We start from the raw sequence: 230,686 nt of genomic DNA, 5'->3' as shown, positions 1-230,686 counted from the left end.
CAATCACCCGACGTTGAAACTGGTCGAGTTGTACCGGCGCTGGTCCGCGTCGGGCATTGGTTTGCTCATCACCGGAAATGTGATGATCGACCGGCGTGCACTCGGTGAACCAGGCAACGTGGTCATCGAGGATGAAGCTGACTTGCCTGTGCTACGCCAGTGGGCCCGTGCTGCAACCGAGCAGGGAGCGGCGATCTGGGTGCAGCTCAATCACCCTGGCAAGCAGTCGACCAAAGGCCTGAATGACAGCAACCTCGCGCCATCAGCGGTCCCGTTCCGCGAGGACATGGCCGCACTGTTCGAGACTCCACGCGAAGCCACCACAGCCGAGATCGAAGACATCATTCGGCGCTTTGGCCGCAGCGCAGCCATCTGCAAGGAGGCCGGCTTCAGCGGCGTGCAAATCCATGGTGCGCACGGGTATCTGATCAACCAATTCCTCTCGCCACACCACAATCGGCGTACGGACGCATGGGGTGGCAGCCCGGAAAAGCGTCGACGTTTCGTGTTGGCTGTTTACGCCGAGATTCGCCGCCAGGTCGGCGCTGAATTTCCCGTCGGCATCAAGCTCAACTCAGCAGATTTCCAGCGTGGAGGCTTCACCGAAGAGGAATCAATGGCGACGATTCATGCACTTGCCGAAGCAGGCATCGACCTGATTGAGATTTCGGGGGGCACCTATGAGGCTCCAGCCATGAGCGGCGGGCTCCAGGAGACGAAAAAAGCATCCACCGTAGCGCGCGAGGCTTACTTTCTTGAGTTTGCTGAAAAGGTGCGCGCCTCGATCAAGGTGCCTTTGATGGTCACTGGCGGTTTTCGCAGTGCCGCCGCCATGAACGCTGCGCTGCGTTCCGGAGCGCTCGATGTCATTGGCCTCGCGCGGTTACTGGCCATTGATCCCGAGGCACCGGCGGCCCTGTTGCAAGGCCGGGACAGTTCACAACGTGTACGGCCAATCACCACAGGCATCAAGCAAATCGATCAGATGGGCGTCATGGAAATCTTCTGGTACACGCTGCAGCTCAAACGAATCGCCAATGGCGGTGATCCGCGTCCCAACGAAAGTGGGCTGTGGGCATTTTCGAAATCAGTGATGAAAAGCGGCTGGGGCACGTTCCGTACGCGGCGCATGCGCGCACGGGCCTGAGCCCGAGGCTCGCTCGCATCGCCACAATAACCACTTGGAAGACCTCAACATGACCGACACCCATTTCACCACCCCTACTCGCTTCGTGGAAGTTGATGGTGACCAATTTGCCTATCGCCGCTGGGGCAACACTGCGACAGGCCAACCCCCTCTGTTCTTCCTTCAACATTTTCGCGGCGGGATGGATCATTGGGACCCACTTATGACGGATGGCCTGGCTGCGGGGCGCGAGGTCATCCTCTACAACGGTCGAGGGATTGCCTCTTCTTCCGGCAAACCGCGTAACCGGATCGAACATATGGCCGATGACGCGGCTGCGGTGATCCGCACGTTAGGCCTGTCCAAGGTGGATGTTCTAGGCTTCTCACTGGGTGGTTTTCAGGCCCAGGACCTGACACGACGCCATCCCGACCTCGTTCGCAAGCTGATGCTGCTCGGCACCGGACCTCGTGGCGGCAATCCGGATTCAGACCCTGGAGTGCTGGAAGCCGCACCGCGCCCCGTTCCAACCCTCGACGACTTTCTGTTTCTGTTCTTCGGTCGATCCACGGCGGCGCAGCAGGCCGGGCGTGATTTCTGGGAGCGCCGTCATCAGCGTGCCGACCAGGACCCACCCAGCTCTCCTGAAGTGATCCAGGCCCAGATCGAAGCAAATATGTACTATTTGCCAAAACTGGACCCGAACGATCCTTTCAATCATCTGCGCGAGATCAAACAGCCGACGTTCATTCTGAACGGTATGAATGACGTTATGGTTCCAACGGTAAATTCCTGGTACATGGCTCAGAACATCCCGAACGCTCAACTGTTCCTGTACCCGGATGCCGGTCATGGTGCTCAATTCCAATACCCTGAGCGTTTTCTCAAACACGCCATTCAATTCCTTGATGAGTCCCACCCTGCGGAGCAAGCTCACCATGCTGAAGTTTAAATTTTTATTATGGGCATTGACCAAGCTATTACAGAGAACAATCAAAAAAAGTCCTGACTGTGCAAAATACGTTAAAGGCAAGGAGCTGGTCTTTCAAATCCAAACGCATGACGGTGTGGGTCGCTACTTCACCCTGAAAAACGGCAAGATAAAATCCTCTGCCGGGTTGACTGAAAAGCCAAAATTCACCCTGTCATTTAGAGATGCAGCAAAGGGTTTCGCCATTCTGGCTGCCAAAGATAGTAAAGATGCATTTTTGACAGGACTGCGCAAAGAGGACTTGGTTATCCGCGGTGACTTTGTTGAAGTGATGTGGTTCCAGGGACTAACTGAATACTTGCAGCCTGCTAAAAAAACATCAGCATTTTACCCTTCGCGCTAGGAGTTTGATGCCGTGAGCCCTACTTGATCTGACAGTCGCCCGCATTTTCAGGATGCCTGTCAGATCTGATTTTCTCGCCGTAGCTTAGTGGCTATTCAAGCGTTTTCGGGCAACTGTTGATGCATTAGTGCAACGCCGGGAGGCGGCTCAACAATGGACGCACTACCTGAACCCGTTGCGGCAAACGCGGCCAAAATCCCAATTAATGTTCCTATCCGACAGACATACGCTGGATCAAATCCAGCGCCGAGACGTAGTTGGGAAACTCCTCGATCTCGAACGGTGTCCCCGCACAGCTGTCAACCATGTGACGGGTCCGTACACGTTTCAAGCTCATCATCAAGGCACTCGATACATGCATCCAGCAATTCATGGAGCGCCGCAACGCGATGCACGCCGAGTCGCTCATTAAGTGCCAATTGCGCCTCTTTCCAGGCGCGCCGCCCTTCGGCTTGCTTTTCCAGTCCTGCTTCGGTCACCTGGACAAGGCGGCTGCGCGCGTCGCCACCCGCCCCGACCGTCAGCCAGCCTTGAGTGACCAGTGGCTGCATATTCCGTGTCAACGTCGAAGCCTCCATTTGCATTCGCCTAGCCAGATCGCTCGGGCGAATGGGACCCAGTCGAACGACGTGGGACAACAATGCGTACTGCGTGTTTTTTAATCCGGACTCGGCGATATAGCGATCGTAGTGACGCGTCACCATGCGATTGAGCTGGCGAATCTTCAGATTGGTGCAGCCCTGTGGCTTGGTCATATTTTTCATGGTATAGATTGTATCTACAAGTATTGCATATGCAAGTATCTGGAATGATGAAGGAGTCCGTGATGGAGGCTGACCAGGTCGTTGCGCGGTGGGACGAAGAGGAAAAAGCGATTCGTGCCCGTTGGAACACTTCCCACGCCGCAACGCACAAACAGATCACCAGCCTGACAGGCATGGAGTTGTTCGAGGCAATTTTTGCCGGGGAACTACCGCCCGCCCCAATCGGCGACACGCTCGACTTCCTGCCCATTCACATGGAACCAGGCACAGCGATCTTCCAGGGTCGACCGCAACGAAGGCACTACAACCCGCTGGGCACCGTGCACGGCGGCTGGTTTTCCACGCTGCTCGATTCGGCGGTGGGTTGCGCCGTGCATTCGACCTTACCCGCAGGCAAGGGCTTCACTACGCTGGAGCTGAAAGTCAACATGGTCCGCGCCTTGACCGACGCGGTACCGCTAGTACGCGCCGAGGGAAAGTTGATCCATGCGGGAAGCCGGATTGCCACGGCCGAAGGCCGAATCGTTGGCCCCGACGGCAAGCTGTACGCGCACGCCACCACGACATGCTTGATCTTCGATTTCCCTGCACCTTCCCCGAGGCGTCAACATGAGCAAGTCTGACATTGCTCTCCGCGCTGCGGCCCGACAATGGAGAAAGTCATGAAATACACATCCTTTGGCAAGACCGGCCTGCGGGTTTCGCAGGTGGCGCTCGGCACGGGCAACTTTGGCACGGGTTGGGGCCATGGCGCCGACCCCGATACCAGCAAAGCGATGTTCAACGCCTATGCCGAGGCTGGGGGCAACTTCATCGATACAGCGGATGTCTACCAGTTCGGACAATCGGAGGAACAGATCGGCATCTTGCTGGAGGGGCGGCGCGAAGATTTCGTCATTGCGACGAAGTACAGCAACGGCGCGCAGCCGAATGCCAATCGGCTGGTCACCGGCAACAGCCGCAAGGCCATGGTCGCCTCCGTGGAAGCGAGCCTGAAGCGACTCAAGACCGATCGGATTGACATTTACTGGGTGCATCATCCCGATGGCCTCACGCCAGCCGAGGAAATCGTCCGTGGCTTCGAGGACTTGGCGCGCGCGGGCAAGATCCTCTATGCAGGCCTTTCGAACTTCTCCGCCTGGCGGCTCGCCCGTACAGTGACTCTGGCCGAACTGACTCGTACCGTTCCCATCGCGGCTGCGCAGTTCGAGCACAGCCTGGTTCATCGCGAGCCCGAAGCCGACCTGTTCCCGGCATCGCACGCGCTGGGTCTTGGCATCGTCACTTGGTCGCCGCTGGGCGGCGGCATGCTGACGGGCAAGTACCGCCAAGGGGAGAAAGGTCGCGCCGAAGGTTTGGGCGGCCGGGTATTCCAGCCGGAGAATTCGGCGCAGCGTACGCAAATCCTCGACACCGTCATTGCCATCGCGGGCGAGATCGGCGCCAGCGCGGGTCAGGTCGCCATTGCCTGGGCAGGCACCCACGGGGCAGTGCCGATCATCGGGCCACGCTCAATGACCCAGCTCACCGACAACCTCGGCGCGCTGTCGCTTGAGCTTTCACCCGAGCACATCAGCCGCCTCGATACAGCAAGCGTCCTGACACCCTCGGCGCCAGCGCGGGCGGTAATTCCCTGGGCCGAGCGCGCGGATCGGATCGTGGCATAGCGCCATGGGGGCATTGGCCCGCAGTTTCTTGGACAACGGCCAACTCGACACCCAAACCTTGAAAGCCCACACATACGGCGAATTGAACGCTTTGATGGCGGCGAAAACCGAGTGATGCTGCCCCGCGGACGAGGCCAAACGCCAGTGAATTGAAAGTGTCCAGTTCTGAAATAGGCTTACACCGGTTTCAGGACTAGGACCACCGAAAGCAACGGCCTCCAAACCTGTACGGACACCGCTAACTTGTGCCCAGGGAATGGGCGAGTCCATCGACCTGTTTTGCCAGGATTTCGAGGGTGAAATGTTCAATCGCGCGGGCACGCCTTGGCCCGAGAGCGATGTGACCACGATAAGCGGATCGTGCGACCAAACGCGCTCAATTCAGCTCATCAACAGGCAACGCTCCTCCTCTGATTCTTCCAACCCGATAAACCGTCGCACCCGTTGGGCTCCATGCCCTGCGCGGATCGCCTCTGGCGAGGCATCCAACTGCACGTTGCCGTTCTCCATGAAAATCACCCGGTCAGAGATCGACAGGGCAAATTCCATTTCGTGAGTGACAATCAGCAGGGTCATGCCTTCGCGAGCCAGGTCGGCGATCACCGTAAGTACCTCGCCGACCAGTTCCGGGTCCAGCGCCGAGGTTGGTTCGTCAAACAGCAGGATGTCCGGGTCCATGGCCATGGCCCGGGCGATCGCCACACGTTGTTGCTGGCCGCCAGACAGTTGATGCGGATATTTGTGAACGTGGGCCAGCAGGCCGACCTTGTCGAGCAGCTGGCAGGCCCGCTGCTCGCTCAGTGCGCGGCTGACGCCATGATAACGAGGGGCGAGGCTGATGTTGTCCAACAGTGTCCGGTGTGGAAACAGGTTGAAGTTCTGGAACACCATGCCGATGCGCTGCACACCCTGACGAACCCGACGCCCATCCGGTTTGTCCTCGGCATTAATGAAACCCTCCCCGAACAACAGGATTTCACCCTGATCGATGCGTTCCAGGCCATTAATGGTGCGGATCAACGAGGTCTTGCCGGAGCCGGACGGGCCGATGATGGAAATCACCTGGCCGCTTTGCACCTTCAGGTCGATACCTTTGAGCACATGATGATCGCCGTAGCGTTTGTGCACGTCCTGCAGGTGCAGGGCCGGGGCCGCACCTTTGGCTGGGAGACTGACCTTGCTCGATACCCTAGGTGCCAGACTGTCACGCAGCACTTGTGTCGAGGCGCTCTCCAGGGTTTGCGGTGTACGCAGGTTCAGGTCCAGGTAACGTTCCAGACGCTGCAAGGCGAAACCAAACACTGTGACGATCAGCACGTAGTACAGGCCCACAGCCGCCAGGGTCTCCATAACCAGGAAGTTCTGGGCATACAGGCGCTGGCCGACAGTCAGCAGTTCGGTCAGTGAAATCACCGAGATCAACGAGGTCAGTTTGACCACCGTGATGTATTCGTTAATCAACGTCGGCAGTGAGATGCGAAACGCTTGAGGGATGACGATTAGACGTTGCACGCCAAGCAGCCCGAGCCCCAGGGCACGGCCCGCTTCCTTCTGGCCTTTGGCGATCGAAATCAGCCCGCCACGATGAATTTCTGCCATGTAGGCGGCCTCAGTGACCACCAGCGCCAACAGACCGGAATAAAATGGCACCGACAGCACCGGCCCGGCACCGGGCAGCAACTGCGGCAGGTTGTAGACGAAGACCACCAGCACCAGCAGCGGAATGCTGCGAAAGAACCAGATGTAGAGTGATGCGGGTATGCGCAGCCAGCGCACGCTCGACAGTTTGGCCGAGGCCAGGACGAAACCCAGCAGCATGCCCAGGAACCAGGCCAGGGTGCTCAGTTCGATGACGGTCAGGCTCGCCGCCCAGAAGTCAGCCAGGGTGAACAGCGAAAAAAAGTAATCCCAATCGAATTGCATAGACACCTCGCGCAAGCCGCGCCCCCGATCGAGGGCGCGGTTTCAGGCATTACTCAGAGACCGGTTCCAGGTCATACGCCTTGAGAATGGCGGCGTACTCGCCGTTGGCCTTGCTCTCAGCCAACGCCTTGACCAGCGCCTGATAGGTCGCGTCGGCGTCTTTCTTGACGTAGATGCCCAACGTTTGCGGGTAAACCAACTTCTGCGAGCTGACGATCACACGGCCGTTAGTACGCTGAGCGATCATGTGCGCGGCACCGGCAATTTCCACTTGAGCCTGGATGTTCTTTGACAGCAGCGCCTGCGTCACCTCGGGTGCCGAGGGAAACTCACTGACGGTGATGGCGCCCTTGTTGTTCGGGACGCAGTAGTCGCTGGACAACTGACGGAACTTGCCGACCCAGGTGGTGCCCTGCTCCAGCCCGATTTTCAGGCCACACAGGTCTTCGGGAACCTGCGGGTTCAGCTCACTGCCCTTGGGCACCATGATCGCCGCGCCGGTGTTGGCATAAGCAATGGTCCGGGCCTGGGCCTGGCGCTCCGGGGTGATGTACATGCCGGAGATGATTGCGTCGTAATGCCCGGCGTTGAGGCCGTTGAGCAGATTGGGAAACTTGGTGTCGACGAAGTTGGCCTTGACGCCCATTGCCTTGGCCAGAGAATGGGCCAACTCCGGGTCGGAGCCGACCACGTTCTTGTTGGCGTCATAGGATTCGAACGGCGGGTAGGTGATTTCCATACCGACCTTCAATACACCCGGCGTCGCGGTGCTGGCGAAGGCGGCACTGGCACAGAACAGACCAGCGGCGAGCAGACTCAGTCGGGTCAAGGCGTAGGGGGTTTTCATGATGGGAAGCTCCGTTGGTTTTTTTAGGAATGAGAGGCAGTGTTTTTCAGGCGACCGAAGCTCGATGGCTTGCGGGCTCGGGATGGCAGCTCAAGCTCGCCGTTCTCGACGCGTTTGCGCAGGTACTGATAGGTCTGCAGGGCTTGACTCCACATGTGTTCACCAATCGTTAGCTCCTCGTAGACCTGAGCGTCATTGATGAATGCCGGCAACGGCTTGATCAGCGTGTGGTAATCGCAGGCGTAAAACAGCGGGAAGCTATAGCGCTCCTGAGCCACCTTGCGCACTCGGTGAGCGGTGGCCACGAAGGTCCCGGAGGTCATGACTTCCAGCATGTCGCCGATGTTCACCACAAACGCACCGGGCATTGGCGGTGCATCGATCCACTGATCCTGGTCGTTCAGCACCTCCAACCCTGGCTGATCGGCGTGCAGGATGGTGAAGCACTCGTAGTCGGTATGCGCGCCGATGCCTGGAGCATCCACGGCAGTGGCGTCGAAGGGGTAATGGATCAGCCGCAGCTTGGAAGGCGGACGGGTGACCAGTGCCTCGAAGTAGCCCTCTTCCAGGCCCAGAGCCAGGGCGAAACCATCGAACAATCGACGGCCCAGGGCAAACACGGCCTGATAGTAATTTTGTACCGCAACCTGAAAACCCGGCACGTCGGGCCAGTGGTTCGGGCCCAGCAGCGGCGTTCGACTCAGGAATAGCGGATCGTCCACCGGCACTTCGAATCCGATGTCGAAGGCCTCTTTGTGGTCCGGCTTGCCCTTGGAGTACACCTCCTCTCCTTCGGGCACGAAGCCCTTGTGGCTTTCCGAGGCGCCGATGTAATGGCGCATCTTGGTCTCAAGGGGCTGCGCGAAATAATCCTTGCTCGCCTGGCGCAGGCCCTCGATCAGTGCCGGATCAATGCCGTGCCCGGTGATGTACAGAAACCCCACATCGCTGGCGGCACGACCCAGTTGCTCGGCCACGGCGAGGCGATGCTCCAGTTCGATACTGAAGAGGCCAGCGATGTTCACCACTGGAATGCTATTGAAGTTGGCCTGGGTCGGCGAAGTCTTATTCATGGCGGGCTCCTTCACAGGTAAAACGGTTGAAGTGTTCGCGCTCGGTTCGCGCCATCCACTGGTTCAAGGTCCAGAGATCGGCCACCGGCATGTTGGTGAAGGGCAAGTGATGCAGATACCCGTCGGCACCGAACTCCGGGGTCAGGGTGCTGACTGCATAGCCACGCTGAATTTGAGAAGCCCAGATCGCCTCCCAGTGATGCTGGTGAAACATCAGTTCACGGGCATATTCCGGAGCGGCGGGATGGGGAACTTGCGGGCCCTGGTCATAACCGACCCGAGCTTGAATGTGATGAACGCGCTCGACGAAGGACGACAGATCGTCGGCCGGGTCGTCCAGTAATCGCTCACAGCACACCACCCAATGGCTGATGTCACTGGTGAAACGCAGTTCCGGCAGTTGGCGAATCAGTTCCAGCGTCACCCAAGGGCTGTACAGGGAGCGGGCGCGGTGAGTCTCGAAACTGCAGAACACCCCATGCCTGGCGGCCAGTTCCAGGGCCTGACCGAAGAACTCGACCTGCAGCGCCAGAGGCCAGCGATCATTGCCCGCAAGCAGATTGACGAAACGGGGGGTCAGCTCCGTGGCCCAGCCGAGCTTGCGATCGATGTCGACCAAGTGCTGGGCAGGCGTAGCGCGCTGATCAGGCAGGACATCGTAGGCACTGAACAGGGTGCAGATGTAGGGGACGTGATTGCTGCGCAGGAAAGCGCCGAACTCGCCACGCTCATTGGCCTGCAGTGGCAGGCGTGCTTCGATCCCATCAAAACCGGCGACGAGCAGTTCATCCAGCGCGGATGAATGGCTGGCGGTATAGCCCCATAAGGTACGGAAAATCTCTAGCTTCATGCATTCCTCTCGACTGCTTCGGGCCACTAGCGGATTGGGCTGGTGGCGTTGCTGGGCAGTCGAAAAGGGGCCGCTGCGGGCTGCTGCTCTGATGGCGTCGGTCCCGTGTGGAGGATCCTAAGGCCATCGTGACAAATGATTGAATAGGCTGTAGCAAATAGTTAGTTCAGAAATCCATGAACTAACGCAAGGCGGGTTTCGCGAGAACGAAAAAAGAGATCAATACCTGAATGGCGCCTACCTGACCTTCTTCGGGTGTCCATTCCTCCTGACCTCAGTCCTTGCTGATCGACGTGTTTTCATCAGCATGGGGTAAGGTTTAGGTCTTCGTTTCATGGCACGCGGCTCAATCCTGCCCTGACACGCTCGACGACATCCCCAACAGCGACAACCGTCAAGTCATCGACGGTGGCTCGAAAGCCGTTACAGGCGGCAACGCCTGATCCCACTTCACAATGTCCACCGAGGCGGTTTGCGCCGAACAGCCCTGGGACAGACTCGATGAGCCGACATCAGCGGTGATCACGTTCGGGTTGCCGTGTTTATCAAGGCTGTTTCGCTCACCGTTCACCAACGGATCAAACCAGGCACCCGTGGCGATCTGCACGACACCCTGGCGGATTCCATCGCTGACAATCGCCCCGGCCAGAAAAGCCCCGCGCTCGTTGAACACCTTGACCACGTCGCCATCGACAATACCCCGGGCGTGCGCATCCGCCGTGTTGAGGGTCAAGGGCTCACGCTGCCGGATTTTCGAGGAGCGGCTGTAGGCGCCGTGATCGTATTGGCTGTGCAAACGGGTTTTCGGTTGGTTCGACAGCAGTTGCAACGGGTACTGCGCCACCGGCTTGTCCAGCCACACTGGGTGACCGGGACAATCGGCGTAGCCAAAACTCGCGATGCGTTCGCAGAAGATTTCGATCCGTCCCGAAGGCGTCGGCAGCGGATTGGCCTCGGGGTCTTCGCGGAAGGCTTTGAGCAATACCGTATCGGTGTCGGGGTAGGCAATTTCGAACAGGCCATCTCGCCAGAACGTGTCGTAGTCCGGCAACTCAATCCCTTGCTCCTGCGCCCTGCCCCGGGACTCGTCATAGGTAAAACGCAGCCATGCCTCGGCGTCACGCCCCTCGGTGAATGACTCACCGAATCCCAGACGCTCGGCGACTTGCACCAGAATCCAATAGTCGTCCCGGGATTCGCCCACCGGCTTGATCGCTTGCCGCATTGCGATCATGAAGCGGTCCGACGCGGAGCTGCCGATATCGTTGCGCTCCAGGGCCGTCGTGGCTGGTAGCACGATATCCGAATACTTGGCCTGGGCAGTCCAGAACTGCTCATGGACGATGAGGGTTTGCGGTCGCTTCCAGGCCTCCAGCAGACGGTTGAGGTCTTGATGATGGTGGAAAATATTCCCCCCCGCCCAATAGACCAGGCGTATGTCCGGGTAATGCATCCGCTTGCCGTTATAGTCGAACGGGGCTCCTGGATTGAGCAGCATGTCGGTCACTCGCGCCACCGGAATGAAGTCTTTGACTGGATTGACCCCTTGGGAAAAGCGCGGCCCGGAAAACGCTTTGCGACCGCTGCCCGTGTTGTTCATGCAGCCATAGCCAAGGCCGAATCCGCCGCCAGGCAGGCCGATCTGCCCAAGCAGCGCGGCCAGCGTTACCGTCATCCAGAACGGCTGTTCGCCGTGCACCGCACGCTGCAAGGAATAGGCAATGTTGATCATGGTGCGCTGGCGGGCCATGCGCCGCGCCAGGTCGATGATTTGCGGTGCCGGGATGTCTGTCAGGGTCTGCGCCCATAACGGATCCTTGGGTTGGCCATCGACATGACCGAGCAGGTATTGGCGAAACCGCTCATAGCCGACCGTATAGCGCCGGACGAAGTCCTCATTGTGTAAACCTTCACTGACCAACACGTAGGCCAACGCCATCATCAGCGCCGTGTCGCTGCCGGGGCGCACCGGTAACCATTGATTATTTGTCGGCCCAACCAGGTCTTCGCGCAAGGGACTGACGTTGACGAACTGCACGCCGGCCTCGGACATCTTTTCGAGTGCTCGAGACAACAGATGCTCGCTGGCCCCGCCGGGGCTGGTCTGGGCGTTTTTCGCCGGCAGGCCACCGAAAGCGACAAACAACTCACAATGCTGCGCCAGGTTTTGCCATGAGGTATGCGCGGCCAGCAACCAATCCATGTTGCCGACGATATGCGGCATCAACACCCGCCCGGCGCCAAGGCTGTAGCTGTCCATGCTGAACACGTAACCGCCGAACAGATTGAGGAAGCGATGCAGCTGACTCTGGGCGTGATGGAAGCGTCCGGCACTGCCCCAGCCGTAGCTGCCGCCGAAAATCGCCTGGTTGCCATGCTCGATCTTGACCCGTTTCAGCTCCCGGGCGACCAAGTCCAGCGCCACTTCCCATGACACTTCGACGAAGGGTTCCTGACCGCGCCGCTCGGGGTGAGATCCGGGCTCGGCGAGGTAACTGCGGCGCACCGCCGGCCGCATGATCCGCGTCGGCGAAGTAATGGCCCCGGGAATCGAAGCACCGATGGGCGACGGATCTGAGTCCCATTCAACAGGTACCATCGCATCCAGTTTTCCGTCGACGACCTGCGGACGGTACGCGCCCCAATGCAGTGAAGTGAAACTCATGGCGCGATGAACTCCCAATGGAATACGGTCGATAGCACGCAACAGATCTGATGTGGGAGCGGGCTTGCTCGCGAAAGCGGTGTGTCAGTCGCCATCAATGTTGAATGCCAGTCCCTCTTCGCGAGCAAGCCCGCTCCCACATTGTGCTCTGTTGTCCTGCAAAGAGTGCTCGGGCACTCAACCAATAATTACCAGCTCTCACCCAGCCCCAGCAACCCCATGATCTGGCGTCTCAGATCCACCAGATAAGGATCGTCGCGATGACGCGGATAAGGCCGTTCGATGGTCAATTGCGCTTTAATCGCTGCCGGTCGGTCACTGAATACGATCACTCGATTGGCCAGCAGCAAAGCCTCTTCAACATCATGGGTCACCAGCAGCGCGGTGTAACCCTGACGTTGCCACAAATCGATCAACTCTTTCTGCATGGCAATGCGGGTCAGCGAATCCAGCTTGCCTAATGGCTCGTCGAGAATCAGTAGCCGCGGTTCGTTGACCAACGCCCGAGCCAACGCAACACGCTGGGCCATCCCTCCTGACAGCTGCCGTGGATACGCTCGGGAGAACGGGCTGAGGCCGACTTTTTCCAGTGCCTCATCGACCTTGGCGGAATAGGTTTTGAGCAGGCCCTGGGCCTCAAGGCCAAGGGCGACGTTGTCCCACACGCGCCGCCACGGGTACAGCGTCGGGTCCTGGAACACCACGACACGGCTCGGGTCCGGCCCCGTAATCGGCAGGCCATCAGCCAGCAAAGCGCCCGAATTGGCAGGCTCCAGCCCCGCCACCAGGCGCAACAATGTGGACTTGCCGCACCCTGAAGGCCCGAGCAGCGCGACGAACTCGCTGGGCGCCACATCGAGGGAAACCCGATCCAGTACCGGCAAGTGCTGACCGTCCAGGGCAAAACCGTGGCTCAGGTTGTCAATGCGCAGGGCCAACCCTGCCGAGGCCGTTGCTGCGCGTGCCAGCGCTACCATTTCATCGCTCCTTTTTGCCAGGCCAACAACCGGTCACGGATCAGAAACAGCGCCGAGATCAACCCCGAGCAGGCCAGTGCCATGATCAACAATGCCGCGTACATATTGGCGTAGGCCGCCCAACCCTGGGCCCATTGCAAGTACCAGCCGATGCCAGATTTGACTCCCATCATTTCCGCGACCACCAGGGTCGAGAACGAGGCGCCCAACCCCATGAACAAACCGACAAACACGTGGGGCAAAGCGGCCGGGATCGCCACTTTGAAAATCAGAAAGCCCTGCTTCGCGCCCAACGTCCGGGCCACGTCGTAATAGGCTTTGTCGACACTGGCCACACCGGACCACGTCAACACCGTCACCGGAAACCAGGTTGCCAGAGCAATGAGAAAGACACTGGCACTCCAACTGGTGGGAAACAGAAAGAAGCACAGTGGCAACAGCGCCGTCGAAGGCACCGGCCCGAGAATGCGCAGGACCGGGTGCAACCAGTAGCCGATACTGCTCGACCAACCGATCGCAACTCCGGCCACAAAACCGGTCGCGGCCCCCAGCGCCACTCCACTTCCAAGCAACAGTGCCGAATGCAGCAAGCTGTCGGCCAGGCGTGGCCAGTCATCGACGTACACCGCGAGCAACGCTTGCGGCGGTGCAAAGAATGGCACCGGCAGCAGGCCCAGCTTGGCGGTGAGCAGTTCCCAGATGCCCAGCAGAATGGGCAGTGCGATCAACCAGGCGCCTGCTGCCCGTAGGCGCGCGGCGAGCTTCGCCGACCAGTGACCGACGATGCCCAGCAACCCGATCAATGTCGCCACGGCCAGGCATAGATTCGCCAGGCCTTGGGTCATCGGCCAAAGGCGCGTGGCGTTGGGCCAATAGCTGATCAACAACGCAACCGCCACCCATGCCGTCACCGCGACCGCACCTTGGCGCCAAAGCTTGAATACCCACGGCCTGGCGGATGCGGCCAACGTCGAAACATCAGCTGAAGACATCGGCGGTGATCTCCTTGGCGAACGCTCCGGCGTCGGTCCCCTGACTGATCACCTCCACGGTTTTCAGGTCGGTGACGTAAGTGGTGATCTCCTTAGTCAGCAACGGGCCAACGGCATGGTGGCCGTGGGTATGGTCGTGCAGGATCGCCTCGACTTCTTCGGTGGAGGTATTGAGCGCATAGGCCTGGAAACCCTTGGCCACGGCCCCGGGATTTTTCACCGAATAGTCGTGGGCCTCGAGAATCGCCTGGGTCAGGGCTGCGACCACGCGTTTGTCCTCACGCACCAGTTTGCCGGTGACGCCGACGACGCAGCAGCTGAGGTTGGCGTACTCCTCGACCAGATTGGTGGACAGCTCCTGGGCTTTGCCGGTCTTGATCAGGCGGTACATGAACGGATCACTGCCGCTGACTGCCTGTACTTCACCACGCTCCAGCGCTGTGCCCAGCAGGTCGGCCGGGTACAGTCGCCATTCCACATCCCGCACCGGATCGATGCCGTGCTTTTTCAGCAGGATCGAGAAGAAGTTACGGTCCGGGCTGGCCATGTCGGTGACGCCTATGGTTTTGCCCTTGAGGTCTTCAAGCTTATGCACGTTGCCGTTTACTGCGCTGAGCAAACGCAGGCAACCGCCGTGAGTGCCGGCGGTGAGTTTGACGTCGAAGCCCTGCTCCAGCGCCTTGAGCCAGCGCAATGCCATGCCGACTCCAGCATCGGCCTTGCCGGTGGCGATGGCTTCAAGCAGCACTTCGGTGGAGTTGCCAAAGTTGACCAGTTCGACATCGAGGTTGTGCTTCTTGAAGAAACCCTGACCGTGGGCGATGACCACTGGCGCCAGACAAACCGCATTGAGGTTGACCGCCAGTTTCAGCGCGCGCGGGGCATCCAGGCGAATGAATTCGCCCGTGCCGGCGGGCTCGCTGGAGCTATCGATAACATGGCCGGCGTGCTCATCCGCCGCCCGGCTAAAACGCGGCAGCGACATCAACAACGGACTCGCCAGGGCAACACTGGCCAGCCCCAGCAGGTGACGACGGGTCAAACGTTCGAAAACAGCCATTCAAATATCCCTTTGGTTGGTAGAAAAGTTCAGTTCTTCAGCTCGCCGAGCCCCAGGTGCTCACGCAAGGTCGAGCCTTCATAAGCGCGACGGAACAAGCCTTTGCGTTGCAGATGGGGAATCACGCTTTCGACGAATTCGCTGAACGATCCCGGCAGGTAACCCGGCGAGATCACGAAGCCGTCGCAACCTTCGCCCTGGAACAACTCGGCCAGTTGGTCGGTGATTTGCGCGCCGGTGCCCACCAGTTGCGGAACGCGAACGCTGCTGGCGAAGATCCGCCCCAGTTGCTCCAGCGTGGTCTCGGCACCCTGCATCAGTAGTTTTTCGGCCGCCGCCGGATGGATCAGCGGCGATTGGGCTATCTGCGCCAGCGTCGCGGATAACGGAAACGGTGACAGGTCGACATTGAGCTGTGAGGCCAGCGTGACCAGCCCCAATTCGGGACGTGCCAGTGCGTTGTGTCGATCGCGTTTGGTCCTTGCTTCGGCTTCCGTGCCGCCAATGAACGGCATGACCGCTGTCAGCACTTTGCAGCTGTCAGCCTCGCGCCCTTGTTGCACGACCTGCGCACGTACGTCGTCGCGGAAGGCGCGCATGGCGCTCAGGTGCGGATGAATGGTAAAGATCGCTTCCGCCCAACGCGCCCCGAAACGCCGACCGCGACCGGACGAACCGGCCTGGATCAGCACCGGTCTTCCTTGGGGCGTGCGCGGAATATTCAGGGGGCCTTCGACCTTGAACCACTCGCCACGGTGCTGCACCGACTGGATCTTCGATGGATCGGCCAGCTCCCCGCTTTCGCGATCGAGCTTGAGCGCGCCAGGTTCCCAACTGCGCCATAGCTTCAACGCCACTTCGACGAACTCGTCGGCACGGTCGTAACGCAGGTCGTGCTCCAGATGCTTGTCCTTGCCGAACAGCCGACCTTCGCTGTCGTTCATCGAGGTGACGATGTTCCACGCCGCGCGGCCCTTGGACAGGTGATCCAGAGTGGCGAACTCCCGGGCGATGTGCGCGGGTTCGTAATAGGTCGTGGAGCGGGTTGCACCCAGGCCGAGCTTGCTCGTTTGCCCGATCAGGTAAGACAGGATCGGAAGTGGGTCCAGGCGTGTCGCATCCTGAGCGCCATAACGCAATGCCAGATCCCGGGAGCCGCCCATTTGATCACCCACTGCGAGGCGATCGGCGAAGAACAGAAAATCAAACAACCCCTCCTCCACGACTTTTGCGACGCGCGCGTAATATTCGGGATCGAGGTAATTGCCGACGGTTTCAGGGTGACGCCAGACGGCGTGACTGTGAACGACAGGCCCCGTCAGCAAGAACGCTGACAGGTGAATTTGACGACTCATGCCAACGCCCCCCTACTTCGCCTTCGGCGTCCAGACTGCGATATCGGAAACCTTCAACGGCTTGGGCGTCAGCTTCGCCGCGTAATAGGTGTCAGCGATACGTTGCTGCTCGGCCAGTTCATCAACCTTGACCGGGACGATGTCATAGCTGCGGCGGGTATTGGCCAGTTCCACAGTGGCGGAAGGAATGTTGCCCCACAGCGGGCCGAGTATCTTCGCGGCCTCTTGTGGGTGCGCTTTGACCCACTGTCCCGTCTCGCGCAGGGTATCGAAGGTAACCTGCAACACGTCCGGGTGCGCGTTGGCGAACTTTGTCGTCGCCAGGTAGAAGCGGTTGTAGTCGGCCACGCCGTCCTTGCCGTCAGCCAGCACGCGCACGTGATGATCCAGTTGTTGGGTCGCCAGGAACGGGTCCCAGATAACCCAGGCATCGACACTGCCGTTGGCGAATGCCGCCCCGCCATCCGGTGCTTCCAGGTAACGCGGGGTGATATCGGCGAGCGTCAAACCGGCTTTTTTCAACGCCGAAATCAATAGGAAGTTGCTGCCCGAACCTTTGGAAACCGCGACGGTCTTGCCTTTCAGATCGGCAACGCTGTGGATGGGTGAGTTGTCCGCAACGATGATGGCCTGGGCGCCGGGCGATGGGTTTTCTCGGGCGTAGTAGGTCAATGGCGCATCGGCAGCCTGGGTGAACAGCGCAAAGGCGTCGGCGACGTCGGCATGCAAATCGACACTGCCGGCGTTCAGGGAACTGAGCAGGCCGGTGCTGAATTCATGCCAGTTGACAGTGAAGCCCAAGGGCTTCAGCCGCTCTTCCAGTTGGCCGTTTTGCTTGAGCAATATCCATAAGGTCGATGAACGCTGGTAGCTGATATCAATGGCTTGCTGGGCATGTGCCCCGGCGGCGGCGAACAACAGGCTGGCGGCGATGATGAGTTTTTTAAACGTCATGAAAGGCCTTTATAGGGGGTGGGGCGGCGTGGCTGAGGGAAAAAACCGAGTCAGCAGTGTTGCGTCCAGCAAGACTCGAAGGTCGAGGCTGAAAGCACCAACGATTATATTAATGATGAAAGATTATGAAAGAATCATATAACGCTAAGGTTATTCCTGTTTAAGCGTTTGGTCCTGACGTGGGCAAGTGGGGCCGATCAGCACAAGGTAAAACTCCGTGTTCAAGATGATCCCGAGCATCGACGCGACGCGAGAGCAGGTTCGAGTTATTCATGAATATGACGTTCATGAACTAGTTGAGCGCGGTGATGGGTCGCTAGCGGTGAAGGCTGAGCACTTACGTGGCCATCACAGTCACTAATCCGATCTATCGTTAGCGTCCAAAATTCTAATCTGCGATTTAAATAGGACGTTACAGTAAGTTCCTTCTTGCCCTTGAAGGACGCCACCATGTCATTAACCGCAGAAGTTGCCTGGGTAAACGGGGTCGGTGCTGTCGAAGGATTAGGCGCGGCGCTGGCACGACGATTCGCCAAAGGTGGATATAAGGTCGCCGTGAGCGGTCGCAGCCCCGATAAGCTCAAGGCCGTCGTCGAGAGCATCCAGGCACAGGATGGCGATGCGGTGGCGTTGCCGGCAGACGCAGGCAATGAAGCCGACATCCTGGCCGCGATTAAAGCTGTCAGGGGGCTTGGTCAACTGAAGGTCGCGATCTTCAATGTGGGTAACTCGGTGTCATCCCCCAGCCTTGAGCTCAGCGCCGACCTGTTCGAACAAACTTGGCGAGCTTCGACGCTGGGTGGTTTTTTGTTCGCCAGAGAAGCCACCCGCGCGTTGCTTGAAAACGGTGGCGGCACATTGCTGTTCACGGGGGCCACGGCCTCCTTGAGGGGCAAGCCACCGTTCGCGGCGTTTGCAGCGGCGAAGGCCGGACTGCGCTCGTTGAGTCAGTCTTTCGCTCGTGAGTTCGGCCCGCAAAATGTTCACGTCGCGCACGTGGTGATAGATGGCGGCATCAATGGCGAACGCTTACGCAGCCATGCTCCGCAGCGTCTTGAGCAGCTAGGCGCTGAGGGCGCATTACAGCTTGAGGATATCGCCGAAGCTTACTGGTACCTGCATACACAACCGCGCAGCGCATGGACGCAGGAATTGGATTTGCGGCCGTTCAAGGAATCATTTTAAAGCGGCTCGCCTCGAGCCAAGGAGTTCTTATGGGAACCCATCAGCAAGACATTGCACCTGTATCCGTAATCGGCGAGCTCAACTATCTGCTGGACAATGGCATACGTCCGGTCAATTACGCATTCGCGCAGCCCGACGGCCAACCACAACGCACGGGTGTCCTGCAGCCGACTCGGGTCAATATTCATAACGCACGCCTGCTCGACACTCCCGCCACCCTCGATGTGCAAGGCTTTGAGCGAATCGAGCGTCCAAGTGCGGTGCCTGATCTGGAAGACGAAACGCAAGTTCGCCTGCTCTATTACCCCGAGGCTGACGCACTGATTCGCGAGCAAACGGGCGCCATCAAAACCGTGATCTTTGACCACACCATTCGTGTTGATCAGCCTGGCAGAGAGGCTGCAGGAATGCGCGAACCGGTGCGTTATGTTCATAACGACCAGACTGAGCGTTCCGCCGTGCGCCGTGTGCGCGATCACTTGCCCCCGGAAGAAGCCGAGCAACGTTTGCTCAAACGCTTTGCAATCATCAATTTGTGGCGTCCCATCGGGGGACCGGTCTTTACCACACCGTTAGCGCTGTGCGATGCCAGCACCATCGATCCTGCCGACTTCCTGCCCAGCGACCTGGTGTATCGCGACAAAGTCGGGGAAACTTTTTCCGTGCGCGCAAACCCGAATCATCGCTGGTATTACTACCCCCGCCTACGACCTGAAGAAGCGCTGCTGCTCAAGATCTTCGATTCGCGCACCGATGGTGTGGCACGAGCGGGTGCACACACCGCTTTCGATGATCCTTCTACGCCACGTGATGCCCCTCCAAGGCGCAGTATCGAATTGCGTGCATTGGTGTTCTTTGCCCACTAGTTCACGACCGTAGTTCTTCTCCCCTTCGGTGCGCCTTCACTGGCGCCCGCTCTCAGTCCTGATCTGTTGATCCGGGTTGCGGCCGCCACTCGCCCGATCACCTAGCCGTATATTCGCGCACTGAGCCGCCCCCAGCGACATGATCACACCCGCAAAACCTACGAACCCTGGCGAAGCCAGGATCTGCGTGGCTTTGCTCCCGCGTTGAACATTCCAGGCATATCCATAGCAATAAAGGATATTGGTATATACCAGATTGCCTCGCTATAAATCGCCGCAATCAAACACAGTGCCTTGCGTCCATACGCGACGTCAGGCTGGAGTCGATAGCGATGATTTCTGTAAGGGTAATGCTGGAGTACTTTCATCCCTGGCCTAATTCGGCAGGTTTGTATCTGGCTCGCGAACGCGGCTGGTACCAGGAGGCTGGGCTGGATGTCGAGCTGGTGGTGCATGACCCTTGGCGCGGCGACACTCTGGATCATTTACTGTCCGGGGCTGTGCACTTCGGCGTGTTCCCCAGCAACCGACTGCTCGTACGCCGCAGTCTGGGGCAACCGTTGCGGGGAGTGGCAGCGATCAACCACCGTGGCCTGGAGTCAATCCAGACCCTCACCGATTCGGGTATCCAGCGGCCACGGGACCTGGTGGGACGGCGTCTGGCACTCAATCCCACCCCTCGCGGCCTGGCCATGGTCCGGCATTTGGTGCGGGTCGATGGTGGTGATCCCGATGCGCTAATCCTGGTAAATAGTGGTACCCGCGAACTGCGCCCCGAACAACTGGCTGCCGGTGTCGCCGATGCAAGTTTTGGCGGCTACTGGGCATGGGAAGCGCTAATGTCCAGCCCGGTCGAAGCTGAACGGCGCGTAGTCTGGCCGGTCGATGAGCTCGGAGCACCGGCTTATCACAGCTACCTGCTGGGCGCCCATGAGCGGACGCTGGAAACGCAACCCGAACTGACTCGCGCCTTCCTGGCAGCCACCGCCCGAGGTTACCTGGCCACTGCTGCCGATCCCGCCAGCGCCCTGCAAGCCTATGAGACTGTCACCCCCTATTTTCCCCGTGAGCTGCTGGCGGAATCACTGCAGAAGATCGCCCCGACCTGGTTGCACGAGGGCGCCTGGGGCCGGCAACGGGATGAATTGCTCAAACCTTACGCTCACTGGCTGCAAGACAACGGCGTGCTTGACGATGCCGAAGCATGGCGCCAGGCAACCAGTAACGCCTACTTGCCGGAGACGGTCTGATGGCCACCGTCGAAGCCTTGATGGTGCACGGTTTGAGCCACGAGCCGGTGGCTGCGGACTGGCCGCCACTGGATACCCGCGATGTCGAACAACTGTTGCTCGGCTACCCGCAACTCGGGCCGCTACTCAGCCTCAATTGGCATAGCCCCCGACCATTTTCGGCGGCCAGCCTGGTACAGACTCGCGCCGCAACGGTGTTCATCAAACGCCACCATCAGCGAATTCGCACCCCCGCTTGGCTGAGCGAGGAGCATCGGTTCATGGCGCATTTGCGTCAGCGTGGTGTACCGGTGAGTCAGGTATTGGCCGACCGCAACGGCGAAACGGCGGTCGCCCAGGGCGAATGGACGTATGAAGTGCATGGGCTGGCGGAAGGTCAGGATCTGTATCGCGAGTCGTTGTCCTGGACACCGTTTTTCAGTCAGCAACACGCCTGGTCCGCCGGCGCGTCCCTGGCCCGATTGCACCTCGCCGCCAAGGACTATCAGGCCGCACCCCGCCAAACCCCGGTGCTTCTGGCTAACTTCAAACTCTGCACCTGCCAGGATCTGCGTGCCAGTCTGCAAAAGGCCATACACCTGGACCCCGTACTCACCGACTACATGAGTCAGCACGACTGGCGCGGCGAATTGCTGCCGCTGCTACTGCCCTGGCATCGCCAGTTGCAACCGTTGCTTGGCCAGCAGCCCGGGTTATGGACCCACAACGACTGGCACGGCTCCAATCTGCTATGGAGCTCAAGTGCCGTCGACGCAGCGGTGAGTTGCGTGCTGGACTTCGGCCTGTCGGACCGCACATTCGCCCTCTTCGACCTGGCCACAGCCATCGAGCGCAATGGCATTCCCTGGCTGGAGCTGGACGATGGCGGCAGTGCCCAGGCCGCGTTGGACGACATTGACGCCGTGCTGGATGGCTATGCCAGCGAAAAACCCTTGTCCTCGGCCGATCTACTGACGCTGGCGGCCTTGTTGCCACTAGTCCATGTGGATTTCGCCCTGTCCGAAATTGCCTATTTCCAGGGTGTGGTGGGTTCCACCGCCAGTGCCGACGTGGCGTACCACGCCTACTTGTTAGGCCACACGCGCTGGTTTTCCACTGAACCGGGCCAGTCTCTGCTCGATCATTTACGGCGCCTTGCCTTAACCAGGAGTTCTGGATCATGACCGCCACCGCAGCCCCCATCCTGATCAGCCCCGAAACGCTAGTCGGGTACATGGCCGATCCCGATCTGCGAATTCTCGACGCCAGCGTCGAATTGCCGACGCCGCGTTTCGATCAGGATTATCGCGTCGCCAGCGGTCGCGACGGTTGGCTCCAGGCCCATATACCCGGTGCGCTACACGCGGACCTGCTCGAAGAACTGGCCCAGCCTCAGGCCTCATTCAGTTTTGCCCTGCCCTGCGCCGATCACTTCGCCAGCGCATTGGCCAGACTGGGCGTCGGAGCCAATAGCCACATCGTGATTTATGACCGCACCGACGGCTTCTGGGCCGCGCGTCTGTGGTGGATGCTACGCAGCGTGGGCATTGCGGCTCAGGTGCTGGACGGCGGTTTCAATGCCTGGCGTGCTGCCGGCTTGCCTCAGCGCCAGGGCAATGAATCACCCGTGCCAATGGCCGAACTGCGGTTGCAGCAAAGCCCGGGGTTCTGGATTGACCGTCAAGGCGTGCAGGCAGTGCTGGCCGGCGAGCGTCCCGGGGTACTGGTCTGCGCCTTGTCCTCAGCCTTGTTCAGCGGTACCGCCCCAAGCCGCTACGCCCGACGCGGGCATATTCCCGGTAGCCTCAATCTGCCGGCCCGTAACCTGCTGGACCCACAGGGCAAATACCTGCCGAGCACGCAACTGAAAGACCAACTGGGTGACGAGCTGCTCAAGACGCCAGCCCCTCTGGTGCTCTATTGCGGCGGCGGTATTTCAGCTGCCGCAGTGGCCCTGGCGATGACACTGGTCGGACGTGACAACGTCCTCTTGTATGATGGCTCGCTTCAAGAGTGGGCCGCGGATTCAAACTTGCCAATGACCACCGGAGCAACTCCGGCCTGACGCCCCCAGGGCACACATTGCTTTTTCCTGTATTAACAGCACGGCTCGTTCCTGGAGCGCGCCTGGGCACCTGTGCCCGGTGTTCGCCGGTCCCGGGATCGCAATCGTCGAGGAGTATTCATGGATATGCTTTACCGGACGTCCCGCGAGGGAGTATCCGCCCCACGATTCACGCTCAATCTTCTGACCCTGAGCCTGCTGCTGGCCAACACGGTGCATACCGCGCAGGCCGCCGACACCGAACTTCCGGCGGTGACCGTAACGGGCGAGGACACCTCTGGCTATCAGGTCAAAAGCGCTTCAGTTGGCGGTTTCGATGCCACGCCATTGCTGGATACACCGGCGTCGATTTCGGTGATCAACGAGACCTTGATCAACGACCAGCAGGCTCGCCTGCTCAGTGAAGTTCTGAAGAACGATGCCTCGGTGGGTGAAAGCTACGCGCCGGTTGGCTACTACGAAAACTTCGTCGTACGTGGCTTCTCCCTGAACTCCGCCAGCAGCTACAAGATCAACGGCCGCACCATCACCGGCGAGCAAAACGTCGGGCTGGAAAACAAGCAACAGGTTGAAGTACTCAAGGGGCTTTCCGGCTTGCAGAGCGGCGTCACCGAGCCTGGTGGACTGGTCAATTACGTGACCAAACGGCCGACCGATGTGCGTTCGGTCACGGTGGCCACTGACGATCGCGGCAGCGGCTACCTGGCGACAGACGTGGGAGGATTCTTCGGCAGCGAACAGCAGTTCGGGCTGCGTGCCAACGTGGCTCATGAAGACCTGCATTCCTACGTCGAACATACCAATGGTCAGCGCGACTTCGCCTCCCTGGCCTTCGACTGGAACATCAGCCCCGATGCCCTGCTGCAACTGGATGCCGAGTACCAGACCAAGGAACAACGCTCGGCACCGGGATATCAATTGCTCGGCGGCTCCAGCCTGCCACACCATGCCTCACCGAAAAAACTGCTGGCACACCAGAGCGGCTCGAAGCCCGTTACCACCGATGCACTGAACCTCAACGGCAGCTTCGAATATCGTTTCAGCGACACTTGGAAAGGCAACATCAGTGCAGCGCGCAGCCGTGTGGTGATCGATGACTACAGCTCGTTCGCCTGGGGCTGCTACGGCTCCGCCAGTTGCGCCGGCGCGGCTGTGCCCAACTACTTCAGCCCGGAAGGCGACTACGACATTTACGACTTCCGCAGCCCTGACGATACCCGCCGCAATGACGAGGTACAGGCTGTCCTCAATGGCGCCTTCGACGCCGGTGGCCTTGGTCACGAACTGAGCGTAGGCACCAGCGCGTTTCGTCGCGTGGTGGATAAACGCGACGCCATCAACGTGATGATCGGCAGCGCCAATATCGATAGCGAGCCGGCAGATTTCGCACGCTACGACGGTCCGCTCAACGACTCTTATCGACGCCTGGACAGCCGCCAGTACGGGCTGTTCTTCAATGACCGGATCAGCTTCAACGAACAATGGCAGACCGTGCTCGGCGGGCGCGAAGTGCGTCTGGATGAGGAGACATTCGACAGCCAGGGCGATACCACCCGACACACTCAACGCTACGTGTTCCTGCCCCAGGCTGCACTGATCTACAAGCCGGTGCAGAACCTGTCGCTGTATACCCGCTACAGCAAGGGCCTGTCACTGGGCGGCGAAGCGGCGTGGTTCACCACCAACGCCTATGAAATCCTCGCGCCCACCGTATCCCGGCAGATCGAGGCGGGCATCAAGTATGACTGGCAACGTATCAGCCTGACCGCAGCGCTGTACCAGATCCGCCAGGCATACGAGTACTCCCGGCCGAATGACGACGGCACGTTCACCTTCACCCAGCAGGGTGAACAGAAAAACACCGGACTGGAACTCTCGGCCAATGGCTGGGCCAGTCAGCGCCTGCAGATTTCGGCCAGTGTCGCGGCGATCCGTGCACGGGTCAGCGACAGCGGCACACCGGCCTATGAAGGTCACCAAGCGATCAACGTGCCGACACTGCGCGCCAGTCTCTACGGTGACTACGCCCTGCCCTGGGTCGAGGGGCTTGCCCTGCTCGGCGGTGTGCAATACAGCGGCAGCAAATACGCCAATCGCCAGGGCGAGGTCGAGACTGGCGCCTACGCCATCTTCAACGTTGGCAGCCGCTACAGCACCCGTATCGACGGTTACGACACCGTGTTCCGACTGACCGTCGACAACCTGTTCGACAAACGCTACTGGCGTGACGCCGGTGAATACATGGGCGATGGCTACCTGTTCCAGGGCGCACCACTGACCGCCCGCTTGAGTGCCTCGATCAACTTCTGATAGCTCCCCTTATCGCTTCAGTTGAGGAACACGTTATGTCCGATCTTGAAATCATCGCCGTCGTGCTCAACATCCTCGGCGTCTGGCTGACCGCCCGACGCATCCGCTGGTGCTGGCCTGTCAGTGTGCTGGCGGTGTTGCTGTATGCCTGGATTTTCTATCAGGCCAAGCTCTACTCCGACACGCTGTTGCAGGGCATCTTCGCCCTGCTGCAAGGCTACGGCTGGTGGCGCTGGAGCCAGGGCGGCCTGACCCATGGCAAGGTCCGGGTGGCCAGGCTGCCCTTGCGTGAGGGATTGCTCGGCCTGCTTTTCGGCGCTCTCGGTGCCGTGTTGCTCGGCGCCCTGATGTACGGCTTCACCGACGCCGCAGTGCCCTGGCTCGACGCGCTGCTGACCGCCTTCAGCCTGGTGGCGAGTGTCTGGGCGGCACGCAAGTACGTGGTCAGTTGGTGGCTGTGGATCGTCCTCGACTGCCTGTATGTCGGCCTGTTCCTGTTCAAGGACTTGCGCCTGACGGCCGCGCTGTACGCAGGCTTTGTGCTGCTGGCGGTGTATGGTCTGCGGACCTGGCAACGGGATCTGGCGCGCCAGGGGCTGCAACCGGATGCCGGTGACAGTGTGCTCGCAGACAACTCGACGGCTGGCGAGCCGATTCGTTAGTGTAAGCAGCTTATCGATGGCGTCCACGGACGCCCTCCCTCATCGATCCGCCAACGGACGCACTACCGAATGCCTTTCGATCCTCTTTCACCACACTACCAGCGGATTCGCGAGCAGATCGCCTACGACATCGCCACAGGTACGCCCCAGGCCGATGAAAAATTTCCCTCCGAGCGGGAAATGATCGAACGCTTCGGTTGTACCCGGGTGACCTTGCGCCAGGCGCTGCAACAGCTGGAAGCCGAAGGTTTGGTGTACCGGGAAAACCGTCGCGGCTGGTTCGTCAGCCCGCGGCGAATACGATACGACCCCACGCGAATCAGCGGCTTCATGGACTATGTCAGTGCCCAAGGCCGTACACCGCGAACCGAATGTCTGCAGGCCGAACTGCGCCCTGCCGGCGCCTGGCTGGCCAGACGCATGAGCCTGAGTTCGGAAGATGAGCCGGTATTTTTCCTCCAACGTCGACGCTGGATTGATCGGCGCCCGGTGCTGCTGGAGTTCAACGCACTGCTGGCGAGCTGGTGTCCGGGCTTGCTCGACGCTGATTTGAACACCTCCCTGACTCGGGTCCTGCGCGAGCGCTTTTCGCGGGTGCAATCACGCTGCGAGCTGGAGATGCACATTGGCACCGTCAACGAGGATCAGGCAGAACTGCTGCAACTTTCCCCAGGCTCGACCAGCGTCTACCTGGAACGCCTGAACTTCGGCGAAGAGGACCAGGCCGTGGAGTTCGACCAGGAATTCTGGCGCCCCGACGCACTGTCGATCGTGATGGAGACCCGTTATCCAGGGAAGACTTGACTCAACAGGCAAGCCGCACGGCCAGGAATGCGCGCGGGATCGCCTTGATTGATCGCGGCACGCGCGTTCCTGTGGTGCAACCTACGAAGGTCCACTTCGATGTAGTGAACACGGTGAGGGACTTTCGCAGCGTCAGCGCCTGACAGGGAATGCCTAGCGAGCCAGGTATTCGGGGGGGATGATCTCGACACTCGCTGTCATACCTGCCGCCAGCTCAACGCCTGGTGGCACCCTATCGATGTGGATACGAACCGGAATCCGTTGCGCAAGACGCCCCCAGGTAAATGTCGCCGCCAAAGCTACCCGAGGAGTGCTGCACGCTGTCCATCTCCCCAATGATCCGGGAAATGGTTAACCGGTTGGCTCGTGAGCCTGCCGATTATCCTTCGGTTGGCCATGCCGCCAAGCTTGCACGAGTGATCCTCGACGAACTGGTCGAAATGCCGCGTGAGCGCTTCAACCTACCCATCTCCGGCAATCCTAAAATTCGTGCGATAGCAAATGCACTGACGCTCGAGCCTTCCGACCGCAGTACGTCAGCCGAATGGGCGAAACGCGTGGCGATGAGCGAGAGGTCGCTGTCGCGATTGATGATTCGTGAGACGGGCCTCACGTTTGGACGCTGGCGGCAGCAGTTGCACCTTGTCGTTGCGCTGCGAGAACTGGCCAGTGGTGCGAAGGTGCAGAACGCTGCGGCCGAGCTGGGCTATAGCTCGGTCAACGCCTTTATCACAATGTTCAAAAAAGGCACTAGGGAACACGCCCGCACGGTTGAGCAACTGCACTGCAACTAGTAGCGGAGTCGTACCACCTTAACTGAGAGGCTCGAGGAAAGCGTCTGCCCGTTGTTGCACCGACTCTTTCTGTCTGAACATTTGCTGCCAGGCGAGCTGCGCCTGGACAATGGCGACCGCCTCCAGGACTTTCTGCGTCCAGCGGTCATCCTCCGGATGCACCACGACAACGCGAAACCCATGATCCTTGCCTTCAATCTGCACGCCCTCGGAATCATCGACATGCAAATCGATATCGAACGCCGGCGGATATTTCGAAGGCGCATTCAACATCCCATGCACCGTCAGGGCACGGTTGTGCAGCACGCTGTTGACCACGCCGTCGACGCGGATGCCGTACAGCAATAGCCAACGCCGGATATAGGACGGCGTGCGCCCGGACGACGTGTAGACCCAGATACTGCAGCCCTGGCGGCGCAGCTCTCGGATCAGGGGGCGTGTGCCCATGCGCAAAGGCTCACCCAACCAACGATGAACGCAGGCCGGCAGCCTGCTCTGCTCGACGGCACAATGGTGAAGTTGGCAGGCGAGCGTGTCATCGATATCGAATGAAATTCGTATGCGTTGCCGCTTGAACAACCGCGTCGGCATAACGCGGCGGATGGCCCGCCCTACCCGGCTGCCGAAGGTTTTGCACCTGGCGAACGCTGGATACCCGCTCATCAATGGCCACCTTGATAAATGGGCAAGGACTTGTCCTTGAGAAAAAACTTCATGGGATCGGGCGCCTGTTCTTCTAAAAAAGCTGCGTATTTTTTCTTGATCTTGGGCAATTCGTACAACGCCTTGACGCCGTGTTTGGCGGAGTTGCGTATGACTGAGGACGGATTGAAGTAGCCCTTTGCGTTTTCCAGCGTCAACACGAAAGGAGGCAAACCCGCACGCATGAGCAAATAGCTGACGATGAGCGAGCCACTGCGGTTGTTACCTTCGATGAACAGCTGCGGCTTGCTGAGAATGCGTACATAGACGCCGGCCGCACGCTTCCAGACGGATTCGCTGCGATACGCGCAATACCAGTTGTACAAGTCCTTGATGCCTCCCTCAACATTGTTGAAGAAATGCGCCTCGGTGGCTGCCAGGTGCTGGGCGTATTCCAAACGGCGCGCCGGATCTCGGCCACACAGCACCGTGGCATTGATCTCCAGCATCAGGTTCAGTTGCTGAAGATCGAACAGGTCGACGCCGCGGGCAACATAGTCGTCAACCAATGCATAACCTTCAAGCACATTCTGCAGCACTTCGTCAGTCAAGGGGTCGCGTGGCTCGGTGAAGTACCGGCTCAGCTCTACGAAGCGGCCCTGAACTTCACGCAGTGCGCGTTCAATTGCAGGTAAATCAAGGCGGTGCGTAACAGGCATTGGTGCTCCTTGAAAACGTTTGGCAAATGTCTACCGGATGCCGCCAAATCCGTTTGGCTTCTGCAGGTATGCGGCCTTGACCGGATGTGATGCTTAGCTGAACTTGCCGCTGATGTAGTCTCCCGTCATCTGTTCACGCGGGTTGTCGAAAATCTGCGTGGTCGGGCCCATTTCCACCAGATAGCCGGTTCGCGTGCCCTGGGAAATGTCCACCGAGAAGAAAGCCGTGGTGTCGGCGACGCGGATGGCTTGCTGCATGTTGTGGGTGACCAGCGCGATGGTGTAGTCCTTCTTCAACTCCACCATCAGTTCCTCGACCCTCCGGGTAGCGATCGGGTCGAGCGCCGAACACGGCTCATCCAGCAGCAGGACTTCCGGCTCGGTGGCGATGGCGCGGGCAATGCACAGTCGTTGTTGCTGGCCACCGGAGAGCGACAGGCCGCTGACCTTGAGCTTGTCCTTGACTTCGTCCCACAGCGCGGCGCCTTGCAGCGCATGCTTGACCCGGTCGCCGATGTCGCCTTTGTAGCGATTGAGGCGCAGACCAAACGCGACGTTGTCGAAAATGCTCATCGAAAACGGGTTCGGCTGCTGAAACACCATGCCGATGTAGCGGCGCACGACCACCGGATCAACGCCCTTGCCGTAGACGTCCTGTCCGAGAAAATGCACGTGGCCCTCGAAACGGAACCCCTTCACCAGGTCATTCATCCGGTTGAGGCTACGCAACACGGTGCTCTTGCCACAGCCGGAAGGACCGATGAACCCGGTGATCTTGTTTTTTTCGATCGGCACATGGCTGTCACGTACCGCCATGAAGTTGCCATAGAAAATCTTGTCCAGTTTGCAGTCCATGACTACAGGCGCCTGGGTGACAAACGGAGCGGCTATTTGCGCAGTGGATACGTTCAAGATCAGATGCTCCCGTTCTTAATATTTGGGCTTGCCGAAAATACGGCTGATGATGTTCACGAACAGCACGATCATCACCAGCACCAGTGAGGCCGCCCACGCGAGTTCAAGTTGGTTGTCGAAAGGCATCCCGGAGAAGTTGTAGATCAGCACCGCCAGCGAGGCGGTCGGGTTCATGACCTCGAGATTGCCCTGGTGGTAAATCCAATAGTTGCTGAACAGCGCGGTAAACAGCAGCGGCGCCGTCTCGCCCGCGGCACGTGCCACAGCGAGCATGACCCCGGTCAGGATGGCCGGCATGCCGGTCGGCAAAATGATTTTCCAGATCACCTGCGAGCGGGTGCAGCCCATGCCATAGGCGGCATCCTTCATGATCTTGGGCACCATCCGCATCGACTCTTCCGCCGTCAGCACGACGATTGGCAGCATCAGGACCGCCAGCGCCACGCCACCCGCCGGCGCCGAATACGTACCGGTGGTCATCACCACCAGGGCGTAGGCAAACACCCCGGCCAGGATCGACGGCAGGCCCGTGAGCATCTTGGCGGCAAAACGCGCTGCGTTCCCCAGCTTGCTGTCCGGTCCCAGCTCAGCCAGGAAGATTGCCGCCATGATGCCGACCGGCACCGCGATCGCCGCCGCGATACCGACCATCACGAAGGTCCCTGCCATCGCGTTGCCGAAACCGCCACCCATCTCGAAGCCCGTCGGCGGCAGTTCGGTAAAGACTTCCAGGTTGAGACGCGCGCCGCCGCGGGTAATCAGCATGTAGAGCACGGAGATCAGCGGCACACTGGCCAGTAGCGCACCAGCCCAGACCAGGGTGGTCAAGATCAGGCTTCGCAGGGCACGGCCTTCGAACTTGCGCTGCAGGCTGGGCATCGCGCCTGTTGGAGACGTCAGGTCTGTTGCAGCAGTGAGATCAGTCATCACTTATTACCCCGTTGGGCGTACATCATGATCATCGAACCGAAAATGTTCACGATCAGCGTAATCAACATCAACACCAGGGCGGCATACATCAACACCTCGATCTCGTTCGGCCCGGCTTCGGGGAAGTTCAACGCCAGCAGGGCGGCGAGCGTGTTGGCCGGTGCAAACAGCGAGAGGGAAATGTTGTTGGCATTGCCGACCAGCATGGCCAGCGCCATCGTTTCACCCAGGGCGCGCCCCAGGCCCAGCACCAGAGAGCCGAAGATGCCGGTGGCGGCGGAAGGCACCATCACCTTGAGAATCGCTTCCCAATGAGTAGTCCCCATGCCATAGGCGGCCTGCTTGGTTTTCATCGGCACAGCCGTGAGCGCGTCCTGCGAAACGGCGGCAATGGTCGGCAGAATCATGATGGCGAGCACCAGCGCTGCGGGTAGCAAGCCTGGGCCGCTCAGGGTCGTGCCGAAAAAGGGTACCCAGCCGAGTTCGCTGTTCAACCAGGTTGTCAGCGGCCGAATCGCCGGGATCACCACGTAGATCCCCCACAGGCCATAGACCACGCTGGGGATGGCCGCGAGCAGTTCGACGATGGTACGGAAGATGGCGGCGAGCTTGGGCGGCAGAAAATCCTGGGTCAGGAAAATCGCCATGCTGACGCCGAAAAAACCAGCGATCAGCAATGCGATAAAGGCGCTGTAGAGCGTGCCCCAGATAGCCGGCAGGATGCCGTATTTGCCCTGGTTAACGTCCCAGACGCTGCCCAAAAGCACATCAAAGCCGTGCTTCTCCATGCCGGGAAGTGCCTTGCGTCCCACCTCGAACACCAGCGCAAATACCAACGCCAGAATCAGTACCACGCCGATACGCGCAAGCGCACGAAAGGTGCGATCAACCAGGAAATCCTTCCTCGAAGGTGGTTGGCAGGCAGAGTCCGGATTAACCGGTACGACAAAAGGTTTGTTCATGGGCTGAGTCCGGAACAAGGGGGAAAACTCTCCCGGCGTGGCGCAGACGCACACTCCGAGAGAGACCTCACGGCGTTACTGGATGTTGGCGGACGCTTTGCGAACCTGCTCGACGACCGATTGCGGCAATGGGATATAACCCATCGAATCGGCAATCTTCTGTCCCTCGGCCAGGCTGTATTCGACCATTTCACGCATGGCCTTGGCCTTGGCCGGATTGCCGTTGTCCTTGCGGAAAATCATCCAGGTGTAGGACGTGATCGGGTAGGACTTGGCACCGTCCGGATCAGGCAACCAGGCCACCAGGTTTTCCGGCATCTTCACCGCCGCCAGGGCCTCGGCACCGCTTTCGGCGTTTGGCACGACGTACTGACCGGCCTTGTTCTGCAGTTGAGCGAAGTCAACCTTGGCGAGCTTGGCGAAGCCGTATTCGATGTAACCAATCGCGCCCGGGGTTTGGCGCACAGTGGCCGTGACACCATCGTTCTTCGGCGACTTGATGAACTTGTCGCTAGCCGGCCAGTTGACGGTGTTGCCCTCCCCCAACGCCTGCTTGAACTCCGGATTGATTGTCGCCAGGTGCTTAGTGAATACCGCAGTCGTGCCGCTGGAGTCTGCACGCACAACAACCGTGATCGGCGTATCGGAGAGTTTCAGATCCGGGTTGGCGGCGACGATCTTCGGATCGTTCCAGCGGGTGATTTTGCCCAGAAAAATGTTGGAGTACACATCTCGGGGCAGTTTGAGCCCCTTCGGATTGCCCGGCAGGTTATAAGCCAGCACGATTTCACCTGCGGTCATCGGCAACAACTGCACGCCTTCGGCGACCTTGGCGATATCTTCCTCTTTCATCGCCGAGTCACTGGCGGCGAAATCAACGGTTTTGTTCAGAAAGTCCTGTACACCCGCGCCACTACCCTTGGATTGGTAATCCACAGTGACACCGTCAGATTTCTTGCTGAAATCCTTGAACCAAGTGAGGTAGATCGGTGCAGGGAAACTCGCCCCGGACCCCGTCAGACGGACACTCTCTGCAGCGTAGGACGCCGAGGTGGCACAAAGAGAAACCGCAATGGCGAGCGCAGCAGACTTCATCAAACTTTTCATTAGGGGAACACCTTGTGATTACGGGCTCCCGAACTTTGCAGCAGTTTTGTTACGTTCTCATGAAAGTTGAATGGCAGCAGTACGCTCACTCTCCATATGGCCCGGTAGGGACTTAATGTAATTGGTTCGTAACAAATTACGCCTAACACTTTGCCACCCCATCCTCGTGCGAGCCTCCCTCCTATGTCTCCCAGAGAAGCCACCTTAATCCAGCGCATCCACCGTGAACTGCTTGATCACAGTGACGAAGAGCTGGAATTGGAATTATCCGAAGACGGTCATGACCTGAACGCGCTGTTCGATGAGCACGTAGAGGAAGGTACCGAGAAGGATGCTCGCAGGACCTATTTCAGCGAACTGTTCCGCCTGCAAGGCGAACTGGTAAAGCTGCAAAGCTGGGTGGTCAAGACGGGCCACAAAGTCGTGATCCTGTTCGAAGGGCGTGATGCAGCCGGAAAAGGCGGTGTGATCAAACGTATCACCCAACGCCTGAATCCCAGGGTCTGCCGGGTCGCCGCCCTACCCGCCCCCAACGACCGGGAACGTACTCAGTGGTACTTCCAGCGCTATGTCTCGCACCTGCCGGCGGCGGGCGAAATCGTGCTGTTTGACCGTAGTTGGTACAACCGTGCCGGGGTGGAACAAGTGATGGGGTTTTGCAACGAAGATCAGTACGAGGAGTTCTTCCGTACTGTACCGGAGTTCGAACGTATGCTCGCCCGCTCCGGCATCCAGTTGATCAAATACTGGTTCTCCATTTCCGACCAGGAACAGCATCTGCGCTTTCTCAGTCGCATCCATGATCCGCTCAAGCAATGGAAACTCAGCCCCATGGATCTGGAGTCCCGTCGGCGCTGGGAAGCCTATACCAAGGCCAAGGAAATCATGCTTGAACGCACCCACATCGCCGAAGCGCCGTGGTGGGTGGTACAAGCTGATGACAAAAAGAAAGCCAGGCTCAACTGCATCCATCACCTTCTCGGGCAGATGCCCTACGAAGAGGTGGAAATGCCGGTAATCGAACTGCCGCAACGCGTCAGGCAGGAGGATTATTCCCGCAGCCCCACGCCGCCGGAACTCATCGTGCCTCAGGTCTATTAAGGTCAGCCAAATGGGGGCACGCCGTTAAGGGCTTACGTGCGACTCACAAAACCCAAAGGCGCGATGAGGGGCCCGAAGAGCTGCCGATCTGCTGGACCGGCCTGGACGAGCAGAACCCAACCGGGCGGAATCAGTTATTTAAATTAACCATTGCTCCATGAATCAAATCGACATCTGCTCGCTAGGAGAAAAGTCACCGAGCAACTCAATGAAGGACTGACGCAACCAACGATTAGCCGGGTCATGATGAAAGCGCGTATGCCAATACAGGTGTATGTCATATCCGCAGATAGCCCAAGGCAGCGGGACCAGGCGCACATTGGTAATTTCGGAGAACCGCCGGCCGACTGCCAGTGGGACGGTGGCGATCATGTCGGACTCGGCCACCAGGAACGGCACACCCATGAACCGTGGCAGGCTGAACCGCACCCGTCGTGTTACGCCGTGGGAGGCCAGCTCCTTATCCAGCACACCCATGCCGCGCCCCTCGGCCTGGACGGCGACATGCACGGCGGCCTGGTATTGCTCGGCGCTTATGGTGTCGCCGATGGTGGGATGATCGCTGCGCACTATGCACACGAAAGAGTGGCTGTACAGCGCCCGATGCCGGATCGAGGTGTTGAGCAGACGAGGGAAATAGCCAATGGCCGCGTCGACCTCGCCAGCGTCCAAGCCCTCTTCCAATTGCTCGGAGGACAACGCCTGAGTGCGAATTCTCAGCTTCGGCGCCGTTTTGTCGAGCATGCGCATCAGCCGTGGCAGGAACACCATTTCACCGATATCCGACATGCACAACACTAACTGGCGATCCGAGTGTTCGGCGACGAATCCCGTGGACGGCAGTACCTCGCTGCTGACCATCTCCAGAATGCGTTGCACCGGCTCGGCGATCTGCAAGGCTCTCGCGGTGGGCTGCATACCATGGGAGGTACGGATGAACAAAGGATCGTCGAATAGCGTCCGTAACTTGCCCAAGGCGAAACTCATGGCAGGTTGACTGAGCCCCATGAGATCCCCGGCCAGGGTCACGCTTTGCTTTTTGCGCAACGCATCGAAGACTTTCAACAGGTTGAGGTCGACGTCCTTGATATCCATATTTTGGATTTTATCTATAAGTGAAATAAGGTTTTCGGATTCTAGGCCGACGCCTAGACTCGGCACAAGATGGTTAACGCGATTAACCGGATTGGCATTCTTATAACAATAACGGAGCACCCCATGCCCAAGAAGCTGCGCAGCAATTTCCCTTACGGGTCCTATTTGTGGGCTGTGCGCGCCGCCCAGTGGCGCGCCTTGGGGATCGATGAGAGCGAGCTGGAGAAACCCAAGATCGCTATCGTGAACTCGTCGTCCAACCTGGCGATCTGCTTCAGCCATCTGGATGGCATCGCCAATGCCCTCAAGCAATCGATACGCGATGCCGGCGCCCTGCCCTTCGAAATTCGTACTGCCGCTCCCAGTGACTTCATTACCGGCGCTGGTGCCGGGGGTGCCTATATGCTCGCCGCCCGCGACCTCATCACCAATGATATCGAAGTCGCGGTCGAAGGGGCTCAACTCGACGGCATGATCTGCCTGGCCTCCTGCGACAAGACCGTACCCGGTCAACTGATGGCCGCCGCCCGCCTGAATATTCCGACGCTGGTGGTGGTCTGTGGCTACCAGCCGAGTGGCGAATACAACGGTAAGCATGTCGATATCGAAGACGTGTTCATCAGTTCCATGCACGTGGTCACAGGCAAGCTACCGGTCGAGGAATTGGCCGGCATGGCCCGCAATGCCATCAAGGGCCCTGGGGTCTGCTCGGGGATGGGCACCGCCAACTCGATGCACCTGGTGTGTGAAGCCCTTGGCATGGCTTTGCCCGGCAGCGCGCCCATCGCGGCCAACAGCCGGCAGATGTTCGACTTCGTGCACCAAGCCGGACAACGCATTGTGGAAATGGTCGAAGAAGACCTAAAACCTCGCGATATCCTCACCCCAGAGGCCTTCGCCAACGCAGTGGCGACCATTCTCGCCGCGGGCGGCTCCGTCAATACCATCAAGCATATGCAGGCGGTGGCAGCCGAAGGCGGAGTCGACGTGGACATCTACCAGCTCTTCAGGGACCTGGGCAAACAGGTGCCTGTGCTGGTCGGCGTACGGCCGGTGGGTGAACATAGCATCGAGCAAATGGAAGCCGCGGGCGGTGGGCGTGGGCTGCTCAAGCGCCTGGAGCCCTTGCTGCATGGCGATGCATTGACGGTCACCGGCAAAACCCTGAGGCAGAACCTGCACGGGGTGATCGTCAGCGACGATGCAGTGATCCGCCCGCTGGACAACCCCTTCGCCACCCAACCAGCCATCGTGATGCTGCGCGGCAATATCGCGCCCCAGGCAGGCATCGTCAAATACGGCATCGACCCGCAGAAGATGCGCCGCTTCGAGGGGCCTGCGATCTGTTTCGAACGCTCCGCCGATGCCATCGAAGCCTTGCAGGATGGGCGCATCCAGCCCGGCCATGTGGTGGTCATGCGCGGCGCCGGAGTGCGCGGCGGCCCGGCCATGGGCGGCGGCGCCTCGAAAGTGGTATTCGCCATTGACGGCGCCGGGTTGGGCGACCACGTGGCCATGCTGACTGACGGTCATCTTTCAGGGTTGGTGTGCAAGGGCCTGGTCGTGGCTGAAGTCGCTCCTGAAGCGGCCGTCGGCGGACCGTTGGCGCTGGTCGAGGACGGCGACATCGTCACCATCGACCTGGACCTCAACACCCTCGATGCCAATATCAGCGAAACCGACATGCAAGCACGGCGTGCCCGTTGGCGGCCTTTGGCGCCACAGTTCGGCGGCGGCTGGCTGGACATCTACCGCAATAACGTGTCCTCCATGGAGCACGGCGCGGTCCTGATCAAACCGCTGGACATCAGCCGTTCGGGAGAACAGCCGCAATGAGATTGCGCGACGACGAGAAAGCCATGCTCGCCGGCGACCAAGGTCCGGCGGTGCAAAAAGCCATGGATTTGCTGGTGCGTTATGGCGAGGCCCTGGACGCAGAATGTCTGGTGGACACGCGCAATGTGGCCGGAACCATCGGTGCCACCACCCCGTTCCTGCGTCAGTACGCCGAGCGCGAGGGTGGCATGGACGCGGTGTTCAGCGAGTTCAATCTCGACAGCACCGAGGTAGTCAAAATCCCCAAGGTCAAGGTCTTCAGCAGTCACCTGCAACAGGGCATCGACCCTCGGCATGCCGAACGCCAAGGCATCTCGCAGGATGTGGTGCGCATTTATGAAACCGGCCAGGCCTATAGCAGCGGCCTGGGTGTGCAACCGTTGAATACCTGCACGCCCTATCAAGTCGGCAACGTACCAGTGAAAGGCGAGCACTGCGCGTGGATGGAATCCTCCGCCGTGATCTACATCAACTCAGTACTCGGCGCCCGCACCAATGCCGAGGGCCGCGAAAGCACCGGCGCAGCGATGCTGACCGGCAAGATTCCCTATTGGGGCCTGCACCTGGACGAGAACCGTCGCGGTACCCACCTGATCCAGTTGGATATAGACGTGAGCACCACGGCCGACTGGGGACTGCTCGGCTACTGGGTCGGTGAACAGGTGCAGGATTGCATCCCGGTCATCGAAGGCGTGAGCCATCAGCCCAACCTGGCGCGTCTCAAGCACTTTGGCGCGGCGGCGGCTTCCAGCGGTGGCGTGGAAATGTACCACCTGGTCGGGGTCACACCTGAGGCCCGCACTCGCGAGCAAGCGTTCGGCGCCTCCCGGCCTTCAGCCACGTTGCGCTTTGGTGAAGCCGAACGGCGCTGGGCCTACGAGCAAGTCAACGTCACGGCGCGCGATGCACAAGTCGATTTCGTCATGCTCGGCTGCCCGCATTACAGCCTCGAACAAATCTGGGAAGTCTGCCAACTGCTGGAAGGCCAGCGCCTGAGTGCGAACACCGAGCTCTGGATATTTACCGCCGCGTCGATCAAGCAACTGGCAGACGTGGCCGGTTACACCCACATCATTGAGCAGGCAGGTGGGCATGTGATGACCGATACCTGCTCGGCAATCGGCAAGGTGCTGCCCAAGGGCACGCGCGTGGCGGCCGTGGACTCGGCCAAGCAGGCCCATTACCTGCCGGCGATCATGGGCATCCAGGCGTGGTTCGGCACCACCGCAGAATGCGTCCAGGCGGCCATCGATGGCCGTTGGAAAGGAGTACTGAAATGAGCGCAACCTTTACGCTCCGAGGCCGCAAGGTTGTCGGCGGCTGCTTCGAAGGCGAAGCCTTGGTGACCCATGACCGCATCTCCGGTTGGGGTGGCATCGACCCACGCAGCGGCACCGTCATCGAGACGCGCCACGAGCTCAAGGGCATCAGTTTCGCCGGCAAGGTCCTCGTGTTTCCCGGCGCCAAGGGGTCTTCCGGCTGGTCCTCGCAGTTCCATGTCGCCCGTCTCGCTGGCGTCGCGCCTGGCGCCATGTTGTTCAATGAAATGACGGCGAAAATGGGCCTTGGTGCCGTTGTCGTCCATGCGCCAGCCATGACCGACTTCAACGAAGACCCGCTGAACCGGATTCGCACCGGGGATTGGGTCCGCGTCGATGCCGACGCCGGGACCGTCGAAGTGATCCCACGTCAATCGCGTACCGATCTATCCATCCAGCCACAGCCGCCCGGCCTGGAACGAACGCGAAACCCGTCGTAACCCGAATATGACTGCCGAAGCACCTGCTCCCGTGACCCTCGGTCAACGGGCTCGGGCTCGGCTACCCTGTTGACACCTCAAAGGTAGTTTTATGGCTCATGTTATTCGCACGGTACGCCGTACCAGCGCCCCCACCGCCCAACGCTTGCAGGCCGACGTATGCATCGCCGGGGCCGGTATCTCCGGTATTTCAGCCGCCCTCGAGGCCGCCGCGCTCGGCAAGCGCGTGGTGCTGTTCGACGCCCTGCCGATGCTCGGCGGCCAAGCGGTCGGCTCGATCATCGGCACCTTCTGCGGACTGTTCTCCAATGGTCCGAACCGCCAACTGCTGACCCATGGCATTGCCGACGGTATCCTTCGCGACCTGGGTGCCTCGGGAGACTTGCACCAGGCCATCGGGCCATTGACCACAGTGGTTTACTACGACGAAGTCGCCCTCGGTCGCTGGATTGGCCAAAAGGTGCTCGACGCAGGCATCACCGTAGTGCTCGGTGCGGTGTTACGTGATGTAGTGCGCGAAGGCACGCGGGTCCAGGAAGTGGAGTTGGCCACACGCTATGGCGACGTGCGCGTGGCGGCCAACGGTTTCATCGATGCCAGTGGTGATGCGGCACTGGTGTGGAACGCGGGACTCGCCTGTCGCGAGCCGGATACGCCAATCTATGGCACCCAAATGTTCGTCCTTGAACATATCAACGAAGCCCACTTGCCCACCCGTGCGCAATTCACCGAACGGGTCAAGCAAAAGGCCAAGAGCTACGGGATCGAACGCGATGACGGCTTGTTCTTCCAATTTCCTGGACGCGGCACGGCGGCCTTCAACATGACACACATCGAAACGCCCCTGGACCCCGTCGCCGCCTCTCACGTCGCCATCGCCGGGCGCCAGCAGGTGGACCAAGTGATCCACTTCCTCCAATCGGAGTACCCCGAGGCTTATGGCAAGGCCAAAGTGCGGGCGTATGCGTTGCCAGGCATTCGCCAGACTCGCTGGATCGTCGGACATCACCATCTGACAACTGACGAAGTGCGGGCTGCGACGATGTTCCCGGATGCGGTAGCACGTACCTCCTGGCCAGTGGAATTACACGGCAATACCAGCGGTTACCAGTGGGAGCCCTTTGGTGACGATCACATCCACAGCGTGCCGCTGCGCAGCATGCTTCCCCAAGGCAGCGATAACCTGGTCGTCGCCGGCCGCTGCATAGACGCCGATGCAGCCGCGCTGTCGAGCGTCCGCGTGATGGGGCCGTGTATCGCGATGGGGGCCGCCGCCGCTCATGCGCTGGATCTCGCAGGCCCCGACGGCAGGTTGAGTGACATACCCGCCCAGGCATTGCGTGAGCGGCTGGCGTTCAATCTGGAATAGTTTCAAGCGGTTCGACGCGCCCGCCGTGCAGAGCGGGCGCCACTCCAACAACAATAAAAAATGCAGTGGAGAACGCACATGTCACAGCCCCGTACCCTGGATGTCGCGGCACTTATAGAAGGCCGCAAGTTGTCACGCTTCAACTACGTGGTGATTCTGGTCTCGGTATTGATCACCTTCCTCGACGGCTTCGATTTGCTGGTGCTCTCGCACACCGCCTCCTACATCGCCGATGAGGTCGGCCTGGACAAGATCCAACTGGGTGAAATCTTCTCCATCGGCCTGTTGGGCATGATGCTGGGCGGTTTTTTCTTCGGTTATCTGGGTGATCGCATCGGACGGCGTCCCACGATTCTGTTCTCCACGTGCTCGTTCGGCCTGTTGACGCTGCTGTTTGTCATGGCCGACAGCTACGAATCGCTGATGGTCCTGCGTTTTTTCAATGGCTTCGCCCTGGGCGCCATGCTGCCATTGTGCTGGGCCCTGAACATCGAGTTCGTCCCCAAGCGTTATCGCTCCACGGTGGTCACTGTCATCATGGTCGGGTTCAGCCTCGGCAGTGCGATGGCCGGCCCGCTGACGGTATGGCTGGCGCCGCATATCGGCTGGCAGGGCGTGTTCGTGTTCGGCGGCGTGGTCACGCTGTTCGCCTGGGTGCTGTTGTGGTTCACCCTGCCCGAATCGGTTCGTTTCCTGGCCAGCAAGCGTAAGGCACCGGAGAAAATCGCGGCGATTCTCAAACGCATGGATCCGCAGCTGGATGTGCGGCCCACTGACCAGTTCGTCCTGTTGGACGAGCCGGATATCGGTCGCCAGGCATTTCGAGTCAGCCAGTTGTTCATCGGTCGCTTGAAATGGATCACACCCATGATCTGGCTAGGCTACTCCGCCAGTTCCATGGCCATGTACTTCCTCGCCTCCTGGAGCCCTCTGGTCTATCAATACGCAGGATTCGATCGCGCGACAGCGTCGTGGGTCAGCTCCATAGCCTCGTTCAGCGGCGCGATGGCGGGCCTGGCGATGATGCGCTTCGTCGATACCCGTGGACCGTACATGGTGATGATCTATCCGCTGCTGGCCTTGCCCTTCCTGCTGGTACTGGGCATCACCGGCATGCAGGGCACCGCGTTCCTGATGCTGAGCCTGGTCGGCGGCGTGTTCGTCAAAGGCTCCCACTATGGAATCCTCAGCATTGCCGGGATCTTCTACCCCAGTGCCATTCGCGCCAATGGCGCCGGCTGGGCCACCTCCATCGCCAAAATCGGCTCGATCCTAGGTCCATTGCTGGGCGCTTATGTACTTAACAGCGGCCTGCCGGTGGTCAAGAGTTTCCTGGTCCTGGCGATCTGCCCTGCCGTGCTGGCAGCCTGCGCGTTTGTCATCGGTCACCTGACTCGCCGCCACCCGGCAGCAGCCCCGTTGCCCGCCTCATCACAAACCTGAACGTCCCCGGCTGATTCACAACGCCTGAAGCAGGCAGCCCTTACCGCGTCGTCATCGGCGCGGTCAGGCAACGCTCGTCCTGAATAAACCTACTTATCCTGAGACCAATAAAAATGAACAGGAATCTCGCCCTCGCCACAGCCCTGATGCTCTGCGGCCAAGTCACCTACGCCCATGCGGATTTCATCAAAGACAGCAGCGCGACGCTGACGACGCGCAACTTTTATCTGAATCGCGACTTCCGCCAGAGCGGTGCCCCTCAGGCCAAGGCCGAAGAATGGACTCAGGGCTTCATCGCCGAACTTCAGTCTGGATACACCGACGGCACCGTTGGCTTCGGGCTCGATGCCCTGGGTGAACTGGGGATCAAGCTCGACTCCGGCCCGGGCCGTCGCGGCACCGGTCTGCTGCCCTATGGCCCTGATAGCAACCAACCCGTGGACGATTACAGCGAACTGGGCCTGACGGCAAAAATGCGCGCGTCAAAGACCCAGCTCAAAGTGGGGACCCTGATGCCGATTCATCCGCTGGCGTATTACAGCGATACCCGACTGCTGCCCTCGACCTTCACTGGCGCCTACCTGACGTCCGGTGAACTCGACAACCTGACTGTCACCGCAGCGAGACTGACCAAAGCCAACGGCCGCGACTCAGCCGGTAACGACGACATCGGCTATTCCGGCCAAAGCAGCGATCACCTGGACCTGCTCGGCGGCGATTACACCATTGGCAAACAGCTGACCCTGCGCTACCACCACGGCGAGCTGCAGGACATCTACCGTCAGCAGTTCGCTGGCCTGATACATGTACTGCCCCTGGGCGAGGGCGTAAGCCTGCGCTCCGACCTGCGCTATGTCGACAGCAATGACATTGGCGTCGGGAAAGCCGGGAAGATCGACAACCGCAACTTCAACGGCATGTTCACCTTGACCGTCGGGGCCCAGCGCTTCTCCGCAGCGTTCCAGCGCCTGTCGGGCGAAAGTGCGTTTCCTGTCATCGATACCGGCACCCCCTATGTGGTGAACCTGGTCACCTACAACTCTTTCATCAAGGCCAACGAGAAATCCTGGCAGTTGCGTTACGAATATGACTTCGCCGCACTCGGCATACCCGGCCTGACGTTCATGACCCGTTACGTGAAAGGCGACGATATCCGCACGCGCGCCGTCACTGACGGCAGTGAATGGGAACGTGACACCGACCTGACTTACGTCTTCCAGAGCGGTGCCCTGGAAGGCCTGAACGTGCGTTGGCGCAACCTCACCTTCCGCTCCGGAGATGGCCTGACCCAGCAGCTCGACGAGAATCGCCTGATCGTGGCTTACACCTGGAAACTGTGGTGAATCCCGTCCTCGGCAATCTGCTCCTTTGCGTCTTATTGTGTGGAGAGCACTCATGACTTCGTCACGCGCAATTGATATCGCCGCCCTGATCGAGGGGCGCAAACTGTCGAGTTTCAACTATCTGATTATCTGTGTGTCAGTGCTGATCACGTTCCTCGATGGCTTTGATTTGTTGATGCTGTCCCATACCGCCGCCTATATGGCCGACGAAATCGGCCTGGACAAACTGCAACTGGGCAACATTTTTTCCATCGGGTTGTTCGGCATGATGCTGGGGGGATTCTTTTTCGGTTATCTCGGCGACCGGATCGGCCGCCGCCCAACCATCATTCTGTCCACCAGTGCCTTTGGTGTCCTGACGCTGCTGTTCACCTTTGCCGACAGCTACGCCTCGCTGCTGGTGCTGCGTTTTCTCAACGGTTTTGCCCTGGGCGCCATGCTGCCGTTGTGTTGGGCACTGAATATCGAATTCGTGCCCAAGCGCTACCGTGCCAGCGTGATCACCATCATCATGGTCGGCTTCAGCCTGGGGGGCGCAGCAGCCGGTCCACTGACCGTATGGCTCGCACCTCAGTACGGCTGGGCCAGTGTGTTCGTGCTGGGCGGCATCGCCACGCTGCTGTCCAGCGCCCTGTTGTTTTTCACCCTGCCGGAATCAGTGCGGTTTCTGGTGAGCAAGCAGAAGCAACCGAAAACCGTGGTGCGAATCCTCAGGCGTCTGGATCCCGACATCGATTTGCGTGCTGGGGACCGCTATTTTCTGGCCGATGAAATCGACATCGGCCGCCAACCATTTCGGGTCGGACAGCTGTTCATCGGCAAACTGAAATGGATCACGCCCATGATCTGGATCGGCTTTGGTGCAAGCTCCATGGCCATGTACTTCCTCGCCTCATGGAGCCCTCTGGTGTATCAGTATGCGGGCTTCGACCGGGCTACCGCGTCCTGGGTGAGTTCCTTCGCGTCCTTCAGCGGCGCCATGGCCGGGCTTGTGTTGATGCGAGTGGTCGACACCCGGGGGCCTTATGCGGTGATGATTTATCCCCTGCTTTCATTACCCTTCCTGCTGGTGCTGGGCATTGGCGACCCGCAGGGCAACGTCTTCATTGTACTGAGCATGGTCGGCGCCATTTTCGTCAAGGGCAGTCACTACGGCATCACCAGCATCGCCGGGATTTTCTACCCCAGTGCCATTCGCGGCAACGGCGCTGGCTGGGCGGCCTCCATGGGCAAGTTCGGGTCGATCTGCGGGCCGCTACTGGGTGCCTATGTGCTCAACAGCGGGATGCCCGTGGTGAAGAGCTTTGCGGTATTGGCCTTGTGCCCGGCGGTGCTTGGAGTATGTGCCTTTACCGTAACGCGCATCGATAAGCACGCGACCCGCGCCGGGACGCTCAATGCTGATGAGGATGTCTGCGAGTTTTCGGGCACAAAAAAACCACTCATCTGAGTGGCTTTTTTGTGAATCCTGGAGAGGGAGACGAGACGGGCGATCCGGGCTTCCAACTTTTGGTCATGGACACCTCAAGGCTGCTACACGATATCGCCATCATCCTGAGCAGGCGGACGCGCGGGCGCTGAGGACGATGCTTGACCCTGCGTAACCGCGAGCGGCTGCATGGGCATGCTCTGACCATGAGCGGTTTGGCTTTGAGAGGTGGCCGCGGCGCGTTGCCTCAGGGCTCCAATGCTTTTGTCCCAGGCCGATTGGGAGGTGCTGCCAATGGCACCGGCAACACTAATGACTCCATCCCCTGCCGCTTGAGCTGCACTTTTTGTGTGATGGGTCGCTGAAACAGCTGTCTCTTTGACAAATCTGGCACCGGTGAGCGATGTCTTGAGTGCAAGCTCACCGCCCTTGACCGCCACCCTGCCAGCGGCATCTGCGCCCCCTTCGACTGCTTTTGGTACATGGGCATCGACAGCAGCGATGGCTTTTTTCGGCACTGACCCACCTAGCGAGGCGCCAGCTGCCCATAGCCCGAAAGCCAGGGTACCCAATACGTTTTTTACACCCTCCGAGGCGGCGGTAGCTGCCATTTTTCCCAGCTCCTTAGACTTGGCCAAGTTAGCTGTGGCGGTTGTAGCCGCGCCCATTGCAGAAAAACCGCCAATCAGGAGGCCATTTCCTACAACACTGACCGGGTCCAGTATCTCTTTCAAGGCGTCGCCGCTGATGACCGCATTCAGAGCCGTAGCCGCGCCTTCACCAAGCCGCGCGGAAACCATCTTAACCAGGGCAGTGGCATCGAGATCCTTCAAAGTCTCGAAGTCATCCAGCCATTCGATATCTTGATCAATAGGCTTATGAGGCTGCCCTTGCGGTACAGCATCCCGACGACCATAGAGCATTGCAGGGTCAGCTAAATGGTTAGTGCGATCGCGGCTTACATTGTAATGCTCAATTGCTATACCCACGATGATAGCCGTGACCGGTCGTAAAGCGGGTTGCAGGATTGCATCCAGGTTCTCTTTGCCAGCAGCCGTCATGGCAAGCGTTGATGCGTACATTGCCGTATTACGCACGGCAAACCCGGTGAGCCACTTATTGGCTTCGTCGAAGGCATTACGCAATGGCCCCTTGTCCAACGCCAGCAGCTTTTCCGCCACTGATGCTTGAAGCGCCGGGTGCAGCGTATCGCTCTCGGGTTTGAGGTAATAACCAGGCTTAAAGCCTGCAATCATCTTGTTACCGGCAGCATCCGCCATACCGGCATACAAGCATGACATGGCGTTCTCTATCGCCGCTTCGCGCACTGTATTGCCATGCTTGCCCGCGACCTGAAGGATGGACGGCTCGAAATTACCGGCCTCGGTAAGCGCCGCAAAGGGCGTCCCGCCCATTCCTGACTTTATCGACGCAAACAGTCTGTCGGCTCTGGCTGCGTTTTTTTCCGCCTTCTCCATGTCATGGACGTTATAGCCCCCCGCCTCTAACCGTTGAGCACGGTCATCGCGAATGGCGTTCAGCTCCGCGTTGCGGGCGCTTGAAGCAGAGGCAGCGGGTTGATCGGAGCCAGCCTCTGTTTCAAGGTGAGCCTCGAAATGGTTTTGAAGCCGCACGCTCATCGCTAACCCGATAGCGCCGAGGTCAGGCGAGTGAGAGGCCTGTTGCGTTGCTTCCTGCTGTATCTCATCAGGTACACGAGTCAGCTCGCGGCTTGCACGTACATTAGGCGTATCCATGGCGTTATCACTCTTAGTGATCGGCAGATAGAAGAATGCAAATGACCCCGCTATGAGCGGCGACATCCTTGCACCTGAGTGGCCGTGCCGGAAAAAGCGTTCCAAAGGATTTGATAAAATGAACACTAAGCGGCTACTGGATAACACGCGCACTCGCCGTGCGTACCAAAATGACCTGCAAGACTTTTGAAATCTGTCGGCCCCCTGACTTGGCTGCCCCAAACGAGGAACAGGATCTTGCGGTCTTCCAATCTGGACCTCAGCCGTTTTATCCACTGATACAGACCGTCAACCCATCATGCCTTAGATCAGCGCCCCGCCTGACACTCATCCCAAACACCACGCATCAGTTCCTTCAGCATCAGCGCCTCGCCCCAGCGATCCGTTATATCGCGCCCATCACTCCCCGTGATCGCATAGGGTGGCGGGCCAAGCTCGCAGGTGAAGGACAGGCTCGCGGGTGTGTTCGGTCGCGCCAGCCAATCCTTGATTCCGTAACGCCACCAGCCCAGAAACCGGTCCAACCAAGGGCGATGCTGGGCGAAGGTCAAGGGCACCTGGACCTGTTCACTATTAGCGACCCGCCCGTGAAAACCCCAACTGTGTCGCAAGATGGTGTGAATCTGTTCGTCGTCTTCGGCAGTGGCCGACTCAGGCAGTTCGCGGCCCACAACGTAATGGGACAAGTCAGCCAACAATTTGAGGTCGGGCATCTGCGCGAGCAAGTCGAGGGTGAACAACAGGTCACTGGTGAGACGATAGCGGTGGGTTTCCAGCAGGATCGGAAAGTCCACCTGCTCGGCCAGACGCTGCCAGCCCTCGATCAGAGTGATCGCCTGAGCCAGCGTGCGCGGCCGGACGTCGGCTTGCAGCGTGAGGTGGTGGCAGCCGTAGCGGGAGGCAACCTCAAGCGCTTGCGCCAAGTCACTCACGGTGCGGGGAAACAGTTGACCTTCGATTTGCAGGCCTTGCGCCTTGGCAGCGGCATGCAGACGTTCGGCCTGTGGCGCAATCCAGAAGTGGTCGGTGATCCCATCGAAGCCAGCGGCGGCAATCTTCTCCACCTGCGCCTCAAGGGAAAGATCACATTGACCACGGTGATCTTGCATGGCCCACAGGGACTGAAATACCAGGAATTCACGCATGTCAGGGCCTTAGCAGATGTTTGAGCGACACATCGGCGTCGGCCAATGCGTCCACAGAGAGTGGGGTCAAGTTGGCAATCAGCCGTTCACACAACTTGATGTCCTTGGCAACGCTGTTGCCCTGCCCCCAACCGCAGGCGCCTTGCAAACGTTGCTCGGTGTCCAGGTAGAACAGCAGCAGACCACCGTCCGCCAGGGTGCGAATGGCCGAAGGTGGCGTCGGTGAGATCACGCCCACCGTCTGCAAGCCCCAGTCGTACTGATCAGACCAGAAGCCGGGAACTCCCTCGAACGGCAACTCGCCGCCCAACAGATTCAATGCCGCGTGACGGCCCTGGGTCTCGGCATTGCGCCAGGTTTCCTGGCGTTGGAATAACGCGTCGGCGTGCAGGCGAAACTCGCACACATCGCCGGCGGCAAAGATGTCTGGCGCGCTGGTGCGCAACTGGGCATCGACTCGAATTCCCTGGTCCACCTCAAGCCCCGCCGCCGCGGCCAATTCGATGTTGGGTTGCATGCCGATACCGACCACCACCCAGTCACAGGGCAGCACCTGGCCGTCCACCAATTGCACCGCCTCAGCGCGTTCAATGCCTTGTACAAATTCGAGCGCTACGTTCAGCCGCACGTCCACGCCCTGTTGCCGATGCAACTCCAACAAGGCCTGGGATATGGCTTCAGGCAAGACTCGCCCGGCCAGTCGTGGCCCGGCCTCCAGCAACGTCACCTGACAGCCCAGGGTTCGAGCCGTTGCCGCGACTTCGAGGCCGATAAAGCCACCGCCGACAATCACCAGGCGCGTGCCGGGCCTCAATGCGCTGCGCAGGGCCAGGGCTTCGTCATGGGTGCGCAGGTAAAGCACGTTGGCCAGAGATTCAGGCACCTGGGACAAGCGACGCGCTCTCCCTCCGGTCGCCAGCAGTAATCGGCTGTAGAACAGCCAACGTCCGTCGCTCAATTGCAGGCGGTGGTGCTGCGGATCCAGACTTTTTACCGGGTTGCCCGCCAGGTGTTCGATGTTCAGTTCAGTGAGCCGGCTCTCCCCCCACAGGCTGCAATCGTCCAGGTCCATCGTGCCCTGCAGCAAGCCCTTGGACAGCGGAGGACGCTCGTACGGCCGATGGAGTTCATCGCCGATCAGGATCAACCGACCGGTATAACCCTGCTCGCGCAAGGTCAGTGCCGCGCGGCCACCGGCATGGCCGGCGCCGACGATAATCAGTGGAGCATTCATGGCGTGCACTCCTGGCGGTCAAGCCGAAATGGCGAGCAGAACCCGTCCCGCGTCGACCCGTACCGGATAGGTCTTGAGATTGACGCACACTGGCGCCCCCAAGGCTTTGCCGTTGCGATAGTCAAAGCGCCCGTTGTGCTTGGGGCACTCGATGACGTGGTCCATCACCAGGCCGTCAGCCAGGTGGATCGACTCGTGAGTACACAGGCCAGCAGTGGCGAAAAACTCGTTGTCAGCAGAGCGGTAGATGGCATAGGTATGCGGACCGTGGTCGAAACGAATGACGTCTTCTTCATTGATTTCGCCCACGGCGCATACATCGATCCATTGATCGTTCATGGCGTTTTCTCTTGTTCGGGATACAGCCGGAAGGTGTCAGCCCAGCGTGGCTTCAGCCTGTGGATGAGCGTCGGTGGCAGGCCTTGAGCTACCGACGGGGCGTCGCACGAAATACGTCGGGTCCTTACGCTGCTTCAAGAGGGTCGGAATGATTTCCCTGAAGGCCTCGCCTATGTTGGCGTAAGGCGGCGGGCAATCGTGGCGGATCTCTTCATGGAGTTGCGCCAGGGCGTGGTACGGCACCATCGGGTACATGTGGTGCTCAAGGTGATAATTCATGTTCATGTACAGAAAGCGCAGTACCCGGTTCATATAGATGGTGCGGCAGTTGCTGCGGTGGTCCAGCACGTCTTCCGCCAGGCCCACATGTTGGGTGAGGCCAAACAGGTAGGACAACCAGCCGCCATACAGGATGGGCAGGCCGATATACATCAGCGGCAACCAGCTGTGCAGGTAAAGCGCCGCGCCAAAGACAACGGCGTAAATCACGAGCCAGATACGGGCCGCCAGGAACACCTTGGACCATTCGGACTCAGGAATGAACGTCTGTTCCTGGGCATCCATTTTGCCAACCGCGTGCCGGCACACGCCTCCCATCGTCTTCAGCAGCAACGGGATCTGGAACAGGCTCAGCAGCATCATGAACAAGCTCGGTGGACGCGGTTCGACGATTTCCGGATCGCGGCCGACGACGATGGTGTCGGTATGGTGCCGGGCATGGCTCCAGCGCCACACATGGGGCTCGAACATGCACATGAAGCTCGCCACCTGGTAGAGCGCATCATTCATCCAGCGGGTCTTGAAGGCGGTGCCGTGACCGGCTTCATGCCAGCGCGGGTTGGAGGCGGTGGCGTACAAAACCCCATACGCAAGGAAAAACGGCACACAAGCCCAAGTGCCCCAGAACCAGTAGCCGCCGAATCCGGTGATCACCAGGGTCAGCAGCCAGATGGCGGTGTCGAGCAAGGCCGGGCCGTCGCGGCGTTGCATCAGTTGCTTCATGCGTTGACGGGAAATGGGCGACTGGTACCAACTGGCCGATACAAGACCTTTTTCGGCCGCGCGGGCAGCTTCAGGGCCGGTCAGGCGATAGTCCCGGGGAGAGGCTAAGTTGTCTTGAGGCATTGTTATTGTTCTCCGCAAGCGTGAGATGTCAGGTGCTTTGCGTAAAAAAATATAGAGAGCGTGGAAGGTACCCTCAAGGTCTTGAATACATTCCCTATCAAGCTATCATCCAGTTCCTGCAGGGCTTGATAGTTTTCTATCAAGACGCTTTGAAGGCTCATCATGAATAACAATAAACGCCCCACCATCGCCACGGTCGCCGAACACGCAGGTTTAAGTGTCGCCACCGTCGACCGCGTGCTCAACGCTCGCGCCCCGGTTAATCCAGCCACTGCCGAACAGGTGCTTCAGGCCGCCGAAGCCGTGGGCTATTTTGCTGCGCGGCTGATCGGCCAGCGCATTCTCGAACGCCGCCCCACGTACCGTTTCGGCATCCTGCTGCTGGGCACCGCCCAGGCGTTCTACGCCAACCTGGCCCAAGCCATCACCGAGGCCGCGCAGCGCCAGGCCGGGGCCAACCTGACCTGCCAATTCGAATACGTTTTTGATCGCACCCCCAGCGCCATCATTGCCCAGATCGAACAGTTGGCGGTGCAGTGCGACGGCCTGGCGGTGGTCAGCTTCGCCCACCCGCAGATCAACGCCGCCCTTGCCCAGATTCGCGAGGCCGGCGTGCCCGTGGTGGCACTGCTGTCGGGCATTCATGAGGCGGCGGCCGAGCCCTATGTCGGCCAGGACAATCAGGTAGTCGGGCGCACGATGGGCTGGCTGCTGGCCCGCACCTGTGGCGCGCGCAAAGGCAGCATCGGCATTCTGCTCGGAGGTCATCGCTTTCTTGGCCACCAGGCGCGGGTCGAAGGCTTGCACAGTTACTTGGCCGAACACGCACCTGGGCTGCGCCCGCTGGAGCCGCTGATCAATCTGGACAACTGCGACATCACCGAAGAAGCAACCCTCGACCTGCTGGCTCGGCATGACGATTTGCGCGGGCTATGCGTGGTAGGTGGCGGTGGCGACGGGATCATCAACGCGTTGGCGCAACTGCCCAAGCGCCCGACGTTGTGCTGCATTTTGCAGGAGTCCACCGAGCTGTCACGCCAAGCCCTGGCCCAGGGCTTGGTCGACGTGGTGATCGACTCTCAGCCGCGCCAGACTGCAACGGCGCTAGTGGATCTACTGGTGGAATTGCAGACTGCGGAGCAGTTCGATCCTGTGCGTCACCGGGTGCATGTTCCGCTGCAGATTGTGACATCGGAGAATTCCCAAAGCTGATGGGCTGGCGGCACAACCTTAATGGTTGCAGGCACGCTCATTGTGCTCAGGCAGGTCCAGCAACGTGTTGATACAGGAAAACCACCCCCGATGATCACGACCTCAGCCTCGATATCGCCTTCAAGGTCCCGATAGTGCAGGTCGTATTTACGGGTTTGGTTGGCATACGTGCACCTCTTCAGCATGTTATGCCCGAACACAAAATTTCCCAGATCAATACCAAGCACCACCCCGGCGCACTACGCACGAATCGATGCACAATCTGCATAAGCTGCGGAAATTGGTTCAATCATCCACGAACCAATCCTCTTTAATCCCCTGAACCAACTCGACGAACCCTTGCTTATCGGCCCCCGCCGCCGCTGCTCCTGAGTAATAGCTAAGTACATAGCGCTAATCCCGAGGCGAACCAATTTCAATTGGCATCGCGCTTGCACTCACCCTTTTGCCTCGATCTCCTGCCCACAGTCAGCTCGGAGCCGTTTTTTATATTCTGGCGCGAGTACCACGATGCAAAGGTTCGACCCTGACACACCCATCGACAACACTTCGAAACTAGCGCTGGATGCTTTGCGGCAGATGGTTGCGCAACATGCTGCCTTCCCGCACCGGGCATTGCCGACCGAGCGGGATCTGGCCGCCGATTTTGGCCTCAGTCGCCGGGCCATCCGGCGGGCGCTAGCGGTGCTGGAAGCCGAAGGGCAGATCTGGCGGCGCCAGGGCAAAGGAACCTTCGTCGGCCCTACGCCACCGAGTGCGGCCATGAGCTTTGCGCGGTTGTCCGGGCGGACCAACTTCAGCGAGGTTATGGAAGCGCGCCTGCATCTGGAACCGGCACTGGCGTCCCTGGCGGCGGTTCGAGCCAACGGCGACCAGATAGCAATTTTGCGCCGCCTTGCCGAACGCACCAGACACCAACAGGCCGCCGAGCCTGCCGATGCCGAGGGCATTGAGCTGTGGGACAGCGCCCTGCATCGCGGGATCGCCGAGGCCGCAGGTAACCGCCTGATGCTGGATATCTTTGAAATGCTCGATGCGATCCGGCTCGACCCGGCCTGGCGTGACCTGCGTCAGCGGGCTCGCAACGCCGATCGCCTCGACACCTACAGCCACGACCACAACGACATTGTCGACGCTATCGAAAACCGTGATCCGATCAAGGCCGCCACGGCCATGCGTGGCCATTTGCGCGCGCTGCAACAAGCGCTGGACAACGTCATCAATCAAGATCTGGAGGCAAGTTCATGAGCACCACAACTCAGGCCACCGACACGGTATTGAGTGTCAGCAACTTGACCGTGTGCTTTGCAGGCGCACCCGCCAATGTCGTGGACGGCGTCTCGTTCTCGGTCCAGCGCGGCAAGACCCTGGCCATCGTCGGAGAGTCCGGATGTGGTAAAAGCGTTACGTCCATGGCACTGATGGGCTTGCTACCCGACACCGCCAAGATCGCCGCCCGTACGTCCGCCCTGCTCGATGAAGCCTTGCTGGGCATGCCCGACGAGCGCTTGCTGGATGTGCGCGGCAACCGCATGGCGATGATTTTCCAAGAGCCCATGACCTCCTTGAACCCGGTCTTCACCATTGGCGAGCAGATCGCCGAAAGCGTGATCCGCCATCAGGGTCTGTCGGCCAGGGACGCCCGTCAGCGCGCCCTGCAAATGCTCGAAAAGGTCCGCGTGCCTGACGCCGCGCAACGCCTGGACGCCTACCCCCATGAACTGTCCGGCGGCATGCGGCAGCGGGCAATGATTGCCATGGCCCTGGCCAACGATCCGGCGCTGATCATTGCCGACGAACCCACCACCGCTCTGGACGTGACCATTCAGGCGCAGATCCTGTCGCTGATCGCCAATCTGCAGGCTGAAACCGGCACGGCCATGATCCTGATCACCCATGATCTGGGCGTGGTCGCCGAAGTCGCTGACGACGTGATGGTGATGTACGCCGGACGAGTGGTGGAAAGCGGCCCGGTAAACACCCTGTTCGATGACCCGCAGCACCCGTACACCATCGGCCTGATGGGTTCGATGCCATCGATTGGCCCGCGTGAAGGTCGCCTGGCAACCATCAATGGTCGCGTCCCGACGCCTGCGCAAATGCCTACCGGTTGCCGATTCGCCGGGCGCTGCCCTTTTGCGATTCAGGCATGTCGCGAGACGCGCCCGCCGCTGCTTGAGCTTTCCCCCGGACATTTCGCCGCGTGCATTCGTGCGCCACTGGAACAGCATATGGGAGTCAGCGCGTGAGCCTTTCTGAACGCCAAATAGTTAAGCGTGCAAGCCCTGAAATCATTCTCGACGGCATCGACCTGAGCAAACACTTCGGGGTGGAAAGCGGCTTGTTCCAGCGCAAGAAGCCGCCGGTGCAAGCGGTCAATCAGGTCAATCTGTCGGTGCGCAAAGGGGAAACCCTGGCGCTGGTGGGCGAGTCCGGCTCGGGTAAATCAACCCTCGGCCGTCTACTGCTCAACCTACTCAAACCTACGGCGGGCGACATCATTTATGAAGGCCGCAACCTGGCCAATCTGACCCCGGAAAAGCTGCGCCAGGTGCGGCGTGATTTGCAGATCATCTTTCAGGATCCGTTTGCCTCGCTCAATCCGCGCATGACTGTGGAATCCATCGTCGGTGAACCTATCTGGCTGCACAGCGATGCCAGCCGCAGCGACCGCCAGGCCAAAGTCGCCGAGTTGCTGCGCACCGTGGGCCTGGCGCCCGAGCACGGCGGCCGCCACCCTCACGAGTTCTCCGGTGGCCAGCGTCAGCGCATCGGCATTGCGAGAGCCCTGGCGTCTGACCCGCGTTTGATTCTGGGTGACGAACCCGTGTCCGCGCTGGACGTTTCGGTACAGGCGCAAGTGGTCAACCTGCTGGAAGACCTCAAGCATCAATTCGGTCTGACCCTGGTGATTGTCGCCCACGGCCTGGCCGTGATCCGCCACATGAGCGACCGGGTAGCCGTGATGTATTTGGGGGAAATCGTCGAACTGGCGCCGGTCAACGGCCTGTTTGAAAACCCTCTGCACCCTTACACCCAGGCGCTTATGGCCGCCGTGCCGGTCAGCCACCCGGACCTGCGCCGGCCGCGCCCATTGCTGGGCGGCGACATGCCGAGCCCGAGTCGCCCGCCATCGGGTTGCCGCTTCCATACCCGCTGCCCGCACGCCCGGGCGCTGTGCAAAGAAGTGGTGCCGGTGATGGAAACCGTCGAGGCCGAGCGTCAGGTGGCGTGCCACTTCTGGCGTGAAATCGCCAATGCCGGTGCAGGCACCCTGATTTTGCCGACACCCAGCGCTGCCTACACCCAGCGCCTGAATCTGTTCAAGAACCATCAATCCCTTGCAGTGGAGAGCCAGCCATGAAAATTGCACGCGTCATGACAGGAACCTTGTTATTGCTGGCCGCCAACGCCGCCTTTGCCGAATCCACCCTGCGCATCGGCATTCAGGACGATCCTGATGGGCTCGACCCGCATCGTTCGCGTACCTATTCGGGCCGTCTGGTCTATACCGCACTGTGCGACAAGCTGGTGGATGTGAACCCGGACCTGACCTACGCCCCACAACTGGCCACTGCCTGGAACTGGAGCGAAGACGGCAAGACCCTGACCATGACTCTGCGCGAAGGCGTGACTTATCACGACGGCGAAGCGTTCGATGCTGCCTCGGTGAAGTTCAACCTGGACCGCGCTCGCACCCTGCCCGACTCCCTGCGCAAGAGCGAGCTGGCCTCGGTGGACAGTGTTGAAGTGATCGACGCCAAAACCGTTGCCATCAAACTCAAGCAAGCGGACGCCACCCTGGTCTCCCAACTCTCGGACCGCGCCGGAATGATGCTTGCGCCGAAGGCCGCCCAGGGTGAGTTCGCCTCCAAACCGGTGTGCTCCGGCCCTTACAAATTCGTCCAGCGCGTGCAGCAGGATCGCATTGTGCTGGAGCGCTTCGACAATTACTGGAACAAGCAGGCTTATCACTTCGACAAGGTGATTTTCCTGCCGATTCCGGACACCTCGGTGCGTCTGGCCAACCTGCGTTCCGGCGATCTGGACATCATCGAACGGGTTGCCCCCACCGACGTGAAAGCCGCCAAGGCGGACAGCAAGCTGGCGGTCTATAACACGCCTGGGCTTGGCTACATGCAGTTGATGTTCAACATTAACAACGGCGAAAAGGCCAACTCGCCGATGGGCAAAGACAAGCGCGTGCGCAAGGCATTCGAGCTGTCCATCGACCGCGATGCGATCAACCAGGTGGTGTTCGAAGGCTTGTATGCGCCAAGCGCCCAGCCGTTTCCGAAAAACAGCCCGTACTACGACAAGGATCTGCCGATCCCGACCCGCGATGTGGAAAAGAGCAAGGCCTTGCTGGCCGAAGCAGGCGTGAAGCTGCCACTGGCAGTGGACCTGAAAGTCGCCAACAACCCTATCGCACAACAGGTCGGGCAGATCATTCAGGCCATGGCTGAAGAAGCGGGTTTCAAGGTCAATCTGATTGCCACTGAATACGCCACCATGCTTAGCGAACAGCAAAGCGGCAACTTCCAGATCGGCATGAGCGCCTGGTCGGGCCGTCCTGATCCGGATGGCGACATTCACCAGTTCGTGACCTGCAAGGGCGGCCAGAACGACGGCAAATACTGCAACGCCAAACTCGACGAGCTGTTGGACAAGGCCCGCACTGTCAACGATGTTGCCCAGCGCCAGGCCCTGTACAACGAAGCCCTGCGTTTGCTGGCTGACGAAGTGCCGACCGCGTATCTGTATTTCGATCCGCGAATCATGGCCATGCGTAACAACGTGACTGGTTTCGTGCCGAGCCCGGATGGCCTGATTCGTCTGAACAGCGTCGCGTTCAAGCCATGACTGTGAATGATCACCGCAAAAACGAGGGTCCGGCATGCTGATGTTTATCCTGCGACGCCTGCTCAGTGCGATCCCGACACTGATCCTGGTTTCGCTCTTCGTCTTCACCCTGCAGAAACTGTTGCCGGGTGACCCGGTGCTGGCCATGGCCGGTGAAGAGCGCGATCCGGCGGTGATGGAATACCTGCGCGACAAGTATCGACTCAACGACCCGATCCCCGTGCAGTACCTGAACTGGGTCGGCAATGTGCTGACCGGCGACTTCGGCACTTCGCTGCGCACCGAACAACCGGTGACCACGCTGTTGGCGTCCAAGTTGCCGGTGACCCTGGAGCTGGCAGTGCTGGCCTTGTTGATCGCACTGCTGATCGGCATCCCCACTGGAATTATCTCGGCCGTACGCAAAGGCACCGTCGTGGATTACGGGGCCAATGTCATCGCGCTGTCGGGGATCTCGATTCCGCACTTCTGGCTGGGGATCCTGCTGATCATGGTCTTCGCCGTGAAACTGCAATGGCTGCCGGCCTCGGGTTTCGTGCCCGTGGGCGAGGACTTCGGGCAAAACCTGAAGACCTTGATCCTGCCGGCCTTCGTGCTCGGCGCAGGGTTGTCGGGGATTCTCATGCGCCATACCCGCGGCGCCATGCTTGAAGTGTTGCGCACCGACTACGTGCGCACCGCCCGGGCCAAGGGCCTGCGCCCGCGCACGGTGATCCTCAAGCATGCCCTGCGCAATGCATTGATGCCTATTGTGACCCTGACCACCCTGCTGTTTGGTGAACTGCTCGGCGGCGCAGTGCTGACCGAGCAAGTCTTCAGCATCCCTGGCTTCGGCAAGATGATTGTCGACGCCGTGTTCAACCGTGATTACGCCGTGGTGCAGGGCGTGGTGCTGTGCATCGCAATTGGCTTCCTGCTGCTGAACCTGCTCGCCGACGTGCTGTACCGGATGATTAATCCACGTCTGAGGACTGCTTCATGACCGCTATTTCCAGCCTCCCTCATAGCGTGATCGCACCCCGCAGCCGCTCGCCGTTCGTGAAGAAATTCCTCGCCAACAAAGGCGCGGTACTCGGCGCGGCGGTGTTGCTGCTGTTTATCCTGGCGGCCTTGCTGGCGCCCTGGATTGCGCCCCATGATCCGCTGAAAGCCAACTTTCTCGCGGTCCGCAAGGCACCATCGCTGATCTACTGGATGGGCACTGACGAACTGGGTCGCGATCTGTTTTCCCGCCTGCTCTGGGGCGCACGCAGTTCGTTGCTGGCCGGTGGTGTTTCGGTGGTCATCGCCATGGCCATCGGCGTGCCTTTGGGCCTGTTGGGCGGTTATTTCGGCGGCAAACTCGAAGCGATGATTTCCCGTGTCATGGACGCGCTGTTGTCCTGCCCGTTTCTGGTATTGGCGATTGCGCTGGGCGCCTTCCTCGGCCCGAGCCTGACCAACGCAATGATCGCCATCGGCCTGTCAGCCATGCCGATCTTTGCCCGACTGACCCGTGGTCAGGTGCTGGCCATCAAACACGAAGATTACCTGGAAGGTGCTCGTGCCATTGGCTTGCCGGATCGCTGGATCATCCTGCGCTACGTGCTGCCCAACGTGATGTCGCCATTGGTTGTGCAAGCCACCTTGACCATCGCCTCGGCGATTCTGGCTGAAGCCAGTCTGTCGTTCCTCGGTCTGGGCCAGCAACCGCCCTCGCCTTCATGGGGATCGATGCTCAACACCGCGAAAAACTTTATGGAGCAGGCACCCTGGATGTCGATTGCGCCTGGCGTGGCGATCTACATTACGGTCCTGTGTTTCAACCTGCTGGGGGATGGTTTGCGTGATGCGCTGGACCCCAAGGGCTAACTTTTCTGCCAAAGAGAAACGCTAATGTTTGATGATCTGGATTACAGCCAACCCTACGCTTCGGCACGCTCGCCAGTGATGGGCAGTAACATGGTCGCCTGCTCCCAGCCATTGGCCGCCCAGGCCGGGCTGGACATGCTGCGCAAGGGCGGCAACGCCGTCGACGCGGCCATCGCAGCCGCCATGGTCCTGACCGTGGTCGAGCCCACCGGTTGCGGGATCGGCAGCGACGCTTTCGCTATCGTCTGGGACGGCAGCAAGTTGCAGGGCCTGAATGCTTCCGGTCGCGCACCGCAAGCCTGGACCCCTGAGTTTTTCGCCGGGCAGAGCAAAATGCCCCAGCGCGGCTGGCCAGCGGTGACTGTGCCGGGGGCGGTTTCGGCCTGGGTCGAGCTGTCCGAGCGTTACGGAAAACTGCCTTTCGCCAGCCTGGCTGAACCGGCCATCGGCTATGCTCGGGATGGCTACCAAGTCACCCCGATCATAGCCCAGCTGTGGAAGCTCGGCGCTGAACGGCTCAAGGATCAGCCGGGTTTTGCCGAGTGCTTCCTGCCCGACGGCCAAGCACCACAGGCCGGGGACAAAATCCGGCTCAAGGATCACGCCCACACCCTGGAGCTGATCGCCCAAACCAAAGGCGAAGCGTTCTATCGCGGCGAACTGGCCCAAGCCATCATCGCCCATGCCAACGCCAATGGCAGCGTCATGAGCCTCGACGATCTGGCGACCCACACTGTGGACTGGATCGACACCCTGTCGGTGCCCTACGCCGGCGCCGTCGTTCATGAATTGCCACCTAATGGCCAGGGCATCGCTACCCTGTCCGGCCTGACTATGCTCGAAGCATTGGGCGTCGGCGAGCATCCAGTGGACAGCCTGGAAACCGTGCACCCAGTGTTGGAAGCCATGAAGCTGGCCCTTGCCGACCTGGACGAACACGTGGCGGATAACGACCACATGCGCGTGCCTTCCGAGCATCTGCTGGACAAAACCTACCTGATGGAGCGCGCCGGTCTCGTCACCGACAAGGCCGCCAATCCGGGGCATGGTTCGCCTAAACCGGGCGGCACCGTTTACCTGTCGGCGGCCGATGAAAGCGGCATGATGATCTCGTTCATCCAGTCCAATTACATGGGCTTCGGCTCAGGTGTTGTGGTGCCTGGCACCGGCATCAGCCTGCAAAACCGTGGCGCGGGCTTCTCCCTGGATCCGCAGCACGTCAACTACGTCGCACCGCGCAAACGTCCGTTCCACACCATAATCCCCGGCTTTGTGATGAACGCCGACGGCACGCCGTTGATGTCCTTCGGCCTGATGGGCGGCCCGATGCAGGCACAGGGTCACTTGCAGATGATGATGCGCATCCTGCGCTACAAACAGAACCCGCAAGCCGCCGCAGACGCACCGCGCTGGAGGCTCGAATCTGGCCTGAAAGTCGCAGTGGAACGTGCATTCGACCCACAGGTGGTCGAAGCCTTGCGTGCCAAAGGCCACGACATAGTTATCGAAGAACCTAACGGCGTATTCGCCTTTGGCGGCGCGCAGATTATCCAGCGCACCACTCATGGTTATGTGGGTGGCACTGATCCCCGGAAGGATGGTCTGGTGGCCGCGTACTGAAAGTACGAAGATCCTAGGCGCAACTGAGTTGCGCGTAGGATTATTCTCTGAAAACCGCTAATTCTCATCCCACCGCAAGCTATTGCCAACATGCTTTGCCGCCCAGGACTCAGAACTGTGGCGAGCTTGCATTGGGTCTGTATTTCACAGGCACAAAAAAAGCCACTCATCTGAGTGGCTTTTTTCTGAATCTTGGAGCGGGAAACGAGACTCGTATCTGGTGTCCGACCCATTGAAATCTAAGGGGTTTCTTTTCTTGCCGGAGCAGGAAAAGACTCAATTCTGGACTTGTTTTTGGGGAGTATCAAGGCCAAGAGGAGTGATGCCGGGCTGCGCCAACTCATGAGACCCATAGCCAATAGGACGGGTGCCTTGGCTCTGGACAATCATCCTGTCAAATGATCCAGAACCCATCGGCGAAATCCGGCCAGCTCGGAGGTCACGAGTGCATCGTCCGCGCCGCGAATGCCATGCATATCAGCAGTTACATTTGCGTCTGATTGGCGCCCACGACGCCCCCTCACACCGAGCCTTAGCCGCTCACTTTTTCATACGTTGTACGAGGATAGACGACCCTACGCATTCCTTGCGCTCCCCCGTCCCTCCCTTCCCAAGCAGGCACAACGAGGCTAGGTGAGACAATCGCGCTGATTGCGCGCCAGCATTTCCACCGCCAGTTGATAAGCCTGGTCGGCCGCATCCTTGAGCAGTTGCCAATCCTCCAGGCTGATAAATTGTTGCAACACCAACTCATCGGCGCGCCGAATCAGCGTGTTGCGATAATCCTCGGGAAAGTCCAGGCGATACGCATCGTCCTCGAGCAAAAGCCGCCAGGCTTTCAATTCCATCTCAAGGTCGGTATCACTCATGGGCTGTTGTCCTTTTAAAGTTCGAACCGGCGGTCCACCCCAGACGGGGTGGAGCTAGGTGGAAGCAAGCTCAGCTTACTTGCGCGAGCAGATCTTGCCTGATGAAGTTGCGCACCGTGGCCAGGTGCGTTTCCTCCTGTTCCAGGGCATGGCCGAAGCGCTTGGCGATCAGCGGATGACCACCCTTCTTCGCCAGTTCGATCAGCAACTCCCAAGCCGCGTTGTCTTCCAGTTCGATGGTCAGGATCGCGCTCATGGATTGGGACACGGTCGTGCGTGGGTCGGTCAATACCTGCAGCACGCCCATCGCCTTAACGCCCGCCACGTCCGCGCAAGGCGTCATGGCCGTCGGGTCGCCGCCGAGGGTTTCGATGGCTTCGCGCACGATGTTCATGTGCTCGAGTTCCTCGGCCTGGATCTGCCGCAAGGTCTCGACCAACGCCGGATCGGCGCCGGGGGCGGACGTCGCCTTGGCGACCATCGCTTCATACAACCGCACGCCGGTGCGTTCGAAGGCCAGGCGTTCGCCGAGCTTGTCCAGCAGCACTTCCGGCGCCTTGCCGATGGTTTTGTCCAGTGCGGTCTTGACCATGCCTTTGACCGAACCCGGTGCCGGTACCGAGCCGATCAGGTCGGCCTCACGAATGGCGCGCTCGCGCTCTGCGGTGTAGTCGCTCATGTCGCCCGGCACATCCGCCGGAAACAGGCGGGTGGCTTCCAGTTGGCGAGTAGTGTCTTCGGGAGACATCTGGGCGCCGGTACGATTCATGCCGATGGTCACTTGACGTTCGCTCATTGCTGTTCTCCCACTGGGTTGAGTTCGGTGCCGGGCTTGAAGGTGTAGCCGGCGGAGACGATGTTGGCAGGCACGCCTTCGCTGTTGAGCTGGGCGCGGTAATCGAGGGAGGCGTGGCCTTCACGTTCCTTGGGCACGTAGTCGATGCCGTGGGCGCGCAGGTCCACTTCGCGGGACAGCGTCTCACGGACAAAATCACGCTGGCTCTTGAACTCGATCATGCGCGGCAACTGACCGCTGAGCACTTCGGCGGGGTCGCGTCGCTCGTACTTCTTGAACAGTTCGCAGGCCAGGTTCAAGTGCCCCAGTTCGTAGTCGACGAAGCGTTCCCACATCGCCTTGATCCGTGGGTTTTCTTCCTGCTCGGCGCAGCTGGCGTAGGTGTAGACCTCCATGGCCTCATGCACCAGCCACTTCTCCATGAAGGTTTCGCTGGGGTCCTGCAATGAGCCATATTGGGTGACATGCTGCTCTTCCACCGAGGCGATCTCGGCATACAACGCGCGCGCCACCGGGTCGGCGAACAATGGGCCGATGTTCATGTAGTAATCGTGGGTCTGGTATTCCGCGCCGGTGATCAGCGCCGCATGGATCTTGGTGATCAGCGCGGCGTTCTCCTTCTTGTAGTTGTCGCGCAGGTCATCGCCGGGGGCACGGTGGTGCTCGCTGGTAGGACGGCCGGGCACGATGTCCGTGTAGCCTTGCAGGATGTTGTTGGCGTCTTTGCCTTCCAATCGATCAAGCATGGCCGAGTAACGGTAGAGGTGGTCGAAATCTTCCAGCAGGCCAAAACGATAGGTCTGCGCCTGATAAGGATCGGGCTCGTTCTGAGCGACGGCGGCCGTCACTTCGATGGCGACCTGTTCGTAGGCCACGGTAGTTTCAAGAGGCTGTCCCGTCCTGAATAAGGTTTACACCTAGAAGGGTCGCGAATACGGGCTTCCATGATGTCGCGTTTAAACAACAATAATCCTGTTTCCGATTGCAAGGCTGCGCACTGAGGTTCGGGCGGCGCTATCGCGTCCAAAGCCTTCACGCGCTGTTCGGCACGAAGGATGACCCCGTACGACACAGTTCGTCAGATACAGCTCTCAAGCTATGTGCCCCCGGGAAAAATGGCATAATATGCCAATGATCTAAAAAGTCTGTTTACCCAGAGTTGGAGCTAATAATGGCGACGCGAAATGTTGTGCTTACCCCTCACCAGGAACAGGTTATCCAGGACCTGGTGCAGTCCGGCCGTTATCAGAATGCCAGCGAAGTGATGCGAGAAGGTTTGCGTCTATTGGAGCAGCGCGTCGCCGAAGACACCGCCAAAATTGAGGCCCTGCGTCAGGCGACCTCGATCGGCATCATGGACCTTGAACGCGGGCGCTTTACGCGGTTGAACGAAGGGGATCTGGAGTTCTACCTCGAGGGCTTGAGTCTGGAGGCAACCCTCCCCGCGAGCGAGAAACACTGAGCATGCCGCAGTATCGGATTTCCAACGCGGCGCGCGCCGACATTGTCGACATCCTCAGGCTCTCCCAGACGCAGTTCGGCGATCAAGCACGCCAACGCTACCAGGCGCTGATCCTCTCCGCATTACAAGCTATCGCCGATACGCCCTATCGCATCGGCAGCCACGACCGCGATGAGCTTGCATCGGGCCTTCGCAGCTATCACCTCATCTACTCACGCCAGCAGGCTAAATACGCCCATGGAACGGTCAAAAGCCCGCGCCATGTCGTGTTATATCGCGTGGCAAACGACGACGTGATCGAGGTCGTCCGACTCCTTCATGACGCCATGGAAATGCAGTTGCACTTGCCTAATGATTGATTACATCGGCTCCGAACAGGTTGACCTAAACTCGCGATAGATTGGAAATGGCGGACTGCATGTATACATAAGTGATGTTTCACCATTGCGGAACTGTTCGAGAAGGTATGGGAAACGCCGATGGTCAAATTGGCTCAGGACATCGGTGTGTCCGACGTCGCCGTCGCCAAGACTCGCCGCAAAGCAGGCATCCCTCTCCCCGGTCGGGGCTACTGGGCAAAGCGGGAAAAGCTGCGACCACGCAAACCCAGGCCTCCTGCAATCGAAGGCAAGATCCAATTCCAGATTCTCGACCGTGCCCCTCTACCCGCTGCGAATAACGCAGAGACAAATTCACCTGCAGTCCAGCGAATGATTATTGAAGTCCCGTCTCATTTGACCGAGCCCCACGCCCGCCTAAAAGTGAACGCCGGAGCCTCCTGTGCGCATGCCGATTCCTAGCGACGATGCAGCTGGTGGGGTAAGCGAGCCGAGGCATGGTAGACGAATTGAGCGTACACTCTCGTACCTACCATTCGTCCGCGTAAGGCCAGCTATGACCGCTAATCAGGAAACCCTACAACAAATCGAAGGGGAAATTCTGGTCGTAGAAGACGATTCGACTCTGCGTGCGCTTACACAGCAAATTGTAGAAGAAATAGGTGCGAAGACAGTAGCATTTGAAACCGCCGATGAAGCGTTGGTTTATTTGCTGCAATCAGGACGGCCTTGTACCCTTGTGATTGTTGACTACGGGGTACCAGGCCAAATAAATGGAATGGAGTTTATACGAATGGTCAGAGATAAATGGCCTTCAACAAAAACGATACTCATGTCCGGCTATGAGTTGATGCGTGAAACCGTTCCTTCTCCTACGGTTTATCTGCAAAAACCTTGGTCTATGAAAGACCTAATCAGCTCTATAACCGGTCTACTTCACCCTGATTACCCCGCGACAGAACGGTAGCACCTTTTTCATATTCATTATTTACGGCTCGATTACGTACACCCAGTGCGCCACGGAGAAGTATTGCTAAGGCGATCGACTCCATCAGCTACTTAACCCGCCTGGGTTCGGTACCAGACTGATCCGGCGATACTTGGCATCAGAGCTGGAAGGCGAAGCCACGCTTCCATTTCAACCGGACGGTATGCGGTGCAACATCCGTGCGCCTCTGGCTCGTGATATGGACAAGGGCCTACATCGTCGAAGACGAAGCTCTTGTAGCAGTGCTTATTGAAGACATGGTTACCGAATTGGGGCACGAAGTCGTCGGCATGGCGACGCCGTTGGATGAGGCCCAATCGATAGCGCAGGGTCTGCATTGCTTCACACCAGGCGAACGAGATGTTCAATACCGCCGCTTTTCGAGAAACGTCCGCACCACGCCAATATCGACGCCGTGCCACTCACCCTTATAACCAAACATGTCACTGGGATACGCTTCCGGCGATCGCGTGGGTCACTGAAATTATTCTGGATTAATTCCTGCCATACTGTAAGCCTCAGCGCCTGCCTACAAAATCGTAATCACGCCCTACTCGCTGGGCTGAACTTTCTTAGCCCAGCCGAGACTTGCGTTGTGGCCGAATACCCACTGCCAATATTTTGGACAGGATGTTCCAAAACCAGCTCTCCTTGAGGCAGCTCTAATGAGTTGACGCTTCAGCGTGGAAGCTCAGGGACTTACGGAAGTCGGCGACAACGTCGGAGCGCCTACGCAATCGGCGAGAACGCCGGTCGCATCAAGCAAGGTTTGGCCCGTCTCAAAAAACCTTCATGACCCAGCCATTGTTTTGACCTCAAGTGGGTCCCTCGCGGATACTATATAACAGGAAAAGCGACGATCAATTTTCACCATGCCGAGACCTCCCCATGAGTGTAAGTAGCATGACGACTGGGCCATCGATCCCGCCTTTTCTGGAGGTGGATCGACGATCAACGTGGCCACGCATTTCATCGATCTCTTCAGGCTATTGACCGGCAAGGAGGTCTCGCGAGTCTCTGCCGTCATGAATTCACTGACGCATCGGGGTGCCGTCGAAGACTATTCGTTATTGACCCTGCAGACTGAAGATGGCGTGATCGGTGTTGTGGAAACGGGATACAGTTTCCCCAGTACCGTTGATGAGCAGCGCGAGTTTTCCTTCACCCTTTCGTCCGTTCACATGTACGCCAAATCCGGTCCTGACCGCATCGAAATAAGGGATCGACAGAACCTTGCCGCTGGCACTAGAAGCCGCCGACTGCAACTGGACACTGACGTCTATTACCCACTTTTCGTCAAGCAAGTGCTTGCTGAGTGCCGTAACGGGGCCAAGCCCATTGCATCATTACGAGACGCCGAGGCAATCATGCAGGTCATGGACGCAGCCTACGCTTCTGCTCGGCAAGGCGGTACGCTTTTGACGCTTACGCCGACGCCTGAATCATTTGAGCCGCTGAGCTGAATACGACATCTGAGCTGCTAACAACTGCGATAGGGCCGTTGTCTTTTTCAAATTGAGCTGATTGGGGCTGCATATTTTTCCGGTCTCCAGGTCGATATATTGTCAAAGACACGACGGCCTTGATCCTGAGTCTGTAAATATCGGCATAGGGAACCGGCGCAAAGGGTCTATCGCTTACCCAAGCAATACGCACAGCAATCAGGACGAGGATCATCCCCGTCGCGCTATCCGTCCGCACGTGCTTCGGTCGCGCGTCGCACCACAGCCGCAAATTGCTTGATAGCAAAGTCCTCAGTTCCCCCACGTTTCCATAGGAGACCCGGGGTTCGAATAGGAGTAGGGTTTTCCAAGGCGACAATACTCAGCCCCTCAACGACCTCAACAGCCGTCTCACCCACAATGCCTGCCAGCTCCGTCTGCCTGATCAACTCAATCATTGGCATGATGGTATTCATCTCAGCGACTACCAAGGGCTGCGCCCCACAGGCCCGGAAACATTCGTCCAATTGTTGCCGCGTGCTAAATGTTTTTGGGAGCAATGCCATACGCACATTCTGCAACTCAACCATGCGCACTCGCTTGCGTTTGGCGAGTGGATGATCACTGCGTACCACCAGCACCATTTCCTCATTGTACAGCGGCTCAAACCATAAATCGTGTGTACCTTGGGGCCTGTAAGCGATCCCCAAATCCAAGTCCCCTGACTCTAGACGTTCCACAATCTTTGCTTGGGAGAGCTCTTCCGCTATGACTCTGATCCCTGGATTGGGCGCAATAAAGCTAGCGATGCATTGGGGTACCAATCGAGTGTTGAAACTGTAGGTTGCCCCGATTCGGATATTCCCCTCCATCGATCCTGCAGGGGTGCTGAGGGAGTTAACTGCAACGTCAATTTGACGCAGCGCCGGCGCGATTTGGGCCAGAAGGTTGTCTCCCGCCTCGGTGATGACAACGCGTTTGCCGATACGATCAAACAGCTGTACGCCCAGCTCCTCCTCTAACTGCTTGATCTGATGCGAAAGCGTCGACTGAGTGACGTGGCATCTATCCGCTGCGCGGGTGAAATTCAGCGTATCTGCCAAGGCAGAAAAATACCGCAAATGTCGGAGTTCCATGAGCGCCTCAATCAGTGATGTCATCGATTGTTTCCATATAAATTTATCATTTTTATATGTGGTTGGTAGCCCCTAATCTGGATTCACACGATCGAAACCGTGACTAGCCAATAACAAGAGGGAGATCCCCATGGCCGAATTTAATACTGCCGCCCACCTTCAAGAGGTTCTCGACAGTTTCAGTCACTGTGAAGATGCCCGTTTCAAAGAAATCATGACGAGCGTAGTGCGGCATCTACATGCCTGTGTTGCCGAGCTGAAGCTGTCACCCGAAGAGTGGATAAGCTCCGTAAAATTCTTGACTGCCACTGGGGCCATTTGCACCGATAAGCGTCAAGAATTCATTTTGCTTTCTGATCTACTGGGAGTGTCGACCCTCACCGTTGGTATTAATCAACACCGTGGTGACGACTGCCTGGAGGAGACTGTGGAAGGCCCTTTTTACTGGAAGGGTGCCCCTGAGTTGCCCCTAGGGGCCGATATCTCAACAGGTGTGAGCGGTGAGAAAGCCTATTACTACGGCAAAGTTCTAGATGCAAATGGTTGCGCAGTTGCGAATGCTCTTCTAGACGTCTGGTCGGGTGACGGTGATGGCAACTACGACATGCAACTGCCTGAGCAGACTGAAATGCTTGCTCGTGGGAAATTTCGCACCGATGCGCAAGGTCGCTATTCGTTTTGGTCGATCAAACCGAGCTACTACCCAATTCCACAAGACGGGCCAGCTGGGCTGATGCAAGGCAAGCTCGAGCGGCACCCGAATCGCCCCGGGCATGTCCATTTCAAGATCAGTGCTGACGGTTTCTACCCAGTCAACACCCAGCTCTTCGTTGCCAATGGGCCGTACTTGGAATCTGACTGTGTGTTTGGTGTGAAGCCCAGTTTGATCGTCAATTACATAGAACACGCAGCGGGGATCACTCCCGATGGCAAGCACTTGAATTCTACGTACTACAGCGTGCCATTTGATTTCCGTCTGACCGCTGCTTAAGCCATCATTTTTTCAGGAAAACACATATGAAAATCGGCAAAGAAACCATTCCTCGCAGCGCCATTTGCACTTCGAACGAAGACACAATTGTTGTACGTGGACTGGATCTCTGCAACGACGTCATTGGCAAATTCTCTTTCAGCGAGTACTTCTTCACATTGCTCACCGGTAAGAAGCCAAGCGCTTCCACTTTGGCTGTTCTGGACGCCACACTCGTCGCGATTACTGAACATGGATTAGTACCCAGCGTTCAGGCAGCACGCATGACCTATGCAGCCTCTCCTGAGGCTATGCAAGGAGCAGTAGCTGCCGGTTTGTTGGGCTGCGGCTCAGTGATTTTGGGTGCTTCGGCTGATGCAGGTGTGTTGCTGGACGAGGTCAAACAGCGCATCGATAACGGTGCAGAATTGATTGAAGCCGCTCACGCGGTGGTATCTGAATACCGTGCCGCAAAACGCCCTCTACCAGGCTACGGCCATCCATTGCACAAAGCACGTGACCCCCGAGTTGAGGCGTTGTTCAGCACCGCTGAGCAATCTGGATCAGATCTTACCTTCGTGAAAATCGCTGAAGCTATTGAAAGCGTAATCCCGGGAATCTATGGCCGTGAGCTGAAATTGAATGTCTCGGCAGCCATCCCTTCGGTACTTCTGGGAGCAGGTTTCCCACTCCAAGCACTGCGGGGCGTACCTATCCTGGCTCGCAGTGCAGGTTTGGTTGCCCACCTGTATGAAGAACAAACGTCACCCATTGGTTTTGCTCTCTCCTATCAAGCCACCCGTGAATTTGAATACACAGGCGAGGTTCCTGCCGGGTTCATACCTCACGATTGATCGGTAAGCCACGTGTGCGTCGCGAACTGAACCACATTATTTACGTTTTATCGCTCTCCTCCGGTGAGCATCAGGAGATAAAAAATGGCCAAGGTACTCTCAGGCATTCGTGTTATTGAGCAGGGTACATTCATCACCGGCCCCAACGCTGGCATGCTGCTAGCCGACTTGGGCGCGGAAGTTATCAAGGTTGAACAACCCGGCAGTGGCGACCCTTTCCGCGCATTTCAGGGCGGTCTCTATAGCCCCCACTTCCAGACTTACAACCGCAACAAGCGCAGCGTAACGCTCAATACCAAACTGGAAGAGGATCTTGAGATCTTTGACCAGATGATTCGCGAGGCCGACGTCTACATCCAAAACTTCCGACCAGGCGCTGCAGAACGTTTGAGTGCAGGGGAAAAGCGACTGCGTGAGATCAATCCTCGATTGATTTACTGCGCAATCAGTGGGTTTGGCCAGGATGGCCCAGCGTCCAAGCGCCCGGCATATGACACCGTCGCCCAAGCAGCTAGCGGTTTCCTGAACCTGCTGATCAACCCGGCGAACCCTCGTGTTGTCGGGCCTGCGATGGCAGACTCGCTGACTGGCTTTTACGCAGCCTATGGAATTCTAGGCGCGCTGCATGAGCGCAACACTACCGGCGTCGGTCGTACCGTAGAGGTCTCGATGCTGGAGTCAATGTGTCACTTCAACCTGGACGCTTTTACGCACTACTTCTCGGCAGATGAAGTCATGGGGCCGTACAGCCGCCCTAGCGTCTCCCAGTCCTACGTTCTGAAATGCGGCGACGACAAATGGATCGCACTGCACATGTCTTCTCCTGAGAAGTTTTGGCAAGGCTTGGCGAATGCCATCGGGCGTCCGGACTTGTTCCAAGATCCTCTCTACTGCAATCGCGAGATGCGCATCAAGAATCAAGAGTTACTGATCGATCTCCTCGGTTCTGCATTCAAGAAGTTTGATCGCTCCGAATGGTGTAATCGCCTTGAGTTGGAAGACGTGCCGCATGCACCGATGTATGACACCAGCGAAGCTTTGGAAGATCCTCAGGCTAAACATCTGCAATTGGAGATTAGTGCACCTCATCCAACTGGCGGGGAATGGCGCACCGTGCGATCTCCCGTCAGCTTCGATGGAGAGCGCTCGCTTGAGGTAACCGCGCCGCCTACTCTGGGCGAATACGATGCGGAGATACGCGATAAATATCGCGCAGCCGATCTCAAAAAGGCATGAAAAATGTGCCGGTAAACGGCGAGCATCCAGCTTGATGTTTACGGTGTGATCGTTTCCAGAATGCATCCATGCCAACCGGACTACGAATGGGCTTTGCTGGCGAGATTGCTTTTGATTGGCTCAAACGGTAACCGAACATGCCTTCAACCCTATACGACAAACTTTGGGACAGCCATGTGGTGTGCCAAGAGGACAGTGGCGAATGCCTGCTCTACATTGATCGCCATCTAATCAATGAGGTTACCAGCCCACAGGCATTTGAAGGACTGCGGGATGCTGGCCGAAAAGCATGGGCCCATGCAAGCATCATTGCGACCGCCGACCACAATACGCCCACCGATCATTGGGAGCGTGGCATTGAAGATCCAATGGCTCGAGAACAAGTCGAAGCACTGGATCGCAATATTCGAGAGAGCGGCTCGCTGGCATATTTCCCATTTCAGGCAGCTGACCAAGGAATCGTGCATGTCGTTGGGCCTGAGCTCGGGGCAACCCAACCAGGTATGACTATCGTTTGCGGAGACTCACACACCTCCACTCATGGCGCCTTCGCTGCGTTGGCCTTTGGAATTGGCACCTCCGATGTAGAGCATGTGCTGGCCACCCAAACGCTTTTGATGCATAAGTCCCGGAATTTCGCCATCAAGGTTGAAGGCGAATTACCTCTTGGCGTTTATGCAAAAGATTTGGCATTAGCGATCATTGCTGAGATAGGAACCGCAGGGGCGACAGGCTATGCCATAGAGTTTATGGGAAGCACGATTTCCCAGCTCTCAATGGAGGCGCGGATGACGCTCTGCAACATGGCAATCGAAGCAGGCGCCCGAACAGGTCTCATTGCTGTCGACGATGTGACCATTGAGTACTTGAAGGGTCGGCGCTTTGCTCCAGATGAATCGAACTGGAACGCTGCCGTTGATTACTGGTGGAGCATCCATTCTGACGACCTGGCCACTTTTGATCGCACGGTAACCATCGATGCTAGTCGTGTGAAGCCTATGGTCACTTGGGGAACATCACCAGAGATGGTGGTGAGCATCCTAGGCCACGTGCCCGACCCGAAAACTGAACAGGATGCTATCAAGCGTCAGGGACTGGAACGCGCCTTGCGATACATGGATCTCGTTCCTGGTACCCCGATGCGAGAAATCCAAATCGATAAGGTATTCATTGGCTCGTGCACAAATGCTCGAATCGAAGACCTGCGTATAGTGGCTCAGATCGTAAAAGGCAAAAAAGTCGCCCGCCGTATTCTGCAAGCCTTGGTAGTACCCGGATCAGGATCGGTAAAAAGACAGGCAGAATTGGAAGGATTAGATTCGATTTTTCTTGATGCTGGGTTTGAGTGGCGAGAGCCAGGCTGTTCAATGTGCCTTGGAATGAATGCCGACCGCCTGAACCCAGGGGAGCGATGCGCTTCAACTTCCAACCGCAATTTTGAGGGACGCCAAGGCATGGGTGGCCGAAGTCATTTACTAAGCCCGGCGATGGCCGCTGCTGCCGCGTTGGCCGGTCACCTCAGCGAGGTTTCAGAGGTAATGTCATGAAGCCGTTTGTGAGAGAAACCAGCCAACTGGCACTCCTAGACCGAAACAATGTCGACACAGACGCAATCTTGCCAAAGCAGTTTATGAAGTCCATCAAGCGCACCGGCTTCGGCCAGCACGCTTTTGATGAGTGGCGATATCTAGACGCGGGTGTCTTGGGAATCGATTGCTCGAAACGCCCGCTAAATCAGGAGTTCGAACTTAATCAGCCAAAATTCGTAGGGGCGTCGATTCTGCTAACGCGGGCGAATTTCGGTTGCGGATCATCGCGTGAGCATGCCCCCTGGGCTCTTCTAGAGTACGGGTTCAGGGTCATCATTGCGCAAAGCTTCGCCGAAATCTTTCAAGGAAACTGCTTAAAAAATGGAATTTTGCCTATAACGCTGGACGCAGAGACCATCGACCGATTATTCGAGGAAGTACGTGCACACGACGAGTATAGAATTTGTGTCGACCTAGAGACTGGTACTGTCAAAAAACCTGATGGCACACAGATTTCTTTCTCCATTGAATCGAGCGTGCGGCAAAAGCTTCTCAATGGCTGGGATGATATTGAATTGACGCTCAAGCATGCCAAAAAAATTCGCGAGTTCGAGGCGGTACGCCAGCGCGACCTACCTTGGTTATGAGACTACTGGATGGACATCCCAGTCTTCAATGGCCACTTTTATTACACCATTTATAACCTCACGTCAGTAGCGCGGAAACCCTGAGCACGCGCGTAGGCGTTTCATCTGATCGCGTCGCGGCATTTGGAACAGTGTTAGAGATGGCCGATTGCGCCCAATCTTTGGGTAGGTGAACACCATCCCCTCGGATTGACACTCGAACCAGCTCGCTTCCATGTCACCGAGCAAGGCGACCATAACAACATCGAAATGCTTGGACTTTCCCTCATGCGCTATCGCCTGCTGGGCCGTACCGGCCTGTTCGTTTCAGAGCTCGCCCTGGGTGCCACAGAATTGACATTAGAAAAAGCGCAGATCTCGCTCTCTTGGATGAAACAAGCGCAATGCCCGCTGAGTAGCCAGGCTGGATGGTCGGCTTCAGCAGCCAGGATCGGCTGACTGCGCCTACCAAAAACTAATCGCTGAACGAGCGTGCCGCTCCGAATCCGGCGCGGCCCGTAACTGAACGCTGCGTATGAATTTAATCATCCGTGCATTAGGCGTGCATACCGTAAGGTCACGTTTGCGTGCTCACGCATTATGGCCTCTGCTCTGCTCCCCTGCCCTAGTAAGATCGCCTCGACGACATCATGGTGCTGCATGTGCGCGAAATTGAATCGTCGATACTCTTGCCGCAAATTGTCACGATCCACAGCCAGCGCGCTTACTGAAGAAAATGGTATGTGAGAGTTCCGTGCTAGAGCCATTGCAACTGCCGAGTTCACACTTGCCTCGACGATGGTTTGATGAAAGCGCTTATTGATGTCGTGATATTCGGCCAGATCCTCTTCCGTCACGTAGCCCTTCTCGAACAGTCGATCACCCTGATCGAGACACTGCAACAAGACTATCTTGGCCTCTGTGGTAACGCCTCGTTCTGCGGCCTGCCGGGCAGCCAGCCCCTCCAGTACGCCGCGAACCTCCACTGCTCCAGCTAAATCATCCAATGACGTTGGTCTCACGGTAAAACCACGGCCTCCTTGACGAACGAGCAAGCCCTCTTGCTCCAGTACTCGAAATGCCATTCGAATAGGCATCCGTGAGACTCCGAGCAGCTCCGCGGTGGGAATCTCTGACACCCTTTTCCCGGCAACCAACTCGCCGTCCATGATCATCTTTCTAAGCAAGCTCAACACACGCTGCCCAGGCCCGCTCATATACCACCCGCTGGATCCAATGAAGATAAATTAGACGTTACACAACCGGAACCTTAACCCCACCTATCTTTGGATGTGCAACCACAGAGTCCGACAAATCTTCGATTTATGGCCGATTCGAAGGCCATCTCGCTATCGAAAGATAGTATTAACGCGCGCAGCAAACACTCCACCATTGGATCCAGTGAGAACAACAACAGGAGCCCGATGATGTTTCCTAAAAATGCGTGGTATGTAGCCTGCACCCCGGACGAGATTGCAACGAAGCCGCTTGGCAGACGTGTATGTAACGAAAAGATCGTGTTCTATCGAGGCCCCGAAGGCCGAGTCGCGGCTCTTGAAGATTTTTGCCCACATCGCGGTGCTCCCCTTTCTCTTGGATCAGTCGAAGATGGCAAGCTTGTGTGTGGTTATCACGGACTGGTGATGGGCTGTGACGGCAAAACAGTTTCAATGCCGAATCAGCGAGTTCAGGGCTTCCCATGCATCAAGAGTTTTCCAGTGGAAGAGCGCTATGGATTCATCTGGGTTTGGCCAGGCGAACCAGAAAAAGCTGACCCCGCTCTCATTCACCATCTTGAATGGGCTGAGAACCCTGACTGGGCATATGGTGGTGGTCTTTACCATATCGCGTGTGACTACCGACTCATGATCGACAACCTCATGGATTTGACCCATGAGACGTATGTCCATGCCTCTAGCATCGGTCAGAAAGAAATCGACGAGGCGCCTGTAAATACACGCGTTGAAGGTGAAGAGGTAGTTACCAGCCGCTTCTTAGAAAACGTGATGGCTCCTCCTTTTTGGAAGTCTGCACTACGTGGCAATGGCCTGGCGGACGACGCCCCCGTTGATCGATGGCAGATTTGCAGATTCTCGCCGCCCAGCCATGTCCTAATCGAAGTAGGAGTCGCGCATGCCGGCAAGGGTGGATACGACGCTGATGCAGCACACAAAGCGGGCAGCATCGTCGTCGACTTCATCACACCTGAGACAGACACTTCCATCTGGTACTTCTGGGGGATGGCGCGAAACTTTAAACCTCAGGACGATGAGCTCACCGAAACCATCCGTATCGGGCAAGGGAAAATCTTTTCTGAAGACCTGGACATGCTAGAGCAGCAACAGCGCAACATTATTGCCTACCCTGAGCGCGCTCTGCTCAAACTGAACATCGACGCCGGAGGTGTTCAATCTCGACGGATTCTGGATCGAATTATTGCGGCTGAAAAAGAATCCTCGCAGCGAGAACTCATCGTAGGTGGCGCATCATGATGCAAGTCGTGATTTCGGCAATTCGGCTTGTGGCTGACGATATCATCAGCGTTGAGTTAGTCCGTACTGATGGGCAACTGATGCCAATTTTCGATGCGGATCGCATATCGACATCCACTTGCCTGGAGGGATCATTCGTCAATATTCCATTTGGAACCATCCTGACGAAACCCACCGCTACTGCATTGGCATCCTGAAAGATCCAGCCTCCCGTGGTGGTTTTAGCGCGGTGCATGAGCAACTGCGTGTAGGGCAGATCGTCCAGATTAGCGAACCTCGCAATCTCTTCCCTCTCGATCTGAGCGCAAAACGCAGCGTGCTTTTTGCTGGAGGAATCGGAATTAGGCCGATACTAAGCATGGCTCAACGCCTGGCTCAGAATAATCTGGACTTCGAGCTGCATTACTGTGCCCGGGCTGCGGAAAAAGCAGCGTTCGTAAGAAAGCTAAAAACACTTCCTTTTGCAGATCGGGTGCACTTCCACTTTGACTCCGGCGCAGCCGATCAAAAACTGAATGCCCCAGCGCTTTTCACCCAGGAGTCCAAGGACAGCCATATCTATGTGTGTGGCCCTACAGGTTTCATGGACTTCGTTCTGGGTACTGCAAGAGAGAATGGGTGGCTCGAATCACACCTGCACAAGGAATACTTCGCCGCAGCTCCGACATCGAAAAGCGATGACGGTAGCTTCGAAGTGAAAATCCAAAGCACTGGCCAAGTGCTCCAAGTGCCCGCGGATCAAACCGTAATCCAGATTTTGGATGGAGGTGGCATCTGCGTGCCGTTCTCTTGTGAACAGGGTATCTGTGGAACCTGCGTCACGAAGATCTTGGATGGCGAGCCGGATCACCGGGACTATTACCTTAGCCCGGAAGAGAGAGCAAAGAACGATCAGTTCACGCCATGTTGCTCTAGAGCAAAATCTGCCTGCCTTGTCTTGGATCTTTAACCGAAAATAAGCAGTGAAGGCTGCCCTGCGTTTCAAACAAGCCCCGCTCTTGAGTGGGGCTTGGTTTTTTCAATCGCGCGCAAACTTGAATGCCTGGCCAAATGATGCCTCACGACTACCAGCATTCTTTATACGATTGAGATCAACAAAAGGCAGCGCTTCTATCCATCGATTGGTGAAGCTTTATCACCAGCGCAGTATTAGCTTTGACACCAGAGCTTTTTGAAGCCGTTCAAAGGACTTCCACCTTCACGTCACCAGCAATGTCACCACAGCCAGATTGGTTGCGCTAGCGCGTGACGCGTCATGCCTGGCGCATAAAAAAAAGAGGCAGTCGAAAGACTGCCTCAAAATGGCCCTTACGGGCCTGCGCAACGAAGCACTAAAAACTACACCGCGACTTGCCTGAGAGAAGACGATTCGATCTGGCGCTTCGCAGCGATGAGTGTGTTCACAAGCAAACAGGCGATCGTCATCGGCCCTACTCCACCAGGCACAGGAGTGATGGCACCCGCGTTTTTGCATGCACCATCGAAATCCACATCGCCGACCAATCGAGTACGGCCATCTTCAAGATTGATTCTAGAGATTCCGACATCAATGACCGTGGCACCCGGTTTTATCCATCCACCCGAGATCATCTGCGGAATCCCTGTTGCCACCACCAAGATATCCGCCTCCCGGCACCGCTCTCGGAGATCTATGGTCTTGCTGTGAGCGATTGTCACGGTGCAGCGTTCTTTCAAAAGCAGTCGGGCCATAGGCTTGCCCACGATGTTGGAGGCTCCTACGACCAATGCGCTCAATCCCACAAGCTCGGGGCGAACATCTTTGATTAGCAGCATCACGCCCGCTGGCGTGCAAGGCACAAGTGACTCCAAGCCAGCAGCCAGACGACCTGTGTTGGTAACGGTGAAACCGTCAACGTCCTTATTCGGATCGATGCGTTCGATTACTCGATTCACATCAATTCCTTTAGGCAAAGGTAATTGCACGAGGATCCCATGCACAGACTCGTCGGCATTGAGGCTATCGATGCGACTCAGCAACTCCTCTTCGGCTACATCGGCAGGCAGTCGAAATTCGAAGGAGTGCATACCGGCAGCCTCAGTCGCTATTACCTTGTTCCGAACGTACACGTCACTTGCCGGATCGCTACCAACGAGAACTACTGCCAGACCAGGCGCGTAACCGTATTGATCTGCGAAATCACGTACTTCGACTGCGACCTGTTCACGCAATCGCAATGCCGTAGCCTTTCCATCAATCAATTGAGCTGACATTTTCATTCCGCCAGTTGTCGCTAAAACCGCTCAAGTACGGCGGTTATCAGTCTTGTAAGGAGCCCGCGCAATGGTGGCGCGGATCGGAAGCTGTGGCTCTCCCGGGTTCCCCCAAACAACTGTCACCTCAGTTCCAATCTCTGCCGATGCGACATCAATGACGCAGAGAGAAAGCATCTCGCGGAAGAAGTAGCTGTAGCCACGCGAAGTCGATACACCAACTTCACGACCGTCGAGAAGAACCTTATCGGCGTACATGAATCCACGCTGATCTCGCGGCCATTCCATGAATGCGTAGTGCTCACCTTTTTTGAACAATGAGGCGAACACCTGCAGAACGTCATCAGGATTCCAAATCAAGGTTCGAATCACGCGGCGCGGATTTGCGACTTCAGCCTCCAACGCCTCGCGGCCGATGAAGTCATGATCAAACTTAATGTTGCGCCCCCATCCCAGTTCTACTGGACTGCGGTACCAAGCACTTACGTCATCTGCTTCGAAGCTACCAGAGACATTGAACGTCGATGCGAACGCCGGCAGACCGGCCACAAACTCCGCCCGATATTCAGCCATGTCTTCACTGAAGATTGCTGGGAGGTAATCGGTGACGATGGTTGGAAAGCAAGCTTCAAGATGGTTGATGACTGCCGCACGACCACCCAGCTTTCGCATGCCAAATTCCTGGCCTGCTTGCCATACAGCTTCATAAACTTCGGCTGCGTGCTCGGCTGGGCCTTGAAGTTCAACTCCAGGTTCACCCGACATGCCCTGACGCAGCGCATACACGTCGTGCCCCGCAATCTTGACCACTTGAGAATGCATGAATTTGATATCATGCAAAGACACGCCTGTCAGCTTCGCAATTACAGCGGCTGCGTGAGGACCTGCAACCTGAAAGTTGAAACCCTCGACAACTTCTGAAGTAACTCGATAGTTGCCCTTACGCAAGTGGAAATCCATGAGAAAACTACCACGACCGAAAAGCATGTAGTCGTCTTCACCCCACCGACTTAAGATACCCTCGTGAATGACTTTCCCGTCCCGATTGCAGTGGGTTACATGTTTGGATTGCATTATGTCAAACTTGGCAAAGCTATTAATTGAAGTATCGGAGAATAACTTCAGGACATCTGGTCCACGATAGCGCCGTTGCCAAAGGAAAGACCAATCGCCGATATAGCAACTATTTTTCCAAGACATGCTTTCATCCAACCAATCGGTGTATTCCGGCATACCCCAGCGAGAAGTAAAGTAACCCTCAGGGGTTTTTCTAAAATTTTTTGGTAACATCTGGCTTCTCCTTTTATCACGAACTATTATTTAGGGCTTACCCTTCAAAGATGATCGTTTTACGTCCATTAGGAATGACACGATCCTCAAGATAAGCGCGGACAGCCCGAGCCAAAACACGACGTTCGATATCTCTCCCCTTACGTACCAAATCATCCGCAGAGTCACGATGTGAGATACGCTCTACGTCCTGTTCGATGATTGGGCCTTCATCAAGATCCGAGGTGACGAAGTGGGAGGTTGCCCCAATTAACTTCACGCCTCGTTCATGAGCCTGGTGATAGGGCTTAGCACCCTTAAAGCCGGGAAGGAAGCTGTGATGAATATTGATGCAACGTCCCTCCAGCTTGCGTGAAAGGTCATCGGAGAGAATCTGCATGTAACGAGTCAGTACAACGAGGTCTGTTTTGGTCGACTGCACAAGATCCCAGAGCTTTGCCTCTTGGTCGACCTTGGTCTCAGGAGTAACGGGGAGGTAATGAAAAGGTATGCCCTGCAAATCTACGCCGCGATACCGTTCCTGAGGATGGTTCGCCACTACCGCAGAGATTTCCATTGGCAACTCGCCGATCCGGCTCCGATAAAGTAGGTCACGCAAGCAATGGTCAAAGCCGGAAACCAGGAGCATCACGCGCTTGCGCTCAGTCTGAGCACGCAATGACCATTCCATATTGTTGTGATCGGCAATTGCTTCAAAGCCTTCCTTAATTTCAGACAGGGAGACGGAAACCTGAGGATCAAGGGAATCGAAAACCACTCGCATAAAAAAACGATTGGTGTCGATATCATCAAATTGCTGCGCATCAAGAATATTGCAACGCTGTTCAAATAAATAGCTGGAAACAGCAGCAACAATACCCGCCTTATTCGGGCAAGAGAGCAGCATAATATATTTTTCGCCGTTCAAGTTTAATACTCCTAAAGCACTACTGAAACCAATACCTCGGGCACGCAAAAATACATCAGCCTGCTCGCTGAATTGCTAGGTTGTGAACTGCCGGCTACCTGAGTGAGGTCAGCACAAAACATACACGCGATGAAATCGCCTGAGGCAGTCGTAACCAACACAAACTTTAGTTATGGAATATTTGGCCATCCCGTAAAACCCTGGGGCAGACTTGCACATGGGTAGTGAGGATTCAGGCATGCTACACCTGTAGGGCGGTATTCTTTTCGGGTGGGCAACGCACCCACCGATACGATAACGAACAAAGCCACACAAAATACTACAACGAACATTTTTATTATTTTCATCTCGCCGCTCCACAAGGGAAGGATTTCAGCCTTTATTTGATCCTTTCCAAGGTAGGTTTGAACCTATCTTTAGAAAGCTAGCGACCAGCCGCCTCTTCCGCGGCCAACATTGAAACGGTAATAAAAAAGTATCGTAGAAAATAAGGGTGTAATCGCAGCGGCGATCAAACCAAATGCCGAATGAGAACCACGAAGAGCGTCGTTGAAAAAATTCGAGGCTGGCAGTTCGCCCCCGAAATGGGGGCGAAATCAATGTATCCTCTATCACTAAAAATGGCTAGGCGATGGTAAGCCCACCGTCTACTGCAAGTATATGACCAGTGACAAACGACGCTCCATCGGAAGCTAGCCAAGCGATAGCAGTAGCGACTTCTGATGGATCGGCAATCCGTCCCATTGGCACTATGTTGGCGATGTCATCAAGAGCAATTTGTCCGCCTACCATCCTTTCCAACAACCCTGTGCGTACTGGGCCAGGAGCAACCGCATTAATGCGGATACCGCTCCTACCCTGCTCCACCGCCGCTGCCTTGGTTAACCCTGCGATGGCATGTTTGCTGGCGCTGTACATCGCTACGTTGGAAATAGCACGAAGGCTCGCACTGGAGCCTGTATTTACAATGACGCCGCCGCCTTGAACATGCATTTGCAAAATCTGGTACTTCATGCCATGCCAGATTCCCTTTAGATTGATGTCCAATATGCGCTGACAATCCTCCGCAGAGAGTGTTTCCACGGGGCCAAACGGCCCCTCGATACCAGCATTGTTGATGGCGATATCGATGCGTCCCCAACGCTCAACCGTTGCTCTAATGAGTGTCTCGATCGCAGCCTCATCCCGTACATCAACTGCTAGGAAAGAAACGTCTCCGGTGAGGTTCGATACAACTTCATGGCCTTGTACTTCATCGGGGCCCGCCAACATCACTCGAGCACCAGCGTTTGCAAAAAGGTCTGCCGTGGCTAATCCAATACCGGAGGTACCACCGATTACCAATACCGTCATGCCAGAGAAGTCGAACTTTATATTGCTCATGCTTGCTCCTTAAGCATATAACGATGTTGTTTTTCTACCTCCTGCTTGCTTGCAGATTGAGAAGCCTCAACTTTGTTTTTTGTACCCGGCAGAAGAAACGCCGCCAGGCTAGGCAGCAAGATCAAGGCTCCAAACATATTGACCAAGAACATAAATGCCAGCAGCAAGCCCATATCTGCCTGGAACTTGATCGGTGAAAACATCCAGGTAGCAACACCGGCAGCCAACGTCAGGCCAGTAAGCATCACCACCCGCCCAACAAACAGAAGCGATCTGGCATAGGCCTCAGAGAGATCGGCACCAGCACGCTGGCAAGCTAACGTAACGCTGAGGATGTAGAGTGCGTAGTCGATGCCAATACCAACACCCAGAGCTGTCACTGGCAACGTTGCCACCTTGAGGCCGATACCCAGAATGACCATCAATGCCTCAGCCAAAATACTGGTTAGCAACAGAGGAAGTACGGCAACGAGCACGGCACGCCAAGAGCGGAATGCGAGCAGGCTTAACAAGACCACTGCCGCATACACACCAAACAACATTAGGTAGTTGTTGTGCTTCACTACCTGATTTGTGGCGGCTTCGATGCCGGCAGTACCTGCAGCCAAGAGAAACTTCACATCGTCGGTGTTGTGCTCCTGAGCAAAGCTCTCAATCTCTGAAACAACCCCCTGCAAAGTGGCAGCTCTGTGGTCAGCCAGGTAGACGTATAACGAGAGCAGATTGCAGTCTTCGTTAAACAATCCCCTTGGTGCTTGAGTCACAATGGAGTTGAGCACGCGCTGGTTAGGTACAATCTCAGCCCATTTAAAGCTTCCCTCGTTGAAGGCAGAACCCAACTGCTTCGCCAAGTCAGCAAAGGAATTGCTGAGTACCACACCTGGCTGCTGCTCCAACCGTTGCTGAAGCGTACGCATCTTCACCAAGGTCGCATAGTCAGCGCATTTGTCTGTTGGTGTGGTAATCATGACCGCCAATAGGTCGCTACTGGTTGCGTAGTGCTTGGTCAGATAGTCATTGTCACGGTTGTAAGTAGAGTCAGCACGAAGCTCCGGCGCTCCAGCATCTAAGTCACCGATTTGAAGGTGAGTGGAAATGGCTGCTCCACCAATCGCCAGTGCAATTGCAACCGCTATTGCACACGCCGCCCAACGACGTTGAGTGAAAAGATCAAGGAACCGCCAGAAACCGTTTGGCGAACCCAACGCTGCCTGTTCCTGAGCCAACGCTCGGGCAGCTGCCAGTTTATTCACGCCGGTGTAAGTCAGCAGAATTGGAAGCAAAATCAGATTGGTAAAAATGAGGATTGCTACACCGATACTCGCAGTGATCGCCAACTGGCGAATTGCCTCGATATTTACCAGCATCAGAACTGCAAAACCGACCGCATCGCAAACGAGCGCAGTAAAACCAGCCATAAACAAACGGCGAAAGGTGTTTCGGGCTGCATCCACGCGATGCATACCACGACCAATATCCTGCATTACACCATTCATCTTCTGCGCACCGTGACTCATCCCGATGGCAAAGATGAGGAACGGCACCAAGATCGAATAAGGATCGAGGCGAAAGCCAATCATAGGCAGAAACCCGAGCTGCCATACCACTGCGATCAATGAGCAGGCCACCACGATAGCGGTACTACGCAGGCAACGTGTAAACCAAAAAACCATTGCCGTAGCGATGACTACCGCGATCCCAAAGAAGAATAGGATCTGGAGCAGGCCGTCAATCAGGTCACCCATGACCTTGGCAAAGCCAACGATGTGAATACTAATCCCGTCTTTCTGATACTTGGCTCGGATAGTCTCGAGACGATGCGAAAGCAAGCCGTAATCGAGTGCTTGCTCAACTTGGGCATCGTAATCCAGCAATGGAACGATAATCGCACTAGAGCGGAAGTCCGAAGCTACAAGGCGCCCGACAATTCCAGATCGCATGATGTTGATCTGAAGCTCTTCCACACTTGCCTTTGACCCATCAAAAGAGTCAGGCATGACTGGGCCGCCGTCGATCCCTTCTTCAGTTACAGCCATCCACCGAACGCCGCGCGTCCAAAGTGATTGGACAAAGGAGCGCTCAACGCCCGGAAGAAGTATCAATTCATCGTTGACCTTCTGCAGCGTGCCCAAGTATTTCGGGTCAAGAACATTGCCACTGTCGGTGGCAACAATGACTCTCAGGCTGTTACCTAATCCTTTGAGATCATCCTCATGCGTAAGATAGTTTTGGATATATGGGTGATCATTTGGGATTACGGCTTTGAAACTTGCGTTCAACTCCAAATGTCGCGTTTGGAAAGCCAGGAACAATGTCACGAGCAGGCACAGAAGCACGATCAGGCCACGATTGCTAAATAACACTCGCTCCAAAACTGTCCCAGCTGCAGGATCAAAAGGCTCGTTTGAGTTTTGAATTTCGACTTTCATTGTGCGGACTCCCCTGCCGACAGACTTAGGGTCTGCACCCCACTTGGGCCAACTAACAATAATTGATCGTCGCTGATCTGAATCGCTTCCGCGGCTGGCGCAAGCTGTCTATCGAGAGCATGGAAATTATCGGAATGCTGACTCCCCATTACGATCTGACCATTTTCAGCAAGGAGAATAATGCGCCCATCTTTCAGAGCCAAACCGCCCTGAATAGATGCGGAAGTCCCGGTTTCTATCTGCTGCCAACTTTCACCTTGATCAAGTGAGCGAACTGCATTACCCCGCAAACCAAACGCCACCGAGACGCCGTCACTCATAATGACACCAAAGAAAGTGCCGGAATATGGCTGATCCATAGATTGATAAATGCCGCTATCGAGCCTGCGAATAAGTAGGCCTTGCTCGCCTACGACAAGGTCATGCCCTCCGAGCGAAGCGCTACCATAGTAGTGAAGCGATCCTGGGTTGAAATTCTTCGTCTGCAATGGCAACCAGGTTTTTCCGCCATCAAGACTACGCAACGCCATGCCAAACGCACCAAAAATGGTAATCCGTTGGGCATCTTCTACTCGCATAGTTAAAAAAGGTTTATCTGGGCCGTCCTGTAGCAAGAAATCAGCTTGATGAAGGGCTTTTGTAGCATCCTCATCTTGATCGCCTTTTTGGGATATTTCGCGTTGCGCTTGCTCCACAAACAGTTGGGCAACCTTCACGCCATCGAGTTGGACATCCCAATTGTCGCCACCGTCTGCAGTATGTAAAACCACACCTAGATGGCCGATCGCCCAACCTTCCTTGGCAGTAGCAAAACGTACTTGGGTCAGCAGAACGTTCACAGGGACTTCAGCTTGGCGCCAGGTCTTACCACTATCATCGGAAAGAATCACTCGCCCACTTTCACCAACAGCGACAAGACGATCACCCGCTCTGACAACGCTGAGCAGATAACCCTTTTCCGGATGATTGGCTGCGACACTTGGCTCATTCAGCACTTCAGGCAACGAGAGCACATCTGCATGGGCGAAACACCCCATACAGCTCAGCAAGATTGCTGTCGCGATTTGTCCTACTTTTTTCTTAGACATACAATTCACCGATGAAAAAGCAACCGCAAAGCAGCAGCGCGGAGCGCTGCTGCCCTCTCTCTAATCCTCTTAACGAAGGGCGTCCTGAGTTAATGCTTCAGCGGTGAAGTAAGAGCGTGGGCGTGGCTCAACTGGAGTGTAGTTTTTGACATAACCAGCAATCGTGTACGCGCGTTGTTGGAAGTCAATACTCTGATATGGAAGAGTCAGTACACCTGGTAGATCATAGCTCACAGCGGTGTAGCCAAGACCGCCACGCCACAGCTTGCCCTGAGCATCGAAAAGGTCGGACGCGACGATGGACCAGCTGTCCTCATCCATGTAGAGCTTGCGGGTAGGTGCAGCGTTACGCTTGCCAGCCTTGAGAGTGCCTTGCACCTCCCAAACCCGATGCAATTCCCAGCGAACTACAGATGGATCAATAAATACTCCGCCCAACGTTTTCTCTGGATCGGAGGCAAGTAATGCGTTCGTGTTGTATGGAATGTACATTTCGCGCTTCGTCACCAGCTTCCAGTCGTACTGCTCTGGTGACCCGAAGAAGCCATACGCCTCATCAAACTGAGCGAGACCCGAAACATAGAAGTTTGGCGTATCGAACTGCACGTTTGGAAGTTTGCGAACGCGCCGCTGTCCAGGCATGTACTGCCAAGAGCCGGGTTGACGATCTACGTAGTCATTCGGAAACAGGCCAACCAAAGCTTCGCCAGCACTACGTCCTGGAGCAGTGGTTTTTGCGCGATGCCACCACCACCAACCATCAAAATCTTTTTCACCGCCAGGCAGCGAGTAGCGGAAAAGTTCGTTGATATCGATCACGGATGTCAGGGCGCGACGACCACTGCCATCGACCATGTAGAGCCGATAGAGGGTGTCAATTGCAGTTCCCTTCCAAGAGAGCAGGTGATTCCACAGCACTTCACTACCAGTCTTCGGAATCGGAAACGGAGTACCGCCGTAAGCGTTTTCGAAGGCCAAGCCATCTTTAGTAGAAGAGGCGCTCACAGCGTTTTTCGCCGCATAGTCGTAGAACCACTGTGGAGCTGAAGCTGTACGGTGAGTGTCGTAGACATCTAGCCGGTAGTCCGGGTAGTTCTTAAGCATGTAATACACGCTGTCCGATAGCTTTGACTTGTACTGATCGGCGTTAGCAGCGGTGATCTGAAACTTCGATTTTTCATCCGGGAACGGCAGAGGGGAAAACGAACCCGGCTGGTGCCCAACTGGCTTTTGCTGGTAGCCACCAGTCCATTTTGGGATGGTACCATCGGCATTTCCTGACATCTCGGCGCCAACAGGTGTCAACGTGGTACCTAGTTGCTTCGCTTCCTCGGGGCTAACAGCAGCGTAAGCACCGCTTGCCATACAAAGCGGGAATAGCAGCAGCAAAGCCATCTTATTCTTGTTCATGCGTATGGTTCTCTTGTTGTTATAGCAAAAGCTGGTACCGGTGCCGTTTCGCGAATCGCAATCACTATGGATGCGAAGTTCGAAACTTGACTGACCTTTCCATTCCAAGCCGCGAGATCCGCGGGCGCTATCAGGTAATGCACCCGAGGCATCGACCAAGAAGCATCAGGCCGTCTACCGTCGTCGGCCTTACAGATAGACCGATGACTAAACCTATTTCCGTCGCCGCGTGCGCACACCTATCGAAAGATAGCGACACTATCTCTGCGCACCAGGATCCCGATTGCTATCTTTCGGTAGGAGTCGATGACTCCTGAATCATCGCAAAGTAATTGCTGAGAATGAGGGCTTTTCATTATCGAAACGTACGGAAAAAAGGCGCCGATCTAGGGTCTCTCCGATGAGCGACAAGATTGTTGGCCTCGCCACCGACGCAATCGAACAGAGAGCTAGGCTGATGGCTGGTCGACACCCGGCTTTATAGTCAAGAGACCATGGAAATGCCCAGTAGCTTCACTAACGACTCGAAAGAAAGCTATCGAGCATGCAGTGTATTGCCGCAATAATACCCATTACCAAGCGACGACCCAGTTAGACGCATGATTATTGCAACAAATCGACATGGATATCATCCAGCGTCACTCTGTGTCTGGACGACAAAGATCTGCTATCAGCGGCCTTTGCTCATCAGATATGACTTCAAATAGGCTGAGGAAAATCTCACGTCGAACGTATGGGTGCGGACGTATCCAAGCTAACCGCCGATTAACTTCATATTTTCCGAACACCGTCGGGTTTAGGGCACCGCAAGGTGCACTTTTTTGGGCTTTAGGTCGTCAACTCTGGAATCGGTTTACCCACTGACGCAATTCAACGCTGAGGTTCTTAACCTCCTCACTGTAGTGCCCGCTTTCACGAGCACTCACAACACCAGCTTCCGCTTCATTACGAACCCTCATCACACTTCGACTGACCTGCTCCGCGACATTGCTCTGCTGGACTGCCGCAGTCGCAATCTGATCGCTCATTTCACCAATCAGCGATGCTGACTCGGTAATTGCTTGAAGTGCCGAATCCGCAAGACTCGCTTGATCGACAGCCTGACGTGCTTGGTCCAGGCAGCTTTCACTGTGGGCTAGTGCTTGCCGAATGAGGGCTTGTAGTGAATCGATGGTTGTGGAAATCTCCATCGTCGCGCCTTGGCTTCGCTTCGCCAATGCACGAACTTCATCCGCCACTACTGCGAAACCCCTCCCCTGCTCACCAGCCCGAGCGGCCTCGATCGCGGCATTGAGCGCTAACAAGTTGGTTTGCTCGGCAACGGATCGGATGACCTCAAGAATACTTCCGATACGATCGCTCTCGTGGGTGAGGTCAACCATGCTTGCTCTGGTTGATGTCACGCCCTCCGCGAGATGATTGATACGCTTTACAGCGTCAGCCACAAGCTTCGCGCCTGATTTAGCCTGCCCCTCCGCCTGACGCGCAGCCTGTGATGCACGTTGAGTGTGCCCAGCAACCTCGTGAACACTGGCAGCCATCTGAACCATGGCTGAAGCACTTTGTTCAGCCTCATCAGTTTGCCGCTGCGCAGTAACACCTGCCTTTGTACTCACACCATAGAAATCTGCAGCCACCTCACCCAGCTGCTCAACCACTTTACCAACCCGCTCTACCATTCCACGCAATCCTTGGGTCATGATCTGCATAGAGGCAAGTAGCTGTCCTGGTTCATCCTTTCGCTGGTCATCAAATTCCGCTCGCAAATCACCATTAGCAATCGCACGTAATGCACTTACCGATCGAAGAAGCGGATGGACAATCTGACGGCGCAGTAGAACAGATGAAAAAAGCGCCATGATGATGAGCAGTAAGCTGCTTATGCCGAGCATCGCTAACACGCGCTGGCTAACTGTGAGCAAACTTAAGCCCTGTGCGAGATAAGCGGAGTCACCCTTTTCTATAAGCCTTTTAGCCTGCTGTCCTAATGCTTCAACCTCTGCAGGACTTGCAGGCTCTAACTCCTGGGTCTGTCTGATTTTTTCGAAAAGGGTTTGATAGTCCGCGGCTGCGCGTTGCATTTCTTCGAGGATAGGACGCTGATCGCTTTCTGGATGCTTTGCGATGAGCCCGCCCAATCTGGATTGCACTGCATCGAGTGTCTCTGTTGCACTCTGAGCAGCCTCCAATGCACCATCGATGCGATAGTTTTGCCCCGCGACCTCTGCCTTCAAGAGCAGGATCTGACTCTCCGAGACACCGGTCATCAAGTCACCTATCTGGAAGAGAGCGAAGGCCGAATAAAAGCTAGCACCGGCCACGCCAAGTGCTAGCGATACGGTGATTCCAAAGCTGCAAAACAGCTTCTTACCTACTGAAAGGTTATCAAGTGCTTTCCACATGCGAACTCCGTAGTTGGCACGAGCCTAGAATTAGAACAAAGGACTAAATGGCTCGCACCAAACGCAAAGCTGGCAGCGCGCCAGATGCGTCATTATTTATAAAAAAACAGACCTCAGTAAAAAGCAATGAATCTTGCATCGAGGCTTACTCTCGGATTGGCGTCCTTTTTACTGTTGGGATCTTCGAATGCGGAATGTGCTGCCCATTGAGGGCGGTCACTTTCGGAATCCCACATCTTAAGAATTAACGCCTCTTTTGCAGTCATATCGGGAAAATAGAACCACCTCTGCTTGGGATTGAACACCAACCCTAGACCAGTTTTTGGCAGAAGTGGTTCACCTGGGCGTGTACCAACATCCGTGGGAATTAGATCATCCGCAAATACTGTGCGAGCATCACACACTGCGAGGGGAAATTTTTCAACTGGCGCAATGGGCTTCCAAATATTGAAAGCCGCCCATCGCCGACTGAGAAGCGCATCGGCCTCACCAGCTGGCAAACAACGTCTAATGTTGTGTTCATAGGTCGCCTGGTCATGGTCGACATGAGCATTGAGGGCGGCTCCTAAATTATCATCAGATGGCTCCTCACGCATGTCACGAGCTAAATGATGGAACATCAGCACACGACTGGCACCAGTCAGTCGCTTCAATAGCTTTTCAGCTTCAGGCCGGAAGACCCTATTAACCGCTTCCGAGCTCCGGACGTCCGTTAATTCGCTGGTGTACTTTATCAGTTCAAAGCCGTTGGTCTCGATACTAAATGCCTCATGACTTGACCGGCCATTTACAATCTCAATTGTGTGAGATTCCAACCTTACGGTGGTGCTCTGATAATCAACCAAATACACAATCTGCCTGCCATCTTGCGGCACGGTAAAACGCAGGTTAGCACTAACGCACTCAGTCCCTTCCGCCATTGCTTTTTGATTGCTATTCATAACGCAGCTCCCTCTAACTTCACAATAAAACTGCCGCTAAATAACGCTAAGTTTTTGCAACCACTCTCATACCCTGGCTGCGCACAGGTAAAACTGCGTAACTAAACACCCAAGCAACAACAGTAATCGCCAAGAAGTAATACCAGCTCCCAGTTTCTAAGGCTGCGAAAAACAATGGTGCAGAGATGGTTGCGCCGATTCCTGTGATTTGCCCAACTAATCCAGCAGCAGATCCCGATTGCCCAGGATTCGATAACGCGCCTGGCAGTAGAGAAAAGACCAAAGCGATGAAACCACCCACACTCAATTGAAGGAGTATCGCTCCCACAATGGCTAAAGGAATAATCCCACCCGGCCAATAAAAGGTAATCCCGCCTAGAATGGCGCAAGAAAGAATGAAGGATGCGACATGAGTGCTACTCCACCCCCTCGTAAGAAGCACCCCAGTAAGAATACTACCTACAACGCCGCAAAAGCTTGCGACCGCCATCGACTGTGCCGCGAGTCCCATGGCCAAACCATGGACTTGGTTGAGATAGACTGCACCGACGGCACTGCTACCAACCCCAGCCAATGCAGATAGGCTTAAACTAATGCCAAAGCGCACGACGCGCTTATTGCGAACCACATGAGAGAGGCTTTTACCATTCGAAACGATTCGTATCCGAGGGATAAAAGGAAATGCAAGGAACAGTACTGCAGAAATGACCGCATGACACAGGAAGGCTTCGCGCCAAGACTCAGTGCCTGCATAAGGGGAAACCAGCAAAAGGCCCACGGCATATCCAACAGGCATCACTGTCGACCAAAGAGTTAGCGCTTGCACTTGCCGCTTTCCAGAAGTAAACATCATTAGCAATCCCTGTCCAGCGGTGTTTAGCGCAACTAGAGCAATTCCTTCAACTAGCAGGGTAATGCGCAACAGCTCAAAACTCCCAAGCCAACTATTCGCCAGGCTTGCTACTCCCATTGCGAGAATCCCGATAATCAAGAGCGGTCGCGGACCAATGCGATCGCTCAACCACCCCATCAACAAACCACCAAAGGCCAGTGGAAGTAATTGACCTGCAATGGCAACCCCAATATCTGAAGGTGTCACATTGAACGTGCGACCAATATCTGCTGCGAGCGGGCCCATCATGCCTAGGGCAGATGCCCCTATTAAGCCATACGCATAGATCAGAATAACCGACAACCATTTATTATCCATGAATCACCCGGGCAGTATCTTTAAAGTATGTTTAATTCCAAGAATATCGCGCCATATGATTAGCTCCGAGCATTAACGCAAAGGATCTCTTCGCTTGTCCTGTTTATATGGCGCAGGTGCGACAGTAACTCGAATATTAATTTGCTTGGCACCCCGCGAGTGCTGTTGGCCCAGAGACCTGCAGCTGCAAGATTTGACACCCACTCAAAATTGCGTCATAACCACGTTTCCGTAATTGGAAAGAAGACCAGAAAGCGGTACCGCCCTGGGAAAAAAATCGATTCTCTCCCAAACGCATCAGTATCCCTTCATCAACTACCTTACCGTTGCTATCGCACTGAACTAAATGCTTGGCTTGACCGATAGCAAATTTCTCAAAACTGTTTACTCCAATATCGCGAAATAGCTTGAGAGCATTTTACCCTCGAATTCTACATCCCACAAAAAACGACCACTCGCCAATAAAAACCATTTTTCCATGAGAGCTGTTCATCTTGCCAAGACGTGTATTCGGGGCCTCACCAGCCCGGGTGGTAAGCAGGGGTAGTTTGGCGAAGCGCGCTTATAATACTTTTTGACATATGACCTCCACAACAGTTTCAGGGCACGAGACTACGTCCAGACAGCCGAATTACCGCCTACCAGCCAACAGACAAGTACAAGTGCCCCTAAACAACCGAAATCTAGACAAAGAGAGAAATAGCCTATTTATTTAGATTCGATCAGAACGTGTGAGTCAGCGACGCTATAGCAAAATCTCGCCCACTATAATAGTTATTATCTTCACTGCCGAAGAAGTGAGTCACGTTCAGGCCCAACTTCCAATCTTGTTGGTAGATTGCCACCACGCCAACACTTATGTCACCGCCACGGTCAGAACCATAACTATTAAATGCCGGAGAAACTGGAGATTGCCCTTTGAAGTTATACCCAAGACCGATAGGGACGTCCAAATCCAAACCTGGCGTCAGTTGATAGTAACTTAGCGTAGCTGTACCGCGGGCGCCATACGCCGTGTCATTCAGACTCTCGTCATATTCAGACTTGTTTTTGGTGATTTTTGTCAGGTGGTGCCCGGCGAGTTCACCCGCGAGAGAGTATCCATCCCACAGAGCGCCGGCGTTACCTACATAGATGGCATTGATCTGCGCATGAACCGTGTCGCCCAAAACGTGTGGATCGAGCACATCAGTATTAGCACGCAATGACCCATTTTCACGATAGGAAATCTCGCCACCGATGTTCAATTGTCCTACCGTGGTATTAGCACTGATACCATAGAGTTTGACCCGTTCTTGGTACCGCAAAGAATAAGTGCCGATTGAGCCGTTGGTTGGATCAAAACCACCGGAAGGGGAGACCACGAGCTGGGGAGTTTTTTCGTCGTATTGAACAGCGTAGATCCCCAAGTCAAGATTGACTGTCTGTGGACGCCAGCGCAGCGATACGCCGAATTGCTCTCCATCTGGATCATGATCTTTACCGCGATAGAAAAAGGCGCCCGGCCCAGCGATGATCCGTTCACCGCCCTCATCAAGAATATCTGCTGAGGACATAAAAGCCCCAACCGGAGGAATTCGGGTTTTTTCCCACTCGAATTGATAGAAACCTTCGACCGTCCATCCGCCTTCAAACATCGCGCTCGCCGATATCTGCTTGGTGGGAAGGAAAAGCTCTTGTGCCTTGGTATTGGGAACACTAGAAGCCTTATAGGCGTCGACAGGTGCCATGGCTGAAGCAATACCGTTATCGGTAAAGAACAAACTTTCACCCCATAGTAGAGTGTGTTGGCCCAAACGCACACTTACCGGTACATCAAAGGGCGTGAACTGTCCAGATACAAATGCGTTCATCAATTCAACTTTACCGCCCGCCCACTTGCGAGTGTCATCTGTGAACTCATCATTAGACACTGAATATGGGTTGAAGGTACCGGGCGAATTGTTATCGTTGTGACGATTGTAAACGTCGTCGTACCAGACAGCGGCACTGAGACTCAGGCCGTAATTTTGATAGCGGGCATTCAACTCGCTCAGCCAGTCAAAGCGATTCATTATCAGAGAACCTTTGTCAAAGTTTTGCTCTGGATCATCGGCATTGGCATTTTTGAGGTTAGTGTCACTGGGGTTACTGAGCCGTGACCCCAACGAATATTTCATGGTGTTATCCCAGCTACCTTTAAGATCACCATTCTCAAATTCAACCGCAAAAGCTGTGCTACTGGATGCAAAAAAAATCGCCCCAACCAACGCAGATAGGACTAGAGGTGATTCAGGCGCAAGGCCAGCAGGCAGGGTCATTTTGTTCATTATTGTTGTTCTCCGGTTGTTGTTGTATGTCTACGCAGAGAGCCCTAATCGGAGTCCCCTAACAGTCATTACAAACGGATCAGGCTCTGATCCTTAGGATGCAAACTAGAGACGCCCCAACTCAGGGGCACCTATCCAAAGATAGAGAGATAGGTACCACCGTCTACAGATAGGTTATACCGTCAAAGGTCACGAGGATTTGCCCAGCGTGCGCCCCCCTCACCAAAGGCCTCAGGCCTCTAGCGCGCACATTTTTTTTATTTTAGGGGCTGGGCACATCGAAATGTCATCCGCGCCGTCGATTCACTACCAGGAAATGAAATCACCCGACGTTTAAATGAACGCCGGGTGGTTCAGTTTCAGAAGCAACTGTAAATCATAGAGCTTGATCTAACCCTCGGCTGCGGCGAACTGAACAACCGCATCACCTTTGGCTTCTTGCTCAGCCTTCAACATCCGCTCAAGGATCCACCGGAACTGCCCTAAAGCGGTGTCTGAGCTGGTTGGAACAAGAACGGCATCAGGTGCCAGATTCAAGGAACGCTGCTGAGCTTCAATGATTTCTCTATCCTCTCCGAACGCCATTTCGGCGATAGCTATCATCCCGTCAGCCAGCTGAGAACTTCCACCTTTTAGCTGTGGAGCCCACGAATAGCAATATCGGGAACGCTGTGCGCTCATCGGTGTAATCGCCTGATTGGTAACCTCCCGTGTGATTGGCTCAATCCCAATCGGAGGCTCACCATTTAAACGCTTCGAAGTGCCAATCGGATAGTTCTCTGAATACATCACCATCACGCCTGGGATGTAGAAATCGTAGTACATCCACACATCTAAGGCAGCGGCGTCAGTTTCCGTCCGGAGGTGATTTGGCAATGGTTGATCCGACAGCCAACGCTCCACCCTCACACTGCGCTCCATACGAGTGACCTTGGGTCGCGTTAGGGCCCAATCTTCGCCAACGCCAAAGCTGTCGGGGTGTACATAAGTCAGGTGAGAGAAATCAAGCAGATTGTCATGTACCAACTGGTAGCTAGCATCATAATCCATGTATCCATGGCGGAATATCCAATTAGGGTCATCCAAGGCCACCGTAGGCGGGATGAGAGCTGGATCCGCCTCTGCCGCATCGCCAAGCCAAACCCAGATCCAATTGTTGCGCTCAACGACTGCGAAGCTGCGTACACGAGCTTGAGGAGGGATTCGATCCTGCCCTGGGATTTCCACACAAATGCCACTCTCGTCAAAACGCATGCCATGATAGAGGCAACGTAAGTGATCACCTTCACGACGTCCAATGGACAGTGGAGCAGCACGGTGACAGCAGCGGTCTTGAAGCGCAGTGAGCGTTCCATCTGCCTTTCGGTAAATGACAATTGGCTCGTTGGCGATTTGGCAGGAGAACAATTCCTCCCCCTTCAAAACATCGTTCCAACCCGCGACATACCAGCAGTTACGGATAAACATGGATCACCTCATAGGCCTTGTTGTTTTTGTGGCATTGATCGACAGCATTCAAGGTATCCAAAGAATTACGACGCAACTACGCCGATTTTAGCTAATAATCGGCTGTATCTAACACCCGGAGTCGAAAATGGATCTCTTAGGCGAGGTGCTTTTATCTCTAAAAATCGGCGCCAACTCAGTCGGTATCTTCCATTGCGGGCCGCCATGGGGAATGGACGTTCCAGCCATGACTCAGGCTAACGCCTACATGTTCTGCGCGATCGACCCCCCCTTCTGGCTAATGCTCGAAAACCAAACGCCCCAACTCCTCGAACCAGGGGACGCTGCGTTAATCCTGCATGGGCCAAGGTATTCGTTTGCTTCATCCCCTAACGCCCCATGTGTTGCTCTCGAAGAGTATTGGGAATCCCATGAACTTCCCAGTCTCTCCGCTGGGTCTCGCCAGAACACCCCTTTGCATGGCCTAACCTTAGGTGTTCCGCCTCGCAATGACCGCGTGCTGACAATGGGACTCATCATCGGGGGGGCCACCGACAACCATCTCCTTCGAGCCCTTCCCGACTTGATCACCTTGAAAAGCACTGCCCGAGGGCAGTTTCCTTGGATTCCATCGCTGCTGGAATTTCTGACGGTCGAACAGAGCGCAACTACACCTGGTTACACGGCGACTGCATCGCACCTGGCGGAGCTGATATTCACAAGCTTGGTACGGGCCTACGTTCTTAGTACGCCGGCTGGAAATAGCAGTTGGCTCAGCGGAATCAACGATCCGCGCATCAGCCGTGCACTTGCAGCGATTCATAGCAATCCAGAGCAACCATGGACGCTGGAACGACTGGCCGAACAAGCCGGAATGTCACGATTCAGTTTCGGAAGGTTATTTTCAAAACGTACTGGTCATACACCGATCGAGTACCTGATTGAACGCCGGATGCAATTAGCCGCAGAGCTCGTGCTTCAAGGGCGCGATAGTGTGGCTCGAATAGCTGAAGCTGTGGGATATCAATCCGAAAGAGCGTTTCGAAACCTCTTCATTCGCCATTTTGGAATGCCTCCCCGCGACTACGCTAAACACCACTCAGAAAAGAGCTAGAAAGTAATGACTATCTTTGGGTAGGTGTTGCACAAACAAGCTCACGTAAACATCCCGATGAAAATGATCCAGGAAGGATCTCGACCAAAAACTCATCGGAGCACGCCGTAATGCCTGATCATTTCTTACATACCGACCGCTCATTGGAAGATATCAAATGAAGCGGCGCAGCGTACTCAAGGCAGGATTGGCTACAAGCATGCTACCCCTACTTGGTTTCAGCGGTTTCGCTAAGGCATTCGATCTCCAAACCGATATTCAGCTAAAGGCCATTCTGTCCGACCGCCGATTTCCGATTAGCAGTACCTTCGGACTCCAGGCTACCGCAATGGGAATTCCCCATTTCATCAGCAACGGCTACATAACTGCAGTCTGACTAAAGCATCTCGATCCACTTTGGCGCGAAGGTAAAGCTTCTGTCATGGGCCTAACTACCTTGGATCAGCTTTTCTGCCTGGAACGCCTGGCATGGGATCGCGGCATGAAAGTGCTCATGCGAGTGAACACCTATTCGTTCGGCGATCATGCACTTTAGCGTTTTAACGAGTCCATTAAGGACGCGATTGATCCCAAAGGGATTCTGTCACCAGGCCGATACGGCATCTGGCCAAAACACCTTCGAGATAAGCATCGCTATAAAGGAGGCGACTCCGCATGACGCGCTCAATGATCATGGCCACATTGTTGGTGGCCGCCACCAACAGCTACGCCGGCGATAACAATCCGGATCTTGGAAAGCAGGAGTATCAAAAGTGGTGCACACCATGCCATGCCCCTGGTGATCAATATCCAGGAACCTTGGCTTTAAGGGCCAAGTACAAGGGAGCACTTCCCGATGTATTGGAGCAACGTACCGATCTGAGTCCTGAGATGATCAAGTACTTCGTCCGTAACGGGATCACCATCATGCCTTTCTTCCGCAAGACTGAGATTTCTGACACCGAACTAAATGCGATGGCTGACTTCCTCACCAAGCAGCCGACCAAGCCGTGATCATTATGGGAGGCACTAAGTTGAGTCGATTTTTACTCGCCGCACTGCTAGCAGCGGCTTCACCGGCATTCGCCCAGCAGTGTGAAGTCACCATTGGGTCAACTGACCAAATGACGTTCCTGCAAAATCAAATCTCCGTGAGCCGAAGTTGCAAACAGTTCACCGTGACACTTCAGCACACAGGGCGAATGCCCGCCGCACCAATGGGTCATAACTGGGTTCTGAGCAAAACCCCTGATGTTCAAAGCATCACCACGCAAGGTATTGCAGCAGGTAGTGCGAATAGCTTCCTGAATACCGGAGACAAGCGAATCATCGCCCAAACTCGATTGATTGGCGGAGGTGAAAGCGCCAACGTCACCTTCAACGTCAGCGAGCTTTCACCTGACGAGAACTACACATATTTCTGCTCCTTTCCTGGCCACTCGGTCTTGATGAAAGGGCAGTTAAATCTGGTCGAATAACATGGAGAAAATGATCTTCCAGCTCGCCTTCGTGGACGGCACAATAGGGGTTATACAAGACCCCGAAACTGGCGAGCTCGTGATTGAGTTTGAAAATCGTCACCGCGCGGCTGCGAACAAACGCTTTCAAGTTCGCTTCAAGCCTGATGCTACAAGACAGCTATCCAAGGCACTGTCAACTGCCCTCACTATCCATAGATAGGTGAAGGGCGGTACCGCCAGCAGCAATCTCGCACTATTCAGATATCACAATCATAAAAATAAGGTATTTATGAGCATGCTTCCCAGCGGGGATCGTCGTGTCGATTTTTCGGACTGGCATCGCCAGTACTATCAAATCAATGATGCGGTCATTGCGATCCATAGTGCTGGCGAAGACACTCCCGTTGTTTATCTGCATGGCGGCGGAACATGGCATGGATTGGGGTTCACAGCTGGTCTGACGGATTACTTCAAAGTCTACCTGCCTCACCATCCAGGTTTCGGCCTGTCCGAAGACAACCCCAAGATCACTTCTGTTTCAGCCTGCGTCGAGCACTACGAAAAAGTGTTCGAGACTCTCGACCTCCAACGCTTCCATCTCATTGGAACCTCATTGGGAGGCCGCATCGCCGCAGAATTCGCTGCACGATATCCAGCTCGAGTGAGCAAACTTGTACTTGTTGCTCCCGGTGGCCTTGCCGTTCTAGAACATCCTCTTCCCGATCTATCGACTGTAGCGCCCCAGGATTTCCCTTCCTACCTGGTGAACGACATGCAAGTTCTTCTCCCATTCCTTCCGGATGGGCCAGACGAAAAATTTACTAGCATGCGGACTAGAGAATGTGGAGCGTTTATGAAGCTTGTAGGCCAGACAGGCCTAGACAACCCAAACATGCCAGAAATTTACAACACATTACCGCGCCCACCTTAATCCTCTGGGGGCACTTAGACCAAATTATTCCCGTAGGAAAAGCGGAGCATTGGAAAAAACTCATTGCCGCCGCTGAGCTTGAGATAGTCGAAGAGATTGGCCACCTACCGCCCAATGAATCCGCCGAAGCGCGCCAAGTCGTATTGGACTCCTGAACAAAGACTAGCCGAGGCACTATCTTTCGGCAGGTGCCCTAGGCCTCGTCAATCGCAAAACTCAATTAAAACTGCACAGCGACCAGGAGCCTCAATGCAACCTTTTGTTTACAACGCCCTACCGAGTCGAGTGATTTTCGGCTCAGGCACGATTTCGCAGCTTGCCGACGAAATCAGAGCCTTGGGTGCCTCTCGAGCGCTTGTTTTAACAACCAAGCATCAACAGCGCGAGGGTGAACGTCTGTGTGAGCAGTTGGGAGACTTGGCTGTTGGGATTTACGCCAATGCCACCATGCATACGCCGGTCGAAGTGACGCTTGACGCTTTGGAGGTCGTTGCTAGCACTAATGTCGATTGCATAGTGGCTTTAGGTGGAGGTTCAACCATTGGCCTTAGTAAAGCCATTGCACTCAATACTGACTTACCGCAGATCGTCATTCCGACGACCTATGCCGGCTCCGAAGCTACACCGATTATTGGCCAAACCGAGAATGGTCTGAAGACTACGCAGCGCACGCTGAAAGTGCTGCCAGAGGTTGTACTTTACGACGTTGACCTGACAGTCACTCTTCCGCCAGAAATCACCGTTACAAGCGGGCTCAATGCTATTGCTCACGCGGTGGAAGCTCTGTACTCCAAAGATGCGAACCCCCTGATCTCGCAACTAGCAGAACAAGGCATTGCCGCCCCGGCGAGCGCCCTTCCCCGAATCCATAAAAAACCTGAAGACCTTGATGCCCGTTCCGATGCGTTGTTCGGAGCTTGGGCGTGCGGTGTCTGCTTGGGTGCGGTGGGAATGTCGATCCATCACAAACTCTGCCATACGCTGGGTGGCAGCTTCAACCTGCCTCACGCCGATACACACAGCATCGTCCTCCCTCACGCTACGGCTTACAACGCAGCAGCTGCACCCGATGCAATGGCTCGTATTTGTCGCGCACTGGGAGGCGTAAGTGATGCAGCAGCAGGGCTCCATGACTTGGCAACCAGCCTTGGCGCACCGACCCGACTTGGACAAATCGGCCTACGGGAGCAAGACCTGCCGCGCGCCGTAGAAATTGCCTGTTCCTCTCCGTACTGGAATCCACGGCCGATTGAGGTGGAGGGCATTACACAGCTACTCGATAAAGCGTTTTTCGGCCGCCGCCCTTGATAGGCGTTTTAGCATCTAAGATCCTGGAGAACACTATGGAGCTGAACCCGCACATTCTTCGCCATCATCACATCACCCTGAATGTTGGCGGCGCACAAGAAGATTACGACTTTCACACCAAAGTACTCGGTTTGAAAAGCATTAAAAAAACAGGTCTGTATGACGGCGCCGAACCGATTTACCACTTTTACTATGGTAATGACATCGGCGAAGAAAGCACGCTGGTCACATGCTTTCCAATGCGTCAGTCCGGTAGAAAAGCCCGTCGAGGAAGCGGTCAGGTAAAGACTTTAGCTCTTTCGGTACCGGAGTCCTCACTGCCCTTCTGGGCACGTCACCTAAGCGATCATGGATTCAAACCTGTCCTCGTGGAGCGATTTGGTGAGCGCCTGCTGCACTTCGCACATCCCTGCGGAATTGAGTATGAACTTGTCGGTATCAAAGACGACAACCGCAAACCCCATTCCAATGGTGTCGTTCCTTCTGAATTTGGTATCCGCGGTACACACGGTATTACCGTATCAGTCCGCGATATGGAAAACTCAGCCGAATTCATGCATTACGGCTGGACAGGCAAACTACTCGACACAGATGGCGCCTTCTCTCGTTACCAGGTGGGCAATGGTGGCTCGGGCACGATCATTGATTTCCAACTGGAGCCAAACTTGCCCCAAGGCTCATGGACATATGGCGAGGGTACGGTTCACCACTGTGCATTCGAAGTAACCGACCTTGATGTCCAGCGTAGCGTGAAGCTTCACTTGGAAGGTATGGGCTACACCGATGTTTCCGAGCGCAAAGACCGCGGTTACTTCGACTCGATATATGTCCGAACCCCAGGTGGAGCACTGTTCGAGGCGGCGGTTTCCAAGCCCGAAGGTTTCTTGGTAGATGAACCATTTGAAGACCTTGGCAAAACCATCCAGATTCCTCCTCGACTGGGCGCTCGCGCTCAAGAGATCGCCGCGTACCTTGAGCCACTGAAGTACTGAGGTGGCTCATGACCAACAACCCGCATCTTTCAACGCCAGTGCACTTCCTTGGGCCTTCGCCCGAGGACATCGGTGTGGCCACAGTACTGATCCATGGTCGAAGTCAACAGCCCTCGGACATGTTCGCTATGGCTGAACGTATTGGCTTAGATGAGATGCCATACATCGCCTTGGAAGCAGCCGACAAAACTTGGTATCCAAACCGATTTATGGCACCCATTGCGGACAATAATCCTTGGCTAGATTTCGCCCTCGACAGCATTACTTCCGTCTTAACCACGCTGGAGAAGATGTCGGTCAAGCGAGAAAACATCGTTCTCATGGGATTCTCCCAGGGTGCGTGTCTGGCTTGTGAATACGTCTATCGAAATGCAGACGCCTACGGCGGGCTCATCTCGCTGACCGGAGGCCTCATCGGCCCTGAAGGCACGACATGGTCGACCCCTCGCCGCTTAGCGGGCACCCCTATTCTATTGAGCAACGGGAACCTAGATGATTGGGTTCCCTTGCGGCGGACAACCGAAACCTCCCAGGTATTCAAAGAGATGGGAGCCGAAGAAGTTCAGCTGAACGTGTTCCAAGATCGGCCACATTTGGTAACCGATGAAGAGATCAATCTTGCGCGCTCGCTGCTGCATCGCTTGCTTACGTCCAACAAAATTATTGCCCGAATGGCATATGACTGGAGACTGTATTAAATGTCCACTCCAACGCTTGGATTTATTGGCTTAGGTACCATGGGTGAACCGATGGCTCGTCGCCTGGTTCAGGCCGGCTACGCACTCACAGTGTTTGACCTCAACGAAGCAGCCGTCGACCGTCTGCAAGCGCTCGGCGCCACCCGCGCATCTGATCCGAAAACTGTCGCGGACAACGCACAAATCGTATTTGCCAGTCTGCCCACTCCGGAAATCGTCCAAAAGGTAGCGCTCGGCGAGGGTGGCGTGATCAGTGGTGAGCAAGTTCGCGTTTTCGTCGATTTGTCGACCACCGGCCCCCGCACAGCAAAAGCAGTTGCCCATGGGCTCCAAGCCAAAAACATAGTGGCCGTCGATTGCCCTGTCAGTGGTGGTGCGGCAGGCGCCGAGAAAGGCACACTCGCATTGATGGTGGCCTGTCCAAATGCCACTTATGAGCAGCTTCTTCCTATCTTGAAGAACATCGGAAAACCACTGTTCTGTGGTGAAGCCCCGGGGCTTGGCCAGACTATGAAACTGGTGAATAACCTGGTTTCCGTTACCGCATTGGCGGTCTCCTGCGAAGCGCTGGTCATGGGTGTAAAAGCAGGGCTGGATCCTCAGGTCATGCTCGATGTATTCAATGCCGGCAGCGCACGTAACAGTGCTACCGCGGACAAGCTGCCTCGCGCGGTTCTGCCTCGTACCTTCGATTTCGGATTCACCACAGCACTGTCTCTGAAAGATACCCGTCTCTGCCTTGATGAGGCTGAGGCGATGGGCGTTCCTATGCCTGTGGGAAGTAGCGTTCGCCAAGTGCTCAACATGACTCGCGCAGCTTTTGGCGACAACGCTGACTTCACTCGTATCACATGCTTGATAGAGCAATGGGCGGGCATCGAAGTGCCAACACGTCCACTTAATTCCAATTGAAAGTAGGATCTCGTAATGAGCAAAGAGCTATTTGATAAAGGCTTTGCCAACCGTAAAGCCGTCCTTGGTGCCGCGCATGTTGAAAAATCCTGGTCTGCAGCCGATGACTTCAATCGTCCGATGCAAGAACTCGTCACTGAGTATTGCTGGGGTGCAATTTGGGGCGACGACACCCTCCCTTTTAAAACACGCAGCATCATCAACCTGTCCGCTCTGACTGCTATGAACCAGCATCATGAGCTAGGTGTGCATGTGAAAGGCGCCCTCACCAATGGCGTCACCAAGGAAGAAATCCGTGCCGTACTGATGCAAGCCGCTATTTACTGCGGAGTACCTGCAGCATTGGCCGCATTCCGAGTTGCAAGCGAGGCGATCAAAGCTTGGGAAGCAGAGCACGCCTGATCCTCTAGCCGCCGATCTTTGATCGGCGGCTCCCACACAATCTGGAGGCACCATGAACGCACTACCCGACTACCAGGTATTCGCGATTCGATATGCCTATGTTGATCGCCTGCGTCGAGACAACTTCATTGATAGTCATGATGCACATGATCTACCGATGCCGATGGACTATTTCGTCTGGCTGATTCGCAAAGACGATCAGATTTTTCTGGTCGATACAGGTTTCAATCAAAGCGCAGCAGATGCTCGTGGACGCCAGCTTCTCCGTTGCCCTGTACGCGCGCTCGAAGCGCTGGGACTGACGCCTGCTGATATCAATGAGGTGATCATCACCCATATGCATTACGACCATGCAGGAAATGTGGATCTGTTACCAAACGCACGATTCCATCTGCAAGAGTCTGAAATGCGCTTCGCCACCGGCAGATACATGCTGTATCGCCCGCTACGCCAATCCTTCAACGTGGAGGACGTTGTCAATCTTGTTCGAGGCGTGCACCAACAACGAGTGGTGTTTCACGATGGTGATGTACAGCTAGCCCCGGGCATCGAGCTGGTTCACATCGGAGGCCACACCTTAGGTCTGCAAGCTGTGCGAGTGCATACCGCACGGGGCTGGGTCGTGCTCGCGTCTGATGCTAGCCATTACTACGCGAACATGGAGGAGGACTCTCCATTCCCTGTCGTCCTGGACGTAGGGGCAATGCTCGACGGCTATCGAAAGCTGCGTGCGCTAGCAAGTTCCTCCGATCATATTGTGCCCGGCCACGATCCTCGAGTACGTGAAATTTACCCGTTTCACGGGGATCCGATGGATGACATCGTTGCGCTGCACCTACCCCCAAAAGCCGAGTAGACAAAAGGCCCATCAATAAGCGATAACGAGGTCTAGCGCCTCTTTCGAGGGGCTCAAAAGTAACAAGAGGTCGAATAATCGACCCTAGCCACGGAGAAACTGCTCCATGCGCAGTCACACGAATAGCCTATTCCAAACCCAGCATGCCCCGCTGCAAATATCGCTGATCGCTTCTAAACTCTCTCCACCGAGTGCCAGCGTCAATTTGGTGTCATTTCCACGCCTCCTCAAGCGCATGATGGAGTCATCCCTGACACCGCTCACACTTGTTCAGTCTCCACCAGGCTACGGAAAAACCGGGCTTCTAAAGCAACATTATCAGCAGCTAAAGAACGACGGAGCGAGAACTGCCTGGCTATCTTTGGAAGAAGGGGATCGAGAACTGCCCCACTTCAGCGCCTATCTCAAAGCGGCATTGGAACTCGTTGACCAACCAGCCCCCGTGAATGGCGTATTGACTCGCATTGGAGAGACAAACCTCAGTAAATCTCTCACGGCACTCCTTAAGCTCTTGCAGGGTGATCTGACACCGATCTATCTTTTTATCGACGATGTGCACCACCTTGCGGGCAGCGACGCTGTTCGATGCCTGTCCATGCTGACAGAGCGGGCACCTCCCCATCTTCACATCATTCTTAGTTTCAGAGGAGAGCCATGCCTTTCCGTTGCCCGGCAGCGGATGCAAGGTTGGGTATCTGACATAAACGTGCGTGAGCTGCGTCTGAATCGCGACGAAGCGGCCTTACTTCTCAAACACCTAGAAGTCGAATCTATTCCCGAGGAACAGTTCAATCAACTCGAAAGCCGCTTGGAAGGCTGGACTGGCGGCCTAGTCTTAGCCGCACTATTGCTGCGTCATGATCCTGAACAGGTTTACAACCTCGCCAATTTTTCTGGTGAGAGACGCCAGTTTTCTGAGTTTTTTCTTCAGGACGTACTGTTTCGGCAACCGCAGGAAATTCGCGACTTTTTGCTCCGCACCTCCATTTTGGAGCGCCTTGATGCAGACGTTTGCGACGCCCTTACAGGCCAATTGGGCAGTCAAGCAATGCTACGTGAGTGCGAAAGTCGCGGCCTGTTCTTAATGGGGATCGACGAGGAGCAAAGAAACTACCGGTATCATCCCCTCTTCGCTGAATTCCTGAAGCGTGAGTTTCGTCAGTCTAATGAGAAGCTCATGCTCCAACTTCACATGGTAGCCAGCGAATGGTTGATCCAAACGGGTGACTATGAGGGGGCCTTTAAGCAAGCTTTCGCAACGAAAGACTATCTTCGTGCAGCCGAGATTATAGATACCTACAACGTTGAAATATTCTCGTCCAGTGTAAATGCCTGGGCACTTGTGGAGATGTTGCCAGAAGATATCGTCATGCGATTTCCTGCCATTATCCTGAGTCATATCTGGCAGTTGGAAGTGCGCTGGCAATTCGAGACATCCAGAACGTTGCTTGAAAAAGCTCGTCTTCGTCTGAACCAGATAGAACGCGATCAACTTCTCCCTCGAGATCGTATCCAGTACCTACGCAATGAATGGTTACATCGGGAGTTGATGCTAGGCATGATGGGCGACGATCCCTCTGCTATTCAAGCTCAATCACAGTACTTGCAAGAGCATTATAAAGACGCACCTCAACTGGTCAAAGGTAGCTTTTACAGTTCAGAGCTTTATGCTCGTCGTGAACACTACCAACTCGATGAGGTTGAGCGCTTAAACAACTTGAGCTTGGAATGCCTCAAACGCCTGCCTCACGAAGCTGCTCATGTTTTCCACAACGCTGTTCTTGCGCCCGCCAGGCTCATGGCTGGGCGTACACACGCGGCTATTCAAGCCCTCACTACAGCTCTGCGTTCCGCTATAAAAATTTCGGGCCATGGTTCACCTTTGCCTGCGATGATCGCCGTTCATTTGGCCAAGGTGCACTACGAACGCGACGAGCTTCAGCAAGCTCGCGTACTGCTAGAGCAATATATTCACCAAACAAATTACATCGGTTTCGTCGACCAGGCCATTGTAGGGTGGTTGACTTGCGCTCGTGTTTCGATGATTGATGGTGACAAGGCAAACGCATTTCGCATGCTCGATGAGGCGGATGTGTTTGCCAATGAACATGGTTTCGAACGACTACGTCTTTTCAGCTTGGCTGAGCGTATGAAATGGCTCCTGCGCCAAGGCGAAGTCGATGAAGTCATTCGACTTGGTCGAAAAAATAAACTGCGTGGGCCGGCTAGCGATGTAGCCCCACACAAGAACGTTAGCACTCGCGATGAAGCTCGAGCACTTTGCTGGGTCAGGGCTGCCCAGGCGGAGGATCGGCTTCCGGAGGCTCTCGGCCTTGCAAAACTCTGGAGTCGTCATCTTGAAGCCGCCAATGCAGTCCGTAACGCGCTTCGCTGGAATGTCATTATCGCGCATCTTTCGCTGTTGACTGGAGATCAACGAGCGGCGCAACGTGTCCTGCGCCGAGCATTGTTTCAGGCAGCACCATGCGGTTTCATTCGCGTATTCCTTGATGAGGGCGAATGGTTGGTGCGCTTGCTACGTGATCAACTGCAGGCAGCAAAACTTGAGGGTGAACCTGCGGATGTATTCGCCAGCAATCTGCTGAAAAGGGTGGATGGTGAACTCCCCATTTCCAATACACCAACAGCGGGCACACCAGAACAAGGCAGCGCAATTTTCGGTGCTCTGAACAGCCGTGAACTGGACATCTTGGAGATGGTTAGCATTGGCATGCTGAATCGTGAGATTGGTATCAAGCTTGGAATGACTGAGGGTTCCATCAAATGGTACCTCCAACAGATCTACGACAAAATTGGTGTTCGTCGTCGCTCTCAGGCGGCAGAAAGGGCACGCCAATTGGGCATCCTTCGATAATTAACGCTGCAAGCTTTGCTTGCAGCGTTGCTCCCCTGCTCTTCGCTATCCATGGATAGGTGCTTGGCCTGATTGCTTATCGCATCGTGAACTCAATCGATTCGATAAAAACAAGAGGAAACCAAGTATGTCCACGGCTTACGATGTTGTAGCCATTGGCTCCGGCCATAACGGTCTGGTGGCCGCTGCGTATCTGGCGTCAGCTGGTAAAAAAGTCCTGGTACTCGAACGTAACGCCTGGTTTGGTGGCGGCGTAGTCACGCGCGAGCTCACAGTCCCGGGGTTCAAACATGACCAACATAGCGTTGGTCATATCTTTATTCAGGCAAATCCGCTGATCCGAAATGATGAGTTGGGCCTACTGAGCAAGTACGGCCTTAAGTACATCTATCCTGAGGTTCCCCTCATCACGGTGTTCGATGACGGCACGACTTTGAGCCTCTACCGGGATCGCCAGCGCAACTATCAGGAGCTGGCGAAATTCTCGCAGAAAGATGCGGAGGCATATCTGAAGTTTTCTGAGGTAGCAGCCCACTATCTACCGATGCTGATCGGCACTCTCTACTCCGCTCCAGTGCCAATGGGCGCTCAGTTCGCCATGATGGATCAGAGCCCGGAAGGCCGGGAAATGTTCGCCACCATGATGAAAAGCAGCTGGGAGATCATCACCGAGTGGTTTCAGCATGAAAAAATTCGTCTGCATTTTGCACGAATGGTCGGCGAGAACTTGGCTAGCCCAGAGGAGCTGGGTTCTGGCATTAGCCTGTTCATGTTTCTTGCTTTCATGGAAAAGTACGGTATCGGGATTCCAGTTGGCGGCAGCGGTGCCCTCACCGCCGCACTGATCCGCTGCATCGAAGACCATGGTGGAGAGGTCATCTCGGAAGTAGATGTATCGATAATCGAAACAAAAGGTGGACGTGCCTCCGCCGTACAGACACACGATGGGCGCCGTTATGAAGCTCGGGATGCTGTCATTGGAGGCATCCACCCGCACCTGCTTCGAGGCTACCTCCAAGATGCCGGTGTCGCACCTCAAGTGTTTGAGCGCGCAGAGCGGACGACTACCTCTCCTTGTGCCTGCATAACCATTCACGCCTCACTGCATGAAAAGCTTCAGTTCAAAGCTGGCAACCATGTTGACCAAGCAGCTTTCATTGAGCTTCTGCCGGTCAGCGAATCGCGCTTTCGTCGCTCTTTCGATGATGTGCGGTATGGCCAGCTTCCTAAAGATCCGCTTCTCGCCCTCGCCTCACCAACCAATATCGATCCAACACGCGCGCCCGCTGGCAAGGCGACCATGCATGCCTGGGCCTATGCACCATTTGAAGTGGACAACCGCCCGGCTACATATTGGGACGAGATCAAGGAAGCCTACGCAGACCAGTTGCTTGAGCGTATGTCACCTTTCTTCAACAACTTGAGCAGCGATTTGATTATTGGGCGGCACGTCGATAGCCCTCTTGATATGCAAAGGACTTCTCCCAGCTTCCAACGCGGCGACTTGCACGGAATAGCCGGACTCCAACACCAATTTGGCTCTCATCGACCAACGCCAGATCTGGGTCGCAACACTGTTCCGGGTGTTGATCGACTTTATCTTGTCGGCCCATTCCAGCACCCAGGTGGCGGTGTGTTCGGTGCCGGTCGGGCAGCCGCAATGCGTATGTTTGACGACCTCAAGATGAATTTCAGTCAATTTAATAAGGCGTGACGCAATGAGACTTTATTCCCCTGATGGCAGCGAACTGATGAAGATCGAGGCCCTTGAACGTGATGGTAACAAACTGGTTTTGAAGGGCACTGCATTCGGCGCTATGCCAATCTCTGCGCAACTGCGCCCAGAGGAACTTCGCGGTGGCTTACGGCTCCTGAGCGCGAAACTGGCTCTCTTTTTGATTAGCATGCTGGTAAAACGATAGGAAGATTGTCATGCAAACCTCTCCAAATCGTTTGCTCGCACTTGAATACCTGGCATTCATCGAAGCCGGCGACTTACCTGCTGCTATGAAACTCGCCAGCGACGACGCTGTATTTTGGATGCCGAACACAGGTGATATGGACAAAGCAGCTTTCGCGGGCTTCTTAAGCGCCGTCTTGCCAGCCATTCGCACAATGAAGCTTACCATTCGCGGAGTAACAGAAGACGGAGAGCGCATTGCCGTCGAAGTAGATGGGAGTGCCGAGTTGACCAACGAGCGAGTCTACAAAAATCACTACCATTTCCTATTTATCATTCGAAATGGTCTGCTACACAACGTGAAAGAGTTCACTGACACCGCACCCGCTATAGAAGCGTTCCAACCCTGACCAGATGGTTGTTTGATGGGAACGCTGCAGCTTCGCAGAAGTCAACGATTTGAACCGTTTATAATCCCGGCCATGTTGCCGGGATTTTTCATTTTTCCCGCAGAAGCTCATACCGTTAGCTTGAGCACTTCAAAGCTATCCAACGATAGGTGCTCCTCTTCCGTTCCTTCGGCACGGTGGAATGGTGAACATCACGCGCATATTTCGGTAATTTTCCGCTGTATGCAGGTGAGTTTCGCTTACCCACCCAATGCCAAACTGGAGGACATAGATGAGCGTTTTTACGCACGTAACTGTCGGCACCAATGACCTGCAAAAAGCCCGGAGCTTTTACGACGATGTACTGGGTCAATTGGGACTAAAGCGCATAGCTGACCTCGAAGAAAACGGCTCGATATGGGGCGAAAGCGCACCATCCTTCTTTGTGCTAAACCCCGCCAACGGTGATCCTGCCACAGTCGGTAATGGTGTCACTGTTAGCTTTGAGGCACCTAGCCGCGCGGCGGTCGATGCCTTCCATGCCGCATCTGTGGCTGCCGGTGGGAAGGATGAAGGTGCACCTGGCCCACGTGGCTGGGCACCGAATGCTTATGCCGCCTATGCACGTGATCTTGATGGTAACAAGTTGGCGGTCTACTGCTTCAAGGCAGCCTGACTGAACTGTGGGCACTAGGAAACCTGCAACCAAACATCTCAGTTATTGGCTGCCCTCCTAGCCCCACCCTATGCACACCAACACTCAATAAGTCGGCCCCCTTCGGTGCCGAACAACAAGAAGAGGTAATCTGTATGTCTGGTAATCGTGGCGTTGTTTATGTCGGCTCCGGGAAGGTGGAAATTCAAAAAATCGACTATCCGAAAATGCAAGATCCCCGCGGTAAGAAGATCGAGCACGCGGTCATACTGAAGGTCGTCTCCACCAACATCTGTGGCTCAGATCAACATATGGTGCGTGGTCGCACTACGGCTCAAGTAGGGCTAGTACTAGGTCACGAAATTACTGGTGAAGTGATCGAAAAAGGGCGTGATGTCGAGCACCTGAATATCGGTGACCTGGTATCAGTTCCATTCAACGTTGCATGCGGCCGTTGCCGCTCATGTAAGGAGCAACACACCGGGGTCTGCCTGACAGTCAACCCTGCACGGGCCGGTGGCGCTTATGGTTATGTAGACATGGGTGACTGGACAGGTGGCCAGGCCGAGTATGCCATGGTGCCCTATGCGGACTTCAACCTGCTCAAGCTGCCAGACCGTGACAGGGCAATGGAAAAAATTCGCGACCTCACCTGTCTGTCCGACATTCTTCCGACCGGTTACCACGGCGCAGTTACTGCCGGTGTTGGCCCTGGCAGTACTGTGTACGTCGCTGGCGCTGGCCCAGTTGGCTTGGCCGCGGCAGCTTCTGCTCGGTTGTTGGGTGCTGCCGTGGTTATCGTGGGTGACGTGAACCCTGTACGTCTAGCCCATGCGAAGTCCGTTGGGTTTGAGATTGCTGACCTCTCCCAAGATACTCCGCTGCATGAGCAGATTGCTGCACTGCTTGGCGAACCCGAAGTTGACTGCGCTATCGATGCTGTTGGCTTCGAAGCACGAGGACATGGCCATGCAGGCGCCAAACAAGAAGCCCCGGCAACAGTACTCAACTCACTGATGCAGATCACACGTGTGGCAGGCAAGATTGGTATTCCCGGCCTCTATGTGACCGAAGATCCAGGCGCAACAGATGCCGCAGCAAAAATTGGTAGCTTGAGCATCCGTTTTGGCCTCGGCTGGGCGAAGTCCCATAGCTTCCACACCGGTCAAACTCCAGTGATGAAGTACAACCGTCAACTGATGCAGGCAATCATGTGGGATCGCCTAAACATTGCTGAAATTGTAGGGGTGCAGGTCATCAGCCTTGATGATGCCCCGAAAGGTTATGGCGAATTCGATGCAGGTGTGCCGAAAAAATTCGTCATCGACCCGCACAAGATGCTTGTCGGCTAAGTCCGGCTCACCCGCTGCGCAGCGACTCCCGGATTAGTCCGGGAGTCGCTTTTCGTGCACCCAAGAATTTGCCTCACTGCTAAGCGCGAAGCCAGAAAAAATGGATGCGAATGAAGCGAACATAATCGTTACTCCACATAGTAGGTCTCTACTGAGAGCCCCCTCGAAGAATTCGAATTAGTCCGGAGAAGAGCAGGAGCACCATGAACAGTGCTCCTGGAAATATGATCTACTTGGCGTACGGTACATCGATGGGCGCGGGAGCTCGCTTACCCAAGATCATATCCGCTGCCTTCTCTGCGATCATGACTACAGCTGCATTGGTATTCCCGGCGATCAACGTAGGAAATACCGATGCATCGACTACCCTAAGCCCCCGAATACCACGAACCTTGAGTTGAGGGTCCACCACAGTCGTCGCCGGATCACTGCCCATCTTACATGTGCAACCAGGATGGTGAACTGTCACCGTAGTACGACGGATATAGTCATCCAGTGCCGAGTCGTGCTGGACATCCGCACCTGGGAGAATTTCCCTGGCCTGATATCGATCAAATGCAGACTGACCAAGAATTTTCCGTGCCAAAATCAGTCCATGACGAACGACAGCAAGATCGCCCTCATGCGAGTAAAACTCCGGATCAATGAGTGGCTTCGTCTTTGGATTTGCATCACCCAAGGTCACTCGGCCATAACTCTTCGGACGAGCCGCAATAGACAGAACACCATATCCGTGGCCGATAGGAAGCAATGTCGGCTTTGGCCCACGGTGAGCAGGCATAAATACAAGCTGCACGTCTGGACGGTCTAAATCCGGAGAAGTCCGTAAAAAGCCAGTGGCCTCAAAAATATTGCCACCAATCGGCCCACGACGCCAAAGCATGTACTCAGCTACGTTACCAATGTTACGCAGCATCGACCGAGCCGATACGCCATACGAGGTGTAGTCTTTATCCGTGTACATTTGCACCGCAGCGCTAGGATGATCTCGTAACCCAACCCCGACGCTTGGAAGGTGATGCCGAACAGGAATTCCATGGCGTTCGAGCTCTTTAACATCTCCTACGCCAGAGCGCAGTAACACAGCAGGCGAGCCATATGCACCAGCAGACAGAATCACTTCAAGACGTGCGCGCACATTGAGAAGCTCGCCTTTGACCAGAAAGCTCACACCAACAGCTTGACCATTATCGATCGCGACCTTGTCGACCAAGGCATCAGTGATCACCGTCAGATTCTTACGCTTCAGCGCAGGATGCAAAAACGCGGTAGACATGGACTCACGACGACCTTTGCGGATAGTCGCCTGACGCAGGCCAAGCCCCTCAGGATCAGCTGCGTTGAAGTCCTCACAACTCGGCAACCCCATCTCACCGCTAGCCTCCAGAAAACTGTGTACTAGCTTGTTTGGACGTGGTGGACTTGAGACACGCATTTCTCCTTTATCACCGTGATAAGGAGAAGTAGCGAACGTTGGATTATCTTCCGAGCGGATGAAGTACGGAAGTACTTCCCGATAACTCCAACCAGTAGCCCCCTCCTTCTCTGCCCAGTCGTCAAAATCAGCGGGGTGGCCACGGAAATAGACCATACCGTTCACGGAGCTTGAACCACCCAATACTTTGCCGCGAGGGATTAGGAAAGGACGGTTTCCCAAACCAGGCTGAGACGTACTTTCATAACCCCAACTGAATTGCGGTTTGCTCAAAGCTGCTGCCACAGCGGTAGGAATTTTCAGCATCCAATGATCGTCTTTCGGGCCCGCCTCAATCAGCGCTACGGTGTGGCGACCATCCGCAGACAGGCGATTAGCTAGAACACAGCCAGCCGACCCACCCCCTACGATCACATAATCGAAAATATCGTTCATAGGATTAGCTCACACCACGGCCGAAACTGCGAGATCGGACAATCGCTGAAAACGCTCAATGTTGGCTGCTTGAGTCATGACACCAGCAGTGAGGCAAGAGAAAACCAGATCCAAGGTCGGATCAATCCAAAACATAGTCGTGCCGGCACCATAGTTGCCAAATGTCTCTTTTGAGGTCAGGGTACCGAATTGGTGATGCACGATTTTTTCACCGCGCACACTGAATCCAAGCCCGATGTACGCAGGTGGCGGTGTGAACCATCCCGCACGCAAAGCAACTCCTCTGTAAAGCTCGTTGTACAGATCGCCTGTTTGGTTGCGTCGTGCAACTTCAATCATACGAGGTGAAAGAATACGAGCCCCATCAAGCTCACCACCGCAGCGAAGCATTTCTGCAAACCGCCACATATCGCGAACCGTCGACACAGCACCTACATGGGGTGCTTCACACACTTCTTCCTCAAAAAGGCTGAAAGGTCCAGGCTGAGTACGGCCCAGACACTTGATTGGTATGACACCTCGCATGTCCGGCACGACTTTACGCTCGCGTAAATCAGCGCGTACTCCCATGTGAGAGTCACGCATATCCAGCGGCTTAAAAAGATCCTCGTGAACCAAGTCACTGAAGCTTCGTCCTTTCGGGTCTGTACGACGAAGCATTTCGCCAATCAACACTTGGTTGGCTATCGGTGAGTAATCGCAGCGCTCACCTGGGGGAACGCTACCATGAATATTTTCGCAAACGGCCTGTACCAACTCATCAAGGCGATCGTGGTACATATCTGCTTTAGGAGTCCACACACCGGGCATGCCAGTAGTATGGGTCAGCAGGTGATACAAAGTTATTTGATCTCGTGGTGCGCCTTTAAACTCCGGAATGATATCGACAACACGAGTTGTCAGCGCTAAACGGCCGAGCTCAATCGAACGCAATGCCAATACGTTAGTGAAGGCTTTGGTCAGAGAGAAGATGCTGAAGACAGAGTCCAAAGACAGGGGCTTAGTCTGATCTGCGTCGGCACAGCCGATAGCAGCCTCCAAACCAGTCGTACCACCCAATGAAACGCGAATTACGGCTCCGTGATAGTCGCCTCGATTAACGTCACGCTCAATTACCCCACGGAGCTCTTGAAGGCGCTCCTCATCAAAACGACGCTCAACTTTAATTGCATTCATATGCACCTCGAATAGTGTAAATCGCTTTCAGGCCGCGCCAACGATGCCGCCGTCAACACAAAGGATGGCGCCATGAACAAATGCGGCGTCAGGACTGAGTAGAAAAGCAATTGCCTGTGCGATGTCGGCGTCTTCACCCAAGCGCCGCAAAGGAATGTAAGCGGCTCGCTTGGCATATTCCTCTTGAGAGACATATGCGACAGCTCCAGGCGTTGGCACCGAGCCTGGAGAAATAGCATTCACTCGAACACCACGGGGCCCAAGCTCAGCGGCCATCGAACGGGTCACTGCGTGTACAGCCCCCTTCACTGCGGTATATACCGATGTGTTTGCAAAGCCATGATGAGAAACTGGCGACGCATAATTGATGATTGAGCCGCCAACCTCTGAATCCATGTTCTCGAGTAATGCTTGCGTCCCCCAGAACACCGTCTTGAGACCCGCACCTATCATTAGATCGATGGTCTGCTCGTCGATAGTGTCAATAGGTGCATATTGAAGAATCGAAGCGTTATTAAGTACTGCATGGATCGCTCCGACGCAGCTCGAAAATTCCGAAGCAACGCGAAGAAACTCATTACGAGAAGATAGATCAGCCACGTAGCCATGAGCCTTGCCACCTGCCTCTCGTATAAGTCTTACCGTTTCCCCGCATCCTCTTGCATCAATGTCTCCGACTCCGACTGTGGCCCCCAAACTCGCCAAGTGCTGCGCGGTGGAACGCCCAAGTCCCCTTCCCGCCCCGGAAATAAAAATATTGAAGCTCGAGAAGTCGTGACTCATGACCGCCCACCAATGACATTGACCATTACATAGTTGCTATCCATGTATTCACGGATAGCCTTGATGCGACCGTCATGGATTTGAAATGCCCATGCGTATAGGTTGCTGTAAGGTCGCCCGTCGCGCAGCTTGCCAACACCCCGCGTCTCACACATCACCTTGTCCCCACTGGAGACAATGCTGTCAACGTGCACTTTAGGATCACCATCGACGAATAGGCCACGAACAGGGGCAAGAAACTCCTCACAAATTGCCCTCCCCGTATGCGTTCCCGCGCCAGGGACATCTTCAATCATTGGTGTCCATGTAGTATCGGCATCAATGAAAGTGTCGAGTTTCACAAGGTCGCCCGTGCTCAGCGTCTTAAAAAAATCGAGCACCAATTGTTCATTCGCGTTGGCAGCTTTGGTCACGTCAGGTTCTCCAATTGTGGTGATTTCACTATCGATAACTTGCCCTTCAAAACGCCATGCAGCTTCATCACTAACTACATGGCCGGCCGTGGGCTCAGGGAAATGGCTACCGATTACCAAAGCGTCGCTATCCTGATAGCGCGCTAGGAACGTACGGCGAGTGCAGCAGGCTTGTGCTTTGTCATGATCGAACGCACACGGTTTGTCCGGAATCGCCATTTGAAGAGGGTGATGCATGATGTCGCCAGTTATTACCGCGACTTGCCCTTGGGACTCGATGTGAATGCTGATGTGGCCAGGCGTGTGGCCAGGTGTAGGAAGCAAACGTATTTGTTCGCAAACCTCAAAGTCGGTATCGATCAGATCTGCTAAACCAGCTTCCATAATGGGTAGCAGGCAATCTGGAACGTGCCCGGCGTGGTGCCAGTCCCCCGATTCTGAAAGCCCCAGCATGTACTCCCACTCCACTCGCTCGAACAAGTAGCGAGCATTCGAGAAAGTCGGGATCCATTTTCCATCAACCATTCGAGTGTTCCACCCGACATGGTCATAGTGCAGATGCGTACAAAGGACGGTATCGATACTTTCTGGCGGATAACCTGCGCTACGCAAATCCTCCAAAAACGGATTGTGCATGTCGTTGAAAATATCAAAGTAGCGCTTGCGATCATTGCCAATACAGGTATCCACCATGATTCGGCGATCAGGTGTTTCAACGACAAAACATTGCCAGGCAACAAGCATTTGGCCGTCAGCATCAACAAAGTGAGGCTTGAGCCAATCCAGGTGAGGGGCGATTAGCGATTCATCATCCTCGGGGAACATCATCGAAACGGGCGCACTAACGGGTGCCGTTTCGACGATACGCGTGATCCGTACCTCACCCACTTGCCAACGTCGAAAGTTCTGAGCTGTCATAGCAAGCCCCTCAGCCCTTGATCACTATGCTTCCACGGCGCGACGAGAACCGCCATCCTTCACTGGTCAGGACGAACTCATCATCGAATTGGCCGTACATTGGCCCCCCTTCAATAGGAGCAGGCTGAGCAGCAGATGCATCTCCATTCGAGACGTAAGCCAGATAGCAGCGACCACGTGCAGTCGACGCGGATGTCTGCTCAATCAAAATGGTGGTCATGATGTGCAGTGCCAACCGCTTTGGTCGGTCACGAAACATTGCACGGATTGCTTCACGACCTTCGAAGTAATCGTCCGGAGCCAAAGGTCGCGAAAAGCGGCCATCTTCAACAAATAGCTCTGCTATACCGTCGTGATCTTGGGCATCGTTAAATTGAGCAAATTGCTTAATAAGGCGTTCACATGCCCATTCGGCAGCAATACGCTCATCACGAGAGATGGCTTGATACATGGGATTCTCCTTTTATTATGGTGATCCATGTTCCCGTCATCTTTAGCTGCGAATCGCCTCTCGAAAGATAGGCGCTCGTAGGCCCTCCCCATTCGTATCATCTCTTGCCCCCCCTGAATGTGGGTGAGAGGTAAACACCGTTTGTTTCACACGGATCAACCATCACGACCAGCGCTGGGTTTGCAACCCCTACTCACACGCGGAAGGAGAATAAAAATGAGCGTAGTGACCGTCGACCCGATGAAGTCATCCACAACCTCCCCGATACCACTTTCAACCTTCCCCCTCGATCAGTGGTATGTGGTGGCATTTAGCTGGGAGCTCAAGGAAAAGCCATTAGCACGCACCCTACTTGGACATTCTGTAGTGCTTTTCCGACCCACAGAAGGAAAAGTCGCAGCTCTTGAAGACCGATGCTGTCAATGCCAATGCATCGAGATACCGGGGCAAACCAAAATCCCTGGTAAAGCGCGAGTAGCAGCCTTCACGGTACGCGAGCGTGACCAGATTGTTTGGATCTGGTTTGCCCGTGAACCCGATGTAGAACCAACAGCAGAACCACCGGTTTATGATGTTCATAGTAGTGGGCTGTACCTATTCGAGGGAGACACCTGTCACTACGATGCCCCCTATCAGCTGATCCACGATAATCTATTGGATCTAAGCCACTTGGGTTATGTACATCTCCACACCATTGGTGGCGATGCAAAAACCCATATGCACGCCAAAATGACCGTAGAAAGTGAAGGCGATACAGTCCGTGTAGTACGACACATGCTGGACTCGACGCCGCCGCCCACCTACGTTGCGGCCTATCCATTTACCTGCCGTGTTGATCGATGGCAGGAAGTTGAATTTCACGTGAACCATCTGCGTATCTGGACTGGCGCACTCGATGCTGGAACTGAGCCATTGGATGCCAAAGATCGCGGCGGCTTTCATATGCGCGGCTTTCATGGCGTTACCCCGGAAACGGAAAGCTCTAGCCATTATTTTTGGACGATCGCGACAAACCCTAAGAGCAACCCAGAAGCGGTGAAGCAAAAGGTCGTTGAACAGACTCGTTTGACCTTTGATGAAGACAAGGTGGTAATCGAGGCTCAATACCGCAACATGTGCCGTTTTCCAAACAGGGAAATGATAGACATACACGTAGACGTTGGGGCTAATCGTGCCAGACGTATTTTGGATCGACTACGTAGTCCCGGAAATTATCTTCACAATGCTTGGCGAAAGCGGTCGAGCACTGCTATCCAATATAGAAACAATCGGAAACGGCTCTCATAGGGCGATTTGTACTTAGAGTCTCTAATCTTGGCGAGACCAATCAGCATTACAGCAAACGGACAACCGTAGAGAAAAAGCCGGGACATAACATCAATCCTTCAAGTACCGAGGCTAAACAGCATGAGCAATAAGAAGCACCCAAACCGTCAGACTCGATTTTCTGGCCCGGCGCTAAGCGAGGCTAATAAGGTGGCCATCCTCATTCATGGGCGTGCCCAATGTACGGACGACATGTTTGCCGTTGCCGATCGCATTAATTTACCAGCGGTGTCCTACGCTGCAATAGAAGCAGCAAATAACTCCTGGTATCCGGAAAAATTCATGGCGCCGCGAGAAAGCAATCAACCCTCTCTGGATTCCGCACTTGAGTGTCTTGACGCTTTGGTCGAACAAATAGCAGCACACGGACTACCACGTGCAAAAATCGTCCTGATTGGCTTCTCTCAAGGCGCATGCTTAGCGTGCGAGTATATCTATCACCATCCACAGCGCTGGGGAGGGCTAATAGCCTTTACCGGCGGGTTAATCGGCCCAGAAGGTACCTCATGGAGTAAATCCGGCTGCTTGGATGGTACAGCTGTATTACTTAGCAATAGCGATTACGATCCTTGGGTGCCCTTACAAAGAACCCAAGACACCCTGGATGTATTCCATGATATGGGGGCAGTAGTCGAAGGACATGTATACCTTAATCGTGAACATATTATTTGCGAAGGAGAGATCGACCTAGCGCGAGGGGCGTTGCTACGCATCCCTTAGCAGCATGTCGCGATCGTTCCAATACGCTGGATACGCACGATGAATAGTGTACCACCGTATGTCGCACCACAAATTATCGGCCAGAGTAACGTCAATTCTGAAATAAGGTTTTTTGGGGTACAGATTATTCAGAACGCCTTGATTTAATCCCAAATAGCTCCATTCATGGCTCCCGCTTCAACACCATTAAAATTGTAAATTTGGATCTGAAAACAACTATTTAAAATCCGGCCAACCTTTGAAACCTGGCGGCAAGTAAGAACAACCATAATTACTTAACGGACAACCCCTGGAAGGATTAGCTGCTGCATCGTTAGAATAGTCACGACCGAGAACAACGGCCACTACGGCGACCAGAAGCAAACAAGAAACCACTATAATTGTTATTTTTATTTTCATGACCGCAACCTATTGAAGAATATGGCACGTTCATTCAATCTCATAGAAAACTCGAACGCACCTATCCTTCGATAGCCGGGCTATATGCTTGACGTCCTATATTGCGAAAAAAATCAAGGTTAGACTCCTAAGCATAGGTATTTGATTTCCAAGTAATCCTCGATGCCGTACTTGGAGCCTTCACGGCCCAAGCCAGATGCCTTGATGCCGCCGAACGGCGCGACTTCGTTGGAAATCAACCCGGTGTTGACGCCGACCATGCCGTATTCCAGGGCTTCGGCCACACGGAACACACGGCCCAGGTCGCGGGCATAGAAGTACGAGGCCAAGCCAAACTCGGTGTCGTTGGATATCGCGATCACTTCGGCTTCGTCTTTGAAGCGAAACAGCGGCGCCAGTGGACCGAAGGTTTCTTCCTTGGCCACGGCTGCGCTCTTCGGCACGTTGGTCAGGATGGTCGGCTCGAAGAAGTTGCCTTTTATCGCCTTACCACCGGCCAGTACGATCGCACCTTTGCTCAGTGCGTCGGCGATGTGCTCTTGCACCTTGGCAACAGCCTTTTCGTCGATCAGCGGGCCAGTGGTGGTGCCTTCTTCCAGACCGTTACCGATCTTCAGCTTGGCGACGGCCACTTTCAGCTTCTCGGCGAACGCGTCGTATACGCCGTCCTGAATGTACAAGCGGTTGGCGCAGACGCAGGTCTGGCCGTTGTTGCGGTATTTGGAAATGATCGCGCCTTCGACGGCCTTATCCAGGTCGGCGTCGTCGAACACGATGAACGGCGCGTTGCCGCCCAACTCCAGGGACACTTTCTTGATGTCCTTGGCGCATTCCGACATCAATTGACGACCGATTTCGGTCGAGCCGGTGAAGGACAGCTTGCGCACGATCGGGTTACTGGTCAGCTCGCTGCCGACGTCGCCGGCGCTGCCAGTCACAACGCTGAACACACCAGCCGGGATGCCAGCACGCTGGGCCAGTTCAGCCAGGGCCAAAGCGGAGAATGGAGTTTGCGAAGCAGGCTTGAGCACCATGGTGCAACCGGCAGCCAGGGCCGGGCCGGCTTTACGGGTGATCATCGCCGCCGGGAAGTTCCACGGGGTGATGGCCGCGGTCACGCCAATAGGCTGCTTGATCACGATCAGGCGCTTGTCTGGCTGATGGCCTGGAATCACGTCACCGTAGATGCGCTTGGCTTCTTCGGCGAACCACTCGATGAACGAAGCGGCATAAACGATTTCGCCCTTGGCTTCAGTCAATGGTTTGCCTTGCTCCATGGTCATCAAACGAGCCAGGTCGTCCTGGTTCTCGATCATCAGCTCGAACCAACGACGCAGTTTGCCTGCGCGTTCCTTGGCGGTCAGTGAACGCCAAGCCGGCAGCGCTTTGTCAGCGGCCTGGATCGCACGACGGGTTTCGGCAGCGCCCATTTTCGGCACGGTACCCAGAATTTCGCCCGTTGCCGGATTGTTAACCCTGATGGTCAGACCACTGTCAGCATCAACCCAGGCCCCATCGATGTAGGCCTTTTGACGAAATAGCCCACTTTCTATCGGCAGCATAAGAAACCCTTTATTAAATATAGTCTAATTTATTAAAAATACGCGCGATCCTTTCCTACCCGTTTCCAAACAACGCGATAGAGAATTATCGCTTACATATGCACTTGACTTTGCACACAAAGAAAGTCTTATACCGCAATTGCTGATACCAGCATCTATCGAGTTAATAAACAGCACCCTGTTTTATGAGAACCGTCAAAAACAGCTAGACACCTCCAAAAGTCGAAAGAGAAATGCTCGTAGAGCTAAAGCGTTCACGCATGCTCAAGATGTATAGGACGCGGTCGCCTGAGCTTGAAAACTTAAAAATCGCGAAATTGCTATTTATATGGACATAAAACAATCTGACACCTATCGAAAGATAGCGGTCGAGACATTCAAATTAATTACTTTGACCGGACAATCAAAAAGAAACACACCAAAACTCCTACTCAACCAGGCGACTTTCTGCGGAAAGATCTGCCCTTCCTATCGGGGGAATGCGCACGAAGACTCAGAACACGGGAGGCACTCACTCCAAAAAACTATCTTTTGGTAGGTGCCTGGCATCAGATTTACAGGCGACGATTTCTTGAAACACAACACCTAGGCTAGAAAAAACATACCTTCATACCTTAACAGGGAAGCTATCAACAGGCGCGGCTTCGCCTGGGCTATGGCACTCCGAACAAAAATTAATTACTCACACAGGAGACGCATCATGATCTACATTGCCTCACTGAGCACATTAGTAGTTGCAATGCTTACAACTGCAGTACAGGCCGCTGATACCCCACCCGGAAAACACACGTACGAACGCTGGTGCGCAACCTGCCATGCTGCTGGGGATGATTTTCCAGGAACAGTAGCCTTGCGTGCAAAATATAAAGGAGCAGTACCTGATGTACTGATAGAGCGGCAAGATCTTAGTCCAGACCTCATTAAATATTTTGTGCGCAACGGCGTTTCAATTATGCCCACTTTTCGCAAGACAGAAATTAGCGACGTAGAACTTAATGAGCTAGCAAATTTTTTGACAAAGGCTAAACAATAGAAAAACACTGAACCAAAGTATCATACAGAACCTCAAAGGCCACGCAAACAACACTATCAATTTGATCAGATCGCTTGGTAAGGGGGGAAACAATACTCCCTCCATCTGAGTAGACCGACCTTTAGCTGGTGCTCCTTACACACGAGGAACCCGCTCAAACTCGAAATAATTATCATTTACCGTAGAGGCTATCCAAGGATAGGTGCGGCAGAGTCTCCCACCCGTGCATTCTGACGGCGCCTAGCCACCCCATAACAACAATTGAACGTGAGAGCGCAGCCATGACATTTGTCCCTCTTGGAGATCGTCGAGTCGACTTCACAGCGTTTCGTCGACAAGAGTTAATGATCGACGAAACGTCAACGATAGTTCATTCAGTTGGTTCAGGCTCGCCGCTGGTATTCCTTCATGGTGGAGGCACATGGCACGGCCTGGCGTACACCGAGGGATGGCCAGCTCATTTCGAAGTATTCATCCCTCATCACCCGGGCTTCGGCCAGTCCGCCAACAATCCTCGGATCAATTCAATACAGGGCTATGTTGACCATTACGTTGAGCTGCTGGACGCTTTAAATTTGGAGCGTGTAGATCTCGTCGGCAGCTCACTTGGCGGAAGAATGGCAGCCGAATTCACCGCTCAGCATGGCGACCGGGTGAATAAATTAGTACTCGTCGCTCCAGCCGGACTCGACGTACCGGAACACCCACAGCCTAATTTTTCAAAGATTCCACCTGAAAGCTTTCCAACCTATTTGGTTCACGATCTTCAAACGATACACCCGTATCTCCCCACAGAAGATGATGAGGAGTTTGCTGCGATGCGCGCCCGGGAAGGGTACGCAGCTATACGCATTTTGCATAATGGCAGCATGATTAATCCTGAAATGCCATCGGTATTAGAACGCATTAACCATCAGACGTTACTGGTCTGGGGCAATCAAGACAAAATAGTTCCCGTGGGCCAAGGCGAATCATGGGAGCGCCATCTTAAAAATGCGAAGCTAAAAGTGTTCGATCAAGTAGGCCACTTGCCCCTTGATGAATCCGCCGACGCACGGTATGCAGTTCTCGACTTTTTGCTTTCTGATCGAAAAACCCCTACTGAGGCGTAAGCGGAGTAATCCATGAGCAGCGAGTTTCTCGACCTTAAGGTCGCATCCATAGTCGCCGAGGCAAAGGACATCATCGTTATTGAACTGGTTGATCCTCAAGGGCAATCGCTTCCTCCATTCGAACCTGGCGCACACTTGGAGTTACATCTTCCGAACGGACTGGTTCGACATTACTCGTTATGCGGCGACTCTCAAGACAGGAAGCATTATCACGTCGGCATTGGTTTGGCGCGGGAAAGTCGAGGGGGATCTCGCTTTCTGCACGGGTCAATAGCAGTTGGTAGCGTTCTGCGCAGCCGTCCACCTCGGAACAATTTTCCGCTGTCTGATTCAGCCAGCCACTATGTTTTTATCGCTGGCGGCATCGGCATTACCCCGATCCTATCGATGATTCGATGGTGTGAATCGAACAACAAAAAATGGGAACTGTATTACCTGGTACGAAACCGACAGCGTGCGGCGTTTTATGAAACGCTTCAAAGTCTGCCAGGAAAAAATGTCCATAATCACTTTGACGACGAAGCTGGACGCCATTTCGATATTCAATCATGCATATCCAGTCTTGAGTCTAACAGCCATCTATATTGCTGTGGCCCCGCGCCATTGATGTCAGGTGTAGAAGCTTCCGCAGCCCAACGACCCGATATCAGTGCTCACTTTGAGTGGTTTAATGCACAAGAAATTGATTCCAGTGAAGATAAAGGCTTTCGGCTTATCGCTCGCTCGTCAGGATTGGAACTCGATGTTCCAGCTGATCGAAGCATCCTTGACGTTCTCGAAGCCAATGGTGTAAACGTCCCGTTCGCCTGCCGAGAAGGTATCTGTGGCGCATGTGAAACTGATGTAGTTTGCGGAGACCCGGAGCATCGCGACCTTGTCTTAACAAACGAAGAGAAACTTAGCGGAAAACGTATGATGATATGCGTTTCACGCTCACGCACACCGACTCTTGAGCTTAACGTGTAGAAATCAATGAAACACCAACTATCTTTCGATAGTCAGCGCACATCGCCGAGCTTTCAACGCACAGACCTCCTTCGAACTGCTTGAAATTAGACTTCAACAAGGCATAGTCAAATGAAACTTTTTTCACCCGATGGCAGTGAGCTTATGAAGATAGACACCCTAGAGCGCGATGGTGATCGCCTGATACTCAAGGGCAATGCATTCGGGGTTATGCGGATAATCGCTCAACTTCATCCGAGCGAGTTGCGTGATGGACTCACACTTCTCAACTTGAAGTTGGTAATATTTTTGATCAGTATGTTATTTCGCAGGTAGGGCTTGAAATGTCTAATTCAAAAACTAGAGACCTTGCACTCAAATATTTGTCATTCATGGAGTCTGGCGATGTTCCAGCAGCGTTGGAGCTGACCAGTAATGATGCAACTTTTTGGTTCCCAGCAAGCGGCAACCTAAGTAAAACTCAATACGCCGATTTTTTCTCTCATATTTCGCCGCTCGTAATTTCGACAAAATTCAATATCGACGGCATAACAGAAGAATCTGATCGCATAGCGATAGAGGTTACCGGGAGCGCCGAGCTGACGAATGGGAAGACGTACAACAATCAGTACCACTTCCTTTTCATAGTAAGAAATGGCCTTATACATCAAATCAGAGAGTATGCCGATACAGCCCCAGCTGTAGTATTTATGAGCAAATAATCTTAGTTCCCCGCCCTTAAGCAGGGATTATCAGTCGATGTAGTCGGAAAAATTATACAAGCGAACATTCGAAAACGTATCCAAATCTCCGAAATAGCTAATCCTCAACTGATCAACCCTGACTAGGCGCCCCACGCTTAGGGCGAAATACTTGCTAGCGTCTGGAAAAGTTTGATAGAACACCTCGAAAAGGTGTAGACCAAACTCCTTTCTATTATCTAACCGACCCAACCCTGAAGACTTGACAGTGAAGTTTTATTTCTAATAAGTCTGACAATCACATACGCCATAGCTTGTAATGGTTTTTACAACCTAAAAATAGTCAAGGCCGTAATAAAATTACGGCCTTGACTAGGAAGTTTTTACATCACCAAATATAAACGCCTATTACACCCACAAGTTATTCATGTGGCGGCTCGTAGATAGCGCACATACCTTTAACAATTTTACCGTCCTTCAAGTGGTAGTGGATAAACTGCGGCATGATAATGAACTGCCCCTTCTTTAGTTCACCTAAGCGCTCCAAACCATTTTCTTTCAACGCGTCCAAGGTCATGTCTTTGAACGCTTCAATTCTAACATCGGCTTCGAGTGCAACCATCGTGTCGTTAGATACAAATTTCTTAAGCGTAACTTTTTCTTCTACGTGAGCATGAAGAAAGGCGTATAGCTTTCTGATCTCCTCAGGTTTACGAAAAACGTAGCCGGAGAAGACCAACTCAAATTCGTCAGCCCAATGTTCAATCACCCCATCGTAATCACGAGCATTGAAAAGCTTAAGGTAATTTTCGTAGTCAGATTGATTCATATCAAAGCACCTTGTCAGCAAAAGCAGGTTTGTGAAATCCCGACCTTCCTATAAGAACCACAAGCAATCACCTATCCAGAGATAGGTATTAAGGCGCCTGAAAAAATCATGATGATGGAACTGCATCGACTTGACGTCGCTCTTCTATGCTTACCTTATGGCTGGCAAATAGGAAATCACCACTATCGCCACTAATCCGAAGGCCATTTACTTATTCAAACACCCCAAGCCCACCCATAGCACTAGCTTTCCCAGCCCCAGATTTCCCAGCAAGCCATTCGCGAGGTAGCCCACTCGAAAACCTAGTGCGGCCTATCTTTCGGCAGGTGATGCTAGCCTCTTCAGGCTAAAAAATGGGTGAGAGTTCAGGTTCGACGTGATCATCCTTCCAACTCTGAACAAAAAGAGATGGCTAGCGAGTCCATCATTAAAATATCAGAGGACACTTCATGTACCCATTCACAGACGGCTCCTTCGCAATTAAGAACGCTTGGTATGTCGCGGCTTGGCCAGATGAGATCACCCGCACTCCATTCGAACGCTGGATCTTAAATGAGCCGGTAGCACTTTATCGCAAGGAAGACGGAACACCGGTAGCCATCCAGGGTCGTTGCCCTCATCGCCACTTCCCGCTGGGCAAAAGCCAAGTGTGCGGTGATGACATCGTATGTGGCTATCATGGTATGTCCTTCGGGCCTGACGGCTCATGCACCGGTATCCCATCGCTGGGAGGAAAAGCACTCCCAGGTTATCGAATCAAAAGCTACCCGATCGTTGAGCGCGGCCTATGGGCGTGGATCTGGACTGGTGATCCTGATAAGGCCGATGAATCACTTATCCCGAACATGGAAGAACTCGGTTTCAACACCCCTGGGGTTCACTTTAGACCATTTTATCAACTTGAAGTTAAATGCCGCTATCAACTTTTGAACGACAATCTCCTTGATCTAACGCATATCGCCTATCTCCACGGAACCACTTTCGGTGCACCGGAAAACGCCTCCGCTCAAGAGGAACGAGAAGAACGCCCTGGGGTTCTGCTTAGTCGCAGATGGATGCGCAACATCGAACAAGTCAATTATATGCACTTACTTGACTTCGGCTACAAAGGCAACGTCGACCGTGTTTCAGGGATGAACTTTTATCTACCAGGATTTCATGCAGGGCTAGATGATACTTTCATTCCTGTCGACCACCCAACTAGAGGCGGCGAACGAGTGATTATGGGGCGAGTTTTTCATGCTGTAACTCCTGGCCGGCTGAACACAACGAACTACTTCTTTGGGATGGGAAGCACAAATGAGGCAGGTCTCGATATCATGTTCGAGTACCTTAAAGCTGTCATTCAAGAAGACGTATTCGCTAGTGAAGAAATTGAACAAATGCTGCAGCGAATCGGTGGAACTCCTCCTAAGGAGTTGCTAGTACGCAGCGACGTTAATGGAACCGCTGGGCGCAGGATGATGCAAGCGATGATTGACGCAGAAAATAACGTCATAACCCGCCAATAGCATTGAGATAGCAAAAACCACAATTGCTATACAGACTGAATCCCGTCGAAGGGTATAAGTGAAAGGACAACGACATGAAGCGCAGAACTCTTCTTCAAGGCAGTGCATTACTACCTCTGACGTTTCTTGCTGGGAAGACAATAGCGAGCACTCGTCTATTCGCCTCCCCCACTGGATCCTTCGAACTGGTTATCGCCGACGTCCGTTACCAACAAGGTCAACGATTCATTCAAAAAGCAACAAACCTAAACTATGTCACCCGTGGCGTACAAGGCGATCCTACAGGTCTCTGGCGCACCATTTTGCGCCCACTTTGGCGGGATAAAAAAAGCACAGTGGCCGGAATAACCAACTTGCAAGCATTGTTCTGCTTGGAAATGCTTGCTCGTGATCAAGGCATGCGACTTGTAGCGCGACGCGATCTACACCCCACAAATTGTTTGGCAGGTATTCCAGCAGTTTGCGGGGGGAGTGGCGAATATTGGGAAGCTAAACTAGACACCCTTCTTGAGGGGCAGTTAGAGAAGTTAAACGTATCGACTGCGAGCAAGGAACCCCTTGTAGCTTGGATCATCGCAGCGCCAAGCAACAGGGCTTAATCAAAGAAGACAGCTACACCTCAATAAGCAAAAGTACAAAGAGGCCAAAGATGACACTTCCCGCTGGAATTACTCAAGATACTTTCAATAACGCATTACGCGCTTTTGAGAAAGCAATTGGCACCGAATGGGTATTCAGTAAAGAAGAGGACGTAAGACTATACCGCGATGCTTATTCTCCCTTTGGTGGCGAGTCTCAAGAATACGTTGCATCGGCTGCCGTAGCTCCGGGTACCGCGGAGGAAGTGCAGGAAGTCGTCCGCGTTGCCAATAAATACCGAATCCCTCTGTATGCAATCTCAACGGGAAAAAACCTTGGTTACGGTGGCGCAGCTCCAAGCTATAGCGGGTCAGTAGTAGTAGATCTCAAGCGATTGAACCGAATCATTGAAGTAGATGAATCGCAAGCATTCTGTATCGTGGAGCCCGGGGTCAGTTACTTTGACCTTTACGAATATCTACAGGAGCATAAGTTAAAGCTTTGGATCGATTGTCCAGAACCGGGCTGGGGGAGTTTGGTTGGCAATGCGCTAGATAGAGGTGCAGGCTACACCTCCACGCGTTTCAGAAATCATTTCGATGCACATTGCGGCATGGAAGTAGTTCTCCCAAATGGTGAACTCATGCGAACCGGAATGGGGGCCCTTCCAGGGGCTAAGACATGGGGCCTATATAAAACAGGGTTTGGCCCTTGGGTGGACGGTATGTTCAGCCAGTCAAACTTTGGTATTGTCACAAAAATGGGTTTTTGGCTCATGCCTGAGCCAGATGCCGTGCTGCGCTGCACGGTAGATGCCAGCAAACTGAGTGATCTTGATCCCATGATCACACTCATGACAGAACTCGAAAATAAGGGAGTTTTCAACGGTTACCCAGACTTCTTTAGCCCGGTATTGGGTAATCCAGGCCTTGAAGGTCTTCACAAGTTTATGGTTAACGGGCCTTCTAGTGCAGACCCCGAATTTCTCCAGCTACTACAACGTGGCGCTAAGCCAGAAGAGTATGAACCTTACGCTATAAAGAACAATCTCCCATATTGGCGAATGATCTTCACTTATTATGGGCCTAAAAAAGTTATTGAGGCGCAGTGGGAACACACACAGGAACGCTTCCGAAAAGCAATACCAAATGCAAAATTTAATATTGTCGAATCATTTACAACACCGTTAACTGAAGCGGATAAGGCGAAAGTTGAATTCCCTGCAATGTACGGCATACCAAACTTACGTGGCTTTATCATCGGTACACGCTCAAATTGGAGCCCCGCACCGGCAAGCGACGGGCATATCGGATTTTCTCCGATTATCCCCCGACGCGCTGAAGAAGTGATAAAAATCAACCAAGTGTTAGGCGAAGCAGCGCGAAAATTCAATGTACCGCTCCCTTTTGCGATGAACGCACCAGTGCCTTCGTGGGAACGCTCATTCACGTTTGTAATTTTGTTCTGGATTTCCAAAGACCAAGAAGTAAACAAACGTACCCGCGCCGCATTCGAATATATGGTGAGAAAAGCAGCCGAGAACGGTTGGGGTGAATATCGAACCCCGGTCGCATTTCAAGATCTCGTTATGGACACCTATTCCTTCAATAACCATGCCCTCCTTCGCTTCCATGAAACGGTTAAGGACGCGATCGATCCAAACGGCATCCTTTCACCTGGGCGATATGGCATATGGCCTAAACATCTGCGCGATAGCAACAAGAAGAAATTCTAAATACTGTCAACAACCTAGAGGGTGGCACCTGCCGCTCTCTATTCAGAGTTCTTGAATAAGGCGAAACAGCACAAAAGTTTCAACTCAAACTCAAAGACAAGCAATGGAGAACCGAAATGAGTCTGTCGAACTGGAAAACAACAAACATTGACATTGATGCAGCCAGACGCGCAACTTTCGCTCGACGATCCGTTAACAAAGTAAAAATGCTACATCATCACGCTTTTCGTTGCCGTAATGCCCAACAAACACGCGAATTCTATGAAGGACTGTTGGGTTTTCCACTTGTCGCAATGTGCTTGGAGCCCATCGACCCCCTAACAAACGAAGCAAAACCATACGCACATATGTACTTCGAGCTTGCCGACGGCAGCGCGTTGGCATTCTTTGATTACCCTGCTCACTTTACTGAAAGTGATTTCCCAGAGGTAGATCAATTTGGCCACCATATTGCTATGGAGGTTACGGGTGGCGATGCGACCATTGATGATTATAAGCATAAACTTGAAGCCGCAGGTGTAGATGTATTTGAAATTGATCACGGTTACTGCCGCTCTATTTATTTTTATGACCCGAACGGAATGAGGGTAGAATTTGCGACCAATGTATCTGTTACTGAGCGTTTCTTCGCAGACAAATATCAGACCGTCGATGAAGACATGGCGGCCTGGAATGAGGAACGTGAAAAACATTTTGGTTCAACCAAGTTTGAATAGATCATGAGCATAGCAAGCACCCCAAATTTTGCCTATTCGGTGGATGGCTGCCGGATCGCTTACTGGACAATAGGCGACTGGCGACTTCCAACAATTGTATTTCTTCACGGTTTTGGATTCGACCATCAAGTTTGGCATGCTCAACTAGAAGACCCATACCTTCAAAAAAACTTTCATCTTATCGCCTTAGATATTCGTGGCCATGGGCTTTCAAGTAAACCGAATAATAAAGAAGCTTATATAGACGGCCGTCTATGGGCGGACGATCTCGCAGCTGTTTTGACCGCCGCTGACGCACATCAAATAACAGTTGTCGCATGGTCATATGCAGGTCGTATGCTCAACGATTATTTGCAATTTCGGGGAACTAAGGAACTTATAGGCATTAACTATATCGCCGCGGCGACTCTCTCCGATCCCGCTTTTGTAGGGCCTGCACATCACATTCTAGCAGATCTATGCAGTGAAAATACCTGCTCCGAACAGTATGCAGTACGGAAATTCATAGAAAATGTTATTCCATCAAAACTCAATAACTCCGAAATAGATTTTTTTGAAGTTCTGGCGCAAACCACGCCTATACTGCGGACATGGTTACGCAGCCGAACTCTCTGCTATGATGAGTTATTACAGAAATTAGATCTACCAGTGCTGATCAGCCATGGTGAGCAAGACCAGTTTGTACTTCCACTGCTTGGGGCGCGACTAAATGCTCATATGAAGAGTTCTCGACTGTCCCTGTACCCTCAAACGGGACATGCTCCCTTCTTGGAGAACGCTAGTCGTTTCAACTCTGAGCTTGGAAGGTTTGTCCTGCATTGCAGGACACAACGAAATATGAAATTTCCCGATCTCAATCTTTAGATAGGAGACCCCGCCTCCCTCATCCTCAAACATTCCATCAGTGCTGAAACGTATTGCCAGATCAGGTCCGTCGTTACCCCGCGTTATCAACCAGAGGCAAAATAATAATGAGTAAAGGCAAGCGAGTCATAGTCGTAGGTGCAGGCCCAGCCGGTGTTTTAACAGCTTATGGGCTAGCGAAACAAGGTGCACATGTCACTATCATTGACCGAGAAGCCGATGTAGTCAGCTCTCCTAGGGCCACGATTTACCTGCCTTCTACTTGTAAAGCACTTGATACCCTGGGCCTTCTTGAAGAAGCTAAAACATTGGGCCCAAGTACTTATGACTACCAATGTTTTTTTGCGCTGACCGGTAATGTTGGCCGCATGAGCCATAAACTCGTCGAAGACCTGACGCCTTATCATTTTATTCTTCATTTCGGCCAACACATTCTAGCTAAAATGGTACTTGCGCGTTTCCTTGCATTACCGAACACGCAGATATGTTGGAGCACTAATCTCGTTGAAATCGCAGAAAACGATGAAAAAGTGGTAGCCGTCGTTGATACACCGAATGGCCAGCAAACCCTGGAAGCCGACTGGCTCATAGGTGCAGACGGAGCACGAAGCACTGTTCGAAAACTGATCGGCGCTAGCTTTGATGGCTTTACTTGGCCCGATACTTTCATGGCCGCAAATATTTACTTTGATTTTGGCCTCCACGGATATGTCCCATCCAACATGATATCGGATCCAGTAAATTGGGCTGTTATTGCACAGATCGACAATACCGGGCTTTGGCGCGTAGCATATGGTGAGGATAGTGAGCTAAGCGAAGAGCAGCGCCTAGCCAGAGTGGATCAGCGTCTACGTCATTGGCTGCCGGAAGGAGCCGAGTACACTCTAGAGCGAGCAAACTCGTACCGTGTACACCAACGTTCAGCATCCTCCTATCGGGTGGGCCGAGTACTTCTGGCCGGAGACGCGGCTCATGCTACCAATCCAATAGGTGGGATGGGTTTTACCTCGGGAATTCAAGACGCATTAACGCTAATTGATTGCTTAAGCAGCGTGATTAATGAACATGCGAATGACGATACTCTCGACTGGTACGCTTATGAGCGCCGCCGTATTTTCCTCGAAGTGGCTAATCCTACGGCCATTGAGTTCAAACGACGGACACAGGAAAGCGACCCCGAGCGACGCCTGGAAGATGAACGCAACTTCCTTGAAATGACTGCAAACGAAGATATTCTCCGTCAGGCTTTGATGTCGGTATTTATTCTGGAAAGCCGGCCGTATCAGTCAGATTGGCGAGACACGCTAGTGAAGCAGGATTTAGACCAGCAGACAAACGGTAAAACTGTGGTAGGCGGAACAAGCAGCACGCTACGCAGGACCACAGAGATTGAATAAACGCATCAAGCCACGCCCTAACAGATAGATTTTGTGCCAGTCTGTTAATTTTGGAAGATGGCATCCCTTACGATTCGTAGCATACTCACTAGTGCTCGACTCATGATGGATGCCACACTCCCACCAGGCACGGGGCTGAGAGATAGCAATTTGACGCCCGGTGGGGACACAGATCAGAATTTATTTCCATTGAACGCTCCTCCCGGTAACGCTTGTTACTTTGCCACCAAAGCCAATCAACAGCTTCCACCATGAGCTCATAATTGTTGATGTAATTCTAAGATCTTCGTTGCCCTCAGGTAGCCAGCTTCGCCACTGCATCAGATCGGCGCTGTAACTTTCACCGCTGCCTCATTCACCACCTCCCGAATCTTGTCCATCAACGCCTGCGCTGCTGGCGATTGAAGCACTCCCGTCCTTGAGATGAAACCAATTGGCCGAGTGGTATGGCTTAGGGAAAGCGGCAGTTGAACAAGGTCACCACTGATCATTTCATGTTCCAGTTGATGCGCCGAAACGGCTGCGAGCATGTCTGAGCGCATCAACACGCCGCGCAAAATAGCCAAGTCACCCGTTTCAAGCACGGGGCTGGGTGGGGTAATGCCAATATGGGCGAAAAATGTGTCCAGCAGCTGTCGCGCCGGGGAACCGGCACGGGGCAAGATCCAACGGGCCGCACTCAAGTCTTCATAGACTAGAGTCCGCTTTAACCAAGGGTGGTCTCGGCGTACAAGAATGACCATTTCCTCTCGCAGCAAGGCCTCGCTCTGTAGGTCGAAGGCGTAGGCGGAAGGGCGTAGTGCGCCGAGGACAAAATCTACGTCGCCAGCGCGTAGGTCACTGGCCAACAATTCAAACGGGCTTTCGTTTGTGACAATCCGTACGTGAGGGTGTTCCTGGGTTAGACCTACGATGGCTTCGGGCAATATTCCCGTGCGCCCCAAAGGCAAAGCCCCTACGTGCACCGCACCTTGAAGAGTGCCCTTCAACGCTGCAATGTCCGCATCGATATGACGCAGCTCATTCAATGCTCGGCGCACACGCACCAGCATCGCAAGGCAGACGCGAGTGGGAAGTAAGCCATGGCGGGTGCGTTCAAACAGGCTAGCGCCACAACCTTGCTCAAGAATTTTAATGGCAGCACTAATCGCTGGCTGAGAAACGCCAAGGGTAATCGCCGTAGTTGGCATATGGTGGGTTTCACAGAGATTCACGAACACTTCCAGACGCCTGGTCTGGAATAGGTAACTTGGCTCGGCGGCGTCAGCCCGCGCCCGCCCCAGCAAAGACGGTACGAGGAGTAATTCATCCATGGCCCGCTTCGCCCGAGGCATCGCGCGCTCACCATAATCGGTCAGACGCATTCCACTGACATTGCGCTCAAATAACGAAACCCCGAGGCATTTCTCCAAGGCAAGGATGGCCCGAGTAACGACTGGCTGAGCACGGAAAAGCACGGCGGACGCCTTGGATACACTGCCGTATTCGACAACACGAAGGAAAGCTCTAATCTGCATCAGATTGGGCAACTCAGGACTGTACATCTCTACCTGCCGAGTTTTCGAGAAAGCGATTTGGTAGCATGCAGAATTTATCACGATAAGTAAAATGCATAGCTTCTACTGCCGAACGCATTATTCATCACCCGCTTGAAATGCGAACGTGGGCTAACAAACAGCCGTAACGTGAGCCCTCCAATGATCAATAAAACAAAAACTGCACTGGTTGTCAGCGCCCACTCTGCCGATTTCGTCTGGCGAGCAGGTGGTGCCATCGCCCTGCATGCCCAACAAGGGCACGCTGTTCACATCGTGTGTCTTTCCTATGGAGAGAGAGGTGAGTCAGCCAAGCTCTGGCGCAAAGGCGAGATGTCTGAAGAAAAGGTCAAAACCGCACGTCGCAGCGAGGCTGAAGCCGCAGCGGAGATCCTTGGCGCGAGCGTGGAGTTCTTCGACATCGGCGATTACCCAATGCGCGCAGACAAAGAAACGCTGTTTCGTTTGGCGGATGTATTTCGTCAGGTGCAACCAGAGTTCGTCCTCAGTCACTCGATAAAAGACCCTTACAACTACGATCACCCATTAGCGATGAACCTTACTCAGGAAGCACGCATTATCGCCCAGGCGGAGGGCTATAAACCTGGCGAAAAAATTGTGGGCGCCCCACCCGTTTACAGTTTCGAGCCTCATCAGCCTGAGCAATGCGAATGGCGTCCAGATGTTCTGCTAGATATCACTGAGGTCTGGGACAAGAAATACGCCGCCATCCAGTGCATGGCGGGCCAGGAGCATCTCTGGGAATACTACACGCGTGTCGCGTTGCAACGTGGTGTGCAGGCTAAGCGCAACATTGGTATCTCTTCGACTCGAAACATCGTTTACGCCGAAGGCTACCAAAGCATCTTCCCACGAGTGACGGAGAACTTGGCATGAGCGGATTAATCGGAAGAACTGGCGTCGTAGTGCGCAATATTCCCCGCGCCAATTCAGAACTGATCGACGAGCTGGATCGTTTCGGTGTCGCTACCGTACATGAGGCCCAAGGCCGTAAAGGCTTGTTGGCGTCGACCATTCGTCCCATTCAGCAAAATCATAGTATCAGTGGATCTGCGGTAACCGTTCTGGTCGCCCCGGGTGACAACTGGATGTTTCATGTTGCGGTAGAGCAATGCCAGCCTGGGGATGTGCTGGTTGTAGCAACCTCTTCTGCTTGCACTGACGGATATTTCGGCGACCTGCTTGCGACTTCATTGATGGCTAGAGGAGTAAAAGGGCTGATCATCGATGCCGGCGTTCGAGATACTCGCACTCTAAGAGAGATGGGTTTCAAGGTCTGGTCACGTGCGGTGCATGCACAAGGCACTGTCAAAGAGACCATAGGCTCGGTCAACATCCCGATTATCTGTGCAGGTCAATATATCGAGCCCGGAGACATTGTCATTGCGGATGACGACGGTGTGGTAGTGGTGCGCCGCGAAGAGCTACAAACAGTTGTCGACACCAGCAGAAAGCGTTCCGATCTCGAAGAGCAGAAGCGACTAAGGCTGGCGGCTGGTGAATTGGGTCTGGATATCTACGCTATGCGCGAGAAACTTGCAGAGCGTGGCCTTACCTACTACGACAGCCTCGAGCATTTGCAAGGGTGACGCCATGAGCCAGACCAGGATTCCATGCCTGATGATGCGTGGCGGCACATCCAAAGGCGCCTACTTTCTTGCAGAAGATCTGCCCGCACCTGGGCCTGTACGAGACCAGGTGCTTTTGGCCGTGATGGGCTCGCCTGATGCGAAGCAAATCGATGGTATAGGCGGCGCAAATTCACTAACCAGCAAAGTCGCAATCATCCAAACCTCCATTCGCCCGGACGCAGATGTAGACTACCTGTTCGGTCAGGTACAGGTTGATCAGTCTCAGGTCGATTACGGCCAGAACTGTGGAAATATTCTGGCTGGCGTAGGCCCTTATGCGATCGAGCGCGGTCTCGTCGATCCTCAGGACGGGGTGACGGCTGTGCGTATCTTCATGCAGAACACTGGTCAGATTGCTGTGATCAGCGTTAACACACCAGACCGAGTCGTCAACTATGTAGGAGACGCCCGCATAGACGGCGTGCCCGGCACCAGCGCTCAACTGATTGTCGAGTTTGAGGACATTGCCGGATCCAGTTGCGGAGCACTGTTACCGACTGGTAATGCGGTTGACCGTATAAATGGCATTGAGGTGACCTGTATCGACAATGGCATGCCGGTAGTGCTTATTCGGGCCAACGATGTCGGTCGCAGTGGGTATGAAAGTCCGGAGCAATTGGACGCTGACATCGAGCTCAAAACAGCGCTTGAGTCAATACGATTGCAGGCAGGCCTCTTGATGAACCTGGGCGATGTTACTGATCGCACAGTGCCAAAAATGTCATTGATTGCCCCTCCTCGTGACGGTGGCGCCATCTGCACTCGCACCTTCATTCCGCATCGCTGTCATGCCTCAATCGGGGTGTTTGGTGCGGTGAGTGTGGCAACCGGTTGCGCAATCCAACACTCGGTCGTCAGTGGGTTGGCGCACGTGGCGGATGGGGAGCAACTTCAGTTGTCAGTGGAACATCCAAGTGGCGAGTTTACCGTCGAACTGCGCCTCAAAGACGGCAAGCCAGCCGGATGCGGTCTGTTACGTACAGCACGATTAATCTTCGACGGTAATGTTTGCATCCCTAGGGCCATCTGGGACAACAAGGGGAATTAGTCATGACCACCGTTTCTCTGATTGGCTTCGGCGAGGCAGGCGCCATTTTGGGTCAGGATCTTGCTGCTCTAGGTCTGAAGGTTTATGCCTACGATCGACTGCAGGAAACCCAAAGCACGCGAGACGCGATGCACATCAAGGCCAGTCAATCCAGAGTGCAACTGTGCGAAAGCATCACTGAAGCAATCGCATCAGGGGACTGGATAATTTCAGCTGTGACAGCGGATTGTGCCTTGGATGTCGTTCGCACTGCAGCTCCGCTAATGAAGCCGGACCAACTGTTCATCGATATTAACTCGGTTGCCCCCTCTACCAAGCGGGAAGCCTTCGCCATCATGCAGAGGTATAGCATCGGTTATCTCGAGGCCGCCGTCATGGCTCCGATACCGCCTCAGCGCTTGAAAACACCCATTTTGTTAGGCGGCGAAAGGGCCGGTTTCGTGGCTGGGCAGATGAATCAGCTAGGTATGAATGTACGCCCAATAGCGGACGAAATTGGCATCGCCTCAGCGATAAAAATGTGCCGCAGCATCATGATAAAAGGCCTTGAAGCTCTTACCACCGAATGTCTCAGTACTGCTCGGCAGTATGGGGCCGAACTTGAAGTCTTGTCCTCACTCCACCAAAGCTTTCCTCATATGGGGTGGAATGATGGGCTGCCGAATTACTTGATCAGCCGCGTTGCTGAGCACGGCCGACGGCGATCTGAAGAAATGAAAGAGGTCGCAAAAACCTGTCGTGATGTAGGGGTGGCTTCAGGCATGAGCCAAGCCATCGTCTATGCCCAGCGTAACCTCGTCGATGCAATGATCGATGCAGATGTTGATTACAAAAAGCTCGAGCCATTCGACTGGACATCACTGGTCGACTCACTTTATGGGAGTCCATTTGCCCGAGAGGCCTCAGCGCAAGTGCGCGCGGCGGAGCGCGGCTCATCTTCCGAAGAGTAATCCTCACATTACTGAGTGCCGACCCCACGGCACATTTAGCTAAGCGAGAGCTCTCACTAAAACGCTCGCTGGCATTGCAGCGTGCGTATGAGAAGGAACTGCCTACGCCCAATACAGCCGCCTTAATCAACGTCACAGATTCATGCTGTGACGTTGGATTGCTGCATGCTCCCTCAACAGCATTTCTACGCGAGTCGTTTCACGCCTGCGCAGTGCCTCAACAATTGAGTGATGCTGACGGTGCGCATAGATCAAGTCGTCTCTTATCAGCCTTACGTTCGGGTCGTTAAACGTCATCACCGACGGGTGTACAAAAGGAACTGAGTGACAACGAGCAACGAGCTCTTCGAGGAGCGGTTTTCCGGCAGCCTGCAGGATCAATTCGTGAAAACGTTGGTTCATCACACCGTATGCCTGCTCAACCTCTTCATTTATATGCGGCTCATGAACAATTCGGTCGCCCTCATCCAGACAGGCTTGAAATGCTTCATCCAATTCGTCTGTCAGGCCTTTAACTGCGCCAATGCGAGCAGCCATACCTTCGAGAACCGCTCGCGCTTCCAGTGCGATCAAGCTCTCGTCATGAGTGAAAACCTTGACGGCATACCCTCTTTTCCCGACCGGGACGAGCAAGCCATCCTGAGCCAAAGTAGGCAGGGCCTGCCTCACTGGGGTGCGTGATAGCCCAAGCCGTTCCGAGATAGCGGCCTCAGTGAGTCTTTCGCCAGGTGCGAGCACCCCCCTTAAAATCAGTTCTCGAATTTTATGAGCTGCAAGAGCGTGTTGTTTCTGAAGCGACGAGCTTGATTCAACGACGTTGGACATTGGGAATAGGGCTCACGTTGCGGTGACGAATGCCCCAGTGTACCCAGAAATTTGAACTTTTCCATTTTGGGATCCCAAAGAAAAATATTCACGGCAAAACGATTGACTCAGGGGATCACCAAACCTAGTATAGGATCCCAATAAAGCCATTTTTCCTGAAGATCCTGTCCGGATACCCGCTTACGGGATCCCAACACAAAAATAAAACAATCAGGAGCTGACCCGTGCATAGTCCGACACTCAACGTTCGGGTGGGAGGCGTCCGCCGACTCACCCCTCGTATCAATGAATACCTGCTTATTTCTTGCGACGGCGGGCCTCTTCCGAGATACGAACCTGGCTCGCATATCGAGCTCCACCTTTCCTCTCCGATTAACGGGCGGTTTGTCCGTCACTATTCCCTGATTGGCGGGGATGGCTTTGATATCGACCCCGCGTACCAATACCGAATCGCCGTTCAACGCGAAGATCACAAACGCGGGTCTGCTTTTATTCATGAAAATTTGGTTGAGGGATCCGAGCTCAGCATTTCTTGGCCGAAGAACAATTTCGTACTTGGCCGTAATGAGCCTCGAGTGCTCCTGATAGCCGGCGGTATAGGAATTACACCTATTTATTCAATGCTTAGAAGTCTTGCGCGCCGTAAGCGCGATTTCAGCTTTGTATACAGCGGTCGTACTCTCGACACGCTCGCCTATCGTGATGAAACCATGTCTATGGCCGGTGACCGGGGAACGATTCACCTAAGTGGTGATCCTGCAGTTGATCACCTGGACCTGCAGTCATTGTTTGAACAACAGGATGGCAACACCGTTGTTTACATCTGTGGCCCGAAACCAATGATCGACGCGGCGTATCGAGTCGGGGCCAATTTAGGCTGGGCGATTGATCGCATCCGAAGCGAGCAATTTGGCATCGCCAGTAGCCCAGACGACCAAGCATTCGAAATATGTCTTCAGCGTTCAGGGCGCAGGGTTCAAGTTGGACGTGACACATCAATTCTCGACGCCCTTACTGCTGCTGGGCTAGACCTGCTTTCGGACTGCCGCCGCGGAGAATGTGGTCTGTGCCCATTAACAGTGCTCGAATCCGACTCGCCGATTGATCACCGAGATCGATACCTATCACAAGAGGAAAAAGACTCAGGGAAAACCCTGTGCCTCTGCGTGTCCCGAATTCGCGGCGGCACCCTCGTACTAGACGTTTGAGTCTTAGGAAGAGAAATAATGAACAACATTCACCAATTTCAACAACCCGACAATTTGATCGTTTCTTCAGGGTACGCCGATCAAAACACGCCTCTGGTGCGCAACTGCTGGTACGTCGCTGGGAGGAGTGAGGAAGTCTCCCGAGAACTAATGCACCGTCGGATTTTAGGCGTAGACGTTGCCATGTACCGCACGCTAGCCGGGGCGCCTGTCGCTGTACGCAACCGATGCCCCCATCGTTCTTTCCCGCTTGCCAAAGGGAAGTTGGACGGGGATGTCCTTGTTTGTGGATATCACGGCATGCAGTTCGATTCATCCGGACGTTGCGTCAACATGCCGTCCATGCCGTTGGTACCCAGCAATGCCAATGTTCGTTCCTTCCCAATTGTGGAGAGGGCCCCATTGTTATGGATCTGGATGGGCGATCCCGACTTGGCTGATGAAGAGCTAGTGCCGGACACCCATTGGCTAAGCAGTGATGAATTCAAAAGCGTCACCGGTAATTTCTACATGAAATCCGACTACGTGGCCATGCACGAAAACCTACTCGATCAGACGCATTTTCCTTTTCTGCATCCCGGAACCGTCGGCACTCCAGCGTATGCGCGCTCAAAGCTGGACGTCCGAGAAGAAGGAATGGAAGTAGTTATCGATCGCGCGTTAAGAAACTCGCCACCGCCAGGTATTTACGGCGTGCCCGCTGGCATCATGCATAAATCGGTGGATCGCTTGTCAGAGGCGCGATTTGTTTCTCCGGCAATGCATGTTGCTTTTGCTCGAATTGTCGATCACCAACCTGACGCAGGTGCCCCGACTCAGTACCGCTTCAACATTACGCACATCATTACCCCTGAAACAAACAACACCATCCATTACTGGTGGTTTAACTCCCGTGACTTCAAGCATGACGATGTTGAAGTCGATGCTTTCATGATCAAGGCGTCAGAACAGGCCTATTTGGAAGACGTCGATGCACTGGAATGGATATCAGAAGTCGTGCAGAAAGATGCCGACCCTCAATTTGACCTTAACTTTGCACCGGATAAACCCGGGCTTCTTATGCGCCGCAACCTTCATCGCTTGGCAGCCGCAGAAGCTGAGAAAGCTTACAGCCAGAACACCGTCTCAGGAGAAATATAATGGCTAAGATCATTGGCGCGATTGGCACATCACATGTGCCTACCATCGGACTCGCCTACGATAAAGGAAAGCAGAACGATCCCGCATGGGCGCCCTTGTTTGAGGGCTACAAGCCTGTCGCATCTTGGTTGAAAGAGAAAAACGTCGACGTTCTGGTTTTCTTTTATAACGATCATTGCACGACGTTCTTCTTCGATATGTACCCAACGTTCGCCTTGGGCGTAGGGGAAAGTTTTCAAATTGCGGATGAAGGCGCGGGCCTGAGACCGTTACCACCGATTCGTGGGAACGTTGCGCTTCAAGCTCACATCGCCGAATCGCTCGTCAATGATGAAATTGATATCACCGTATTCCAGGACAAACCAATCGATCACGGCTGCGCAGCTCCCCTGCCTCTGTTGTGGCCGCACGACCCTGACTGGCCAGGAGTGGTCGTACCGGTAGCGATCAATGTACTGCAATACCCGCTGCCTACCGCGCAGCGCTGCTATCGACTGGGGCAAGCCATTCGTCGAGCCGTTGAATCTTACCCAGAAGACTTGAATGTTGTGGTTGTGGGCACCGGTGGTCTGTCACATCAGATTCATGGAGAGCGTACCGGATTTAACAACACTGAGTGGGACATGGAGTTTCTAGAGCTTCTAGAACACGACCCTCAACAGTTAACTCGAATGACACACGCCGAATACGTCCGTTTAGGCGGTGCCGAGAGCGTAGAGCAGATCATGTGGCTGGCGATGCGGGGCGCAGTAGAAGGGCCTATACGCAAAATTCACCAAAATTACTACCTGGCCACGACCACCGCGATGACAGTCGTACTTTATGAACCTGTTACCGAGACGACTGACTCAAAGTCGGTCGCTTGAGGAGCCCATATGAACCCGCAAGTTATTGGAATGCAGGAACTCGGCGGCACCTATGTCTTTGACTTACGAGTAAGCAATAAGACGCTAAAGCTCAACCTTTTTTTCTGGAAGATGATCACACCAAAGTGGCGGGAGCGCTTTCTTGAGGACGAGGAAAAGCTCATGTCGGATGCAGGCCTCACGGACGTAGAGAAAGAAATGGTTCGTTGCCGGGATTGGCTAGGCCTTATTCAGCACGGGGCAAATTTTTTCGTTGTTGAAAAATTTGCCCGCGTTGTGAAGCTTAGCAACATGCAGGTGTACGCGATCATGCGGGGCGAGTCCCTTGAAGACTTTCTTAAGACGCGACGCGTCCCCGAAATGCGCTAAGAAAGTAGAGGCCTGATATGAATAATAACAATGCAACCCAAACCTTTCCCAACAACGCTTGGTACGTAGCCGCGTGGGATGCAGAAGTTGGTCGTCATCTTCTGGCGCGGACGATCTGCGGCCAAGACGTCGTACTGTACCGGCGCTTGGACGGTCGCGCCGCTGCGTTGGCAGACGCTTGCTGGCATCGGTTGGTACCGCTCTCAGTTGGCAGCCTAGTCGGAGACGAGGTTATTTGTGGGTACCACGGTCTGCGATTCAACGATTCTGGTCGTTGTACACATATGCCCTCTCAAGAAACGCTGAATCCTGCCGCTTGCGTGCGCTCATACCCGGTGCAGGAACGTCATCGTTTTGTTTGGATCTGGCCGGGTGATCCTGCATTGGCCGATCCGGGACTGATTCCGGATCTCGGTTGGTTTGATGATCCGGATTGGGCAGGTGATGGGCGCATGACTGAGGTTGAGTCGGATTATCGGTTGGTGATCGATAACCTCATGGATTTGACTCACGAGACGTATGTTCATTCGTCTTCGATCGGCAACGAAGCATTGGCTGAAGCACCTTTTGAACCTAGCCATGGTGCGAAAACCGCCAGCATTACTCGATGGGTCTTGAATGAAGAGGCACCTCCGTTTTGGGCCGCGCAGCTTGGTAAGCCTGGCCCTGTTGATCGCTGGCAATACATCCACTTTCTTGCACCATCAATTGTAGTACTTGATGTTGGTGTTGCGCCTGCAGGTACCGGCGCTCCTGAGGGTGACCGCAGCCAAGGTGTGAGCATGTGGGTGATCCATATCCCAACTCCATCCACGGAGAAGACCTGTTATTACTTTTGGTGCCATTTACGCAATTATCGCATCCATGATCAAGGATTGACCCGTCGGATCATGGACTCGGCTGGTGGCATCCTCAGAGAAGATGAGGACATCATCGAAGCTCAGCAGCGCGCTATCAACAAGAACCCAGGGCGGGATTTCAACAATCTAAATATTGACTCCGGCTCTTTGTGGGCGCGTCGTCGGATCAACGACATGATCGCTGAAGAAAACTCAACGCGTATCCATGTCGTGTCAGTCGCATAGGGGGGCTCCATGAGAAATCTAGTTAACTGGGTGGAATCCCAAGTTGTGGCTGTGTCTGACTTGACTCCTACGGTGAGAGAAATTCAGCTTCTGTCCCCATCTATCGGTTCCTGTGCTCCTGGTGCACACGTCAACGTACAGATTATGGTTGATGGTCGCCCTGATCACCGTTCGTATTCGGTTGTGCGCCAACTCGACGGCGGAGGCGTTGTTATCGCCGTCAAGCTTTTACCTGATAGCCGGGGCGGATCAAAATACATGTGGACATTGCAACCGGGCGCGAGGTTGATGATTACTCCTCCCGCTTGCGATTTCGAGTTGACGTTTGGAGCGCAAGAATATCTGTTGATCGCAGGGGGCATTGGTATCACTCCGATCATTAGAATGGCGGAGGCGCTCATGAACCGTGGGCATCCTGTCACGATGATTTATGCAGCTCGCACGCGCGAAGAGCTCGCCTATCTTGAAGCGCTCCAGGATGTTCTCGACACTCGTCTGCAAGTCTATGTTGCAGAGGAAGGTGATTTTTTAAACGCCACCGAAGAAATCGCAAGATTGCATCCCGATGCGGAGCTTTACATCTGCGGCCCGCTCGGTCTGATGGATGCGGTTCGAAAGGCTTGGGCGGAAAGCGGACGGGCAATTGCACGCTTGCATTATGAGACTTTTGGATCGAGCGGTAGGTTCGCTCCCCAAGAGTTCACTGTAAAAGTGCCGCGCCTCGGCGTCGAAGTTGTAGTACCACGTGATCGCTCAATGCTGGATGCATTGAATGAAGCAGGTGTTGAGGTGCTATTTGACTGCCGCAGAGGTGAGTGTGGTCTGTGTGCGATGGACATTACGGATCTAGCAGGTGAAATCGACCATCGAGATGTTTTTTTCAGTGACGAGCAACATGAACAAAACAAAAGAATGTGCGCTTGTGTATCCCGAGTAGCGGGAGGAACTGTGACCATAGATCCTGCTTGGCGTGGCGACCCGGTTTTGCGCTAGAAAATTGAAACGCCTGAAAATCGCAACAATAAAAACTTTCTTGTAACGCCTTAGGTGCGCCGTAAGTTTCTGCATTGGAAACACCATTAGATCATTTGCAAACAGAAGTAATGTCGTGCTGTGCAACTCAAAAACCAGGTAGACAATGATAATGAATACTACTGATGACTCGGGTTTCGCGCTAATTAAGAACGGCAACATGAGCCGATTTCAAATTGGTATTATTGCACTATGCATGTTGATTGCCGGCCTTGACGGCTTCGACGTATTGGTTGTGGCTTACACAGCCCCGGCCATATCCGCCGAGTGGCACCTAGGGCCTGCTCAGATCGGATTGTTACTAAGCGCGGGGCTCGCCGGAATGGGGTTCGGCGCTTTGTTTGTCGCCCCACTGGGTGATTGGCTAGGCAGGCGACCAGCAGTAATCATTTGCATGTTAATCCTCTGCCTGGGAATGCTCGTTTCGGCCTTATCCCGGTCGGTGGAAGAATTAGCGGTAATGCGAGTCGTTACTGGTTTGGGCATCGGTGGCATCCTAGCCAACATCAATATTGTTGTGAGCGAATATTCTTCTAACAAAAGGCGTGCCCTTTGCATATCACTCATGGCGATGGGGTATCCGATCGGCGCTACGCTGGGCGGGTTATTGTCGGTGTACCTGATTAATGATCACGGCTGGCGGTCGGTGTATATCTTTGGTGGCTGCGTCGCTGCCCTCATACTACCGTGGGTTCTGTGGCAACTACCGGAATCCCTCGATTTTCTATGGGCACGTCAACCTCATAACGCACTGAAAAAAACGAACAAAATACTGCGCGCTATGCATCTGGAAGAACTCGACTCACTTCCACCTTTGTCACCCAGCCAGAAAAATAATTCCGGAAAGTATTTCTCATTGCTATTAAAGCCCGAGATCGCCTCCAGGACTTTCGCCGCTTGTGCCGTATATTTCTGCGTAATGATGACGTCCTATTTTCTGCTCAGCTGGATGCCTAAAATGCTGACAGAGTTGGGTTTGAGCCAATCCATAGGAATATCGGGGTCTTTATTGCTTAATATCGGCGGAATGGTGGGATGTTTATTGTTCGGTTTTCTTGCTCCTAAGTTAGGCCCGAGACGTCTAGCAGCAGCCTTCATGATTGGGTTGTTCGTTACAGCAATTCTCTTCTCTTTAGCGCCGGCGGCCGCAGTCGTACTCTTGATGACCTCGGTGGCAGTAGGGTTCTGCTTGTACACGTCCATCAATACCTTGTACGTACTCGTCCCTCAAGTTTTCCCCACAATGTTGCGAAGCACAGGTACTGGCTTGGCTATGAGCGTGGGTCGGATAGGAGCTGTTTCCGGGCCGTTTGTTGCAGGAATGCTGATGGCGAAAGAATGGTCACGGCCAGCTTACATTCTCGTCCTGGCTCTTCCGATGCTGGTGGCAGCCTTCTCTCTCATCTGGTTACGTCAGTCTTCCACACCCATCTTTATTGACAACGTTTCCCCTCGAGAGGACGAAACTCCAAGTGTCCGCGCACCCGCGGATGCTAACCCAACCGTGAAGCTGAATTGAGGAGTAGGAATATGAAACCGGCGTTGTACTTACTATCCGGACTGCTGTGTGACCAAACTGTCTGGCAGGCTCAAATAAATGCGTTAAAAGACATTCGCGATGTCCGAGCTGTGGATTTCCAAGGTTTTGACGATTTAACGGTCATGGCTGAGAGCGTTCTGGACCAAGCACCCGATGTCTTTGCGCTGGTTGGACACTCCATGGGCGCACGAGTAGCACTAGAAATCTTGCGCCTAGCCCCTCAACGCGTAGAACGGCTGGCTCTTTTTGATACAGGTACCCACCCAGTCAAAACAGGCGAGAAAGAAGCTCGTCAAAAATTGATCGACCTTGCTCGCGAACAAGGAATGGGGGCACTCGCTGAACAGTGGCTTCCTCCAATGATGAGTCCAGCGAACGCTTTAAATGCGTCATTAATGGAACCATTGAAATCAATGGTACGGAGCATGAGCGTTGAGACGTTCGAGGGACAGGTTCGAGCTCTTCTCAACCGCCCCGACGCAAGCCTTCAACTCTCTTCAATCCAGTGTCCTACATTAATCGGGGTCGGTCGGGAAGACACTTGGAGCAATCCGGCACAGCACGAATCAATGGCCGGCAATATTGATAATTCTCGTTTAGTAATTTTCGAGAGAAGCGGACATATGGCTCCTTATGAGGCCCCAGTAGCTGTCAACGCCTCCATGCGGGATTGGTTAACAACAACTGCTTGAAATAACCTAAAAATGGGTTGCAGTCGTCATTGCAGACGTGCCTCATAAAAAGAAATTACAATTTATTAAACTTTTATAACAAAAATAACATTGAGGTTTAAGATGACTATAGAGAGCGGCAATCCGTGCATTAAAAATCATGTGCGTCAATCACAAACTATGAAAAGCACTATTTTTTATGCGCTGACATCTTTATTTACTGCTACGCCAGCATTCGCGGTAGACGTGTCTCCTGGAGCGTATATTCCAGCTCCAGCTGGCAAGACAATAGCGATGTTTTATCTTGGCGGGGGGCAAGCATCAGAATATCATCCTGAGGAAGGCAGCGATATTACCCATGACACCACACTGAAGACGGAATCAGCGCTACTTCGTTTGTTTTATATGCTGGACGTCTCAGAGACACGTGTCCAACTGCAAGTTGCAATTCCTTATGGATCTCAAGACCTAAAATTGAATGGAAGAAAAATCGGCAGCGATAGCGGATTTGCCGATCCCTTTGTGGCAGTTACTGCCTGGCCCATCAATGATCCAAAAAACAAGCGTTACCTTGGTGTTTCCGGTTATCTGTTTCTGCCTCTTGACGCATACGAGAGTGATCATGCATTGAACATGGGTACGAATAGGTATTCAACAGCTGGGCAGATTGGCTACTCGGAGGCATGGGGGGCGTGGAGATTAGACGTTAATGCTGACGTGACGTTTTATGGTGACAATGAGAGGTCGACTGTCAATCACAAAACTTTGGAGCAAGAGCCTACTTATGTTCTGCAGCCTTGGTTCAGTTACACGCTCCAAAATAAAATAACAACTTCTTTGGGTTTCACGAAGACATGGGGAGGGAATTCGGAGCTCGAAGGGATCGATACAGGACGACGCACCGACTCCCTACGGGCACGCGCTGGTATCGGTTATTGGGTTAGACCTGATACCCAGTTGTATGCTGAGTTTGCGCGCGATTTAGAAGTTGATGGCGGATATAAATTTGATGGCACAGGGTTCCTCAGGCTGACACACGTTTTCTGATTAGTATTTAATGAATGGGAGTTATTATGTTTTTAGAAAACCCAATAGAACGCATGTTGGCCGAACATGCGTGCGAACGGCAAATAAAAAAATTTGCAACGTTAAATGACGCGGGTGATTATGAAAAGTTAGTGGAACTATTCACTGATGACGGCCTGTTCATCAGGCCAAGCAGCCCTGATGCACCAGTGAAGGGAAAGAGAGCCATCTTAGATGCTTTCAAAAGTCGCCCATCGAGGGTAAGCGCTCATTTTGTATGCAATACGGTCGTCGAACTTATCTCTGAGACCGAAGCCAAAGCCGTTAGTAACATTCTATTGGTTTCAGCATCAGGAGATGTGACTCCCGGAGTGGCGACACCTCCACACCTTGTGGGTGCATTCGATGACACATTGATACTCCAAAATGGCGCTTGGCTTTTCCGCGAGCGGATCGGCAGCATTCAGTTACGAATCTTAGCGTGAACATGTTCTGAATCTCACCTGAAAGTGCCTGAACAAGTATGGAATCGTAGAATGAAGCGCACACGTGCATTGCCCCTGGGGCGCATGCTGATTTTCCCCGAAACCATCGTTCGAATATGTTGAAGCTTGCCTAACGGCAGGGCAAGTGGTGAGCTTGCTGGAAGTTCCAGACTGCGATCACTTCCAGATACAGAGATATGACTTCACTGTTTCGCATATCGTTATGTAGAAACTTTATTGCGATGCTACAAAAAATCGCTTATCAATAGAACCAGGGCACTGAGAGTCGCAGAGTATCAGGAAACTATAGGACAGCAACCGCACGGAAGCGTAGGTCTATCTTAGACAGTACATGGCGGGGTCTGCCCTTCTATAGAGGCTACCTCTATGTACGAACCTAAAGGACTGAGTCCCATCGAAAAGCTGTTCTACAGACCCATTGAGGCGGCAATTCGCTGGTGCGACTTAATCGCTCATGAGACTGAGATTTTACAGTTCGAATGGGATATGCCGGATCGACTCCGCCACGCTTTTCCGCAATGGCCACGCTTGTACGCAAACTTAGAAAAGATTCTGGATGCCATTCGAAATCAGGAAATACCTTACGGAGCCTTAGGGATCACGGTTCCTCCTGGCATACAAATCGATCCCAGATTGCTTACCGTTAGGCATTCAGACTTAAAGCGGTGGATGCTTTATTACCATCCAGACCAGCGACCATCTTTTCTCTTTCATAAAAACGTAGCTGATCAAGAAACGATCCACTACAGCACCTACTTGATTTTGCAGGCAGATCGAGATGCCCTACAAATACAGTTAAAAGCTACCGAGGCCAAGCTTCAATCGCTGATCAGCGACCTAAACGCTACGGGAATGGAACTTGAGAGTCTCCGCGTGCTTGCCGAAAACAAGCAGCAGCTCAGCGACAACAGCAGAGCCAGCTTCCTCAACGTTATCGGAGCGCTGGTCAATATCATGCTGGGTTCGTCAAGGGGAGGAAGAAAGCATTCAATCTTCGATAGTCAGGCTTCTATTGTCGACTCTATAACCGCGCACTACGGCGGCGTCACGGGACTGAGCAAGCGCTCACTGGATGAAAAATTTGCGGCCGCCAGACGCAGCCTCGCTGAGGCCAAAAGATGAGCATTGCAATGCAATTACTTCACTTGCATTGCAATGACTCCCTCGCTTTTCTGATATTCAATCAGGTCACTTCCCACCACGCGCCAGGCGGCGCCAGGAGTGACCAACATGACATCCGTCTCGCCCGCTGACAGCCCTCAACCACCTGCTGACCGTCACATCATGCGGCGCGACGAAGTGGAGCGGAGAACCGGCTTCAAGCGTGCGCACATCTATAACTTGATGAAGGAAGGTAAATTCCCTCAGGCCAAACGCATTGGACTGCGCGCCGTCGGCTGGGACTCACGGGAGATCGAACGATGGATCACTGAGCGTTTGGCGCAGCAGGTCTGATGCCATGCGTGTGGTCTCGGTGGTGTCCACCAAAGGTGGAGTAGGCAAAACCCCAGTGGCTGCCAATCTCGGCGGTCTGCTGGCGGATGCTGGTCTACGCGTCCTGTTGCTCGATCTGGATATTCAACCCACTCTCTCCAGCTATTACGCTTTGAACCAGAAGGCTGACGCAGGTGCGTACGAACTCATTGCGCTCAACCAGACAGATCCTGCGCAGATAAATTCCACGACGGTGGTTGCCGGTCTGGATCTGATCCTCTCGAACGACGACCACGGCCGACTGAGTACTTTGCTGATGCACGCCCCTGACGGGCGATTACGGCTGCGCAATCTGCTCGACGATTTCCGCCCTCGTTATGACCTGCTTTTGATCGACACCCAAGGCGCACGCAGCGTGCTGCTGGAGATGGCCATTCTCGCCTGCGATACAGCCCTCTCCCCCATCACACCGGAAATGCTAGCCGCCCGCGAACTGCGCCGCGGCACTTTGAGGCTGTTCGGTGAGCTCGAGCCATTTCGCCACCTGGGCATCACGCTGCCACTGTTACGACTGCTGCTGAACCAAGTAAATAGCATCCGAGTAGACACGCGAATGATCATCCGTGGCTTACATGACGCCTTTACTGGGGCTCCCAACGTCTCTGTCCTAGACACAGTAGTTCCAGACCGAGTGGCTTATCTCAACGCCGCCTCCCTTGGCCTACCTGCCCACCGAATCGAGATTCGCCAGTCAGGTCAACGACGCTCACGACCAGCGCTGGAAACCATGCAAGCTCTAGCCATCGAATTGTTTCCAGAATGGCGTGAACTGATTTCTAAAGTGAGCAGATACGCAGAGGTTCGATAAGGCGAATCCCGAAACCGGTGTTTCCCCCCAGGCCATTTTGTTTGTTCAAACTTGAGGCCAACAGCGTTGGCGAGGAGTCTTTTAATGTTGGATCAGTTTCCCATCATCGTTCAGCCATCCATTCGACAAGATCATCCACCTAGCGAGGAATACTGCACCGTGGTCTTTCGCCTGCAGCGTGGGAGATCGGTCATGGGTTGGTTTCTCGCGGCACTGTCTCGGTATTTCGAAGGTTCGAGAACAGCCGAGATCGTTAAGTTCGAGGTCGGTGACCATTTGCGTAACAGGCGTTAACTGAGGCTTTTCCAATGAAGAAGCTCAGTCAGGAGGAGATCATCGACAAACTGCACCAGGACCATTTTCCTCGGGGTCCAGAATTGGAGCGACTGTCCGATCCGGTCATTGACACCCCCATGCTGGTCACGCTGGAGCAACTGAGGCCCTACGAACACAACCCACGCTTCATCCGCAATCCACTTTATGACGACATAAAAGCCTCGATCCGTGAACGCGGGCTGGATCAACCGCCGCCGATTACCCGTCGCCCGGGTGAAACCTATTTCATCATCCGCAACGGCGGTAATACGCGATTGGCGATTCTCGGCGAGCTATGGCAGGAAACCCACGATGAGCGCTTCTTTCGCATTCATTGCCTGTTCCGGCCCTGGAGCAATGAAGTCACCACCCTACTCGGCCATCTGGCCGAAAGCGATCTGCACGGCCAGCTCACCTTCATCGAACGTGCTCTGGCTGTAGCCAAACTCAAGACCATGCTCGAACCAGATGGAGCAACGCTCTCGCAACGCGAGCTGGCACGACGTCTCGCCGCTGGGGGCTACCCCATTTCACAGTCGCACATCAGCCGGATGCTCGACACCCTCGAATACCTACTGCCCGCCATTCCACAAACCTTGTATGCCGGATTGGGTAAACCCAAAATTGAACGCCTGATTGGGCTGCGTAGCCAGGCTGAACAAACGTGGAATCGTTATCCGACCGATGCCATTGCGTTTCCCGAGTTTTGGCTCGACACCTTGGGCCAATTTGATGCCGCTCCCGAGTCCTTCGATCTTGAGAAAATACAGGATGAACTGCTCGAACGCATGAGCCGCTTACTCGGACAGACCTACCGCATGTTGGCGCTAGAGCTGAGCGACACACAGCGTGGCATCCGGACGCCCGATGTTGTCGTTACGCCCACGGGGCCGGGGGCTGAAGAAGCCACCACAGGCCGTCTCTCACCCAAATCAACTGAGATCAGAACCCAGACCGAAACAGCGCAAGAGGAGCCGCTCACACGGTCCGAAGTGAATGTCCCACCAGCAGCAGTCAATCCTCCGTCACGAGTCCAGCAGATTCGCGAACAGATTGATCGCGACACCGCCCCCGAACCAGCACCAACCGTCGAAACCTGCACGATCGACGATATCTGGTTCATCGCCCCAACACTGGATACCCCCGAGCAGCTGCGATTTGCCATATCTGGACTGGCTCGAGAAATGGCGGCCTATGCCGGACATCCCGAGAGCATCATCGATCAGAAATGTGGTTTGGGCTTCGCCCTCAACATGGAGCAACTGGATCTTTCGGCGCCTCGTGCAACCGGCGTTCACCTAATGCTCCTTGCCCTACTGCGCGCTCAAGACGAAGTGAACTGGGAAGATCGCAAGCAATTGCCCTCAGCCCTGTTCGGCCAACTGCTATTGGGGGTGTATCAACTCCCGCTGACAGATCGTCCCGCTGTGGACGTAGGACTGGAGCGATTGCCCGACGCTCTACTGATAAAACTGTATCGCCTCATTCGCTTAGCCCGGCGCCTGATCGACTTAACGCTTACCCCTGAAGACGACTCACCAAGGGAGCTGCCATGAACCTGTCCTTCAACGTGCTCAACCAGGCCATGTTGACCCAGGTCCTTCACGAGGTGCGCCTGGGCAACCTCCAACGCTGCAAGGCACTCGGACTGGGTGAAGAGGACATCTACCTGCTGCAATCTTTGCCGCCTACCACGCTGTCACGCCTGGCCCATGCCACCGTCCCCTGGGTTGAGGTCAAGATTGATTCGCCAGTGCTACATCGTTTGATCGAGCAGGCCGAACGCGACGAGCAGAATGAGCGCTTGATCAACCGAGCGCTCAAGCTTGGAGCCAGCAGTACCATCATGTATAAGTGCTTCGGCTTGGCACATTCGGAAACCGCCCTACGCCGACGCCTGCTCAAGATAGAGACCCGTAAGGGGCGCCCACAGAACTTGAGTGAAGCGCAGGAACACGCGCTCTGGCAGCGTTGGTGCCAGCTACGCGCTGAGGACGGTGCTGAGGATCAGCTCGACGCCATGATGATGTTGGCGGAGGAGCAACAGATCAGCTTGACCATTGTTTGGCAGCAGATCGACCAATACAGCAACGGAACATGAAATCCGCCCCCTACAGTCGCTGGCAGCGAGTTCTGAAGCAATGCACCCAGCAGTTGAGTGAACGCTGGCCTGCACGTCCGAGCACTCAACCACCCTCCAACCAGACTCTACAGGCTGGCTTTCTGTTCAGCGGCCAATCACACGAAGTCGTGCCGCGTCGCCTGCTCCTGGATTGTCGGCTGACTCCTCTGGAACGCAACGCATGGCAAGTATTTCGACTTATGCTGCAAGGCCAGGGAGTAGTCACACCACGTTATGAAGATCTGCAACCTTACCTGTCCAGCGTACCCTATGGTGTATCAGCCTCCCGTGAAACCATCGCTCGCGTCTTGACGATGCTCAGGCTGACCCGCTGGCTCAGCTTGGTGAGCCGTGGCCGCGATCAACTCAGCGGGCGCCTACAAGGCTCTCTGTATGTCCTGCACGATGAACCGTTAACACCCGCCGAAGCCATGGAGCTGGATCAAGATTACCTAGAGCTAGTCGGACATGCCCTCGATCATGCAACCAAGGCTGTGCGTATTGTCGCGCAGCACATTGTGGAAGATATCCGCCAAGACACGGATATCGATCAGGGTCGACTCCCTACCCGATTTGAGCACTGGGGCGAACACTGGACACCGCAAGAATGGGATCAGATAACCGATGAAGCGTTACACGATTCCGAAATGGGTGGCGACCGCAGCGTTCGGAATCGTGTGAGACCTCGTTCGGATTTCGAACCGGGCCTGAACGCCAATGTTTCCGGCACAGTTCGGAAACCGAACGCCGCCTGTACTGTATTAAAAGAAAGTACTTGTACTGTACCGCGCGCGACCCCAACGGTGGATAACCTGCATTGGCCCGATCCGCTGCACTTGAGCCCAAACGAACGTCAGGCCGTCGCCGTGGCGCTAAACAAGCTCAAACCAGCGGAACGGCAGGCAGTGCTCAACGAAGCGGGCGCACGATGTGCGGCCGGCGGTATCCGTAAGCCAGCGGCGTATCTGATGGGCCTGGTCCAGCGAGCGCTGAAAGGCGACTTTCGTCCTTGGGCAGGTCAGGCTGAATCGTTACCCATTGCAGAACCGCCACCCGACCCTTCACGCCGAGCAAGGAAACAGGGCGAACCCGCCTCTGCCCTGGCCCAGGCGTGCCTGAATGAGTTGCGCCAGCTGCGCGTCAAACGCCCTGGACGTCAGTAGATTTGATGCCACTGGCATCATTGTCGAGCGTCTCAGAAATTAGCCGTCTCGAACCAAACCGAACAGATCGCATTCAGCTTTTTGGCTGTCCTTGGCCTTCATCTGTCGCAACGTCCTCGTCCAAGCCTATGCGAGGACAACACCGTGGCCGATCACTACCAACTCAACCTGGGCTCATTGCGCAGCAGCATCACCCTGACACTGCACACTCACCACGCCGCCCGTATCTGGCAAGGTAGAACCGCACGTGAAGGCGTCCATTCGATCATGGGCATGACCGGCTACATCAGTGTCACCAACCTGATCAAACAAGCCGCAGCGCAGGACGACCCTTACGCCGACTGGGCGATCGTGCAGCTCGAAGAAAAACTGATGCGAGCCAAGGCTGGGATGCTGGAACTGACCCAGCAGTTGGATCGGATCAGACAGGACCTGCCGACGCAGATCGACATGAGCGATAACCTCAATATCCACCCGGTCACCTTGCCCTTGTATATCGGTAGCCAACTGGGGTTTCTCGCCGTCTACCTGCTAACTGACTACGACACCCTGGTGCGCCACATCCTGTTGGCCCATCACACCGCCTTGATCGGTCGTAGAGACATGGAAGCCTGGATCGACGACGGTGCCCATTTGCTGCGCAGCTTGTTTGGCCAGGCGCAGCGCTATCGACTTGCAGGTGTCACACGCGATGACATGGCCGCAAACAATGCCCGCGCCATGGCGGCCATGGAGAAGTTTGGATTGCCCCCCACGGACATCCTTGAGGGACATCGCCGTTCCCAGTTCGCGCCACCGATCATTCGTCGTGGCGCTGTGACAGTGGATGACGCTGATGCGTTGGGGGAGAACGCGGTAGAGCCATCTGAGACAGTAGATGAGCCGGAGGACGAAGCATGAAGCGCATTAGCTCGACTCAGCCAATCCCCCTCGAAACACTCACACCGGATGCCTATCGACAGCTCGAACACGCTGCCTCCCTAAAAGGCCTTTTAAAACCTTTTAAGGGTAAGGGGGAGCTGGAACACCTGGCGCAGATGGCGAGGGAAATCGAGGCGCAGTTGTATCACCTGATGGAGGCTGTGGTGCAGCAAGCCGGACAACCTCCCTACTCACTGCTGGATATTCGATTGGTGCTGCAGAACACCAGTGCAGGCAGCACCTTTTTGCGTTGGCGTACCCGTGACTTCGCTCGTATGGGGGTTGCGGTCTGGGAACGCCAAGTCTCCAACAAGGCCTTGCCGCAAACCACACGCGAGGGATTGCACCGTTTCGAATACGAGCGCATTGCGCTGAACTTGCAGATGAGCGTGGTGCATTCGCTCTACCGCCAGGCATCGACCTGCGCGATCAAAATGGCCAGTGCCGAACGGCTGCTGCGCCAACTCACAACCGCAGTGGAGGTATCAGGATGAGTACTTTTTTTGTCGGCGAAGGCAACATTGGCAGTGCGCCAGAGTTCCAGGAATTTTCATCAGGCAATGACGAGCCACGGCGTTTGCTACGGCTGAATGTGTACTTCGACAACCCGGTGCCACGCGAGGGCAGCTTTGAAGATCGGGGCGGCTATTGGGCACCAGTTGAGCTCTGGCACCGCGAGGCAGAACACTGGGGCACGCTGTACCAGAAAGGCATGCGCGTGCTAGTCGAAGGCCGCACAGTGCGCGATGTGTGGGAGGACAGCGAAGACAATGCGCGGGTTACCTTCAAGATAGAGGCCCGTCGAGTCGGCATCCTACCCCACCGGATACACAGCGTGGTCATGCCGGAACGACCCAGTGAACCGGCCTCATCTGCGGCAGATGCTGGGCAAACTACAGACCATGCCAGGTCGTCTGCGTCGAAGTCCAAAAAGCGCAGAGACCCGCCGTCTCCAGGTTGACGGAAATTAGGCATAAAAAATGCGCCTACGCGAAGTTTCTGGCCATTATTACTCACTGCTCGTGAAGATCCGCCTTACTGCCCACGCCACACCTAGGCCCGGCCTATCCATGTCTGCCTTTATCTACAAATATGAGGAACCTGTCATTCAGGTTTCTCATATCTCACTACCGTTGTTTTCAACAACGCTGCTCCGAACTCAATCCGGAGCAGCTCTATGCGCCTCTTTCTCTGTGAGAAACCCTCCCAAGGTCGTGATATCGCCAAGGTTCTTGGAGCCACCCGACGCGGTGATGGTTGCCTGATCGGGATCGACTTAACCGTCACCTGGTGTATCGGCCATCTGCTGGAGACGGCCCCACCCGAAGCCTATGGCATTGAGTACAAGAGCTGGTCATTGGATCATCTACCGATCATTCCCACTCAGTGGCAAGTGCAGGTCAAACCAAAAACTGCGGCACAGTTCAAAGTCATCAAACGCCTACTCAACGAAGCTAGCACCGTCATCATCGCCACCGACGCCGATCGCGAAGGAGAGATGATTGCCCGCGAGTTACTGGAGCTCTGCAATTACCGAGGCTCCGTCCAGCGCCTATGGCTATCCGCACTCAACGAGGCATCGATTCGCAAAGCACTGTCCTCCTTGAAGTCTGGTCAGGAGACCTTGCCGCTCTACCACTCAGCCCTTGCCCGCAGCCGCGCTGACTGGCTGATCGGCATGAACCTCAGTCGTCTGTTCACCCTCCTCGGACGGCGGGCAGGTCACGACGGGGTCTTGTCGGTCGGACGCGTCCAGACACCCACGTTACGTCTGGTGGTCGATCGAGATCGTGCAATTGCCAGCTTCGTCTCGGTGCCCTACTGGGAAGTGGATGTGCACCTGTCCTCAATGGGACAACCATTCATCGCGTCGTGGCTACCACCCAGCTCAGGGAGTGACAAGGCCGGCCGTTGCCTACAGCAGGCGCTTGCCAGTCAGACCGTCGAAGCGATCTCCAGCAGTAAAACCGCCACAGTACTCTCGCTGCAGACTGAGCATTTGCGCGAGGCACCGCCCCTTCCCTTCGACCTCAGCACACTGCAAGAAGTCTGTTCACGCGAGCTGGGGCTTGGCGCTCAAGAAACCCTGAACATAGCCCAAGCCCTATATGAAACGCACAAAGCCACCAGCTATCCGCGCAGCGATTGCCGCTATTTGCCGGAGAGTATGTTTAACGAGGTACCCACAGTTTTCGATGCCCTGCTCAAAACGGATCCCGCGCTACGACCTGCGCTCGGAAGCCTCGATCAATCATTGCGCTCACGCGTTTGGAACGATGCCAAGGTCACCGCGCACCACGCCATTATCCCCACCACCGAGCCGGTGAACCTAGCGCGGATGTCTGAACAAGAACGCCAAGTCTACGAACTGATTCGCAGCCACTACCTGGTGCAGTTTCTTCCACATCATGAGTTTGATCGGACCCAGGTCGAACTGGAATGTGGCGAAGAACGATTGACTGCTGTGGGCAAACAGATTCTGGTCCAGGGCTGGAAAGGCCTGCTCTACGAACACACCGAAGAGGATGAGGCCAGTCACAAGTCCCAAGTCTTACCGATCTTGCAGCAGGGTACCCAATGCGCCGTGGACGACGTCGAACTCAGGTCCATGCGCACTGCCGCTCCCAAACCTCTCACCGAGGGCGATCTGATCAAGGCGATGAAAAATGTGGCCAAGCTGGTCAACGACCCACGCCTGAAACAAAAACTTCGGGACACCACCGGTATCGGTACCGAAGCAACACGAGCCGGCATCATCAAGGGATTGATTGAGCGCGGTTATTTGCTAAAGAAAAAACGCGCCTTGATGGCCTCGGCAGCGGCCCATACCCTGATCGAAGCTGTACCCGTTGCGGTCGCGGATCCGGGTATGACCGCGATCTGGGAGCAGGCCCTGGACGAAATCGAAGCGGGGCGATTGACCCTAGACGCGTTCGTCGCCAAGCAAGCGAATTGGATAGCGCAACTGGTCGCACGCTGCGGTTCACTTACTTTAGCCATGTCTATCGAAGCCGGTCCGGTCTGCCCCATTTGCAATACCTCAATGCTCAGGCGTAAGGGAAAATCAGGGCCGTTCTGGTCATGCTCGCACTATCCGGACTGTAAGGGCACTGTGCCGATCAGAAAAGATACGCGTCGCCCGTGAAGCGTCATTGGAGATCAACATGAGATTGGGGCGCTGAAGGATCAGTGCATCATTAACGGCGGCTGATCCCTCTCCAACTCACTTAGTGGTTGTCCAATTTCACGGGCCAAGGCGAGACCTGTCGCAATCCATATCTGCCCCAGTTCGTTGAACGCTTCCAGGTGAGCAGGATCTTCGTTGAGCCAATGGACCAGGCTGTCGAAATGCTCGGGATTCTCAGGGCAATCATGAATCTTGATGAACAGCTCCAGTGTTCGATCCCAGATCCGATCCATAACATCCTTGCTCTCCTCTTCCATGCTCAACCAATCCTCAGCTTGTCCTTATCAGACCGTTCATTCTCACTGGCCATCTTGGAGTCTGATCCTGGAGGAACAGAACCCTCGTCGTATTACACAGCTATTTCAGCCAATATAACAACCTTTAAAGTCGATACTCAACCTTTAAGGATGTTCATGTCAGCGGGTCTTTGCTCAACCATTCGGGTTGAACTGGAGAACTCATCACTTGGCACATAAACATCCAACCCAAGCCCAAATTGGGCGCATGATCGCGAAGCACCGCACCCAGCGTAATCTGACCCAGGAAGAGGTCGCTGAACGCTTAGGAATCGGTAGCGAAGCCATATCGCGCCTGGAGCGAGGTGTAGTGGAGCTTTCTGTCGTTAAGCTGATGCAACTAGCGGACATCTTCGACTGCCGGGTGGATGAACTGTTGAGGGAGTCGAGCAATCGACCCGATGACCAAGGCCAGATAATCGCGGGGCTGCTGAGCGGACTTAAGGAAAAAGACCGCGCTTTTATCCTGGCTACCGTCGAACAATTGGCTGCTCATCTCGCCACTAAGTGAGCTCATTCACTCGCGTTCGTCATAGGCTCTGAAGGATGTCTTCTGCCTTGACGACATCCCACCCTCTCTGCTGTAGTGCCTCAGGATCATCGCCAACGGCGACCCAAGACCGATTCGCTCCGGGCAGCTCGGTCGGACTCCTGGAGTTCGGAGCCTTCTCTTCCGCGGAATTTCATTCCCGCTTTGTGCTCGACCTGATCGCAGTAGCGGATGACCACTGTTGCCTCTACCAGGCAATAGTGGTCATCCGCTTCAGCGATCGTATTCAGTCCCGGAGCTCGCCGGGGAAACACTGGGCACCCTTTGTGCGCGGATGCGTGCCAGCATGTCCCGACCCAGGCCACGACAAGGGTCGATTGGCGAATCATGGCGCAGTTAAATCAAGTTTTGCGAGGAGCTTGTCGACTGCATCAGACCGCCTAAGGTGGCTTTTCTGTTCGTTGCCCGGCACTCTGCCGGGCTTCGCTTTTCCGCTGATTGCCTCTCCCGCAATCTTACTAAATCGGTCTATGGCGCCTTGAAACTTCCTGGTGACAGTTCCATACAAGGAACAAGGACACGTCCAGGCCAATCTAGACTGTCTGAAACTTAAAGATCTGCCCGTTTGTTTGCTGCCAAAGACATTTGTTGGGGATAGTACCGCCAGGCTTGTTCAACCGAGATGTACTCATTTTTAATATCGTCCTGGATCGCCTCAAGGCTCCGTCTATGAGCCGAGCCCCAGCCACCGCCGTTGGCGGTGACCAGACGCAACAAATCCCCTTTTTGAAGCGCCACACGATTGGCTCTACTGAATCGCTCCGTTTTCCCTTGTATACGAATGACCTCAGCAAAATTGCATGAGCCTTCCTGCCCCTCATCAACCCCCCATGGCGGAGTAGAACCTCGCCCGAAAAATGTCGAGACCCATGCCTTGGGTGACAAGATTCGATAATCGAGCATCACGCCTCTTCCGCCACTGTGACGACCCGCCCCACCCTCTTCGTGATGAAATCCATACCGCTCGACCAGCACTTCGTAACAGCGCTCCGTCAGCTCTACCGGAATGTTGCTGGTTTCACCGTTACCGACGCAAAACTGACCGCTCTCCCCATCCTTGTCATGGCCCGCTCCCCAACCGCCTACCAATGGCTGGACCAATAGATATTCGTCATTGGTAATAGAATGCCGACCGTTCAGGACCATTGAGCATACGGAACCAAGTTGCCCGGCGATCAAGCGATCCGGCAGCAATTGCGCCAGTGCCCGGCGCAACACATCGGCGGCCGCAACCATCGACTCGAAGTACGCTGACACCGGCGCCGGGCGCTGAGCCGTGCAGATAGTGCCGGGAGGGCAGATCACTTCGATTGGGCGGAAGCACCCGGCATTAGCTGGAATCCCTGGCCGGACGACCCCCATAAACACTTCACGCACGGCGGACTGAAGACCGCACAAAGTATTGTTGATCGGCCCTTGTGCCTGCAGGCTTGAGCCGGTGAAGTCAGCAATGAAGCGGCCCTCACCTATTTCCACCTCGACCTTTACCGTGAACGGCCCGTTGCCTAGACCATCCTCATCAATGACATCTTCGGCATGAAAGGTCCCCTTAGGAAGACTCTCAAATGCCGCCAACACCATCGCTTCACCGTGTTCCAGCAACCGTTCGATGGCATCAAGAGTGGTTTCTTCACCGTATTTAGCCACGATCGACAGAAGTCGACGCTCCCCTACGCGCAAGGCGGCGGCGCAGGCATGCAAATCGCCAAGGGTCATGTCTGGCAAGCGTACATTGGCCGCAATCATGTCTACCACGGCCTGATTGATGCGCCCCCGGTCATAGATCCTTACAGTAGGAAACTGCAAACCTTCCTGATAGATCTCTGTCGCATCTGAGCTGAAACTGCCAGGGTCTTTCCCGCCAACCTCAGTCCAGTGTGCCTTGTTGGCGGTCCAGGCTATTAATCGCTCCTCATGGAACACCGGCATGATCATCGACACGTCGGAAAGATGCGTCCCGCCGCCGCCGTATGGGTCATTTGTGATGAACATGTCGCCCGGAAGAATGTCAGCCGGAGAGAATTTTTCCATCACGCTACGCACTGCGCCATCCAGCGTGCCGATGAAGCCCGGGATCCCGTTGCCTTGTGAAATCAATTGCCCACGTGCATCGGTGAGGCCGATGCCGTAATCCAGCGCCTCATAAATGATTGGGCTCATGCTGGTGCGCTTGAGGGTAATGAACATCTCTTCACCGATAGCAACCAAGGCGTTTTTGATGATCTCGCGTGTAAACGGGTTGGCGTTATTCATGCCAGAACCTCCTGCACATTGATGTGGATATGAAGGCCGCCGTATATATCGACCTCAAGCCGATCACCCGGACGAACCACCGTGGTCGTGGTCGCTTCTTCTATAATCGCCGGGCCATCTATCTGCATGCCACTGAGTAAGGCCGTACGCTGGTAGAGCGGTGTTTTAATCGATTGTTCAGGTTCGAACTCGACCCAGCGTCTTCCACTCAGTGCGTTTTCGGCAGTACCCGAAATACTCACGCCAATGGGGGCCATAGGTGTTTTAGGTACAGAACCAAACGCCACCAGATGGAGGTTGACTATCTCCACAGGTAAGTCCAGACGGAAGGTATAAGCCTGCTCGTGTCGAGCGTGAAAACGCTCAAGTATCGGCAGTAAATGCGGCTCCTCGAGGGCGACCTTGACGGTGTGTTCCTGTCCGGCGTATCGCGCGTCAATGTGCCATTCGAAACGAAGCTTTTCGCGAGACATTCCATCGTTATCAAATTCTGCTTCAGCCTTTGCCTCGAGCGTGGCGAAGGCTTCGACCAGATGCGGCAAGCTCTCGTCGTCGAGCCGTTGAAGATGGGTTTGGATGTAATCGCGGCGTGAGTCGAGCATCAGCATGCCCCAAGCAGAAAAGACTCCGGCGAATGGCGGAATGATGACTTTCGGAATCCCCAACTCAGCAGCCAGAGCACAGGCATGCAGTGCCCCGCCGCCACCGAAGGCCATTAAGGCGAAGTCGCGCGGATCGTGACCACGATTGACCGAAATCAGCTTGAGTGCGTTGACCATGTTGGCGTTGGCGATCTGTAGTACACCGTGCGCCAGGAGCTTGGGTGATACACCGATCCGTTCGCCCAGTTGAGCAAAAGCCCTCTCCACGGCGCAGGTATCCGGCGTGATTTCCCCACCTGCAAAGCCGTTCGGGTTGATCCGACCGGTATAAAGATTGGCATCCGTTGTAGTTGGCGCCACTCCACCTCGCCCATAGGCAACAGGGCCAGGAGTCGAACCGGCACTTTGAGGTCCCACCCGCAAGCTGCCCGCTGCATCGATCCAGGCCAGACTGCCTCCGCCGTTACCGATTTCAACGATATCAACCACCGGAGTCATTATCGGATAACCGGCACTGACAGCCGTTTTCTCAATGACGTAATCGTTGCTGATTTCCACTTGGCCCTGATGGATGAGAGAGCACTTGGCAGTGGTACCGCCGATATCCAGTGCCAACAATTGGTTTTCGCCAATCAACTGGCCGTAAGCCTGAGCCCCAAGGATGCCACCGACCGGGCCGGACTCCACCAGGCTGATCGGGTCCTGCTTGGCGGCGTTGACTGGAGAGATTCCGCCGTTGGATTTCATGATGAACGGAACAGGTTGGAGGCCACTGTCTGACAGATGCCTGGACAGGTTATCCAGATAGTCCCGAGTAGCGGGCATTACATAGGCCGATAACACAGTGGTATTGCTACGCTCGTATTCACGTAGGGCACGGCTGACCTGATGCGACGCAATTACCGCGACCTGCGGCCAGAGTTGTTTCACGGCGGTCATCAACTGTTGCTCATGCACCGGGTTGCAATAGGCATGCAGCAGGCAGATCGCAATAGCTTCAACGCCCTCCTCGCGTAAGGTATCGAGCATTGTCGGCAGGGTTTTCAAATCCAGCTCGGTGATTACCTCGCCGCGATAATTCAAGCGTTCACAAATCTCGAGGCGTAGATGACGCGGGACGAAAGGTGGCGGCTTGCGGTAGTAGGCGTTGAATATATCCGGCGTGTTGCCACGAGCGATCTCTAGCACGTCACGGAATCCACGGGTGGTGAGCAAGGCTGTTTTAACGCCTTTGCGCTCAGTCAACGTATTGATCACCACTGTGGAGCCGTGGGCAAAAAATGCTATGTCGGCATAACTGACACCGCTTTTTGCAACGGCATTGAGCAAGCCTTGTTCGAAATCAGGCGGCGTGGTGTCGACCTTAACCGCATGGATCACGCCGTTCTCTAGGTAAACAAGATCAGTAAAAGTGCCACCGATATCGGTAGCCACACGAATGGTCATAGGTCCTCCGGCGTAACATTCAAATCAAACCGGCAGGCGAGCCTGCCGGTTCCTGGGGCATCAGAACGTGTGAGAAATGGCGAATATCAATCGTCCGTCGTTACGTAGGTATTCACCACTGTTGGCAAAACGGCCCGACAAGTCGGTGTCGACCCAGCTCAATTTCGTATTCACCGGGCCAAAGCTGCGTTTCAGAGCGATCTCCCAGTTTGTGTATTCGTGGCCGCCAGTGACCTCACTGTCGCGGAAATACTCGCCGTAGGAATGTCCGGCCAAGAATGTCAGATCGATTTTCAGCGGAAGATTGAAGGTGTAATCAGCCGCCACGTAGCGGGACGCCTTGGACGAACTGATTAAATCGTTGGAGTAGTAGTAATAGGCATTGAAGTTGCCGTAGCCGAGGCTGAATCCAACTTCTGGATAATCGATGTTGTAGTTAGTCGACGGAAAATAGTAGTAGTAGCCAATCACGCCATAACGCAGCCCGTTTTCCAACTGACCGTTATAGCCACCGTAGAGATCGACCTCGACATTCGCGCCATCGTCGTAGGGATCGCCGCTCTTGAAACTATCGGTGCTGGAAACCCAGGTGCCAACAAATGCACCGCTTTCGGCGGTCCAGTCCAGACTCATGCTCAAGGCCGGTTTTTTACCGGAATAACCGATACCGCGGGTTTGATATTCGGAGGTCAATGCAAGCGTACTGGAGACTTCTGCATGAGCAGCACTGCTGAATGTCAGCACCGCCAACAACACGAATCGAATGATTTTCAAAGGATCTGCTCCTGAACTTTTAGGTTTTTTTATGCGTTACGGTTGGCAGAAAAAGGACAAGACGAGCCTGTCTAAAACTTTCTTTTTAGGTATTCACTGAAAGATGGGCACGGCTTCGCTCGGGACGAGTCCCGGGTCACAGGGTTGGCTTAAGGGGCGAGTTTGCTAACGAGATAACAGGGACGCAGAAACGGGGTGCAACCTGCAAAGCATCAGGTACGCCACAAGTGCAACCAGCAGCGAATCTAGCGTGGGTTGCGAAGTCAATGTCCACCCTTCAAAGGATGTCATCCAAGCGACACCGCTGGCTAATGCCCAACTGAGCAGCGCAGGCCAGCCAAACGCTGCTGATTGCATCAGAGCCTCGACGTTATAGCGCTGGCGACGCATCAGGAAAAAGTCTGTCACATATATGCTCGCCAATGGTGGAATCACGATGCTCAACGCCATGACGAAATCCAGGAAATGCGTCATGAATCCACCCACCGCCAGTGCAGTCGCGAGCAGACTTCCACCTACCGTCAATTTCCAGCTTGCGGTACGGCTAATCGTCGCCAGTGTTAGCGTCGCGGAATAAAGATTAGCGGTGTTGGTAATCCAAGTGGAGAACACCAGTACCGTCAGGGCCGGCAACAACACGCCCAGACTTGCCATGATCAGCATGATTTCGGTTTGATTGGTGATGATCGACAGCAAACCGCCGATGATCAGCACGAAGGGAAAGCCTACGGCCATACCAAGGATGGCGATCAACGCATCTTTTTCCGTACGGGCATAGCGGGTGAAATCCGGCATCAGTACCGGTGTGAGAATGACCATGCCGATAGTGCTGGCGATGGCCAGTGCGAGGCTATCACCAGCCCCCATGAAGCCCGCAAGTTGGCCCGACGACGCCCGCTGCAACCCTAGATAAAGCGCAAACAGCATGAACAGCGCCATTAGCGGCACCGAGTAAATTGACAAACGATCCAGGCCACGCAATCCGTAAATGGCCATGAGTGTCATCAGAACGCTGCCCCATATACAGTGGACCCACGCAGGTGTGCCTAGACCCCAGGCGCTCTGCAAAGCGCTGGATATGGTGCTGCCGAAGATATCTACCGTAGCGGCATAGAACCCCAGCAACGTGACGGCCATGGTCAGGTTGATGAGCTTTGCACCATGGCGACCGAAGGAAAACTGGAGAATCATGTAGGTACTAAGCCGTGTCCGCACACCGACCAACGCGGTCAATGCACAGAGCAACCCAAGCACTGCGCATACTCCGAAAAAAACCAGCGATGCGGTGGAGAAGCCGACTTTCTGAGTCACATCAGCGCCTAGCCAGAACACTGGCAAGGTCATTCCAATCCCGAAAGTAATGAGCGCCAGGCCGGTCCCGGAAACTGTTTCAGACTGGGGGACGGGTCTGCGATCATACCCGTCAGGAGTTGCTTTTTCTGTGCTGCTCATGCTCGCCCCTATACTGGCAATGTCTGATCTTCCACGATAAGCAGAAGGCAAACTGATTATTAGAATTGCTATGAGGCGCTCGCGAACGCTGGAAATATCTTGCCAGCCCGCCGGGAAATCTAACTGCGCTTTTGCGGGGGCCAGCGAAAATTTTCAACGGTTATTCAATACGAAACTGCAGGTTGTTCGGTGGGACTTGCCTAAGTAACCATCCTGCGACTTCCGACTCCAGATCCGGAGCCAAGGCAACCCAGACACTGCGTTGATAGTCATCGACCCACTGTGCCTCGACCTGGCTCAGCATTCCACGCTCAATCAGTTCATTGGCCAGCGGGGCTAAGGTCAAAATGCGGAAGCCAAAAAAACCGGGATGCTTCTCGACTTCAACCACTTCATAGAGATTCTCGATACGAATACCTAGCTCACCGGGCAGATAAACGCCTGGTTCAATGGATGTCACCATCCCTACTTGAAGAGGCACCGCACTGGCGTGGGTCGCAATTCTGTGTGGTCCTTCATGCACATGCAGGTAGCTGCCTACTCCATGCCCCGTGCCATGGGCATAGTCCAAACCTTCGCGCCACATCACCTGACGCGCAACGCTATCGAGCTGTTGACCACTGGTTCCCTTGGGAAAGATGCAAGTCGCCAAGGCAATTTGTGCGCGCAAAACGGTGGTATAGAGAAACTGCTGCCTTGCGGTGGGGGAACTGCACGCCAACACCCGGGTTACGTCGGTGGTACCTTGCGGGTATTGGCCACCGGAATCGATAAGCAGTAGCTCCCCTCTTTTCAGTTTTGCGGCCCGCCCTGGTTTGGGCAGGTAATGCGGCTGCGCAGCATTGGCGCCGGCAGCAGCAATGGTCTCGAAACTCACGCCGCGGTAATCAGAGTGCAGGTTGCGCCAGCGTTCTAGAGACTCGACTACTGACAGCTCGCTCTGCCCGAGAAACCTTTCGCATCGGTGGTAGAACTCGTAAAGAAACCGGCACAGCGCAAGCCCATCGATACGATGCGCTTCACGACTGCCTTGCAGTTCGGCCACTTGCTTGCAGGCCCGTTGCAAAAGCAGAGGATTCGGCCCATCAGAAATTGAACAGCCTGCTGACTCAAACAAGCGGTAGACAGCTGCCGTGCAACTACGACGATCAATCAATACCCGCCGGAAACCGACGTTAACGAGGTGTTGAATGAGTGTATTCAGCATCTGCGGTGGGCGTATCGTCACCGCCTCTGGCAGCCATCCTTCAGGCAGTTGGAGCCGGGCTGCATCAATAAACCAATCAAGCTTGCCATCGGCGTATAACATCCCGAAGCTGAACGGTAATGGCGCAATAGCAATGTCCTGCCCACGCACATTCAACAGCCAGGCCAACATATCCGGCGAAGGCAGCCACAAAGCATCACACTGTGATTCGCGCAATTTGTCAGTGAGTTGCCCGAGCTTGTCTTCAACAGCAGCACCGGCATATTCAAGTGCCCAGGCAACCACCGGGCTGGCCGACGCTGCGGGACGATCCGACCAGCATTCATCCACTGGATTTTCGAGAGTGTCTTGCCAGATGAAACCCGCTTGCGTAGCCGTAACCTGCCAACGGGTATACTCATCGATGCTGTGCAACCTTGCATCGCAGGCAACGGTGGCACCGGGATGAAGCTGCTCACGCAGCCAGTTGAATAGACTTGTATCGCTCCGTGTCAGCGTATCGAGCTGCGCGCCACACTCCTGGCGGGCCTGCTCCGTATAGCGGCCATCGATCAGTAGCGCGGCACTCTTTTGTGTCAACACGGCCAGTCCCACGCTGCCACTGAAACCGGTCAACCAGAGCAAACGTTCATCGGCAGGCTCAAGGTCCTCATTCAGATAGATATCACTTCTAGGCAATAAAAAAGCGTCGAACTGATGAGTCGCCATGACTGCCCGCACACACGCATAGCGATCCATTACACACCTCGCTGTTGGCGGTAAGCTCGCACAATCGCGATCTCGCCCCCAGGAGGCAAATACTCTTTCTCCCCAGCACATGCCCAGATCGCCTCAACTACCTCCATGCCTGTGCAGACTTGTCCAAACACCGCGAATCCCAAACCATCGGGATGGCGAGCACCTCCATGATCGAAGTGCGGCTGGTCCCCCAGGCAAATGAAAAAATCGCCTTCAGCACTGTTTGGACCATCACGCCCTAACGACAAGCTCCCGTGACGGTGGGTCAGCCCGGTTTGCAGAGTGCTTTCGAGTTCGATCATCGGAAAATTATTTGGGTCCAATGGTCGCGTGCCACCGTGAATGACACTAATGCGCACCGGGTCTTCAGGTTGTTGATTAGACGGACTGACGATGCGAAAAAAGCTGCTGCCGTCATAGCGACCGCTGTCTACATAGGCTAGAAAGTTTGCAGTGCTCAGCGGTGCCTGCTCACCATGCAACTCGACGGTAAAACATCCCAGAACAGTTTCTAGTGTGACGTACATAGGTGTAGACATGGCTGTTCTCCCTCAGGATAAAACCACCATTGTCCGCAAAGAAGACAGCGTAAAAAATCGAGATAACCGGTTAGCGTTGAACATGCTGCGGGATGCCACCGCCCTTACCGCAGATTATGCAGAATGCGTGTGATCATTCACGCCACATCAGGTTTTCCAAAGGATAGCCTGCAAACCATTTGGTTTTATCAAGGATGATACTGCTGCTGATTTTGAGGATATTTGGATTTTCATCCAGAAGCTGCTCACAGAGTGTGTTGAAGTCCGTCACTGTCGAACACGTCGCTAGGGCGATGTAATCAAACTCACCGTCTACCTTAAGGCAGTCAACCAGCTCACGGCGCTTGGCGATGAAACGCTCGAATTGAAGGCGCAAATGTCCCGCGTGATCACGCAGACTGAACATGACATACGCCATGACGTTGATGCAGATTGCATCAATGTCAATCGAAGCCATGTACGCCCGTATATACCCTGCATCCTCCAGTGCCTTAGTCCTTTGCAGACAGGCGCTAGGGGAAAGGTTGATCTTTTCGGCCAACTCTAGATTGCTGATCCGTGCGTTATTTTGCAGATTCTCGAGGATGGCCCGATTGATCCGATCCAGCTTTACTCTTTTCATGCGGCCCTCACCTCAAATCAACGATCAGCCCGACCTCGTACGGGCGGAGGTCTTTATCAGATTGGCATGAGGCCGGTAATCTGGATAGTCCATGACCATCGTATTTCCATTTCGGATCACAAAACGCTGAGACACTGCGTCCAGTCAGGTGCGCTCAAACTATCAAATTTTGCCTCCTTAAAAATGTCCGACCGGTCAACTTCTCGCTTTTTCATTCCAATCACTGCCACTGCGTTCTGGACTAAAAAAAGCGGATTGCAATGCCTTGACGTTCTCCTTTGTCGGGCTTATACAAAAGGCGTAGTTCGCTGTCGTTGGCAGCCCAGGTAGCCAGAACCTTCAAGGCTACGCCACGCTCGTGGTGGTTTACCCAAGTGCGATCAGCATTCGGAGGCTCGCACGATTACCGCTTCAGCGGTGATGAATGCCCACTATCCCCAGATCCGAAAACCACTACTGCGGATCCTCTTCTGCTGCATCGCTATTCCCCAGGCGCATCGTTCTGATCGTCATCGGCTTGCCGGCGGCGTGTCGTTCATCGCCCGCCTTCACCTTACCCACCCTGACGGGGCTCACTTCCCCGTCAGGGGCTGTGCGTCGCCGTTTTCCCTTGAAAGGAGAACCATCATGGCCCACGCCAACCAATCCCAAGAAGCGACCACTTACTTCAATCTGCACACCGTCGGTATTGGCTACCTCAACCGTGTTCGTGAAGTACAAGTCCGCCGCGGCCAGCCATTCATGGCCTGCGATATCGCCGCCCTGCACGGTGCCACCGATGCGGTCGAGTACACCCGCTTCGACTGCAAAGTCGCTGGGGGCGAAGCTGAACGCTTGATTCGTCTCTATATGGACGCCGTCAAAGCCGAGAAAAAGGTCTTGCTGTCGTTCCGTATCGGCGACCTGTGGATCGACCCATTTCTCTATGAGAAAGGCGATAAACAAGGCCAACCGGGCGCTAGCCTGAAAGGTCGTCTGCTGTACATCGACTGGATCAAGGTCAACGGCACGTTCGAATACAAAGCGCCTGCCAGGCAGGAGGCAACAGCACCTGCTGAGCAAGCGCCAAACAGTGAGCCATCCCCAACGTCGGCTGATGCCGAAGCTGAGGATACCGACAACCCAGCGAAGTCCAGGATTGAGCCTGAATCTGCACCCACTCCCCGCACGGCTCGCACGGCCCGCCGTGTCGCCACACATGCTGTTCAGTCCGCCTGAACGATCCGAGATGTTTTACATCAGGCGCTCAATCGAGCGCCTTTTCTTCAATCCGCACAGGAGAACCAGTATGGAATCCTTCTGGCTTTGCGACGACTGCCTCTTCGCTGCGGCTTACGAGGACTACAGCACGTTATCGCTCTACTACACGACGGAGGAGATAGAGAAACGTATCTCCGGTCTCCATCAGGGACTGGTTCGACTAATGCCCATCAGTGCCGACTTCGACCCCGAAACTGGCCGTGGAATAAAAAACCTCTCTCAATTGCCCTGCGACGGTTGTGATTCACACCTACACGGACAACGCCACCGATTCACTCGGCTGTAAACAGCGCGTCATCGGGCAATGCCCGTAACTTACCCACCTCGGGGACACCACTCCCCTCGGGTGTGTACCCCCGGACTGTTCCCATCGGAGGTACCCCATGAGCACCCCACTCACCCTGATTGAAACCTCGGATGTCGAAGCTGATCGTATCGCCCAGGAAAACCGGCTGATCGACGAAGCGCTGGAGATTCTGGATCATCGGCTGTTCACCCGCGGCCCCGGCCTGACTTCACCTGACACCGTAGCCTCATACCTAAAACTGCATATTGCACCACAAGAGCATGAAGTTTTCGGTGTGATTTTTCTCGATGCCCGCCATCGCGTTCTGGCATTCGAGATCCTCTTTCACGGCAGTATCGACGGCGCCAGTGTTTATCCCCGCCAAGTCGTCAAGCGCTCCCTCGCACATAACGCAGCAGCTGCCATTGTTGTTCATAACCATCCCTCCGGTTGCACGGAACCCAGCCTGGCGGATCGTGCCTTGACCGCACGATTGAAAGCGGCGTTGGACTTGATCGAAGTGCGCGTACTGGATCACTTCATCGTCGGCGAAGGTCGTCCTCTCTCCCTTGCCGAACATGGCTGGCTTTAACCCCCCAATAGGCGTCTTCGGACGCCTTATTCATTTCCTCCTGGAGAACCCTCATGAACCCTTCACCCCTACCCCCAGCTCTGGTGGAAACCTCAAACACATTTGCTCGCGGCTACGACAACTTGCATATCGAACGACTGCTACAGATCACCTACGCAAATGACTGCCCTCCCTGCTTTCGCTCCATACACGACTCACAAGCTCATCTACCCGACGATGCGCTGGAACTGTTCCCCTGCCTTTTCAACGATGATTTCGCCTTGATCAGCGAAGGCCAATTCATTCCGGATGAGCTGGATGAATGCTGTCCGTCCACCGGGCTGGTGCGCCAAGTGGTTTACTCCGTGACGGGCGAAATGCTCAACGAACGACATCATGTCGGTGACCTTTACTCCCGGGAAGAAGCCCAAGCCTTGGTCCATCGTTTGAGCTTTGACACAGGACACTACAGTCGAGCCTGGGAGATCAGTACCGCACACCTCACTGAAGATGCATTGCGCTACTTGGAACATCGGGCTGGCAGTTTGAACGCTGGAGCAACCGGACTGCTGTTTGAACCCTTCGCCCTGAGAGACTGCAATGGCCTCGGGTGTAAGCTGATCGGCACGCCCTGGACCGACGAGAACCTGATGAAGATGGAGGGCCGTCCTTACGCATCGCTGAGGCAGGAGCAGCTCGACGCTGGCACACCGGAAGCCCTGGTCAACCTGCTGTACCTTGCTGCACTGGCCAATGTGCGATTGTTGATCTTCGACCCCGACGCTGCCGTCTTGGATGGGCTAGCCATTTTTGATGAGTAGCAGTGTCTTCAGCGTTAACACGACTCGCCTTGAATCAACTTTCTCACTGAATCGCTCCTTCACCTCATGTCAGGTTCCGCACTGAATCTGACATGAGGTTTTTTCCATGGAGCGTTTTTTCACGCCTGTCTGTCTGCTGGGCTTGCTGAGTGCCTGCACCGCGCTAAACCCAACCCCATTGCCGACTAATCCAGCGACTGACGGTGGCTCCAATCGGCCCCAGTTATCGAGGAGCCCGGCCGACGAAAGCCATCCGTCAGAGCTCCGCTATGGCCGCTATACGCTGGTCAGCACCGAGCCCACCACGGAACAACGAAATCTTCTCGCTCAAATCGTTGACGTGAGCATTCCGTCCAACCTGAATCCTTCGGTACAGGAAGCGATGCACTACGTGCTGCAGCGCTCAGGTTATTCGCTCTGCCCTGCTGCCGAACCAGTAAAGATACTGTTTACCCGGCCTCTGCCCGCAGCCCATTACCGGCTCGGCCCGATCCCATTACGCAGCGCACTGCAGGTACTGGCTGGCCCCGCCTGGCAACTCACGACCGATGAGGTCAGCCGTTCGGTCTGCTTCGAACGGGAGAAAAATGACGCTGGCACCGTGCAGGTCACATCAATCTCGTCCCATCAGTCGGAGGCACGCCCATGAAAGCCTCGACGTTTCAAACCCTCATTGTCGGCTCACTTTGCCTGGCGGTCTCCGGGCTGAGTGGTGGTTTGTATAACCAGTATCAACGCGTGACCGAGCTGGAAAATGCGAACGCCCGACACCTGCAGACCCTGGATACCCTGCAACGTGATTCAAGCGCCCTCATGGATGCACAGGAGAAGCTGCAGTACGCACTGAAAGACCTGAAGCAGATGGTCGATACCGGTGAGCAACAGGCCAATACCCTCGATCCGATGTTGGATCAATGGGCGCAAGAGATACAGGAGCTACGCGACGGTCTGGCAGACCGTGCCACCGAAGCCGATATGATCGCGCTACGCGCACGACTTGAGCACGTCGAGCAGCAACTCCTGGACCTCAAAAGCCAGCCACCACTCCCACCACCGACGCCTTCCACGGCCAAGCCGAAAAAAACCGCTCAGCCCAAGCCTGCCTCGCTCCTGCCGCCATTTTCAGTGTTGAGCATCGAGTACCGCGGTGGCGGCGAGCGCTTTCTGGCGGTCGCACCTCCTGACAGTCGCTCGCTCAAGGATATCCAGTTGCTGCACAACGGCGAGCAGTTCGGCACATGGCAACTGAAGGTGCTGGAGCCGAACGCGGCTATCTTCGCGGTGACCGCTCACCCAGACCAGACCGTGCACCTCCCTTGAGAAGCGATCATGAACAGAGCTCCGCTGAGCCCCATCGTCTGTTTCATTTCATTGCTGAGCATAGGCGCTGCGCTGGGCAACCCCGTCACGACACCGTCACGGACCCAGGACACGCAGTCCGCTCCGCTGGCGCGTTCGCACTCTGAACAGGCGGCAAGCTGGGGTATCACGGAACAGGAATGGACACGCTTCGAACAGATCCAAGCCGGCCCGCGTGGTTTCTGGAGCCCGAACCTGGACCCGCTGACCGCGCTCGGCGTCGAGGCAGAGACCGACCAAGAGCGTCAGCGCTATGCCGAATTGCAGGTAGCGCTGGAAGCCAAACGTGCCGAGCGCGAGTTGGCTTACCAAAACGCCTACACCGCAGCTTGGGCCAAGCTGTTTCCTGGACTGTTGCCGATTCAGGGTATGGCATCCCCGCCCGCTGCTAGCTCACCGGTAGAGCCGCGCCGTGCTCTGTTTGTCGAAGACCATTGCCCTGCGTGCACCGCCGAAGCGCAGCGTCTGCAAAGCAGTGATACGGCGCTTGATATTTATCTGGTGGGCAGCCAAGGCGAGGATGAACGCGTCCGTCGCTGGGCTCGGCAAGCGGACATCGATCCGGCCAAGGTCCAACGCCGGCAGATCACCCTGAACCATGACCGTGGTCGCTGGTTCAGCCTGGGAGCCCCGAGACCATTACCCGTCACATTTAAACAGGTGAATGGACAATGGCAACGTCTCGATTGATTGCTATTGCGCCCCTGCTGACAGTGCTCGCCGTTCGGGCGGACGAACTTCCACCTCCGGCTTATCAACTGGCAGCGCATGACGCCAACGTCCCTTCCACGGTGTTGTTCGCGATTGCCCTGCAGGAGAGTGGCGCCCGCCTCCGTGGTCGACTGCTGCCCTGGCCCTGGACGCTAAATATTGCCGGTAGCCCTTACCGTTTCGCCAATCGTCAGACCGCCTGTCATGCCTTGCTTCAGGCGCTTGCTCGGTATGACGCCAAGCGCGTCGATGCTGGGCTTGGGCAAATCAACCTGGGTTATCACGGACAGCATTTTTCCAGTCCCTGCGAAGCCCTCGAACCCTACCGCAATCTGGCCGTAACTGCCGCGCTGCTGCAAGAGCATCACGCCGTCACCGGTGATTGGGTGTCAGCTGCTGGCCGATATCACCGTCCGGCAGGAGGAACGCCGGCCGCGCGTTACCGCGCCGGCTTTTCTCAACAACTCGAACGACTGCAGGTTTCCTTTAAACAGGGCACACCACCATGAAGCGAATTCCCAGTGCGTATTACTTCGCCGTGCTCTTGGCTGCGCTCGCCCAGCCGGGACTGTCGTTTGCAGAAGTTCAGCCTGGCGGTTTCACCCGCCCCCAGTTTGAAGCATCCAGGCCGCCAGTAAACAACAAGACCCAGCCTGCTCGGGCCATACATGCAGACCTATCTGCATTTGCCGATGAAACCTGGATACTGCCCGTGCGCAGCTCTCACTTGAGCCCAGGCCAAATCACAACTCGCACCCTGGACATGCCGGGTTTGCAGCCATTTTTCCTTGTCGGGGAGGATCCCCAATCGTTGGCTTGGCTGCATCAGCGTGCGACTGAACTGCAAGAAATGGGGGCGGCCGGCCTCGCCGTCGAAGTGACCGATACTGAAGCCCTGGCCCGAATTCGAGCTGCCGCGCCGGGCATCACCATCCTGCCGGTCAACGGTAACGACATCGCCTCTCGCCTGAAAATTGAGCACTACCCTGTCTTAATCACAGCCACCTCACTGGAACAGTGAGTCTGGGTCATGGCCGAGCATGCGATGGAGTCCAAACTCCGGCCCGCAGTCGAGCTGTATACCGTGGCGATCTGCGTCGCCGCGGCGGTGTTATGCGTTTATTCGCCCTGGGCCGTGGCGCTGTCACCCGACATAGGATTGGTTGCCGCGCTGGCTTATGCCCTGTTCGGTTTGATCCGCCTCCGACAAGCCTGGGAGGTGTTGCGCTATCGGCGCAATATCCGCCGGCTGCCTCGTTACGAACTGACCAGCCGGCAGATTCCGGTGAGCCGCAAACGTCTGTTCATGGGCCGCGGCTTTCGCTGGACCCGCTTGCACACCCAGCGCTTAGTCGAGGCCCAGGATCCGGCCGTCGCTCACTACGTCGACCAACCGACCCGTTACCGCCTGGCACGTGGACTCGAACGTCGCCTAGAACATGCACCGTTTCCGCTCTCGACACTGGCCCGTGTCACGGCCTGGGACAGCGCCTTTAATCCGTTGCGCCCTTTACCTCCAGTCGGTGGCTCACCGCTGTTGCATGGGGTCGAGCCCGACGAAACGGAAGTCAGTCTGCCGCTGGGAGAACGAGTCGGACATACCCTCGTGCTGGGCACGACCCGTGTTGGCAAGACCCGGCTCGCCGAGGTGTACATCACCCAAGACATCCATCGCATTGAACACGAGGTAGTGATCGTCTTCGATCCGAAGGGCGATGCCGATCTGCTCAAACGCATGTACGTCGAAGCCAAACGTGCAGGTCGAGAAAAGGAGTTCTATGTTTTCCATCTAGGCTGGCCGGAGATCTCCGCCCGCTACAACGCCGTGGGACGTTTCGGACGCATCTCGGAAGTGGCGTCGCGCATCGCTGGGCAGCTCAGTGGTGAAGGTAACTCGGCGGCGTTTCGCGAGTTCGCCTGGCGTTTCGTCAACATCATCGCCCGCGCCCTGATCGAGTTGGGCCGACGTCCGGACTATCTGCAAATCCAACGGCATGTGGTCAACATCGACGCATTGTTCATCGAATATGCCCAGCAGTTTTTCGCCAGAACCGATCCAAAAGCGTGGGAAGTGATCGTCCAGCTTGAAGCCAAGCTCACCGAGAAGAACATTCCCCGGCATATGGTAGGCCGCGAAAAGCGTGTGGTGGCCATCGAGCAGTACCTCGCGGTGAAGCGGGTATTTGATCCGGTATTGGACGGACTGCGTTCGGCGGTACGCTATGACCGTACTTATTTCGACAAAATCGTTGCCTCGCTACTGCCGCTGCTAGAGAAACTTACCACTGGTAAGACCGCTCAGTTACTGGCGCCCAACTACACCGATTTAGATGACCCGCGGCCAATCTTCGACTGGATGCAAATCATCCGAAAACGCGGCATCGTTTATGTCGGCCTCGATGCGCTGACCGATGCCGAGGTGGCCGCCGCGGTGGGCAACTCGATGTTTGCCGATTTGGTCTCGGTCGCGGGCCACATCTACAAACATGGCATTGACCATGGCCTGCCCGCATCGAGCAGCAGCAGTGACAAGCTGCCGATCAACCTGCATGCCGATGAGTTCAACGAGTTGATGGGCGACGAATTCATTCCTCTGATCAACAAGGGCGGTGGCGCCGGCATCCAGGTGACGGCCTACACCCAAACCCTCAGCGATATCGAAGCGCGAATTGGTAACCGCGCCAAGGCCGGCCAGGTCATTGGTAACTTCAACACCTTGCAGATGCTCCGCGTACGCGAAACCGCCACTGCGGAGCTGCTCACCCAGCAGTTGCCCAAGGTCAATGTGCTGACCAAAACGCTCGTGTCGGGCGCCACCGACACCTCGGATCCTGAGGCCAACACGGATTTCACCTCCTCTTCACAGGACCGTGTCAGCAGCACCAGTGTGCCGCTGATCGAACCAGCGCATATCGTCAGTTTGCCCAAGGGGCAGATGTTCTGCTTCCAGACCGGTGGTCAGCTCTGGAAAGTCCGCATGCCTTTACCTAAGCCCTCCAACGACGACGCCATGCCCAAGAATCTGCAGGAGCTTACTCAACGGATGCGGGCCACCTATAACGAACAGGCAGGGCAATGGTGGAGCGCAAGCGGTGGCGGTCCAACAACTAACTTCGATTTGGATCAGGTGGGGTAGCCCGCCCTCGTTACGGATTTTTATTTAGCAGAAAACTATCTAGAAGACGTCGTGACCACATCAACTCTGTAGCGCGCAATGGGGCGAACAATGGCGACTTCCACCCAGAACACGCCGCCACAGCCGATCCAGCATCCAGGATTGATCGTCTCGGCGATCAGTCTGGTCCTGCGCATCATCGGATTGCTGATCGCCTCGCTGCTGTTCTCGATCCTGATCGAGTTCGTCGGGCTGCTACTGTTTTGGGGCGATCAGGGTTGGCGGCACAGCCAAGCCATGTTGACGAACGAACTGGCCTGGCTGAGCGAGCATTTCAAATCTTCACTCATCATCCAACAACCCGGACACACGATTGTCCAGTGGCTGGACTTTCTAAATCAGTGGCTGCTGGTCAAGACTGGCTTTACGGATTTTGCCCAGCAGGCGCGGGTGTCGAGCCAGGGCAACGGCTTCTGGAGTTGGACCAATCAGCTATACGTGAGCATTGAGAATTTCGTGCTGGCAACGGTGTATGTCACTTTCACCTTCGTGGTGCGCCTGACTATTCTGGTTCTGGCAACACCCTTGTTTCTGTTGGCCATGTTCACTGGTTTTGTAGATGGGTTGATGCGCCGTGACCTGCGCAAATTTGGCGCGGGGCGTGAGAGCAGTTTTGTCTATCACCGCGCCAAGCGCGCAGTGATACCACTGCTGATCGTGCCCTGGATCATTTACCTATCCCTACCGTTTTCGCTCAACCCCATCACTATTCTTTTGCCTTGTGCAGTATTGCTTGGAGCAGCAGTAGCGATTACATCGACGACATTCAAAAAATATCTCTAAGTGCTTAGTTGAACTGTTTCAATCAGCACCGCAGACGCAAAAATGCACGCACTACTGCCTTGGTCGCGCACCTCAACGCTAGCTTGTGGTGTACCTGAGCATTTTCATCTCCGTCCGAACAGTACTCGGACAGGCCTTATCCTATATCTCTACGCTGTGGATCAGCCATTAAGCAGACCGGTGCTATCTTACAAGCCGGTAATGTAACTGGGCGTTTGACCTAAATCACTGTCGGTTCGGGCAACCTACTAGCCAATCACTACTAGCCATTACGTTACTGAGCTGGAATGAAGGAGTTCAGCAGTCTCAGCAGCAAGAAATCATCTGGGGCGTCCATGAGCAGTTCACCATCATCCGCTACTATTACTTCGCAAAGACGCGGATGGCCCAAGAAGCCTCGCGGTATCGGGTATTTGGCAAATGGGTTATGAAGCACAAACAGCCCATCCATCAGATGCTCGCTGTAGTCACGCTTTAGCGCGGCCCGCACCGCCGGAATAAGCTTTCCTGGATTGGGGTGAAGGGTTGTATAGGCAGTCATTGCATCTGGGTTGTCGGCCAGAGCCCGAACCTTTCCCCATGTAGCCAGGCTGCTGTAGACAACTGCCGACACCTCTGGATAGCTGTCATCACAGAACAGGCCCACTTCGATGTTGGTATTTTCATTCTTGGGAGCTGCCGAGACATTGTAAGACGGGACGTGCGTATCGGTTGCCATTGTTGCCGCCTCATCATGGTAGAGGCCGTAGAGTGCCGCCAGGATTGGACGCCCGGCGGCAAAGTGTGCGTGTGGCCTATCAAATGAAGCAATGCCAATGACGAACGGCTTGTCTTTGACATGAGCGAGCTTCGAGTACTGGTCCCTGTATTTCTTCACTTTCTTGTCGAAGCTATTGCAGATGCGCAGCGTGGACTCGATATTAAACACCGTGAAGTCAGCAGGCGGTTTGACGTGTGAGAACCCATATGCAGGTTGTCCACCAGCAGGCGGATTCGCGATTGTCGCTTCAAGGCAAAACGGAATAGGCCCGCCAACTAGGAAGTCGGGCGCATGGTGCCGCAGATCGATGGAGAGACCCCATGCCTTCAAAGCCGCATGCAGATACAGTTCCCAAAATGAGGACTCAAAGGTCTTTTGGAATTCTTTGACGAATTTTCCATCCCGGTCCTCGAAGCCTTCGGCCCATTGATTAAGCACTTCACGTTCCGGTCCATACGGCTCTCGCAGCATCATCTGAAAAATCGGATGCTGTTGGTCTTCGGCCGTCAACTGGTTGAACAGATCAATGGGCATGCTGTGTCTCTCCACCGCTTGACTGATAATTGACAATCCATTTTAGCTTTTCAAAAAAAGCCCGGTTCAGAGCTGAAGAGCGTGGTCTGTGCCCCTGGGAATGAGCCGGGAGAAGTCGATTTTGACGATATCGTCACCAACTAAGCTCATTGAAACTGAAGGTTCCTAGAGCCTCAAAAACTCCCCTACCCAAGGTCGAAGGGCCATATTAGCTGCAATGTAAGCATCCTCAGTCCTTCCCCAAAAAAACGATTTATCAGACCTCAGATTTCTTACAGAATTATTCGACCTCTAACTTGATTCTGTTCCCATATCCATATGGGCCAGCATCATGCCAACTACCGTCTTTCGTTGCTTGTTACTGTTCTCGCTGGCTATCGTCGATGACAGCAGTTATGCCGCATCTGCTCATGAGCAGGAACAGCTCAGCCTAGTGAAGCAGCAACTCGACACTATAGAACGTCTAGCGGCACGAGCCGAGACAACCAACAGGTCTGAACCCGACGAACGCTATCGCTTCGACTATCCCCGGCTGACTCAGGACATCCAGCGCATCCGCCACGGAGTACAGGACTCCCTGTCCCCTTCCCGCGCTCAGCCCCGCGACCCCATTGAATTGGTTGGTGATTACCGCCTTGACACTCCGTCAGCGGAGCCGTCGCCATGAGCATGACTGACGCTCAGAACTCCGCGTTCCAAAACGCATCCGGTTTCTCACCGCAGAGCAGTTCGACGCTGTGGCTGTCCATGGTCCTCGCTCTGGCTTTGCTGTGGTGTGCCTGGGTGATGTGGACGGCTTACCGGGGTTGGGCCGCAGGCAGCGTGCGATTCGGTGCCTTCGGTGGCAGCACTGCACGCGTGTTGCTCGCGCTGTTGGTTCTGATGTTCTTCACCCTTTCCTAAACCAGGAGATCGCCGTCATGCTCAAGTGCCTTGTCCCCCTGAAAAACAACCTGCGTGATCGTGCCAGTCAGCGCTTGATTGGTCTGCTGCTGGTGCTCGGTCCAAGCCTGGCTTTTGCCGAGCTTCCTACCATGGAAGCCCCTTCACGTGGTGAAGGTTCTGGGTTGATCGAGACGATCAAAAACTACGCCTACGACGGCGGCATTCTCCTCGGCCTGCTGATCGCCCTGCTCGCTTTTCTCGGCGTAGCATGGCACTCGCTGACCGTCTATGCCGACGTGCAGAACCAGCGCAAGACCTGGAAGGACTTGGGTGCGGTGGTCGGCATTGGAGCGCTGCTGGTGGTGATCATCATCTGGTTCCTGAACAAGGCAGCCGCGATTCTGTGAGGTCGACATGAACGACACTATCGAACGCCTTGCCGACGGCACCTTGGTCTTTCTGCCTGAGCGACTCAATCGTGATCCTGCCGTGTTGCGCGGTTTGACTAATGATGAGATGTGGGTAGCGCTCGGTACCGGCGCAATCATTGGGCTGGTGCCGGGAGCTCCTCTGGCGATTGCCACCGCCTCTATTGCCGTGGCGCCAACCAGCATGATCGCAGGCATGGCGGTAGTGTTATTGGCCGGTGGGGCGCTACTGCGTCGGGCCAAACGAGCCCGCCCCGAAACCTGGCTGTACCGCAAACTCGAATGGGTACTGGCTAGCCGTTGGCGCTTGGGTCGCGGCAGTTTGATCCTCCACTCCGGCGCCTGGACGGTCCGCCGTTCACGTCGGCTGCGTCCTGCGCTGCCCCGGTGGTTGCCATGAGCCGTTTTCGGAACAAGGTGGATGCCCAACAGGCCCATATCTTCAGCCTGCGCCTGGCGGTAATGATCCTTGCGCTAGTCTGTGCCGGGCTCTGGTACGGCTGGCGCTCGGCACCGACCGATCTGACCGTGCATGTACCACCAGATCTGCGCTCGGGCAGCACTCGCAAGTGGTGGGATATCCCCTCAGAAAATATCTATGCCTTTGCCCTGTATATCTTTGGTCAGCTCAACCGCTGGCCTTCGGATGGCGAGCAGGATTATCGCCGCGCCATCTATGGCTTGCAGTCCTACCTGACACCTGCCTGCAAGGCCTTCCTCGACGGCGACTACGAATACCGCAAGGCCGCCGGTGAACTGCGCCAGCGAGTGCGCGGGGTCTACGAAATTCTGGGCCGAGGCTATAGCGAAGATCCGGAACTCAGGGTCAAGCAACTCGATCGCGACAGCTGGCTGGTCACCCTCGATCTCAACGCCGATGAATATTACGCCGCCGAACCGGTGAAACGGGTGGTGGTGCGTTATCCATTGCGCGTGGTGCGTTTTGATCTGGACCCCGAACGCAACAAGTGGGGGCTGGCACTGGATTGTTATCAGGGCACTCCGCAAAAAATCGCTCTGCCTGGAGGTGAGCCATGACGCGGAATTCTACCCTGGGGCTCACCATCGCACTGATGCTATGGGGAGTTGCAGCGCAGGCCGTCGAGTTGATGCGCTGGGAACGCCTCCCTCTCGCGGTCCCGCTGGTGATCAATCAGGAGCGGGTGGTCTTTATCGATGAGGATGTCCGAGTCGGCGTCCCCTCAACTCTGACCGGCAAGCTGCGCGTGCAATCTACCGGCGGAACGCTGTACCTGCGCGCGTCAGAAGCCATTGCACCTACCCGGTTACAACTGCAATCGGTCGCGACGGGCGAGATCATCCTCTTGGACATTGCAGCCACGCCTGGCGAGCAACCGCTGGAACCTGTGCGTATTATCAAGAATGCTCAGCGGCAGCCTACCGAGGCTGAATCTAGCACCCTCCCTGTTCCAGAACGTACGCCAATTCCAGTCGCTTTGACGCGCTACGCTGCGCAAAGCCTGTACGCGCCGCTACGCACCGTGGAGTCCCTGCCCGGCGTACGCCGCGTCCCGCTCAAGCTGCGCACCGAACTGCCAACCCTGCTGCCGACCGAAAACGTGTCCAGCACACCCATCGCCGCCTGGCGACTCGGTGATTACTGGGTGACGGCCGTGAAGCTGCGCAATCGTGGTTCAGAGACGGTGCAACTCGATCCACGTCGACTTCAGGCCAAGCTATTCGCCGCGGCTTTCCAGCATGCTTTTCTCGGACCTGTCGGCAGCGCTGAAGACACCACGATCGCCTACCTTGTCACCCGCAGTGCCGGCCTTGAGCAAGCCGTGCTGTTCCCGGCCGTTTCGCGAGGTGCTGGCGATGAAAGCTAACGCCTTGCTCAAATGGCTGGTACCGGCTGCGCTGCTGGGCGTGGTGTTGATTATCCTGAAAACTTGGGTCGCGGGTGGCAGCAGTTCCTCTCCAGAGAAGTCGGTTGATCAAGGCAATCTTCAGTTATCCGCCGAGCAAGCCAAGTCGCTCGGTATTGCGGGCGATACCCCCCGCGATACGGTCGCCACCCTGGTCGGCCAGGTGAAGGCCATGCGCAGCGACATGCTCGGTTTGAAGAAACACAACGATTCGCTGCAGACGGAAAACAACCGCCTGCGCGAGCGGGAAAACAGTGTTGATTCGCGAATCCAGACGGCGCTTGGCAGCGTGACTCAACAGGTCGACGAAGGTCGCCGACAAGCCAACGAGGCTCGACTCAAAGCGGAACAAGACAGTCGCCAGGCCCGTGGTCTGCTGACGCAATTGCAGGAGCAGCTGTCGGGGCTGACCGACAAAGACAAGGATATGCCTATCGGACTGGGGCTTGAGCCGGGCGACGGCTCCCAGTTTGAACGGCAGCATTCTGCCAATGATGCACTGCAGTGGATTGAGCCCTCGGATGCTCTGTCCACCGCCCCCCAGGGCAAAACCAAGACCGCGTCCGCTCTGAGTCTGCCTACTGCCTTCAGCTCATTGGAGGGTTTGAAGGACAATGCCATCGACCGCAGCCAGAAGCAGTTACGCGAGGTCACCAAGGGTGAACGTGACCTGACACGCTCCGCTGATCGTACCGAAGGCGCGAAGCCGGTCTACACCATTCCAGAAAACGCGACATTGATGGGCTCGGTCGCCATGACCGCGCTGATCGGCCGGGTCCCGGTGGACGGCACCGTGAATGATCCCTACCCCTTCAAGGTGCTGGTTGGTCCGGAGAACCTGACAGCCAACGGCATCGATCTGCCGGACGTTGCTGGCGCCGTAATGAGCGGCACCGCGTCCGGCGACTGGACCCTGTCTTGCGTACGCGGTCAGGTCGAGTCAATCACCTTCGTGTTTACCGACGGCACTATCCGCACGGTGCCTCAGCCGAGGGCAGTAGCCAGCCGCAACGCCTCCACCGCCCAAAGTTCGAACATCGACAAGATTCGTGGCGGACTCGGTTACCTGTCCGATCCGTATGGCATTCCTTGCATCGCTGGTGAGCGCCGCTCAAACGCTCAACAGTACCTCGGCAGCCAGAGCTTGATCACTGCCGTCGGCGCCGGTGTCGCCGCCTTGCTTGGGGATGAGCAGAACAACAGCAGCGTGATCAGTTCGAGCGGCAGTACGCTCGGGGTCACCAGCAGCAGTGGCAATAGCGCGCTGAATTCAATTCTCAGTGGTGGGGTCAGCGACATCCGTGAGTGGATCAACAAACTCTATGGCGAGACCTTCGCTGCCGTGTACGTGCCACCGGCCGCCCAAGTCGCGCTGCACCTCGACCATGAGATCACCATCGACTACGAGCCCAAGGGCCGGAGCGTTCGCCATGAAAAAGACCATGCCTCTCTGCCTGACCTGGATTAGCTTGCTCTGCTGGGTCCTGACGGGGTGTACCACCGACAAAGACACGCTGCTGCCCCATGGCGAGCAAACCATGATGGATATCTGGAACGGCGCCGGTTCACAAGGTACTCAGCAGCAACTGCTGGAGGCTCGACAGCAGTTACGCCGCCCGCTGGCTCAGGCAGATGTCTCCGCGGCTCTCCAGGAACCGTACACGCGCACAGCGGCGAACGAGATCCGCAACCTGTTCCCGCGCCTGCCCAATCCCGATCTGGTGCTGTACGTGTATCCGCATTTGAGTGGTACCGAGCAGGCACCGGTTCCTGGTTACTCGACCGTCTTTCCGTTCTACCAACGTGTGCAGTACGCATTACCCGGTGAACGTCAGGAAGACTTGTAGTGCGTACCAGCGATGCGGGCAACCGCACTTCTGCATGGAAAGCCTGGCGCCACCCATTGCGCCCGCGCGCCACCTTGGCCGATGAAGCTGCACTCTATGCGCACAACCCCAGCTTCACCGACCACTTGCCTTGGGTCGAATACCTCGATACAGAACAATGCTTTCTACTGGACGACAATCACTCGGTGGGTGCGGTGTTCGAGTTGCTGCCCATCGGCACCGAAGGGCGCGAACCCGATTGGCTGATGGCCGCCCGCGATGCCCTCGAAGACACCCTGCAGGATAGCTTTGACGAACTGGATCAAGCGCCTTGGGTGGCGCAGTTTTTCTGCCAGGACGACAACGACTTCGCCCCCTACCTGACGCGGCTCACCGATTATATTCAAGACAGCGCGCGAGGCACGGTCTTCACCGAGACGTTTTTGGAACTCAGTCGTCGCCATTTGAAGACCATCGCCAAGCCGGGAGGTCTGTTCGAGGACAAGGCCGTCACGCGCCTACCCTGGCGCGGCAATAATCGACGGGTGCGCCTGGTGATCTATCGCTGGATTGAGTCTGGCGCCGAGGAGATGGGACTCAGTCCAGTGCAATCCCTGCAGCAGGCTTGCGAACGTATCGTGGCTTCGTTGCAGGCATGCGGGGTGCAATCGACGCGAGTCGATGGCCGAGGTCTGTATGCCTGGTTATTGCCCTGGTTCAATCCCGCACCCAGGCTCACCGACGAAGACCCCGAGGAATTCTACCGCCGCGTGGCCTATCCGGAGTCGGGCGACGGCGAGTCGCTGGAACTGCCCTTCGATCATGACTTCGCCGAGCGGCTGTTCTTCAACGAACCGCGCTCGGATGTCCAGCACGGGCTCTGGTTTTTCGATGATCAACCCCATCGGGTCATGGTGGTGGACAAGCTGCGCCGAGCGCCCTTGATTGGTCAACTCACCGGAGAAACCCGCAAAGGTGACGCGGTGAATGCACTGTTCGACCAGTTACCTGAAGGTACAGTCATGAGTCTAACCTTGGTGGTCAAACCGCAGGATGTACTTGAGGAGCAGTTGAACCGCCTGGCGCGCAAAGCCATCGGTGAAAACCTGGCCTCGACCCAGACCCGTCAGGATGTCGAAGAGGCTCGCGCGGTCATCGGCCGCCAGCACAAGCTGTACCGGGGAACCCTGGCCTTCTACGTGCGTGGTCACGATGAACAGCAACTGCACCAGCGCTCGGTCAGCCTTGCCAACGCGCTGTTGGGCGCGGGGCTGCAACCTGTACGTGAAGGCGATGAGGTCGCCGCCTGCAACAGCTACCTGCGTTGGTTGCCGATGGTTTACAACCCGGCCCGCGACACACGCAACTGGTACACGCGCCTGATGTTCGCCCAGCACCTGGCGAACCTGGTTCCGGTTTGGGGCCGCAGCACCGGCACCGGTCACCCTGGTATCACCCTGTTCAATCGTGGTGGCTCGCCTTTGAGCTTCGATCCGCTGTCACGCCTGGACCGGGCCATGAACGGCCATCTGCTGTTGTTCGGTCCGACCGGTGCCGGCAAGTCGGCCACCCTGGTCACCCTGCTGATGCAGGTCATGGCGGTGTACCGCCCTCGCCTGTTTATCGTTGAGGCCGGCAACTCATTTGGCTTGCAGGGCGACTACTTCGCGACGCAAGACCTGTCGACCAACATGGTCCAATTGAAACCTGGTACCGCGATCAGCCTCGCCCCGTTCGCCGATGCCTGGCGCCTGGTCGAGCAGCCGGATCAGGTGGCGAGTCTGTCGATCGATGAGCTGGACGATGAGACGGTAGCCAGTCGCGAAAACCAGCGCGATGTTCTAGGCGAACTGGAAATCACTGCCCGCCTGATGATCACCGGCGGCGAGGCCAAGGAAGAGGCGCGCCTGAGTCGAGCCGATCGCAGCTTGATCCGCGAGTGCATCCTTGACGCGGCGCAGGCCTGCGTCGCCGCAGGCCGGCAGGTGCTGACCCGCGACGTGCGGGACGCGTTGCTGCGCGTCGCCGCCGACACGCACTTGCCGGAGAAGCGTCGTGAGCGTGCCCAGGAAATGGGTGAGTCCATGGACCTGTTTTGCCAGGGTTTCGAGGGTGAACTGTTCGATCGTGAAGGCACGCCTTGGCCCGAGAGCGATGTGACCATTGTCGACCTGGCCACCTATGCTCGTGAAGGTTACGAAGCCCAGATGTCCATCAGCTACATCAGCCTGATGAACACTGTGAATAACCTTGCCGAGCGCGATCAGTACCTGGGCCGACCAATTATCATGGTTACCGATGAGGGTCATATCATCACCAAAAACCCGCTGTTGGCGCCATTCGTGGTCAAGGGCACGAAGATGTGGCGCAAGCTCGGCGCCTGGTTCTGGCTGGCCACACAGAACCTTGCCGACTTTCCCATTGCTGCGCAGACCATGCTCAACATGATCGAATGGTGGGTTTGTTTAAACATGCCACCAGCTGAAATCGAGGAAATCGCGCGATTCAAGAAGCTCACATCGGCGCAGAAAGCCTTACTGCTCTCCGCCAGTAAAGAATCGGGAAAGTACACTGAGGGTGTCGTGCTATCGAAGAAGCTCGAAACGTTGTTTCGGGCTGTGCCGCCTAGCCTCTATCTCGCCCTGGCCATGACGGAGCCGGAGGAAAAAGCCGAGCGTTGGAAATTGATGCAGGACAACGGTTGCTCGGAGCTGGAAGCTGCCTACTGGGTGGCTGAAAGGATCGATCGAATCAGAGGAATAGAGCCGGTATAGCGATTGCGTCAGACCGGCTCGCCCCCGTTCAGCAAGATGGACGATCAGAAGATCCAGTCGGTTGGGTCAACGCCCTTATAGGAAATAGCGTCCTTGTCGAACACCATGCTGACCCTCGCCTTTTCCAGCGCGTCGATGCTGCGACTCTGCCAATCCCCCAGACTGTCCCTCCAAGTAAATCGAAGTTTTGCGTCCGGCACGAACTCAAACCGCCCGACAATTTCCTTGGGCTGTGATGGGTCACTCCCGACACCCAATGCGTCTGCAAGCACTGTCAGCTTCGCCAGCGCGACGACCTCACCTCTATCGGCTACCGAGAAGAACCGGGCAAAGCGCTCTAAGCCCTTGGGATACTGATGCTCATAAATTGCCTGCATGAGCTGTTGATCCCCCAGTAACCGCTCCAGTGGAAAAGACTTGATGATGGCGGTACCCGTGACTTGCGCATAACGAATCGCCAGGTGAGACCTTCCACTGAGCGTATTATCCATTCCCAGCATTAGGCCATCCTCCAGCAGATCGCTAATCAAAGTCGCGACCCTCGCCCGAATAGCCTCCCGATCCACCGGTTCAGTTTCTTCCGGGAGGTAGAAACTCATCATGTCAGGAGAAGGCAGTTGGGTAATCCAGCCTTTGGCTACTGCCAGACGGTAGTCCATCCTTGCATCACGCTGTAGCTCCGGCAGCGACTGAAGGAATGCCGCCAGGTCGGCATTGAACGGATCGGCCGCTGCGATGTGTTCGAGCGCTTCCTCAACCTTGTAACGGGAGGTACTTTGCAAAAGGTTGGTAGCGTATTTTAGTGCGAGTTCACCGAGGGGCGAACCTTTGTCATAGTCCTTGAGGTTGAGATAGGACTGGTAACGAAGGGCCTCGGGTGCCGAGGCGTCCTGTAGGTATCTCGCTTCGACGTCCACCAGATTTTTATTGCGCGAAAGGATCTGCAGTATGTCCAGCTTTCTCCTTGAGTCGAAGTGCGGGTCTTCAATTAGTCCGACAAGATCGCGCCCTAATTCGTTCTCACCGACGATAACGCCCCACTCCCCACCAGCCACTGCCAACAAGCGCAGGGCATCGTAAAAATCTTGGTGATCAGATGATGGCGAGCGAACTATCGCCATCAGACGTTTCTGGTCGCCAACCTTGAAGCGTAGATTGACGATGGGGCTGTGCTGCGACTTCTGCCTAGCGAGCTGGATCATGTAGGAGTCAAGCAAGGCACGGGTCCGGTAAGCATCAAAGGTCTTGCTAGCCGGCGAGTGCTGATCGTCCAGTGACAACCAAGACTCAATCCTCTGTGTCATGAGCGTTTCCAAGGTGGACTTGAGGCTACTGGTGGTCAGCCAGGCGAGCGCGCCACCGATCACCACCACGGCAAGCAGGATCCAGTTAAGAACGCTAACTACTCTCGCGACGGGCTCGTTGGCCTTTGCGATCAGATCCGTGCTCAACTCGTACTTGAGTTCTTGGATTTTCTCCTGGCAGTCGCGCTGTATATCCTTCATCGCGTCCAGAGACTTCGAAGAGCTGCGCTCGATTTTCTTTGCCAAGCGCCGCATCTCTTCCATCGCTTGTTCCGGGGTAACAACGTTTTCGTGGTTCATTGAGTCTCTGTTTCAGATGATTTATGGCCTTGGCTGCGGATTCAACGCCATCCGGACACTCAGCCACCAACGTCCGGACACTCGTTTCACGCTCCTTCCGACAGGTAGCCGGAGCGCAGCGACACAGGTTTGCATTGTTAGCTTGAAGTTCCTATTGCCGTCAATTTCGTTGCCCGCCTGCACATCGATTCCCCCCTTCAGTTCGATTCGATAAGCGTTATGCAATAGCCGGTCGAGGATCGCGTCGCCCAATCGGATCGCCGTTCAGCGCATGCTATTTTTTCACTGGCATCTAGCTGGTGACCAGCGAGCGGTTGCCGTAGCGGTCGTCCAGCAGCTCATGCATATCGCGCCGTTGCGCATCGCCATGGGCCAGGCTCAGCTCCTCCATTAGGCGCGGCAGACACAGGTAGCGGCCACGGCCACGGCCTATGAGAGTCCCGGTAACCTGAGCGGTCCGAATCACAAAGCTACAGTAGGTGTGGGCATCTGATTAAGCGGGCACAACTGCGGATAGACTCGATGTTGGAGAGGAAGATCGGTTGACAGCACTGGGCGGAGGAACGGGAAGCCTGGCTTCCCGTCTATGGGTCAGATCAAGAAGTGACATTTCCGTTTCCCGGAAGTGAACACGTGACGGAACCGTGCGCCGTAGCGAGCCTGGGTCATTTGGCACTGAAGTCGAAGTTCCACAGGCCGTAGGGACGAGTCAGGATGACATCCACCTCAGTGGCGGTAATGGGGGGTATGTACTGAGTCATGTCAGAGAAGTTCTGCACGATGTACGTTTGACCGACTATCGGTGGTGCCGTCACCATGAAGTAGAAGCACGGCAGGTACTCGAAGCTCACCGTCATCGACGAATCCACGTTGGGCATGGTCACCACCGGGTGTCCGTTGACGTACCAGTTGCAGTCAAACTGCATGTAAGGGTTGATCTTGTTGATCACCCCACACTGCTCTGGTGTCAGTTTCTCCCTCGCCAGCGATATCGGGACCGGCTCCAAATACGGCGACATTCCGCTCGGACTGATCGCCTGCAAGAGCGTACCAGGCGAAATACCCTGACGCCCCGACACAATCGGGATATCAGCTTCATCGATTGTAGTCACATTGGTTTCGATGATCGCCTCGTAGCTGAATGACTCGGTGGAGCCAGCCAAACCGGTCAATACCTGCCAAGAGTGAATTCGGTAGTTACGCTGTGGCTGTTGCGGTTTGAGAAAGACCAATACGGTCTTGCCTTCCATGTCATCGACAGCGAAGTTCACGTTAAACACGGTCATGGTCCATCTCCTTTTGTTCCGATCCCTGAAACCGCAAGGTTCTATGAAATGCCGCCGCATCACCCTGGCTAACAACACCAGGTACTCGCGCACAAAGTCATTTAGACACACCTCGAAGCCGCTGCTGAATTCTCAACAAAAATCCGGCTTCAAAAGCATCCTGGCAGTCACCGACAGGAAAGGTCTTGCGTGTTTGCGCCAGCTCCCACCACAGTGGAATCTCACCGGGCGTATCGAGCCAGACCTGGGCGCATTGGACGCCACGTTCGATCATGGGCGCAAATTCGCTGCCCCACGGCGTCAAAAGACTCGGGCAGCCGTCCGCCGCCGGAATTGAAACGTAATTTTCGTCCATAGACACCTTAGCTTTCGATTTAATTATTAATGCTGGGTCTGTTCCAAGCAGCATAGAAACAAAACTGGCACTTCGCTTAAGCATCAAAAAAGAGCCCGAATCAAGCCAATGTAGACTATATCCCGTGGATTGAGAGTCCCTCAAGGCGCAGTTTGCGCGCATGACTCAAGACTTCGAACAGCTCCGTCTGCAACTCGCGGAAAACATCCGCTCGATGCGACGCGTGAAGAACCTTACCCAGGAGCAATTGGCGCTCATGGCCGAGGTGGATCGTACCTATGTGAGTCAAATCGAACGAGGGGTAGGCAACCCGTCGCTATTGGTCCTCTGCAAACTCGCCAACATTTTCGAGATCAAAACGGATCAGTTACTCATCGAGTCTGACGCGCTTGCTCGTACGCTGAGCGCTGAATGACCCTCTGCTGATCTAGAAGGTCGCTGTAAACCGACAATCCTGCGTTCGGCTTTCTCACTGACACCCTCCTTTCGATCATTGAACCTGTCCAGGCCATACACCCAGAGCCTGGATCATGTCTGCTGCCTGCCCACACATTTCGCCCCAGAAGTTGCATCCTTTGGTGCTGAGCATTCTGCTGGCATCCGGGCCAAGCGTAGCGTTGGATACCGGCAACATTGCCGCCTCCGTGCTCACTCCGGACTGTCTCGAATACAAGGTCGTCGGCATCTGCTTCTGGTTGCTCTGCACCCCCTTCGGCTGCACTGTGAAAACCTCAACCAAGGTTCGTCACTTCATTCCTGAGCTGGTGGTCTCGAGCTATGCCACCACCGGTGCCAATCCTTGGACCGAGATGGCCGCACTTTCCTCTCCCATCAGCGGTGCGGAAGGTGGTGGTAACCTGATCACGCCGAACACGCAACGCGACAACCTGCCTCGTTTCAAAAACGTTGATGGCATCGGCCATCCCGGTGGCTGGGCCGCCACGCAACTTGCCTCACAATCCGGCTACGCCTGCGCCAGCGGCGCCACTGCGTTCATGCCCTATTACCTGAGCACTTTAGACTCACTGGCCTGGCGTCATGGCATCCCGGAAAGCCTCTACCCCGAGTCGCTTGTGCCCGGGATCCGTGAAATCGGTCGTCAGCTCGCGGGAAACATGTGGGGCAACGTCTATCCCCGGCAAGGGTTTTTGGTGCAACCCGACGATTTCAAAGCCGCTGCGGTGATGGTGCAGCGGGCGGGTGATGTCATTACCCGCAACTGGCAACCGCACGTGTATGTCCCGCTCATGCCCGTACCACGCGAGGGGTATTGGCCGCCTGGCCCAATCGTTGAAAACGACGCTTCGACCCACAAATGGCAATTGCTCTCCCCCGTGGTTCAACCCACATGTGCCATCTTCCCCAGCGATTCGGTGCAGAGCGCGGATGGCGGCTACGCCTGGTCGCTGTGGCGTCCCTATAGCTGCTGCAAGCGTGAAGGACAGACCTTTTTGTTCAGCATCGACTTCGAAGGCGGTGCTTCATGAGCCTGCTTCTCATACGATCCTCGTTCGACGCGATGAGTCTGTTGCTCTGTGGACTGCTCGCAGTGGCCACTCATGCTCATGCAGTCGAGGATGATTACCGCCTAGGCACTCAAGGTGAAGTGCTCGACGACCGGGTGATGTACACCATCGGTGGCGGCTCGGCAGCGGGCTCGCCGAGTTCACTCTACCGTCCCAACGGGCTCGGTGTCGGCGGCTCATGGCAAGCCAACATGATGTGCGGAAACATGAGCCTCACCAACACCTTGCAAAACCAGTTGAACGGCGTCACCGAAGGGTTCCAGCAAATCATGGGCAGCATTGTGCAGAACGCGACCCAAGCGGTGATGTCGCTGCCTGCGTTGATCATCCAGCGCGCCAACCCCGGGCTTTATGAGTTGTTGAGTAACGGGGTGATGCAAGGGCGTATCGACTTCGACCGCTCCAAACTGACCTGCCAGGCCATGGCCGAGAAGATGGCTGACAAGGTCGGCCAAGCCGGCTGGGGCGCATTGGCCAAGAACCAGGAGATGCAGGGCAACCTCGAAAAAACCGGCGGTGATGCGGTGGCCGCGGTGAAAAACACCGAGGCCCGTAACGGCAATAATGGGGTGTCATGGGTCGGCGGGCAGAAGGCTGGAGGTAGCGGACAAACACCCATCCGGGCAACCTCCGATGTGGTGCGCGCGGGCTACAACCTGCTGCATAACCGGTCCGTGGATGACAGCGCCTCGATCAGTAGCAGTGATTGCCTGGGCGGCGCTATTTGCCAGGCATGGACCTCACCCCAAGAGGAATCCGAATGGGCTGTTCGAGTGTTGGGCGAGACCGAAGTCGCAACCTGCGACACCTGCGAGACTCTGCGGGCTACCGCTGGCAGCGGACTGACGCCGCTGATCCAGGAGGCCTACGGCGAACATCTCAAGACCCTGCAAGGATTGCTGTCCGGTTCTCTGCCGCCTACCCCTGACAATCTGAGCAAAGCCTCCAGCCCGATGCTCCCAGTGACCCGTGGTGTGATCGAAGCCCTGCGCGACGATCCTGATCAGGAACTCCTGGCGCGGCGCCTGGCCAGTGAGACGGCCCTGTCCAGCGTGCTCGACAAAGCGCTCCTGCTATTGCGCACGCTGCTGGCAGGCAGCCACGAACCTAACATCGCTTCCGCCGAACCGGCCCAAATGGCCTTGACGAAAAACATCGACACACTGGAGCGCGAGATACGCCTGCTACAAACCGAGTTGCAGGTCCGGCAGATGCTCACAACCAATACCGCCAGCCTCGTGCTCGATCGACATGCCGGAGGTGCCGATGCGTCGCGCACCGTCGAGCAAGGCGACCCCGAACCTGGCCGACTCAACGACGCTGACGCCAGGCGCAAGTGAGCCATGAAACGCTCACTGCTATACACTTTGCTTTCAAGTCTAGGGATCGCCGCAGGGATGATCCTGACCGCCGCACTGATCGCCTGGATCGGCGGCACTGCGCTGGGCAGTTTCGGGGTCTGGCAGCAAGCCTTGGAATCGATACGGCCTTATCTGCGGTGGTGGCGTGTCCTGCTCTACGGCGTCCTCTTTGCACTCTGGTGGGACCTGCTGAGGCGCTACCGACATCGACCACAGGACCGACTGCGCGTGAAACGCGCCGGGACATTAGGGCTCTTGCTCTTTACCTGCGTCGAGCTCACTCGGTTGTGAGGTCACCACCATGCTCATGAGCACTAACAGCTATCTGGAGTTTTACCTTTCCCTGCTGGCCTGGATCATCAACAACGGTATCTGGAACATCCTATCCGATACCGGATTGTTCGCCGCGCCCTTCGGCGCGATCATCTTGCAAGAATGGTTGTCGGCCCGTCAGCAAGGCGCAGATGAAGGCAACAAGGGATTGCTCTCGGTACCTCGAATCGAGAACCGGCTTTGGCTGGCCTACATTGTCGTATTGTTCGGCTGCGCGCCGGTCTTTCCGCTAAACCTCGCTTCAATGGCGTTTGATGATGCAGCGAGCCAACGCTGCGGTGTCAGCGTGGCCAAGCCAGCAGAAACTGCCTGGGGTACCACTTTCAATACCATCGGCGAACGCTCTGCAAACGTGCCAATCTGGTGGTTTCTGGTGCACGCCCTGAGCAAAGGAGTGACCGCAGCGGCCACCGCGGCCATCCCCTGCGCACCGGATATCCGACAGATGCGCATGGAGATCGACAGTTCTCGCATCGATAACCAGGTATTGCTACAGGAAGTCGCCGACTTCACTCGCGACTGCTACGGTTATTCCCGCTCTCGGCTGTTCACCAATCGTCCACAGCTGGACAAGGTGCAAAGTCATGATGCGTCCTGGATCGGCTCAAGCTATTTTCTCGACACTCCGGGCTACTACGACACCGATCGCTCACGGACACCGCGAGCCAGTTGGCCCTATGATGAAACCCGAGATACTTCCTTACCACGGTTGGAGAATGGCGCGGGCTACCCCACTTGCAGACAGTGGTGGAGTGACAACGGTGTCGGGTTGCGCGAGCGCTTGATCGAGCAAGTCGATCCTTCAGTGCTGACTCAGCTAAAAGGTTGGTTGACTGGCCGTTCGAGTAATGAGATTGAGAATGCCACCCTGCGCGAGCTGGTCAGCCCGCGCCAGCAATCGATGTCCATGTCGCCAGGACAGGTGTACCAGGACTACGGCTCCAGCGCTCGCGGCGGGTCGATCAATCAGGGGCTCAATAACCTGGCAACCAATACTGGGCTGGCCCTTGGTTCATTCAGCTACTTCCCAGCAATGAATGCACTACGCGCTGCCCTGCCGATGGTGCAGGCTTTCCTAATCATGGGCGTCATCATCAGCTTGCCACTGATCCTGCTGGTCAGCACCTACCAGCTAAAGACCGTCATGACGGTGACGTTCGCGCTGTTCACGCTGCACATGCTGACCTTCTGGTGGGAGTTGGCCCGCTGGGTCGACTCCAGCATGCTCGATACCTTGTACAACCAAGTATCGGCGTCCAGTCAGGTGCTCTTGTCGCTGCCCACATCTGGCTTCATGGATGGGACCGTCACGGCACAGGTGATTGAGTATGTGATGGGGGCAATGTTCGTCGTGCTTCCGATGTTGTTTTTGGCTGCAATGAGCTGGGCAGGATATAGCGTTGGCTCAATCGCCGACGGCATGCTTAGCAAAGGAGCAGCTCAAGCGCAGGACGCTGGTGCAAAGGGCACTGGAGCTCTGATGTCTGCTGGAAAGGCCTTAAAGTAGGGAGTGAAGAGCTCGACTAAAGGTCTTTTAAATCAGGCTGACCGGGTGCGCGACCATACTCATACTCACCATATGGATCGCCATATGCTTTGTAACGGAGAGCATCCTTAGGTTTGATAGGTGTTCCATTCGCGATGGCCCAACACAAGGCGATAAGGATTATCACCGACACTGTGAGCCATAAGCTAACTAGAAGCAGTCCTGCAGCAACTGCCAACTTGAAGATTAAAAAACTCCCGCGAACAAGCAGCTTGCCTGCGGGCATACCTGCCGTCACCGCACGCTCAGCCGTGCGGGACTCCAATGCTTTCAACTTGCGATACCCGCGTTTTATCGACATGCCACAGGTATATGCCCAGTGGTGGACGCGGGAAACCTCAACACGGTTTTGAGTCGGCATGGTCTCGCCCTCTTCTGAGCGTTTTCATGGTTGAGAGAGGAGTAATAGCCTACTACCGAAAACCGCCCATGCCTGACCGTTTATCAGTTTACCTAGCCGAAAACTCTTCACTGGAAGACAGAAGACGCAGCTCGTGCACCAGCGCCTCTATGGCCGTTGACCCATGCATATCATCCAGCTACATAGAGGGTACGGATCGCTGTTATCGACAGCACCTTCCCAGGTAGCCAGAGCCTTCAAAGCTACGTCACTCCGGTGATGGTTCCCCCCAAGTGCGATTAGCGTTCGGTGGCTCGCACGGTCACGCTTCACGGTGATGAACGCCTACTGCTCTCCCGAGCGTCTTTCGAGCTCGGCTCGTCCTAACCCCTCTTGTTTTTCTTCAACCCACCGCGGGGAATTCTTTCCCCTATGGGACAGGTTTCTTCGCGCTATCAACGGAGGCACACCATGTCCGACTCACTCACACCCGAAGTACTGAACACTCTGCACTTGCCCGTTGTGTTCACTCCAGACGCGTGGCAACACGCAGTATTGCTCGATGGTTCAAGTCATCCTGAAAAGCTGCAGCTCGACAGGCTGAGCAACGTGGTACGCGCAGCCTTCAAAGCTCACCTGGCCGATCCAAACGCACCCTACCTGGTGTTCGAGATAGCCAAGTTCGGCTCAGTGAGTGATGCAGAACATGAACCACTGCTGCGACTGAGCCTCAGCCTGCTTCAGGCATCAGACCAACCTAACGCCTTACTGATAGCGCTTGCGGAAGAGCAGCAACGCTGAACGCAAACGGCCATACCCGGCCACTGATCCAACCCAGGCTATACGCAGTCCTGTACCAATCCAATCAACACCCACCGGGGAACCCTCCCCGACGGGCAAGGCGTTCCTCCGGTTTTTCGAGGTACATGCCATGCGCAATATCTACCAAGACGTGACTGACAAGATCGTTACCGCGTTGGACCAAGGCGTAGCGCCCTGGATCAAACCCTGGTCCTCAAGTGGCTCAGCTGACGTCGGTCATCACCAACCCTACCCCATCAACGCCATCACCCAGCGTCCCTATTCGGGCATCAATTTACCGTTGCTCTGGGCCGAGGCCCGATTGCAGGGGTTCACTCAAGATCGTTGGCTCACCTTCAACCAAGCCAAAAAAGCCGGAGGGCACATCCGTAAGGGTGAGCACAGCACTCTGGCAGTGCTCTACAAGCCGATGGAGCGCGAGGAACAGACCGAATCAGGCCAACCCGTACTTGATGAGAACGGTCAGCCCAAGATCGCTCACTTTGGCATTCTCAGGACGCATTTTCTGTTCAACATCGAGCAAACGGAAGGGCTCGAAACGCTCAACGAAACTTTACTCGAGGCGGAACCGAGCGATCCCTTCTTCCCCAACGCTGCTGCAGAAAGTTTGTTGCTAAGTTCGGGCGCAAATATCATTCATCGATTTTCCGACGAAGCCTTTTACCACCCGATCAGGGATCTCATCCAACTGCCGACAAAAGCGCAGTTTCACGATCAAGGTGGATACTACGCCACCGCGCTTCACGAGCTGACGCACTGGACCGGACACTACTCTCGATTGCAGCGCGAAGGCGTAACCTCTCCGTGTCCATTTGGCTCGCCAGACTATGCATTTGAAGAGTTGATCGCCGAAATGGGGGCCGCTTTTTTATGTGCCTACGCCGGTATACGGGGAGAGCTTCGGCACGAGGGCTACATCGACTCCTGGCTCGGCCTGCTCAAGGCTGACAACCGCGCGATTTTCCGCGCCAGTGGCCAGGCCCGATGCGCTTCGGAGTATGTGCTCAACCTGGAGCAGCAACGGAAGCAGACGGTAATGGATGACTCGCGATGCATGAAAGATGGAGCTTGATCGTCACCTCACCGCTGCAAACGCTTCATAGGGTCCAACACGAGTTGGACCCTTTTCTATGCCCAGAAAAATCCCCACACTGCGGAGCTCTGACGCAAAGAACATGAGGTAATCCCGTAACCGCAGTACGCCGTTACGTATCCAGATTCTCCGCCAGGTAATCCACCAGATCGAGCGGACTCCGGCTGTCGATCACCTTGTAGATCAGATCGCGTTTGCTGCGCGGTAGCTTCTTGACCACGCTCTTCGCCGAGGCCCTGACGGCTTCGTCTGTTCCATGGATACGTGCTGCGAGCAGCAATATGAGCGTGGCGTCAGTGAGGTTCATGACAAGACCCGATAAAATTCGCACCGCAGTGTACCGACACTTTCCTTTTTCGTACCAGCATGCGCATCCAACAAAACGGCACCAGGACAAATCGATATTCCGATTGCCGCACAAAGGGAAACGCGTCAAAAGGACCGGTAAGGGTTGGAAGGGAATGGGGAGTCAAGGGTAAGAGCCCTATCCAAAAAGGCTAAAATGTAGCTGACCCTGCCATTTCCTGGGAGGCCATGATGCTCAGTCTGTTTCGCCACAAAAGGCAGAAGCCCCCTCCGCCACCCACCGTAAGCGTTGCCGAAGGTTACCTGCCCATTGAGTCGTCCCAAAGCTTGTTAGCGGCCGAGCACCGCCGCCAGTTGCTCGATCGCATCTGGCAGTACACCGCCCTCTCCCATCTTCAGTTCAACCAACTCTATTTAAATCCGATCCATCGCTACGCCGAGCTGGTCCAACAGCTTCCAGCCAGCGAGACGCACCACCATGCTTATCTTGGCGGCATGCTCGACCATGGGTTGGAGCTGGTCGCTTGCAGTTTGAAACTGCGTCAGTCGTATCTGCTTCCCACAGGCGCTGCGCCCGAAGACCAAGCTGCACAGACAGATGCCTGGTCCGCCGGCATCGCTTATGGAGCCCTGCTGCATGACATCGGCAAAATCGCCGTGGACCTGCTGGTCGAACGCCAGGATGGCCGTGTCTGGCATCCTTGGCAGGGATCCCTAGATCAGCCCTACCGTTTTCGCTACCTCAAGGGGCGCGACTACCACCTGCACGGCGCGGCCGCAGGCTTGCTTTACACGCAGATTCTCGACCGCCCGATCTTCGATTGGCTCAGTGGGTTCCCATCGCTCTGGGCCAACCTGCTGTATGTCCTGGCGGGTCAGTACGAACGTGCCGGCGTGCTGGGCGAATTGGTGACTCAGGCCGACCGCGTTTCCACCGCACAGAACATCGGTGGCAACCCAAGCAAGGCATTACAAGCGCCGATTCATTCGCTGCAACATCACTTGATCAGCGGACTGCGTCATCTGGTTCAACACGAGCTGAAACTCAACCAGCCAGGTGCCGCGGGATGGCTGACCCGGGACGCACTCTGGCTCGTCAGCAAGACGGTCACAGACAAGCTGCGAGCCTATCTGCTGTCGCAATCGATTGAAGGGATTCCCTCGTCCAACCTCACAGTGTTTGACGAGCTGCAGTCACATGGATTGGTTGAGTCCACGCCGGAAGGCAAAGCCATCTGGACCGCGCTTGTGGCACAAGGCAACTGGCAGCAGAGCTTCACCTTCCTGCGCCTTCAACCCGCACTGATTTGGGGGAACGAAGACCGGCCTGAGGCTTTCAGCGGAACGGTGAGCATTGCAACCCATGACCACTCAACTGATACTGATACCCTGGTACCAACACCAGCGCCCGAGGCAGTCCGTGTAGGATCAGACCATAGCCAACCGCAGCCGGAACCCATGGCGCTAGAGGACGCCGATTACCTCGGCTCGCTGCTGGACATGTTCGAGTTGGAAGAACGTGAGGCCACTGTTGCACTGTCCGAAAGTGCTGACAAAACTTCAACGCTTCCATCGGATGACCCAGGCCAGGTATTCCTGAATTGGGTCAAGAAAGGCATCCGGAGTCACAAGCTGATCATCAATGACAGCAAGGCCAAAATCCACACAGTGGATGGAAGCGTATTTCTGGTCACGCCTGGTCTCTTCCAACGTTATGTACAGGAGTTTCCTGGCATCGCCAAGAATAGCGGCCAAGAGATTGAAGAATGGCGTTGGGTGCAGAAGCAGTTTGAGAAACTGAAGGTCCACAGGAAGCGCGACAATGGTTTAAATATTTGGGTCTGTCAGGTGGAAGGTCCTCGGAAGAAAGGAAAACTCCAGGGCTATTTGCTAGAAAAACCAAAACTATTATTCGAAGCTACGCCGGTGCCTTCGGACAATATTTTTTTAAAAATTGAAAAATCTTAAATGTCCGTAACATCCCAGACTCGACTCAGGCAACCAGGCGAAGGATTGCGCACTGCGCGTCAGTCCCTGTTGCCAGCTCAACGATTTAAATACATCTCACAGAGCACAAGTCAAAGCCGAACGCACCACGCTTTGACCCTGCAGATGCTCCCTGCCAGCGCCTTAGAGCTACATCTCGGCAATCGCCCATTTCATAATATTTCGCTCAAACGGGGACAGCTGCATCCCATCCAGGCGGATCGCCAAGTGCCGTAACTTGTTCAGCAGATCATTCAGGTTGTCAGATGGAAGAATTGAACTCTTAATACGCGTCGAGACCTGCGTGGGAATCCCATATTCGTCCAGCGCCGTCAGTAAGGGATCGTGAAAAAGGTTCTCCATCTGCTCAGAGAAGAAGCTGAAGTCTCCTGGCTCAATATTGCGCTGGGTGAAGATATCCGCCTGGATCTTGCTTATGGCCATAAAATCACGAGGAAGGCGATAGCACAGGACGTTACGGATAAACTTGAGACGAAGGTTGATCGCTTCGCTCGCAGTGGTGCCCGCTCGGTTAGTGTCGATTGCGTTCTGCAGATACGCCGAGAAGTCTTTCTCCATTCGGACAGAGTTGATATGAAAGGCGAGCTGAGGGCCTGAAATGATTCCATAATCCATCAGTTTGGTCTGAAGGTGATCACAGACTAAGGTGCACACGTATTCGAGCTGGTTTTGTTCAGGGTTTCCTTTCCAAGTGAGCATTCGGCGACTCACTGCAAGATTCCTGATAATTGATTCGGCGATCTCTATCTGCCGGTCAACCGGGATATGCCGATTTTCGACGAGGGTCGCAGTAGACAACAACGGTGTCGCATACGCCCGATCCAGCCGTTGACGGGAGATATCCGTGAGGTACTCCGGCTCTAGCTTCATCAAAAGCCCCATCGGAGAATCTTCGTTCTGCAGTCCGATCGGGTAATCAACAGTGAGATCTTTTTCTTCCGGCGGAGCCTCCAGCATGTAAACCTTGCCGATGAAGTAGCGGTTCATGCGACCCGCGCGGCCAGAAATGTTCTTGAACGTGAAGAAATCGAACGGCGTGTTACTAACCCGGCGGTCATAAATGATGACGTTTTCTGCTGAGGTATTGACCCCCTCAATCATCGTTGACGTGCAGATGATGTGCTTGATTGTCCCCTCGTTGAAGAGCTTCACAAAATACTGTTGCAGCGCTCTAGGGACGCCACCATGGTGAATGGCGATACCAAGCGATATGGCCTTAGCGACGTTCCACTGGGGGTGGTATTCCTTCGCGATCCATTGAGCAATGTCTTGGGTCTGCGCGAGCGGCGAAAACCCACCCTTTTCGATAAGGAGCTGTGCAACCTTGTTAGCGCTTGCTGGCGACTGAGAGTAGATGAGCGTGGGGGTGGCAATTTTGCGGCAGAGTTCTAGGAGCTTGTCCTTGCGTGCATCTCCGTTGGTCGGCAAATTGAAATACTCAACATCGACGGCCACTGTGGAAAAGTTGGAGGGGATGAAATTGTACTCATAAGCGTCGAGACCGTGGATATTTTGGATATGCGGGCCGAGTAGATAGAACTGCGCCCCCTGTCTTGCCAGCTTGTGGAAAGCCAAGCTCAAATCAATTGCACGGCTGCCAGTTTCTGAGTCACTGCACAGGTCAAGTTTATAGAATTCATCTACGACGAAAAAGCCGACGTCCTGTAGATCGTCACGCTGGAGGACTCTCTCCTGGGTCAGCAGGTAAACGTTTACTCGGGCGTCGTCGGCTTCCTGAGTCGGATGCGTAATGACATTGCACCTCTGTTTGAAGCGCTTGACCAGACGTCGGCGCGTTTCGTCGATGAGGGCGATGGTTGGGACGATGACCACGATCTTGCGAAATTTTTCCTGGGCCAGAACGGCGTCTATCACCAAGCTTTTACCGACGCTTGTTGAGGCACTCAGCACGACGTTGCGTCCTTGCATCAGCAAGCTGAACACATGAGCCTGCAGCCGATGAAAAACCATGCCCGCTTCAACTCCGTCCACCCGATGTACCTCATAGGCCAGACGGTCTGAAATCGATATTCCATCGAGGTACGGAGTGATGTAAGGGAATAGGCCCACCGCGCGGATCATACTCAGCAAAAGGGATTGCTCAACTTCACCAAACAAGGCGAATTTATCCAGCGCACGGATGACGAGGTCCCGTCCTTCCCACTCTGGGTTCCCCCGGTTCACGGCAACACTGATAGCTTGGAGAAGCTCGATCCTGGAGCTTGAATCTTCACCGAGCCGTTCGAGTCGTTCCTTAACTACTTCATATTTCATATCAGCCTAAACCCTACAACGTGAGTTAAACTCTTTGATCAAGTTCTGGATGCTTTCGATAGGAACAAGGAACACAGCAATTCGGATTTGATCCATTTTCTTCGGCAGATGGACTTTCAATGAACTATAGTGATCGTTGATCTCGTGCTTCAGCCGATCAATATAGTCAGAGAGGTACCCGGAGGATAAGGCATCACTGTCATAAGCCAATAACACAGGAAAGCACAGCACCTTCAGCATTTCTTCAGCAGGCGCGTTTCGTTCTAATGCTTTGTTCAACTCCTCCGAATTGGAGCGAAGGTGATTCGGTTCGCGCAGCGAGATAATGATCTCGCGCTCGTTGGTCAGTGCGGCTTTGTTAATTGTCGAATCCAGAGTACTGCAAACCTGCGCCACAGTCTGGGCCATGGTTCCCACAGTAATCATCCTCGCCAACCCCAACCAGAGTTGATCAACCTCGCCTGAGCGCTGAACAATATGGGCGTTCCCGAACTCGGATAGGCCTGTCTTTGAGGCAAAAAATACTTTGCACGCTATAGGCTCGCTATTTTCCTTATTTCTCAAAATCACATGCAGGATTAGTTCTGCAATTAACTTATCGCGCTCCATACCATTCTGAGTGAACGTAGCAATCGCCTTCGACAGAATCGTCTGGGCATGGTGAACCTGAAAATTCACAATCTCGCTGGCTTGTAAACAGAACTCGGGAAGCCACTGAACCAGGTGCTCAGCAAGTTCCTTATGCCTCCACTCGCCAAAGTCATACTGAACGTCGTACCCAGTCAGGCTTCGTAGCAATCCCTCGTCGGTTGCAGCATGGAATTCGACCAGAAACGGCGGAGGCTTGGATTTATAGGGCTTCGAGTAAGTGATGTTTTTGCTATCAGCCGCCGCCAAGAGTGCATCAAGGCGATCCATGGCATCCGCGCGCGTAATGACCTTTTGGATAGATTCTGAGATGACGTTTGCGGTTGCCGCATCATCTGCCCAGCTCAGAAATTCCGCGTAAATTGCCTGCTGTTGTTTGTGCGTAGGCCACGAGCCTTGAATGTCGATTATTTCTGCAAGCTTACGCAGATTCACTGACTCCAGCGCGTCCACATCGCCACAGATCTGCCACACAAAATTATCCGCCCAATAGCAAAAGTCACGCCCCATGGGTGATCGTGTTTTCTTAAACTTCTTAGCAAGGGCTGCCCCACGACTGGTCGCAAGATCAGGCTGAGTTCGCTTTTCAAGCTCTAACTTGAAGCAACTCAAAGCTTTGGCGGTATCGCGCTTGGTGACCATTCGAAACAGAGCTTTTCCAGGGCGGCAGTCACATAGCAGTGACTTTTGCAGTAGAGAAGTGTCAGCCCGACCGCTGTCCAGAGCTGTTGCTTCACTCTGGTTCCACTTGCTGTCACCTTCGGTGGTTTTTACCTGAATATATTCGTTAACCGTCTCACCAGACTGGCGAGAGACCAGCACGATGTCGTCAGCAGTCTCACACTCGACGTGCTGGTAACTGCTATCGCGAAGCATCTTCAGTATGAAGGAAACGGCAACGTGATCCTGGTACTTGAAACCTTGCCTTGCCGCAGGCCCACCTTTGTTCGATGGGATATTGATAAGCACCATGACGTCCCTGTATCGCTTGAATCGAGCCGGTCACGTCGGCATCCTGAGTCACTTAGGGATAGCAGACGCGCGTGTTAGTACGGAAGCTACCACTAATGGCAATTGGCCGACTATCCCTATTCCTCAACCGCCTACCCTCGCAACGTTAGAGCCGCGGCACAGGAGCATTATGGAGAAAGCATGAGGACCACACCGCTAGGTTAGAACGACCTTAAACAGGCGCCTCGCGATATACCTCGAAAAGCCTCCAGATATGAGGGGTCCCGTATGCACCGGCTTATGGAGTAGCCCAGGAAAGCCGCCCATTCAGGCTTGTGCGCTTCAAGCAGCGACAGCATGGCTGCAAATACTCGTTTATCTGTAGATTTGGAGCTTCGTATCGGACGGCTCGAGGCATCGCAGTTCGTACCCAATATTCTGCCTGGCGCTTGAATTTCATACATTGCAAATGAAGACGCCATCAAGATGATATTACGCTAAGCTGGACGCAACGAGGCGGTACCAAAGGAGAGGATATGGCATCGGCCAGGCAGGATTTTGAGCGTTTTGTGGGATGGCTTTATCAGCCTGAAAAAGACATCCCTGCGGATGTCCGTCGTCTAGCTGCCTTGGTTTTGTCGAAATTCGATGAATTGGCTGGGACCTCGCGTCAACGAAGCCAGCGATCCATATACCTAGTTGAGCTGATTCGACGAGAACTCGAGGGTACCGCAGATATTGCTCCGGTCGCAGTTGCTCAGGCTGATCTCGGGACATGGCCTTGGGCGAAACTTCGACATCTGACACTCGGTCCATTTCGAGGCTTTCGAGCAGCCGAGCCATTCGACCTCACCAAGCAAATCGTCCTTTTCTACGGCCCCAACGGTAGCGGCAAAACCAGTCTGTGCGAAGGACTGGAGTACGCGCTCTTGGGAGATGTCGAAGAGGCGGGAAGCAAGCGCATTGCAGCCCGCACTTATCTCGCCAATGTCCATGATGGGCGATTCAAGGCACCAATACTGAAAGCGACCGATCAGCAAGGGCGAGAAGTAAATGTCGTTGCCAACGCTGACACCTATCGTTTCTGCTTCGTAGAAAAGAACCGGATCGACGCGTTTTCCAGAATCGCCGCACGCCCCAATGCCCAACGAGCGGAACTCATTGCCACTCTCTTCGGCATGGATCAGTTCAATGAGTTCGTGGGCCATTTCAATGAGAGCATCGATGGGCAGCTTATCCTTCTCGGCGAACAACAGACCACATTGACTGCTCGCCGAAATGCGTTGGCAGCAGATAGAACGACCGTTGAAAATGAAGCAGCATCCCAGCAAGCACTGGCGGAAGAAGAGGCAGCCCTAGCGAAGGAGTACGACGCCGAGATCACATATGACGTGCTTAAAGAGCTTATCGGTACCGCCGAAACTCCGGGTCGCCTTCAGGAACTCGAAGCGATTTTGGAAGCGGTACCGCTTAATGTGCTCGGCGTAACGCGCCAGGGCCTTCTAGATGCTTTTGAGAAAACACACAAATGTGATGAGGAGCTCAAAGACATCGTTGAAGCTCTTCGCGCCAGAAGCGACCAAGTCTCTTTTAAGGCGCTTTATGACTCGGTCCTGGCCCTACAAGAAGTCGTGGGAGACCGGTGCCCGGCCTGTGACACCCCACTGAAAGGTCAGACTCACGTAGCTGCAGATCCATATCTAAGGGCGGGTGAAGGGCTTAAACAGCTTGAAGAGCTTGGTGTTCTCCAGGAGCAGCAGCAGGTTACGCAGACCACGTTTGGGCAAGCGTCACGTGAGTTGCGCCAAATGTTCAGTCCCGTCGCCGCTTTCATCGATGCCCAGCTCGGAGAAAATAAGGCCATTTCCCAGTTGATTGGTCAGCTTCCAGAAGAACCGGTTGAACGTTGGTGGTCAAGCATCTACCCCCAAAAGGTGGTGATTCAAGATGCACTACCGTCCCTTGATGAAATCCTGTCTGTGGTGGATCGCATGGCATCCCAAGACGTTGCGTCGTTGCAAGCTCAGCAGGATCGCCAGCCGCACATTACGGAGCGTCGACGGCTCAACGAATTCCAGCTCAAGGTTCAAGCCCAGGATCTTAAGAGACAGCAACTGCAAGAGAACGTTGAGGCTGCAAATAGCCGTATCAATGCATTCGACGAAACAAATGCTGAGCTAATCGCCCAAGCGAACCAAGAGATTCTCGACATAGAGCGGGATACCCCCTTCAAGGGGACTTATGACCGATTTCTTGTAGAACTAAGATCCTACAGGGATCAGCTCCCGGGGCAGTTGATAGCGGGACTCAACGACGCAGCCAAGGATCTTTACAACGCATTCAATCGCAATGATCGGGATGAGGACAAATTATTCGCACTGCACCTTCCAATTGGAGGTGAAGGGAAGATTGAGATCTGCTTCCAAGGTAATCCGGGAGCTCGGGTCGATGCACTTCACATACTTAGCGAAGGCCATATTCGCTGCCTCGGGTTGGCAATCCTCATGGCTAAGGCGAAAAGCATAGAATGCCCTGTCATCGTCTTCGACGACGCCATTAATGCAATCGACCACGATCATCGAGGCGGTATCCGAGAAACAATCTTTGAAAGTGACCACTTTGCTCAAACTCAATTAATCGTCACCTGTCACAGCAACGAATTCATCAAGGACATCCAGCAACATCTCCCCGTCCAGAGACGCAATGGCTGCCAAGTCTATCTGCTACGCCATCATGACGGCAACTATCAACCCAGAGTGACCGGAAACGTACCTAGCGCAAACTACATCGCGAAGGCTAGGGCCGCAAGAGAGGCCCTGAATGATAGAGATGCCCTAGCAGCGTCACGCCAAGCCTTAGAAATGCTGTCTGAAAAGGTATGGCGTTGGCTCGGCAGTCACGACCAGGGTGTCTTAAATATCATGCTCGCCGGGGTTGGTGCCGAGCCCGGGTTGAGAAACCTTTGTGAAGCACTGGTCAAGAAGTTACGGGATGCACAAACATTCAACCATGCCAACAAAGGCCCCCTATTGACCGCCTATGATCGCATTTTGGGAATCCCTGCCACTAACCTAGTGTGGACCTACCTTAACAAGGGAACGCACGAAGAAGCTGACCGCGATGATTTTGATGCAGAGCTTGTGGAGTCAGTAGTTCACACCTTAGAAGAGCTTGATCACCTCGATCTACGGGCTGGACGCTAACGATGCGATGCCTGTGCCCTGCCCATCTTGGTACCCGATTAGAAGTACTGATGCGAATGTGAACATACCCTATGCGATCCATGCCTTTTACTCGACCTACACTCATTGCTGCAGTCGAATTGCTAGAGCAGAACACGCAGGCACGCTTTAATCAGGTTGTGCTGCGGCTTGGCCTTGAGGATGAAATCACCTCAAGCACTAGCCTTAGCGTGGCCAAGAAATGCGATCTCTTCGGCCGCATCGTGGTGCAACGCGCCGAGACCGTGGTTCAGACGCTTGATGGCACCATGAGCTTGGGTGAGGCCGTAATTCGACAGGCCGCGCAGCTGGAGCAACAGGATCAAACTCAATCCTTGCATGCAGCTTTCGCGCGGAGCTTAGCGCGGGACGGCTATGTGCTCGTCTTTGATGACCATGGGCTAAACGCCTCCATTCGCGCCGCTCTGCCCGGCGAGGTCCTACTTCCTGAAACCGACGACGAGGTCCACCGCCTCCTGAAATTTTTCGGGTTCGTTATTCCTCTCGGTCATATTGACCAGGCGATTGAAGCCCACACACGCGGCGACTGGGCGGCTTGCAATAGCCAGCTTCGGACGTTCTTCGAAAGCCTGTTGGACGAGATAGCCCGTAATATCCGGCCGCTAGAGGCGGCTCAGCGCCCAAGCTCTGAGAACCGGCGCGCACTCCTTGCGGAGATCGGTTTTCTTGCTGTGGACCGTAACGAATGGACGCAGGATGGAAAGAACTACATCAACGGTCTCTTCAAGATGCTCCACTCGGAAGGCTCCCATCCGGGCCTTTCCGACGAGGATCACAGCACCTTCCGATTACATGTAGTGCTCATTACGGCGAGGACTTTCTTGCGCCGCCTATCAAACGGCCGGTGATGCCCATGGCTTTTTTCTCGCAAGATCAGTTAGATGCGATCGCCCGCGCGCTTGGCGATACCACAGAGGGTCTGAGCGGACCTGAGATCGAGCACCTGCTGGCCTCGTGCAAGATTGCCGATCCCGGACCTATGACGAAGCGCGTACGTATCTACAACGCTTTTGCAGAATGCCAGAACACCAAACGAAACCGTACCAACATCCTCGAGTTCATTCGGCGCGCCATGAAGCCCGCTCGCTACATTCACGAGCCTAACCGCTACGAGCCAATGCGGGCTCGCCTGAACCAGGCGCTTGTGTTCGCCGGGCTTGTGGTCGATGAGGCCGGCGAGCTGAAGTCGGCGGATGTAGCCAAGACCTTGCCAGAAGCTCTGCAGAGGGCTCGCGACTTGCGCGCGGACCTTGAAGGGCGAGGGGTTCACCCAGATGTCTTGAAATTCTGCCGCGCCGAACTTCTCGTTGACAACTACTTTCATGCGGCGCAAGAAGCTGTCAAAAGCGTTGCTGACAAGATGCGTACCCGCACCGGAATAGCCGATGACGGATCTGCTCTGGTGGATCGTGTTCTCTCTGGCAATCCCCCTCTCATGGCTATCAACGCGCTGTCGACGGCTAGCGAACGTAGCGAGCAGAGTGGGTTTGCCAATCTTGTCCGCGGTACATTCGGCATGTTTCGCAATCCGACCGCGCATGAGGCCCGAATACATTGGGCGATGACCAAGGAAGACGCACAAGACCTGATGTCGATCGTTTCTCTGATTCATCGACGCTTAGACATGGCGCAAGTGCTATCACGCGCATGATCATTAGAGGTATTGAGAGCTAAATGGAAAGCGAACTAGAATCCGATCGCATCGGCCGCATTGGGGAGCGACAGTTCGAATTGCTCTGCGAACGCGCTGCTCTCTGTTGCAATCAGAGCGCCATCGACGTCATGGGTTGGGACTTTATCGTCGAATTCCCGATGGCGCTGGTCGGGCAACCGTCGTTGCCTCTCGATCAACGTCTAACCAATGCTGCTCGGGTTCAGTTGAAATCAACGCTCGGCCGCACCGGGAACCGTGTCCGTCTAAGCCTTTCGGCCATTGAACGCCTGGCCAAGGATCCTCGGCCCGCCCTCATCATCGTGTTTTGCCTGAGCAGTGACGGCGAAATCCACACCGCGTATCTCGTCCATCTTATAGGGAAAGAGCTCGCACGCATTCTTAAACGGTTGAGGCTCGCGGAGGCTCGTAAGGCGCATGACATCAACCACACCGATATCAGCTACGCCTACGAAAAAATTGGGTTACGTTTCAAACCGACACCCGGGGGCTTGTTGGCCGCGCTGAGTGACGCGTGTGGGCAAAATCCTAGCGCCTACACAATCGAGAAGCAGCGGCAGCTTGTCAAACTCGGTTATGAGAATGGCCGGTACGAGGCAGAAGCCATTATTCAAATCGAAGGGCCGGAGCATTTCAGCAATATCCTACTCGGCCTTGCGCCGTTAAAACCGCGCCATCTCCAAGTGTTCGATAGCCGTTTTGGTATACGCCTTCCCTATCAAGGCACACTTTTTGACGACATCGAGTCGCTTTATCTTACGCCTCCCGCCCTGGGTTTCTGCGAGATTTCGATACGTGGCCTAGGCTTCGGACAAGCTGCACGGTTCGACGCTGAAATGTTTATCGGACCGCCGCTTTCAGAACTTCATGGACCGGAGCTTCTGATCCGCTCCGCAGAAATGATCATCCGTCTGACTCCAACGGGACTGAAACTTGAAAGCATCGGCTCGATCGATGATATGCAGCAAACCTTGGAGAAATGGGCAGAGCTACTTCGCGCGCTCACGCTCATGTCATCTGGTCGCGCGACCTTGACGATTACCGGAAACCGAAAAATTCCCGCGATCACGTTGCATGTCGATCAACCGGTCACAGGGCCGTACATCGAAGAACTGCCGCTCATTTCCACATTCGCGGACGGGTGGTTGCGTCTTCTAACAAACGCTGGCATGCGCTCCACTGCTAGTTTGACGCTCGATGCTTTCTGGGAGGCGAATGAAGCACGGATGGCCGTGGACATGCTGCTAAACCCGCAGCCCGACGCGCGCTTTGAATTCCAAGCTATAGAAATTGAAGAGGCATTTCCCCCTGCGGAAGGGTTGTATTTCAACATCGCGTCATTTGCCGATACCAGCATCGCTTTCAGCGCGAAGGTGTTCTTTGTAAAGACCGAAGATCCTGACTGGCAATATCGATCCACCCGCTTCGAGGCCCTTGATGTTCGACCGAAGGTCGATGACTTGGAAGAATATGGGCTCGACCAAGCGAACGCCTCCGGTCTGAAATTGCTCATCGATCCAAGGAACATCACAACGGTGCCCCTGCGGAATGCAAACTAACCACCGAGCCCATGGACATGCGTGCATCACTGAAACAGCATTGGCCCGAGTGATCGCCGTGCTCGGTGCGGCGCAGCCGCACTTTGCTTATCTGTTCGCTAACCGCCGCGCCACTCGGGTGAAAATGCGGGTGTATGACGGCTTTGGGGGCTGGTCAGCCGCTCGCCGATTTAATCAAGGCATGTTTCTTGGCTTGGCATTCGCCACGGCTGCGAGGTTGAACTAGACGGAACCTGCCAGTATGGACCAACATTGCCCTGGTTAATCCTCGACCGAGTGATTGGCGATTACCCGATAATAGATGGTGCGGCTTGGTCATTGGAATGCCCCATCCGCACCAGGATTGAAGGCTGTGATAGCGAATCCAACGGCCCATGACCTATGGTCGAAGGTTATTGGCTAGGGCGCGCCGGTAAAATCGGCTGGATGACCTCGCGTGCAATCAACTCAAGACCCGGGCCACCAAAGAACAAACCTGAGACCTCCTCGGAGTCCAGTACGCCATCTGCGTGGGCCCTCTGCATTTGCAGGGCAGCTTCATGGTGAGCTGGAGCACCTGCCATGCGATGGACACTTTGATCTTCAGCGGACCATCGACCTTCGCGCGCGCGCCCACCAACAAACACCCAAGTGATGACGGGAGCTCACCGAAAGCAGTAAATTCAGTGGCAAGCCCCGTCATTTCCCCGAAGATGGAACGTTATCTCGGACCCAGGGATCCGCAGACGATACGCACGGTAAATTCGAAATTATCCGTAGTGAGCCCATCGATTGGCGAACGCCCCTTCAGTCGCTCATGAGGCTCACAGACCGTCCGATAAAGCATCCAAGCATCGATATTCGGAAATCGCGCTAGTGCTGCAAGTACCAACTTGTGCCGCAGTGGATCAAGCTGCCAATCGGGAATGCGCTGACCGCGATTCCCGAGGCTCAAAGACAGCAGACGACGAGCCTTGATATCACGGCTGATCTGATCTCGGGATTTGCCAGCCAATTTCGCGAAAACCAGTAACGGCAAATTACTAGCGGCCTCATAAATGGCAAGCATCTCGGCGCGCTCACGCTGGATATCCGACACGTGAGATATATGCGGCTTTTCAGTCGGGACCGAAAAAGGTACGACAGGCGACTGGTGCGACACGACAAGAGCCGGTTCGTCGCTAACCGAAGCCTTGGGCACCAAGGCCGTTGTCACTGGAAGGGTGCCATTAAACTCAATTGAATTTGCGCTCGCGTTTTCCAATGACGGCAGCGAAGCGGCCCCTTCCAAACGGATGGTAAGCGGAGAGCTTGCCGCTTTCAGCTGACCCTGCCCCCACAGATCCAGACGGTTCGCCCAATCCTGCATCATGGTCCGACGCTGCTCGACATATTCAGCATGATTGTAGGCCGCACTCACCTTGTCCGGATCGGCATGCGAAAGCTGAGCATCCACCCAAACCTTCGGATACCCGATCTCATTCAGCGCCGTCGAGATCGTCGCCCTCATTCCATGACCGGTGAGTTGATCGGCGTACCCCATCCGGCGTAGCGCGCCATTCAGCGTGTTTTCGCTGATGCGCTTGCTCAGGTCGCTTCGATGCGCAAACAAGTAGCGCTGTGCGGGGACAACCTGGTCCAGCAAGTGACGCACGATCTCCAGCGCCTGAACCGACAGCGGGACAATGTACGGCGGCACATTTTGAATCTGCTTACCTGGCTTCCGCATCGCTAGCTGGAGTTGTTTCACCACTTCCGCCGGTATGACCCACAAGCGCTTCTCCAGATCGAACTGGTCTGGTGTCGCCAACCGCAACTCGCCCGTGCGGACACCGGTCAGCAGCAACAACCGAAGGCCAAGCCGCGTTTGGCTGGCGCCACCGTAATTTCGAAGAGCAACCATCAATCCCGGAAGCTCGTCCATACGAAGAAATGGATTGTGCGTAACCGGAGGTTTGGGGAGTGCAACTACATCAAGGTCTGAAGCTGGGTTGTGTTCCAGCCCCTCGATCTTCACCAGCGCATAGCGGAACAATTGGTTGAACCAGGTCCGGCATTTTTCGGCAGTCGTTAAGGCCTTGCGCTGTTCGATCCTGCTCAGCAAATCCAATAGATCGTGACGATTGATATCGTAGATGGAGCGTCCGCCCAGCGTGGGCAGGACGTCCTTATTGAAGATTCTCAAGATCTGCGAAAGCGTGCTCTGGCGCCCTTCCTTCAGGCTTAACCTGCGAAACTCCACCCACTGATTGAACACGGCCTCGAAGGTGTGCTCCTTCGTAGCATGAACAGCAAGCCGCTGTTGTTTGCGATGCTCATAGGGATTGATGCCTTGGGCAACCAAGGTACGGGCTTCATCACGACGGGTACGGGCTTCTTTAAGCCCAATTTGGGGGTAACTACCGAGGGACATGCGCTTCTGCTTGCCCGTCCAGTAGTAACGGAAGAGCCAGACTTTTCCGCCTCTGGCCGTCACATTGAGCGTGAGACCATCGCTGTCACCGAGGGTGTAATCATTACCGGTGATTCGGGCATGCCGAACTGTCATTTCTGAGAGTGCCATCGCGAGCTCCTGAACAGAGTCAGGGCCAGATGCTCATCTCGCTACACAATCTGCTCCAGCATTTAACCGATTCAGTGCTCGTCAGAATCCTGGACTCAATTCTGGACTTAAACGCACCGGATAGTGCTGGATTTCAGTGGTTCCCGCTGGAACGAAAAAAGGGCCTAAAGGCCCTGATTTCAATCACTTACAGAATTCAGTGGAACTCTGTAGCGCAATATTTGGAGCGGGAAACGAGACTCGAACTCGCGACCCCGACCTTGGCAAGGTCGTGCTCTACCAACTGAGCTATTCCCGCGTCTTGGTGTGGCGCATTCTATAGATTCAGATTACGCCGTCAACCCTTTGATTCAAAAAAGTTTTATTTCGGCTCTACATCCGTCCGCAGATGTGGCCAGGCGGCGCGCAGGTACTGGACCATCGACCACAGCGTCAGGCCGGCGGAAACCAGCAGCAATGCATAGCCCAGCAGCACCCAGAAGCTGAAGTCTGACGGGTTGGCCAGCAGGATCACCAGCGCCAGCATCTGCGCGGCGGTTTTCCATTTGCCGAGGTTCGACACGGCAACCTGGGCGCGGGCGCCCAGCTCAGCCATCCATTCACGGAGCGCCGAGACGACAATTTCGCGACCGATGATCACCGCCGCCGGCAAGGTCAGCCAGAGGTTGCCGTGTTCCTGCACCAGCAACACCAGGGCCACCGCGACCATCAGCTTGTCGGCCACCGGGTCGAGGAAGGCACCGAACGGCGTGCTCTGCTCCAGGCGTCGGGCCAGGTAACCATCCAACCAGTCCGTCGCGGCGGCGAAGGCGAAGACCGAGGCGGAGGCCACGTAGCTCCAGTGGTACGGCAAATAAAACAGCAATATGAAGATCGGGATGAGCAGGACGCGTAGGACGGTAATCAGATTTGGGATATTCATCGGCACAACTGGCTGCGAGGTTGACGGGCATTCTACTCGCTGTGCAGGTTTGCATAAATCGACTCAGCGAGCTTTTTACTGATACCGGGTGCTTTGGCTATCTCCTCGATGCTGGCACGAGACAGTTCCTGCAATCCACCAAAATGTTTCAACAAGTCGCGACGGCGTGTCGGGCCGACGCCTGCCACACCTTCGAGTGTAGACGTACGGCGCGTCTTGCCACGGCGAGCACGGTGCCCGGTGATGGCGAAACGGTGGGCTTCGTCACGGATCTGCTGGATCAGGTGCAACGCCGGCGAATCGCCCTTGAGGGTGAACTCATGGGCGGCATCGTTGAGGTACAAGGTCTCGAAGCCGGCCTTGCGCGTCGCGCCCTTGGCCACGCCCAGCAGGATCAGGTCGGGCACCATCAGCTCATTGAGCACATCGCGGGCCATGGACAACTGGCCCTTGCCGCCGTCCACCAGGAGGATATCCGGCAACTTGCCCTCCCCGTCCTTCAGCTTGCCGAAGCGGCGCATCAACGCCTGATGCATCGCCGCATAGTCATCTCCGGGGGTGACGCCTTCGATGTTGTAACGGCGGTAATCGGACTTGATCGGGCCTTCAGGACCGAACACCACGCAGGACGCTACCGTCGCCTCACCACTGGAATGGCTGATGTCGTAGCACTCCAGCCGTTGCGGCGGCTCGTCCAGGTTGAGGACATCGGCCAGGGCATCGAACCGCGCGGCCACGTGCTGGCGGTTAGCCAGACGCGCGCCCAGGGCCTGTTCGGCGTTGGTCACGGCCAGTTGCTGCCAACGGGCACGGGTGCCGCGCACGCGATGGCTGATGGTCAGTTCACGACCACGAAGCTTGTCGATGGCTTCGATCAGGGCCGGAAAGTCTTCATGGACCACGTTGACGATCAACTCGGCCGGCAGGTCGCGTTCCGGACTGCTGATGTAGTACTGGCCCAGGAAGGCCGCCATGACCTCGGCGACGTCTTCCTCGATACCGACCTGGGGGAAAAAGTTCTTGCTGCCCAATACGCGACCGCCCCGCACACTGATCAAGTGCACGCAGGCGCCACCCGGGTTGATGAACGCGGCGATCACATCGACGTCGCCACTGCCGCCTTCCATGCTTTGCTGGTCCTGTACCCGGCGCAGCAGGCCGATCTGGTCTCGCAGTTCGGCGGCCCGTTCAAATTCAAGGTTGACCGCCGCGTCTTCCATCGCCGCTGACAGTTCATCGGTCAGTGCATTGCTGCGCCCCTCCAGAAACATCACCGAGTGACGCACATCCTCGGCGTAGACCTCGGGTTCGACGAACCCGACGCACGGCGCCTTGCAGCGCTTGATCTGGTATTGCAAGCAAGGCCGGGTGCGGTTCTTGTAGTAGCTGTCTTCACATTGGCGAACGAAGAAGGTCTTCTGCAGCAGGCTCAGGCTTTCACGAATGGCCCCGGCGCTGGGGTAAGGGCCGAAATACCGGCCCTTGGCCTTCTTCGCCCCGCGATGAATGCTCAGGCGCGGGAACGCCCCGTCGGACAGGAACACGTACGGATAAGACTTATCATCACGCAGCAGGATGTTGTACGGCGGGCGCCATTCCTTGATCAGCGTCTGCTCGAGCAGCAACGCCTCGGTTTCATTGGCGGTAATGGTGGTTTCGACTTGCGCGATGCGCCCCACCAGGGCAGCGGTCTTCGGTGCGAGGCCGGTCTTGCGGAAGTAACTGGCCAGACGTTTCTTGAGATTCTTGGCCTTGCCGACATACAGCAGGCGCGCTTCGCTATCGAACATGCGGTACACGCCTGGGCGGCCACTGCATGTAGACAGGAAAGCGCTTGGATCAAACAATTCAGTCATTATCAGGCGCTGGCATCGACCATGCCGTGGCGCACCGCCAACAGTGTCAATTCGACGTCACTGCTGATCGAAAGCTTCTCGAAGATACGGTAACGGTAGGTGTTGACGGTTTTAGGCGACAGGCACAGCTTGTCGGAAATGATCTGCACCTTCTGGCAACCGACAATCATCAAGGCGATCTGGATTTCCCGCTCCGACAGCGCATCGAAAGGCGAATCGTTGGTCGGTTGGAATGACTTGATCGCCAACTGCTGGGCGATTTGCGGGCTGATGTAGCGTTGCCCGGCGAATACCAGGCGGATGGCCTGGACCATCTCGTTCAAGCCGGCACCCTTGGTCAGGTAACCCGCTGCGCCCGCCTGCAATAACCGGGTAGGGAACGGATCTTCTTCGCAGACAGTTACCGCGACCACCTTGATGTCCGGGTGACTGCGCAGCAGCTTGCGCGTGGCTTCAAGACCGCCGATGCCGGGCATCTTGACGTCCATCAACACCACGTCGGGTTTCAATTCACGAGCCTTGATCAGGGCTTCTTCCCCGGATTCGGCCTGGCCAACTACCTGCAGGCCATCGATGTCAGCCAGCATTCGTGTAATGCCCGTACGGACGAGATCATGGTCATCGACCACTAACACCCTAATCAAGCAGACACCTCACGATTTGGTCTTATTTGGGTTGCCCCACACCTTAGCAAAAAAGCATCCGACAGACCTAGCGCAAAGGGACAGATAAAAGTTACAACACATCTTTATCAGCACGGCATCCTAAGCTTCAAGCGCCAACATCCCGCTGCATCCTCAGGAAACATTCATCCTCGCCCACAATGCGCAGGCCCATGCGTTCGTACAACACCCTGGCCGGATTATCCTTGAACACCGTCAGGCGCAGCGCCGGCCGACGCTCCAACCTTACCATGTCCCAAACCTGTCCGATCGCCCAGGTACCTGCACCTTGTCCGCGGAACGCCTCCCCTATTTGCAATTCCCGGATATACAACGCCCGGGCATCACGACTGAGGCTGACAAAACCCAGCGCCTGGCCCGCACGACTGATTATCCAGTTCTGGCGAATGATCCAGGCCAGGTCGAACGCTTCGTCCTGCCAGAGCAAATCATGCTTGAGGTAATAGACAAGCATATTGTTGCAAGTCAATTGCCGGGCGAAGCCGATGTCCCCGGCCGTTGCGGCACGCCACTCGAAGCTCATGAAGACCTCATCACCCCATTGCCACCGGCACGACTTGCCCCTCCCAGCCGTTGGCGTTGCGGCGGGCAATCACCAACAGTTCACCCGTGCCTGGCGCCGCCGCGAGCAACGCACCGTCCGGCCCCCAGATGGCACTGCGGCCAGCCGATTCCCAGCCTCCGGTGGCGCCGCCATGATTTGCCATCAGCACGGTCATGGCATGCTGCGTGGCATATCCTTGCAACAACGTCGTATCGGGCACGTAGCCACCCTCGGTAATCAACACCCCCGCGGCATACAGCGTAGCGCCCCGCCCGGCTGCCGCAGCAGCATGGCTGGCGTGGGAAAAATCGGCACATACCGCCAGCGCGATGCAATCGCACCCCATCGCCAACATCGAGCCGCCCTGCCCCGGGGCGAAGGCGATTTCTTCACCCGGGTGCAGATGCTGCTTGCTGTACACCCCAAGGGCACCGTCAGCGCCAAGAACCAATGCGCCGATCAATACCGGGCCATCCGCCGACAGCCGAATCGGCATGCCGACTACGGCAGTCAGGCCAAGCTCACGCGCCAAGTCACGCAGCGGCTGCAGTACGGTATCCTCCGGCAAAATGGCCAGATCCGCCGCCAGGCCGCGTTCGTAGCCGGTGAGCGACAGTTCGGGAAATACCAGCAACTGTACTCCCTGCTCAGCCGCCACCTGCATGAAACGCTGATGGCACGAGAGGTTGGCGCGGACGTCCCCCGCGATGGAAATCGATTGGGCGGCGGCGAAGGCTGGAGCGGTCATGGGGCTTCCTGAAGAGACAGTGCAAACCTGAAGTTTGTCATAAAGCCCGGCGGACTCAAGCCAGGGCGAACAATTGCATGCCCTCGATAGAATTTTCTGATTGAACCGGCGCACCGCCCTCTAGTAAGCTCGGGGCCATTCATCGGAGACAGATCATGTTCAACGCCCTCTCACCGCTTCAAACCGCCAGCGCCCCGCGCTCGGTTGCGGCTGCCCGGGCGAACAGCGTTCAAACTCCGGTCAGCTTTTATTTTGGGTATTGGTTTAGCCACTGGCGCGCCTGATACCCAACCGGCGCCCACTTTAAACGGGTCGCCTTCCAGAGTTTTCCAAACCCCCGGTCGGCCTCCCGACCGGGGGTTTTGTTTTTCAGGCCCCAAAACATTTGCAACACCCGACAACTTGAGGATTGAGCCATGAACTACGCCACTTATTACCGTTACGACAGTTTTTCCGCCTGGCGATTTACCAGCCACCGCTCGGGACAGCCTGCCGCCTCCGATCGGTCACCTACCGGTGGCAAGCCTCAGTTGCGGGCCAATACGGCCAATTGTCGAACACCCCACTAGGACCGGCGCGCGGGAACGAACCCGCCCCCCGTCCAGGAAGCCAGATCATGAATTCGTCCGTCTCCGCTTTGCCGCTGTCCACGCTCAACCCTGCCAATGAAGCCCTGACCCTGCGTCTGCCGAGCTCGTTGCAGCTCAAGCATCAACTGCCCCTCAGCACCGCGCTGAGCCAACAGGTGAGCGCCCATCGCCAGGCCATCCGCGCGATCCTCGATGGTGAGGATTCCCGTCTGTTGGTCATCGTCGGCCCCTGCTCGATCCACGACCCGAAATCCGCCCTCGAATACGCCGCCAACCTGGCTCGCGTGGCCCATGAAGTGAGCGACAGCATGCTGCTGGTCATGCGCGCCTACGTGGAAAAACCTCGCACCACCGTGGGCTGGAAAGGCCTGGCCTACGATCCCGGCCTGGATGGCAGCGATGACATGGCCACCGGCCTGACGCTGTCCCGGGAGCTGATGCGCGAGATGCTCCAACTGGGCTTGCCCGTCGCCACCGAACTGTTACAACCCATGGCCGCCAGTTACTTCGACGACCTGCTCAGTTGGGTCGCCATCGGTGCGCGCACCACCGAATCGCAGATCCACCGGGAAATGGCCAGCGGCCTGGGCATGCCGGTAGGGTTCAAGAACGGCACGGACGGCGGGGTCGGCATTGCCTGCGACGCCATGCGCTCTGCCGCCCACCCCCATCGGCATTTCGGTGTCGACAGCCAGGGGCATCCGGCGATCATCCAGACGCCGGGCAACCCCGACACTCACTTGGTGTTGCGCGGTGGCCATCGCGGACCGAACTATGACCGCCAAAGCGTCACGCAGATACACAGTGACCTGATCCGCCTGAAGATACCGGCCCGGATCATGGTGGATTGCAGCCACGCCAACAGCGGCAAAGACCCGCTGCGCCAGCCACAGGTGTTCAATGACGTGTTGGAACAGCGCCTGCAAGGCAATCGTTCCCTGATCGGCATGATGCTCGAAAGCCACTTGTTCGAAGGCTGCCAGCCACTGGGTCCATCGATGCGCTACGGCGTATCGGTCACCGATGGTTGCCTGGGCTGGGAGTCCACCGAGCAGTTGTTGCGCGAGGCCCATCAAAAGCTGCAATTACCAACCTGAGTCGCGAACACGCCTTCCCCTGGAACCAGGGGTCGGCGTGGGCCTTGTGGGAACCTTCGCTCAACCTGACACCGTGGAACGCACCTGAACTGTCACGCCCTCTGAACGCTGGCTGACGTCATCCAGGCGCTCGACCTGATAGAACACGCCCACCGATCTGTTGCCTTGACCCCGCCAATACGCCGCGGGAATCACAAAAACGAGCGGCTGGCCTGCCGTGGCCTCGGTGATTTCGCGCTCCAGGACATAAGCGGAGTTGCCGTTGCACTGCAACCAGACCAGCTCTCCCGCCTCAAGCCCGGGATCATCGATGACAATCGTCACTCCCTCTTGCAGGTCGCTGACATCCAGCCAGCCGTCGTTCACCTCCCGAATCCGAGGCGTCTTCAACGCGGGACGCAGCAGAGGACCGATGTGCAGCGACAAGGGCTCGGCGCGACGCACTGAATGTCCACGCCTGACGACATAGACCAGCGCCAAGGTGTGTCCCGCATGGGGAGCGATCAGCGCATGATCGATCCAGAGCGACACCTCACGACCGACAGCATGGGCTTCTATCTCGAGCACATCGCGCCAAAGCGCCTTGGAATCCTTGTTGGCCGTCAGGATCAACCGATCGCCGACCGCCATCCTGGCGTAGGGCCGAATCGTCACCCAGGTTCCATCAGGCACCCGATTCGGATCAAGGCAGCCACCGACCGCATCGTTGGCAATGGCGGGCAGCAGTTGCGGTGACACATCGCCGACTTCAAGTTGCAGGGGCTCAGAAACCAGGGTGTCGGGCAATCGTTTGCCCGTTACTTGGTAGGAGATCTCCAGCGAACCACCGTCCAACTCGGCGATATGCGCTTCGCGCACGACGAACACCACGTCCCGCCCTACTTGCCGCTCCGTGACGAACCCGGCCACTTCATGCCGGTAGGGCCCACCTTCGTTGTTCAGCCCATGCCAGCGCAGCAGCACCTCATCTCCGCACGTCATCATTGGATAAGGTTTGACGGTGATCAGGGTCTTGCGCCAGGCGGGGTCTATCACCCCTTCCCTGGCCGCTGCCAGGATCGGGGGCGGCAGTCTTGTTCCTGACGTTGAACGGGATCGTTGAAGAGATGGGTAGATGATCATGTGCAGGCTCCAGTCCTTGGATGAAGGCACCGTTCGCATAACGGCACCCGATGGAGCCATTAAAACCGGCTCGCCCCAAACCCACAGCCAGACAAGGCGACAAAGGCAGTGGTCTCTGGCGTTCAAAGCTGTAGCTGCAAACGCCTGAGATTATAGGAGACCTCCTACACCTTTAGTCACAGCCGGGTCACTTCCCATTATTCCCACTTTTTTTATTCCGGTTTCCCTGGTTTAGCGCGGTTTCTTCCTACACCGCCGCTTACGAGCCTGGATTAGAGTGAAGTCGCAAACTCAAGGTGAACCTCTTCGAAAAAGGTACGAACATGCAACGGAATGCAACCACTCAATTCCCCATCCTGTTGGTCCATGGGTTGTTCGGGTTTGACAGGATCGGCGGTTTCGAACTTTTCCATGGCATCAAACAAGCCCTGCGCGCAGGCGGCGCCCGGGTGTTCATCCCGTATTTGTCGGCCCCCCATTGCAACGAGGCCAGAGGCGAACAACTGCTGGTGCAGATCGATCGGGTCCTGGCTGGCACCGGCGCGGCCCGGGTCAACTTGATCGGCCACAGCCAGGGTGCGCTGACCGCCCGATATGCCGCCGCGCTGGCCCCCGAAAAAGTTGCCTCGGTCACATCGGTCAGCGGTCCCAACCATGGTTCCGAACTGGCTGACTTCCTGCGCAAGGCCCTTACTCCAGGACGGCTGCCAGGACATGTGGCAAGAAGCGTCGCCACACTGTTCGCCGATTTCATCTCGCTGCTCGATGGACAGGAGCACCTACCGCCAACCGCCGTGGCCGCGCTGGCGACGTTGACCACCGAAGGCGTGGGCGCCTTCAATGACAAATACCCCCAGGGCCTGCCCAAGAACTGGGGCGGGAACGGCCCGGAAAGGGTCAACGGCGTGCGCTACTACTCATGGAGCGGCACGTTGCCAGAGGCGACAGAGGAAGAACTGGAGCCTTCGCAGGTTTTCTGCCGCGCCTTTTCCGAATACTTCATCACCGAAGCCGGGCAGAACGACGGCCTGGTCGGGCGTTTCAGTTCGCACCTGGGCAAGGTCATTCGTTCCGACTATCCAATGGACCATATGGAGACCATCAATCCAGGAGACGGCACGCTGCGCAAGGGTACAGCCCCCACGGCGCCTAACCCCACAGAGCTTTACCTGCGCCACGCCGAGCGCCTGCGCAAAGCCGGCCTTTGATCGCCGGCCCCAAGGTTTTGACGCAATTTTGACAACAACCGGTCAATGAATCCGGTAGGCTCAACACCTTTAAATATATCGAAAGGAATTTCCCCCATGGCCAAAGCCACTGCCCGCCACATCCTGGTTTCCACCGAAGACAAGTGCAACGAACTCAAGGCCCAGATCGAAGCCGGCGCCGATTTCGCTGAAGTTGCCAAGGCCAACTCCACCTGCCCATCCAGCCGTCAAGGCGGCGACCTGGGTTCGTTCGGCCCGGGCCAGATGGTCAAGGAGTTCGACACCGTGGTCTTCAGCGCCCCGATCAATGTGGTCCAGGGGCCGGTCAAGACCCAGTTCGGCTACCACCTGCTGGAAGTGACCAGCCGCCAGGATTGATGGTCCCTTGTGGGAGCAAGGCTTGCCCGCGATGAACGATAACGCGGAACAGCTGTTGGACCGCGGCGCAGCAATCGCGGGCAAGCCTTGCTCCCACAGGCCTTGCTCCTACAGATAATCCCTCGCCACAAGGACTGGCGATCCACGCGCCGCTCGCGTACAAATCGTGGTCATCGATCACCCGGCTTTAAGGCTGACAATGCGACTGGCGTTCCCTTCCCTGCTATTGACTGCCGTGGTCCTGCTGACAGGCGCCGCCGGCGTCGAGGCAGCACCGCAACATGCCCTGACCGTCTATGGCGAACCGGCCAAATACGCCGAAGGCTTCGGCCACTTTGCCTATGCCAACCCCCAGGCTCCCAAAGGCGGGACCATGCGCCGCTCGGCCATCGAGATCGGCCATTTCGACCATGTGCTGCCGTATATCGACAAAGGTATCGGGGTCAGTCAGATCGACGGGATGCTGTATTCGCCCCTGGCCCAGCGCTCGCTGGATGAGCCCTATACCGTCTATGGCCTGGTGGCGCAGAAGATGGAGCGTGGCGAAGATAGCCTGTCCCTGCGCTTCTACCTGAACCCCAAGGCGCGCTTCGCCGATGGCAAGCCCATCACCGCCCAGGACGTGCGCTACAGCTTCGAGCTGTTGATGACCCAGGGCAGCCTGCGCTATCGCACCCAATTCGCGGCGGTCAAGGACGTCGTGGTCGAGGACGAGCGCACCGTTCGCTTCGACTTCAAGAACAATGAAAGCCGCACCCTGCCCCTGGACATCGCCACCCTGCCGGTCTTTCCCGAACATTGGTGGAAGACCCGCGATTTCGCCAACGGCGGCGGCTACGAGGCCCCACTGGGCAGTGGTCCCTACCGGGTGAGCAAGGTCGATTCCGGGCGCAGCATTACCTTCGAACGCAATGCCGACTGGTGGGGCAAGGACCTGCCGGTCAGCCGTGGCCTCTACAATTTCGACCACTTCAGCATCGAGTATTTTGGCGACACCGACGTCGCCCGCCAGGTGCTGCGCGGCGGCGCCTATGACTACAACCGCGAATTCTCCGCCACCGCCTACTCCATCGGCTATGACGGCCCGGCCCTGCAGGATGGTCGCCTGCAAAAGGCCCACCTGGCCACCGAGGCCCCCCAGACCGCACAGGGTTTTGTCTTCAATCTGCAAAGACCGCAGTTCCAGGACCGCCGCGTACGCCAGGCCTTGGCCATGCTCTGGGACTTCGAGTGGAGCAATCGCCAGATGATGCGCAACCTCTATGTGCGCCAGCAGAGTTACTTCTCCAACACAGACCTGGCCGCCCGACAACTGCCCGATGCCGGCGAACGGGCGCTCCTCGAGCCGCTGCGCGGGCAGATACCCGACGAAGTCTTCACCCAGGTGTTCGAGGCGCCGAAAACCGACGGCAGCGGCGTGATCCGCGACAAACAACTGCAAGCCCTGGCGCTGCTGGAACAGGCTGGCTGGAAACCCGACGGCGACCGCTTGGTGAATGCCGAAGGCGAGCCGCTGAGCTTCACCTTTCTCAACAGCCAGAACGGTATCGACCGCCTGCTGCTGCCCTATAAGCGCACCCTGGCGCAAATCGGCATCGACATGAGCATCCGTCGTATCGACGCGTCCCAGTACGTCAATCGCCTGATGAGCCGCGATTACGACATGATCATCACCGGCTACCCCGTCAGCACATCGCCAGGCATGGAACTCTACAATTACTTCGGTTCGGCGGCCGCCAACGATCCGGGCGCCAACAACTACATGGCCTTGAAGAACCCGGCGGTGGACACGCTGATCGACGGGCTGGTCAAGGCCACTACCAAGGCCGACATGCTGCGCCATGCCCACGCCCTGGACCGGGTGCTGCAATGGAATTACTACTGGATCCCCAACTATTACCCGCCAGGCAGCTCGACCGTGTGGTGGAACCGCTTCGGCATTCCAAAGGTACAGGCCAGCAATGAGGAAGCGATCGAAAGCTGGTGGGAAGTGAGCAGCACACCGTTGACCAACGAGCAGATGCGCGCCGAACGCCTCAGGCGCGGCACACCCGGAGGGCCGCATTGATGTGGGCTTATATCGCGCGGCGCCTGCTGCTGATCATCCCCACGCTGGTGATCATCCTGCTGGTGAACTTCGTCATCGTGCAGGCTGCGCCCGGCGGGCCGGTGGAACAGGCTATCGCCCACCTGCAGGGCATCGGCGGCGCCAGCGTCGGCAGTTCGGGCAACGCCATGACCGGCAGCTCCCGTGCCAGTCGCGGCCTGGACCCGCAACTGATCAAGGACATCGAGAAACAGTACGGTTTCGATAAGCCGGCCCACGAGCGCCTGTGGCTGATGCTCAGCAGCTATGCGCGCCTGGACTTCGGCAAGAGCTTCTTCCGCGGCGCCACGGTCACCGACCTGATCCTGGAAAAGATGCCGGTGACCATCTCTCTCGGGCTCTGGGCGACCTTGATCACGTACCTGGTATCGATCCCCCTGGGCATCCGCAAGGCGGTGCGTCACGGCTCGGCATTCGATGTGTGGAGCAGCACAGCAATCATCATTGGCTATGCCATGCCGGCGTTCCTCTTCGCGATGTTCCTGATCGTGGTGTTCGCTGGCGGCACCTCGCTGAACTGGTTTCCGGTGCGCGGGCTGGTGTCGGATAACTTCGAGTCGCTGTCGACGCTGGGCAAGATCGCCGATTACTTCTGGCATTTGGTTCTGCCGGTCACGTCGCTGGTGATCGGCGGCTTCGCCACCCTGACGATCCTGACCAAGAACTCGTTCCTCAATGAAATCACCCGCCAATACGTGGTTACCGCGCGAGCCAAGGGCATGAGCGAACGGCGGGTACTGTATGGCCACGTGTTCCGCAATGCGATGCTGCTGGTGGTATCGGGCATTCCCCAGGCGTTCATCAGCGTGTTCTTTGCCGGCTCCTTGCTGATCGAGGTGATTTTTTCCCTCGACGGCCTGGGACGCATGAGCTACGAGGCTGCGGTATCCCGGGATTATCCGGTGGTGTTCGGCTCGCTGTTCATCTTCACGCTGTTCGGCCTGCTCATCAAACTCATCGGCGACCTCTGCTACACCCTGGTGGACCCGCGCATCGACTTCGCCGCGAGGAACGCCTGATGTTCAAGCTTTCTCCCTTGGGCCGCCGGCGCTTGGAGCGCTTCAAGAAAAACCGTCGGGGCTGGTGGTCGTTGTGGCTGTTCATCGGCCTGTTCATCCTGAGCCTGGGCGGCGAACTGATCGCCAATGACAAACCGCTGGTGGTGAGCTACCAGGGCTCGCTGTATTTCCCGGTGTTCAAACGCCATACCGAGCAGGAATTTGGCGGACAGTTGCCGTTCCAGGCCGACTACCGCAGCAGCTACGTGCAAAACCTGATCCACAAGGACGGCGGCTGGCTGTGGTTCCCACCGATCCCGTTCAGCGACGACACGCCCAACTATGACCTCAACAAGCCGGCGCCGAGCCCGCCCTCATCGGTGAACTGGCTCGGCACCGATGACCAGTCCCGGGACGTACTGGCCCGGGTCATCTTCGGCGCGCGGGTGTCGATCCTGTTCGCCCTGGCCCTGACCGCCATCAGCGCGCTGATCGGCATCGCCGCCGGTGCATTGCAGGGTTATTACGGCGGCTGGGTGGATCTGCTCGGGCAACGTTTGCTGGAAGTCTGGTCGGGCCTGCCGGTGCTTTATCTGCTGATCATCCTGTCCGGCTTCGTGGAACCGAATTTCTGGTGGTTGCTGGGAATCATGGCGCTGTTTTCCTGGCTGGCCCTGGTGGACGTGGTGCGCGCCGAGTTCCTGCGCGGGCGCAACCTCGAATACGTGAAAGCCGCCAGGGCCCTGGGTCTCAGCGACCGCAAGGTGATCGTGCGGCATATCCTGCCCAACGCGATGAACGCCACCCTGAGCTACCTGCCGTTCATCCTCACCGGCGCGATTTCCACCCTCACCGCCCTGGATTTCCTCGGCTTCGGCATGCCGGCCGGCAGCGCCTCCCTGGGCGAACTGATCGCCCAGGGCAAGCAGAACCTGCAAGCGCCATGGCTGGGGCTGACGGCGTTCTTTACCCTGGCGCTGATTCTTTCCCTGTTGGTATTTATCGGCGAGGCGTTGCGAGACGCGTTCGACCCACGCTCTTGAAAACAGCCATGAAGCGGAACCTTGAGATGAGCGACAACCTGATCGAAATCCGCGACCTGAGCGTGGCCTTCAACGACAACACCGTGGTGCGCAACCTGTGCCTGGATATTCGCCCTGGCGAATGCCTGGCCTTGGTAGGCGAGTCGGGTTCCGGCAAGTCGGTGACAGCCCATTCGATCCTGCAATTGCTGCCCGAGAACGGCACCCGCACCACTGGCAGCATTCGCTATCGCGGCCAGGAACTGCTGGGCGCCGAGGCCAAGACCTTGCGCGAACTGCGCGGTAACCGGATCGCAATGATCTTTCAGGAGCCGATGACCTCGCTGAATCCGCTGCACAGCGTCGAAAAGCAGATCGGTGAAACCCTGATGCTGCACCGGGGGCTGGGCGGCAAAGCCGCGCGCCAGCGCATTCTGGAACTGCTGGCCCTGGTGGGCATCCAGAAACCCGCCGAACGCCTCAAGGCCTACCCTCATCAACTGTCCGGCGGCCAACGCCAACGGGTGATGATCGCCATGGCGCTGGCCTGCGAGCCGGAACTGTTGATTGCCGACGAACCGACTACCGCGCTGGACGTGACCGTGCAGCGCAAGATCCTGCTGCTGCTCAAGTCACTGCAGCAACGACTCGGCATGTCCCTGCTGCTGATCAGCCACGACCTCAACCTGGTGCGCAGCATCGCCCAACGGGTGTGCGTGATGAAGGCTGGGGAAATCGTCGAACAGGCGCCTTGCGAAACCCTGTTCAGCGCACCGAAACATCCCTACAGCTGCGAGCTGCTGCACGCCGAACCGGAAGGCGAAGCCTTGCCCCGGGACGAACGCGAAGACGTGTTGCAGGTACAGGACCTGCGCGTCAGTTTCCCCCTCGGCGGTGGGCTGTTCCGGCGCAAAGAATATTTGCACGCCGTGGATGGCATCAGCCTGTCCATCCAGCGCGGCAAGACCCTGGGCATCGTCGGCGAATCCGGCTCCGGCAAGTCCACGCTCGGCCAGGCGATCCTGCGGCTGATCGAGTCCGAAGGCAGCATCCGCTTTCAGGGCCAGGCCCTCGATCAGCTGTCGCACAAGGCGCTGCGACCATGGCGCAAGCAGATGCAGGTGGTGTTCCAGGACCCGTTCGGCAGCCTCAGCCCACGGATGTCGGTGCAACAGATCATCAGCGAAGGCCTGGAGGTCCACCAGCCCTCCAGCCCCGAACAGTGTGAAGCCCGGGTGATCCAGGCCCTCAAGGAAGTGGGCCTCGACCCGCTGACCCGCCATCGCTACCCCCATGAATTCTCTGGGGGCCAGCGCCAACGCATCGCCATTGCCCGGGCGCTGGTGCTCAAGCCGGCCCTGATCCTGCTGGACGAGCCGACCTCGGCCCTGGACCGTACCGTGCAAAAACAAGTAGTCGCCCTGCTTCGCCAGCTCCAGGAGAAGTACGACTTGACCTACCTGTTCATCAGCCATGACCTGGCGGTGATCCGCGCCCTGGCCCACGACATGATCGTGATCAAGGACGGTAAAGTGGTCGAGCAAGGTGCCAGTCATGACGTGTTCGATTCGCCCCAGCACCCTTATACCAAGGAGCTGTTGGCGGCGGCGCATCCGGGGTGGGCATAATCCGGCGCATGGCAGAGCTTCGTGTCGCCCCATCGCGAGCAGGCTCGCTCCTACACTGGAGCGACGCGGGCCCGTGTGGGAGCGAGCCTGCTCGCGATGACGGCGGCACTGACATCACCTATTCGGGACAATATCGATGAACCCCACCGAAAGCCTCAAGGATTACAAGCGCGTGCGCACGCTGGCGATCCGTTCGTTGTTCGAAATCATCGAGCAGTCCAGCGAAGGCACGGTGATTGTCGACCGTGATGCGAATATCGTCTGGATGAACGAACGCTACGCCCGCCGCTTCGGCCTGAACTCGGCCCAGGAAGCCATAGGCCGGGCGTGCGAGAGCGTGATCCCGGGCAGCCTGCTGCGTGAAGTGGTGCGCACCGGGCGGCCGATTCTGCTGGACATGCAGGACACGCCCAAGGAACCGCTGGTGGTGATGCGCCTGCCGATCCACGACAGCGCGGGTGCGGTGATCGGCGCCATCGGTTTTGCCTTGTTCGACGAGCTGCGCAGCCTGTCGCCGATGCTCAAGCGCTACCTGAGCATGCAGGAAGAACTGGCCTCCACCCGCTCGCTGCTGCGGGCGCGGCAAACCAAGTACAACTTTGCCCATTTCATCGGCACCAGCAACGCCGGCCTGGAGGTCAAGCGCCGCGCCCGACGCAGCGCCAGCGCCGACTCCCCAGTGCTGCTGCTCGGCGAAACCGGCACCGGCAAGGAACTGCTGGCCCAGGCCATCCACAGCGCTTCGCCGCGCGCGCACAAGGCGTTCGTCAGCATCAACAGCGCGGCGATTCCCGAAGCGCTGCTGGAAGCCGAATTCTTCGGCACCGCGCCAGGGGCTTTTACCGGGGCTGATCGCAAGGGCCGCGCCGGCAAACTGCAGATCGCCCAGGGCGGTACGCTGTTCCTCGACGAGATCGGCGACATGCCGCTGCCGCTGCAAAGCAAACTGCTGCGGGTGCTCCAGGAAAAGGAATACGAACCGGTAGGCTCCAACGAGGTGCTGCAAAGCGATGTGCGAGTGATCGCCGCCACCTCCATGGACCTGGAAGCGGCGATCAAACGTGGGGAGTTCCGCGCCGACCTGTATTACCGCCTCAACGTGCTACCGATCCAGGTCCCGCCGTTGCGCGAACGCCTGGATGACTTGCCGGCCTTGAGCGAGGCGATCCTCGAAGAACTGCGCAGCCAGCACGAACTGAACCACGACGCCCTCGATCTGCTGCGGCAACACGCGTGGCCGGGCAACATCCGCGAACTGCGCAATGTGCTGGAGCGGGCCGCGCTGCTCAGCGATGACCTGGTGCTCACGGCAGCGGACATTCGCGCGGCCATCGGCACATTCATGCCGGTGACGCGAGCGGCGGACGTTAGCTTCGAATCCCTGCCCCATGAAACCTTCAGCCAGGCCCGCGCGCGATTCGACCGGCAACTGATCGAAACCACCCTCGCGCAATGCGGGGGCAAGGTGGTCGAGGCGGCTGAGCGGCTGGGGCTGGGGAGGTCGACGTTGTACAAGAAGATGGTGGCGTTGGGAATTGCGGAGTCTCAATAAAGAGACTTCCGTCTCTATATTTAGACAACTTCTTTTGGAGCGCTTCGCGCTCATCGCGAGCAGGCTCGCTCCCACAGTGGACTGCGTTTTCCAGTCGAACACGGTCAACCTGTGGGAGCGAGCCTGCTCGCGATGAGGCCCGCACAGCTCCGAAAATCTCTAAACAGAGACTAAATTTTTAGGCCACTCCAACAAATCCAAACAATCTCCTTATATTTCAGCCAGTTACACACCTGGCACAAAACTCGCTAAAGCCTCCTCCACAGCTTCATCACAACAATAACAATCCCAGGAGACACACCATGAGTGTGATCATTGCCTTGGCAGCCCTCACGCTGCTGATGGTCGCCGCCTACCGTGGCTACAGCGTTATCCTCTTTGCCCCCATCGCCGCCCTCGGCGCCGTCCTGCTCACCGACCCGTCCGCCGTCGCCCCTGCCTTCACCGGGGTGTTCATGGAAAAAATGGTCGGGTTCATCAAACTGTATTTCCCGGTGTTCCTGCTTGGCGCGGTATTCGGCAAGCTGATCGAGTTGTCGGGTTTCTCCCGCTCCATCGTCGCCGCCGCGATTCGCTTGCTGGGTACGCGCCAGGCCATGCTGGTGATCGTGCTGGTCTGCGCCTTGCTGACCTATGGCGGCGTATCGCTGTTCGTCGTGGTGTTCGCGGTGTACCCGTTCGCCGCCGAGATGTTCCGCCAGAGCAATATCCCCAAGCGTCTGATCCCGGCCACCATCGCCCTCGGCGCATTCTCGTTCACCATGGATGCCCTGCCCGGCACGCCGCAGATCCAGAACATCATCCCCAGCACGTTCTTCAACACCACCGCCTGGGCCGCACCGTGGCTGGGGGTGATCGGCACGATCTTCGTGTTCAGCCTCGGCATGCTGTTCCTGCAACGCCAGCGCAACAAGGCCCAGCGTGTGGGCGAAGGCTACGGCACCGAATTGCGCAACGAGCCGGAAACCGCCGAAGACATCAAGCTGCCGAACCCATGGATCGCTGTTTCGCCACTGCTGGCGGTGGGGATCATGAACCTGATGTTCACCCAGTGGATTCCCCAGTGGTACGGCAAGACTCATAGCCTGGCGCTGCCGGGCATGGCCGCGCCGGTCACCAGCGACATCGCCAAGCTCACCGCGATCTGGGCGGTACAGGCTGCGTTGCTGGTGGGCATCATCATGGTCCTGCTGTTCGGTTTCCGGGCTATTCGCAGCAAACTGGCCGAAGGCAGCAAGAGTGCCGTGGGCGGTGCCTTGCTGGCGGCGATGAACACGGCTTCGGAATACGGCTTCGGCGCGGTGATCGCCTCGCTGCCAGGCTTCCTGGTCCTGGCCGATTGGCTCAAGAGCATTCCCAACCCGCTGGTCAACGAAGCGGTGACCGTCACGCTGCTGGCGGGCATCACCGGCTCCGCCTCGGGTGGCATGAGCATCGCTTTGGCGGCGATGTCCGAAACCTTTATCAACGCCGCCCACGCCGCCAACATTCCCCTGGAAGTGCTGCACCGGGTGGCCGCCATGGCCAGCGGCGGCATGGATACCCTGCCTCACAACGGCGCGGTGATCACCCTGCTGGCAGTGACCGGACTGACCCACCGCGAAGCCTACAAAGACATTTTCTGCATTACGCTGATCAAGACCCTCGCGGTGTTCTTCGTGATCGGTGTGTTCTACGCCACTGGCATTGTGTGAGGTTTCCATGACAACCACTCTTTCGGGCAAGACTGCCCTGGTCACCGGTTCCACCAGCGGCATTGGCCTGGGCATCGCCCTGAGCCTGGCCAGGGCCGGCGCCAACCTGATCCTCAACGGCTTTGGCGATGCCTCGGCGGTGATTGCCGAGGTGAAACAGTTCGGCGGCCAGGTCGGCCACCATCCAGCCGACGTCAGCGACCCGGCGCAGATAGCCGACATGCTCGCCTACGCCGAGCGCGAGTTCGGCGGCGTGGACATCCTGGTGAACAACGCCGGGATCCAGCATGTGGCCGCCGTGGAGGATTTCCCCGTGGAACGCTGGGATTCGATCATTGCCATCAACCTGTCCTCGGTGTTCCACGCCACTCGCCTGAGCCTGCCGGGCATGCGCGCCAAGGGTTGGGGGCGGATCATCAACGTCGCCTCGGTGCACGGTCAGGTCGGCTCGGTGGGCAAGGCGGCGTATGTCGCGGCCAAGCATGGGGTGATTGGCCTGACCAAAGTGGTCGGCCTGGAGACCGCCACCAGCAACGTCACCTGCAACGCCATCTGCCCCGGCTGGGTGCTGACGCCGCTGGTGCAGAAGCAGATCGACGACCGCATTGCTACCGGTGTCGATCCGCAACAGGCGCAGCATGACCTGCTGGCCGAGAAACAGCCGTCCCTGGAATTCGTCACTCCCCCGCAACTGGGGGAACTGGTGCTGTTCCTGTGCAGCGAAGCCGGCAGCCAGGTGCGCGGCGCGGCGTGGAATATCGATGGTGGGTGGTTGGCTCAGTAGGCTCCTGCGAAGCCCTGTGGGAGCAAGGCTTGCCCGCGATGAAGTCGATGCGCTTTTTCAGAATCGAGGCGCCTGTTTCGCGAGCAAGCTTTGCTCCCACACCTGATTGAGCCGCTCTATAGTTTGTGTGTGTGCATAAAAAAATAAGAGGCACCCCATGTCCGACATCCTCTGGCAACCCAGTCCCGAACGCATCGCCCAGTCGCGCATGAACGCCTTTCGCCGGTTCGTCAACGCGCGACATCACCTGCAACTGCACGACTACCCTGCCCTGCACGCCTGGAGCATCGACCAGCGCGAGGCCTTCTGGCAGGCCATCGTCGATTTCTTCGAGATTCGCTTTCACCAAGCCCCCGACGCGGTATTGGTGGAGGGTTCGCAAATGCCCAGCGCCCGATGGTTCCCAGGCGCCACGCTGAACTTCGCCGAACACCTGCTGCGCCGCCGTGATGACACCGTCGTCGTGGTGGCGCTCGACGAAAACGGCGGTGAGGAACAACTGACCTGGAGCGCACTTGCCGCCCATGTCGCCGGCCTGCAAGCGAGCCTGAAAGCCGCTGGCGTAACACAGGGCGACCGGGTGGCCGCCTGCATGCCCAACACCTGGCAGACCCTGGTGGGCATGCTCGCCACCACCAGCCTGGGGGCGATCTGGTCCTGTTCGTCGCCGGATTTCGGTACCCAGGGGGTTATCGACCGCTTCGGCCAGATCGAGCCGAAGGTACTGATCACCTGCGCCGGTTATCGTTATGCCGGCAAGGTCATCGACCAGCGGCCCAAGGTCAACGAAGTCCTCGAGCGACTGCCGTCGCTGCAGCAGTTGATCGTGCTGCCCTATGCCCGACCCGATGCAAGCGTCGACGATTTCAAGACCCGGGCCAACGTCGCATTGTGGGACGCGTTTTATCAAAGCGGCGGCGAACCGCAGTTCACTGGCGTGCCCTTCGATCATCCGCTGTACATCCTCTACTCCAGCGGCACCACCGGCGTGCCGAAGTGCATCGTCCACGGCACCGGCGGCGTGTTGCTGCAACTCGTCAAGGAACATGGCCTGCATGTCGACCTCGGCCCCGAGGATCGGCTGTTCTACTACACCACCTGCGGCTGGATGATGTGGAACTGGTTGGTGTCGGCCCTCGCCGTCGGCAGTGCGGTGGTGCTCTATGACGGCTCACCGTTCCATCCCAGCCCCGAGCGCCTGCTCGACCTGATCGACCAGCAGCGCATCAGCGTGTTCGGCACCAGCCCCAAGTTCCTGGCCTCACTGGAGAGTCAGGGCTTCAAGCCTCGGCAAAGTCACGACCTGGGCAGCCTGAAGACCATTCTGTCCACCGGCTCGGCCTTGGCGCCCCATAGCTACGATTACGTGTACCGCGACTTCAAGCCCGACGTCTGCCTGGCCTCGATGTCCGGCGGCACCGACATTGTCTCGTGCTTCGTCAACGGCAACCCGCTGTCGCCGGTGCGTCGAGGCGAGATGCAGGGCAAGAGCCTGGGCATGGCCGTGCAGGTCTGGAACGAGGCCGGCCAAACGGTCATCGGCGAAAAAGGTGAGCTGGTGTGCACCCGGCATTTTCCGGCGATGCCCATTGGTCTATGGAACGATCCACGACAGGAGAAACTTCGCGCGTCCTATTTCAGCCAGTTTCCCGGTGTGTGGGCCCAAGGCGACTACGCCGAAGAACTGGCCCACGGTGGCTTCCTGATCCATGGCCGCTCCGACGCCGTGCTCAACCCCGGTGGCGTGCGCATCGGCACGGCGGAGATCTATCGGCAGGTGGAGAAGGTCGAGCAGGTGCTGGACAGCGTCGCCATCGGCCAGCAATGGCAAGGCGATGTGCGAGTGGTGCTGTTTGTGCGCCTGCGGGACGGGGTGAAGCTGGATGAGGCCTTGGAGCAGCAGATCCGCCAAGTCATCCGGGCCAACACCACGCCACGGCACGTGCCGGCGAAAATTCTGGCGGTGACGGACATTCCCCGGACTATCAGCGGCAAAATCGTCGAACTGGCGGTGCGCAATGTGGTGCATGGCGAGGTGGTGAAGAACACCGATGCCCTAGCCAATCCGGAGGCGCTGGAGCAGTTTCGGGGACGACCAGAACTGGCCACTTAAGCGCAGCAACTCCCGTGGCGAGGGGATTTATCCCCGCTGGGCTGCGAAGCAGCCCTAAAACCTGACATCTCGGTGTGTCAGACGGAGTGAGTTGACTGAACGTGGGACTGCTTCGCAGTCCAGCGGGGATAAATCCCCTCGCCACAGGAGCGTGCCCGACACGATCAATCCATCAACCCCCACTCACCCGCCGCCGGATCGGCGGGTGGCGCCGCGCCCGACTCGG

Annotated in this window: 210 protein-coding genes, 1 tRNA gene and 6 pseudogenes (2 of these 217 only partly in view); 139 read left to right on the top strand and 78 right to left on the bottom strand. The window is 55.8% G+C overall.

Annotated features, from left to right (window positions below; translation table 11 throughout):
* The 3 genes in view from PSH86_RS12110 to PSH86_RS12100 are tightly spaced (at most 49 nt apart) and all read left to right on the top strand, a layout consistent with a single transcriptional unit that may run on beyond the window.
* Positions 1-1,147, top strand: the 3' portion of a protein-coding gene (locus PSH86_RS12110; RefSeq protein ID WP_305489986.1) for an NADH:flavin oxidoreductase/NADH oxidase family protein. Its footprint begins 119 nt before the window's first position; only the last 1,147 of its 1,266 coding nucleotides appear in the window; its start codon lies beyond the left edge, outside the window; it ends in the stop codon at positions 1,145-1,147.
* Positions 1,148-1,196: 49 nt separating this feature from the next.
* Positions 1,197-2,078: an alpha/beta fold hydrolase gene (locus PSH86_RS12105; protein ID WP_305489983.1), complete on the top strand. Its 882-nt coding sequence runs from the start codon at positions 1,197-1,199 to the stop codon at positions 2,076-2,078.
* On the top strand, positions 2,065-2,460 hold the full coding sequence (locus PSH86_RS12100) for a helicase (RefSeq protein WP_305489981.1): 396 nt from the start codon (positions 2,065-2,067) through the stop codon (positions 2,458-2,460). The genes PSH86_RS12105 and PSH86_RS12100 overlap by 14 nt, the downstream gene beginning before the upstream one ends.
* 299 nt (positions 2,461-2,759) lie before the next feature.
* On the opposite strand, the gene PSH86_RS12095 is transcribed toward PSH86_RS12100, so the two are convergent.
* Entirely contained in the window at positions 2,760-3,224 is a 465-nt protein-coding gene (locus PSH86_RS12095; RefSeq protein WP_305489979.1) for a MarR family winged helix-turn-helix transcriptional regulator, read from the bottom strand.
* 62 nt (positions 3,225-3,286) lie between these two features.
* Here PSH86_RS12095 and PSH86_RS12090 point away from each other — a divergent pair, with 62 nt between their 5' ends.
* Entirely contained in the window at positions 3,287-3,847 is a 561-nt protein-coding gene (locus PSH86_RS12090) for a PaaI family thioesterase (protein WP_305489977.1), read from the top strand.
* A 39-nt stretch (positions 3,848-3,886) separates the two neighbouring features.
* Positions 3,887-4,891 (top strand): aldo/keto reductase, encoded by a 1,005-nt coding sequence (locus PSH86_RS12085; protein WP_305489975.1) that lies wholly within the window; start codon positions 3,887-3,889, stop codon positions 4,889-4,891.
* Between the two features lie 381 nt (positions 4,892-5,272).
* Here PSH86_RS12085 and PSH86_RS12075 read toward each other — a convergent pair whose 3' ends face one another.
* From PSH86_RS12075 to PSH86_RS12030, 10 genes are all read right to left on the bottom strand, one after another.
* Positions 5,273-6,814, bottom strand: a complete 1,542-nt coding sequence (locus PSH86_RS12075; RefSeq protein ID WP_305489973.1) for an amino acid ABC transporter permease/ATP-binding protein — start codon at positions 6,812-6,814, stop codon at positions 5,273-5,275.
* A gap of 49 nt (positions 6,815-6,863) precedes the next feature.
* Positions 6,864-7,661 (bottom strand): transporter substrate-binding domain-containing protein, encoded by a 798-nt coding sequence (locus tag PSH86_RS12070; protein ID WP_109755259.1) that lies wholly within the window; start codon positions 7,659-7,661, stop codon positions 6,864-6,866.
* A 23-nt stretch (positions 7,662-7,684) separates the two neighbouring features.
* Positions 7,685-8,734 carry an isopenicillin N synthase family oxygenase gene (locus PSH86_RS12065; protein WP_305489971.1) on the bottom strand — a complete coding sequence of 350 codons (1,050 nt, stop codon included), beginning with the start codon at positions 8,732-8,734 and terminating at the stop codon, positions 7,685-7,687.
* Positions 8,727-9,584: a sugar phosphate isomerase/epimerase gene (locus tag PSH86_RS12060; RefSeq protein WP_305489969.1), complete on the bottom strand. Its 858-nt coding sequence runs from the start codon at positions 9,582-9,584 to the stop codon at positions 8,727-8,729. Before PSH86_RS12060 ends, PSH86_RS12065 begins: the two co-directional genes overlap by 8 nt.
* A gap of 394 nt (positions 9,585-9,978) precedes the next feature.
* Complete coding sequence (locus tag PSH86_RS12055) at positions 9,979-12,249, bottom strand: molybdopterin guanine dinucleotide-containing S/N-oxide reductase (RefSeq protein ID WP_305489967.1); 2,271 nt, start codon at positions 12,247-12,249, stop codon at positions 9,979-9,981.
* A gap of 188 nt (positions 12,250-12,437) precedes the next feature.
* Positions 12,438-13,226 (bottom strand): ABC transporter ATP-binding protein, encoded by a 789-nt coding sequence (locus PSH86_RS12050; protein ID WP_305489965.1) that lies wholly within the window; start codon positions 13,224-13,226, stop codon positions 12,438-12,440.
* Positions 13,220-14,218, bottom strand: a complete 999-nt coding sequence (locus PSH86_RS12045) for an ABC transporter permease (RefSeq protein WP_116832039.1) — start codon at positions 14,216-14,218, stop codon at positions 13,220-13,222. The genes PSH86_RS12050 and PSH86_RS12045 overlap by 7 nt, the downstream gene beginning before the upstream one ends.
* Entirely contained in the window at positions 14,205-15,278 is a 1,074-nt protein-coding gene (locus PSH86_RS12040) for an ABC transporter substrate-binding protein (RefSeq protein WP_163854250.1), read from the bottom strand. Before PSH86_RS12040 ends, PSH86_RS12045 begins: the two co-directional genes overlap by 14 nt.
* A 29-nt stretch (positions 15,279-15,307) precedes the next feature.
* The gene (locus PSH86_RS12035) at positions 15,308-16,633 is read right to left on the bottom strand and encodes an LLM class flavin-dependent oxidoreductase (protein WP_305489962.1); all 1,326 of its coding nucleotides are present in this window, start codon (positions 16,631-16,633) and stop codon (positions 15,308-15,310) included.
* Between the two features lie 12 nt (positions 16,634-16,645).
* On the bottom strand, positions 16,646-17,587 hold the full coding sequence (locus PSH86_RS12030) for an aliphatic sulfonate ABC transporter substrate-binding protein (RefSeq protein WP_163854254.1): 942 nt from the start codon (positions 17,585-17,587) through the stop codon (positions 16,646-16,648).
* A 450-nt stretch (positions 17,588-18,037) separates the two neighbouring features.
* On the opposite strand from PSH86_RS12030, the gene PSH86_RS12025 reads away from it, so the two are divergent.
* From PSH86_RS12025 to PSH86_RS11990, 8 genes are all read left to right on the top strand, one after another.
* Positions 18,038-18,772: an SDR family NAD(P)-dependent oxidoreductase gene (locus tag PSH86_RS12025; protein WP_134923792.1), complete on the top strand. Its 735-nt coding sequence runs from the start codon at positions 18,038-18,040 to the stop codon at positions 18,770-18,772.
* Between the two features lie 29 nt (positions 18,773-18,801).
* Positions 18,802-19,638 carry a CmcJ/NvfI family oxidoreductase gene (locus PSH86_RS12020; protein ID WP_134923791.1) on the top strand — a complete coding sequence of 279 codons (837 nt, stop codon included), beginning with the start codon at positions 18,802-18,804 and terminating at the stop codon, positions 19,636-19,638.
* A gap of 332 nt (positions 19,639-19,970) precedes the next feature.
* Positions 19,971-20,888: an ABC transporter substrate-binding protein gene (locus PSH86_RS12015; RefSeq protein WP_176688157.1), complete on the top strand. Its 918-nt coding sequence runs from the start codon at positions 19,971-19,973 to the stop codon at positions 20,886-20,888.
* Positions 20,888-22,051: a phosphotransferase enzyme family protein gene (locus PSH86_RS12010; RefSeq protein ID WP_305489958.1), complete on the top strand. Its 1,164-nt coding sequence runs from the start codon at positions 20,888-20,890 to the stop codon at positions 22,049-22,051. Before PSH86_RS12015 ends, PSH86_RS12010 begins: the two co-directional genes overlap by 1 nt.
* On the top strand, positions 22,048-22,932 hold the full coding sequence (locus PSH86_RS12005; RefSeq protein ID WP_109755271.1) for a sulfurtransferase: 885 nt from the start codon (positions 22,048-22,050) through the stop codon (positions 22,930-22,932). Before PSH86_RS12010 ends, PSH86_RS12005 begins: the two co-directional genes overlap by 4 nt.
* A gap of 120 nt (positions 22,933-23,052) precedes the next feature.
* Positions 23,053-25,242 carry a TonB-dependent siderophore receptor gene (locus PSH86_RS12000; protein WP_305489956.1) on the top strand — a complete coding sequence of 730 codons (2,190 nt, stop codon included), beginning with the start codon at positions 23,053-23,055 and terminating at the stop codon, positions 25,240-25,242.
* A 35-nt stretch (positions 25,243-25,277) separates the two neighbouring features.
* The gene (gene pnuC, locus PSH86_RS11995; protein WP_212802260.1) at positions 25,278-25,904 is read left to right on the top strand and encodes a nicotinamide riboside transporter PnuC; all 627 of its coding nucleotides are present in this window, start codon (positions 25,278-25,280) and stop codon (positions 25,902-25,904) included.
* 69 nt (positions 25,905-25,973) lie between these two features.
* A complete protein-coding gene (locus PSH86_RS11990; protein WP_109755274.1) occupies positions 25,974-26,708 on the top strand; it encodes a UTRA domain-containing protein in 735 nt (244 codons plus the stop codon).
* Between the two features lie 153 nt (positions 26,709-26,861).
* Here the strand turns inward: PSH86_RS11990 and PSH86_RS11985 are convergent.
* Positions 26,862-27,002 (bottom strand): annotated as a pseudogene (locus PSH86_RS11985) (efflux transporter periplasmic adaptor subunit); the annotation flags it as partial.
* Positions 27,003-27,055: 53 nt separating this feature from the next.
* Here PSH86_RS11985 and PSH86_RS11980 point away from each other — a divergent pair.
* The gene (locus tag PSH86_RS11980; RefSeq protein WP_305489952.1) at positions 27,056-27,502 is read left to right on the top strand and encodes a helix-turn-helix domain-containing protein; all 447 of its coding nucleotides are present in this window, start codon (positions 27,056-27,058) and stop codon (positions 27,500-27,502) included.
* 18 nt (positions 27,503-27,520) lie between these two features.
* On the opposite strand, the gene PSH86_RS11975 is transcribed toward PSH86_RS11980, so the two are convergent.
* The 6 genes from PSH86_RS11975 to pstS all read right to left on the bottom strand — a co-directional run bounded on the left by PSH86_RS11975 (position 27,521) and on the right by pstS (position 32,777).
* Positions 27,521-28,165, bottom strand: coding sequence for a hypothetical protein (locus PSH86_RS11975; RefSeq protein WP_370873777.1), 645 nt, complete (start codon positions 28,163-28,165; stop codon positions 27,521-27,523).
* Entirely contained in the window at positions 28,165-28,863 is a 699-nt protein-coding gene (locus PSH86_RS11970) for a hypothetical protein (protein ID WP_109755275.1), read from the bottom strand. The genes PSH86_RS11975 and PSH86_RS11970 overlap by 1 nt, the downstream gene beginning before the upstream one ends.
* A gap of 93 nt (positions 28,864-28,956) precedes the next feature.
* Complete coding sequence (gene pstB / locus PSH86_RS11965; protein ID WP_025214260.1) at positions 28,957-29,718, bottom strand: phosphate ABC transporter ATP-binding protein PstB; 762 nt, start codon at positions 29,716-29,718, stop codon at positions 28,957-28,959.
* A 75-nt stretch (positions 29,719-29,793) separates the two neighbouring features.
* Complete coding sequence (gene pstA, locus PSH86_RS11960) at positions 29,794-30,705, bottom strand: phosphate ABC transporter permease PstA (protein WP_116832030.1); 912 nt, start codon at positions 30,703-30,705, stop codon at positions 29,794-29,796.
* Complete coding sequence (pstC, locus tag PSH86_RS11955; protein ID WP_109755277.1) at positions 30,705-31,670, bottom strand: phosphate ABC transporter permease subunit PstC; 966 nt, start codon at positions 31,668-31,670, stop codon at positions 30,705-30,707. The genes pstA and pstC overlap by 1 nt, the downstream gene beginning before the upstream one ends.
* A 75-nt stretch (positions 31,671-31,745) precedes the next feature.
* Positions 31,746-32,777, bottom strand: coding sequence for a phosphate ABC transporter substrate-binding protein PstS (gene pstS / locus PSH86_RS11950; RefSeq protein ID WP_109755278.1), 1,032 nt, complete (start codon positions 32,775-32,777; stop codon positions 31,746-31,748).
* A 183-nt stretch (positions 32,778-32,960) separates the two neighbouring features.
* On the opposite strand from pstS, the gene ppk2 reads away from it, so the two are divergent.
* A complete protein-coding gene (ppk2, locus tag PSH86_RS11945) occupies positions 32,961-33,878 on the top strand; it encodes a polyphosphate kinase 2 (protein ID WP_163854264.1) in 918 nt (305 codons plus the stop codon).
* A 162-nt stretch (positions 33,879-34,040) separates the two neighbouring features.
* On the opposite strand, the gene PSH86_RS11940 is transcribed toward ppk2, so the two are convergent.
* The gene (locus tag PSH86_RS11940) at positions 34,041-34,973 is read right to left on the bottom strand and encodes a LysR family transcriptional regulator (protein ID WP_109755280.1); all 933 of its coding nucleotides are present in this window, start codon (positions 34,971-34,973) and stop codon (positions 34,041-34,043) included.
* Positions 34,974-35,096: 123 nt separating this feature from the next.
* Here PSH86_RS11940 and PSH86_RS11935 point away from each other — a divergent pair, with 123 nt between their 5' ends.
* The 7 genes from PSH86_RS11935 to PSH86_RS11905 all read left to right on the top strand — a co-directional run bounded on the left by PSH86_RS11935 (position 35,097) and on the right by PSH86_RS11905 (position 44,173).
* Positions 35,097-36,809 carry a dihydroxy-acid dehydratase gene (locus tag PSH86_RS11935; RefSeq protein ID WP_305489947.1) on the top strand — a complete coding sequence of 571 codons (1,713 nt, stop codon included), beginning with the start codon at positions 35,097-35,099 and terminating at the stop codon, positions 36,807-36,809.
* Positions 36,806-38,089 (top strand): aconitase X catalytic domain-containing protein, encoded by a 1,284-nt coding sequence (locus tag PSH86_RS11930; protein WP_305489946.1) that lies wholly within the window; start codon positions 36,806-36,808, stop codon positions 38,087-38,089. The genes PSH86_RS11935 and PSH86_RS11930 overlap by 4 nt, the downstream gene beginning before the upstream one ends.
* Entirely contained in the window at positions 38,086-38,568 is a 483-nt protein-coding gene (locus tag PSH86_RS11925; protein WP_305489944.1) for an aconitase X swivel domain-containing protein, read from the top strand. The genes PSH86_RS11930 and PSH86_RS11925 overlap by 4 nt, the downstream gene beginning before the upstream one ends.
* Before the next feature lie 91 nt (positions 38,569-38,659).
* Positions 38,660-39,937, top strand: coding sequence for an FAD-dependent oxidoreductase (locus PSH86_RS11920; protein WP_163854270.1), 1,278 nt, complete (start codon positions 38,660-38,662; stop codon positions 39,935-39,937).
* 78 nt (positions 39,938-40,015) lie between these two features.
* Positions 40,016-41,380 carry an MFS transporter gene (locus tag PSH86_RS11915; RefSeq protein WP_109755284.1) on the top strand — a complete coding sequence of 455 codons (1,365 nt, stop codon included), beginning with the start codon at positions 40,016-40,018 and terminating at the stop codon, positions 41,378-41,380.
* Between the two features lie 113 nt (positions 41,381-41,493).
* On the top strand, positions 41,494-42,723 hold the full coding sequence (locus PSH86_RS11910) for an OprD family porin (RefSeq protein ID WP_116832024.1): 1,230 nt from the start codon (positions 41,494-41,496) through the stop codon (positions 42,721-42,723).
* Positions 42,724-42,775: 52 nt separating this feature from the next.
* Positions 42,776-44,173 (top strand): MFS transporter, encoded by a 1,398-nt coding sequence (locus tag PSH86_RS11905; RefSeq protein WP_305489941.1) that lies wholly within the window; start codon positions 42,776-42,778, stop codon positions 44,171-44,173.
* Between the two features lie 83 nt (positions 44,174-44,256).
* Here the strand turns inward: PSH86_RS11905 and PSH86_RS11900 are convergent, their stop codons facing one another.
* The 5 genes from PSH86_RS11900 to PSH86_RS11880 form a co-directional block, all read right to left on the bottom strand.
* Positions 44,257-46,056, bottom strand: a complete 1,800-nt coding sequence (locus tag PSH86_RS11900; RefSeq protein ID WP_305489939.1) for a RopAA-2 — start codon at positions 46,054-46,056, stop codon at positions 44,257-44,259.
* A gap of 161 nt (positions 46,057-46,217) precedes the next feature.
* Positions 46,218-47,054: a sugar phosphate isomerase/epimerase gene (locus PSH86_RS11895; RefSeq protein WP_053178882.1), complete on the bottom strand. Its 837-nt coding sequence runs from the start codon at positions 47,052-47,054 to the stop codon at positions 46,218-46,220.
* 1 nt (position 47,055) lies between these two features.
* On the bottom strand, positions 47,056-48,297 hold the full coding sequence (locus tag PSH86_RS11890; protein ID WP_305489935.1) for an NAD(P)/FAD-dependent oxidoreductase: 1,242 nt from the start codon (positions 48,295-48,297) through the stop codon (positions 47,056-47,058).
* 9 nt (positions 48,298-48,306) lie between these two features.
* Complete coding sequence (locus PSH86_RS11885) at positions 48,307-48,627, bottom strand: MocE family 2Fe-2S type ferredoxin (RefSeq protein ID WP_109755288.1); 321 nt, start codon at positions 48,625-48,627, stop codon at positions 48,307-48,309.
* 36 nt (positions 48,628-48,663) lie between these two features.
* Positions 48,664-49,752 (bottom strand): fatty acid desaturase family protein, encoded by a 1,089-nt coding sequence (locus PSH86_RS11880; protein ID WP_116832020.1) that lies wholly within the window; start codon positions 49,750-49,752, stop codon positions 48,664-48,666.
* 162 nt (positions 49,753-49,914) lie between these two features.
* On the opposite strand from PSH86_RS11880, the gene PSH86_RS11875 reads away from it, so the two are divergent.
* The 8 genes from PSH86_RS11875 to PSH86_RS11840 all read left to right on the top strand — a co-directional run bounded on the left by PSH86_RS11875 (position 49,915) and on the right by PSH86_RS11840 (position 59,298).
* On the top strand, positions 49,915-50,964 hold the full coding sequence (locus PSH86_RS11875; RefSeq protein ID WP_176688166.1) for a LacI family DNA-binding transcriptional regulator: 1,050 nt from the start codon (positions 49,915-49,917) through the stop codon (positions 50,962-50,964).
* 510 nt (positions 50,965-51,474) lie between these two features.
* On the top strand, positions 51,475-52,212 hold the full coding sequence (locus tag PSH86_RS11870) for a FadR/GntR family transcriptional regulator (protein WP_116832018.1): 738 nt from the start codon (positions 51,475-51,477) through the stop codon (positions 52,210-52,212).
* Positions 52,209-53,213, top strand: a complete 1,005-nt coding sequence (locus PSH86_RS11865) for an ABC transporter ATP-binding protein (RefSeq protein WP_305489932.1) — start codon at positions 52,209-52,211, stop codon at positions 53,211-53,213. Before PSH86_RS11870 ends, PSH86_RS11865 begins: the two co-directional genes overlap by 4 nt.
* Positions 53,210-54,328 carry an ABC transporter ATP-binding protein gene (locus PSH86_RS11860; RefSeq protein WP_163854286.1) on the top strand — a complete coding sequence of 373 codons (1,119 nt, stop codon included), beginning with the start codon at positions 53,210-53,212 and terminating at the stop codon, positions 54,326-54,328. Before PSH86_RS11865 ends, PSH86_RS11860 begins: the two co-directional genes overlap by 4 nt.
* Positions 54,325-55,827 (top strand): ABC transporter substrate-binding protein, encoded by a 1,503-nt coding sequence (locus PSH86_RS11855; protein ID WP_305489930.1) that lies wholly within the window; start codon positions 54,325-54,327, stop codon positions 55,825-55,827. Before PSH86_RS11860 ends, PSH86_RS11855 begins: the two co-directional genes overlap by 4 nt.
* A 34-nt stretch (positions 55,828-55,861) precedes the next feature.
* Positions 55,862-56,809, top strand: coding sequence for an ABC transporter permease (locus PSH86_RS11850; RefSeq protein ID WP_305489929.1), 948 nt, complete (start codon positions 55,862-55,864; stop codon positions 56,807-56,809).
* Positions 56,806-57,678 (top strand): ABC transporter permease, encoded by an 873-nt coding sequence (locus PSH86_RS11845; protein WP_076384070.1) that lies wholly within the window; start codon positions 56,806-56,808, stop codon positions 57,676-57,678. Before PSH86_RS11850 ends, PSH86_RS11845 begins: the two co-directional genes overlap by 4 nt.
* 24 nt (positions 57,679-57,702) lie before the next feature.
* A complete protein-coding gene (locus PSH86_RS11840; protein ID WP_305489926.1) occupies positions 57,703-59,298 on the top strand; it encodes a gamma-glutamyltransferase family protein in 1,596 nt (531 codons plus the stop codon).
* Positions 59,299-59,927: 629 nt separating this feature from the next.
* Here the strand turns inward: PSH86_RS11840 and PSH86_RS11835 are convergent.
* The 3 genes and pseudogenes from PSH86_RS11835 to PSH86_RS11825 form a co-directional block, all read right to left on the bottom strand.
* Positions 59,928-60,167: a hypothetical protein gene (locus tag PSH86_RS11835; protein WP_305489925.1), complete on the bottom strand. Its 240-nt coding sequence runs from the start codon at positions 60,165-60,167 to the stop codon at positions 59,928-59,930.
* Between the two features lie 70 nt (positions 60,168-60,237).
* Positions 60,238-60,963 carry a ferritin-like domain-containing protein gene (locus PSH86_RS11830; RefSeq protein WP_305489923.1) on the bottom strand — a complete coding sequence of 242 codons (726 nt, stop codon included), beginning with the start codon at positions 60,961-60,963 and terminating at the stop codon, positions 60,238-60,240.
* Positions 60,960-61,853 (bottom strand): annotated as a pseudogene (locus PSH86_RS11825) (hypothetical protein); the annotation flags it as partial. The gene PSH86_RS11830 and the pseudogene PSH86_RS11825, both read right to left, overlap by 4 nt.
* 281 nt (positions 61,854-62,134) lie before the next feature.
* Between PSH86_RS11825 and PSH86_RS11820 the strand changes: the two are divergent.
* From PSH86_RS11820 to PSH86_RS11805, 4 genes are all read left to right on the top strand, one after another.
* Positions 62,135-62,425, top strand: coding sequence for a type II toxin-antitoxin system ParD family antitoxin (locus tag PSH86_RS11820; protein ID WP_305489921.1), 291 nt, complete (start codon positions 62,135-62,137; stop codon positions 62,423-62,425).
* Positions 62,426-62,427: 2 nt separating this feature from the next.
* Positions 62,428-62,784, top strand: coding sequence for a type II toxin-antitoxin system RelE/ParE family toxin (locus tag PSH86_RS11815; RefSeq protein ID WP_305489919.1), 357 nt, complete (start codon positions 62,428-62,430; stop codon positions 62,782-62,784).
* 535 nt (positions 62,785-63,319) lie between these two features.
* Entirely contained in the window at positions 63,320-63,730 is a 411-nt protein-coding gene (locus PSH86_RS11810; RefSeq protein WP_305489917.1) for a response regulator, read from the top strand.
* A gap of 977 nt (positions 63,731-64,707) precedes the next feature.
* Complete coding sequence (locus tag PSH86_RS11805; protein WP_305489915.1) at positions 64,708-65,214, top strand: Gfo/Idh/MocA family oxidoreductase; 507 nt, start codon at positions 64,708-64,710, stop codon at positions 65,212-65,214.
* A 224-nt stretch (positions 65,215-65,438) separates the two neighbouring features.
* On the opposite strand, the gene PSH86_RS11800 is transcribed toward PSH86_RS11805, so the two are convergent.
* Entirely contained in the window at positions 65,439-66,353 is a 915-nt protein-coding gene (locus PSH86_RS11800; protein ID WP_305489913.1) for a LysR substrate-binding domain-containing protein, read from the bottom strand.
* A 106-nt stretch (positions 66,354-66,459) separates the two neighbouring features.
* Between PSH86_RS11800 and PSH86_RS11795 the strand changes: the two genes are divergently transcribed.
* From PSH86_RS11795 to PSH86_RS11770, 6 genes are all read left to right on the top strand, one after another.
* Positions 66,460-67,320, top strand: a complete 861-nt coding sequence (locus PSH86_RS11795) for a dioxygenase (protein WP_305489911.1) — start codon at positions 66,460-66,462, stop codon at positions 67,318-67,320.
* A 26-nt stretch (positions 67,321-67,346) separates the two neighbouring features.
* On the top strand, positions 67,347-68,153 hold the full coding sequence (locus PSH86_RS11790; protein ID WP_305489909.1) for a citryl-CoA lyase: 807 nt from the start codon (positions 67,347-67,349) through the stop codon (positions 68,151-68,153).
* An 84-nt stretch (positions 68,154-68,237) separates the two neighbouring features.
* On the top strand, positions 68,238-69,389 hold the full coding sequence (locus tag PSH86_RS11785) for a CaiB/BaiF CoA-transferase family protein (RefSeq protein WP_305489907.1): 1,152 nt from the start codon (positions 68,238-68,240) through the stop codon (positions 69,387-69,389).
* Positions 69,390-69,526: 137 nt separating this feature from the next.
* The gene (gene leuC / locus PSH86_RS11780) at positions 69,527-70,936 is read left to right on the top strand and encodes a 3-isopropylmalate dehydratase large subunit (RefSeq protein ID WP_305489905.1); all 1,410 of its coding nucleotides are present in this window, start codon (positions 69,527-69,529) and stop codon (positions 70,934-70,936) included.
* Positions 70,933-71,565, top strand: coding sequence for a 3-isopropylmalate dehydratase small subunit (leuD, locus tag PSH86_RS11775; RefSeq protein WP_305489903.1), 633 nt, complete (start codon positions 70,933-70,935; stop codon positions 71,563-71,565). The genes leuC and leuD overlap by 4 nt, the downstream gene beginning before the upstream one ends.
* 267 nt (positions 71,566-71,832) lie before the next feature.
* Positions 71,833-72,003, top strand: coding sequence for a hypothetical protein (locus PSH86_RS11770; RefSeq protein ID WP_305489901.1), 171 nt, complete (start codon positions 71,833-71,835; stop codon positions 72,001-72,003).
* An 86-nt stretch (positions 72,004-72,089) separates the two neighbouring features.
* Here PSH86_RS11770 and PSH86_RS11765 read toward each other — a convergent pair whose 3' ends face one another.
* Positions 72,090-72,761: a GntR family transcriptional regulator gene (locus tag PSH86_RS11765; RefSeq protein WP_305489899.1), complete on the bottom strand. Its 672-nt coding sequence runs from the start codon at positions 72,759-72,761 to the stop codon at positions 72,090-72,092.
* A gap of 210 nt (positions 72,762-72,971) precedes the next feature.
* On the opposite strand from PSH86_RS11765, the gene PSH86_RS11760 reads away from it, so the two are divergent.
* The gene (locus tag PSH86_RS11760) at positions 72,972-74,036 is read left to right on the top strand and encodes an aromatic ring-hydroxylating dioxygenase subunit alpha (protein ID WP_305489897.1); all 1,065 of its coding nucleotides are present in this window, start codon (positions 72,972-72,974) and stop codon (positions 74,034-74,036) included.
* Positions 74,033-74,985: pseudogene (locus tag PSH86_RS11755) on the top strand (2Fe-2S iron-sulfur cluster-binding protein). The gene PSH86_RS11760 and the pseudogene PSH86_RS11755 overlap by 4 nt, the downstream one beginning before the upstream one ends.
* Positions 74,986-75,374: 389 nt before the next feature.
* On the opposite strand, the gene folD reads toward PSH86_RS11755, so the two are convergent.
* The 14 genes and pseudogenes from folD to PSH86_RS11695 form a co-directional block, all read right to left on the bottom strand.
* A complete protein-coding gene (gene folD / locus PSH86_RS11750; protein ID WP_305489895.1) occupies positions 75,375-76,268 on the bottom strand; it encodes a bifunctional methylenetetrahydrofolate dehydrogenase/methenyltetrahydrofolate cyclohydrolase FolD in 894 nt (297 codons plus the stop codon).
* 30 nt (positions 76,269-76,298) lie between these two features.
* Positions 76,299-77,558, bottom strand: coding sequence for an aminomethyl transferase family protein (locus tag PSH86_RS11745; RefSeq protein ID WP_305489893.1), 1,260 nt, complete (start codon positions 77,556-77,558; stop codon positions 76,299-76,301).
* 37 nt (positions 77,559-77,595) lie between these two features.
* Positions 77,596-78,465 carry a formyltetrahydrofolate deformylase gene (gene purU, locus PSH86_RS11740; protein WP_305489891.1) on the bottom strand — a complete coding sequence of 290 codons (870 nt, stop codon included), beginning with the start codon at positions 78,463-78,465 and terminating at the stop codon, positions 77,596-77,598.
* A gap of 624 nt (positions 78,466-79,089) precedes the next feature.
* Positions 79,090-79,848 carry an SDR family NAD(P)-dependent oxidoreductase gene (locus PSH86_RS11735; protein WP_305489889.1) on the bottom strand — a complete coding sequence of 253 codons (759 nt, stop codon included), beginning with the start codon at positions 79,846-79,848 and terminating at the stop codon, positions 79,090-79,092.
* Positions 79,845-82,277, bottom strand: coding sequence for an RND family transporter (locus tag PSH86_RS11730; protein ID WP_305489887.1), 2,433 nt, complete (start codon positions 82,275-82,277; stop codon positions 79,845-79,847). The genes PSH86_RS11735 and PSH86_RS11730 overlap by 4 nt, the downstream gene beginning before the upstream one ends.
* Positions 82,274-83,365 (bottom strand): YCF48-related protein, encoded by a 1,092-nt coding sequence (locus tag PSH86_RS11725; protein WP_305489885.1) that lies wholly within the window; start codon positions 83,363-83,365, stop codon positions 82,274-82,276. The genes PSH86_RS11730 and PSH86_RS11725 overlap by 4 nt, the downstream gene beginning before the upstream one ends.
* Before the next feature lie 69 nt (positions 83,366-83,434).
* Positions 83,435-84,775: a DUF1329 domain-containing protein gene (locus PSH86_RS11720; protein WP_305489883.1), complete on the bottom strand. Its 1,341-nt coding sequence runs from the start codon at positions 84,773-84,775 to the stop codon at positions 83,435-83,437.
* 836 nt (positions 84,776-85,611) lie between these two features.
* Entirely contained in the window at positions 85,612-86,316 is a 705-nt protein-coding gene (locus tag PSH86_RS30565) for a methyl-accepting chemotaxis protein (protein WP_370873803.1), read from the bottom strand.
* A gap of 201 nt (positions 86,317-86,517) precedes the next feature.
* A pseudogene (locus PSH86_RS30560) lies at positions 86,518-86,634 on the bottom strand (hypothetical protein); the annotation flags it as partial.
* A gap of 656 nt (positions 86,635-87,290) precedes the next feature.
* Positions 87,291-88,118, bottom strand: a complete 828-nt coding sequence (locus PSH86_RS11710) for a CmcJ/NvfI family oxidoreductase (RefSeq protein ID WP_305489879.1) — start codon at positions 88,116-88,118, stop codon at positions 87,291-87,293.
* 46 nt (positions 88,119-88,164) lie between these two features.
* Positions 88,165-89,328: a nitrate/nitrite transporter gene (locus PSH86_RS11705; protein ID WP_305489877.1), complete on the bottom strand. Its 1,164-nt coding sequence runs from the start codon at positions 89,326-89,328 to the stop codon at positions 88,165-88,167.
* 136 nt (positions 89,329-89,464) lie between these two features.
* Positions 89,465-89,692 carry a hypothetical protein gene (locus PSH86_RS30555; RefSeq protein WP_370873802.1) on the bottom strand — a complete coding sequence of 76 codons (228 nt, stop codon included), beginning with the start codon at positions 89,690-89,692 and terminating at the stop codon, positions 89,465-89,467.
* A gap of 358 nt (positions 89,693-90,050) precedes the next feature.
* Positions 90,051-91,637, bottom strand: a complete 1,587-nt coding sequence (locus tag PSH86_RS11700; RefSeq protein ID WP_305489875.1) for a DUF1302 domain-containing protein — start codon at positions 91,635-91,637, stop codon at positions 90,051-90,053.
* 390 nt (positions 91,638-92,027) lie between these two features.
* Positions 92,028-93,104, bottom strand: a complete 1,077-nt coding sequence (locus PSH86_RS11695) for an aromatic ring-hydroxylating dioxygenase subunit alpha (protein WP_305489874.1) — start codon at positions 93,102-93,104, stop codon at positions 92,028-92,030.
* A 127-nt stretch (positions 93,105-93,231) separates the two neighbouring features.
* Between PSH86_RS11695 and PSH86_RS11690 the strand changes: the two genes are divergently transcribed.
* The 16 genes from PSH86_RS11690 to fdhA all read left to right on the top strand — a co-directional run bounded on the left by PSH86_RS11690 (position 93,232) and on the right by fdhA (position 108,906).
* A complete protein-coding gene (locus PSH86_RS11690; RefSeq protein WP_305489872.1) occupies positions 93,232-94,197 on the top strand; it encodes an AraC family transcriptional regulator in 966 nt (321 codons plus the stop codon).
* 654 nt (positions 94,198-94,851) lie between these two features.
* Positions 94,852-95,190 carry a cytochrome c gene (locus PSH86_RS11685; RefSeq protein WP_305489870.1) on the top strand — a complete coding sequence of 113 codons (339 nt, stop codon included), beginning with the start codon at positions 94,852-94,854 and terminating at the stop codon, positions 95,188-95,190.
* A gap of 5 nt (positions 95,191-95,195) precedes the next feature.
* A complete protein-coding gene (gene azu, locus PSH86_RS11680) occupies positions 95,196-95,654 on the top strand; it encodes an azurin (protein ID WP_370873801.1) in 459 nt (152 codons plus the stop codon).
* 271 nt (positions 95,655-95,925) lie between these two features.
* Positions 95,926-96,567, top strand: a complete 642-nt coding sequence (locus PSH86_RS11675) for an alpha/beta fold hydrolase (protein WP_305489867.1) — start codon at positions 95,926-95,928, stop codon at positions 96,565-96,567.
* Positions 96,568-96,816: 249 nt separating this feature from the next.
* A complete protein-coding gene (locus tag PSH86_RS11670; protein WP_305489866.1) occupies positions 96,817-97,875 on the top strand; it encodes a maleylacetate reductase in 1,059 nt (352 codons plus the stop codon).
* Positions 97,876-97,910: 35 nt separating this feature from the next.
* A complete protein-coding gene (locus PSH86_RS11665; protein WP_305489864.1) occupies positions 97,911-98,867 on the top strand; it encodes a VOC family protein in 957 nt (318 codons plus the stop codon).
* A gap of 8 nt (positions 98,868-98,875) precedes the next feature.
* Positions 98,876-99,565 (top strand): alpha/beta hydrolase, encoded by a 690-nt coding sequence (locus PSH86_RS11660; RefSeq protein ID WP_305489863.1) that lies wholly within the window; start codon positions 98,876-98,878, stop codon positions 99,563-99,565.
* The gene (locus tag PSH86_RS11655; RefSeq protein ID WP_305489861.1) at positions 99,566-100,477 is read left to right on the top strand and encodes an NAD(P)-dependent oxidoreductase; all 912 of its coding nucleotides are present in this window, start codon (positions 99,566-99,568) and stop codon (positions 100,475-100,477) included.
* Positions 100,478-100,492: 15 nt separating this feature from the next.
* Entirely contained in the window at positions 100,493-100,879 is a 387-nt protein-coding gene (locus tag PSH86_RS11650; protein ID WP_305489859.1) for a carboxymuconolactone decarboxylase family protein, read from the top strand.
* Positions 100,880-100,931: 52 nt separating this feature from the next.
* Positions 100,932-101,735: an N-acyl homoserine lactonase family protein gene (locus tag PSH86_RS11645; protein WP_305489857.1), complete on the top strand. Its 804-nt coding sequence runs from the start codon at positions 100,932-100,934 to the stop codon at positions 101,733-101,735.
* 106 nt (positions 101,736-101,841) lie between these two features.
* Positions 101,842-104,610, top strand: coding sequence for a LuxR C-terminal-related transcriptional regulator (locus PSH86_RS11640; protein ID WP_305489855.1), 2,769 nt, complete (start codon positions 101,842-101,844; stop codon positions 104,608-104,610).
* A 127-nt stretch (positions 104,611-104,737) separates the two neighbouring features.
* The gene (locus tag PSH86_RS11635; RefSeq protein WP_305489854.1) at positions 104,738-106,324 is read left to right on the top strand and encodes an NAD(P)/FAD-dependent oxidoreductase; all 1,587 of its coding nucleotides are present in this window, start codon (positions 104,738-104,740) and stop codon (positions 106,322-106,324) included.
* 4 nt (positions 106,325-106,328) lie between these two features.
* Positions 106,329-106,532 carry a hypothetical protein gene (locus PSH86_RS11630; protein WP_305489853.1) on the top strand — a complete coding sequence of 68 codons (204 nt, stop codon included), beginning with the start codon at positions 106,329-106,331 and terminating at the stop codon, positions 106,530-106,532.
* Between the two features lie 10 nt (positions 106,533-106,542).
* Positions 106,543-106,920 (top strand): nuclear transport factor 2 family protein, encoded by a 378-nt coding sequence (locus PSH86_RS11625; RefSeq protein WP_305489851.1) that lies wholly within the window; start codon positions 106,543-106,545, stop codon positions 106,918-106,920.
* A gap of 271 nt (positions 106,921-107,191) precedes the next feature.
* On the top strand, positions 107,192-107,575 hold the full coding sequence (locus PSH86_RS11620; RefSeq protein ID WP_305489849.1) for a VOC family protein: 384 nt from the start codon (positions 107,192-107,194) through the stop codon (positions 107,573-107,575).
* Between the two features lie 134 nt (positions 107,576-107,709).
* Positions 107,710-108,906: a formaldehyde dehydrogenase, glutathione-independent gene (gene fdhA / locus PSH86_RS11615; RefSeq protein ID WP_305489848.1), complete on the top strand. Its 1,197-nt coding sequence runs from the start codon at positions 107,710-107,712 to the stop codon at positions 108,904-108,906.
* A 229-nt stretch (positions 108,907-109,135) separates the two neighbouring features.
* On the opposite strand, the gene PSH86_RS11610 is transcribed toward fdhA, so the two are convergent.
* From PSH86_RS11610 to PSH86_RS11590, 5 genes are read right to left on the bottom strand one after another with little or no spacing between them, the layout of a single operon-like run.
* Positions 109,136-110,776 carry a GMC family oxidoreductase gene (locus PSH86_RS11610; protein ID WP_305489846.1) on the bottom strand — a complete coding sequence of 547 codons (1,641 nt, stop codon included), beginning with the start codon at positions 110,774-110,776 and terminating at the stop codon, positions 109,136-109,138.
* Positions 110,777-110,785: 9 nt separating this feature from the next.
* Positions 110,786-111,952 (bottom strand): serine hydrolase, encoded by a 1,167-nt coding sequence (locus PSH86_RS11605; protein ID WP_305489845.1) that lies wholly within the window; start codon positions 111,950-111,952, stop codon positions 110,786-110,788.
* Positions 111,953-111,979: 27 nt separating this feature from the next.
* Positions 111,980-112,735 carry an SDR family NAD(P)-dependent oxidoreductase gene (locus PSH86_RS11600; RefSeq protein ID WP_305489843.1) on the bottom strand — a complete coding sequence of 252 codons (756 nt, stop codon included), beginning with the start codon at positions 112,733-112,735 and terminating at the stop codon, positions 111,980-111,982.
* Positions 112,732-114,066, bottom strand: coding sequence for an MBL fold metallo-hydrolase (locus PSH86_RS11595; protein ID WP_305489841.1), 1,335 nt, complete (start codon positions 114,064-114,066; stop codon positions 112,732-112,734). Before PSH86_RS11595 ends, PSH86_RS11600 begins: the two co-directional genes overlap by 4 nt.
* 10 nt (positions 114,067-114,076) lie before the next feature.
* Positions 114,077-114,517 carry a nuclear transport factor 2 family protein gene (locus PSH86_RS11590; protein WP_305489839.1) on the bottom strand — a complete coding sequence of 147 codons (441 nt, stop codon included), beginning with the start codon at positions 114,515-114,517 and terminating at the stop codon, positions 114,077-114,079.
* Between the two features lie 216 nt (positions 114,518-114,733).
* On the opposite strand from PSH86_RS11590, the gene PSH86_RS11585 reads away from it, so the two are divergent.
* Complete coding sequence (locus PSH86_RS11585; protein WP_370873775.1) at positions 114,734-115,804, top strand: aromatic ring-hydroxylating dioxygenase subunit alpha; 1,071 nt, start codon at positions 114,734-114,736, stop codon at positions 115,802-115,804.
* Positions 115,805-115,924: 120 nt separating this feature from the next.
* Positions 115,925-116,563: an alpha/beta hydrolase gene (locus PSH86_RS11580; RefSeq protein ID WP_305489837.1), complete on the top strand. Its 639-nt coding sequence runs from the start codon at positions 115,925-115,927 to the stop codon at positions 116,561-116,563.
* A gap of 518 nt (positions 116,564-117,081) precedes the next feature.
* Here PSH86_RS11580 and gabD read toward each other — a convergent pair.
* Entirely contained in the window at positions 117,082-118,524 is a 1,443-nt protein-coding gene (gabD, locus tag PSH86_RS11575; protein WP_305489835.1) for an NADP-dependent succinate-semialdehyde dehydrogenase, read from the bottom strand.
* A 700-nt stretch (positions 118,525-119,224) separates the two neighbouring features.
* Here gabD and PSH86_RS11570 point away from each other — a divergent pair.
* From PSH86_RS11570 to PSH86_RS11555, 4 genes are all read left to right on the top strand, one after another.
* Entirely contained in the window at positions 119,225-119,557 is a 333-nt protein-coding gene (locus PSH86_RS11570; RefSeq protein WP_305489833.1) for a cytochrome c, read from the top strand.
* Positions 119,558-119,838: 281 nt separating this feature from the next.
* Complete coding sequence (locus tag PSH86_RS11565) at positions 119,839-120,669, top strand: alpha/beta fold hydrolase (RefSeq protein ID WP_305489831.1); 831 nt, start codon at positions 119,839-119,841, stop codon at positions 120,667-120,669.
* Between the two features lie 12 nt (positions 120,670-120,681).
* Complete coding sequence (locus PSH86_RS11560; protein WP_305489829.1) at positions 120,682-121,635, top strand: PDR/VanB family oxidoreductase; 954 nt, start codon at positions 120,682-120,684, stop codon at positions 121,633-121,635.
* 323 nt (positions 121,636-121,958) lie between these two features.
* Positions 121,959-122,336, top strand: a complete 378-nt coding sequence (locus PSH86_RS11555; protein WP_305489827.1) for a nuclear transport factor 2 family protein — start codon at positions 121,959-121,961, stop codon at positions 122,334-122,336.
* A gap of 400 nt (positions 122,337-122,736) precedes the next feature.
* On the opposite strand, the gene PSH86_RS11550 is transcribed toward PSH86_RS11555, so the two are convergent.
* Positions 122,737-123,144 (bottom strand): nuclear transport factor 2 family protein, encoded by a 408-nt coding sequence (locus PSH86_RS11550; RefSeq protein WP_305489825.1) that lies wholly within the window; start codon positions 123,142-123,144, stop codon positions 122,737-122,739.
* Positions 123,145-123,593: 449 nt separating this feature from the next.
* Between PSH86_RS11550 and PSH86_RS11545 the strand changes: the two genes are divergently transcribed.
* From PSH86_RS11545 to PSH86_RS11520, 6 genes are all read left to right on the top strand, one after another.
* Positions 123,594-124,655: an aromatic ring-hydroxylating dioxygenase subunit alpha gene (locus PSH86_RS11545; protein ID WP_305489824.1), complete on the top strand. Its 1,062-nt coding sequence runs from the start codon at positions 123,594-123,596 to the stop codon at positions 124,653-124,655.
* 74 nt (positions 124,656-124,729) lie between these two features.
* Positions 124,730-125,254 carry a hypothetical protein gene (locus PSH86_RS11540; RefSeq protein ID WP_305489822.1) on the top strand — a complete coding sequence of 175 codons (525 nt, stop codon included), beginning with the start codon at positions 124,730-124,732 and terminating at the stop codon, positions 125,252-125,254.
* Positions 125,221-126,969, top strand: coding sequence for an FAD-binding oxidoreductase (locus PSH86_RS11535; RefSeq protein WP_305489821.1), 1,749 nt, complete (start codon positions 125,221-125,223; stop codon positions 126,967-126,969). Before PSH86_RS11540 ends, PSH86_RS11535 begins: the two co-directional genes overlap by 34 nt.
* A gap of 116 nt (positions 126,970-127,085) precedes the next feature.
* Positions 127,086-127,685 (top strand): VOC family protein, encoded by a 600-nt coding sequence (locus PSH86_RS11530; protein ID WP_305489819.1) that lies wholly within the window; start codon positions 127,086-127,088, stop codon positions 127,683-127,685.
* A 3-nt stretch (positions 127,686-127,688) separates the two neighbouring features.
* Complete coding sequence (locus tag PSH86_RS11525; protein ID WP_305489817.1) at positions 127,689-128,549, top strand: alpha/beta fold hydrolase; 861 nt, start codon at positions 127,689-127,691, stop codon at positions 128,547-128,549.
* Between the two features lie 107 nt (positions 128,550-128,656).
* Positions 128,657-129,946 (top strand): NAD(P)/FAD-dependent oxidoreductase, encoded by a 1,290-nt coding sequence (locus tag PSH86_RS11520; RefSeq protein ID WP_305489815.1) that lies wholly within the window; start codon positions 128,657-128,659, stop codon positions 129,944-129,946.
* Positions 129,947-130,266: 320 nt separating this feature from the next.
* Here the strand turns inward: PSH86_RS11520 and PSH86_RS11515 are convergent, their stop codons facing one another.
* Entirely contained in the window at positions 130,267-131,490 is a 1,224-nt protein-coding gene (locus tag PSH86_RS11515) for a LysR family transcriptional regulator (protein ID WP_305489813.1), read from the bottom strand.
* A 153-nt stretch (positions 131,491-131,643) separates the two neighbouring features.
* Between PSH86_RS11515 and galB the strand changes: the two genes are divergently transcribed.
* The 4 genes from galB to PSH86_RS11495 are packed head-to-tail and all read left to right on the top strand — an operon-like array spanning position 131,644 to position 135,131.
* Complete coding sequence (gene galB / locus PSH86_RS11510) at positions 131,644-132,378, top strand: 4-oxalmesaconate hydratase (protein WP_305489811.1); 735 nt, start codon at positions 131,644-131,646, stop codon at positions 132,376-132,378.
* Positions 132,375-133,091 carry a 4-carboxy-4-hydroxy-2-oxoadipate aldolase/oxaloacetate decarboxylase gene (locus PSH86_RS11505; RefSeq protein WP_305489809.1) on the top strand — a complete coding sequence of 239 codons (717 nt, stop codon included), beginning with the start codon at positions 132,375-132,377 and terminating at the stop codon, positions 133,089-133,091. Before galB ends, PSH86_RS11505 begins: the two co-directional genes overlap by 4 nt.
* A gap of 4 nt (positions 133,092-133,095) precedes the next feature.
* A complete protein-coding gene (locus tag PSH86_RS11500) occupies positions 133,096-134,181 on the top strand; it encodes a 4-oxalomesaconate tautomerase (protein ID WP_305489807.1) in 1,086 nt (361 codons plus the stop codon).
* A 2-nt stretch (positions 134,182-134,183) separates the two neighbouring features.
* Positions 134,184-135,131: an NAD(P)-dependent oxidoreductase gene (locus PSH86_RS11495; protein ID WP_305489805.1), complete on the top strand. Its 948-nt coding sequence runs from the start codon at positions 134,184-134,186 to the stop codon at positions 135,129-135,131.
* Between the two features lie 132 nt (positions 135,132-135,263).
* On the opposite strand, the gene PSH86_RS11490 is transcribed toward PSH86_RS11495, so the two are convergent.
* Positions 135,264-135,956, bottom strand: a complete 693-nt coding sequence (locus PSH86_RS11490) for a GntR family transcriptional regulator (protein WP_305489803.1) — start codon at positions 135,954-135,956, stop codon at positions 135,264-135,266.
* 224 nt (positions 135,957-136,180) lie between these two features.
* Here PSH86_RS11490 and PSH86_RS11485 point away from each other — a divergent pair, with 224 nt between their 5' ends.
* The 20 genes and pseudogenes from PSH86_RS11485 to PSH86_RS11395 all read left to right on the top strand — a co-directional run bounded on the left by PSH86_RS11485 (position 136,181) and on the right by PSH86_RS11395 (position 155,367).
* A complete protein-coding gene (locus PSH86_RS11485) occupies positions 136,181-137,164 on the top strand; it encodes a PDR/VanB family oxidoreductase (RefSeq protein WP_305489801.1) in 984 nt (327 codons plus the stop codon).
* An 18-nt stretch (positions 137,165-137,182) separates the two neighbouring features.
* Positions 137,183-138,304 (top strand): aromatic ring-hydroxylating dioxygenase subunit alpha, encoded by a 1,122-nt coding sequence (locus tag PSH86_RS11480; protein WP_305489799.1) that lies wholly within the window; start codon positions 137,183-137,185, stop codon positions 138,302-138,304.
* A pseudogene (locus PSH86_RS11475) lies at positions 138,304-139,539 on the top strand (gallate dioxygenase). The gene PSH86_RS11480 and the pseudogene PSH86_RS11475 overlap by 1 nt, the downstream one beginning before the upstream one ends.
* A gap of 17 nt (positions 139,540-139,556) precedes the next feature.
* Positions 139,557-140,624, top strand: coding sequence for an aromatic ring-hydroxylating dioxygenase subunit alpha (locus tag PSH86_RS11470; protein WP_305489797.1), 1,068 nt, complete (start codon positions 139,557-139,559; stop codon positions 140,622-140,624).
* A gap of 9 nt (positions 140,625-140,633) precedes the next feature.
* A complete protein-coding gene (locus tag PSH86_RS11465; protein WP_305489795.1) occupies positions 140,634-141,617 on the top strand; it encodes a PDR/VanB family oxidoreductase in 984 nt (327 codons plus the stop codon).
* 151 nt (positions 141,618-141,768) lie between these two features.
* The gene (locus PSH86_RS11460; RefSeq protein WP_305489794.1) at positions 141,769-143,175 is read left to right on the top strand and encodes an MFS transporter; all 1,407 of its coding nucleotides are present in this window, start codon (positions 141,769-141,771) and stop codon (positions 143,173-143,175) included.
* 11 nt (positions 143,176-143,186) lie between these two features.
* On the top strand, positions 143,187-143,888 hold the full coding sequence (locus PSH86_RS11455; protein ID WP_305489792.1) for an alpha/beta fold hydrolase: 702 nt from the start codon (positions 143,187-143,189) through the stop codon (positions 143,886-143,888).
* Positions 143,889-143,990: 102 nt separating this feature from the next.
* On the top strand, positions 143,991-144,914 hold the full coding sequence (locus PSH86_RS11450) for a transporter (RefSeq protein ID WP_305489791.1): 924 nt from the start codon (positions 143,991-143,993) through the stop codon (positions 144,912-144,914).
* Between the two features lie 26 nt (positions 144,915-144,940).
* On the top strand, positions 144,941-145,378 hold the full coding sequence (locus PSH86_RS11445) for a nuclear transport factor 2 family protein (RefSeq protein ID WP_305489789.1): 438 nt from the start codon (positions 144,941-144,943) through the stop codon (positions 145,376-145,378).
* A gap of 387 nt (positions 145,379-145,765) precedes the next feature.
* Entirely contained in the window at positions 145,766-146,521 is a 756-nt protein-coding gene (locus tag PSH86_RS11440; RefSeq protein ID WP_305489787.1) for a hypothetical protein, read from the top strand.
* A 108-nt stretch (positions 146,522-146,629) separates the two neighbouring features.
* Positions 146,630-146,854 (top strand): AlpA family phage regulatory protein, encoded by a 225-nt coding sequence (locus PSH86_RS11435; RefSeq protein WP_305489785.1) that lies wholly within the window; start codon positions 146,630-146,632, stop codon positions 146,852-146,854.
* Positions 146,855-146,858: 4 nt separating this feature from the next.
* Entirely contained in the window at positions 146,859-147,701 is an 843-nt protein-coding gene (locus tag PSH86_RS11430) for a ParA family protein (protein ID WP_305489783.1), read from the top strand.
* A gap of 84 nt (positions 147,702-147,785) precedes the next feature.
* On the top strand, positions 147,786-147,995 hold the full coding sequence (locus PSH86_RS30550) for a hypothetical protein (RefSeq protein WP_370873774.1): 210 nt from the start codon (positions 147,786-147,788) through the stop codon (positions 147,993-147,995).
* 14 nt (positions 147,996-148,009) lie between these two features.
* A complete protein-coding gene (locus PSH86_RS11425) occupies positions 148,010-149,572 on the top strand; it encodes a ParB family protein (RefSeq protein ID WP_305489781.1) in 1,563 nt (520 codons plus the stop codon).
* Positions 149,569-150,117 (top strand): DUF2857 domain-containing protein, encoded by a 549-nt coding sequence (locus PSH86_RS11420; RefSeq protein WP_305489779.1) that lies wholly within the window; start codon positions 149,569-149,571, stop codon positions 150,115-150,117. Before PSH86_RS11425 ends, PSH86_RS11420 begins: the two co-directional genes overlap by 4 nt.
* Positions 150,114-151,301, top strand: a complete 1,188-nt coding sequence (locus PSH86_RS11415; protein ID WP_305489777.1) for an STY4528 family pathogenicity island replication protein — start codon at positions 150,114-150,116, stop codon at positions 151,299-151,301. Before PSH86_RS11420 ends, PSH86_RS11415 begins: the two co-directional genes overlap by 4 nt.
* A gap of 144 nt (positions 151,302-151,445) precedes the next feature.
* Positions 151,446-152,201, top strand: coding sequence for a PFL_4669 family integrating conjugative element protein (locus PSH86_RS11410; protein ID WP_305489775.1), 756 nt, complete (start codon positions 151,446-151,448; stop codon positions 152,199-152,201).
* Positions 152,198-152,716, top strand: coding sequence for a DUF3158 family protein (locus PSH86_RS11405; RefSeq protein WP_305489774.1), 519 nt, complete (start codon positions 152,198-152,200; stop codon positions 152,714-152,716). Before PSH86_RS11410 ends, PSH86_RS11405 begins: the two co-directional genes overlap by 4 nt.
* Entirely contained in the window at positions 152,713-153,183 is a 471-nt protein-coding gene (locus PSH86_RS11400; protein WP_305489772.1) for a single-stranded DNA-binding protein, read from the top strand. The genes PSH86_RS11405 and PSH86_RS11400 overlap by 4 nt, the downstream gene beginning before the upstream one ends.
* A 216-nt stretch (positions 153,184-153,399) precedes the next feature.
* Positions 153,400-155,367, top strand: a complete 1,968-nt coding sequence (locus PSH86_RS11395; RefSeq protein WP_305489770.1) for a DNA topoisomerase III — start codon at positions 153,400-153,402, stop codon at positions 155,365-155,367.
* 41 nt (positions 155,368-155,408) lie between these two features.
* Here the strand turns inward: PSH86_RS11395 and PSH86_RS11390 are convergent, their stop codons facing one another.
* Positions 155,409-155,666 (bottom strand): hypothetical protein, encoded by a 258-nt coding sequence (locus PSH86_RS11390; RefSeq protein WP_305489768.1) that lies wholly within the window; start codon positions 155,664-155,666, stop codon positions 155,409-155,411.
* A gap of 208 nt (positions 155,667-155,874) precedes the next feature.
* Between PSH86_RS11390 and PSH86_RS11385 the strand changes: the two genes are divergently transcribed.
* Positions 155,875-156,216, top strand: coding sequence for a helix-turn-helix domain-containing protein (locus PSH86_RS11385; RefSeq protein WP_305489766.1), 342 nt, complete (start codon positions 155,875-155,877; stop codon positions 156,214-156,216).
* Between the two features lie 588 nt (positions 156,217-156,804).
* Here the strand turns inward: PSH86_RS11385 and PSH86_RS11380 are convergent.
* From PSH86_RS11380 to PSH86_RS11355, 6 genes are all read right to left on the bottom strand, one after another.
* Positions 156,805-158,508, bottom strand: coding sequence for a hydantoinase B/oxoprolinase family protein (locus tag PSH86_RS11380; protein ID WP_305489765.1), 1,704 nt, complete (start codon positions 158,506-158,508; stop codon positions 156,805-156,807).
* Positions 158,505-160,556 (bottom strand): hydantoinase/oxoprolinase family protein, encoded by a 2,052-nt coding sequence (locus tag PSH86_RS11375; protein WP_305489763.1) that lies wholly within the window; start codon positions 160,554-160,556, stop codon positions 158,505-158,507. The genes PSH86_RS11380 and PSH86_RS11375 overlap by 4 nt, the downstream gene beginning before the upstream one ends.
* Before the next feature lie 60 nt (positions 160,557-160,616).
* Positions 160,617-161,330, bottom strand: coding sequence for a TorF family putative porin (locus tag PSH86_RS11370; RefSeq protein ID WP_305489761.1), 714 nt, complete (start codon positions 161,328-161,330; stop codon positions 160,617-160,619).
* Positions 161,331-161,495: 165 nt separating this feature from the next.
* Positions 161,496-162,782: a cytosine permease gene (locus tag PSH86_RS11365; RefSeq protein WP_305489759.1), complete on the bottom strand. Its 1,287-nt coding sequence runs from the start codon at positions 162,780-162,782 to the stop codon at positions 161,496-161,498.
* 160 nt (positions 162,783-162,942) lie between these two features.
* Complete coding sequence (locus PSH86_RS11360; protein WP_305489757.1) at positions 162,943-164,727, bottom strand: aminopeptidase P family protein; 1,785 nt, start codon at positions 164,725-164,727, stop codon at positions 162,943-162,945.
* Complete coding sequence (locus tag PSH86_RS11355; RefSeq protein ID WP_305489756.1) at positions 164,727-165,266, bottom strand: peptidylprolyl isomerase; 540 nt, start codon at positions 165,264-165,266, stop codon at positions 164,727-164,729. The genes PSH86_RS11360 and PSH86_RS11355 overlap by 1 nt, the downstream gene beginning before the upstream one ends.
* Between PSH86_RS11355 and PSH86_RS11350 the strand changes: the two genes are divergently transcribed.
* Positions 165,265-165,399, top strand: a complete 135-nt coding sequence (locus PSH86_RS11350) for a hypothetical protein (RefSeq protein WP_305489755.1) — start codon at positions 165,265-165,267, stop codon at positions 165,397-165,399. The genes PSH86_RS11355 and PSH86_RS11350 overlap by 2 nt on opposite strands.
* Here PSH86_RS11350 and PSH86_RS11345 read toward each other — a convergent pair whose 3' ends face one another.
* The gene (locus PSH86_RS11345) at positions 165,400-165,888 is read right to left on the bottom strand and encodes an Lrp/AsnC family transcriptional regulator (RefSeq protein WP_305489753.1); all 489 of its coding nucleotides are present in this window, start codon (positions 165,886-165,888) and stop codon (positions 165,400-165,402) included.
* A gap of 627 nt (positions 165,889-166,515) precedes the next feature.
* Between PSH86_RS11345 and PSH86_RS11340 the strand changes: the two genes are divergently transcribed.
* From PSH86_RS11340 to PSH86_RS11290, 11 genes are all read left to right on the top strand, one after another.
* On the top strand, positions 166,516-167,106 hold the full coding sequence (locus PSH86_RS11340) for an STY4534 family ICE replication protein (RefSeq protein WP_305489751.1): 591 nt from the start codon (positions 166,516-166,518) through the stop codon (positions 167,104-167,106).
* A gap of 70 nt (positions 167,107-167,176) precedes the next feature.
* A complete protein-coding gene (locus PSH86_RS11335) occupies positions 167,177-167,434 on the top strand; it encodes a hypothetical protein (protein ID WP_305489749.1) in 258 nt (85 codons plus the stop codon).
* Between the two features lie 97 nt (positions 167,435-167,531).
* Entirely contained in the window at positions 167,532-168,026 is a 495-nt protein-coding gene (radC, locus tag PSH86_RS11330; protein ID WP_305489748.1) for a DNA repair protein RadC, read from the top strand.
* 53 nt (positions 168,027-168,079) lie between these two features.
* Positions 168,080-168,826: an ABC transporter substrate-binding protein gene (locus PSH86_RS11325; RefSeq protein ID WP_305489746.1), complete on the top strand. Its 747-nt coding sequence runs from the start codon at positions 168,080-168,082 to the stop codon at positions 168,824-168,826.
* 106 nt (positions 168,827-168,932) lie between these two features.
* A complete protein-coding gene (locus tag PSH86_RS11320) occupies positions 168,933-169,475 on the top strand; it encodes a PilL N-terminal domain-containing protein (RefSeq protein ID WP_305489744.1) in 543 nt (180 codons plus the stop codon).
* Complete coding sequence (locus tag PSH86_RS11315) at positions 169,472-170,146, top strand: chemotaxis protein (protein WP_305489742.1); 675 nt, start codon at positions 169,472-169,474, stop codon at positions 170,144-170,146. The genes PSH86_RS11320 and PSH86_RS11315 overlap by 4 nt, the downstream gene beginning before the upstream one ends.
* Before the next feature lie 9 nt (positions 170,147-170,155).
* Positions 170,156-170,875, top strand: coding sequence for a TIGR03759 family integrating conjugative element protein (locus PSH86_RS11310; protein ID WP_305489740.1), 720 nt, complete (start codon positions 170,156-170,158; stop codon positions 170,873-170,875).
* Positions 170,857-171,405, top strand: a complete 549-nt coding sequence (locus PSH86_RS11305) for a lytic transglycosylase (protein ID WP_305489738.1) — start codon at positions 170,857-170,859, stop codon at positions 171,403-171,405. The genes PSH86_RS11310 and PSH86_RS11305 overlap by 19 nt, the downstream gene beginning before the upstream one ends.
* Positions 171,402-171,917 carry an integrating conjugative element protein gene (locus PSH86_RS11300; protein WP_305489737.1) on the top strand — a complete coding sequence of 172 codons (516 nt, stop codon included), beginning with the start codon at positions 171,402-171,404 and terminating at the stop codon, positions 171,915-171,917. Before PSH86_RS11305 ends, PSH86_RS11300 begins: the two co-directional genes overlap by 4 nt.
* A gap of 9 nt (positions 171,918-171,926) precedes the next feature.
* On the top strand, positions 171,927-174,032 hold the full coding sequence (traD, locus tag PSH86_RS11295) for a type IV conjugative transfer system coupling protein TraD (protein WP_305489735.1): 2,106 nt from the start codon (positions 171,927-171,929) through the stop codon (positions 174,030-174,032).
* A 90-nt stretch (positions 174,033-174,122) separates the two neighbouring features.
* The gene (locus PSH86_RS11290; RefSeq protein WP_305489734.1) at positions 174,123-174,854 is read left to right on the top strand and encodes a TIGR03747 family integrating conjugative element membrane protein; all 732 of its coding nucleotides are present in this window, start codon (positions 174,123-174,125) and stop codon (positions 174,852-174,854) included.
* Between the two features lie 274 nt (positions 174,855-175,128).
* Here the strand turns inward: PSH86_RS11290 and PSH86_RS11285 are convergent, their stop codons facing one another.
* A complete protein-coding gene (locus PSH86_RS11285; protein ID WP_305489732.1) occupies positions 175,129-176,148 on the bottom strand; it encodes a glycosaminoglycan attachment site in 1,020 nt (339 codons plus the stop codon).
* Positions 176,149-176,479: 331 nt separating this feature from the next.
* Between PSH86_RS11285 and PSH86_RS11280 the strand changes: the two genes are divergently transcribed.
* Genes PSH86_RS11280 through PSH86_RS11240 form a run of 9 tightly spaced genes read left to right on the top strand, consistent with a single transcriptional unit; the run spans position 176,480 to position 183,947 of the window.
* Positions 176,480-176,815, top strand: coding sequence for an RAQPRD family integrative conjugative element protein (locus tag PSH86_RS11280; RefSeq protein ID WP_305489730.1), 336 nt, complete (start codon positions 176,480-176,482; stop codon positions 176,813-176,815).
* Positions 176,812-177,051, top strand: a complete 240-nt coding sequence (locus tag PSH86_RS11275; protein WP_305489729.1) for a TIGR03758 family integrating conjugative element protein — start codon at positions 176,812-176,814, stop codon at positions 177,049-177,051. The genes PSH86_RS11280 and PSH86_RS11275 overlap by 4 nt, the downstream gene beginning before the upstream one ends.
* 17 nt (positions 177,052-177,068) lie before the next feature.
* Positions 177,069-177,440 carry a TIGR03745 family integrating conjugative element membrane protein gene (locus PSH86_RS11270; protein WP_305489727.1) on the top strand — a complete coding sequence of 124 codons (372 nt, stop codon included), beginning with the start codon at positions 177,069-177,071 and terminating at the stop codon, positions 177,438-177,440.
* A 7-nt stretch (positions 177,441-177,447) separates the two neighbouring features.
* Complete coding sequence (locus PSH86_RS11265) at positions 177,448-177,861, top strand: TIGR03750 family conjugal transfer protein (RefSeq protein ID WP_305489726.1); 414 nt, start codon at positions 177,448-177,450, stop codon at positions 177,859-177,861.
* A complete protein-coding gene (locus PSH86_RS11260) occupies positions 177,858-178,499 on the top strand; it encodes a PFL_4703 family integrating conjugative element protein (RefSeq protein WP_305489724.1) in 642 nt (213 codons plus the stop codon). Before PSH86_RS11265 ends, PSH86_RS11260 begins: the two co-directional genes overlap by 4 nt.
* Positions 178,496-179,308: a TIGR03749 family integrating conjugative element protein gene (locus PSH86_RS11255; RefSeq protein WP_305489722.1), complete on the top strand. Its 813-nt coding sequence runs from the start codon at positions 178,496-178,498 to the stop codon at positions 179,306-179,308. The genes PSH86_RS11260 and PSH86_RS11255 overlap by 4 nt, the downstream gene beginning before the upstream one ends.
* A complete protein-coding gene (locus PSH86_RS11250) occupies positions 179,298-180,815 on the top strand; it encodes a TIGR03752 family integrating conjugative element protein (protein WP_305489720.1) in 1,518 nt (505 codons plus the stop codon). The genes PSH86_RS11255 and PSH86_RS11250 overlap by 11 nt, the downstream gene beginning before the upstream one ends.
* Positions 180,778-181,194: a TIGR03751 family conjugal transfer lipoprotein gene (locus PSH86_RS11245; RefSeq protein WP_305489718.1), complete on the top strand. Its 417-nt coding sequence runs from the start codon at positions 180,778-180,780 to the stop codon at positions 181,192-181,194. The genes PSH86_RS11250 and PSH86_RS11245 overlap by 38 nt, the downstream gene beginning before the upstream one ends.
* The gene (locus PSH86_RS11240) at positions 181,194-183,947 is read left to right on the top strand and encodes a conjugative transfer ATPase (protein WP_305489717.1); all 2,754 of its coding nucleotides are present in this window, start codon (positions 181,194-181,196) and stop codon (positions 183,945-183,947) included. Before PSH86_RS11245 ends, PSH86_RS11240 begins: the two co-directional genes overlap by 1 nt.
* Positions 183,948-183,991: 44 nt before the next feature.
* Here the strand turns inward: PSH86_RS11240 and PSH86_RS11235 are convergent, their stop codons facing one another.
* The 4 genes and pseudogenes from PSH86_RS11235 to PSH86_RS11220 all read right to left on the bottom strand — a co-directional run bounded on the left by PSH86_RS11235 (position 183,992) and on the right by PSH86_RS11220 (position 187,192).
* On the bottom strand, positions 183,992-185,551 hold the full coding sequence (locus tag PSH86_RS11235) for a hypothetical protein (RefSeq protein ID WP_305489715.1): 1,560 nt from the start codon (positions 185,549-185,551) through the stop codon (positions 183,992-183,994).
* 137 nt (positions 185,552-185,688) lie between these two features.
* Positions 185,689-185,966 (bottom strand): annotated as a pseudogene (locus PSH86_RS11230) (ATP-binding protein); the annotation flags it as partial.
* A 250-nt stretch (positions 185,967-186,216) separates the two neighbouring features.
* A complete protein-coding gene (locus tag PSH86_RS11225) occupies positions 186,217-186,837 on the bottom strand; it encodes a hypothetical protein (RefSeq protein WP_305489713.1) in 621 nt (206 codons plus the stop codon).
* A 97-nt stretch (positions 186,838-186,934) separates the two neighbouring features.
* Entirely contained in the window at positions 186,935-187,192 is a 258-nt protein-coding gene (locus tag PSH86_RS11220) for a LasR-specific antiactivator QslA (RefSeq protein WP_103308201.1), read from the bottom strand.
* Between the two features lie 160 nt (positions 187,193-187,352).
* Between PSH86_RS11220 and PSH86_RS11215 the strand changes: the two genes are divergently transcribed.
* The 5 genes from PSH86_RS11215 to PSH86_RS11195 all read left to right on the top strand — a co-directional run bounded on the left by PSH86_RS11215 (position 187,353) and on the right by PSH86_RS11195 (position 191,919).
* Positions 187,353-187,607 (top strand): helix-turn-helix domain-containing protein, encoded by a 255-nt coding sequence (locus tag PSH86_RS11215; protein WP_027603217.1) that lies wholly within the window; start codon positions 187,353-187,355, stop codon positions 187,605-187,607.
* 115 nt (positions 187,608-187,722) lie between these two features.
* The gene (locus PSH86_RS11210) at positions 187,723-188,679 is read left to right on the top strand and encodes a TIGR03756 family integrating conjugative element protein (protein WP_305489710.1); all 957 of its coding nucleotides are present in this window, start codon (positions 187,723-187,725) and stop codon (positions 188,677-188,679) included.
* Positions 188,676-190,058, top strand: coding sequence for an integrating conjugative element protein (locus tag PSH86_RS11205; protein ID WP_370873773.1), 1,383 nt, complete (start codon positions 188,676-188,678; stop codon positions 190,056-190,058). The genes PSH86_RS11210 and PSH86_RS11205 overlap by 4 nt, the downstream gene beginning before the upstream one ends.
* Before the next feature lie 3 nt (positions 190,059-190,061).
* The gene (locus PSH86_RS11200) at positions 190,062-190,370 is read left to right on the top strand and encodes a hypothetical protein (protein ID WP_305489708.1); all 309 of its coding nucleotides are present in this window, start codon (positions 190,062-190,064) and stop codon (positions 190,368-190,370) included.
* A gap of 10 nt (positions 190,371-190,380) precedes the next feature.
* Entirely contained in the window at positions 190,381-191,919 is a 1,539-nt protein-coding gene (locus PSH86_RS11195; RefSeq protein WP_305489707.1) for a conjugal transfer protein TraG N-terminal domain-containing protein, read from the top strand.
* Positions 191,920-191,935: 16 nt separating this feature from the next.
* On the opposite strand, the gene PSH86_RS11190 is transcribed toward PSH86_RS11195, so the two are convergent.
* Positions 191,936-192,319 (bottom strand): DUF3742 family protein, encoded by a 384-nt coding sequence (locus PSH86_RS11190; RefSeq protein WP_305489705.1) that lies wholly within the window; start codon positions 192,317-192,319, stop codon positions 191,936-191,938.
* Positions 192,320-192,769: 450 nt separating this feature from the next.
* On the opposite strand from PSH86_RS11190, the gene PSH86_RS11185 reads away from it, so the two are divergent.
* Together PSH86_RS11185 and PSH86_RS11180 are read left to right on the top strand one after the other, a co-directional pair.
* On the top strand, positions 192,770-193,099 hold the full coding sequence (locus PSH86_RS11185; RefSeq protein ID WP_305489703.1) for a hypothetical protein: 330 nt from the start codon (positions 192,770-192,772) through the stop codon (positions 193,097-193,099).
* A gap of 130 nt (positions 193,100-193,229) precedes the next feature.
* Positions 193,230-194,192: an ArdC family protein gene (locus PSH86_RS11180; RefSeq protein WP_305489701.1), complete on the top strand. Its 963-nt coding sequence runs from the start codon at positions 193,230-193,232 to the stop codon at positions 194,190-194,192.
* Between the two features lie 133 nt (positions 194,193-194,325).
* Here PSH86_RS11180 and PSH86_RS11175 read toward each other — a convergent pair whose 3' ends face one another.
* Positions 194,326-194,520 carry a hypothetical protein gene (locus PSH86_RS11175; RefSeq protein WP_026067412.1) on the bottom strand — a complete coding sequence of 65 codons (195 nt, stop codon included), beginning with the start codon at positions 194,518-194,520 and terminating at the stop codon, positions 194,326-194,328.
* Positions 194,521-194,750: 230 nt separating this feature from the next.
* On the opposite strand from PSH86_RS11175, the gene mobH reads away from it, so the two are divergent.
* Positions 194,751-196,487 (top strand): MobH family relaxase, encoded by a 1,737-nt coding sequence (gene mobH / locus PSH86_RS11170; protein WP_305489699.1) that lies wholly within the window; start codon positions 194,751-194,753, stop codon positions 196,485-196,487.
* A 168-nt stretch (positions 196,488-196,655) separates the two neighbouring features.
* Here the strand turns inward: mobH and PSH86_RS11165 are convergent, their stop codons facing one another.
* Together PSH86_RS11165 and PSH86_RS11160 are read right to left on the bottom strand one after the other, a co-directional pair.
* Positions 196,656-198,800, bottom strand: a complete 2,145-nt coding sequence (locus PSH86_RS11165; protein WP_046035943.1) for a DEAD/DEAH box helicase — start codon at positions 198,798-198,800, stop codon at positions 196,656-196,658.
* 6 nt (positions 198,801-198,806) lie between these two features.
* A complete protein-coding gene (locus PSH86_RS11160) occupies positions 198,807-200,420 on the bottom strand; it encodes a dsDNA nuclease domain-containing protein (RefSeq protein ID WP_305489697.1) in 1,614 nt (537 codons plus the stop codon).
* A 515-nt stretch (positions 200,421-200,935) separates the two neighbouring features.
* Between PSH86_RS11160 and PSH86_RS11155 the strand changes: the two genes are divergently transcribed.
* From PSH86_RS11155 to PSH86_RS11140, 4 genes are all read left to right on the top strand, one after another.
* The gene (locus PSH86_RS11155) at positions 200,936-203,602 is read left to right on the top strand and encodes an AAA family ATPase (RefSeq protein ID WP_305489695.1); all 2,667 of its coding nucleotides are present in this window, start codon (positions 200,936-200,938) and stop codon (positions 203,600-203,602) included.
* Between the two features lie 80 nt (positions 203,603-203,682).
* A complete protein-coding gene (locus PSH86_RS11150) occupies positions 203,683-204,489 on the top strand; it encodes a hypothetical protein (protein WP_305489693.1) in 807 nt (268 codons plus the stop codon).
* 5 nt (positions 204,490-204,494) lie between these two features.
* Entirely contained in the window at positions 204,495-205,292 is a 798-nt protein-coding gene (locus PSH86_RS11145) for a TIGR02391 family protein (protein ID WP_223529122.1), read from the top strand.
* A 23-nt stretch (positions 205,293-205,315) separates the two neighbouring features.
* On the top strand, positions 205,316-206,872 hold the full coding sequence (locus tag PSH86_RS11140) for a hypothetical protein (protein ID WP_305489691.1): 1,557 nt from the start codon (positions 205,316-205,318) through the stop codon (positions 206,870-206,872).
* 700 nt (positions 206,873-207,572) lie between these two features.
* Here PSH86_RS11140 and PSH86_RS11135 read toward each other — a convergent pair.
* The 7 genes from PSH86_RS11135 to PSH86_RS11105 all read right to left on the bottom strand — a co-directional run bounded on the left by PSH86_RS11135 (position 207,573) and on the right by PSH86_RS11105 (position 214,167).
* Positions 207,573-209,414 (bottom strand): integrase arm-type DNA-binding domain-containing protein, encoded by a 1,842-nt coding sequence (locus tag PSH86_RS11135; RefSeq protein WP_305489689.1) that lies wholly within the window; start codon positions 209,412-209,414, stop codon positions 207,573-207,575.
* A gap of 222 nt (positions 209,415-209,636) precedes the next feature.
* A tRNA-Gly gene (locus PSH86_RS11130) sits at positions 209,637-209,712 on the bottom strand.
* Between the two features lie 63 nt (positions 209,713-209,775).
* Positions 209,776-210,336 (bottom strand): CDP-diacylglycerol--glycerol-3-phosphate 3-phosphatidyltransferase, encoded by a 561-nt coding sequence (gene pgsA / locus PSH86_RS11125; RefSeq protein WP_018608070.1) that lies wholly within the window; start codon positions 210,334-210,336, stop codon positions 209,776-209,778.
* Positions 210,337-210,368: 32 nt separating this feature from the next.
* Positions 210,369-212,192, bottom strand: coding sequence for an excinuclease ABC subunit UvrC (uvrC, locus tag PSH86_RS11120; protein WP_305489687.1), 1,824 nt, complete (start codon positions 212,190-212,192; stop codon positions 210,369-210,371).
* A 2-nt stretch (positions 212,193-212,194) separates the two neighbouring features.
* Positions 212,195-212,836, bottom strand: coding sequence for a UvrY/SirA/GacA family response regulator transcription factor (gene uvrY / locus PSH86_RS11115; protein WP_003182764.1), 642 nt, complete (start codon positions 212,834-212,836; stop codon positions 212,195-212,197).
* Between the two features lie 127 nt (positions 212,837-212,963).
* Positions 212,964-213,398 carry an N-acetyltransferase gene (locus PSH86_RS11110; RefSeq protein WP_116832012.1) on the bottom strand — a complete coding sequence of 145 codons (435 nt, stop codon included), beginning with the start codon at positions 213,396-213,398 and terminating at the stop codon, positions 212,964-212,966.
* Between the two features lie 10 nt (positions 213,399-213,408).
* Positions 213,409-214,167, bottom strand: a complete 759-nt coding sequence (locus PSH86_RS11105; protein ID WP_305489685.1) for a carbon-nitrogen hydrolase family protein — start codon at positions 214,165-214,167, stop codon at positions 213,409-213,411.
* A gap of 616 nt (positions 214,168-214,783) precedes the next feature.
* Between PSH86_RS11105 and PSH86_RS11100 the strand changes: the two genes are divergently transcribed.
* On the top strand, positions 214,784-215,854 hold the full coding sequence (locus PSH86_RS11100; RefSeq protein WP_232200178.1) for a 3-deoxy-7-phosphoheptulonate synthase: 1,071 nt from the start codon (positions 214,784-214,786) through the stop codon (positions 215,852-215,854).
* 60 nt (positions 215,855-215,914) lie between these two features.
* Here PSH86_RS11100 and PSH86_RS11095 read toward each other — a convergent pair whose 3' ends face one another.
* Positions 215,915-216,976 carry a hypothetical protein gene (locus PSH86_RS11095; RefSeq protein ID WP_232200179.1) on the bottom strand — a complete coding sequence of 354 codons (1,062 nt, stop codon included), beginning with the start codon at positions 216,974-216,976 and terminating at the stop codon, positions 215,915-215,917.
* 323 nt (positions 216,977-217,299) lie between these two features.
* On the opposite strand from PSH86_RS11095, the gene PSH86_RS11090 reads away from it, so the two are divergent.
* The 10 genes from PSH86_RS11090 to PSH86_RS11045 all read left to right on the top strand — a co-directional run bounded on the left by PSH86_RS11090 (position 217,300) and on the right by PSH86_RS11045 (position 230,460).
* The gene (locus PSH86_RS11090; protein WP_109751818.1) at positions 217,300-218,184 is read left to right on the top strand and encodes a triacylglycerol lipase; all 885 of its coding nucleotides are present in this window, start codon (positions 217,300-217,302) and stop codon (positions 218,182-218,184) included.
* A gap of 96 nt (positions 218,185-218,280) precedes the next feature.
* On the top strand, positions 218,281-218,562 hold the full coding sequence (locus PSH86_RS11085) for a peptidylprolyl isomerase (protein ID WP_109751817.1): 282 nt from the start codon (positions 218,281-218,283) through the stop codon (positions 218,560-218,562).
* Positions 218,563-218,761: 199 nt separating this feature from the next.
* The gene (locus PSH86_RS11080) at positions 218,762-220,630 is read left to right on the top strand and encodes an extracellular solute-binding protein (protein WP_305489682.1); all 1,869 of its coding nucleotides are present in this window, start codon (positions 218,762-218,764) and stop codon (positions 220,628-220,630) included.
* Positions 220,630-221,688 carry a microcin C ABC transporter permease YejB gene (locus PSH86_RS11075; RefSeq protein WP_305489680.1) on the top strand — a complete coding sequence of 353 codons (1,059 nt, stop codon included), beginning with the start codon at positions 220,630-220,632 and terminating at the stop codon, positions 221,686-221,688. Before PSH86_RS11080 ends, PSH86_RS11075 begins: the two co-directional genes overlap by 1 nt.
* Positions 221,688-222,710, top strand: coding sequence for an ABC transporter permease (locus PSH86_RS11070; RefSeq protein ID WP_109751814.1), 1,023 nt, complete (start codon positions 221,688-221,690; stop codon positions 222,708-222,710). The genes PSH86_RS11075 and PSH86_RS11070 overlap by 1 nt, the downstream gene beginning before the upstream one ends.
* Before the next feature lie 26 nt (positions 222,711-222,736).
* Complete coding sequence (locus PSH86_RS11065) at positions 222,737-224,317, top strand: ABC transporter ATP-binding protein (protein ID WP_109751851.1); 1,581 nt, start codon at positions 222,737-222,739, stop codon at positions 224,315-224,317.
* A gap of 136 nt (positions 224,318-224,453) precedes the next feature.
* On the top strand, positions 224,454-225,869 hold the full coding sequence (locus PSH86_RS11060) for a sigma-54-dependent Fis family transcriptional regulator (protein WP_163854421.1): 1,416 nt from the start codon (positions 224,454-224,456) through the stop codon (positions 225,867-225,869).
* A gap of 302 nt (positions 225,870-226,171) precedes the next feature.
* Positions 226,172-227,563 carry a GntP family permease gene (locus PSH86_RS11055; protein ID WP_109751812.1) on the top strand — a complete coding sequence of 464 codons (1,392 nt, stop codon included), beginning with the start codon at positions 226,172-226,174 and terminating at the stop codon, positions 227,561-227,563.
* Between the two features lie 7 nt (positions 227,564-227,570).
* On the top strand, positions 227,571-228,347 hold the full coding sequence (hbdH, locus tag PSH86_RS11050) for a 3-hydroxybutyrate dehydrogenase (protein WP_116832006.1): 777 nt from the start codon (positions 227,571-227,573) through the stop codon (positions 228,345-228,347).
* A 157-nt stretch (positions 228,348-228,504) separates the two neighbouring features.
* A complete protein-coding gene (locus tag PSH86_RS11045) occupies positions 228,505-230,460 on the top strand; it encodes an acetoacetate--CoA ligase (RefSeq protein WP_305489677.1) in 1,956 nt (651 codons plus the stop codon).
* 164 nt (positions 230,461-230,624) lie between these two features.
* Here PSH86_RS11045 and PSH86_RS11040 read toward each other — a convergent pair whose 3' ends face one another.
* Positions 230,625-230,686: the final stretch of a PilT/PilU family type 4a pilus ATPase gene (locus PSH86_RS11040; RefSeq protein ID WP_109751850.1), read on the bottom strand. It continues 1,054 nt past the right edge of the window; only the last 62 of its 1,116 coding nucleotides appear in the window; its start codon lies beyond the right edge, outside the window; it ends in the stop codon at positions 230,625-230,627.

Origin of the sequence: Pseudomonas sp. FP2300 (assembly GCF_030687595.1) — a bacterium.
GTDB lineage: Bacteria > Pseudomonadota > Gammaproteobacteria > Pseudomonadales > Pseudomonadaceae > Aquipseudomonas > Aquipseudomonas bijieensis.
Note: the sequence above shows the minus strand (reverse complement) of the source record. Positions and strands in the feature narration are given on the sequence as shown.

Bases quoted from the DNA above. Each gene is read 5' to 3' on its own strand.
- PSH86_RS12105 (WP_305489983.1), top strand. From the start codon at position 1,197: ATGACCGACACCCATTTCACCACCCCTACTCGCTTCGTGGAAGTTGAT.
- PSH86_RS12100 (WP_305489981.1), top strand. From the start codon at position 2,065: ATGCTGAAGTTTAAATTTTTATTATGGGCATTGACCAAGCTATTACAG.
- PSH86_RS12095 (WP_305489979.1), bottom strand. From the start codon at position 3,224: ATGAAAAATATGACCAAGCCACAGGGCTGCACCAATCTGAAGATTCGC.
- PSH86_RS12090 (WP_305489977.1), top strand. From the start codon at position 3,287: ATGGAGGCTGACCAGGTCGTTGCGCGGTGGGACGAAGAGGAAAAAGCG.
- PSH86_RS12085 (WP_305489975.1), top strand. From the start codon at position 3,887: ATGAAATACACATCCTTTGGCAAGACCGGCCTGCGGGTTTCGCAGGTG.
- PSH86_RS12075 (WP_305489973.1), bottom strand. From the start codon at position 6,814: ATGCAATTCGATTGGGATTACTTTTTTTCGCTGTTCACCCTGGCTGAC.
- PSH86_RS12070 (WP_109755259.1), bottom strand. From the start codon at position 7,661: ATGAAAACCCCCTACGCCTTGACCCGACTGAGTCTGCTCGCCGCTGGT.
- PSH86_RS12065 (WP_305489971.1), bottom strand. From the start codon at position 8,734: ATGAATAAGACTTCGCCGACCCAGGCCAACTTCAATAGCATTCCAGTG.
- PSH86_RS12060 (WP_305489969.1), bottom strand. From the start codon at position 9,584: ATGAAGCTAGAGATTTTCCGTACCTTATGGGGCTATACCGCCAGCCAT.
- PSH86_RS12055 (WP_305489967.1), bottom strand. From the start codon at position 12,249: ATGAGTTTCACTTCACTGCATTGGGGCGCGTACCGTCCGCAGGTCGTC.
- PSH86_RS12050 (WP_305489965.1), bottom strand. From the start codon at position 13,226: ATGGTAGCGCTGGCACGCGCAGCAACGGCCTCGGCAGGGTTGGCCCTG.
- PSH86_RS12045 (WP_116832039.1), bottom strand. From the start codon at position 14,218: ATGTCTTCAGCTGATGTTTCGACGTTGGCCGCATCCGCCAGGCCGTGG.
- PSH86_RS12040 (WP_163854250.1), bottom strand. From the start codon at position 15,278: ATGGCTGTTTTCGAACGTTTGACCCGTCGTCACCTGCTGGGGCTGGCC.
- PSH86_RS12035 (WP_305489962.1), bottom strand. From the start codon at position 16,633: ATGAGTCGTCAAATTCACCTGTCAGCGTTCTTGCTGACGGGGCCTGTC.
- PSH86_RS12030 (WP_163854254.1), bottom strand. From the start codon at position 17,587: ATGACGTTTAAAAAACTCATCATCGCCGCCAGCCTGTTGTTCGCCGCC.
- PSH86_RS12025 (WP_134923792.1), top strand. From the start codon at position 18,038: ATGTCATTAACCGCAGAAGTTGCCTGGGTAAACGGGGTCGGTGCTGTC.
- PSH86_RS12020 (WP_134923791.1), top strand. From the start codon at position 18,802: ATGGGAACCCATCAGCAAGACATTGCACCTGTATCCGTAATCGGCGAG.
- PSH86_RS12015 (WP_176688157.1), top strand. From the start codon at position 19,971: ATGATTTCTGTAAGGGTAATGCTGGAGTACTTTCATCCCTGGCCTAAT.
- PSH86_RS12010 (WP_305489958.1), top strand. From the start codon at position 20,888: ATGGCCACCGTCGAAGCCTTGATGGTGCACGGTTTGAGCCACGAGCCG.
- PSH86_RS12005 (WP_109755271.1), top strand. From the start codon at position 22,048: ATGACCGCCACCGCAGCCCCCATCCTGATCAGCCCCGAAACGCTAGTC.
- PSH86_RS12000 (WP_305489956.1), top strand. From the start codon at position 23,053: ATGGATATGCTTTACCGGACGTCCCGCGAGGGAGTATCCGCCCCACGA.
- pnuC (WP_212802260.1), top strand. From the start codon at position 25,278: ATGTCCGATCTTGAAATCATCGCCGTCGTGCTCAACATCCTCGGCGTC.
- PSH86_RS11990 (WP_109755274.1), top strand. From the start codon at position 25,974: ATGCCTTTCGATCCTCTTTCACCACACTACCAGCGGATTCGCGAGCAG.
- PSH86_RS11980 (WP_305489952.1), top strand. From the start codon at position 27,056: ATGGTTAACCGGTTGGCTCGTGAGCCTGCCGATTATCCTTCGGTTGGC.
- PSH86_RS11975 (WP_370873777.1), bottom strand. From the start codon at position 28,165: ATGAGCGGGTATCCAGCGTTCGCCAGGTGCAAAACCTTCGGCAGCCGG.
- PSH86_RS11970 (WP_109755275.1), bottom strand. From the start codon at position 28,863: ATGCCTGTTACGCACCGCCTTGATTTACCTGCAATTGAACGCGCACTG.
- pstB (WP_025214260.1), bottom strand. From the start codon at position 29,718: ATGGACTGCAAACTGGACAAGATTTTCTATGGCAACTTCATGGCGGTA.
- pstA (WP_116832030.1), bottom strand. From the start codon at position 30,705: ATGACTGATCTCACTGCTGCAACAGACCTGACGTCTCCAACAGGCGCG.
- pstC (WP_109755277.1), bottom strand. From the start codon at position 31,670: ATGAACAAACCTTTTGTCGTACCGGTTAATCCGGACTCTGCCTGCCAA.
- pstS (WP_109755278.1), bottom strand. From the start codon at position 32,777: ATGAAAAGTTTGATGAAGTCTGCTGCGCTCGCCATTGCGGTTTCTCTT.
- ppk2 (WP_163854264.1), top strand. From the start codon at position 32,961: ATGTCTCCCAGAGAAGCCACCTTAATCCAGCGCATCCACCGTGAACTG.
- PSH86_RS11940 (WP_109755280.1), bottom strand. From the start codon at position 34,973: ATGGATATCAAGGACGTCGACCTCAACCTGTTGAAAGTCTTCGATGCG.
- PSH86_RS11935 (WP_305489947.1), top strand. From the start codon at position 35,097: ATGCCCAAGAAGCTGCGCAGCAATTTCCCTTACGGGTCCTATTTGTGG.
- PSH86_RS11930 (WP_305489946.1), top strand. From the start codon at position 36,806: ATGAGATTGCGCGACGACGAGAAAGCCATGCTCGCCGGCGACCAAGGT.
- PSH86_RS11925 (WP_305489944.1), top strand. From the start codon at position 38,086: ATGAGCGCAACCTTTACGCTCCGAGGCCGCAAGGTTGTCGGCGGCTGC.
- PSH86_RS11920 (WP_163854270.1), top strand. From the start codon at position 38,660: ATGGCTCATGTTATTCGCACGGTACGCCGTACCAGCGCCCCCACCGCC.
- PSH86_RS11915 (WP_109755284.1), top strand. From the start codon at position 40,016: ATGTCACAGCCCCGTACCCTGGATGTCGCGGCACTTATAGAAGGCCGC.
- PSH86_RS11910 (WP_116832024.1), top strand. From the start codon at position 41,494: ATGAACAGGAATCTCGCCCTCGCCACAGCCCTGATGCTCTGCGGCCAA.
- PSH86_RS11905 (WP_305489941.1), top strand. From the start codon at position 42,776: ATGACTTCGTCACGCGCAATTGATATCGCCGCCCTGATCGAGGGGCGC.
- PSH86_RS11895 (WP_053178882.1), bottom strand. From the start codon at position 47,054: ATGCGTGAATTCCTGGTATTTCAGTCCCTGTGGGCCATGCAAGATCAC.
- PSH86_RS11885 (WP_109755288.1), bottom strand. From the start codon at position 48,627: ATGAACGATCAATGGATCGATGTATGCGCCGTGGGCGAAATCAATGAA.
- PSH86_RS11880 (WP_116832020.1), bottom strand. From the start codon at position 49,752: ATGCCTCAAGACAACTTAGCCTCTCCCCGGGACTATCGCCTGACCGGC.
- PSH86_RS11875 (WP_176688166.1), top strand. From the start codon at position 49,915: ATGAATAACAATAAACGCCCCACCATCGCCACGGTCGCCGAACACGCA.
- PSH86_RS11870 (WP_116832018.1), top strand. From the start codon at position 51,475: ATGCAAAGGTTCGACCCTGACACACCCATCGACAACACTTCGAAACTA.
- PSH86_RS11865 (WP_305489932.1), top strand. From the start codon at position 52,209: ATGAGCACCACAACTCAGGCCACCGACACGGTATTGAGTGTCAGCAAC.
- PSH86_RS11855 (WP_305489930.1), top strand. From the start codon at position 54,325: ATGAAAATTGCACGCGTCATGACAGGAACCTTGTTATTGCTGGCCGCC.
- PSH86_RS11850 (WP_305489929.1), top strand. From the start codon at position 55,862: ATGCTGATGTTTATCCTGCGACGCCTGCTCAGTGCGATCCCGACACTG.
- PSH86_RS11845 (WP_076384070.1), top strand. From the start codon at position 56,806: ATGACCGCTATTTCCAGCCTCCCTCATAGCGTGATCGCACCCCGCAGC.
- PSH86_RS11840 (WP_305489926.1), top strand. From the start codon at position 57,703: ATGTTTGATGATCTGGATTACAGCCAACCCTACGCTTCGGCACGCTCG.
- PSH86_RS11835 (WP_305489925.1), bottom strand. From the start codon at position 60,167: ATGAGTGATACCGACCTTGAGATGGAATTGAAAGCCTGGCGGCTTTTG.
- PSH86_RS11830 (WP_305489923.1), bottom strand. From the start codon at position 60,963: ATGAGCGAACGTCAAGTGACCATCGGCATGAATCGTACCGGCGCCCAG.
- PSH86_RS11820 (WP_305489921.1), top strand. From the start codon at position 62,135: ATGGCGACGCGAAATGTTGTGCTTACCCCTCACCAGGAACAGGTTATC.
- PSH86_RS11815 (WP_305489919.1), top strand. From the start codon at position 62,428: ATGCCGCAGTATCGGATTTCCAACGCGGCGCGCGCCGACATTGTCGAC.
- PSH86_RS11810 (WP_305489917.1), top strand. From the start codon at position 63,320: ATGACCGCTAATCAGGAAACCCTACAACAAATCGAAGGGGAAATTCTG.
- PSH86_RS11800 (WP_305489913.1), bottom strand. From the start codon at position 66,353: ATGACATCACTGATTGAGGCGCTCATGGAACTCCGACATTTGCGGTAT.
- PSH86_RS11795 (WP_305489911.1), top strand. From the start codon at position 66,460: ATGGCCGAATTTAATACTGCCGCCCACCTTCAAGAGGTTCTCGACAGT.
- PSH86_RS11790 (WP_305489909.1), top strand. From the start codon at position 67,347: ATGAAAATCGGCAAAGAAACCATTCCTCGCAGCGCCATTTGCACTTCG.
- PSH86_RS11785 (WP_305489907.1), top strand. From the start codon at position 68,238: ATGGCCAAGGTACTCTCAGGCATTCGTGTTATTGAGCAGGGTACATTC.
- leuC (WP_305489905.1), top strand. From the start codon at position 69,527: ATGCCTTCAACCCTATACGACAAACTTTGGGACAGCCATGTGGTGTGC.
- leuD (WP_305489903.1), top strand. From the start codon at position 70,933: ATGAAGCCGTTTGTGAGAGAAACCAGCCAACTGGCACTCCTAGACCGA.
- PSH86_RS11770 (WP_305489901.1), top strand. From the start codon at position 71,833: ATGCGCTATCGCCTGCTGGGCCGTACCGGCCTGTTCGTTTCAGAGCTC.
- PSH86_RS11765 (WP_305489899.1), bottom strand. From the start codon at position 72,761: ATGAGCGGGCCTGGGCAGCGTGTGTTGAGCTTGCTTAGAAAGATGATC.
- PSH86_RS11760 (WP_305489897.1), top strand. From the start codon at position 72,972: ATGTTTCCTAAAAATGCGTGGTATGTAGCCTGCACCCCGGACGAGATT.
- folD (WP_305489895.1), bottom strand. From the start codon at position 76,268: ATGTCAGCTCAATTGATTGATGGAAAGGCTACGGCATTGCGATTGCGT.
- PSH86_RS11745 (WP_305489893.1), bottom strand. From the start codon at position 77,558: ATGTTACCAAAAAATTTTAGAAAAACCCCTGAGGGTTACTTTACTTCT.
- PSH86_RS11735 (WP_305489889.1), bottom strand. From the start codon at position 79,848: ATGAGCAATATAAAGTTCGACTTCTCTGGCATGACGGTATTGGTAATC.
- PSH86_RS11730 (WP_305489887.1), bottom strand. From the start codon at position 82,277: ATGAAAGTCGAAATTCAAAACTCAAACGAGCCTTTTGATCCTGCAGCT.
- PSH86_RS11725 (WP_305489885.1), bottom strand. From the start codon at position 83,365: ATGTCTAAGAAAAAAGTAGGACAAATCGCGACAGCAATCTTGCTGAGC.
- PSH86_RS11720 (WP_305489883.1), bottom strand. From the start codon at position 84,775: ATGAACAAGAATAAGATGGCTTTGCTGCTGCTATTCCCGCTTTGTATG.
- PSH86_RS30565 (WP_370873803.1), bottom strand. From the start codon at position 86,316: ATGGCTGCCAGTGTTCACGAGGTTGCTGGGCACACTCAACGTGCATCA.
- PSH86_RS11710 (WP_305489879.1), bottom strand. From the start codon at position 88,118: ATGAATAGCAATCAAAAAGCAATGGCGGAAGGGACTGAGTGCGTTAGT.
- PSH86_RS11705 (WP_305489877.1), bottom strand. From the start codon at position 89,328: ATGGATAATAAATGGTTGTCGGTTATTCTGATCTATGCGTATGGCTTA.
- PSH86_RS11700 (WP_305489875.1), bottom strand. From the start codon at position 91,637: ATGAACAAAATGACCCTGCCTGCTGGCCTTGCGCCTGAATCACCTCTA.
- PSH86_RS11695 (WP_305489874.1), bottom strand. From the start codon at position 93,104: ATGTTTATCCGTAACTGCTGGTATGTCGCGGGTTGGAACGATGTTTTG.
- PSH86_RS11690 (WP_305489872.1), top strand. From the start codon at position 93,232: ATGGATCTCTTAGGCGAGGTGCTTTTATCTCTAAAAATCGGCGCCAAC.
- PSH86_RS11685 (WP_305489870.1), top strand. From the start codon at position 94,852: ATGACGCGCTCAATGATCATGGCCACATTGTTGGTGGCCGCCACCAAC.
- azu (WP_370873801.1), top strand. From the start codon at position 95,196: ATGGGAGGCACTAAGTTGAGTCGATTTTTACTCGCCGCACTGCTAGCA.
- PSH86_RS11675 (WP_305489867.1), top strand. From the start codon at position 95,926: ATGAGCATGCTTCCCAGCGGGGATCGTCGTGTCGATTTTTCGGACTGG.
- PSH86_RS11670 (WP_305489866.1), top strand. From the start codon at position 96,817: ATGCAACCTTTTGTTTACAACGCCCTACCGAGTCGAGTGATTTTCGGC.
- PSH86_RS11665 (WP_305489864.1), top strand. From the start codon at position 97,911: ATGGAGCTGAACCCGCACATTCTTCGCCATCATCACATCACCCTGAAT.
- PSH86_RS11660 (WP_305489863.1), top strand. From the start codon at position 98,876: ATGACCAACAACCCGCATCTTTCAACGCCAGTGCACTTCCTTGGGCCT.
- PSH86_RS11655 (WP_305489861.1), top strand. From the start codon at position 99,566: ATGTCCACTCCAACGCTTGGATTTATTGGCTTAGGTACCATGGGTGAA.
- PSH86_RS11650 (WP_305489859.1), top strand. From the start codon at position 100,493: ATGAGCAAAGAGCTATTTGATAAAGGCTTTGCCAACCGTAAAGCCGTC.
- PSH86_RS11645 (WP_305489857.1), top strand. From the start codon at position 100,932: ATGAACGCACTACCCGACTACCAGGTATTCGCGATTCGATATGCCTAT.
- PSH86_RS11640 (WP_305489855.1), top strand. From the start codon at position 101,842: ATGCGCAGTCACACGAATAGCCTATTCCAAACCCAGCATGCCCCGCTG.
- PSH86_RS11635 (WP_305489854.1), top strand. From the start codon at position 104,738: ATGTCCACGGCTTACGATGTTGTAGCCATTGGCTCCGGCCATAACGGT.
- PSH86_RS11630 (WP_305489853.1), top strand. From the start codon at position 106,329: ATGAGACTTTATTCCCCTGATGGCAGCGAACTGATGAAGATCGAGGCC.
- PSH86_RS11625 (WP_305489851.1), top strand. From the start codon at position 106,543: ATGCAAACCTCTCCAAATCGTTTGCTCGCACTTGAATACCTGGCATTC.
- PSH86_RS11620 (WP_305489849.1), top strand. From the start codon at position 107,192: ATGAGCGTTTTTACGCACGTAACTGTCGGCACCAATGACCTGCAAAAA.
- fdhA (WP_305489848.1), top strand. From the start codon at position 107,710: ATGTCTGGTAATCGTGGCGTTGTTTATGTCGGCTCCGGGAAGGTGGAA.
- PSH86_RS11610 (WP_305489846.1), bottom strand. From the start codon at position 110,776: ATGAACGATATTTTCGATTATGTGATCGTAGGGGGTGGGTCGGCTGGC.
- PSH86_RS11605 (WP_305489845.1), bottom strand. From the start codon at position 111,952: ATGAATGCAATTAAAGTTGAGCGTCGTTTTGATGAGGAGCGCCTTCAA.
- PSH86_RS11600 (WP_305489843.1), bottom strand. From the start codon at position 112,735: ATGAGTCACGACTTCTCGAGCTTCAATATTTTTATTTCCGGGGCGGGA.
- PSH86_RS11595 (WP_305489841.1), bottom strand. From the start codon at position 114,066: ATGACAGCTCAGAACTTTCGACGTTGGCAAGTGGGTGAGGTACGGATC.
- PSH86_RS11590 (WP_305489839.1), bottom strand. From the start codon at position 114,517: ATGTATCAAGCCATCTCTCGTGATGAGCGTATTGCTGCCGAATGGGCA.
- PSH86_RS11585 (WP_370873775.1), top strand. From the start codon at position 114,734: ATGAGCGTAGTGACCGTCGACCCGATGAAGTCATCCACAACCTCCCCG.
- PSH86_RS11580 (WP_305489837.1), top strand. From the start codon at position 115,925: ATGAGCAATAAGAAGCACCCAAACCGTCAGACTCGATTTTCTGGCCCG.
- gabD (WP_305489835.1), bottom strand. From the start codon at position 118,524: ATGCTGCCGATAGAAAGTGGGCTATTTCGTCAAAAGGCCTACATCGAT.
- PSH86_RS11570 (WP_305489833.1), top strand. From the start codon at position 119,225: ATGATCTACATTGCCTCACTGAGCACATTAGTAGTTGCAATGCTTACA.
- PSH86_RS11565 (WP_305489831.1), top strand. From the start codon at position 119,839: ATGACATTTGTCCCTCTTGGAGATCGTCGAGTCGACTTCACAGCGTTT.
- PSH86_RS11560 (WP_305489829.1), top strand. From the start codon at position 120,682: ATGAGCAGCGAGTTTCTCGACCTTAAGGTCGCATCCATAGTCGCCGAG.
- PSH86_RS11555 (WP_305489827.1), top strand. From the start codon at position 121,959: ATGTCTAATTCAAAAACTAGAGACCTTGCACTCAAATATTTGTCATTC.
- PSH86_RS11550 (WP_305489825.1), bottom strand. From the start codon at position 123,144: ATGAATCAATCTGACTACGAAAATTACCTTAAGCTTTTCAATGCTCGT.
- PSH86_RS11545 (WP_305489824.1), top strand. From the start codon at position 123,594: ATGTACCCATTCACAGACGGCTCCTTCGCAATTAAGAACGCTTGGTAT.
- PSH86_RS11540 (WP_305489822.1), top strand. From the start codon at position 124,730: ATGAAGCGCAGAACTCTTCTTCAAGGCAGTGCATTACTACCTCTGACG.
- PSH86_RS11530 (WP_305489819.1), top strand. From the start codon at position 127,086: ATGAGTCTGTCGAACTGGAAAACAACAAACATTGACATTGATGCAGCC.
- PSH86_RS11525 (WP_305489817.1), top strand. From the start codon at position 127,689: ATGAGCATAGCAAGCACCCCAAATTTTGCCTATTCGGTGGATGGCTGC.
- PSH86_RS11520 (WP_305489815.1), top strand. From the start codon at position 128,657: ATGAGTAAAGGCAAGCGAGTCATAGTCGTAGGTGCAGGCCCAGCCGGT.
- PSH86_RS11515 (WP_305489813.1), bottom strand. From the start codon at position 131,490: ATGTACAGTCCTGAGTTGCCCAATCTGATGCAGATTAGAGCTTTCCTT.
- galB (WP_305489811.1), top strand. From the start codon at position 131,644: ATGATCAATAAAACAAAAACTGCACTGGTTGTCAGCGCCCACTCTGCC.
- PSH86_RS11505 (WP_305489809.1), top strand. From the start codon at position 132,375: ATGAGCGGATTAATCGGAAGAACTGGCGTCGTAGTGCGCAATATTCCC.
- PSH86_RS11500 (WP_305489807.1), top strand. From the start codon at position 133,096: ATGAGCCAGACCAGGATTCCATGCCTGATGATGCGTGGCGGCACATCC.
- PSH86_RS11495 (WP_305489805.1), top strand. From the start codon at position 134,184: ATGACCACCGTTTCTCTGATTGGCTTCGGCGAGGCAGGCGCCATTTTG.
- PSH86_RS11490 (WP_305489803.1), bottom strand. From the start codon at position 135,956: ATGTCCAACGTCGTTGAATCAAGCTCGTCGCTTCAGAAACAACACGCT.
- PSH86_RS11480 (WP_305489799.1), top strand. From the start codon at position 137,183: ATGAACAACATTCACCAATTTCAACAACCCGACAATTTGATCGTTTCT.
- PSH86_RS11470 (WP_305489797.1), top strand. From the start codon at position 139,557: ATGAATAATAACAATGCAACCCAAACCTTTCCCAACAACGCTTGGTAC.
- PSH86_RS11465 (WP_305489795.1), top strand. From the start codon at position 140,634: ATGAGAAATCTAGTTAACTGGGTGGAATCCCAAGTTGTGGCTGTGTCT.
- PSH86_RS11460 (WP_305489794.1), top strand. From the start codon at position 141,769: ATGAATACTACTGATGACTCGGGTTTCGCGCTAATTAAGAACGGCAAC.
- PSH86_RS11455 (WP_305489792.1), top strand. From the start codon at position 143,187: ATGAAACCGGCGTTGTACTTACTATCCGGACTGCTGTGTGACCAAACT.
- PSH86_RS11450 (WP_305489791.1), top strand. From the start codon at position 143,991: ATGACTATAGAGAGCGGCAATCCGTGCATTAAAAATCATGTGCGTCAA.
- PSH86_RS11445 (WP_305489789.1), top strand. From the start codon at position 144,941: ATGTTTTTAGAAAACCCAATAGAACGCATGTTGGCCGAACATGCGTGC.
- PSH86_RS11440 (WP_305489787.1), top strand. From the start codon at position 145,766: ATGTACGAACCTAAAGGACTGAGTCCCATCGAAAAGCTGTTCTACAGA.
- PSH86_RS11435 (WP_305489785.1), top strand. From the start codon at position 146,630: ATGACATCCGTCTCGCCCGCTGACAGCCCTCAACCACCTGCTGACCGT.
- PSH86_RS11430 (WP_305489783.1), top strand. From the start codon at position 146,859: ATGCGTGTGGTCTCGGTGGTGTCCACCAAAGGTGGAGTAGGCAAAACC.
- PSH86_RS30550 (WP_370873774.1), top strand. From the start codon at position 147,786: ATGTTGGATCAGTTTCCCATCATCGTTCAGCCATCCATTCGACAAGAT.
- PSH86_RS11425 (WP_305489781.1), top strand. From the start codon at position 148,010: ATGAAGAAGCTCAGTCAGGAGGAGATCATCGACAAACTGCACCAGGAC.
- PSH86_RS11420 (WP_305489779.1), top strand. From the start codon at position 149,569: ATGAACCTGTCCTTCAACGTGCTCAACCAGGCCATGTTGACCCAGGTC.
- PSH86_RS11415 (WP_305489777.1), top strand. From the start codon at position 150,114: ATGAAATCCGCCCCCTACAGTCGCTGGCAGCGAGTTCTGAAGCAATGC.
- PSH86_RS11405 (WP_305489774.1), top strand. From the start codon at position 152,198: ATGAAGCGCATTAGCTCGACTCAGCCAATCCCCCTCGAAACACTCACA.
- PSH86_RS11400 (WP_305489772.1), top strand. From the start codon at position 152,713: ATGAGTACTTTTTTTGTCGGCGAAGGCAACATTGGCAGTGCGCCAGAG.
- PSH86_RS11395 (WP_305489770.1), top strand. From the start codon at position 153,400: ATGCGCCTCTTTCTCTGTGAGAAACCCTCCCAAGGTCGTGATATCGCC.
- PSH86_RS11390 (WP_305489768.1), bottom strand. From the start codon at position 155,666: ATGGAAGAGGAGAGCAAGGATGTTATGGATCGGATCTGGGATCGAACA.
- PSH86_RS11380 (WP_305489765.1), bottom strand. From the start codon at position 158,508: ATGAATAACGCCAACCCGTTTACACGCGAGATCATCAAAAACGCCTTG.
- PSH86_RS11375 (WP_305489763.1), bottom strand. From the start codon at position 160,556: ATGACCATTCGTGTGGCTACCGATATCGGTGGCACTTTTACTGATCTT.
- PSH86_RS11365 (WP_305489759.1), bottom strand. From the start codon at position 162,782: ATGAGCAGCACAGAAAAAGCAACTCCTGACGGGTATGATCGCAGACCC.
- PSH86_RS11360 (WP_305489757.1), bottom strand. From the start codon at position 164,727: ATGGATCGCTATGCGTGTGTGCGGGCAGTCATGGCGACTCATCAGTTC.
- PSH86_RS11350 (WP_305489755.1), top strand. From the start codon at position 165,265: ATGGCTGTTCTCCCTCAGGATAAAACCACCATTGTCCGCAAAGAAGAC.
- PSH86_RS11355 (WP_305489756.1), bottom strand. From the start codon at position 165,266: ATGTCTACACCTATGTACGTCACACTAGAAACTGTTCTGGGATGTTTT.
- PSH86_RS11345 (WP_305489753.1), bottom strand. From the start codon at position 165,888: ATGAAAAGAGTAAAGCTGGATCGGATCAATCGGGCCATCCTCGAGAAT.
- PSH86_RS11340 (WP_305489751.1), top strand. From the start codon at position 166,516: ATGGCCCACGCCAACCAATCCCAAGAAGCGACCACTTACTTCAATCTG.
- PSH86_RS11335 (WP_305489749.1), top strand. From the start codon at position 167,177: ATGGAATCCTTCTGGCTTTGCGACGACTGCCTCTTCGCTGCGGCTTAC.
- radC (WP_305489748.1), top strand. From the start codon at position 167,532: ATGAGCACCCCACTCACCCTGATTGAAACCTCGGATGTCGAAGCTGAT.
- PSH86_RS11325 (WP_305489746.1), top strand. From the start codon at position 168,080: ATGAACCCTTCACCCCTACCCCCAGCTCTGGTGGAAACCTCAAACACA.
- PSH86_RS11320 (WP_305489744.1), top strand. From the start codon at position 168,933: ATGGAGCGTTTTTTCACGCCTGTCTGTCTGCTGGGCTTGCTGAGTGCC.
- PSH86_RS11315 (WP_305489742.1), top strand. From the start codon at position 169,472: ATGAAAGCCTCGACGTTTCAAACCCTCATTGTCGGCTCACTTTGCCTG.
- PSH86_RS11310 (WP_305489740.1), top strand. From the start codon at position 170,156: ATGAACAGAGCTCCGCTGAGCCCCATCGTCTGTTTCATTTCATTGCTG.
- PSH86_RS11305 (WP_305489738.1), top strand. From the start codon at position 170,857: ATGGCAACGTCTCGATTGATTGCTATTGCGCCCCTGCTGACAGTGCTC.
- PSH86_RS11300 (WP_305489737.1), top strand. From the start codon at position 171,402: ATGAAGCGAATTCCCAGTGCGTATTACTTCGCCGTGCTCTTGGCTGCG.
- traD (WP_305489735.1), top strand. From the start codon at position 171,927: ATGGCCGAGCATGCGATGGAGTCCAAACTCCGGCCCGCAGTCGAGCTG.
- PSH86_RS11290 (WP_305489734.1), top strand. From the start codon at position 174,123: ATGGCGACTTCCACCCAGAACACGCCGCCACAGCCGATCCAGCATCCA.
- PSH86_RS11285 (WP_305489732.1), bottom strand. From the start codon at position 176,148: ATGCCCATTGATCTGTTCAACCAGTTGACGGCCGAAGACCAACAGCAT.
- PSH86_RS11280 (WP_305489730.1), top strand. From the start codon at position 176,480: ATGCCAACTACCGTCTTTCGTTGCTTGTTACTGTTCTCGCTGGCTATC.
- PSH86_RS11275 (WP_305489729.1), top strand. From the start codon at position 176,812: ATGAGCATGACTGACGCTCAGAACTCCGCGTTCCAAAACGCATCCGGT.
- PSH86_RS11270 (WP_305489727.1), top strand. From the start codon at position 177,069: ATGCTCAAGTGCCTTGTCCCCCTGAAAAACAACCTGCGTGATCGTGCC.
- PSH86_RS11265 (WP_305489726.1), top strand. From the start codon at position 177,448: ATGAACGACACTATCGAACGCCTTGCCGACGGCACCTTGGTCTTTCTG.
- PSH86_RS11260 (WP_305489724.1), top strand. From the start codon at position 177,858: ATGAGCCGTTTTCGGAACAAGGTGGATGCCCAACAGGCCCATATCTTC.
- PSH86_RS11255 (WP_305489722.1), top strand. From the start codon at position 178,496: ATGACGCGGAATTCTACCCTGGGGCTCACCATCGCACTGATGCTATGG.
- PSH86_RS11250 (WP_305489720.1), top strand. From the start codon at position 179,298: ATGAAAGCTAACGCCTTGCTCAAATGGCTGGTACCGGCTGCGCTGCTG.
- PSH86_RS11245 (WP_305489718.1), top strand. From the start codon at position 180,778: ATGAAAAAGACCATGCCTCTCTGCCTGACCTGGATTAGCTTGCTCTGC.
- PSH86_RS11235 (WP_305489715.1), bottom strand. From the start codon at position 185,551: ATGAACCACGAAAACGTTGTTACCCCGGAACAAGCGATGGAAGAGATG.
- PSH86_RS11225 (WP_305489713.1), bottom strand. From the start codon at position 186,837: ATGACCGTGTTTAACGTGAACTTCGCTGTCGATGACATGGAAGGCAAG.
- PSH86_RS11220 (WP_103308201.1), bottom strand. From the start codon at position 187,192: ATGGACGAAAATTACGTTTCAATTCCGGCGGCGGACGGCTGCCCGAGT.
- PSH86_RS11215 (WP_027603217.1), top strand. From the start codon at position 187,353: ATGACTCAAGACTTCGAACAGCTCCGTCTGCAACTCGCGGAAAACATC.
- PSH86_RS11210 (WP_305489710.1), top strand. From the start codon at position 187,723: ATGTCTGCTGCCTGCCCACACATTTCGCCCCAGAAGTTGCATCCTTTG.
- PSH86_RS11205 (WP_370873773.1), top strand. From the start codon at position 188,676: ATGAGCCTGCTTCTCATACGATCCTCGTTCGACGCGATGAGTCTGTTG.
- PSH86_RS11200 (WP_305489708.1), top strand. From the start codon at position 190,062: ATGAAACGCTCACTGCTATACACTTTGCTTTCAAGTCTAGGGATCGCC.
- PSH86_RS11195 (WP_305489707.1), top strand. From the start codon at position 190,381: ATGCTCATGAGCACTAACAGCTATCTGGAGTTTTACCTTTCCCTGCTG.
- PSH86_RS11190 (WP_305489705.1), bottom strand. From the start codon at position 192,319: ATGCCGACTCAAAACCGTGTTGAGGTTTCCCGCGTCCACCACTGGGCA.
- PSH86_RS11185 (WP_305489703.1), top strand. From the start codon at position 192,770: ATGTCCGACTCACTCACACCCGAAGTACTGAACACTCTGCACTTGCCC.
- PSH86_RS11180 (WP_305489701.1), top strand. From the start codon at position 193,230: ATGCGCAATATCTACCAAGACGTGACTGACAAGATCGTTACCGCGTTG.
- PSH86_RS11175 (WP_026067412.1), bottom strand. From the start codon at position 194,520: ATGAACCTCACTGACGCCACGCTCATATTGCTGCTCGCAGCACGTATC.
- mobH (WP_305489699.1), top strand. From the start codon at position 194,751: ATGCTCAGTCTGTTTCGCCACAAAAGGCAGAAGCCCCCTCCGCCACCC.
- PSH86_RS11165 (WP_046035943.1), bottom strand. From the start codon at position 198,800: ATGAAATATGAAGTAGTTAAGGAACGACTCGAACGGCTCGGTGAAGAT.
- PSH86_RS11160 (WP_305489697.1), bottom strand. From the start codon at position 200,420: ATGGTGCTTATCAATATCCCATCGAACAAAGGTGGGCCTGCGGCAAGG.
- PSH86_RS11155 (WP_305489695.1), top strand. From the start codon at position 200,936: ATGGCATCGGCCAGGCAGGATTTTGAGCGTTTTGTGGGATGGCTTTAT.
- PSH86_RS11150 (WP_305489693.1), top strand. From the start codon at position 203,683: ATGCCTTTTACTCGACCTACACTCATTGCTGCAGTCGAATTGCTAGAG.
- PSH86_RS11145 (WP_223529122.1), top strand. From the start codon at position 204,495: ATGGCTTTTTTCTCGCAAGATCAGTTAGATGCGATCGCCCGCGCGCTT.
- PSH86_RS11140 (WP_305489691.1), top strand. From the start codon at position 205,316: ATGGAAAGCGAACTAGAATCCGATCGCATCGGCCGCATTGGGGAGCGA.
- PSH86_RS11135 (WP_305489689.1), bottom strand. From the start codon at position 209,414: ATGGCACTCTCAGAAATGACAGTTCGGCATGCCCGAATCACCGGTAAT.
- pgsA (WP_018608070.1), bottom strand. From the start codon at position 210,336: ATGAATATCCCAAATCTGATTACCGTCCTACGCGTCCTGCTCATCCCG.
- uvrC (WP_305489687.1), bottom strand. From the start codon at position 212,192: ATGACTGAATTGTTTGATCCAAGCGCTTTCCTGTCTACATGCAGTGGC.
- PSH86_RS11110 (WP_116832012.1), bottom strand. From the start codon at position 213,398: ATGAGCTTCGAGTGGCGTGCCGCAACGGCCGGGGACATCGGCTTCGCC.
- PSH86_RS11105 (WP_305489685.1), bottom strand. From the start codon at position 214,167: ATGACCGCTCCAGCCTTCGCCGCCGCCCAATCGATTTCCATCGCGGGG.
- PSH86_RS11100 (WP_232200178.1), top strand. From the start codon at position 214,784: ATGAATTCGTCCGTCTCCGCTTTGCCGCTGTCCACGCTCAACCCTGCC.
- PSH86_RS11095 (WP_232200179.1), bottom strand. From the start codon at position 216,976: ATGATCATCTACCCATCTCTTCAACGATCCCGTTCAACGTCAGGAACA.
- PSH86_RS11090 (WP_109751818.1), top strand. From the start codon at position 217,300: ATGCAACGGAATGCAACCACTCAATTCCCCATCCTGTTGGTCCATGGG.
- PSH86_RS11085 (WP_109751817.1), top strand. From the start codon at position 218,281: ATGGCCAAAGCCACTGCCCGCCACATCCTGGTTTCCACCGAAGACAAG.
- PSH86_RS11080 (WP_305489682.1), top strand. From the start codon at position 218,762: ATGCGACTGGCGTTCCCTTCCCTGCTATTGACTGCCGTGGTCCTGCTG.
- PSH86_RS11075 (WP_305489680.1), top strand. From the start codon at position 220,630: ATGTGGGCTTATATCGCGCGGCGCCTGCTGCTGATCATCCCCACGCTG.
- PSH86_RS11070 (WP_109751814.1), top strand. From the start codon at position 221,688: ATGTTCAAGCTTTCTCCCTTGGGCCGCCGGCGCTTGGAGCGCTTCAAG.
- PSH86_RS11065 (WP_109751851.1), top strand. From the start codon at position 222,737: ATGAGCGACAACCTGATCGAAATCCGCGACCTGAGCGTGGCCTTCAAC.
- PSH86_RS11060 (WP_163854421.1), top strand. From the start codon at position 224,454: ATGAACCCCACCGAAAGCCTCAAGGATTACAAGCGCGTGCGCACGCTG.
- PSH86_RS11055 (WP_109751812.1), top strand. From the start codon at position 226,172: ATGAGTGTGATCATTGCCTTGGCAGCCCTCACGCTGCTGATGGTCGCC.
- hbdH (WP_116832006.1), top strand. From the start codon at position 227,571: ATGACAACCACTCTTTCGGGCAAGACTGCCCTGGTCACCGGTTCCACC.
- PSH86_RS11045 (WP_305489677.1), top strand. From the start codon at position 228,505: ATGTCCGACATCCTCTGGCAACCCAGTCCCGAACGCATCGCCCAGTCG.